Origin of the sequence: Microcoleus vaginatus FACHB-2002, assembly GCF_040004035.1 — a bacterium.
GTDB lineage: Bacteria > Cyanobacteriota > Cyanobacteriia > Cyanobacteriales > Microcoleaceae > Microcoleus > Microcoleus vaginatus_C.
The window spans coordinates 1-171112 of the sequence record NZ_JAMPLN010000012.1; the positions used below are offsets into that span (position 1 = coordinate 1).

A 171112-nucleotide genomic window follows, 5' to 3' on the forward strand; every position below is an offset into this window, starting at 1 on the left:
CGCGCCTATGACTTCGTATCCCAAGAATTGCGCGCTGCTGAAGATCCTGAGTTTGAAACGTTCTACACTAAGAACATTCTGCTTAACGAAGGCATTCGTGCTTGGATGGCTCCGACAGACCAACCTCACGAAAACTACATCTTCCCTGAAGAAGTTCTGCCTCGCGGTAACGCTCTGTAATCAGCGCGAAATATCAAAATTTCCAACATTTTAAAAGGGTAAGATAAAGCAGTTTAGGCTTTACCCTTAATGCTTAAAAAGCTCCCGCCTGGTGGCGGGAGCTTTTTGTTTCCAGGATTCGATCGAATTAGCGCCCTAAAAAAAGTTGATTTTGTACAAAAACCAAGTCTGCCTGTAGCTAGAACAACTTGTGTCTTTATATCTGGTGAAGTCTCCTATCGGGCAAGAAATCGATCGACCTTTCCCCGTCGCCAGAGTTGCCATGCACCTGATAACCGCACAACCCGGATTCTGAAGAAAATATAAACAAATGGCGGAAACTGCGATCGCCCGATTGCTGTAGAGATCGATCAAAGACGTTCCAGCAGCAGTAATTTGCCATCATCTTACAAAAATCTCCCTTTGCATCCCCCCACTTCTAATTCCTTGTGTTATTCTAATAATTGTGAATACTAGAACGATACTCAGAACGCAAGTTCTTCTGGTAACGCTGGCAATGGCTAGCGCACAAATCATCACCTTAAATCTTGTATTTAGGTGATGTGCGTTCCAATATTAAGCCATTTAGCTAAACCTGGAGGTGATGCCCATGATAGAAAGTAGTAAACGCATGGGTCATCAGATTGGAAACTACCGGCTGTGCGCCGGGGCCGCTCACTAGCAGTCAGCCGTCGTCTCCAACGGGAAACGACTTCCACGGGGAACCAGGCTGAGCTAGGGATTCTCCCGGCAGTCAGGTTCTAATCTGAAGACCCGCTAGACCGCTCTCACCTCAAATAGTGTTAAATCTTGAGTATTAAAACTTGAGACTAAACGCTATTGGTGAGAGCGGATAGTTTTTGCTCAGGGTTTCTAAACGTTGGCAGTTAATCTGCCATTGCTAATCCCAAAGAAAAAAATTATGGCTGAGCTAATTAATAATACTGAAATTCAAGAGCGCGCCAGTCAATTGTCAGGCTGGACAATTGAAGGTAAACAACTGCGCTCTACCCGTTTATTTAAAGATTTTATCGAAGCGATCGCCTTTGTAAATAAGTTGGTTGCCCCCTCAGAAGCCGCAGGACATCACCCCGACATAGAAATCTCCTACAACAAAGTTACAGTTAACTTGACAACCCATGATGCTGGAGGCTTAACTGAGAAAGACTTTAATCTAGCCCAAGAGATTTCTGCGCTAGATTAAAAGAGTGCCAGTTGACCCAACAAGAGTCCTGCATCTAGCAACAGTCCCCGATCGCCGAAAGCTCGCAAATAAAAAATCGACTTGGGGTTAAAATCGGGTTTGATACTCGTCACTGATGAATGAGGGGAATTCTTGAATAAGACCATTAAGGGCTTTCAAAGGCGTTATCAAAGCACATCTACCCACTCAATATGGACGCATCCAAGCTTTGCGTATACTTTTAACTTTTGTATGCTTTCAGAGTCCATCACTTATGCCAGATAGGTACGTTCCACATTTTGATATTTTTGGTCAGTTAAATAGGCTTCCTGTCTAAAAACAGTAGTGGTTTACTGTGCCGGAATCTCACTCCCGACTAAAATGTTTCAACACGTAGATAGTTGTTCTTACTCGCTACACTTATTATATTGTATACTAACTCAAACTGTGCAAGCATTTTTAGGCGACTGAAGCCATGCACTGAGCGTAGCCGAAGAGTCGCTGCCGCTTTCCTCTCCATGTCTAAAGCCAGGGGCTTCTCGCTCGTTTTTAGGTGAAAAGTCGAGAGGCCAAACGTTCAATGTATAAAAGGCTATTCCCCATCATCCGCCCATGATCGTATTTGAAAAGCCAGAGTTCAAGAACGAGTCGGCAGCCGAAAAAACCGATCTGATAGAAAAGCTTTTAGATATTGGCGCAGCTCTGTCGAGCGCCCAAGATTTGGGCGACTTGTTAAACTTAATTTTATCCAAAAGTAGGGAAATTACCTACAGCGATGCTGGCAGCGTTTACTTAGTAGATCACAGCGACGAAAAATCTAAGCTGCTGTTCAAGGTAGCCCAAAACGCTTCTAAACCGAGACTGTCGTTTAAAGAGTTTGCCCTGCCACTGACAGACAAAAGCTTGGCGGGATACGTGGCAATTACAGGTCAAAGTTTGAACCTGTCTGATGCCTACGACTTACCCCCCGGCGTACCCTATCGGCTAGATACCAGTTTTGACAGGGATATTGATTACCGCACTTGCTCGGTAATGGTACTGCCGATGCAAAACCGACAGGGGGAGACAATAGGTGTACTGCAACTGATCAACCGCAAAACAAAGGCAGATACGGTCCTGACTGCAGACAATGCCTGGGAATCGACGCAGCAGTATTCGGAGTGGGAAGAAAGGATAGTTCGATCGCTCGCTTCTCAAGCTGCAATCTCGATCGAGCGCAATCAACTCCAAGACAGCATAGAACATTTGTTCGAGGGCTTCGTCAAAGCCTCGGTGCAAGTCATAGAAGCTAGAGACCCCTGTACCTACGGCCATTCAGAACGAGTAGCAGCCCTCACAGTACGCCTTTCAGAAGAAGTAAACACCGTCAGCAGCGGAGAACTGCGCTCTATTTACTTTAACAACCGCCAAATTCAAGAACTTCGCTACGCCGCCCTGCTGCACGATTTTGGCAAAATTGGAGTCCCCGAAGCAGTTTTGACCAAACAGAAAAAGCTCTACCCCGCACAGCTAGAAATCATTCGCCATCGCTTTGGCTTAGCTCAACGGACAATGGAAATGGAATGCGTCCAGTCTAAATATAAATACTTGCTGGAGCATTCAGCCTACCGAAAACACCCGACCCACGAGCCAGAGTGCGCTCAGTGCCAGGAAATCGAACAGCTAGACACTAAGCTAGCAGAGGCGAAAACCAGATTAGCAGAATACTGGGAAGTCCTGCTAGAGGCAAACGAGCCTCACATTTTGGCAGCAGAACCGCTAGCTCAACTGCGAGAAATTTCTCGACAAACTTACAGAGATATAGATGGGGCAAAGAAACCCCTGCTGAACCCAGACGAGATCCTGCAATTGATGGTGTCGAGGGGCAACCTGACGCCGGAAGAACGATCGGCAATAGAATTTCACGTAACTCACACTTACGAGTTTCTGAAACAAATTCCTTGGACAAAGGATTTAAAGAATGTTCCCGACATAGCCTACGGACATCACGAAAAACTAGACGGCACAGGCTATCCGCGAGGTCTAAACAAGTCAGAAATTCCCATTCAAGCGCAATTGATGACGATCGCCGATATTTACGACGCCCTGACAGCAGGCGATAGACCCTACAAGCGAGCCCTGCGTACAGAGGCAGCGATGAAAATTTTGCGGCAAGAAGCAGCTCACAACAAAATCAACGCTGATTTGTTAGAATTGTTCGATCATCGCCAAGTCTTTAGCGTCCTCGGGCACAGCTTGGAGGTTAAAGTCGAATCAGCCTAGACGAGTCGGGCGTGCTGTGCTAAAAAGTAAATAGGCGATCGGGCGCTATCTAGTGTCAGCCGTCAAATCAATCCACAAGCCAAGCCTGGTCGGGTTTTGACGCAGTTGAGTACAGGTTAAAAAACAGGCTCTCTGCAGCCGTCAGTCACATCTATATACTCTGTCAGCCCGAAAGAATCAAAAGAAAAAGTGAATTTTAGGTCTCTTTTTAGAGTATGCTAGTTGAGCAACAACTGACCACATAGAAGACTAGAAAAGTTTCTCTGTAATCGGTGTGAGGATGAGAGTGAATATGTCGAAATTTTTGTGGAGTTACCTATTAATCAGCCCAGCAGTCTTAGGAGCTACCCTAGTAGTTTCTTCGAGCGCGATGGCAGCAGACGCTCAGCAGGCTGCTGATGCGCTCAATCCCGCTGCCGCCAAAGCTGAAACCGCTGAAACCTCCGAAGCGAAAGTAAATGCTTTAGCTGCTGTTTCCGAAACAACTGCAGCCTCCGAGCCAGTAGAAGAAATTTCCCAAGTCGCTGGCAGCGAAACCCAGGCAGCGATGGCAGATGTGGCGACAGTTGCAACTGATGCAACTGAAAGTGCGATCGTCGGAGCCAACGCAGCCCCTGCTGAGGCAAATCCCCAAGCGGCATCACAACCTACAAGTGAATCTTTAGCCGCAGTTGATCCAACAGTCGCTCAACCAGTAGAAAATTCTGCCCCGGCAGCCCAACTAGAAATTCCAGCCCCAGCAGCTACCGCTCTCCCAGAGCAAATCGGTGCAGTTCAATTAGAAACTCCAGCCCCGGCAGTGGCAGAGTCGGCAGAACAAAGTTTGCCAAAAGCGGCTGAATCTGTAGCGCAAACTGCAGCACCACAAGAGCCAAACCCAGCCGCTACATTAGAACAGCTCAACCAGTACACCAGCGAAGGTGCTGCCGCGGGCGAAACTGAAGGTCAAGTTACCTCAGTATCTCAACTTTCTGACGTGCGGCCCACAGACTGGGCCTTCCAAGCACTGCAATCCCTAGTCGAGCGCTACGGCTGTATTGCCGGTTATCCCGACGGCACCTTCCGCGGCAACCGCGCAATGACTCGCTACGAATTCGCAGCCGGTTTAAATGCTTGCTTAGACAAGGTGAGCGAGCTAATTAGAGGCGGCACGGGCAACTTCGCTACGAGAGATGACTTGGCAGCCCTCCAACGGCTCCAAGAAGAATTTGCAGCGGAACTGGCAACCCTGCGCGGTCGCGTCGATGCTTTGGAAGCTCGGACATCTGAACTCGAAGCCAACCAATTCTCAACTACTACCAAGCTGACTGGGGAAGCAATTTTTGCCCTCACCGACGACTTTAGTAACTTTACTGGCGGTATTAACGTGCCGGGCATAAAGCGCAGAAGAGTCGGCAGTGACAACAACGAAGCTGTCTTCCAACAGCGGGTGCGTCTGAATTTAAACACTAGCTTCACCGGCAGAGACTTGCTCCTGACGAGGCTTCAGGTAGGCAACGGTCAACGCTTGAACTTAGGGTTCACCAACGAAGGCACTCAAACTTGGAATGTAGTCGGCAATACCGACAACGCTGTTGCGCTAGACACCTTGCTGTACAAGTTCCCCGTCGGTCAGCGACTGAACGTAACCCTTGCAGCCAACAGTGTTGTGTGGGACGACATTCTGCCGACTGTCAACCCTTACTTTGAAGACTTTGACGGCGGCAACGGGTCATTGAGCACCTTTGGACAGCGGAACCCGATTTATCGCTTAGGTGGCGGTGCAGGTATCGGCTTTGACTATGCCTTCGGCGGCAGGGGCTTGCTGGGCGGCGTGTTCGGCCCGACTTCTCTGTCCTTCGGTTATTTGGCGTCAAATGCAGCAAATCCTAGCAAGGGTGCAGGCTTGACGAACGGCGACTACACAGCGATGGGTCAGTTGACTTTTACCCCCGGACGCAACTTGCAAGTTGCTTTCAACTACAACCACGGTTACTTTGGCAGAGGTAACTTTGGGTTTGACAACGGTTTCGGGAACAGCGTCGAAGGCGGTTTCACCGGTACCGGCCAGGCTAATTCTCTGGGCTTGTTGAGTTCGGGCTTTGAGTTCGCTGACGGCACTGAGTTCCGCGCTCGCAAAGTTGTCACCAACTCCTACGGCGCTCAGGCTTCGTTGCGACTGAGCCCGAGGTTTATTATTGGTGGCTGGGCTGGTTTAACCAATGCCCGCATTCTCGGCGTCGGCGATGCGAAAATCTGGAATTACGCTGTCACCTTGGCTTTGCCCGATTTAGGGAAAGAAGGCAACTTGCTAGGGTTGGTGGTAGGTCGCGAGCCTTACTTGGATAAACTTGAGGTTCCGAGGGATTTGCGGGGCTTCACAAATGACCAGTCGTGGCACGTTGAAGGGTTCTACAAGTTTCAGCTCTCGGACAACATTTCTGTTACTCCGGGCGTGATTTGGGTGACGAATCCCGATCAAAATCGCAGTAATGATGACACCATCATTGGTACTCTGAGAACTACTTTCACGTTCTAAGAGCGGGTTAGAGGAGGCAGGGGGGTCATACCCTCTCTGCTGGCAACTCTCAAGGCTCAGTTTCGCCCTGCCTGCTGCAGGGCTTTTTTGTGTGCGGGACAAAGGGGGCGCCGAGAATCTATTAAAAATTAAAAATTATTAGTTATAGACGCAGAAACCCGGTTTTCTGAGGTAATGCCCTAGTGGAAGCGGAGAGAGTCGAAACTAGCAACGTCGGTTTCACATAAGCGAGAGTGCCATCGTCCCAAGGATGAAGTGACGAAAGTCGATTAAGTTCAGTGGAAAACCGGGGTATAATAAAAGGTAAAGTTAGGAGTTATAATTGGGAACTCAACATTGAGGAGAATTTTAACATCTGACTTCGGAGTTGATAATTCTGGTATTGGAAGCAATTATGGTAGAACTCTCCTGTAAAAGCGAATACGCAATCTTAGCTTTGCTGGAGCTTGCCGATTGCTACGAAGAAGGCGAGCCTCTGCAAATTCGCCAGATAGCGGCTCAGCAAAATATTCCCGATCGATATTTAGAGCAGTTGCTGGCTACCATGAGACGCTGCGGCCTGATTCGCAGCCAGCGAGGAGCTAAGGGAGGTTATATCTTGGCCAGGGAACCCTGGAAAATTACACTCCTAGAAATTATCAACTGTCTCGAAGGCTCAGATTTCGATCGCTCTGAAAAAGACTCGCCTGCTCAAACTGTAGAAAGTGCGGTGATTTGGGAAGTTTGGCAAGAAGCTCGATCGATTGCCAACTCAGTTTTGCAAAAATACACGCTACAGGATCTGTGCGAAAAGCGCAATGGCAGACGGCAGCTCGATATCATGTATTACATCTAGTTAAAATATTGCCAACTAGGAATTAACATTTACTTTCAACCACAAACTGACAAAGATTATGCGTATTGCTGGTGACATTACAGAATTGGTAGGGCGGACGCCCCTGGTGCAACTCAACCGCATTCCCCAAGCGGAAGGCTGCTTGGCTCGGATTGTGGTAAAACTCGAAGGCATGAATCCGGCAGCATCGGTGAAAGACCGCATCGGTGTCAATATGGTCAATCAAGCAGAGGCCGAAGGGCTCATTAGTCCAGGCAAAACGGTTTTAGTGGAACCGACTTCTGGCAATACCGGAATTGCTCTGGCAATGGTGGCGGCGGCTAAGGGCTACCAGTTGATTTTGACCATGCCGGATACGATGAGCACGGAACGCCGATCAATGCTGCGAGCTTACGGGGCCCAACTAGAACTGACTCCGGGAATAGAGGGCATGAGCGGCTGCATCCGCCGCGCTCAAGAAATTGTGGACACAACTCCCAATGCGTATATGTTGCAGCAGTTTCGGAATCCAGCGAACCCGCAGGTTCACCGTTCGACAACGGCTGAGGAAATTTGGGAAGATACAGACGGCGAGGTGGATTTCCTGATTTCGGGAGTCGGCACGGGCGGTACGATTACGGGTGTCGCAGAGGTGATTAAGTCGCGGAAACCGGGGTTTAAGGCGATCGCCGTTGAGCCGGCCAACAGTCAGGTACTGTCAGGCGGAAAGCCAGGGCCTCACAAAATTCAAGGTATCGGTGCTGGTTTTGTGCCGCCGGTGCTGAATGTGAATTCGATCGACGAAATTATAGTTGTTACGGATGACGAGTCGATCGCCTACAGCCGCCGCTTGGCCAGAGAAGAAGGACTGTTGTCCGGTATTTCCAGCGGTGCGGCACTATGTGCGGCGGTGAAAGTCGGCAAGCGTCCCGAAAATGCCGGAAAATTGATTGTGATGATTCAGCCTAGCTTCGGCGAACGCTATCTGAGCACTCCCTTGTTCCAAGATCCAGAACTCAATATGGCGATGGCCCTCAACTAGGTCAGCCTCCGGCCCAAGTAGCAGAAACTGAGAGCAGGGCGTACAGTGTACGCCCTGCTTGGCTTTTGAGTTTAAAGAATTGTGATAGGTTGTAGCTCCCTCGATCGCGAATGATGCCGAAGTTCTGAATGCGCTTTTTTTGAACCGCTTTGGGCGTGTTAACGAAGCGGGCGCTGAGCGCTCTTGTGGCGAAGGAAGAGAAAAGAAAAGAGCAGCTAAATGTTGGCGGGAGGAGCGCTATAGGAGTCCTCAATGTCTATCGGCTTACCACTTCCAAAGCCTCAATGTTTTTCTAAAATAGATTTATGATAAGTTGAAAACTGAGGTTTTTTACTGACAATTTTTGACATTTATATCAGATAAATACTTAAAAATATAGCAAAAAATGATATTTTTGTCAAGCAGTTTTTCACAGATTATTCAGATTTCAAGGAAATAAGAGCGTGTCTTCCGTTACCAATCACTACAAAACCCTAAAGATTAGCCCAACCGCAACACAAGCCGAGATTAAACAAGCATACCGCCGTTTAGTCAAATTATTTCATCCAGACAGCCGCAGCGACACAGCGGGTCACGAAGAAATTGTCCGCCTCAATGCAGCCTATGAAATATTAGGAGACGCCCAGCACAGACAATCTTACGATCGCCAACTTTCCCAGGAAAGTGAACAGCAATCACCCAGCGCACCAAACGTCAGCCGCCAGCAAAAACAAACAGCGAGGGAGGCCGATGAACAAATGGAACAGTGGCTGATTAAAGTATACAAACCAGTCAATAAAATGCTCAACAGCATCTTGAAGCCCCTTAAAAAAGAAATAGACGAATTGTCAGCAGATCCGTTTGATGACGAACTGATAGAAAAGTTTCAACTTTATATCGAAACCAGCCGCGAGTTCCTCAAAAAAGCTCATAACTTTCTTACATCAATGCCCAATCCATCTAATGTAGCCGGAGTTGCGGCCCATCTCTACTACTGTATCAATCAAGTCGGAGACGGCATAGAAGAATTGTATTTATTTACGCTCAATTATGACGATCGCCACTTGCACACCGGTCAAGAACTGTTTAGAATTGCCGCTAGACTGCGGCGGGAAGCGCAGGATGAATTAAAAATTAAAAGTTAAAAAAGTTAAAAAAACAGATTGTTCCCTCTTCCCTCTTCCTTCTTCTTCCTTCTTCCTTCTTCCTGACATCTGTTACATCCGTTACATCCGTTACAGAATCCGTTGCCGAACTTCCTTCTTTCAAATTCCAAAAAGAACTTGAATTCGCTTGCGAATTTTAATAAAAGGAGTTTGTTCCAGAGAGTCGCCATCTAACAATCCCAAATCTCTCAAAGCTTGCTGGCGTTCCGACAATTTTTGAGCAATCTGATCGGCTAAATTGGGTTGTTCTCTTAAAAGTTTTTGCAAATCGTGACGTTCCACAACAAACAAAATTGCATCTTCGCTAGTTTTAACAGTCGCCGTTCTCGGAGTACCCAACAGCAAAGATATTTCCCCAAAAAACTCGCCCTCGTGAAGTGTAGCAATATACTGACCGGCTTTTTGAGAAAGAACTTCTACAGTACCTGACAGAATAATATAAAAAGAATCGCCAGGGTCATTTTCCTTACATACCACCTGTCCCGCTGGAAACAGTTGTCGGTAGCCGTATTCAATTAACTGTCGCAGTTCTAAATCCGTACACTGTTCAAAATAAGTTACTCGCCTCAACAAATCTCGCAGCGTCCAATTATTGGGGGATTTAGGCGCTGGATTTTTAGGTTCAGAAACGGTGGAATTAGATTTAAACTCTGCTGAATGTTTTGCCGTCTGCGGAAAAATTTTTCCGTTGGAATTATCGTCTTTGTTATTGTGAAAAAGTTGAGTTAACTCTTGCGGGTTTCGCAGCCACAAATCCCGCTGCGGAAAGGGAATTTCGATATTTCGGTGGCGCAATTCGTAATCTATTAAAAAATTTACCGCGCTTTTAATAGCATCGCTTTCCTGTGGCTGGTCAATCCAAACTAAAAGTTCAAAATTTAAAGCATTATCTCCAAAACCGTGAAACCATACTTTAGGAGAAGGATGGGACAGAACATTCGATTCCATCCGCGCCGCAATTAACAGCGCTTCCGTAACTATTACGGGGTCAGATCCGTAAGCAACGCCGATGGGGATGTGGAGGCGACATCTGGGGTCTCTGTAACTCCAGTTAATAATATTAGTTTCGACAAACTTAATATTTGGTATAATTACAAATAGACCGTCAATTGTTTTAATAATTGTAGAGCGGATCGAAATTGTTTCTACTGTTCCTAATAACTTGTCTATTTCAATAAAGTCTCCGACTCTAATTTGGTGCTCGAATAGCAGGGTGAGCCCGCTGATAAAGTTACTGGCGAGATTTTGCAAGCCGAAGCCGAAACCAATGCCGACCACCCCAGCTAAGACGGTGAGAGAAGTGAGGTTTATGCCGGAACCTTGCAGGACGAATATACAGCCAATAGTGGCTAAAATATAGCTAATGATCGTAGAAATTGCTTCTCGACTGCCGCGATCCAATCTCATCCGAACTAGCACGCTGCGCTTGATTCCTTCACTGATAATCTTAGCTATAATCAAGGCAAATATAGCTAAGATTATCAGTTTGACGATCGCACTGATGGACAGATGAGTGTCCCCGATATAGAATAGCGGGGTTGTCATCGCACCCCAGAAATGTTCAAAAAAGCGATCGGCTCGTGCAGTAATCGAATTCATTAATATTGGGTAATGGGTAATGGGTGATTAGTTTTGAGCGCAACTGAACTGCAAACGGCTAACTATTGCAGAGCTTAGGCGAAAAACTCGAACTGTGGAGTGTCCTGTGTGGCAAAAAAGTCGATTCCCTACTCTTAGGGAACGCTTCGCGAACGGAATAGATCCGCTTCACGCACTTTGTCAAAGGCTGTTAACTGATGGGTTAGTAACTGGTGGCGAAAAACTATTTTGTAGCGGTATTTTCTGCCGGATATCTGTGTTGTGGCGTAAAATGGGCCCGGCGGCGCGATTGATCGGCGACTTGTGGCCAATATTTGGAAAATTGGTAGAAATTCATTTACAGCACCCTCAAATAATCGAAAAATTCCAGCAAAAATTAGTTTATCCTTAAGAAGTAAGTCCTTTACAGAACTTAACAAGCTTACCCTACTTGACTTTTATGCAGTGCATCATCAATCGTCGGGCACAGTTTTCGGCGAGTCACCGGTACTGGCTGCCGGAGTTAAGCGAAGCCGAGAACTTTGAGCGGTTTGGCCCAACTGCCCGCGCACCGGGACACGGACACAATTACGTCCTTTACGTTTCCATGATAGGCGAACTCGACGAGTACGGCATGGTGCTCAACCTGTCTGATGTCAAGCACGTCATCAAGCGGGAAGTTATCAAGGATCTCGATTTTTCCTACCTTAACGAAGCGTGGCCGGAATTTGAGCAAACTCTGCCAACTACGGAAAACATAGCACGGCAAATTTGGCTGCGGCTAGCCCCTCATTTGCCTGTGAGCAAAATTCAATTGTTTGAACATCCCGAACTTTGGGCTGAATATTTAGGAAATGGAATGGAAGCTTATCTAACTTTGTCCACTCATTTTAGCGCGGCCCATCGGTTGGCTCGTCCCGATTTGAGCTTTGAAGAAAACTCCGAAATTTACGGCAAATGTGCTCGTCCCAACGGTCACGGTCACAATTATCATTTAGAGGTGACTGTTAAAGGGGAAATGGATGCGCGGACTGGCATGATTGCTGATTTGGGAGCTTTGCAAAAAGCCGTTGACGATTATGTTGTTGAACCTTTCGATCACACTTTTTTAAATAAGGATATTGCTTATTTTGAGAACGTTGTGCCGACTGCGGAGAATATTGCTGTTCGGATCGGGCAATTATTGCGATCGCCCGTTCGGGAATTGGGCGCAGAGTTACACAAGATTAAGCTGATTGAAAGTCCGAATAATAGCTGTGAAATTTTTGGCGCTGATTTAGAGGAAGTGCCGACTGAACATCAGCAGCCTGAAGCGATTTTAGCTAGGGTTTAGAGCTAAAAATCGGTCGGTTGGGGCGGGTTCACCCGGATAGTTGGCTAATTGTGCAGATTGGTGAAGCCACCCCTACCAGCCTAATGATGATTCCGACAGTTATTCAACCGGATTAGGCGCGAGAATATATTTTTTCAAAAAAGTTCCACAGCCAGAATTATTGCCACTTTTCCTGAAAAGTCACACTCCGCGCGTATTTTGGAGATAGTAAGTCAGCATTCCTCATGTCAGCTATTCTAACTGCTGAGAGTATGAAGTCGATCGCCCGATCGCTGACAACCAAGCACTAATTTCTCCTAAATGAGTTGACGTTTATGCGCGTCTCAAATGTAGCTCTCTTGACTCTGGCTGCCCTCGCATCCCACAATTTAACTGCTAATACTAGCGCCAATCCTGCTGCACATCCTATTTCTCCTGAGACACCGCAGGCTAGCAACTTTGTTGATGCGGTAAATAATACTGAATCGCGTCGGGCTGAGTCAATTAGCGAGCCTGAGACGATCGCCCACGAACAATTTTCCCCCAATACTACCGTATCGCGTCGGGCTGAGTCAATTAGCGAGCCTGACACGATCGCCCACGAACAATTTTCCCCAAATACTACCGCATCCCGTCGGGCTGAGCCAATTAGCGAGCCTGAGACGATCGCCTACGAACAATTTTCCCCGCGAATTGCTGTAAAATCGCCGACAGGTTTGCTGGTAGCGGCCGCTCAACCCGATGTATCTACTGCGAAAACCAAGGCGAATACTCCTGCTGCATCCGGCGATGAACTAACAAAATCTTTACAAGAAACCTGGCTGGCTAAATTAATCGAAACCGGGGTTGAAACCAATCCTCAAGTTCGCGAGGTTTTCGCTTTTATCTCCCCGTCTAGTGGCAGCTCTGAATCTGGATATGGTTTTAATAGTACCATAACTCTGCTCAATATTTTACTAATTCTTGGTACCGTATTTCCACCAGTGACAATTGCCTTTTTTTGGATGATGCGACGGCTGATCATCAAACACTTGGTTGCTGATGCCAATAAACGATTGCAAGGCATTGGTGTATTGGAATCAGAACTCATAAATTCTAGCCAACTGACTCAAAAGTTGAGGAATGAATTAGAAGCGCAAATGAGTGCCGCTAAACAATCTATTGATTTTTTAACTAGAGAAACTGAACTTTCCAAATCTTCCGTCGAGCAAATTGAGACTCTCAAATCGCAATTTATCATGCACCTGCAAGTTTTGCGGACAGAAGTTGACGAGAAAAAATCTCAAATTGTTCAAGAAATTTCCCAAGTTCCCGCAGTTGTTGCCAAAGAAGCTCTCAAAGTCGCACCTCAACCGCCCTTAAACAATTCCAAAAATTCGCAAACGCTACCTGCTAGCAACGAAAATTTGATTGCTGACGATTATATCAAGCAAGCTGAAGGGCTTTATTTTCAAGGCAATTATGATGAAGCATTAGTGTGTTTGGAAAAAGCTGTTTTAGCGAATAAATTTTTGAATGAGGCTTGGTATTGGCGCGGAAATGTGTTAGTAAGATTGCAGTGCTTGGAAGAAGCACTCACCTGTTACGACCAAGCAATATTAATTAAAGCGGATAACTACGAAGCATGGTATAATAAAGCGCATTTGCTGGGCAAATTGCACAGGTACGAAGAGGCGATCGCCAGTTACGAGCGAGCAAGTTTGAGCGAATCTAGAAAATACGGTTGTTGGCACAGTATAGCCGCTTTGTTGGGTCAATTGCAGCATTACGAAGAAGCGATCGCTAGTTACGATCGCGCCCTCGCTATCAAAGCAACCGACAGCGAAATTTGGCACAACCGGGGTGCGATGCTGGCCAAAGTACAGCAGCACGCAGCCGCAGTTGAATCTTACGATCGCGCTCTGGCTTTCAATCCCAACAGATACGAAACTTGGTACAATCGAGGCAATATGCTGTGGAGACTGCTCCGCTACAGCGATGCTATTGATTCTTACGATCGGGCGATCGCCATCCGGCCCGAGAAATACGAAGTTTGGTACAATAGAGCCGCTGTGCTCGGAAAAATGCAGCGATATCAAGAATCGATCGAATCCTACGACAAAGCAATAGCCCTTAAACCGCAGGATTTTGAAGTGTGGCACAACCGAGGCGCAGCTTTCGACAAACTGTCGCAGCACGAAGCAGCAATTGCCTCTTACGAATCAGCAATTACCCTTAATTCCGAGTGTTACGAAGCTTGGTTTGGTAAAGGCGAATCTTTGGCAAAATTGCAGCGCAATGAAGAAGCGATCGCAGCTTATGAGAAAGCGATTGCTATTAAGCCCGACTCCTACGATGCTTGGCGTCATGTGGGGATAGCTTTGTCAGAATTAAAGCGGTATGAGGAAGCAATGGCAGCTTACGATCGAGCTATTGCCATCAAACCAGACAATGCGGAAGCTTGGCGCGATCGAGGCGCCATTGTATCGGAATTAAAACAGGATACACACGGAAATGAATCGGGGGAAAAAGAGACTTAAATTCAGCCACAATTCAGTTGTTCAAAATTCATAGATTTCAGGTGATCGGGAAGCGCACCTTACTTTTAAGTTGGTAAGGGAGGAGAATATGTGGCCTGTATATCGAGAGTAACTTTTGCAACAACAATCAAATTTAACTGTATTAATATTTGGCGATGAACCATCCCTACAGTTATTGACGAGTATTTAAACCGACTTAATAGCGGGCATTTAAATGCTTTTTGTCTAGGGTTTTTTAGCTAAATTTTTCCTCTTTTTTCCGCTCCTTTTGGGGCGGTTTTTTTTATGGTAAATTTAGGTAAGCTGCTAACAAGGAGAATAGTTATATGTCTGTTCAGCTTCAAAAACGGTTATTTACAGTAAAAGAATATCATTTGATGGCTGAGGTTGGTATTCTCTCCGAGGGCGATCGGGTAGAACTCATAGAAGGAGAGATTGTTAAAATGGCTGCAATTGGTACTCGTCACGCAAGTTCTGTTAAGCGTCTGATCGCTGTGTTCTCGGATTTGGAGAGAAGACGTGCGATTATAGGTGCCCAAGATCCTATCCAGTTGACTGAGCGCACTGAACCTCAACCGGATGTTGTATTGCTGCAACCTCGCGCTGACTACTACGCCACAGCCCATCCAGTACCGTCTGAAGTTTTGCTGTTAGTTGAGGTTTCAGATAGTACGGTTGATTATGACAGAGATGTGAAAGTATCCATTTACGCGCGATCGCTCATTCAGGAAGTTTGGCTGGTAGATTTAGTTGAAAATTGTTTGGAAGTTTACCGTCAGCCAGGCCCGAACGGTTACAGTTTAATGCTCAAGTTTTGGCGCGGTCAACAAGTTGCGCCGCTGGCTTTTCCCGATTTAGAAGTGAGTGTTGATTTTATATTGGGTTAGTATGAATAAGTAATGGCAGCTTACGATCGAGCGATCGCCATTAAGCCAGAAAATGCGGAAGGTTGGCGCGATCGCGGCGCAATTATATCGGAATTAAAACAGGAGACAGACAAAATTTAATCGGGTAAAAAAGAGACTTAAATTCAGCCCTACAGACTTAGGGGAAAATCTGGTGAGTGCGATCAGCACGGGTGACTCTGGCGAAACTAACTTGTGGGTAGGAACGCCCTGCCGCTTGAGTTGTTACAGCTATTAACCATCGCGAACAGTTTTGTATTTCTTCAAAGTCCAATACCTTAGCTATATATGTACTCTAGTTAGAAAGCCTTTCGTGCAAATACCTGAAGCGGAGCTACTGCAAGATGCGGAGAATTCCTTATGTCGATAAGATTACCTTTGTACTTATCCCTAAAAGCGGCTCTAAGCCCTCGAATCATTATCTTACCGTGACACAGTTGCTGCTTATTATTGGCAATTTTTGATGGAGCTTCTGCGGCAATATTACCGTAATTAACTTGTCTTCCATTTCCCTGTTGGCGTTCGACCTCAATACGCCCATTTACATAAGCTGCAATAAGTTCTTCATGATGCGTTTGTGTGACTTCTTCAATCATTGCTTCAAACTCTTCTTCCGAAACATCCTTATTAAGGGCTGCTAGATGCTTAGGATTTAGTAAGTATGACTCAACATTTGTACCAGCCGTTAGAAATGGTTCTACCTGTAACTGCCTCACTTGCTGCTGCCAATTTACGATTTCTGAATCGTTAAGATAATCTCTATCTCGATGAAGAAGAATCTTGGCTGATTTGTTTGAAGATCTGACTATATTAACAAGGGGGCGCAGATTCTTGATGACTGTAACACCGTAGTAAGGCAAAATGAGAGTACTATTCATGTCAAAGCCAGAAGACTTAAGAATAGAGTCGAGAATACGTATATTTTCGTCTTCAGTCAGTACTACAACTTTTGCAGTTTCGTCGTGTGCAATTCTTTCTCGGATGTCTAGTGCACCAATGTCCAAAAGTACGCCAAGCTCATCATCTTGCGTAGCTGTTTCAACTGTTGCATTTCGCACCCAAAGGAATTTAACTGATGATCCAAGAGCATCTACAACGTGGCGAGAGTGGGTTGTGAGAAGGACTTGTGTATTCCTGTCTTCGGCAATTGTCCGCAACAATTTGCATAGAAGTCGTTGGTTGTTGGGATGGAGATGTGAGTCAGGTTCGTCTAAGACAATTAGGCGCGGAGAGAACCTATGAATGTAGGACAAAATTTGAGTCGCTTGCAGAACCCCAGTCCCCGCAAGTTCAATAGGCACTTCCCCCGAATCAGTTGAGATCATGACTTGAATGTGCTCATCTGTTTCTGGAAGAAAGCTAACTTTGATATTAGTTTCTGGGAACACTTCATGTAAATCTTGTATGAAATTATCCCATTCAGGCTTTTCCGAAAGCCTAAGTAAGATATTTCTCAGAACAAGGTTTGCATCACCTCTGGCTAATGTTCGGAGCAAAACGCCATCTGATAAATAAGTTTCATTTTTTGCAATACCTGCAAGTCCTGGTGAGAAAATACTAAATGGGGTTTTAATATCCGATATCTTTTCCGCAGTTTCTACCGAATCAACTGCTACAGAGATATTTCTATTTTTTCCCTTCCTAATTTTGATTTCGCAGGATTCGCCACTCGTAAGCGTGAAGTTGACAGCAATCGCTTGTGCTTCATCCGTTCGCAGCTCTCCTCCCTTACCCAAACAATATACAGATTCTGATGGTGAGTATATGAGCTGCGTAGGACTCAAAGTTGATGCAGTTCGGCGGATATCGCCGTTAATCAGCTTAAGAGACTGGAGAACACCAATAGCAAAATGTAAGCCTTGAATAATACTACTCTTACCTGAGTTATTCGCACCGACAAGAACATTGATGGCATCAAGGTCAAATAACGCATCTTCTATCCTTTTAAAGCGTTGTATTCTTACTGACTGAAGTGAACTCATGCAAGATTGTACCTATAAATATATATTGTGCTGATAGATGAATACACTAAAATTTTCTGTCTCTTGTCCGGCGAAGAAAGTAATTTTTCAGCCTAACACCCCTTTCAAGGTGAAACAGCCGATCAATTAGCACCGTCGAGTAACTGGCATAGTCACATTTTAATCTATACGGGTTTTATTTTCAAGATAAAAAGCTATAATTTTTGGGCAATGGGACGATTAGAATCGCTCAGATATCTTAGCTAATAAGGCGATACCATAGCCTGCGATCGCACTCCCTGTCTCCATCCTACGATTCCATCAACGATCGCACCCACTGAAAATCACCCTCACTCAGCGCTGGTATAGACTACACTGAATAATCGATCACCAAATCTAAAGCGGCCTCCTGATAAACTTCACCCAAAACCTCAGATAAATTCACAACAGGTTCTTCATCTCCTGACTGCAAAGGAAGCAAGAAATGAGGAATCGATTCACGCAGATTAAACGGGAATAGTTCAGCTTCCGGGCGGAGATTAGCCCGACTAACCAGAATGCGGTAGTGCGATCGAATCGCTTGGGCCATTCGCCTAAAGTTTCCTGTTCTCAGCCGATCGATTTCCACCAAGTGAGTAGCGCTTTTATATCTATAGCGCTCCTAAATCATTTGTGAATTTCTTACTCCCTCCCCTTACTAAGGGGAGGGCTGGGGTGGGGTAAAAAAATTACGACTCATTTACGATAGCTATATTAAGATTTCCTTAATTGCTTTCATCTGGTACAGACATCAGTGCTACTATTAACAGCTTAGCTAGGGGTGCCCGAATATCCGGGCTGAGAAAACACCCTTAGAACCTGAGTCTGGGTAATACCAGCGGAGGGAAGCTGTTTATCAAGGAAATTAAATATGCGTACCGAATGGATCGCTAAGCGTCAGGGCCAGAGCAATGTATCTCAAATGCACTACGCCCGTCAAGGTGTAATTACTGAGGAAATGCACTTTGTTGCTAAGCGAGAGAATCTCCCGCCAGAACTTATCCGCGCGGAAGTAGCCCGGGGACGGATGATTATTCCCGCTAATATCAATCACCCGAATTTGGAACCGATGGCGATCGGCATTGCGTCTAAATGCAAAGTCAATGCTAATATCGGTGCATCTCCCAACTCTTCCAATATGGAAGAAGAAGTTGACAAGCTTAAATTAGCAGTGAAATACGGCGCTGATACCGTGATGGACTTGTCCACCGGCGGCGGCAATTTGGATGAAATTCGCACTACGATTATCAAAGCTTCACCCGTGCCGATCGGTACTGTACCAATTTACCAAGCTTTAGAAAGCGTTCACGGTAATATGGAAAGTCTGACGCCCAATGACTTTCTTCACATCATTGACAAACACGCTCAACAAGGCGTTGATTACCAAACAATTCACGCCGGAATTCTGATCGAGCATTTGCCGTTGGTAAAAAATCGGCTGACTGGGATTGTCTCTCGTGGCGGCGGCATTTTGGCGCGGTGGATGCTGCATCACCACAAACAAAATCCTCTCTACACTCACTTTAACGACATCATTGAAATCTTCAAAAAATACGATGTTTCGTTTAGTTTGGGAGATTCTCTGCGCCCCGGTTGCACTCACGATGCGTCGGATGAAGCTCAATTAGCTGAACTCAAAACTTTGGGACAATTAACTCGCAAAGCTTGGGAACATGATGTGCAGGTAATGGTGGAAGGGCCCGGCCACGTGCCGATGGATCAAATTGAGTTTAATGTCAAAAAACAAATGGAGGAGTGTTCGGAAGCACCCTTCTATGTTTTGGGGCCGTTGGTGACAGATATTGCGCCTGGGTACGACCACATTACCTCAGCAATTGGGGCGGCGATGGCTGGTTGGTACGGTACTGCAATGCTGTGTTACGTGACGCCGAAGGAACACTTAGGATTGCCGGATGCTGAGGATGTCCGAAACGGGCTGATTGCTTACAAAATCGCGGCTCACGCAGCAGATATTGCACGGGGCCGTCCGGGTGCGCGCGATCGCGATGATGAACTCTCGAAAGCGCGTTACAATTTCGATTGGAACCGTCAATTTGAGCTGTCATTAGATCCAGAACGGGCAAAGGAATATCACGACGAAACTTTGCCGGCGGATATCTACAAAACTGCTGAATTCTGTTCAATGTGCGGGCCTAAGTTCTGTCCGATGCAGACTAAGGTTGATGCCGATGCTTTGACGGAATTAGAGAAGTTTTTGGCTAAGGAACCGGTAGCCCAAAGCTAATTGGATTAATTCGTAGGGTGCTGATGGCACACCTTACTTAATCGTAAAGCTGTTTCGTTTCTTGTGGGGCGGGCATCCTGCCCGCCCAAAACTATGGTGCTGATGGCGCACCTTACTTAAGGTTATATTAAAAGCAGTTTCCTAAAAGGAGAATTCGATGTCCCTTCAACTTCAAAGACGGCTTTTTACGGTGAAAGAATATCATTTGATTGGTGAGACAGGGATTCTTTCTGAAGCTGAGCGCGTCGAACTCATTGAAGGAGAAATTATTCAAATAGCTGCTATTGGAACTCGTCACGCAACTGCTGTGAGACGACTTAACCGACTTTTTCACCGATTACCAGAAGATAGAGTTATTGTTGATGTCCACAACCCTGTTCAGTTAAGCGAACGTACTGAACCGCAACCTGATCTAGTATTGCTCCAATTTCGCGATGATGATTACGAGACAGCACATCCCGTTCCCTCAGAAGTGTTACTTTTAGTAGAGGTAGCTGACAGTACAGTGGATAATGACAGAAATGTCAAAATTCCTATTTATGCCCGATCGCTCATTCAAGAGGTTTGGCTGGTTAATTTAGTGGAAAACTGCTTGGAAGTTTACCGCCAGCCAACACCAAACGGTTATAGTTTAATACTAAACTTGTACCCTGGTCAAGAGGTGGCACCGATCGCATTTCCTGATTTTACAGTCAGTGTGGATTTGATATTGAGTGCGGGCGATCGCACTTCCTCAACCGCAGAACAATAAATTTGCTGCTTGATGCTGATTAAACTGCATTTTTCAAAGGCACTTGCTTTGCACAGGATAAACACTTCTGGATTACTTCTAGACCAACAGCTTCAACTACCTTAATACTTACCTAGATATTTATTACCAGGCTCTGCCTGGTAACGATAAATTTTCAATTCGTAGGGTGCGTTAACGCCGTGTAACGCACCGCCAGCCTAATGCGCCATTTGAGCTAAGTAAAAGATTTATCTGGATATGTTAGCTTGCGCTGTCTGTTGGCACGTTGAAAGAATGCGCCGATCGTTTGAGCTAATTGTGCGGATAGAATGCAAATTTGTTAACTGAGTATTGAGTTCAACTGTTTGAACTTTTCCGGCTGAGATTGCCTTCCCGTACAGTGTATTTCCCTGAATTTTACCAGTGAAGCACGCAAAGTCCGATCGCGGCGCGTAGATTGCACCAACGACGCGATCGTCCTGGCGTTGAAACACAATATAGTTTTGAAGAACTTGGTTAGGCTGTGGCGAATCTCCGTAGAGGTAAATACCATCTGGCAAAGCAGCAACATTAGTCTTAGATGGATTTTGTTGTGCTTGAAGCGGTTGTTGCTGAATGCCGACACCAATTAGTGTCAGAGGACAAATAAAGGCTGTTGCCAGTAGTTTCCATTTCCTTTTAATAGATGCAGGTAAAATCATTACTGCTTCTCCTTGCGCGTCATTTAACATATTAAAACAATCTTCTCTAGTTAATATCTCACTCAGGTTATAATTTCCCTCTGCTAAAATCAGCCGATTGGTAGAGATTCTGAACCTGAAAGCTTGCGCTTGTTTAGCACCAAAAACTTTATTTTCCCTTGTCCTCCAAGTACCTGAGCTGATTTTGATAAAATTATAGCAGGCATAGTTTCTAATCCCACCCTATAAAACACCGAGCTAAGGTTGATGCCGATGCTTTGGCGGAATTAGAGAAGTTTTTGGCTAAGGAACCTGTAGCGCAAAGCTAATGGATCGGGTGGGCGTAAATACTCGGCTCACCCTTCCTAATTCACCAGGAGCTAACTTTTTGTTTGGTAGAACACAAAACATTCTGAATAACTTCTAAAGCAACAGCTTTAACTACATTAATACTTACACTATTACCCAGTTGATGATAAGCTTTATCATCATTGGTATGCAAAATAAAACAATCTGAAAAACCTTGTAACCGTGCTGCTTCGCGGGGAGTAATCCTGCGGACTCGGTTATGATAGTAAACTCCTAATCTATTAGCCTCACTGGCAACAATTGTTACAGAAATTTTCTGCGGATCGAGAAATTTATAGACTTCAAAGGAAAAGTTACCTGATACAGGTTTGTATTGATTGTTGTTCCGTTGCAGGTACTTTTTTGTTACCAAGGAATCCAGAATTTCATCGAGATTGGGATGAGCAAAAAAAGTAGCTATTTGCTCTTTAGTTAATAACTTGCCATCTTGGTCAGCTCCAAATTCTTTATTGCGCCTTTTCAATATAAAAAGATTCATTAATTCAATTTCGTCTAAACTGCACTCGCCTCGCAAACCCAGTTCCCAAGAATGAATCGAATTGCCACCGCGATAGTCAATTAGCCGCCTACCGTGCAAGCGACTGAAATCATTGTTAACTATTTGTTTCAAGGCATTAACAAATTCTGGCGAACAATCATATTTTGGATCTGGATTGTCTTCCAAAATATCTGCAACTGTGACAGGTTGACTTAACGGGGAAAAGAACGATAGCTGTTGATGACTAGAGGAATGCGAATCTTTTGGGCCTAAGTCAGAAATTAAGCCAAATTGGGGCGAAGCATTTAAAATTCCTACTAGGTAAACTCGGACACGGTTCTGAGGTAAGCTAAAGTTAGAGCTGTTGAGCAAGAAATAATCGAAGCTGTAACCTCGGCTTTTGATTTCGCCCTTAATAGTTTCGAGGGTTCTGCCGCCGTCGTGGCTGACAAGCCCCCGCACGTTCTCGAAAATAAATGCTTGAGGTTTAAAGGTATCAATTAACCTTGCAATCTCAAAAAATAGGGTGCCTCTGGTGTCTCCAAAGCCCTCTTTTTTGCCAGCATAGGAGAAAGACTGACAAGGAAATCCCGCTAGTAAAATTTCATGTTCAGGCAGTTTGTCAATTAATCGGATGTCGCCTAAAGGTGTGTCGGCAAAGTTTTTGTGGTAAACTAATTGAGCGTCGGGATTGATTTCGCTGCTTAATACGCATTCTGTTTCCAGATTCAAGGAACGAGCGGCGGATTCAAAGGCTAATCTCATGCCGCCTATTCCTGAGAATAAGTCAATAAAACGGATGGTTTTCATAGCCTTAAACTCGCTGGTTAAGATTGATATCTTGCACTATTGTTAACATGAGGCAGAGCGAAAATATCTGCGTTACCAAGTTCTACCTGGTAACGAAGGGAATCGCACAAACTGCTATTTCTTGCTACTAATCCATTCCTTAAGGTCCTGAATGGTAAAAATGGCTTGAAAATCCAATCCCGCCTTGCGATATAATTCCCCTCCACCTTGCTCTCGATCAATCAGCGACAAAACGCGATCGACTTTATAACCAGCCGCCCGCAGCCTTTCCACCGCCTGCATCGCCGACTTACCCGTCGTCACCACATCCTCCAAAACCGCCACATTCGTCCCCTCTGGCAACAGCGGCCCCTCAATATACGCCATTGTCCCGTGTCCCTTCGTCTCCTTTCGGACAATTAAAGCTGGTATAGGTCGATCGCCCAAAGCCGAAACCACACTCACCGCAGTTACAATCGGGTCAGCACCCAAAGTCAAACCGCCCACAGCTTGCACATCCGACGACAACATCGACAACAGCAAACGTCCCGTTGCCAATGCACCTTCAGCGTGCAGCGTCACCGGTTTGCAGTTAATATAATAAGAACTTTTCTGCCCCGAAGACAGCACAAAATCGCCTTCGCGATAGGCAAACTCGCACAACAAATCTAGAAGTCGATCGCGCAACACCTTTAAATCCGCAGCATTCATAACTCACACCGTGTAAAAAACACAAATAATCCGTCGATAATCAGTTTATATTGGAATCGGAATTAATTAAGGAGGCCCAAATATATGAGTCAAAAGTTAAAAAGCCTGAGCGGCGCGTTGATTCTCGCTGTCGCCTCTGCCGCACTGGCATCAGTCAAACCAGCTCAAGCACAAACAGAGCGATTTCACCCGATTGCCGACGACTTCAACCGACAATTCTTTGAAGCTTCAGGAGACTTTTACCAAAACGTCAGCTTGCAAGGTTACTTTGGCGACTATTTAGGAATCGGTTCCCCCAGTGGCGTCGTTGCCTTTCCCGAAAAAGAAATCGAGAGGGATGCCAGTCGCATCAACGGCCTCTACCGACGAGTAATGCAGCGGCAAGTTTCCAGCGACCCGATTCTCCGCGTCCCAGATGCAGTTAATCCCTTCGATGCCTCAGTCATGGCACTGCCTGCTGCTTGCCAGCTAGGACCTCAACCAAGTGGCTGTTTCCCTACTCCCGCTGGACTCCAAGATCAGTTTACACTTCCAAGACAGCAGCAAGATTCACCGACCGATCCAGGACCCGTTAGAGGACTTTATCAAGTATCGCCCGCTGGCAAAAATTAATCGATCGACAGTTGCGAGTTTTGAGCCGAGGCGGGTTTAATCAATCTCGGATTTGTATTAGAGAGAAAGCCTCAACCCGCCCCAAAAGCTCATGTTTTGGCAATCGTTTCGGTAAACGCGCAACTGACTTTTTTTTAACGATCGCGGTTATTTTACAAGAATAAATATTATCCAATATTTATCAAACAATGCTGCCATCAGGCATGATTGTTCTTTTCAAAATAGCTTCGCCCAGATTAGCTCCCGCCAAGTTCGCTCCCCTGAGATTTGCCCCGGTCAAATTCGCCCCTCTCAAATCAGCTTTGCCAAGGTTTGCCCACCGGAAATCGGCCGCGCTCAACTGTGCAAAACAGAGATTTGCCCGGAAAAGATATGCTCCCGTGAAGTGAGATTCCCCGAGGTTAGCTTTAGAGAAATTAGCTCCATAGCAATGTGCTTCAATCAATTCAGCTTGAGTGAGATTTGCTTGACTGAGATTAGCACAGTTAAGGTTCGCGCCCATCGCATTAACTCGAAACATCACCGCACCGATTAAATTCGCATCACCGAAATCGGTTTGTTGGAGATTAGCAGCGGTGAGGTCAGCCCCAATTAAATTAGCACTGCTCACATCAGCTCCCCTCATGTCTGCCGCTTGGAGGTTAGTGCCAGTTAAATTAGCTTTAATTAAAGTAGTTTCGAGCAATTGTGCTCCGGCAAGATTTGCTAAACTAAGATTAGATTCAGCGAGGTTTGCCGAAATTAACTTAGCCTTAAACAAATCTGTTTTAAAAAGGTTCGAGCGCCAAAGATGCGCGCCTCTGAGATTTGCTTCGGCGAGGTTAGCTTCGCCCAGATCCGGTTCTATATTTGGGTTGAGACTTCTCCATTCAATCCAAGTAACTGCACCTTTTTTTAACAGCGCTAAATGCTGTGTATTTGCCATAATTGCATCTCCTTTAACGGCTATTCCTTGCGACCAAAAATTGCTGGATTTTCTCGACCCGTCACGTTTTCCACCGCCGCAATTGCTGCCTGGGAACCTGCTATAATATCTCGTTCTGCGCCGCCGAGGTAAAGCCGTCCGAAACTGCCTACAGCCTGAACCTCTAAGATGTTAATAGACGCGCCTTTTTCTGCTTCATTGGCCGCCAGCGCTGCATAGGCCGCGGGTTCTACTTCTAAGACGTAAAGCGTTTGGCCCGCCAGCAGCAACTGTCCGCGGCGGGTGCGGTTGATTAATTGTGTTTGGTGGGGGTCAATGTTGCGAATAATTTGACTGGAAATCACTCGCGGTTTGATACCTTCTTCTCTGCGGAGTCCGATGAATTCTAGAATTGCTTTGCCTGCTGCCCGCGTTTCCCCCTGCTGACTCGAGTGTACTTCCAGAAGGCCGTACAAGCGTTCTACTATCTGCACTCCGGGGCGCACGGAGGCCGATTTGAGGGCGACATCGGTAATTCGGTTAATTTCGATACCGGGCGAGATTTCTATCCACAGCGACGCATCCCCCGGCAGCGGCAAGAATCCGGCGGCGACTGTGCCGATGTATGCTGCGTGCTGTGGCTGCAAGTTGTCTAGAAATACGTAGCTGCGTAGCTCTATACCCAAAAGTTTCTATCTCCGTCGATCGAGTTCCAACACTTGTCTGTGCAATATCTGAGTTTACCTTTTTTTGTAAACAACACCTTGTCTGTTGTCGAGAGTGCCGGAGTGCCTCACAACCGAGTGAGGTGTCAGACCCGCGTTTTATAGTGCCGGAGTGCCTCCGCGAGCAATTTTAAATTTGGTGCGCCTGCTAAAAATTTGATATCAATCTCTAGTAATACGTGGAACTTAGCAATGTTTACCGCTAGAGATGGATTTAACTTTAAAAGCCAATCGATATAGTTTTGATAGTTAAAGATTTTAGCCAACAGAGAGCATTTGAATTATGAAACGTTCTGATTTATCCAAAGCAATCGGTGCAGGTATTATAGCTGCTGGTTTGGCCATAGCACCAGCTCATCTGCCTGCTTCAGCTCAGACAGATACAACTGGCGGTACTAACAACACTACAACCACCACCACTCCTCGCTCCGATGTCTACAATGCTGAGACCGATCGCGATTTTGATTGGGGATGGTTGGGATTGCTAGGCTTGTCTGGTTTGTTAGGCTTGATTCCCCGCAAACGCGAAGAAAATGTCCGCTATACCACTACAACGACTGATCGCGAACCCGCTGTGCGTAGTGACTACCGCTAAGAATTGAGTCTTAGTGCTGTCGGTCTTATGCAGGGACAGGATGTTTTAACCTGTCTGCAGATCGATATAGTTTTGATAGTTAAAGATTTTAGCCAACACAGAGGAGCTGAATTATGAAACGTTCTGATTTATCCAAAGCAATCGGTGCAGGTATTATAGCTGCTGGTTTAGCCATAGCACCAGCTCATCTCCCTGCTTCAGCTCAGACAGATACAACTGGCGGTACAACTTCAGGTACTAACAGCACAACAACCACCACCACTCCTCGCTCCGATGTCTACAATGCTGAAACCGATCGCGATTTTGATTGGGGATGGTTGGGATTGCTAGGCTTGTCTGGTTTGTTGGGTTTGATTCCCCGCAAACGCGAAGAAAATGTCCGCTATACCACTACAACGAGCGATCGCGAGCCTGCGGCGCGCACTGACTACCGCTAAGAATTGAGTCTTAGTGCTGTGGGCATTATGCAGGGACAGGATGTTTTAACCTGTCCGACGATAGCCAATAATCATCAAAAAACCTCCCTCCGTGAGGTTTTTTTGTTTGAGATGATGCGCGATCGAACCAGGATTAAATTAGTTACATCTGACCTATGGCACCATTCTCATGAACAGGCTTTCCGCCCGCTTCCACAAAGAGTGAATTTTCTTGCGGGCCGTTGCTCATAGCCACTCAATAAAATTATTATTGAGAATGGTGCCATAGGTCAGATATAACCGGACTTGAAATTATTAACTTTTTCCTTTTTTCTTCCTTTATTCCTTAGCGTTCTTTGCGTCTTCGCGGTTCATTAAATAAAGACTTTTCAGACACAAAAAAACCTTAAAAAATATTTTAGCCAGAACGATCGAGTACCTCGCAAATCGCCTGCACCAACTTGTCGGGGTCTAAAGGCTTAGAAATGTGGCGCCAGAACCCCGCAGCCAGCGCCTGCTGATAGTCAATTTCTCCAGCATAAGCCGTGAGGGCGATCGCCGGAATCCGTCCCCCTTTGTCTGGCGCCAGAGCCCGAACCTGTCGCATCAACATATAACCGTCGGTGTCGGGCATTCCAATATCGCTCAACAGCAAATCCGGCACAGACTCAGTTAAAACCGCCAAAGCATCGGCGGCGTTAGAAACTGCTGTAACGCTTGCCCCACAATCCTCAAGCAGAAAAACCACCAAATCTCGCGCATCGGCATCATCATCCACCGCTAACACGCTGATACCGCTCAAATTGAAGGATTGGTCCGGCGACGCAGTTTTCGCAGGACTCGTCTGAGATTGCACGGGCATCAGAGGTATCCATACGGTCAAGGTTGCACCTTTTCCTTCACCGGGACTGGCGGATTTCACTGTGCCGCCGTGGAGTTCGACGAGATGGCGGACGATCGCCAATCCTAAACCCAATCCGCCAAACTTGCGCGTCATCGTGCTGTCAGCTTGCCGGAAGTAGTCGAATACATAGGGCAGAAAATCAGGTTCGATACCTTTTCCCGTATCAGTTACAGTAATTTGGGCCAAGGTGTCCACCCGATCGAGAACGACTTGGATTTTGCCTTCTGGCGGGGTGAACTTGACGGCATTTGACAGCAAATTCCAGACTACCTGCTGAAGTCTCCCCGCATCCCCCAACACCGGGCCGAGATTGGGTGCAAATTGAGTGCTGATTTGAATCGACTTGGCTTCCGCCGCCAGACGCACCGTTTCAATAGCAGCGCCGATTACCCCAGCTAAATCCACAGGTGCAATATTCAAGCTGACCTTGCCTTGCAGAATCCCCGACACGTCGAGCAAATCTTCGATAAGCTGGGTTTGTAGTTTGGCATTGCGCTCGATCGTCTCTAAGGCATAACGCTGCTTTTCCGGTGTCAGAAGATTCGATTGAAGCAGCTTCGCCCAGCCCATAATCGGGTTTAAGGGAGTCCGCAATTCGTGGGACAAAACAGCCAAAAATTCGTCTTTGACACGGTTAGCGCGTTCTGCTTCTTCCCGCGCTGCCTTTTCCCGCGCTAGAAGGCGTTCCCGTTCCGCTTCTGCAACTTTTCGATCGGTAATGTCAGTGTTGGTGCCACACCAGCGCAGCACGTTGCCTTGATCGTCCCGAATCGGCACGGCGCAGGAGAGAAACCAGCGGTACGATCCGTCTTTGCCGCGCAAGGGGAAAGTATCTTCCCAGAGTTCGCCTGTTTCAATGCAGCGCCTAAATTTTTCGACAACGCGATCGAGGTGTTCCGGGTGGTGTACCAGTTGCCAGCCCCAACCTAGCATTTCTTCTAGCGTTGTGCCCGTGTACTCAAACCAGCGCTGGTTATACCATAAACTCCCGCCAGAGGGATCTGTGATCCAGGCCAACTGAGCGATGTTGTCAGCTAGAGCGCGGAACCGAGCCTCGCTTTCGTGCAGCTCATGCAGAGCTCGCGCGTGCAGGATCACCGTCCAGAGGCGAGCCACCACTTCTTGCATCAGCCAAACTTCATCGGGTCGCCAGTGCCGAACCACCCTTGATGTCACCAGCAAAAGAGCCACCCAGCGCCCTTCCTCAAGGCAGGGAACATCGACCAAAGCGCGAATCGACACGGCACCGTAGTTATCGAATAAATGCGCTGTATGGGGGTCATTAGCAATATCTGAGATGACAAGTGTTTGACCTGCCATAGACAGAGCTTTCAGTTCTGGCGTCTTAAAGTCTGAGATTTTATAGGTGCCGGCGGCGCTGGCAAGGTCGGACTGGTGCCAGTCTTGCTGGACAAATACCAGGTCGGCTTCTACATCGATTCCGTGCCACACGCAGCGATCGACCTGTAAATATTCTCCCAGACTGTTCATGGCTTCCCACAACATTTCTGCGGGGTTAGAGCGCTGCCGCAAGCGGACTTCGAGCTCGGAGAGAAACTGCTCGTTCAGTTGGGCTTGTTTGCGATCGTGAATATCAGTATTCGTGCCGATCCACTCGACAATCTGGCCTCCTGCGTCGCGAATTGGCACGGCGCGGGACAAATGCCAGCGTTCCATGTGGTCTACTGCCCGCCGCAGGCGCAGCTCAATTTGATAAACTTCTCCGGTGATTAGACATTCTTCCCAGCGGGCCCAAGATTCTGCCAAATCCGAGGGCGGGACTAGGGATTCCCAATTGCTTTGAGCCGCTTCCTCGTAAGACATTCCCAGATATTCCAACCATTGTTGTTGATTGGTAAAGCGAATTTCTCCGCCGGAACTTACGTTCCAAATCAGGTGGGGCAGCGACTCAGCCAGGAAGCGAAAGCGGCGGTCGCTTTCTGCTAAGCTTTCTTCTGCTCGTTTGCGATCGTCAATATCAATGCCGATCCCAGCCCATTGCACCACCTTTCCCCCCCTGTCTTTGACGGGCACAAGTCGCGCTAGATGCCAGCGGTAATTACCATCAAACCTGCGTACCCGACACTCGAATTCGTAGGCTTCCCCTGCTTCAATCGCAGCAGTGCGCGTGCCGACAACTGCTGGCAGATCATCAGGATGAAATAATTGCAGCACCGGCGCAGCCAGCGGCAATTCTGGCATCATGCCGGTGTAGCTTTTCCAGTGTTGGTTGCAAAACTCTAACCTGCCGTCGGCGGTGTTGATCCACATTAATTCCGGGACGCCATCGGCGAGGGTGCGGTAGAGATTTTCGCTTTGCCGCAGTGCTTCTTCTATTTGCCAGCGCTCGGTTTTGTCCTGCATAATTTTCAGCAAACCTTGCACCTCGCCGTCTGCGTCGCGCAGGGGCATCACCAGCCCGCTGCCCCAAAAGCGGCTGCCGTCTTTGCGGACGTGCCAGCGCTCGTTTTCTGCCTTTCCCTGAGTCAGGGCGATGTGCCTTTCTGCTTCCGGCATTCTGGTTGCTGAGTCTTCTGCGGTGAAGATGATGCGTCCGTGCTGCCCGACGATTTCAGCTTCGGTATAGCCCAGCAATCTCTGGGCGCCTGCGTTCCAACTGGTAACGTGTCCGTCGGTGTCGGTGGTGAAGATGGCGTAGTCTTTGGCGCTGTCGAGAATCAATTGCAGGTGGGTTTCACGATCGCGCAGTGCTGCTTCTGTTTGTTTGCGCTTGGTAATGTCGCTTGTGAAGCCGACTATTTTTGTCACTTCACCTTGCTGGTTGCGGATCAAACAGCCGCGCTCCCAAACATCAATCCAGCGCCCGTCTTGGTGCCGGACTCGGTACTCGTCTTCGTAGCGCTCGGCACTTAAGATTGATTCGGCCCCGGCAAGGATGCGTGCCAAATCGGCGGGATGGATGCGTTCTCTCCACCACTCTGGTGTTGCCGGTGCATCCTCTGGGTAGACACCGACGATCGAGAAGAGTCCCTCGGAACGGTAAACTGAGTTTGCTGCCAAATCCCACTCAAACACCAGGCCGTCGATCGCCCTTGTAGCTAAATGAAAGCGGTTGTTGCTTTCTTGCAAGGCGAGTTCGGCCATTTTGCGATCGGTAATTTCCTGTATCACGACATTAATCCCGACAATCTCCCCCCCCGTGTCTTTGAGCGGCAACCAATTCTGGAGCCAAGTGCGAACAACACCGGGTTGAGCCTTGGTTTCACCGCTGATTTCATAATTTCGCCTCGGTTCTCCGGTTTCGAGAAGGTGGCGCAACAAAGGTTCGGCTGTGTCTGCCAATTCGGGGACAATTTCGCGTAGGGTGCGGCCGATGTGCGCTTCGACGGGCAAGCCGTTCGTTTGGGCCAACAGGTGGTTGAGCCGCACGTACCGCAAATCTTTGTCTAAAACTGCCAAACCCACGGGAGTTGTTTGGTAGAGCCACTCTATCTCTAGAAGTTGACGGCGCACCGTTTGCTCGCTCTCGTGCAGGGCGAGTTCGGCCATTTTGCGATCGGTAGCATCAAATAATACTCCGATAAACCGCACTGCTTCGCCTGACTCGTCGTAGAGATAGCGCCCGAACGCTCTCAAGCAGCGGATTTCTCCGTTGTCTGCCCGGATGATCCGGTATTCGGGGGAGTAGAGCGAGCGGGTTTGCCGAGCTGTTTCTATTGCCTGCAGGACTTGCTTTAAGTCGTCTGGATGCACGCAGTTTTCCCACACAGCTACGCTTACTTCGCCGTCTGGTACTGGTTCGCAGCCCAAAATGCTGAAATGGGTCGCCGACCAAATTACTCGATTTGTTCGCACGTCTAAATCCCAGGTTGCCATGCCTGAGCCTTCGATGGCGACGCTCAAACGTTCTTCGCTTTGTTTCAAAGCAATTTCAGTTTGTTTGCGATCGCTGATATCTGTCAGGGAACCTACGGCCCGCAGGGGATTGCCTGACTCATCCCAAATTGCTCGCCCTCTGGCTAAAATCCATTTGTAGCGCCCGTCGGGACAGCGAACGCGGTACTCGCAGCAGTAATGTGAGGTTTCTCGATGCAAGTGCTGCTGCCAATTGCTTTGCATTATCTCCAAATCATCGGGATGAATGTAGCTCAAAAATTGGCTGAAGTCCTTGACTTCTTCGGGCCGACGTTCCAAAATCTCTAAACACCGATCGCTCAGGATCTGGCAATTGGTTTGCAGGTTGTGATCCCAAATCCCGTCGTTGTTGCCGGCACAGGCTAGCTGCCAGCGTTCTTCGCTTTCTCGCAAAGCTTCTTTGGTTCGCTCGGCGCGATCGATTTGTACGGCGGCAACGGCAAAGTCTGCTAGGGCGATCGCGATCCGCAAGTCTTCGGCATCGAACTGGCGATCGTCCTCGTGAGATACAATCCATATTGCCCCCAGCGATTGATTTTCTGCTTGCAGTGGCACGACTAATGCTTCGGCGATCGGCAATTCTAGCTGCTGTAAGTCGGTGAAGTATTGTTCTGGAGCGAAGTAAAGCTGGGGAGTTTGGCGATCGAGACCCGCTCCCGACAAACGCAATGTGCGGGGTGTGTTTCTATGTTCTGCGGCTTCCCACGCGCCCGCCAAGGCTTCCCAGCGAAATATTTGTTCGGAATTTGCATTTTCTTCTAGCAAGCAGACTCCGACGCTTCCTGCCTCGCACAAATCTTTAGCGATCGCCACCAGTGTTTTGAGCAGCGTGTGGGGTGAGGTTGCCAATTGTCGAGCCAGCGTTTGCAGCGCTCGGTTTTCTGCTTTGCAATCGTGCGATCGAGGGATGCGGCGCGACAGTTCATCGGCGATCGGAATGTCGGTTAAATTAGTTTGTGGGGTTTGCCAAGCTTCCATCAATTAGTGGTCTCTATGTCTTTCGGTCTGAGCTGGCGAGCGTATATTATCAGCGCGCTATTAAAGTATCTGCTATATTATATTATCTACCGACAGACAGAAGATGTTATCTATCTGGGGAATTACTTTTTAGTTTTCATGCCCGTTAATTGCCTTGGTTGCCTATGCTCTTGCCGCTACAATATGCACAATTTTATTCCCGAATCGCGCTTTTTTCCCTATCTGACTTGGACAGAAATTCAGTCTATGCCGGATAAAGAAAATACTGTGATAATTCTGCCGCTAGGTGCGATCGAACAACACGGCCCTCATTTGCCTTTAATTGTAGATGCGGCAATTAGCGTGGCAGTGACAGGCAAAGCCCTGGCAAAGTTAGAGGCAAATATTCCGGCGTATGCTTTGCCGCCTTTGTACTATGGCAAGTCGAACGAACACTGCCATTTTCCCGGTACAATCATGCTCAGCGCTCAGACACTTTTAGCAGTAATCAGTGAAATAGCGGACAGTATTTACCGGGCAGGATTTCGGAAATTAGTGTTAATGAATGCCCACGGCGGACAGCCGCAGGTGATGGAAATTGCGGCGCGGGATATTCATCAGAAATATCAGGATTTTTCGGTTTTTCCGCTGTTTGTTTGGCGCGTTCCTAATGTAGCTGCTGAATTATTAACTGCGAAGGAGTTGGAGTTTGGGATTCACGCGGGTGATGCAGAAACGAGTTTGATGTTGTCAATTTTGCCCGAACAGGTGAAAATGGAACTGGCCGTTTGCGAGTACCCGCAGGGTTTACCAACAGACTGTTTGCTGAGTATGGAAGGCAATTTGCCTTTTGCTTGGCTGACGCGAGAGTTGACACAAAGCGGTGTGTTGGGCGATGCGACGGTGGCGACGAAAGAAAAGGGATCTCGGATTCTCGAATCTCTCTCTGACGGCTGGGCACAAGTTATCAAAGATGTTTACAAATTTCGACAGCCGGGAAGTTCGGCAACGAGCACTGTACGGGATGTAACAGATGTCAGTCCGATGGAAGAATGAAGAGGGAAGAAGATCGATGTGGAAATGCAGTCACAACAATAGTTGCAGCCATTAAGAACCTTATAACTGTCTTGGCGCTTGCTATAAAAATAAAAAATACAGTCCTGGAGGCATAATCGACCTATGTAGGGTGCTTAGGTTGCACCTTATCGCTATTAAGAATTAAAAATTAAAATTTGTTCTAAATTTATGTCAAAATGAGTCTAAGAAATTTTTTGAGTTGGAAAACAGACGATGAGTGTAAATTCTAAATTGCAGCGCGCATTTGAGCAAGGTCGCGCCCTGAAAATTATCAGCGGTTTAAATAATTTTGATGCCGCAAACGTTGCGGCTGTCGTCAAAGCAGCGGATCTCGGCGGTGCTTCTTTTGTCGATATTGCTGCCGATCGAGATTTGGTATTGATGGCAAAAGAGTTGACAAATTTGCCAATTTGTGTATCGGCTGTGGAACCGGAAAAGTTTGTGCCTGCAGTAGAAGCTGGCGCTGATTTGATTGAAATTGGTAACTTTGATGCTTTCTACGCAGTAGGCCGCCGCTTTGAAGCTGAGGAAGTTTTGCAGTTGACTCGCGAAACTCGATCGCTATTTCCAAACATCACTCTTTCTGTGACAGTTCCCCACATTTTGGCACTCGACAAACAAGTACAGTTAGCAATTGAATTAGTCAAAGCTGGGGCTAATATCATTCAAACCGAAGGTGGCACCAGCGCTCAACCAATTCACGCCGGCACCTTGGGATTAATTGAAAAAGCAGCGCCTACTTTAGCCGCAGCCTTTGAAATTTCCCGCGCCGTATCCGTCCCCGTACTCTGCGCCTCCGGTATCTCCAGCGTCACCGCACCCCTCGCTATTGGAGCCGGCGCTGCGGGTGTTGGTGTAGGTTCTGCTGTCAGCCAACTTAATAGCGAAGTGGCGATGATTGCGGCTGTTCGCAGTTTGGTTGAAGCTTTGGGTTTGGTTTCGCGATCGCACTTGCCAGCTTCCATTTAATTAAGAAGGAAGAAGGAAGAAGGAAGAAGGAAGAAGGAAGAAGGAAGAAGGAAGAAGGAAGAAGGAAGAAGGAAGAAGGAAGAAGGAAGAAGGAAGAAGGAAGAAGGAAGATTTTTCTCATCCCCCACTCTCCCACTCTCCCCTTCTCCCACTCTCCCCTTCTCCCACTCTTCCACTCTTCCCCTCTTCCCCTCCCCCACTTTTCCACTTTTCCTTAATAATTGAGAAACCACACGGCATAATCATCTAATAACTGATTGTTGCGGGAGATTACATCAACTGATTCTAACTCGAATAAAGGCAACATAAACTTTTGGCGATCGCCGACGCGCTGCACTTCCACAAATATGCCTTCTTCCTGAATCACAAAATCCTCCAACCGATTAATGGTGAATCTATCAGTATAAGAAGGTTGAGTTTTTTTGAGCCTTGCATATTCTTTTTTGCTGCCATAACCCATTGTATATTCTTCTTCCCATTCAAACTCTTCTATGCCGGTAACGTGACAGGGAAGTTGAATATTTTGCTTGATGTACTCTAGATATTTGACTGAATTTTTGAGAGTAGAATCAATATTTTTACCACCCAAAATTTTGCTGATCTTAGTTTCAAATTGCTTGGTATTAAATGGGAGATTTTTGTCGATATGCGCTAACATTTCTGGATCGAACCCCGATCTCAATTCGGTTACTTCTGCCAGCAGGCGCTGGAAGTCGTCTAGCGGTTTCGGTCTTCTGCCTGCTACAATGGTTTCATCAAGCTGAACTGGAGGAAGTTCGGATTGCGAAGGAAGGGATTTGCTGTGATCGGGGCGATCGTCCAATTTAGATTTGTTAACTTTAGATTTGTTAACTTTAGGCGGGTTAAGTTTAGGCTTGTTAAATTTAGGCATCGCTCGGTCTCGCTGGATCGGTTTATCAATAAAGTATATCTTGGCAGAAGTACATTCGTGTCTAATAGGAGGAAGCTGTAATGCAACTACTGAAATCACCTGATGAATCGCCAGTCTATCAAGGACAATTCGGCGAGTTTACGATTACTCAAAACGATCGCACGGGAGTGTTGATTTACCGCGCCGGATTGGGGGTGGCAGCGCTGTGTTTTGCGATCGGCACTACTCTGGTGTTGCAACAGGGCGACAACCCGATTGCAATCCAAGCTGTAACGCCTGTTTTTGCTTGTTTCTGGATAGCTTTAGGCGTCAGCTTGGCAACTATTCACATTTACATGATTGCGCTACACCGAACACTACAGGCGTTTTGGGCGATCGGCGGCGCGGCAGCATTGTTTGTCGCCCTACAAAGCAGCCAACCTCTAGCTTTAGCAGTGTACGAACATCCCGCCACGCTGTGGGGAATTGGCTTTACTTTTGCCGCCTTAAATGGCATTTATTTTAAGGAAGCATTCTGCTTTAATCGCCTAGAAACTAAGTTTTTGACTCCCGGCGTTCCTCTTCTAATTTTAGGACATATTTTCGGTTTTTTGTCAGCCGAAAATGAACAGTTTTTGCTGGCTATTTGGGCCGCTTTGTTTATCATATTTGCTGTGCGTAAGTTTTTTCAACCAATGCCGCAGGATATCGGGGATAAAAGCGTTTTTGAGTACCTGAAACACAAATAATTTGGGAATGGGGCATGGGGCATAGGGAATGGGGCATGGGACTGAAGAGCAATTCGATCGCTCTCTCACTGTCCCACTATTTCCATTTTCTTGAAACCATTGGTATTGTGGCTTCTTCCTTCTTCACATCGATTTTCTTCCTTCGGCTATAATAATGAGAATTCGTTTAATCCGTCGTCGAGAAATCTGGGCAATTACTAGGGAAGGTTGGGTAATTGCAAGCGCGGGGTTGATAATTTTAATGCTTTTAATTCTCACAAATATCCATCCGTTTTTGGCGGTAAATGCGCCGATTAAAGCAGAGATATTGGTTGTCGAAGGCTGGTTGCCGGATTATGCGATCGAAAGTGCGATCGCCGAATTCAAAAAAGGCGAATACAGCCAATTAATTACCACAGGAGTTCCTTTAAGTAAAGGCTACTATCTCGCTGAATATAAAAATTATGCCGCACTAACTGCCGCGACTTGTATTGCACTAGGATTTGATAAAAACAAATTAGTAGCAGTACCAGCCGCGAATGTTTTGAAACACCGCACTGCTGCTTCTGCGATCGCACTTCGCGATTGGCTGGCTGCTTCTCCCATAAAAGTTGAGTCAATTAATCTTTATTCTTTTGGCCCTCACGCCCGCAGAAGTTGGATTGTTTTCAAAGAAGTGCTGAATCCTGACACTAAAGTCGGGATTATAGCGGCGGAACCGCAAGATTACAACTCACAAGAATGGTGGAAATCCAGCGAAGGTTTTCGGACTGTAATCGGAGAAATTATTGCTTATATTTACGCCCGTTTCGTTGATTGGAAAGCTTAGCCAGTAATTGTCAACCTCCCTCTTAATTCTCTTCGCGTTCTAGCGCTAACGCGCCTTCGCGGTTCGTAAAAAAAAATTTATATAGCAGTTTTAAATACGTGTAAATACAGGACACGGCAGTGCCGTTTCCTTACCCGGGCATCTGTGAAAATACAGGCCACGGCAGTGCCATTTCCCTACCCAAGGAATACAGGACATGGCAATGCCGTTTCCCTACTATTCATTCAACCAAAAATGATAAAATTATTCTCAGATAAGTTGAGGGTAACTCGTTGCTAGAAGAACGCGCTTACTGGTTAGCATGGTCGCAAATTAACGGTATCGGGCCGATTTTGTTGCAAAGATTGCACCAAAATTTCAATAGTTTGGCAGAAGCTTGGGCGGCAAAACCAGTAGATTTAATGCGAATCGAAGGGTTTGGCAAGCAGATAATTGAAACCATTGTGCAAGAACGCACTAAACTCAATCCCGAAGAATTTATCGAAAAACATCTTATAAAAAATCCCTGTTTTTGGACGCCCGCCGATCCAGATTATCCCCGCTTATTATTGGAAATTCCCAATCCGCCACCAGTGTTGTATTATCGTGGTAATATCGATCGCAAAGAGAATCAAGGAATTACGCCGACAGTGGCGATGGTTGGTACTCGCAGCCCTTCGGAATACGGCAGAAGGTGGAGTCGCAAAATTAGTACGGCTTTGGCTAAAAGTAATTTTACTGTGGTTTCGGGATTGGCTGCAGGCATTGATACAGAGGCTCATACAGGCTGTTTGGAGGCGGGAGGAAGGACTTTCGCAGTAGTGGGGACGGGAGTAGATATTGTATATCCTAAACAAAATGAGAGGTTGTGCGATCGCATTTTGCAGCAGGGATTGGTAATTAGTGAATATCCGGCCGGTACTCAACCGAATAAAACTAATTTTCCGCGCCGCAATCGCATAATTGCTGGCTTAAGCCGCGCTACAATCGTGATAGAAGCTCCGCATAAATCGGGTGCTTTAATTACTGCTTATCAAGCGAATGATTTTTGCCGGGATGTGTATGTTTTGACGGGCAGATTGGATGATGAGCGTTCTTTTGGTTGTTTGGAGTTGCTGAGTAAAGGTGCTCATCCGATTCTGCCGAGTAGCGATCGACTGTTAAGCGAAGACAGGTTATTGGAAATGCTCGGAGCTATGCCAAAATTGGATAATGCCGAGCAGTTGTCGCTATTTCCCCCAAATCCGACGGTTGAGAAGCAAGGGCCGCCGTTGGAGCCGGAATTGGCTAAGGTGTTAAGTGCGATCGTATCTGGGCCGATTTCTTTTGATGTAATTGTCGAAGCAGCGGGATTAGAAGCGGGAAGAGTTTCTAGTATACTTTTGCAGTTGGAATTGTTGGGATTAGTTTCGCAGTTACCGGGAATGCGATATCAGCGGTGCTGATTTGTAAGTAATACGGTTTAGGCCATTGCTGTCAACTTAAGTCTAAAACCCTCTTTATCTCTCGTTTACCGCCGAGGCCAGATCCCCCTAAATCCCCCTTAAGAAGGGGGACTTTGAGAAGATTTTTGTCCCACCCCCTACTCCCCTTTTTAAGGGGGGTTAGGGGGGATCAAGGCTTTGATAGTCAGCGGTTGAAACCGCATAGAGACAAACGAAGTCCCTCTCTAAGAGACTGAAGAATAATAAGGACTCAAGTCCTCATTACGAACCTTTAAAGCAATCCGAAATTCGCAGCGCTAATACTGCTAGCAGAAACACCATTGAGAGAAGCTAAAATCTCCCCTGTTTGTGCAAACCGGATTAATGTTGAACCGCTATCTTGAGCAATCGCCAATTGCGAGAAACTCAACCCGTTACCCAATACTAATAAGTCTTTACCGACTTCAAAATCAGTAATTGTATCAGTACCGGAATTTGTAGAGAGTAGGAACTTATCTACTCCCATTCCTCCTACCAAAGTATCAATTCCCAAACCGCCATTGAGTAAATCATCTCCCTTACCTCCGTAAAGAATATCATTACCATCATCGCCATTCAAAATGTCAGCACCACGGTTGCCAAATAAGACATCATCACCGCTACTTCCCAGGATTGTATCGCTACCTTTGCCTCCGAAAATAGTGTCATTCCCCAGAACTCCATCGAGGGAATCATTGCCCCTCATCCCCATCAAGACATTATTCCCGCTGTCGCCCGTCAGGATATCGTCGCCATTGGTACCGAGAATTGCATTCGGGGAATTGCTACCCAAATCAGCATCGCCGCTGACAACAGGAGTTGCAATCCCAACAGGCAATATTACAGCTTCAATTCTGCTATCTAAAGCAGTACCAGTATTGTCAGCAACTAGCTGGGAAATAGGTTTATTTCCGGTACCAACTTCTTTGAAGTCTTGAGTAGTTGGGCCCAAGGCTACTTGTTGGAGGCGGGCAAGTGATTCAGGAATTGATGTTGCTGTTGGGTTGGAGACAGCCGCATCAATGCGCTGATTGGCTGTTGCCATTACTGTCGCTGCTTGCGATGTAATTTGGCTGACTTGTTGAGAGTTGAAACTGGGGTCTATTTGCTGGATTTTAGCGGCTGCTTGCTGAATGATTGGTTCTAAGGCTGCTGCATTACTCAGGTTTAAGACTGTACCTGATTGAATTTGATTGGTAATTGAACTGACAACAGCTTTGACAATATCGTGACTAGCTGCACTGGATGCACCGTCAATCAAAGCGCTGGCTTGGGTGATGAAGTTTTGGACTTTCACCATTTCTGCTAAGACTTGGACGCCGCCCGGTACGTTGTTGTTGGTAGCTTCTATTGGATCGAAGCTAGTTAGGTCAACATCAGCGGGGAGAGAAAGGGCTGCTTTGACTAAAGATTGGGCTTCTTCTAGTGCAATTCCTTTGTCGCTTAAGTCGGCGACTAAGGTGGTTAGGAGGGTGACTACACTAGAATCTGGTGGTGCGGTGACTGGTGTTTCTAGGGGTAATCCGGTGGCGGTGTCAATGCCTCCTATGGCTACTAGATTGCCTTCTGATGGGTCGATTTCTCCGTTTTTATTGGTGTCGAATGTCTCGAAGGGGATGTTGAGATTGAATTTACCGTTGCTATCGGTGGTGGTGGATGGTTCGTTGGTGTCGAGGATGCCGTTTTTGTTGGCATCGAGGAAGAGAGTTGCACCGGAGATATAACCGTCAATCACTACGCCGGTGCTGCTAAATTGCAGGTTAAAGTCGTCGCTGACACTGGCACCGGCATTGTCCGTTGCTGTCACCTTAATTGGGAAATTGATGTTTGAGAAGGCTTTTCCCGCATCGAAATTCACGCTAAAGGTCCGCGTATTCGGGTCGAACTTAAGCCAATCGGGTGGAATGATGGTGCCGGTATTGGGGTCGAGGGTCAGCCCGAGGGAGAGCAAGTACGGGTTTGGAGTTATGGAGTACGAGTAAGTGAGGCTGTCACCTGGATCATAATCAGTAAACGTGTCGGGAGCAAGAGTCAAATTGAAGTCGCTGCGGTAAATGCCAAAACCTTGATTCCTGATGGAATTAGTCACCACCGGCGCGCGGTTGTTGAGTGTAGATTCAGCATCGATAATTTTCAGACTGGCAGTGTTTTGGGTGCCAATAATGGAATTATCCCGATTGGTGATCCGAAACGCAATTTCTTCTGTTCCCTCAAATTGAGCATCCGGAACAACGTTAATTGTGAAAGTTTTGGTATTTTCGCCTGGGTTAAAGGTGAGTTCAGGAGAGAAATTGGGCGGAACGTTCCAATCTGTTCCGAAAGTCGCTGAACCAGTAGGAGGTTCTAGGTACACCCTGGAAAAGTTGTTTAGATTCCCAGTGCGAGTGAGGGTAATTTGTTTCTGAACGATTCCTGTGCGACTTTCATTGACTTGGTAAGTAGCTGGGGAGAAATTAATTGTAGGAGGCCCCTCAGCATCGAAAATTTGCAAGGTAGCAGTATTTTGGAGGCCAATAATCGCATTATCCCGATTAGTAATCTGAAACGCAATTTCTTCTGTTCCTTCAAATTGACCATCCGGAAAAATGTCAATTGTGAAAGTTTTGCTATTTTCGCCTGGGTTAAAGGTGAGTTCAGGAGAGAAATTGGGCGGAACGTTCCAATCTGTTCCGTAAGTCGCTGAACCAGTAGGAAGTTCTAGGTACACCCTGGAAAAGGTGTTTAGATTCCCAGTGCGAGTGAGGGTAATTTGTTTCTGAACGATTCCTGTGGGACTTTCATTGACTTGGTAAGTAGCTTGGGAAAAATTAATTGTAGGAGGCCCCTGAGCATCCAAAATTTGCAAAGTGGCAGTGTTTTGGGTGCCGATATTGAAATTAACCCCCCCATTGGCGATCCGAAACGCAATTTCTTCTGTTCCCTCAAATTGACCATCGGGAAAAATGTCAATTGTGAAAGTTTTGCTATTTTCGCCTGGGTTAAAGGTGAGTTGAGGAGAGAAATTGGGCGGAACGTTCCAATCTATTCCCAAAGTCGCTGAACCAGTAGGAGGTTCTAGCCACACCGTGGAAAAGTTGCTTAGATCCCCAGTGCGAGTGAGGGTAATTTGTTTCTGAACGATTCCTGTCGGACTTTCATTAACTTGGTAAGTAGCTGGGGAAAAATTTACCGTGGGAATACTAAGAATCTGATTGTTAGGTTCCGTTATTCCCAAAGGAGTTTCATTAGATTTCGGTAATCCGATCGGGAATATGTTTGGGTTGCCTGTTCCTGTAGTGACTGGCGTTGGCGTCGGAGTGCCAGTTGTCGGCGTCGGCGTTGGCGTCGGAGTGCCAGTTGTCGGCGTCGGCGTTGGCGTCGGAGTGCCAGTTGTCGGCGTTGGCGTCGGAGTGCCAGTTGTCGGCGTCGGCGTTGGCGTCGGAGTGCCAGTTGTCGGCGTTGGCGTCGGAGTACCAGTTGTCGGTGTTGGAGTCGGAGTACCAGTTGTCGGCGTTGGTGTCGGAGTACCAGTTGTCGGTGTCGGCGTTGGTGTCGGAGTACCAGTTGTCGGTGTTGGAGTCGGAGTACCAGTTGTCGGCGTCGGCGTTGGTGTCGGAGTACCAGTTGTCGGTGTCGGCGTTGGTGTCGGAGTACCAGTTGTCGGCGTCGGCGTCGGCGTCGGAGTACCAGTTGTCGGCGTTGGCGTCGGTTTCGGAGTACCAGTTGTCGGCGTCGGTGTTGGTGTCGGCGTCGGTGGTGGCGTTGGTGTTGGCGCTACATCGTTATCCGTAATCGCCACTGTCACCCCTGGAACCACAACTAGATTATACTTAGCATCACCCCCACTCACACTGTGAGTGATAGTACCGCTGTGCGCTCCTTCGACAACCGTATCCTCAACAGCTTTCACCGTAACGGTTTGAACACTATCCCAATTAAGGGTAGTGAAAGTGATAGGCGCGATCGCCTGAATCTGCTCACCTGTTGTGAGAGTAATAGTAACAGGGGCGATCGGCTGTGACATTAACTTGATGCCATAACTGCCATCCGCGCCGCCTTCTGCAGCAGTTGTGCTCGTAGGTGTAATGCTGACACCTGCTGTGTCGTTGTCGGTAATCGCTACATTGACATCCTGAATTGTTGTGCCGCTATACTTAGTGTCGGTACTGGTAACAGTGTGAGCGATCGTGCCGCTGTGCGATCCTTCGGCTTTACTATCGTTGGTAGCGGTAACTGTGACTGTTTTGGCAACATTCCAATTCGTGCTGTCAAAGATAACAGGCGCGATCGCATTTATTTCACTTGGGGCATTAAAGTTAATGGTAACAGGAGCGATCGGCTGTGACGTTAACTCGATCGCATAATTGCCCGTCGCGCCGCCTTCTGTAGCAGTTGTTGCTGTGGGAGTAATAGAAATACCAGCGGTATCATCGTCCTTATTGGTAATGCTAACATCCGCTACATCTTTGTTGCTGTAATTCGCATCTGTACTAACAGTAGCCGCCGTGACAATTTTGTAATCAATATCGCCGTCAGCAATGCTATCCTCAACCCCTGTTACTGTTACTGGTTGCGCTATATTCCAGTTAACCGGAGTGAAAGTTAAACTATTAGTTGATACTGTTCCTTCTGCAACATTGTCACTGTTTAAACCGATAGTCACATCAGCAGTTGGCTGAGTATTCAGAACCACAGTAAAGTTAGCCTTGGTGCCATCTTCACCAGTAGTTAATCCCGCCGTCGGATTCACCGTAATTCCCGGAGTTTCATTGTCACTGTTGGTGACGGTGACATCTTCAGGATCGAGGTTATTGTAATTAACATCGGTACTCACACCAGCAGCGGTGACAATTTTGTAAGGTATAGGGCCATCAGCTACTAAATCGTCAACACCACTCACCGTGATTGGTTGCGGTTGATCGTAGTTAGCAGTAGTGAAAGTTAAGCTATTAGTTGAAACTGTTCCTTCTGCAAGATTGTCACTCCTCAAAGCGATGGTAACGTCAGCAGTGGGTTGAGAATTGAGTTTGACTGTGAAGGTAGCAGTGCCACCGACTTCAGTTGTAGTTAATGCTGTTGGGTTAATAGTAAAGCCAGCTTTGTCATCATTAGTAATAGTTGTGGTAGCGGTAGCAGTGGTAATGGTCGGGGTTACGCCCGGGTTGGTGGGATTGGAAAGGGTGACGGCTATGGTTTCGTCGGGTTCAACTAGGGTGTCGCCTAATACATCGAGAGTAATGGTTTTGGATGTTTCATCGGCGGCAAAATTAATTGTGCCAGTAGCAGTAGTTGCCCCTGAAGTGCCACCGATGTTGTTGTAATCGCTGACGTTTGTAGCTGTTCCTCCAATGGTATAATTGACGCTACTTGCCCCGCCTGTGTCGCCGCTGCGAGTCGCGGTGAAAGTCAGAGGTTTTGTGTCGGTATTGCCTTCGGCAATGCTGGCACTACCGGCGGCAATGGCATAAGAAACTGTACCGTTTGCTGCAATAGTTAATGTTGTTTGAGGCGTTGTACCGGCAATGCCTCCGGTGATTGTGCCAAAGTTGAGGATTGCGGTTTCATCGTTCTCAGGGAGATTGTCAGGTTTGATAGTAAATGCAACATTCTGGGTAAGTGCGTCACCTGTTGCACCTGCGGGGAATGTAATCGAGGTAGGCGAAAAGGCGTAGTCGGAATTTTCGGTGGCTGTGCTGCTGAGGTCGATGACAATTGGTACAACTACATCACTGAAGGGTGTGCCACCGCTGAGGGTGACGGGAATATTAACTACTGTGTCTGTTGTTCCTTCTGTACCGCTGTAAGTTGCAGCCCCGAAATTAACTGTATTGGGTGTATTTAGCAGAATTGAGGTGTTTTGAGAGCCAAAGTTCGCCGTAGCTAAATCGGATAAGCCATCTTTGTTAAAATCGCCTACAACAATACCTTGGGGATTGGTTCCCACAAGAAAATTAGTGGCAGTCCCAAAGCTGCCATTGCCACTTCCAAACAAGACGGAGACATTGCCCGATTCATTGTTGGCTGTGGCTAAATCGACTTTTCCATCGGCATTGAAGTCACCACTAGCAATAGCAAGGGGTTGTGTTCCAACGCCAAAGTTGGTAGCGGCACTAAAGTTTCCCGTGCCATCTCCTAACAGTATTGATACGTTGTTTGAGCCTTCATTGCTGGTTGCTAAGTCAGGATTATTGTCCCCATTAAAGTCTCCTAAAGCAATGTAATTAGGGTTATTTCCAACGGGAAAGTTAGTGGCGAGGGCGAAAGTGCCATCAGCATTCTGCAACACGATGGATACGCTGCTAGAACCCGAGTTCGCTGTCGCAAAGTCAGACTTGCCATCCTTGTTAAAGTCGCCGACAAGCACAAAAGAAGGAGTTGACCCCACGCTCAAATTAGTAACTGCGCCAAAAGTACCATTACCATTACCGGGCAAGATGGAGACGTTGTTAGAGGTTTGATTGGCTGTAGCTAAGTCAGAATTGCCGTCCCCGTTGAAGTCTCCCACAGCGACGGTATACGGACTTGACCCCACACCAAAGTAGGTGGCTGCACCAAAAGTGCCATCGCCATTTCCTAACAGGAGAGAAACGTTGTTAGTCAAATTATTGGCCGTAACTAAGTCAGAATTGCCGTCTTTGTTAAAGTCGGCTACAGCGACAGACCAGGTATAGAGATCGCTTGGCGGGCTGGTGTTAAGATTAGTGGCAGCGCCAAATTTGCCAGTGCCATCTCCCAGTGCGATCGAGACGTTGCGATTAACTCCAGTGCTGGCAAAGGCTAGGTCCAGATTGCCGTCTTTGTTAAAATCGCCACTGGCAACTTTACGGAGACTGTAGGTTATGGGAAAATTCGTTGCCGGATCAAAAGTAGGCAGAACATACTCGTAACCTGCTAATACTTCGGCTTCAAATACCAGCGGCGTTTCTATTTCCCCAGTTCGGACTTCCAGTTCCCAGTCGCCGCCTTTTGCTACACTTCCGGTGAGGTTTTCCGAAGCTGCAACACTAGCGCCGGTTAACTCACTCAAGCGTTTGACAAATGCTTTTCCTGTCTCGCCTGCTGCTACGGAACACCCGTACAGCAGGATATTAGGTCGATTTTTGCTCCTTGAGTCGGTTTGTGGCGAAAACCATTGCTGTAGAGAATCCCGATCGCACTCTATATCATCTAAACTCAAGCTACCGTCGCCGACTTGCAAGCTGCCGGGAGCACCGTGAGAAACGATGTGAATGCTGTCAATATTAGTACGAAGAGCTAATATTTGAGTAATTTGGTCGATCGCATCCCGGTTCCCATCCAAAACGACTACTTCCGTACCCGGTTTTACCCCGGCAATCAAACCTTGATAATTTTCTACTTTCGTATCTATAAAGGCGATCGCACTTGGTGAAACTTGATTATTTAAATTTGGCATACTGCACCTACTAATAGCTAAAAAAAGACAACGATTCCCCTGTTTCGCGACTTGCGTCCGAAACACTTTCTGAAGGTTGTAGTAACAATAACTGTTTTTTCTAAAAATCTATATAAAGTTTTCTTTATAAACACTTTTGTAATTAAAGTTTTGATAAAGATGGGAAAATTTATTAAGTAATATTAGGGATGAGCCAGCGCGAGGAGGATGACATAACACAAAGACACTTCAATAGCAAGTGTCATTATACTGAAATATTAAGATCGGGATTTTTGATACATATCTGCGATCCGGTTGGGCCGTTCGTTTCAACCCCTGGCGGACTTTCGGGCAAGGGTGGGGGCGGGTTTACGAGATAATTGGTTTTAGGCAATTATTTTTGGTAAAACCCGCCCCTAAAACTTATTCGTTACCATCTTTACGGGCGATTCCCTACGGGATAGCTTCGCTTCACGTACTTACTTCAAACTCCGATAGAATAAGTGCTTGAACCCACATATTTCTTAAATCAATCCGAAATTCGCAGCGCTAATACTGCTAGCAGAAACACCACCCAGAGAAGCTAAAATCTCCCCAGTTTGTGCAAACCGGATTAAAATTGCACCCCTATCTTCGGCAATTGCCAATTGCGAGAAAGTCAGCCCGTTACCCAATACTAACAAGTCTTGACCGACTTCAAAGTCATCGATTGTATCAATACCGGAATTGGTAGATAATAAGAAGCGATCGCTCCCTACATCCCCTACTAAGGTATCATCCCCCAAATCGCCACTGAGGAAATCGTTACCCTGACCTCCTAGCAGAATATCATTGCCTTGACCGCCGTAGAGGGTATCCTCGCCCTTTTCACCAATTAGCATATCTTCACCTCGATTGCCAGAAAGGAAGTCATTGCCGGCGCCACCAGTCAAAGTATCAAAACCCTTTCCGCCGTAGAGAGTATCGTCACCAATTCCACCATCTGTTAAGTCGTTCCCCTGATTGCCATTCATCCAATCATTGCCATCAAGACTAAACAGCAAGTCATTTCCTTTTCTACCGCGCACTATATCATCGCTAGCGCTGCCCATAATGGTATCGTCGCCATCTGTGCTTTCGGTAGTATTTTCCCCATCTTTAACGAATTCAATACCGCTTTCTGGGAATGGTTCATCGGGTGTAGATGGCGTACTGGAGTCATCAGTATCTAAAGTATTACGGACTGTTGGATTGTTAGCTGTAGCCGACTGAATTTGGGTATTTAGAGATGCACCAGTATTTTCGGAAATCGCCGACTGAATCGTTTTATTTCCGGCTGCGACTTGCAGTAAATCTTGGGCTACTTCTCCTTGTGCGACTTTTTGTATGCGGGCGATTTCTGTCGCGGCATCTGAGGGCGAGGAATTGCTGGATGCCAGGGCCTTTATTCGCTGATTTCCCTCGGCAATAATTTTGGCGGCATCCGAAGCAATACTAGATACTTGCGGTACTTGCAGTTGACTCGTCGCCGACTGAATAATCGCTTGCACTTGGGTGGAATTACTTAAATCTAGAGAACCAGATTTAAGTTGATTAGCAATGGCGGAAATCACGCTAGAGGCAATCTCATTTTTAGCGGTAGTTGAAGCACCGCTAATTAAATCTGTGACTAAAACAATGGTATTTTGTACCTGAGCGTGGACTGCATAAACCGCCAAACCGTTCGGATCGTTTTGAGTAATTCCCTGTAACGGGTCGTAGCTAGTCAAGTCAATTCCTGACGACACTCCCAGTGCAGATTTTACCTGAATTTGCGCCTGATTAGGGTCAGTACCTTGCTCGATTAACTCGGTCCATAGGGTAGTTAATGGAGTGACGACAGTAGCATCTGGTGTGGCAAATAGGGGCGTTTGCTGCGGCAAATAAGTAGAGGTGTTGATGCCGTCTATGAGTACAATTTTGCCTTCATCCGGTTCGAGGTCGCCACTATTATTTTTGTCGAATTGGTCAAGAGAGACATCTAAGTCAAAGCTGCCATCTGCATTAGTAATTGAGAACGGTTCATTGTCATCTTTGACTCCATTAAAGTTGGCATCGAAGAAAACAGTCGCCCCAGCCATGTAACCGTTAATTGCTCTGCCCCTAGTGCTAGAACTCGGCCCCAAACTAAAGCTAGCTAACTCAAATGTGGCAAAGTTATTATCGTAGACTGTTTTGTAATCAAATCCACAAGGATAAGGTATCTTGATTTCAGGGGTGATCTTTTTGCGACCCCAGGGCGTCCAAACTTTTACTGCTGGAATGGTTTTCTCACAGAATTTGACTGAAATTACCTTAGCTTCAGCGCCCAAGAAAGCATTAACTTGTCCTGTTACATCAAACAGTACCGAGGGTTGACTGATGCGGGAAGTGATTTCTGATACTCGGATTTTGCCGTCACCGCCTTGTTTGGGCTGGAATTCTCCAATATCTATCAAATCGATGCCGACTTTTCCTTGAATTCCACCTTTGACATAACCCTCGACAATTTTCGCATCTATCCCCGCACCCACCGCAATACTAGCGTCAAGACTGAGTTCGTCAACATCTGGCCCTGTACCGTCAGCATTTTCGCGATCGCTCACATAAAATCCATTCAAAACTTGGTCAGCAGAACCCGCAGCAAAATTCGAGTTTTTCCACTGGTCTAATCCGTAGGTATCGTACCCAAATCCTAGATGAGCTGAAGCACTAAAATTCCCTTCCAGTAAACCCTCGAGCGGCCCCCAAATTGGAAATTTTTGATCGATATTAAAGTCAAATCCCAGTTGGGGCATCTGATAGCTGAATACCGGAACATCCGGTTTACCTATCAGTAATTGAATCGCGGTTTCCGGTTGAGTCAAGAGTGGCAAATCAAAGCCATCAATATCTTGTAAAGCATTTAAGAAATCCTTGACAGTGGCGCTTGTTTGGGAGTTGATTTGTTCGTTGGGGGTTTGCTGTATAGCAGTCTTTGGAACTGGGGAAGCATTCTGAAGATTAGCACTTTGATCGGAAACATCTATATTCTCCAGAGTGTAGGAACCAAAGTCGATTTTATCGGGAGAGTTTGCTATCTGGTTTGCCAAATCAACAACTTTATCAACCTTGGCAACCGCATCTAAAAAGCGAGTATCGATATCGCGACCAGATATTTTTGCTGCCAGTTCTAGTACGCTGACTATGCCATCCCCATTTTTATCAAATTCCCCCGCTAGACCTAGTGTAGACAGTAACTTGGTGTCGGCATTGAGGAAGTTGATAACTGGTCGAAATGGTTTAATGACATCAGAAATTTTCCCGATAATTGGTTTGGCAAAATTATTGACAAATGTCCCCAAATCGAGTTGCATATTGTTAAATGCAACTGCGGGCTTTTGCGGCCCGGTTAATTGACCGTTAGCGTAATTTAGGATCGGCCAATCAACTGCTAACTCGAAGTTATAGGAGGGGAATGCAGCATTGCCGTTGATGCTGGTATTTGCGGTGAGACCGAGATTAGCATTGGTCGTTAAGTTGGCATTGAATAAGTCTTTAAACTGATAGTTGCCTTGCAGTTCTGGCAAGGTGAGGCGAGCTCCATCATTCGGGCCGCCCAGATTGTCTAAGTCATTGAGCTTAACTTCAAGGTTGGCATCGACTTTAGTAGGGTTGTTGGTATCGTTGGCCAAGTCAACTTGGAAAAAACCTAAGTTGCCTTTAGCCTTGAATTGGTCATCTAGGTTCAAGTCAAGGTTGGCGGTTAACTTGGTTTTGTCAGTATCTATGTAGCAGGCGAAATCTTTACTAACACCAACTCCTAGGGACAAGTTGTAGTTGTATTTTGATTTCGCTTTTCCATCTACATCTAAGCTTAAGGCTGGTACTCCTAAATTTTGCGAGAGATTGAGATCTGGAAATTGATATTGCTTGCCAAGAGTAATTAGCAAGGTACTTTCATCAGCGCTAGAATTCTCAGTTAGAGCAACATTGAAGTCAGATCCCAGTGCAGTGCGAAGGCTAGTTTCTAACTGGCTTAGAGTTTGATTTCCCTGATTTTTAATCGTATCGACTAACTTAGTCTTGATATTGCCAATAAAATCTGGGGAAATGTCCTTGAGGGGGCCGACAATGGGTAGGTTAATTGTTTGTAATTGGTCGTCAAGAATTTTCTCAAGTTTATCCAATCCAGCTTCTACGCCGCACCAATTCTTCTGTGTGTCGATGGTACCAACAGGTGTGGGAGTCTCAGTTGTCGGCGTTGGTGTGGGAGTGACTGGTGTCGGCGTTGGTGTGGGAGTCTCAGTTGTCGGCGTTGGTGTGGGAGTCTCAGTTGTCGGCGTTGGTGTGGGAGTCTCAGTTGTCGGCGTTGGTGTGGGAGTCTCAGTTGTCGGCGTTGGTGTGGGAGTCTCAGTTGTCGGCGTTGGTGTGGGAGTCTCAGTTGTCGGCGTTGGTGTGGGAGTCTCAGTTGTCGGCGTTGGTGTGGGAGTCTCAGTTGTCGGCGTTGGTGTGGGAGTGACTGGTGTCGGCGTTGGTGTGGGAGTGACTGGTGTCGGCGTTGGTGTGGGAGTGACTGGTGTCGGCGTTGGTGTGGGAGTCTCAGTTGTCGGCGTTGGTGTGGGAGTCTCAGTTGTCGGCGTTGGTGTTGGTGTACCAGTTGTCGGCGTTGGTGTGGGAGTCTCAGTTGTCGGCGTTGGTGTGGGAGTGACTGGTGTCGGCGTTGGTGTGGGAGTCTCAGTTGTCGGCGTTGGTGTGGGAGTGACTGGTGTCGGCGTTGGTGTGGGAGTGACTGGTGTTGGCGTTGGCGTCGGTGTCGGTGGCGCTACATCATCATTAGTAATAGTTGTGGTGGCGGTAGCAATGGTAATTGTCGGTGTAGAATCTAATACCGAGGGATTTGACAGCGTAACCTCAAGGGTTTCATTGGTTTCGATCGCCGCATCGCCTAAAACATCAAGAGTAATGGTTTTCGATGTCTCGCCCGCTGCAAAATTAATCGTACCAGTCGCAGCAGTTGCACCGGATGTGCCGCCGATGTTGTTGTAGTCGCTACTGTCAGCAGTACCCGCGATCGCATAATCTACTGTGCTCGCCAACTCAGTGCAACCGCTGCGAGTAACAGTAAAAGTGGCAGCAGTTGTGCCGGCATTGCCTTCTGTAACGGTTGCAACGCCAGCACTAATGGCGTAGTCGATCGGATTAAGCAGAATTGTCACCTTGCTAGCACCCGATCCGATGCGATCGCCTGGCCCTGAAATCACCCTGTTAAATCCGGCGTAAATCTCGGAATTGACTGGCCCCGTAGCATCAGGTTGACCGTTGAGGGCGTAAAGATATGGCGAATTCAAGCTATTTTTTAGCCCGTTTTTGTTATCCCACCCAAGTTGTTCGTTACTGACTTCAAACTCGACACGGGAACCATTACTAACAAAGTTAGGCACATTTCCTTGGGTAAGTTCTCCGCCAGGAGGTGTATTGTAGTCATTGCCGAAAACGCTCATATTGCCGTTAACAATGTTCATCTCGGCATCGCGGCTTTGAGTGGTTGCATCCCCTCCATAGCCGTCGTTTGACCCAGAGTCGCCGAGATTTACCGTCCAGCCTGATGGGGTTTGGTCGTATTCAACGATAAATTTCGCTTTTTTGATGTTGCCATCAAAATTGATTTTGGCTACCGCTTCAAACCAACTATCTGCGTTTGAGTCGGTAGGGGTATTTACTAGAGAAATAAACGGGTTTGGTTGACCAGTAATTGTGCCTGTTTTGAGGTCGATTTGGTACGGACTCAGACTTGAAGGTTGACCGTTAGCAGCAATAGTTAGTGTGGTTTGAGCGATTGTACCGGCAACTCCACCTGTAATTGTGTCAAAGTTGAGGATTGTGGTTTCATCGTTCTCAGGGAGATTATCAGGTTTGATAGTAACTGCAACATTCTGGGTGAGTTCCGCACCTGTTGCACCTGCGGGGAATGTAATCGAGGGAGGGGAAATGGTGTAGTCTGAATTCTCGGTGGCTGTGCTGCTGGGGTCGATGACAATTGGTACAACTACATCGCTCAAAGGAGTGCGACCGCTGATGGTGACGGGAATATTAACTACTGTGTCTGTTGCTCCTTCTGTACCGCTGTAAGTAGTCGCACCTAAATTAACTGTATTGGGTGTATTTAGCAGAATTGAAACATCTTTAGAGGTAAAGTTCGGCGTCGCTAAATCCAACTGGCCGTCAGCATTAAAATCTGCCGCAGCGATCGAACGGGGAATAGTTCCTACACTAAAATTGACAGCAGTACCAAAATTACCAGTACCATCCCCCAACAAGACTGAGACATTGTTATCTCCGCCGTTAGACGCGGCTAAATCGAGTTTCCCGTCGCCATTAAAGTCGCCCGTAATTACAGATTCGGGAGATGAGCCGACACTAAAATTGGTAGTAGTACCAAAATTACCCGTACCATCCCCCAACAAGACTGAAACGTTGTTAGAACCAGTGTTCGATACGGCGAGATCGAGTTTGCTGTCGCCATTAAAGTCGCCTGTAACGACAAAGTGATTCCCCGTCCCCGCACTAAAGTTAACGGGGGCGCTAAAGTTCCCCGTACCATCTCCTAACAAAACTGAGATATTGTTAGTTGCGGTATTATTCGACGTGACTAAATCGAGTTGGTCATCGCCATTAAAATCGGCTGTGGCAATAGAAAGAGAGGGTCCTGCATTAATGCTAACGGGAGTGCTAAAGCTACCGGTACCGTCTCCCAAAAGAATTGAAAGGTTGTTACCACTCAAAGGGGCTGTGGCTAAATCTAACCTGTCATCTCCATTAAAGTCGCCCGCAGCTATCGATCTAGGATTTATCCCTTGACCAAAGTTGGTAGGATTGCCAAAAGTGCCAGTACCTGTCCCCAGCCGGATGGAAACGAAATCGCCGTTAGCGCCACTGAGAGGATTGGCGACAGCTAAATCGAGGTTGCCGTCTCCATTAAAGTCGCGCACTACACTGAAAAAGGGATTCTCGTTGCCGGGGTTAAATAAGTTAGTAGCAGTACCAAAGCTACCCGTACCTGTCCCCAACAATATGGAAATATCTCTGGAGTTGAGATTTACCACGGCTAAGTCGGGGAAACCGTCGCCGTTAAAGTCGCCCGTACCAATTGAAAGAGGAGTTGCCGTCGGCGAAAAGCCCGCACTAAAGTTAGTAGCCGTACTGAAGCTGGAGAGAACGTGGTTGTAAGCTGCCAGCACTTCTGGTCGAAATGCTAAAGGTGTGGCAATTTTCTCTGCTGTTACTTCTAGGAACCAGTCACCGCCTTTTGCTGCACTTCCGGTAAGGTTTTGCGAAGCAGCAACCGAGGCGCCGGTTAACTCACTCAGGCGTTTTATAAATGCTTTACCTGTCTCGCCTGCTGCTACGTTGCAGCCATACAAAAGAATGTGAGGTCGATAGTTGAGGATTGAGTCGGTTCGTGGCGAAAACCACTGCTGTAGATCATGCCGATCGCACTCTATATCATCTAAACTCAAGCTACCGTCGCCGAGTTGCAAGCTGCCTGAACTGCCATGAGAAACTATGTGAATGCTGTCAATATTGCTGCGAGCGCCTAAAATATCAGTAATTTGGTCGATCGCATCTTTATTCCCATCCAAAATGACTACTTCCGTACCCGGTGTTACTCCGGCAATTAAACTTTGATAATCTTCAACTTGAGTGTCGATAAAGGCGATCGACCTTACTGAAACTGGAATATTTAAATTGGGCATAATCCACCTGACTGGGGTTTCAAAAAAATACAAAAATTCCGCTATTTCGTGACAGGCGTCCGAAACTATCTATCAATTTTTATTTATACAGACACACCCTTTCTCCGTAAAAACCCGGTGAGTCCTGATCTTTTGTCGTAACCCTAACAGTTTTTTTACAGAAAAGCTGTAAATTTTTCTTAAAAAATACCTGGTTAATTAAATTTTTGATAAAAATGTGAAAAATACTTAAGTATTATTACGGTAACGAATGCGAGATTAGTTTACCACAAATATTTGTGAAACGTAAGTGCAATTGTACAGAAATTTAAAACTCAGCAATTTTGATAAATACTTTAGGGTGCGTCAGCAATTAGTCGTGCAGAAAATACGGTCTTCTAACGCACCCTACTAAACTTTTGATTACTTCAAACCCCCATCTATCCCCGCTAAAATCTGCTCGGCTTGCCCGCACAAAGCAGCGTGACAGCAACCGTTACTCGCCAACAATCCCCCCCACTGACTCACATCTCCCCGGTTATATTGCAAAGTAGAACCGTCAAAACGAGTAAATTGACCGCCCGCTTCAGTCAAAATTAATTCTGGCGCCGCTAAATCCCAATCTTTCGGTGCAGACTTTCCCGAAAGCGCAATATAAACATCAGCTTTTTGTTCGACAATTGTCGCAATTTTACAGCCGATACTACCGACAGCTATTTGATTTTGACAAGGTAGTTTTTGTAACAATTGATTAAAGCGCTCGCCCCGGTGACTGCGGCTAGTTACTATAGATAAATCTGCCACTATATTTCGCGCCGAAACCTGCAATCTGACCCCAGAACCGTCCCGATTTTCCATAAAAGCACCCGCATCGCGGATTGCGTAATAAATCTTTTGCTGTTGTGGCCAAGCCACAACTGCCAATACCGGTCTTCCCTCGAATGCTAAAGCAATGTGAACTGCAAATTCACCTGTCCTGTCAATAAAATCTCGCGTTCCATCCAAAGGGTCAATAATCCAAACCCAACTTTGAGGTAAGGGAACTTTACCATAAGTTTCTAAATAAGATTTGTAAGTTTCTTCGCTGAGATAGCCAAATTCTGCATTCCCTAAAGCCGACTGCAATTGGTCGAGAATGTAAGAATTGACAGCGACATCGGCGGCGGTGACGGGGCCATCTTTTTTCTCTTGGATGTCGAGGTTAGGAGTGTTGGAATCCTGGCGATAATAGGATTGTAGGATATCTGATGCACTCCAGGCGATCGATCGGGCAATTTCGCTGATTTCTTCGAGAGTTTTCATGAATTTCTTTTTTGTGAACCGCAGATGAACGCCGATTAACGCAGATTTCTGTAGGGGCGGTACCCCTGTGCCCGCCCCTGGGAAAAATACATTAGCATTTACCAATTAATATGAGGATATTTCCATTCATAATAATTGGGAAACACAAAATTAGTAAACGAAACCGAAATACTAACCTCTAAGGATTTTACATGGTGCCACCAACCGACAGGAATAAAGATAGCTTCTCCCGGTTCCAAAATCACTTCAATAATTTTCGCGTCTCTGTAAAGCGGGTATTTGTCATAATCGGGATTTTCGCCGTCAACCTTGCTGAAAACTCCGACGTGATTGTAAAGCAGAGGTGTTTGTTGCGGAGAAATCAATTTAATTAGTTTGCGACCTGACACTTGAGCTAAAATTAAATTAACTGGGTCATGGTGCAGCGGTGTAATCGTGCCTTTCGGGCCGAACCAAAAGAAAACTCTGCCTTTTGTGTCCGTTGGATTTAGGTATTCTGGGAAAATTTCAATGTCGTCGAATAGGGATTTAAATTCCTCTCTTTCTAGAGTTTTGTTGTTAGCAACCATGTAGTAGTCGTTGCTAGGCCCGCCCTTGACCACCATCTCTACATATTTGCGGAACAAAACAATTTTTTTGTGATTTTCTATCTTAATTTCGTAATTCGGGTCGGAATTGCGGTTAGCTTGAATTTGTACCTCTGCATCGCCATATTTTTGCTGCAAATACTCCGGCGTCCACAACTGCAACGCTTTCCAGTTGTGCATAATATTGGTAATAATTACTGGAGTATTTTTTGCGTAGTAATTTTCGAGAAAATACTCTCTAGAAAGGCTGCCTTTGCGTTCGATTGTGCCAAACTTGGAAGACAATGCAGCTAATTGATTGCTAATCCTAAGATGCGATTCTAATTTCTGCAATAACTGGACGTACTGACTACCTGCTTGAAAGTAGGGATGAGATGATATTTCCCTAACTTCTGCGGTGGCTGTTTCCGCATCTATGCCGGTATTTATTAGCGCTTGAATGATTTCGGCGTCGGGTTGATTTAATAATTTGTTAGCCGCCACCCACTGTTTCATATTGTCGGGGATTTCTTGTTTGCTTGGCGTGAGTAGATTGGGCAAATTTTGTGTCAGCCATTCTAGGTTAACTTGCTGCTGTTCTGTGAGGGTAATCCGCAAAGGGGGAAGGGTGATACTTAGAGGTTGGGTGTCAGGCATGATTCGGGTATGTTGTTTTGGAAGTGTTTTGTGTGACTTTAACTTGTCTTACTAATATAGCAATTTTGTTAACGAACCGCGAAGGCGCAAAGGGCGCGAAGGAAGAGAAGAGAGAAGTTCACAAATTTTGTCGAGGTTGCTGTCAGGATTTTAACTTAACAGGTGTTGCCAGTTCAAGTTTTCTAGCTTTGAGGGGTTTTGACCGGATAGTTTGGTTAGTTTTAATTTAAAATTAACTCTTATTCATCCAGGCGCGGGTTCCGAAGTTTTTGCAGGAATGGGAAGCAATTTTAGCCGCTGCGGTGAGAGTATCTGTAAAGTTATTTTGCAAAATGTAGTGACAGAAAGCGCCGTGAAAGATGTCGCCAGCGCCTAAAGTATCTGTGGCTTGAATTAGAGGTACTTCTATAGTGCCGTAACTGCCATTGCTGAGGTATAAAATTGATTTGTCGCCGCGAGTCATGGCAATATGGGAAATTCGGGCTGCTGACAGGTAAGCAAAGACTTGTTCTGAATTGTCGCAGTCGGGTGGAAGGAAATTCTCGGAACATACCGCCCATTCAACGAAAGGCAATATTTCCTCTAATCCGGGTTTCCAACTGCCACCGTCGAGGACAATGGGAATGTTTTTTGAGTGGGCAAGTTGAGCAATTTCTTGGCTGGCTGCGATTTGATGTCCGTCAACCAGTACAATACTAACTGATGTTAAAATATCATGGTTAATTGTTTGACTGTCAACTTGCGATTTCGTAGCATTGATGGAAATTACCGATCGATCGCCGGTTGCTTCAGTTACAATAATCGAGGAAACTGGCGGCGAGTGCGATCGCCCGGGTTCCAAGTCGATTATCCTGACATTATACTCCGCTAAGTCTGCACGAATTAATTGGGCGATCGCGTGAGTGCCCAAAACGCCAGCCCATATCGCCGCATTCCCCAAATAGCTAAAAGTGACCGCAGCATTGGCCGCCGGCCCGCCCGCAGCAATGGTACAATCAGAAGCAACTACTTTCTGATTTTCACCCGGAGGCTTCTCGGCCAAATAAACTAAATCTAAAGTCGCCAATCCCAAAAACAATCCAGTTTTCATATCTGCGTTAATCCGCGTTCATCTGCGGTTAAAAAATCCCAAACTTAAAATGCAAGCAAATCCCAATACAGGAACACTTTACATCGTAGGAACCCCGATCGGCAACCTGGAAGACATGACCTTTCGCGCCATCCGAATATTGCAAACAGCAGACTTCATCGCCGCCGAAGATACCCGCCATACAGGCAAACTCTTGCACCATTTTCAAATTAAAACTCCCCAAATCAGCTATCACGAACACAACCAACACCAGCGACTTCCCGAACTCATCGACAAACTGCATTTAGGCAAAGATATCGCCCTCGTCACCGATGCTGGAATGCCGGGAATTTCTGACCCCGGATACGAGTTAGTCAAAGCTTGTGCCGATGCTAATATTAACATTATTCCGATACCCGGCCCGACCGCATGCATTGTTGGCATAACTGCATCAGGATTACCCACAGATAGATTTGTATTTGAAGGTTTCTTACCCGTGAAAGGTCAAGAACGCCAACAGAGTTTAGAAGCTTTGCAAATAGAATCCCGCACTATAATATTATACGAATCTCCCCACCGATTGCGGCAAACTTTACAAGATTTAGCAAATACTTTGGGAAGCGACAGACAGATTGTGCTGGCGAGAGAGTTAACTAAAATGCACGAAGAGTTTTGGCGTGGTAGTATGGAAAGTGCGATGGAACTTTACACCAATCGCGAACCCCAGGGAGAATTTACCCTCGTAATTGCCGGTATCCAAACAGCCGCACCAGTATTTTCCGAAGACGCCATTAAAGCAGAATTGCAAACATTAATTGCAGAAGGCGTAACTCGTTCCCAAGCCAGCCGCCAGCTAGCGCAACAAACATCCCTCCCCCGCCGCCAAATCTACCAACTCGCCCTCACAATTGGCGACAATGAATCGCTAAAACAACCCTTAGATGACTTGTGAATATCTCTCTTCTCTTCTCCTCTGCGCCCTCTGCGGCCTCTGCGGTTAAATAAAAAAAGCTAGATACTCACACTAAGAATTATATGGTACGCGGAAACTACGATCGACAAAAACCATATTTACGAAACCCCCACATCAACAAACCAATCGCCGAAATTTATGCAGACTTAGACGCCTTTACCTGGGAGATATTTGAAGACCAACCTCACCGCTTTGATACCGTCAGTTTCTACGTCTTGCTTCCCCCACTGTTTTACGAAGGGCGTTTCATCAAAGGAATTTACTTCAGCGAAGCAGTCGAACTCATCAACAAACTCTTTCCCCAACTTTCCTCAGTATTTTTCTCCTTCACCTATTCCCCCGGAATCTCCTATTCCTGGGCCCCCATAGCTGACGCCTACTCAAGTTTATACAAAAACCCGCAGCGAGATAAGTGGTTTCGCGAAACTTATCCCGATCGCGCCCACAAACCAATCATACCACTGCAAGACACCGACTTCATCAACGAATACTTAATTTCCCCGCGCAACGTCCCCGCCAAAGACATCGACTTGTTAGCCGTCGCCCGAATTTCCGAAGAAAAAAATTTGCCAATCATAGCCAAAGCCTTAAAAGTTTACCGCCAAAAATATCCGCAAAAACCGATTAAATTAACAGTAGTCACCGGCCACGAATTTGATGCTAGCAACCTGAATACTCTCGACGAGTACGCATTAAAAGAATGGCGACAAGTCGAGGCAATTTTAGGCAATCCCTCCGACTACATTAACTTAGTGCCAAGAGTTGACTACTACAGCGAAATCCCCACATATTATTCGCGAGCACAAGCATTCGTCCTCGGTTCCCTCCTCGAAGGAAAAAACCGGGGAATTACCGAAGCCATGAGTTGCAACTTACCAGTAATTTGTTTTGAAGAATTCAACCAATACGCCAGAGGCAACTCGCCAGTTTTCCCCGAAGGTGCGGGTCTTTACGCCAAATTTGATCCAGAATCTCTCGCAGATACTATATATACAGTATTAGAAAATCAAACAGAATTCAAACCGCGCTATCAGTATTTAAAGAATTGCGGCCGCAAGAACTTTTTCAATACTTGTATAGACAGTTTTCCTTATTATCAGCACAACATTCCCGACTACAAACCGGGAGATGTGATTAACAATTTGTGGCTAGATTTAGCAGTTCAACAAAATTATCAAGTTAGTTTGAATAGCTTTTTGTACGGAGGTTCTCCCTTGTCTCATATTCGTGGGACAAATGCGATTCAGCATAATCTCGGCGAGTTAACCAAGTTTCAATGACGGATAATTCGGAATGATTAAACCGCAGAGGGTACAGAGGACACAGAGGAAGAGAAGAGAAAGATGAATAATTCTGATGTCAACGGATTTGAGATTAGTCTTCATAGCGAGGACTTTCGCTAAAAGCCCCGTGGAATTCATTCCCTAGCGACTGGTAGATGGTCGGCTTCCGTTGACACCGATGCCCTATTCCCTATGCCCTATGACAATATCCTCAAAAATCTTACTTGCCAAAACTCTAGCCAAATTCACAGGAACAGCATTGCCAACCATTTTGTATCCATCAGCAATATACTTGTACTTAAAAATAAACTCATCCGGGAAAGTCTGAACTCTCGCGCACTCTCGCACAGAAAGCCGACGGTAAGGCAGAGGCGAATTGGGGTCAAAAATGCGTTTGTCTTTGCCAACCAAAATCATTTTACTAGCTTGAGGATGGAGAGGTGCGTGTCTGCCGCTTGCCTGAATTGTAAACGAAGGTTCTGACCAACTTCTAACTCGATTCCGCGACATATAAATGCTCGAAAACCCCAAATCGGCACATTCGTGATTTGCGACAGAATCGTGATAATTATCTAATTTACCCTTAACTGACATAGGGGCGATCGCCTGCAAATCAAAAATTGCATCTTTCAGCGTCAAAACATTGGTTCCAGGTTCGGGAAACTCAAAACCAAAACCCAGATTCTGCCGATAGCCAACAACAATCACCCTTTGCCTATCTTGCGGAACCCCAAAATTTCTAGCATTCACCAACTTGTACGAAACTCGATATCCGATGTCCTCAAACTGCGATAATATATAAGTGAAAGCATCCTTATTTCTGGGAGCCAAAATACCGCTAACATTCTCAGCTAAAAAAAACAAAGGCTGCTTGTCCCGCACAATTCTGATATACTCCCAGAAAAGTTGACCCCGACAGTCATCAATCCCCCGTTTCGCCCCCGCTTCACTCCAACTTTGACAAGGAGGCCCGCCGATTATCCCAATACATTTGGGAATTTCATCAGATTTGATTTTTCTGATATCTCTGCGATCTAAAATAGTTTCAGGATGATTGAAATTATACGTATCCCAAATAGACTTATCATATTCATTCGCCCAAACCGGATTAAACCCAGCTAAGCGAAAACCCAAATCCAACCCCCCACAACCCGAAAACAGAGAAATAATATCCAAAGCCACCTTTTTTCACCCGCAATAAATACAATAAATCAATTATAAACCTCACTTTTCTTAGATATCTATCTCTTTCTTCTCTCACTCTGCGCCCTCTGCGCCCTCTGCGGTTAATAAAAAAATATAATTCACACACAAACAGAATTTATCATCCTCAATGAATGCAGAATCTCTCCTCCAATCTTACCAACATTTCGGCGTCCATCTTGGCTTAGAAAGAATTCACCAACTTCTCCAAAAACTAGACAACCCCCACCAACAATTACCCATTATCCACATTGCCGGCACCAATGGCAAAGGTTCCGTTTGCGCTTATCTCTCTTCCGTACTCACAGAAGCAGGCTATCGAGTTGGACGCTACACATCCCCGCACTTAATCGATTGGACAGAAAGAATTTGCATCAACCAAAAACCGATTTCCCCAACAGAATTGCAACAGTGTTTAGAACGAGTTGTCGCCGCCACCGAAAATAACACCGAAACTCCCACTCAATTTGAAATAATCACCGCAGCAGCTTGGCTGTATTTCGCCGAACAAAAAACAGACATCGCAGTCATAGAAACTGGATTAGGAGGAAGATTAGACGCGACTAACGTTTGCGAAACACCTCTCGCTAGCGTCATTACTTCTATCAGTCTCGAACACTGGCAAATACTCGGCCCCACCGTCGCAGATATTGCTGGGGAAAAAGCGGGAATTCTCAAAGCAAAATGTCCGGCAGTTATCGGAGAATTGCCAGAATCAGCTAGAATAGTAGTAGAAAAACGCATTCAAGAATTAGACTGTCCGGCAACTTGGGTAAAACCAGCAATAGATTTAGGACAAGGATTCGCAGAATATCAGTTAAATCAAAATGCGGTTAAAATAAAATATCAATTGCCGCTGCTGGGAAAAATTCAACTAATGAATTCAGCAATTGCGATCGCAACTTTGCAAACTCTCCAAAACCAAGGATGGCAAATTTCCCCAACCGCCATCGAAAACGGTATCGCCAAAACCCAATGGCCCGGAAGACTCCAGCAGACAACTTGGAAAAACCGCAATATATTAATTGACGGCGCGCACAACCCCGCCGCAGCCATCGCCCTGCGTGAATATGTCGACCGCCTGAACAATCACCCGTCAGCGATTAACTGGGTAATCGGCATTCTTGCGACTAAAGACTGCGATGATATTTTGAAAGCATTACTCAAAAAGGGCGATCGACTTTACCTAGTACCGGTACCCGATCAAAACTCATCATCCCCCGCAGAATTAGCCGCCCTAGCTCAAATTCTCTGTCCCGAATTAACTCTCTGTCAAGCCTTCCCCGACTTAACAACAGCTTTAGATGCTGCTGTTACAGGCGACAACCCAACAATCCTTTGCGGTTCGCTTTATCTCGTCGGCTATTTTCTGCAACAACAACAATCCCAAGCTTAAACGCATCCTGCCTTAAGAAGAATTGTTCGGGTAAACTGGCAAGAGTTGCTTCATAGACACTGGGTTTCTTGTCGTAATCTGATGTCCGTTAGCAACGAACAGGAGAATAGAATCCGCGTTGTGAATAGGCGGTAATTTCATCATTCGATAATAACTTAAAAGCTTATATATGCTTATATATATGGTGGCACAGATTTCCATTATTTAATAATACGTCAAGTTGCAGAAAAAAACAAGGGGCGAACTCAAAAAAGATTAATGCCTAATGCCCAATGCCCAATGCCCAATTTTTGTTACAATACAAGTGAGTTTAGAAAAATTTAGATGTCGAAGTTTATGAACAGCCTTATATCGGTGCAAACGCTAATTGAATATATAGAAGCTTTGCCAGCCCAAGAGCAAACTTTACTATTTGACGAGCTTTTCAGGCGAAACATAATCAAGCAGCGTCAGGAAAACATCGATACTACAGTCACGGTAGCTGGTGACTCGGCGAGCTGGCAAGCACTAGAAAATTTCCTCCAGAAAGGCAACGAGATACTAAACAGGGCCAAATCTATTTACGCGGTTCGCAAAGCAGACCCGCTTATCATTGGAGAAAGAGAAAAGCCGCGCCAGGAAAACACCAAGCAGACAGTCAAGACAAAAACACTCTTAACAGGTAACGCTACCTGCGACATTCGCGCAGCCGATCGCACTAACTCTGGGGGCGACCTCGACAGCTCAACTGCTCACGTAATCATTAAAAACGAATCAGACAGAACAGTCAGTGCAGCGTTGCTGGGATGGCCCGAATGTAAAGCTTTTGGGGAGACGCGATCGCAAGCACTGCAAAACCTTCACGATTTAGTAAATGCCCAGCTAGCCGAAGCAGAAATCGTCTCTGTCAAACTCACGAATAGTCGATCGAACAATCCTTGGGTGAGGTTAGCTGGTAAGTATGAAAACGATCCGTATTACGATGAGGTATTGGCACACATAGAAGAATCTCGCCGCGAACTCGATGCAGAAACCGAAGCTTATTACAGTCAAATTGACGATGCGGTTGAGACAGAATGAGCCTATACATACTTGATACGGATTGTTTCTCCCTTTGGCAACAGAATCATCCAATGATGGTGCAGCGGGTCGAGGTTAACGCAGAAAACCTTGCTGTAACTATCGTAACCGTAGAGGAAGTAATTCGCGGTTGGTTCAATGTTATCAGCCAGGCTTCGGCACCTTCACAAGCGGACAAATTAGTATGGGGTTACACCAGGTTATGGGATACATTAGATGATTTCAAAAATCTCAACATTCTGAAATTTGACCAGAATGCTTCCACTATTTACACTGCGTTCCATCGTCAAATAAGACGCATCGGCACCAGAGATTTGCGGATTGCTGCTATTGTACTTGCTAATAATGCTATCCTCGTTACGCGCAACCACCGACATTTTTCGCAAGTGCCTGGTTTAGTGCAGGAAGACTGGACAATTCAACCTTAAAAGCAAGAGGCGAGATCAAAAAAAATCCCGCCCCAGCTTCTATTAAAAACTACCTTTGATCCCAAGCCTTAGCCGCATCAGCCACAGCTTGATCTACCGACTTCTCGTCCAACATCGCCGCCTGCAAATTGTCATAAATCGCCTTTTGCAGCTTCTTAACATCCTTGAGAGGCGGAATCAATAGCTCGGCGGAACTCAACCCAGAAGCACTAACAATCCGAGCTCGATCGGCAGCAGGAGCATCAGCAGAAACTGTCTTAAAATAATCGTCCTGCAAAGCCTCAACCGTAGAAGGCAAAACATTAGCAGCCTTAGCAAAAGCCAACTGATTTTGAGAATTAGTCACGTACAGAGCAAACTTGACAGCATCATCAGGGCGCTTGCTGTCGCGAGGCACAACCAAATTCATCACCGCCACAGTCTTCTTGCCTGTTTCCCCCGTAATTTGAGGCGCAGCAGCCGAAACAGCACCAATACTCGGAGCATTCTCAGCAATCGCCTTCAAAAACTGAGGCCCAGAAGCTAACAAAGTAGTTTCCCCAGCTTGATAAAGCTCGATCGCCCTACGATGTCCCTGCACCAAAACATCCTGCGGCAAAAGTCCGTTCTTGTACAAATCTACCCAATACTGAAAAACAGCTTTGCCCTTAGCAGTATTAAAAGCCGCCTTGCCTTTAGCGTCAATCAAAGGCACACCCATCTGCACGAAAGATTGCAAAACTTCTGCCGAATCTTCCGGCACAAAAGTCACAAAAAAAGCAAACTTACCAGTCTTTTCCTTCACCTGCTTGGCAACAGTTGCCAACTCGGCATAAGTAGCAGGAGGTTTAGCAATTCCAGCCTTCTTCAACAACTCCGTATTGTAAATTGTCACCCCAGTCGTGAGATACCAAGGAATGCCAAAACTCTTGCCGTCGAGTACGCCAGCTTTCCAGATATTTGGCAGATAGGTCGATCGAACTTGCTGCGGAATCCGAGAATCCAAATCCAGCCAAGCATTGCGTCCCGCCAACAGCGAAGCAAAATCGGGATTTAGGTTCACCACATCCGGCGCAGTTTTCGCCGAAACCGCCCCCAAAATCTTGCTTTCCATCGCCGACCAAGGAACGTCCACCCAGCGCACCTTCACCCCCGGATTTTCCGCTTCAAAACCGGCGATCGTCTTGTTGAAATACTCAGTAAACTGAGGTTGAAGCTGCATAGTCCAGAACTCGATTTCCTGCGTATTATTTGCCTGGGAATTAACAGCAGGCTTGCCGCAACTCACCACCGCAGCCAGCAGCAGCCCCACCAGTCCAAAAACAGCAAACAGTTGCCAAGATTTACGTTTCATAGAATAAAATTTGAGAGTTATGGGAACCGTTAGATAACAAAGCGTGAAACGAAGCTATCCCTTTCCCAGCAGGGGTTCCCGTTCCCCGTAGGGGTTCCTGTAGGGTAGGGTAGGGAATCGCCCGAATCAAGCGCGATCGAGTCAGTAACAGAGTTTTGTACCTGGGCCCAGGAGCGAGAGAGTCTGTTTTTGTGTAGAATCAGCAGGTTTTCGGTCGATCGAGCTGGAATTTATTGACATTGGCAGCAGAATAGCTATTGTCAAGTAAATTGGATAGCATAAAATCGGAACTAGCGATCGCGCAACACAGACGGAGCTGCGTAGCTACGGCGGGATACCGAGATTACAGCACTCTCTCGGTCGTTGGAAACCAACCCTCCAACACCGGACTCGCTGAATCAGGCTGGCCAACAACAAAAGAAAAAAATAGTAATTACCGGCGACCCAATCACATGGTTAACTTTTTCAAAGGTCTACTTTCCCAACGCCAGCCAGGAATCGGGATCGAAATAGCCCCAGACCGCATCAACATCATTCAGCTCGAAAAGAAAGCTCAGGCATTAAAATTAGGCATCCTAGCCTCCATAGAAGTTCCAGAAGACTATGTACAAGAAGGACAAATAGTCGATACGCCGGGAATGGCAGAACTAATACGTACCGTCCTTGCCGACAATAAAATCAAAGCCAAGCGAGTAGCCACAGCCATTCCCGGCCGCGAAGCCGTCATCCGCCTCATCCCAGTTCCCGCAGAGCTCAACGAAGAAGAACTACGGGATTACATGAACGCAGAAGCAGGACTGTACTTGCCGTTTCCCAGAGAAGACGCCGACGTAGACTATCAAAAAATAGGCCTTTTTGTAGATGACGACGGAGTAGAAAAAGTGCAAGTAGTGTTAGTAGCAACCCGCAGAGAAGTTACCGACACATACATCGAAACCTTCAAAGAAGCCGGACTGATTATAGACGTACTAGAAGTAACCAGTTTTGCCCTAATCCGCACCCTCAAAGAACAACTGCAACAATTTTCCTCCCAAGAAGCAGCAGTTCTCACCGCCATAGAATTTGACAGCACTGAGTTAGCTATAGTAGTGGACGGCATACCTCAGTTCAACCGTACCATCCCGATCGGCACCTACCAAATCCAGACCGCCCTCAACCAAGCCATGAACCTGCCGCCAACCAGAGACACCAGCGAACTGCAAGGCATGACCCTGCCAGTCACAGATACAATGGGCGCATCGGGAGACGCCAATCCGGGAACAAATGCGATGATTAAAGTATTGGGAGAACTAGCAGACGAACTGCGCCGCTCAGTAGACTTTTACCTCAACCAGAGCGAAGAACTCGAAGTAGCGCAACTGCTGCTAGCAGGCCCGGGAGCTGCGATCGGCAAACTAGACGAATTTTTTATGCAAAGATTAAGCTTGCCCGCATCTCAAGTCGATCCCATCGAAACCCTAGGACTCGAAATCAGCCAAGAAATTACCCCAGAACAGCGAGCAGGTTTAGGAGTCGCCCTAGGTTTAGGACTAAGGGAGGTTATGTGAACTAACAGTTTTAGATGAGAGAAAAACCGATTTGAGAATTTTAGGTAAAAACCCCTGCCAAAAGAAGAAGGTAGAAAGCAGAAGGTAAAATATTGGAGGTAGTAAGGTAGAAGGTAAAAGGTAGAATATATCTGAGGTAGAAGCAGCCCCTTCCTTAAGTAGAAGGCAAAAAGTTGTTTCTTTCTTCCCTAAATAAATCCTTCACTTGTACCAGCAATCTTGGGTTCTGTCTAAAATCTAAAATTTCAAATTTAAATCTATAGCAACAGCCAAGACTGTGAGGACATTCTTAATTGCTCAAACATAAGCGGTAGAGCACTTTTTCCTTCTACCTTCTACCTCGTGCCTTCTACCTTTTATCTTGTGCCTTCTGCCTTCTTCCTTCTGCTATAAAATCGAGTGAAGCCATGTACAGCCTAGATATTAATTTTCTCAACGACCGTCCGGACTACAAACCCGTTGCAGCAGCCAAAAGCTCAACTAAAAAAAGTTCCGGTGGAGCCAAAGACCAACTGCCCATATATGGGGCGGTACTGTTTGCCTTTGGGATCAACGCCGCAGTCATGGGCGCCTGGTGGTGGGCGACGAACGAAAATACCAACTTGGCCGCACAACAAGCAGACATGGACCAAGAACTGGCCACGTTAAACACTCAAGCCAACGTCATCAAAGCCATCAATGCCGAAACCGACCAAGTTACCGCCGAATACAAAGCATTAGCCGGAGTATTCGACCAAATTAAACCTTGGTCGGCGATGCTGCAAGACCTGAGTGCCCGCACTCCGGCGGGAGTGCAAATTGGCAAAATCGAGCAAATCGACCCAAGTCCCTCCCCCGTTGCGGCAGCACCCCCACCCCCTGCCGCCACCCCCGCAGCCAGCCCGTCCCCAGGGGCGAGTCCGTCTCCCGCCAGCCCCCCCCCGGCAGCAGCTCCCCCCCCCGTCGTCCCGCAGCAGGCAGCAAAAGTACAAATTTCAGGGATAGCCAGTACCTTTGCTCAAGTTAACGACTTTATGTTGCTAGTCCAGCGCTCTCCTTTCTTCCTTAACACCGATACCAAACTGATAGCGGCCACATTAAAAAACAACCCTGCACAATTACAAGTGCGTAACCAAAACGCAGCACCACCAGAACTTCCCAAACTGCGACCGGTGGTGGAATATAAAATTGAAACGACGCTCAGCCCGACGGGAGCCTCCGAGTTGCTCCCCGAGCTCCGCAGCAAGCAGGCAGACGGGCTAGCAATACGGATAGAAACACTTCAAGAAAAAGGAGTGCTAGAACCACAAAAACCAGAGGTGAAAAAACAATGACAGCAGCAAATGAGTTTATTCCCAGTGGCGGAAAAGCAGAAGAGACAGGGGGTCAGGAAATATTCGGCATTAAACTGACACCCCAAGTCCAAGCAATCGGCATCGCCGTTCTCGGCCTCGTCATTGCCGGCGGCCTTGGCTACCAGTTCGTACTGCCCGAATTCCAAAAAAGCGACGAATTCAAGCAAAAACTTAGCGAAAGCAAGCAAACGCAACTGCAATTGCAAACTCAAATTCAAAAAAAGGCAGAAGCAGAAGCCAAGCAAGAAGAAGCAAAACAGCGCCGGGCCAACGTGACGGCAATGTTTGCCAGCGACGCCAGCGCCAACACGATTTTGCTTGACATGACCCAACTGGTTAATAGAATCAACGCCGGGGTGCAAGGAGATGACCTCAAGGCTAAAATTACCAAATTTGAGCCGGATATGCCCCCAGCGGCAGCCACCGCCGCGCCAGGAGCTCCAGACCCTGATATTCTGGCCGATACCTCCTTCGGGCCGTCCTTGGCTGGCAAGCTCAGACGCAAAAAATTTAAGGTAGAGTTTGAAGGCACTTTCGCTCAAACCCGCAATTTTATGCGTAACTTGGAGTTGATGCAGTCGCTGTTGGTAGTGAGGAATTTGAGATCTGAATTGGTAGCATCAAATCAGCCAATTGAAGTTGACTTTGTGAAAGGGAAAATAGTTCCTGTGGAGCAGCCGCCAACTAAAATTAAAACTGCTTTTGACTTGCACGCCCTGCTGCCGTTAAAGCAAGAAGAAAAACCGCCAACTCCGGCTCCAAGTCCTGCTGCTAAGTAGCGGTAGTTGGGCGGATAGATATTAGCTATTGTTCCCAACTTGCTATTTCACAAGAAGGCAGAAGGTTGAAATTGGATGATTGAAGGTAGAAGTCAAAAAATATGAATGCCATCCAATAATTTTTTATATGGCAATCAACAATTTGCTCTCAAACCTAATTTCTTCTAATACCAGTTTCAAAAATTAATGGAACTGTATAGCAATCCTTGCAGGAGTCGTATTTTTTTTACCCCACCCCAACCCTCCCCTTACAAAGGGGAGGGAGTAAGAAATCCACAAATGATGCGAAGGTTGCTGTAGGATAGCTTCTAACCCTGATGTCATCTGTTATTCCCAATCGAAAATAGAAAATCGAAAAGGGCATAACTTCTTCCTTAAAAAAGGCTCGAATCGAGAATATTTTAGTCAGTTTAGTAGCTACCGACAAAAGACTGCGAACAACAAATAACAAAGTGTAGTTGAGGAGAGAACGTGAAACAGCATCTACGGTTAAGTGGAGGACTCTTATGCAGCGTTGCAGGAGTTCTGATCGCCCAAGCCCCCGTCTGGGCAGCGCCCACTCAAGTCACAGGAGTGCAAGTAAGTCAAGGCAATAATGGCGTAAATATTGTCCTGGCGACAGAAAAGGGCGATCGCCCGCAAGTTTTCGCGATCAATAACGGCAATACTTACCAAGCCACAATTATCAACACCCAGCTCCGCTTGCCACAAGGCAACAGCTTCCGTCAAGATAACCCCGCTCCGGGAATTTCTTCAGTAGAAATTAGCCAGGTAGAGGCTAACAGCATCCGCGTTGTGGTAGCCGGCACCAACGGAGTTCCCAACGGACAAATTGTTCCGGGACAAGGCCAAAGCATCGTTCTCAGCGTTGCCGGACAGGGCGGTACAGTACAGTCTGCCCAAACTCCACCTCCGCCGCCTCCGGGACTGCCGCTGAGCCAAACAGCTCCCCCGCCGGCTCCCCAAGTCCGCACATCGCAAAACCCAGGCGTGCTGCTGCCAAATCCCGAAGTTACTGTTACCAGGAACGATCGCCCGCCCCTCCCTGGCGAAATACAATCCCAGAGCAATCAGGCTGCGCCTTTCCAACCGCGGGCTGTGGCGCCGCCCTTGGGAGATATCGCAGTGTCTAACATCGCCCCCGGCGCGGGAAATATTGAACTGAGTTCGGGAGAACGCATCCCCCGCTTGGTGCTACGGGATGCCCCAGTCCGGGACGTTTTGGCTCTGCTGGCTCGCGCTGCGGGCTTGAACATTGCTTTTACAGGTGGCGGTGCCCCTGCTCAACCAGGCCAGCCCGCAGTGCCTGGTCAGCCGGGAGCCACCGGTTCAGATGAAGGGCCAAAGATTTCTTTGGACATCGAAAATGAGTCGGTGCAAGATGTCTTTAATTACGTGCTGCGGCTCAGCGGGCTGCAAGCTAACCGTCAGGGGCGGACGATTTTTGTAGGGACTAGCTTGCCGATCGACTCGCGCAATATTATCATTCGGACTCTGCGGCTCAATCAAGTTCGCTCTACCGATGCAGCTAACTTTTTGAGCGCTCAAGGCGCGGAAACTCAACTGCCGATTACTCGGGTGACGATCCAAAGCGTCGGCCAGGGAAATGCGGCGCGGGATGTAGAAATTAGGGAACCCGACATTAAGGCGATCGGCGCTAGGGAAGGCACCGGGCCGCTTTTGCTAAGGGGACTGTCGGTGCTGGCGGATTCTCGGCTCAATTCCATCACTTTAGTGGGCGACCCGCGCAAAGTTGACATGGCTGTGGCTTTCTTGACACAGCTAGATTTGCGTCGCCGTCAAGTTGCTGTCAACGTCAAGGTGATCGATATCAACTTGTTGGGAGACAACAGAACCAACAGCAGTTTCTCTTTCGGAATTAATAACAATTTCTTCGTCAATGACAATGGGGCGGCAAGTCTCAATTTTGGTGGCATCAATCCGCCCAGTGGCCTTGGAGATCCCATCGCTAGACCGATCATCGGCAACCCCCTAGGAACCCCGGATGTTTTCTACGATGCGAACGGCCGGCGTATCGTGCCGCTTACAGGTCAAGGTCTCGATACCGCCGCCAAAGGTGTGTTCCTCCGACCCACAGCCCCAGTTACTAATGACCCTACGCGAGTTGGAATTACGGATTACGAGCCTGGATCGGCAACCGCTTCGGGAAGTGCAGAGTTCGGCTTGTTCCCCCTGTTCCAGTATCCGAGGAGGTTCCTGTCGGCGTTGCAGGCAAGTATTCAGACCCAGAATGCCAAAATCCTGACAGATCCGACTCTAGTGGTTCAAGAAGGAGAAACGGCGAATGTGAATATTACGGATGAGGTGATCAGTAACATCACGTCCGACACCCAGACTACCGGAAATACAAGTACCACAACGGTGACGGCAGTCAAAGACAGGGCTGGTTTGCAGTTGGGGGTGGCGATTGATCGGATTGACGACAACGGCTTTGTGTCTCTGCGGGTGAACCCGATTATCAGGACACCGGGCACCCCCCAAAACCTAAGCACGGGCCCGAACACCAATACTATCAGGCTGCTGGGCGAGCGATCGTTGCAATCGGGGCTAATTCGCCTGCGGGACGGTCAGACTTTGATTGTTTCGGGGATTATCCGCGACGAAGAACGGACTACAGCGAACAAGATTCCGATTTTGGGAGATTTGCCGATTATCGGTTCGCTGTTCAGGAGCACCAGTAAGGCCAACCAGCGGGCAGAGTTGATTGTATTGCTGACACCGCAGATTTTGGATGATAGCGATCGATCGAACTTTGGGTACCAAAACAACATCAGTCCCGACGCCCGCCAACTGTTGCAGCGCAGTCAGCCCGTCCAGCCGAGACAGTAGGAACGAAGGAAAAATGACTTGCTGTCAACTTTCCACGCTCTTTCCCCTGAGTCCGACAGTCCGACAGTCCGACAGGGGTTGAAACCCCTGCCTCAAAGCTTTAGTCCTCTTTTAGAGGACTAAAGAACTGATTAGTCCTCTGCAAGACGACTATAAATCACTCTTTCAGTCGTCTGAAGACGACTTCAGCTATGAGACAGGGACTTCAGTCCCTGGCGGCTTTCGGGAGAAGGAAACAGCCCCGCCCCACGAGGAAAGAAAGAGGGGAAAGAAACAAGGAAGAAGGAAAAAACTTTTCCTTTAGCCCTTGACAAATTACATTTTATTCCTTCTATTTCTCCTTTTTTTATGCTTTCAAATCCACCGAGGCGAGAAATCTTCTCTCCAAGGTGGTATTTTTTTACCTAAATTTTGGGATTAATTAAAAAAATTGTCCAAATCCATATAAATTAAAGGTTCCACCGATCCATAACGGTCGGCAAGACTTTAGAATAATGCAGTGAAAATTAGATGCTGTGGGGTTTTCAGCAGTTAGAAACAAAAATTCCTTTTCTGACCAATTACCCTAGGGTAATTGGTATTCAGCAGGAGTTGTGATTCGGGGAAGCGGACGGGAGCAGTCGGGAACCACCCAAACCTCCCAATCCACACCTCAATCCAGTTGATAACTCACAGCTAATAGTTGAACTAACTCTGTTTAACGTAATTTTGCAAATCCAGAAGGAGTTCGCAATGAACAAAGGTGAATTGGTTGATGCAGTCGCGGAAAAGGCTAGCGTGACGAAAAAACAGGCAGATGCTGTTTTGAGTGCCGCCCTCGAAGCAATCATGGAAGCTGTCTCCGATGGCGACAAGGTGACGCTGGTCGGTTTTGGCTCGTTTGAGTCGCGGGAACGCAAGGCCCGCGAGGGTCGCAATCCCAAAACTGGTGACAAGATGGAAATCCCGGCAACCCGAGTTCCTGCATTTTCCGCAGGGAAGTTGTTTAAGGACAGAGTTGCACCCCCGAAAAACGCGGAATAAGTGGCGAACTGAGTCTTGATTAGACCTGTACACGGTGGGAATTTAGCTTGGGCAGCCGCACTGGCAGGCTGCCCTGCCTCTGCTATTGTCGATTTTTCTGCGAGTATCAGTCCTTTGGGCCCTCCTGAGTCGGCCCTGGCTGCGATTCAATCACACTTGAGCAGTCTGACGGCTTACCCCGATCCGGATTATGGAGAGCTCAGGACTGCTTTAGGTGAGGCTTTGAATGTTGACCCGGATTGGATTTTGCCGGGCAATGGTTCGGCGGAATTGTTGACTTGGGCGGCTTGGGATTTGTCGAAGCTGGAGGCAACTTATTTGGTGACTCCGGCTTTTGGCGATTACTGGCGAGCTCTTTCGGCTTTCGGCGCGCAGGTGCTGAAATGTCCTTTGGAACTCCAATCTTGCACCATTGTCAAAAACGGGCAAGATGCCCATTCCACAAGAGATGAATTTTCTTGTGGAACAGGCATCTTGCCTGTCCCTAAACAATTAATTGAGCAGGGTGCAACATCTCAGTTGGAGAAATCGTTGGACGCTGCTACAGGAAACGAGTTAGTAACCGATGATGTGTCAGTTTCTAACCGTTCCCTTGTCTCCCCTTCTCTCCGTCTCCCGGTGCCTCTTGCTCTCGATGCCGATTATCGACGAGGTTTGCTCCTGAACAACCCGCACAATCCTACGGGTTTACTGTTCGCTAGGGAGGCGATTTTGCCTTATGTGAAGCAGTTAGGTATGGTGGTGGTGGATGAGGCCTTTATGGACTTTCTACCGCCTTCTGAGCAGGAAACTTTGATCGATGCTGTTGAGGAGTTTCCGAATTTGGTGATTTTACGATCGCTCACTAAATTCTATTCTCTGCCGGGACTGCGCTTGGGCTGTGCGATCGCCCATCCCGATATTCTGCATCGCTGGCAGCAGCAGCGCGATCCTTGGCCGGTGAATGCTTTGGCTGCTGCTGCTGCTGCTGCTGTGGTTCGAGATGCTGCTTTTGAGCAGCAAACCTGGGATTGGCTTCCTGTTGCTCGCTTTGAGCTATTTGAGGCTTTGGCTAATTTACCGGGTTTGCAACCTTTTCCAGGCGCGGCTAATTTCTTGTTGGTTGAGTCGTCTATGTCGGTTTCTTCTATTCAAAAAAGTCTGTTGGAACGACACCGGATTTTGATTCGGGATTGTTTGAGTTTTCCTGAGTTGGGCGATCATTTTTTTCGGGTGGCTGTGCGCTCCAGGACGGACAATCTGCGGCTAATTGCTGGACTTACGGATGTCATTAGTCGTTAACTCGGAAATTCATTTCACGCCAACATCAAAGATTTGGCGTGAGATGAATGCCAGTGAGTTTAAGACTGCACATCTTTGATAGAGCCAATCAACCGCAGATGTAAGGCAGATAAACACAGATAAACGCAGATAATTTCCAGAATTAAGAGCTGAGGAAAGCAATTCAAGTCTGCTGACTACTGACTGCTGACTATTGACTACTGACTACTGACTTCTTTATTTATGCTTGACTATGATTTAGTGATTATTGGTGGAACTCCGGCCGGACGTTATGCTGCTTTGACTGCAACTAATTTCCCGGCTCGCGTTGCTTTGGTGGAACCGCTAAGTAATTCCCAAGATTTGCCGACAGGGGGGAAAGAGTCGATCGACCTTGGTTTGAGATATAGCCAAACTTTGAGGGAGGCTGCTCGTTTTGCTCAGCAGATCAGCCGCCAGCAGTTGGGGGTGCGCTGGGAAGTCGCGAATTCCTCTATGCCGCTCAAATTGCGCTTTGACGGGGTTCTAAAGTGGGCCGATGATGTTGTTTCTAATTTGTCAGAAATTGATTCTCTCGGCCTTTTGGCTGCTCGCGGGGTCGATGTTATTTTTGGCAACGGCGAGTTTGTTGCGAAACCGGATTTGGCTTTTGTTGTCGGCGGGCGAAAATTGCGATCGCTCTGTTATTTGCTAGCTTGTCCAACTCTGCCGGCGATTCCCAATATTGAAGGACTTTCGTCCGCTGGCTTTTTTACTTCGGAAACTGTCGGGGAATTAGCAAAACTTCCACAGTTGCCTAAAAGTTTGGCTGTAATCGGTGCAGATCCCAGCGGTGTCGAAGTGGCTCAAACTTTTGCTCGGCTAGGGGTTGCTGTCACTTTGGTAGTGAAAAGTTCGCACATTTTGGCTAAAGAAGACCGAGAGGCTGCTGGGTTGGTTCAAGCTGCATTGGAAGCTGAAGGAGTGCGGATTCTGACTGCTACTGAGGTGACTCAAGCGAGGGTGATTGATGGTAAAAAGTGGATTCAAGCGGGGCCAAGGGCGATCGAAGCTGAGGAGATTTTTCTGGCCGCCGGTAGAGGGCAGGATTTTTCATTGTTAAATCTCGAAGCGGCGAAGGTTAAATTCAGCGATCGGGGGGTGATTTTAAATGAAAAGCTGCAAACAACAAATCACCGCATTTACGCGATTGGCGATGTTGCTGGGGGTTATCCGTTCCCTCACATCGCTAATTACGAAGCGGCAGTTGCTGTGAAAAATGCTTTGTTTTTGCCAATGTTTCAAATAGATTATCGCGGGATTCCTTGGGCGATTTTTTCTGACCCGCAATTGGCGAGGGTGGGCTTGACTGAAGCGCAAGCAAGGCGCCGTTTTGGAGATGATCTAATTGTTTGTCGCGAATATTTCAAGAATGTTGAAAGAGCTCAAATGTCCGGGGATACAACTGGTTTTTGTAAGATTGTCGGGCGTCGCAACGGTGAGATGTTGGGAGCTAGTATTGTGGGGCCGCAAGCTGCTGAGTTAATTCACGCGATCGCTTTGGCTGTGCGTCACGGGATGAAGGTTGAGGCGATCGCCCAACTTCCTTATATTTGGTCAAGTTTTTCGGTCATTAACGGTCAAACTGCTGCTGTTTGGGAGTCGCAGCGCTTTCGCAGCAATACTTTTATCCAAAATTTGTGGGAGAATTTGTTTCACTGGCGCAGGTATTGGAATAGGTAAAGAGATCAAATGTTTGTAGTAGGATTTTGTGAAGTTGCTATGATTACCTCCGAGTTAAAAAGTAACTTGCTAATAAGCTCACTCAGCATTTAAATGCTGTGTCAATAAATACTCAAACCATCAGTGGCTCCTTGCTCCGACGCCACCATAAATATGCAATTTAAATGTACAACAACTTAACTAATAACTGATGACTACTCATATCGTTTCCCCTTGCATCACAATAATAAAATCGAGTCAACAGTTAACACTCAACCATTGAGTTTTTCCACCCCTCCTTCTACAGTCAACAGCCAGTCGATTTTAGATTTTAGATTTTAGATTTTAGATTTTAGAATTCACTCCACAGATGAATCTGGGAACTGGAAATTAGGTGTAAAATATTTCGCTTGTCAACAGTCAACAGTCAACAATCACGGACGGTGCAACCGGAATTGATATCACTGATAACTAATGATTGCTGACTAATTATGGCGGGCGAAAGTGCAATGCTGGATTTGACGATCGCCGGTACAATGCGATCGCACGCCATTCTCGCCCCAGAAAGGTTTCTTGCGACTGGCCCCACTTGCAGCGCGGCTAAACCACCGGTCAAAAATAATTCGCATCCGGGCCAACGCAGGTGTTTGTCTAAGACTGGCAAACCTTGAACTATTTCAATGGGATGCGTTTCTAGCATTTCTTTGAACATTGGTTCGGCTGCAATGTCTAGTTTGGTGCCGGTTGCTAGCCAAATTCGATCGACAAATAACGTCTCCCCACTGCTGCAATCAACAGTCCATCTGTTGTTTTCCCACCGCACGCCAACAACTTCGCACTGTTCGTGAAATGCCAGCTTTTCGCTGTGGGAGAGCCTCCGCAACTGTGTCATAATTTCCGGTGTCATCGAGCCACCGTTGCGGGCTTGTTGAATAGTTTCCCAACGCTTCTGGCAATCTGGTTCGGCGACGAATCCTTTGAGGTATTTTGGCCCCAACCAACCGGGTTCGGCATCAAATAGTTTTTCTTGGAAATAGCGCCTCGTCATTAACAGGACTTTGGCTCCTCTGGCAATTGCTCCTACGGCTAAATGTCCGCTGGTTAGTCCGCCGCCGACAATTAATATGTGTTCTCCGTGCAATTGCAAATTTCGCAAATCTACTTGATGGGAGTGGCGAATTCTTTCGGCGGGATGCTGTGTTTGAATTTGATTGGCCCACGCTGGTAAATGCGGTTTTCCACTTCCGGCGGCGACAATTACTCGGCGGGCGATCGCACTTTTTCCGTCTTCAAACCATAGGCGGAAACGGCCGGATTTCGGCTGAATGCGGGTGACTTTTGCTTTGATAACTCGATCGGCCAATTGCCACCGTTTAATTGTGTCGCCGCAAAATTCCTCAAATAACCGACTTCCGGGCAAATCGTAGGGGGGAAACAATTCCGAGGAGCGATTTTCGGCAAACCTCCGCAATTCGTAAGGGTTGGGATCTGGGTGGTGTACTGCGGGCGATCGCAAATGCCCAATTTCTAAAGCTGCAAATTGCCTCCGCCACTGGGTGAGCCATTCGCCGCTCGGATCGAATGCTAAAAGTTTATTCCGGAGGCGGTTGCGTTTTTTTAAGATGTGTGATGTCAAAGTCAGGGCGTGGGGCCCAGCGCCGACTAAAGCTAAATCAATTTGGGGCGGCGTGGCTTCTGAGTTCGCTTGCATGAGACTTACTGATTTGCGAATGATAACAATTCTCATTGTAAGTTGAGCGAGCCTTAAGTTTACGTCTTTCGAGAACAAGCAGGATTTCTGTTCCGCAGAAAGAGACAGGATGATACGCAAAAGCTCAGAAACTAGCTTTCTGACAGCTTTCTGCCCCTCCTGGACGCACTGCGACGCTCAGAAACCGGGTTTTTTAGCTCACCGAAGTGAAAACGGCGATCGGAAAGCGTCGGGGCGATCGTCCGTTGGCGTAACGATATAAGTAAAAAAACTTGTAAAAAAAAACTTAGCCGACTGCCTGCGGCGCTTCCTCAATTGCCAGATCCCGCTTTCGATCGCTGACGAACCCTAATCTCTGCTTGCAGTGCCTGATTGACTTGGGCTAGTTTCATTGTCCGCTTCTGAACTTTGGCATTTAATACCTGATTCACTTTTGAGAGGGGGGCAACTTGTTATGGCATCTGGGCACATAATTCAGCTTGCGATCGGGCGACTCCCAAGTGATCGGCAATCTGGCGCCGAAACTCGATTTCCTCTGCTTCCGGCTTTAAATCCTGATCGGCCCGAATTGTACAGATGACATTAAATTATGATGTAAACTAGACATTACATTTTATAGGCGATCGCATTTAAGCATCGGTTTCAAAAATACTCTTAAGTACCTGATTAGCCTATTAAATTCCTCTTCTATCAACTGCTGTCGTTCAATCAGCATTAGCCTGCTTTATTTTCTACTGAGTCTTAACTCAAGTATAAACAGCTCTTACATAAAATCTTCCAATATTGTTTTAAACTGGCACTTTCATAAGTTGAGCCACAAAGTATATTAAGAAAAATGTACTTGACTGAATAGCACAGCCCAGCAAGCGAAAATAGTAAATAGTAACTCTAAGAAGCTTCGGGTTTGACAGAAGCAGTAGGAATACGTAGATATGATTAACATCACAAAACTTTTCCTAGGGTATGACATTAACGAGCAAATATACGCAGGAAATCGAACTCTAGTTTATCGTGGCATTCGCTCTTCAGATCAGCAGCCCGTAGTGATCAAACTACTGCGAAATGACTTTCCCAACTTCAACGAACTGCTTCACTTCCGTAACCAATACGTCATTGCTAAAAACTTAAATATCCCCGGCAGTGTCAAGGCATACAGCCTGGAGACTTACCATAACCATTATGCTCTGGTGATGGAAGACTTTGGGGGAATTTCCTTAAGTAGCTACCTCGCTAGTCTAGCAGCCGAGAGCAACGAGCCCCTAGAAGGCTTGCCCATTAACGAGTTTCTCCCAATTGCCATTCAAATTGCCAACTCGCTCGACGGACTGTATCGCCACCGAGTCATCCATAAAGACCTCAAACCAGCCAACATTCTAATTAACCCCACCAGCAAAGAAGTGAAGCTGATTGACTTCAGCATCGCTTCCCTGCTACCGCGCGAAACCCAAGAAATTCAAAATCCCAACCTCCTTGAAGGCACCTTACCTTACATATCTCCCGAACAAACTGGGCGAATGAACCGAGGCATTGATTACCGCACAGATTTCTACTCTCTGGGAGTCACATTCTACGAACTGCTGACGAGACAGTTGCCTTTCCAAACCGACGATCCGATAGAGTTAGTACACTGTCATTTAGCCCAGCAGCCTATCCCAGTCCATCACCTCAACAAAAGCGTTCCATTGGTGCTGTCTAAAATTGTTAGCAAACTGATGGCAAAGAATGCTGAAGATAGGTATCAAAGTGCCCTAGGACTCAAGTACGACTTAGAAACTTGTTTATTCCAGTGGCAAGAGACAGGGGCGCTCCCTAACTTTAAAATAGGGAAGCGAGATTTGTGCGATCGCTTCCTCATCCCAGAAAAATTATACGGTAGAGAAAGCGAAGTATTCTCCCTGCTAGCCGCCTTCGAGCGCGTGAGTGCCGGCAGCAGTGAAATGATGCTCGTTTCTGGTTTTTCTGGTATTGGTAAAACCGCTGTAGTCAACGAAGTTCACAAACCAATTGTGAGACAGCGAGGCTACTTTATCAAAGGTAAATTTGACCAATTTCAACGTACTCTTCCCTTTACAGTATTTGTCCAAGCTTTTCGCGATTTAATGGGACAACTGCTATCGGAAACCGATGCGAGAGTTGAACAATGGAAGTTGGAAATTTTGGCCGCCTTGGGCGAGAATGCTCAGGTAATCGTTGAAGTCATTCCTGAACTCGAACGTATTATCGGACAGCAAGCGCCAGTCCCCGAACTTTCTGGAAGTGCTGGTCAAAATCGCTTCAATTTGTTGTTTGAAAAATTCATTCAAGTCTTCACAACAAAAGACCATCCTTTAGTGATTTTCTTGGACGATTTGCAATGGGCAGACTCAGCATCGTTAAAATTAATTCAACTGCTGATGAGCGACGTTGATAACTGCTATCTCTTTTTAATTGGAGCTTATCGGGATAACGAAGTTTTTCCAGCACATCCATTGATGCTGACGTTAGCAGAGATTCAAAAAACTGACGCAAAGGTGAATACTATTACCTTAGCACCACTTGATAGAGCCGACGTAAATTGTTTAGTTGCCGATACTCTAGCTTGTTCTACAGCGTTGGCTCAGCCTTTGACAGAACTCGTTTATCATAAAACCCAAGGCAATCCATTTTTCAGCACACAATTCCTCAAATCTTTGCAGGAAGATGGGCTAATTGAATTTAATTTTGAATCTCGGTATTGGCAGTGCGATATTGCCCGAGTGCGAACCTTGGCACTAACAGATGATGTTGTAGAATTTATGGCACTTCAGTTGCGAAAGTTGCCAGCCCAGACACAGGAAGTTTTAAAGTTAGCTGCTTGTATTGGCAATCAGTTCGATTTGGCGACGTTAGCAATTGTTGATGAAAATTCGCCCGAAGAAACCGCATCGGCTTTATGGAAGGCACTACAAGACGGGCTAATTTTACCCATTAGCGAAGTTTATAAGTTTTATCAAGCAGAGGGAAATAGCGAATCGGTAATCGCTAATGTCAAGAAATCTGACCAATTACTAATTACCCAGGATCAATTACCCAAATATAATTTTTTACACGATCGCGTTCAACAAGCAGCCTATTCCCTCATTCCAGAAGACCAAAAGCAATCGACTCATTTAAAAATCGGTCAACTGTTATTACAGAATACACCAGAAGCCGAGCGAGAAGAAAGAATTTTTGATATTGTCAACCACTTGAATGTGGGAGTGGAGCTAATTACCGCCGAGGAAGAACGGGAGCAATTAGCACAATTGAATCTAGTTGCTGGAAAGAAAGCCAAAGCTGCTACAGCCTATTCTGCTGCGGTTGAATATTTGAACTCCGCAAGGGAATTACTGACAGCAAATAGCTGGGAGAGTCAGTATAAACTAACTTTGACGCTGCATGAGGAAGCAGCAGAAGTGGCTTATCTGAACGGCGATTTTGAAGAAATGGAGATATTAGCTATAAGAGTGTTGCAAAAAGCTATATCGCTGCTGGACAAAGTGAGGGTGTACGAAGTGCAAATGCAAGCTTATATGGGGCAGAATAAGCTACAAGAAGCACTAGGTATGGGGCTACAAGTGTTAAAGCTGCTCGGAATAGAGTTTCCCAACTCGCCAAACCAATCTGATATCGGACACGCGCTGACCCAAACCACTTCAATTTTGAGCGGAAAGCAAATTGAGAATTTAATCTATCTCCCTCAAATGACAGATCCGCATCAGCTAGCAACTATTAGGATTCTGTCAACTCTATTTTCCTCTGCCTACATAGCGCTGCCGTCTCTAGTGCCTTTAGTAATTTGCAAACAGGTCGATTTATCTGTCTTATATGGCAATGCTTCTGTATCTCCCCCAGCTTATGCTCAGTATGCTTATCTGCTATGTGCGATGGGAGATATAGATACAGGCTATCAGTTCGGTCAATTAGCTTTATCTTTGGTGTCGAAGTTAAATGCTAAAGCAATCGCTTCCAAGACGCAGTACATAGTTGCTGGTGGCGTTCAACATTGGAAAGAAAATCTCAAGAATACACTAGAACTTTTGCTTTCAGCATACTTTATTGGCCTGGAAACCGGAGAGTTAGAATTTGCGGGCTATACTATTAGCGTATATATTAATCACTCGTATTTTAGTGGTAAGCCATTAACGCAACTGGAACGAGAAATGGCAACATACTGGGAAGCAGTGCTGAAAATTAAGCAAGAGACACCGCTTCATTTTGTAGAAGTATTTTGGCAAGCTGCCTTAAACATGATGGGACGGGTGGAAAATCCCTGTCAGTTAAAGGGTGAAGTTTACGACGAAGATAAAATGCTGCCACTACACCAGCAAAGTAATAATGGAGTAGCGCTTCATTACTTCTACTTGAACAAGATTGTACTTTGTTATTTATTTGAGCATTACTCGGAAGCACTGGAAAACATCGAGCGAGTAGAAAGTTATTTGGGTGCAGCTACAGGACAGATAACTTTTGCTATCTTCTATTTCTATGATTCTCTGGTGTGGCTATCGGTATACTTGAATACTCCGTTTTCAGAGGCAAAGGAACTTCTTGACAGAGTACAAGCTAATCAAGAAAAAATGCAGAAATGGGCACATCATGCCCCCATGAATCATCTGCATAAATTCTATCTAGTAGAGGCAGAACGGCATCGGGTTTTAGGCGAAAAAATAGAAGCGGTCGAGATGTATGACAAGGCTATTGCGCTCGCTAAAGAAAACGAGTACATCAACGAAGAAGCTCTAGCTAACGAACTCGCTGCCAAATTCTATTTAGAATGGGGCAAAGAAAAACTGGCAAAACCCTATTTAATTGATGCTTACTATGCTTACGCTCGTTGGGGAGCCAAAGCAAAGATTGACCATTTAGAACAGCGCTACCCCGAATTGCTTGCTCCTATCCTGCAACCAGAGCGAACTTGCCAGCATCCGAGCGAAATGATTCACATCTCCAGCAATAGTGAATCGTCCCTATCTAACACGAATAAAACAATTATCGGTAGCACCAGCAGTTGGGGCTTAGTAGATTGGCCGACAGTTATCAAAGCTTTTCAAGCTCTTTCCAGTGAAATAGAACTAGAGCAATTGCTAACTACTTTGATGCAAGTAGTAGTGCAAAATGCCGGAGCACAAACCGGAGCATTAATTTTGGAGGAAGGTCGAAAGTGGAGAGTTGCCGTACACTGTACAAATCGCCAAGATTGTCACTTGGAATCACTTCTAGTTGAAGAAAGCGAAGCAATTCCTATGAGTATAATTAACTACGTTAAACGTACAAAAGAAATCCTGGTATTCGATCGTGCCAGCACTCAAACCACCTTCGCGGCAGATCCTTACATCATTGAGCACCAACCCAAGAGCGTTTTATGCACTCCCATTCTCCATCAAGGCAAAGTAATGGGGATTCTGTATCTAGAGAATAATCTCACAACGGGGGCGTTTACGCGCGATCGCGTCGCCATCCTCAATATCCTGTGCTCGCAAGCAGCAATTTCCTTACAGAACGCCCGACTTTATCAGCAATCCCAGGAATATGCCCAAAAACTAGAGCAGTCTATCCACGATCTCAAACAGATGCAGTTGCAATTGGTACAGGGTGAGAAAATGTCTGCTCTGGGAAATTTAGTCGCAGGTGTAGCCCACGAAATTAACAATCCCGTAGGGTTTATCGCCGGCAACTTGCAACCTGCTCAAGAATACGTGGGTGATTTATTCAATTTGATTGATTTGTATCAAGAAAAATTTCCCAATCCGGGAGGGGAAATTGAAGCAGAAATTGAGGATATGGACTTGGAGTATTTGCGAGAAGATTTGCCCAAATTGATTGGCTCAATGAAGGAAGGAGTCGAGCGCATTCGCAATATCAGTACGAGTTTGAGAACGTTTTCCAGGGCAGATAGCGATCGACCCGTTTCTTTCAATATTCATGATGGACTTGAAAGCACTCTGCTAATTCTCAAGCACCGTTTAAAAGCCAGCGAGTTCCGCCCTGCCATTGCAGTTGTAAAAGAGTATGGTAACTTGCCCCTAGTAAAATGCTTTCCCGGACAGTTGAACCAGGTATTTATGAATGTGCTGGCTAATGCCATTGACGCTCTGGAGGAGTCAAATAAGGAACGCAGTTTTAGTGAAATTAAAGCCTTACCTAATCAAATCACGGTTCAAACTGCTCTGAGCGAGGACAACAATCAGGTTCTGATTCGCATTAAGGATAATGGAGTGGGGATGTCAGCCGAAGTCAAGGAAAATATTTTTAACCACTTATTTACAACCAAGTCTGTGGGTCAAGGTACAGGATTAGGATTGTCTATAGCCCACCAAATTGTTGTGCAAAAACATGGAGGTACATTAGTCGTAAATTCTTCCCTCGGTCAGGGCTCGGAGTTTGTGATTTCTATTCCGGCGTGAGCAGTTCGTAGTAGGCTTTAGCGTAATTAGCGCAATTAGCGCCGCCTTGCAATTACCAGCCCCCTTATTAGAAGAAAGAGGGAATGGAGAACGGGGAACGAGCAAAAGACTAAGGGTTCTCTTGCTAGGAACTAGCGACCTATGGACTAGGGCGTCGGTTCAGTATTAGGAGTTGACAAAAAAAGGACTTTATGAAATTAGCCAGTCCATGAGTTCGACTTTATGCCTGGTGTAATTAGCCAAACCTTATCCATTCGAGCAAGGACGAGTTTGTCACTAAGAAACATAAATTTGATTTCCCCAAAATTCATCAGTACACTTATACATAGAAAATTATTGAGGATTGCTATAGTGGTAAATATCAGTCTAGTGGAGATGGTGAGGCTGAGGTATCTCAATTTAGTTAAAGAGTCTTGACAAGTAGAATAAATATTGTTTTTCAAATGTAACTAGAAGCGAGTACCCCTCTACTTCAATTCTTGGTATTCTATACATTTTATCTCTCAAACTGAATCGCAATATTGAACTTTATGTGAGTGAAAATATTGCTTGGCGGCGGGTGATGGCAAAAGTGGGAATGCAGTACAAACAGAAGGTGGATTGCTGGGGTGCAAACTAGATCCAGTCCGCGCTGAATCGCGGGGAGTCCAGAAGTATAGAATAGAGGTTGCGGAACCGGCACACCGCCCGATCGCTCGCCCCCAGCAATTTGTTACCCTAAAAATAGAATCTCCCCTCCCTCAACTCCCTCCCATGAACAACGCTTCTCCCCTGATTCAAACGATAACTCCAGAACGCTGGGCCGGGTTTAGTATGGACTTTATAGGGGCCGGTTACACGGGGCTGTTGGTCAAAAACGGCCGCGCCGTGCGTACCCTAAAATCCGGGCGGCATTTCAGCTTTGCCCTTCCCCTGCTGGAACAGTCTCAAATTGTCCTCGTAGACACCAAACTCCGCAATTTGGATGTACAGTCGCACGGAGATTTTTTGTCTAAGGATCGGTTTTTAATTGATGCTACTCTGACTGTTATTTATCAAGTTATAGATCCGAAACGAGTAGCTTTGGAATTGTCCGATCCTATAGCTGTTTTAGCAAGTGCAGTTAAGGATTGTATGGGATTAGCGATCGGGCAAATACCCCTACAACAGCTTATCAGTCAAGGACGGCTCTTGCTGCGCCAAAATTTGCTCGATCGCGTCCAAGATTTTTATACCCTAGGTTTTAACTTAGAAGACGTGCGAATTGGCGATGTCAGCTTTCCCGAAACCAACGGAGTTATTCGCCAAGTTGAGGGAATGAGTGCTCGACAGGAAGCAGAAAATGCCGCCGCCCTGCAAATGAGAATTGCCGAAGCAGGCCGTCCGATTGTTCCTCAATCTCCCGTACAGCAGTTAAACTTAATTTCAGGTAATTCTCCTGCGGGTCTTCCAGCTTCTGACACAGCAGCAGCGTTCGATCGAGATTTACAACAACTGACAGAACAACTTGCTCAAAACAGTCTCCCTCCTGGGAGAAATCCTCCCCAACTTGCACCAACGGTACTCGCAAGCAGCGATCGCAAAACAACCGCATATTTAATCTACAAACTTTCTGGAGAGGCGATCGCCCTAACAGCCAATCCCTTTACAATTGGACGCGAACCAACCAACACTTTAGTATTACAAGATCCGCAAAGTTCGCGCTACCACGCTCAAATCCGCCGGGCCACTGACGAACTTGGCAAACAGCGGTATCAGCTTGTCGATAGCGGCAGTTCCAACGGCACTTTTGTGGGTGGGCAGAGGCTGGCTGCTAACGAGCCTTTTTGGCTGCCAAATGGCTGCGAAATTGCGATCGGCGACCAAAAATGGATCTTTCAAAATTCGTGAGTGAGAGAGATGAAGATGTTTTTAAACAGCAGATAAACACAGATAAATCCCATCAGCGTTCATCTGGGTTTATCTGCTGACATCTGCGGTTAAAAAATCCCAATTTAAGTAGTTATATACAAGTAAAAAATACCGAATCTACCGTCAACAAGCGGAATCTTTATTTGACCGCAGATAAAAACAGATAAACGCAGATAAACACAGATAAATTCCATCGGCTTTCATCTGTCAGGTTTCTGTAGGGGCGTTGTCACGAGTCCCCGCCCTTCCGACACAGCTTGACAACTTCTCCCTCCCCAATTCCCTATACTCTCAGGTAGAAGTCTCTTGCCAACCCTAGGGGGGATATCTCCACAAGCATTTCGAGCGACAATTTGTCAAGATTGAAAATATAAGTAGAGGACAACCCCATGAACTTTTCTATACAATCTGTTTACAACTGGTACCGCGAAACCCTCCGCAACCCCAAATACCGCTGGTGGATTATTCTGGGAACGCTGGCATATTTGGTAAGCCCGATCGACATTGCCCCAGACTTTCTCCCCGTCGTCGGACAAATTGACGATGTGGCGATCGCAGTCTTGCTGATTTCCGAAGTTTCGCAAATGGCGATCGACTACTTTAAATCCCGCCAAACAGAGACAGCATCAGCATCCGAAGCCACCGGTGCCCATTATTCTGAAGCCCAAGGCAGCACCGTTGACGTAGATGCAGTTTCTGTAAAATAATTGCCAAAAATAATCGAGCGCTACAACCCCGACTTCTTCAAGAAATCGGGGTTTTTGTTTTTTAAATGCCAACTGCTCAGATCGTGCTCCAAAGCTGGTAATTTTAACTATGATCCATCTGTGCTAACAACAAATTTTTATAGATGAAGTTTAGCGAAATAGTACAAAAACTTAACTCAGCCACCAGTCGCACGCTCACAGCGTCGGTTGCTACCGATCCGGAAATTACAGGCGCGGCCCCTGTTGATGAAGCTGCACCCGGTACTATCAGTTATATAGAAGGTGCTAAATTTGCCGTTCATACAGCCACTACAAATGCTTCGGCTTTAATTTTACCCTTAGATGAAAGCCTCCAAGCTCAATGTGACGATCGCAACATTGCTTGGATTGCTGCTGCAGATCCGCGATTGCTGTTTGCTGAAACGATCGCCATTTTCTATCAACCGTTTCGCCCAGCATCCGAAATTCATCCCTCAGCCGTCGTTCACCCCTCAGCAGAAATTGGTGAAAATGTCTATATCGGCCCCAACGTCGTTATCCAAGCAAAAGTCAAAATTGGCAGCAACGTTTGCATTCATCCAAATGTCGTAATTTACCCAGATGCGGAAATAGGCGAAGGCACTGTTTTACACGCTAATTGTGTCATTCACGAACGTACTCGCATCGGGGCAAATTGCGTGATTCACAGCGGTGCGGCGATCGGCAGCGAAGGTTTTGGGTTCGTGCCGACAGCCACAGGATGGGTGAAAATGGAGCAGTCTGGCTGCACTGTATTAGAAGAGGGCGTTGAGGTTGGCTGCAACAGCACGATCGACAGGCCCGCTGTCGGAGAAACCCGCATCGGCCAGAATACAAAAATCGACAATTTAGTACACGTAGGTCATGGCTGTCAAGTAGGAAAAAATTGTGCGTTTGCTGCTCAAGTCGGCATGGCTGGGGGAGTAAAAATTGGCAACAATGTAATTTTGGCAGGTCAAGTAGGAATTGCTAATCAAGCCAAAATCGGAGATGGGGCGATCGCCACTGCTAAAGCCGGAATTCACAGCGACGTGGCCGCAGGTGCGATCGTGACGGGCGTTCCAGCAATTCCCCACAAACTATTTCTCAAAGCCGCAGCCGTCTACAACCGCTTGCCGGAAATGTACCAGTCTTTGAGGCAAATTCAGCGCAAGCTCGATCGGTAGTCATTAGTTATTAGTTAAGAATTAACAGTCAACAGCCAACAGCCAACAGTCAACAGTATTATAGTTGCAACCCCTTAAATGTGGAATAGCATAAACAACTTGCGACTGCTGTCGCCGTCAATACCAGCAATTGTCAAAATAATCTTGTTTTTTTCAACTTGGATTGTTGTGTGGCTTCCCGCAGCGATTGTGCTGGCGATCGCCCTCAAATGGCATCCACCCCAACCCCTGGGAAACAAAAAACTACCCTTACTAGCTTCTCTCTACGTGATTGTCCCCTTCATTTTATGGGCGACAAGTTGGATCGAAAACACATCTTTTGCCAATTGGGGTTGGGAGTGGCAACCCGCAGTTGTGATGTCATTACTGCGGGGATTAGGATTAGGAATAATCAGCTTAGTAATTTTATTCGGTCTGCAATTAACCGCAGGCTGGATCGATCTAAAAAAAAGCGAGACTTCCACCGAAACAGGCGAAAAAAAAATTAAATTTTGGACTTTAATCGTTAACCCTGCTAGTCTGCTGACTCTGTTATTAGGACTGTGGATAAGCGCCACAGAAGAGTTAATCTTTCGCGGCTGCTTGCAAACAATCCTCCAGCAAGATTACTCAATGCTAATCGCAGCAGCGATCGCCAGTTTCATTTTCGCGATCGCCCACCTAATTTGGGCCGCAAAAGAAACTCTACCGCAACTGCCAGGATTGTGGCTGATGGGGATGGTTTTAACATTAGCCCGCATCGCCGACAATGGCAGTTTAGGATTGGCGATCGGCATTCACGCAGCTTGGATTTGGGGTATAACTACCGTAGATACAGAAGGCGCAATTAATCCGACAGGCCGCGCACCCGAATGGATTACAGGAATAGCAGCGAAACCGCTAGCAGGTGCAGTCGGCATTTTATTACTACTAGCAACCGCAACCTTACTCTTCCTGACTCAAATCAGCGTTAATCAGCGCTAATCAGCTTAAATCAGCGGTAAAAATTCCGACATTAATTCAAGTGTCGATCGATCGTCACAATCGAAACTGGCCGCAACGCATCAAAACGAGTTGAATTCCCCCCAGCCACAGAACGCGATAACTGCACTTGCACGATTCGGTAACTCCAGTGCGGTTCCCGGCGCACCCGATCGCCCATCCAGCTCAAAACAGTAGCAATATCCTCAAAAGCATCCAAAGCCAGCACGATCGAGCCTCCAGGGAGCAGCCGCAGCGCGCAAACGCCCAAAATTTTAGTCAACCCTCCGCCACTGCCGCCAATAAAAATCCGGTGCGGAGGACGCAAGCGGTGCAAGATTTCCGGGGCGGTTCCGTTAATCGAAAACACATTTTGCAGCCCAAAACGGCCATAGTTGAACTCGATCGCAGAAGTACCAGAAACCGTTTTTTCGATCGCATACACCTCAGACTGCGGGAATAAACGAGCAATTTCGATCGACACAGAACCATTACCAGCACCCACATCCCAAACAACTTGTCCCGGTTGCAAAGCCAATTGTGCCAGCACCAACACCCGCACTTCCCGTTCAACCGTCAAACCCGGCTTATCGCCACAACCGATAAAAGCTGCATCCGGTATTCCCAACAAAGGCAACTTTTCCAAATCCAAAGGTTCTGGCCCCGGCGGGGACTCCCGCAGCATCACAACCACGCTCAGCGGTGCAAAAGACTCTCCCAGCAAAGCTGACAGAGAACGCAGGCCCACCCGCTCGTCAGCAGCACCCAAATTCTCGCAAACCCAAAACTCGTAGCGTGTAGGCAAATCTAGAGCTTTGACCAAATTTGCCAGGGCCGCCGGAGTATGAGTTTCGTCGGCGAGTACCGCAATTTTCTCGACACCGAGTTTGAGTTTTGCCGTCAGTTCCTCAAAATAACGTCCTTGAGAGCCAACAAAATGAGCGTCTTGCCAAGGGATATGCAAGCGGTTAAAAGCCAACTGCACAGAACTGACATGGGGGTGAAAAGTCAATTTTTCTGGCGGCAATTGGGCAATTAACAACTTTCCCCAGCCGTAGAACAGCGGGTCACCGGCCACTAAAATTACGATCTGTCGATCGCGGGGTTCCACCGTCTCCCCAGAGGGATATAATTCGGGTTCAGTCGCCCACCAGCGCCGAATTTCCAGAATTGCTTCGGTCAAATCTTCCAACGCCCAGCGCTCTCCGTCGTGCTGGGGAAAATAGCTCAAATGGCGCTCGCTCCCTACTAATAGAGCGGCCATTTCTACAACGTGCCGCGCCGATTCGCTCAGCCCAGAAGCTCCATCTAAACCGATACCAACTACGTGTATTATCACTTTTTAAGCAAAAAGTAAAAAACCAGAATTACTGATTTTTCCTGGTTTTTCATAAATTTTTTCCTTGACTTTACTGTCAAACAAAAATAATTAAAGCATTTAATAGGCAATATCCTGACTCTTGTCACAGGGGAGAGGGGGAGAGGGGGCGAGAGAGTGGGAGAGTGGGAGATGGGGAGAGTGGGAGATGGAAAAAATCTTCACATCGATCCTCTTCCTTCTTTCCTCTTCCGTCTTCCCTCTTCCTTCTTCTCTCTTCCTTCGTTAAAACTCAAAAACAGGCCAGTCGGGTTGCCGGATGTAGGTAGCCATGTCCTCAAACTTCCGTAGTTCCACTCGGTTTACGGACAGTTCTTGCGGCGTGTCCAACCATTGCTCGTTTAACTCTGACAGCAAAGTGCACAAGCGCTCGCGGTCAAGGTTCGGCCCGATGTCCCCAAAATAACCCAGAGTAATGTGTGCCGTAAAATGATATTGCTGTTCAATTCCCAAAGCCATTAAATCGGGATTTTGATAGATCGATCGGCGAAACTCCAGAATTTGCTTGTAAGAGTTTTCGTCCGTCGGTGCCAAACAAACACCCACAGCCCTAGTCATCACCATCAACCCCAGCACTATCCAGCGAATGGGAGCACCGCCCGCTAAGGGTTTGCAGGCGGCAAAACGATCAGCCATGCGCGAGCGAAGTTGCTCCTCAAATTCGGGATTTTTATCAGAGGCATCTCGAAAAGCGCTGTTCCAAATCAAATCGGCTACGGTTAAATGGAAGCTATCAGGAGGCAGTGCAACGATCGCACCGTCCGCTATTTCCTGCAATAGCCGTTGTTGGATCGAATGCAAATTACTATAAAGTGCAGCATTTTCTGCATCTTCCCCAGCAGGCGGCGTAATCACCGAATAACCCGGAAAAGGTACAGGATCTCTGTGACCAGCTTCGTCCGGCTTAAATTTTGGAGATTCCTGAATGTGTTCCACCTGGGACTTGTAGGAGTCCAGCAGCGTCATTCGCGCCACCCGATTTACGTAAGCTTGATAAGTATCATCCAATCTTGATTTCCTCGCGGTGACATACTCCCACACCAAATTTTATATTATGGCGCGGGCTTCCAACAGCCCTATTCAGGATATGTTGGACAAGCCTCGCGTGCAACTGTATTTTTTTGGCTAGTGAGCGTTTTTCATGCAAATTTACCTGTTTTGGGGAGAAGACGACTTTGCGATGGCGCAGGCTGTGACAAGTTTGCGCCAAACAGTCCTCGACCCCAACTGGGCTAGTTTTAACTATGACAAAATTATTGCCGATTCCGCCGGAGCTGTGGTCGAAGGACTCGATCGAGCCTTAACGCCCCCCTTCGGTACCGGCAGCCGTTTTGTCTGGCTGGCAAATACGACTGTAACGCAGCAGTGCTCTCCTGAACTGTTAGCCCAATTGGAACGAACACTGCCAGTGATTCCCCCTACCACCGTGCTGCTGCTGACATCCGTCAAAAAACCCGACAGCCGGCTCAAGTCTACCAAGTTAATTTCCCAGTCCGCCCAAGTGCGGGAATTTTCACCGATTCCGCCTTGGAATGACAAAGAATTAGCCCAGCGGGTGCGCCAAGTCGCGGGCGAAATGAACGTAAAATTGACAGCCACAGCGATCGAACTTTTGGCCGAATCCATTGGCAGCGATACTAGACAGCTATACAGCGAACTGGAAAAATTGCGACTGTTTGCGGGCAACCGCAGCCAACCTCTGAACCCGGAGGAAGTGGCAGCACTGGTGCACTGTCACGCTCAAAATACCTTCCAGCTAGCCGATGCGATTCGCGAGGGCAATACCTCCGCCGCTTTGGATTTATTGGCAGGCTTAACAGGTCGCAGCGAGCCTGGTTTGAGGATTGTGGCTGGCTTGACTGGTAAGTTTCGGATTTGGCTGTGGGTAAAGGCGATGATCCAAGCGGGCGATCGCGATGATAAAATTGCTCAAGCTCTAGATCTCGGCAATCCGAAACGAGTATACTATTTTCGGCAAGAAGTCAAGAACGCCAGCTTAGAAAAACTGCAAAAAAGTTTGCCTTTGCTCCTAGAGTTAGAAGCTTCTTTAAAACGGGGCCGGGAAGAAAACTCAACCCTGCAAACCAAAGTTATAGAACTTTCTAGCTTGTTTCGCTGATGCGCGACAGAGCACAGGAGCGGCCCTTTACTGTAAATTTTTACAACAAATTTCGATAGTGGCTATGTGCTTGATGCCCACTCGCGGCCCAAAAGGTCAATAGATACTAGAAATACTCTCAGAATGCCAAAGTAGAAGTTAATGTGGTAAATAAATATTGTCCGCCGAATGCCGATCGGTTAATATTATTTGCCGGCTCTCCACCCCCCCCAAAAAAAGAGCGCTACCCATGACACAACAGAACCCGCGGGAACTGCTCAAGCAAGGCGATCCAAACGCGATCGCATCTAGCATCAACCGTACACTCAAACCCAAAGGCATCAACGCCGATGTGACGCGGGACAACGGCTGCCTCCACATAATTCTGGAGGCAGACAAAGTACCGGATCAAATGGTATTGGTCGATTTCATCCGCACCGGCATGACGAAGCTGGGACTCGAATCAATTCATACTGTAAAGGTTTACGGGCGTCGAACAGGTGACGGTGAGCCTGCGTGGGAAGATGAAATTGATCTGATGCCAGCCGATCCCATGCCTTACCCCTTGGATAGTGGAATGCCTGACGACTCTGTAGGTTTAGATGATGTCGAGCCCGAAGGCGGAGACTATTATCAAGAAGGAGAATTCGATCGAGATGACGACGAGGAAGACGAAGACGAAGACGAAGATCAAGCCCCGCCTCCGAAAAAACAATTTCCCAAATGGGTAATACCTGTGGGTATCTTAGTACCTCTGGCGGCGATCGCAGGGCTTTTCTTTACTAACACTTTCCCCTTCGGCGACTCTAACCCAGAACCGATAGCCCCCGAAGCTGCTTCCCCCTCCCCCCAACCCTCATCTCCCCCTTCCAAAGCCGCTGCATCCTCTCCAGCCGCATCTCCAGCCACCCCACAGGCAGCCTCCCCTGCACCAAAACCCGCTCCCACTGCTGCTGCGCCAGCAAGCCCAGGTCCAGCTTCTCCTGCACCAAAAGCCGCCGCGCCTAAGCCTGACTCTTGGAGGGAAGCCGTTAACACAGCTCAGAAGGCAGCAATTTCGGCCCAGACGGCTCAGTCTCAAAATGAGTGGATCGCAGTAGCAAGCGAGTGGCAGCAAGCGGTTAAGCTCATGAGAGCCGTACCGTCAACCAGCCCGAACTATCAAAAGGCTCAGCAAAAAGCGGCAGAGTATCAGGCTAATCTGATTGTTGCCAACCGCAGGGCGGCAGCAGCGCCTTAAGAGTTTTGAGTTTTGAGTTTTGAGTTGAATACTCGATGTGCTAAAAGTTAAAATTCAAAAGCTTTCAGTAAAAACAAGTTTTTTTACTGAAAGCTTTTTTACTGTTGACTTTTTTCAATTTTATTAAAATTTCATTTAAGCTGTCGCGTATTTAAATTGCATATTCTGGGCGGGCGGGATGCCTACGCACTCATTGTTTGATTGTTTTTTAACAGATAATTTAAATGCCGCAACAGCTTAAAAATGGTCAGAAAAAAGATAAACAGAATTATATTTGTGTCGGTTGTGGCAGACTATTTATAAATTGCTATCAACCTCATAAAGGTTACTCTTCAGAGGTCAAACTTGAATGTCTCAAAATGTATGTCAACGGTATGGGTTTTCGAGCAATTGAGAGAGTCAAAAATGTCCATCATACGACCATCATTAATTTGGTCAAACAAGTAGAAAAACTCTGAACAAATTTTTATGACGCAGAAACACCTCCCGAAGTGGGAAAATTAGATAAATTAGAAACATTTGTTGGCTCAAAAAAAAACTTGCTTGCACCTGGTTATGGGCATCAGTAGGTCATTTTAAACCAGGTATTCTAAGATGGGTTTTCGGCGACCGATCGTGCAAAAACCTTTGAACTACTATGGGGGATTGTTAATACATGGAAAGGCAATTTTTAGATGACAGATGGTAAAAAGTTTACCCGCAGTTTATTCCCGATGGATGTCTGATTATTAGCAAAAATTATATGATAATAGTGGAGGGTAAAAATACAAGATTAATGCACTCTTTAGGACGCATAAAATGAAAAACTATTTGTTATTTTAAATCGGAACAAATGCTAAGGTATTCAATTCCATTACTAATTCACTATCTAAAATTTGCAGATGTTCCCATTCCGTATCAAAATCAAAGAAATCATTCTCTGTGTCGGCGATCGCATTATAAGTTTATCATACCTTGATTCAGCAAAATCGGAATTACTTACCAAAAGCAAAGAAACCGGGTTTTTGACCGTTTCTGGGGGTGTAACGCGCCTTTTCAGCAAAAAAACCCGGTTTCTGACTACTCGTTCGTAAGCCTTATAAACGTAAAATATCGTTTACGGTTCTTGCTGAATGATTAAACCGCAGAGAACACAGAGGACACAGAGTCAGAGAAGGAGAGAGATGAATAATTTCGATGTCAATGGATTTGAGATCGGAACATTTATCATAGCAATCCGCGATAGCGAATAAACACCAACAGCACCGCCCACGATCCTAATGCGACTTTGACTGCAACCAGGATATTGAGCAAGGGGAGAATGCCACCGCTAAAAAGTGTGCCTAACTCTCCGTGCGGTAACTCATATCCTGACAGAGTGATAACGGACAATACAATGAAAACAAGTACCGAAACCTTCTCCAAAGTCGCGGCGTGCCAGCGCTGGTAGATTTCTTGCATCCACTGCGGTGATGAGGTAATCGCCACCAAGCCGATCGCAGTTCCCCCCGCTACACCCGCGGCAAAACCACCCCCTGGACTTAAATGCCCGCGAATTGCTAGTTCGATACCCACCAACGCCGCAATCGTCGCTCCCAATCGCGCCAAAAGAATCGATGGTTGATCGGTAAACTGATATATGGCGCAGGACGGCCTTTCATTGGCTAGCATAAAACTTGCACCCAAGATGGCGATCGTAAATACCACGACTTCAAAGATCGTGTCGTACAGCCGATTTCGCAAAATGATACCCGAAACCGCATTGGGTACTCCACTATCTTGAACAACCAATTCGACGATCGAACTTTGCTGCGATAAGTCCATTGTTGGATTGGCGATTAGCAGCATTTTGACAAACAGCGCTATACCTGATAAAAAGTAAACCCACTTCATCAATGCTTGTCCTCTGCGTCTGGTGTATTTACATAGGTTAGGATTGTCCCCGGTGATGAAAGTTCGGTTTGCATGATGTCGTAGACACGCCGAACTCTGATTGCGGTGTTATAAAGTTGCGCTTCGCCGCTGTGTTCCAATTGGCTTTGTGGCGCACAAGCTGCATGAACTTCTTTTTCCCTCAGCGCCCGCTGCAATGCCTGTGTAGTCGCATAGGGAACGAGTTCCAGGCGCATATGGCGTTTCTGAAAAACTGTGCGGATGTCATCTATCAGTTGCTTAAAATGACCTGCGGTTTTGTCGTTTGGTATAGCATCGCCCTCTGTCCCCTCTTCGATTACACCCAGACGCAGCACGAGGGATGAACGCACCGTCACTGCATAAAGTGTAATCGCCAGCAGGGTGCCCATCAAGGCTTCGGTCAATGCCACATCCGCCGCGCCTAAAATCGCGTATACCAAGGCGGCGATCGCTCCCAATACCCCCCGCAGTACCAATGCGTGGTATGGATTGACCTGAAATACCACCATACAAGCAGCTAAGGGTAGCAGAGCGACGAGGACATAAATGTAGCTATTATCGTTCATAGTTACTCCCTGTTTTGGAACAATAGGCCAACACATATCCCAGCATTGTGTTCCAGATTGCTAAGCAAATGAGCGCCAGAATCAGCAGGGGCCATTTACTGGGTATTTTCAGCAGCAATCCGACGACGATCAACATTGAACCAAGCGTATCTGCTACCGAAAGACTGTGCAGTTTATACAAAACCGATCGCTTCCCAAGTAGGTAAGAAGTACCCCAAAACCAGAAAAAAATCCCTATACCGATGCAGGTATAGCTCAATACATCTATTACGATCATGCTTCACTGATACGTTTGATTATATGTGCCAACAACATCAATCCAGCATTACCCACACTGAGGATAATCGCCGCCACCACACCGATCATCCAATCATCGCGCCAGACTGATATGACAAGAGCGATGATTGCCGTCTTCGTCGAAATACTGGCAAACGCCAACATTGTCTGCCAGATATCATGATCTTTCCATACCTCGTACATGGGTATGAGCAGAGCCAAAATCATGGCAATTAGGATTAAGTTGTTTAAGTTGTTCAATTATGTGATCTCCTGATTTTTTCTTACTTATCTCAATCGAAATTATTCCTTTCTCTCTTCTCTGACTCTGCGTCAATATCGTCATCTGCGATTAAATCATTCAGCAACCAAATTGAACTAGGTGTTTGATGTCCGTCGAACCCGGTGTACTTCGTAAAAACCATCTTCGTGGTATTTTACGACAATAGTTTTAGGTGTAAAAGTGATCAGCAATACATCTAGGAAGATCAGCAGGGGCGATCGATGATTTGGCACTTTTTCCATGATCACATCTTCGTGCCTATGGGGACGGAGGATAAGTTCAAATGCTTCTAAATAAGCTATCGGAATCGCCATGAAGATTTTACCCAACACCCCCAACCATTCCCTCAAAGGTTCCGAGGGTGCGTAGCTGCGCGGCAACAGGGCAGCAATGATGATTCCGATCGCAATATTTGCCAAACTAAAATCGGCAGTAAGTAGAAACCAGATCGTCAGTCTTAATATTAGCTGTCCAATCATTTTGGTAATGCCATCCAGAATAGTAGGAGCGAAATCAAGCTCATAAAACCGACCAAATGATCGAATTCTTCAAGCATACGTGGCAGTTTGATTGCCGTGCGTTGAAAAATTAGAAAATAGGCTAACCAACCAACGCCGAGGATGGCGATCGCCTTAAGCATATTTTCCAGCGTATAAGCCTGAAGATCAAAAGCATTGGCTCCAATCAGCCCAGCTAGCAACAGCAAAACCGCAGGCCAAAAACCGGGTTTGACTGCTGTTTGTCCGCCACGGGGTAGAAAGATGAATTTAGCAAAAGAGATTGCTGTTCCGACTGCTGCGACATTCATCCCGATCGCTTGCCAGGAACCCAAATTCTTCACCGTTAACGTCTTTGCCCCAAAGCCAACCAACATGGGAAAGCCAGAGATTGATAAGCTAGCTATGACTAAGGCAATCCAGATCTTGGTATCGATCGGCTTCTGTTTCAATTCTTTCAGATTGCGACTCGGTAACGATCCTGCAATCAGAAACAGCGACGATTTGACCAAACCGTGTGCCAGCGCATAAAACCCACCCACAGACGGTGCAGCGAGGATAAAGCCCAACTGCGAAACCGTGTGAAAAGCCAACATCCGTTTGCTATCTTTTTCTAAAACGGCATAGAACACCCCCAGCAGCGCCGTCCCGACGCCAAAGATTTGGACGATGGGTGCCACCTCCTCCACCATCAGCGCACAGCGCACGAGGGGATATACCCCGGCTTTAACGACAATTCCTGACAGCAAAGCCGACACTGGCGTTTCTGATTCCGAGTGAGTTAACGGTAGCCATAACCCCGATACAAACACACCTCCCTTAACCAAGAGTCCCATAAAGATCAGAGCGATCGCCTCTGGGGGCGCTGCACCCAAGCCGGCAAAACTAAACGAATTACTTGCCTTATAAACCAGCACGGCACCTACGAGATAAAACAGCATTGCCGTGTTGCTAATAAATAGATAGCGCAAGGCTACCCAAATCGAGCGATCGGTGCGAGGATAGGCAATCAAGAGAAACGCCGCAATGCCGCTGACCTCTAACCCTACATATAAACTGATAAAGTCCGTAGAGGCAAAGGCCGCATTCAGGCTGCCGTGTACCATCAGAATCTGTGCATAAAAAAATGCCGTCTTATCTGTGGGCCAACAGTAGATAATCACCGCGGCTGTGACTAAGGCATTGGTTAAGATGAAAAAGCCGCTCAAGCGATCGACTAGCAAAGTAACACTGAAATTATCCAGTAATTCCAGCGTCACCGCTGACGGGATAGCAAAAAGCAGGAACGCATAGGCAGCAGATACGAGCGCTCCGAATATTGCCAGATACTTGTCAAGCTTCGGAATCAAATAAATACTAAACCCGACAAAAAACGGGAGTCCAATCCAGGCTAGCGTCAGGGTATTCATGGGGTATTATTCATCTCGATTTCGTTACTTTCTAATGTCGGATTATCTCGTGCCAGCTTCATCACACTGACCAGCATTAAAGCCTGAATCGAAAAGCCGATCACGATCGCCGTTAAGATCACCGCCTGGGGCACCGGATCGGCGTAAGCGACATTTTTCCCCTTTGAAATAATTGGTGTCAGCCAGCCTTCTCGCGATGCCACCACCACGTAATAGGCTATAACCCCTGTACTCATGACATCCATACAGACGATTTTCATGATCAGGTTCTTTTTAAAGATGATACCAAAAAATCCGCAAAATACTGTTGCCAATACCAATGCTTCTAACATGGAAATTGCTTGTTGGATAAGGGGTTTTGGTTATTATATTTGAATAAACGTATATTAGTTCTAATGAGACTTAGACATTTTCTAGCCCCTCAAAGACCTGAAAAGCTGTCTAGGTAAGGGAAAGAGTTTGATGCCCTGTCAGAGCTGAAATCCTTGTCAGCTCTGGATAGAACCCCCTTTAAGCTCAAACCCTTTACCTGTCTTTGTTTGCAGCGATTTTTAATGTAATTTTTGTCTAAGTCGCGTTACGACAACGAAGTCTGATCTTCCATCAAAAGCGGTATCAGACCACTCGTGCGTCCAGGACTCTAATTGTGATACTTGCGTCCAGGACTGTTCAATTTAACTGGGGCGAACATCACTAAGTTCAATCATTCCGCAAGGCTGCGATCGGATCTAAGCGAGCCGCATTCCGAGCCGGTAGCACTCCAGCCAATAAGCCTACAGTAAAGGATAGCCCAAAACCCGCCGCGATCGACCATACAGAAACCACAAACGGAAATTTGAATGCTGTCGAGGCCCCAAAGGCGATCGCAATTCCCAACCCAATACCCGCCGTTCCCCCCACCGTGGAAACTAAAATAGATTCCGCCATAAATTGAATTAGAATTGCTGCATTAGTAGCACCTACCGCTTTGCGAATCCCGATTTCCTTAGTGCGTTCCACAACAGACACCAACATAATATTAGCAATACCTATGCCGCCAACCACCAAAGAAATTCCGGCGATCGAGCCCACCATCACCGTAAATAAACCTATCACATTGCTGAAAGTATTAACGATTTCAGCTTGATTTACTACTCGAAAATCATCCGGTTGTGGCGGATAAATATTGTGGCGCAAGCGCATGATATTTTCTACTTGAAATTGAGCATCCGCTAAATCCGCTTCGCCCGCAGTTTCCAACCAAAAACCCGATATCGCAATCCCCGCTAAAGAATTTCTCCCCACAATCCGCGAAGACATATTTTTGAGGGGAATATACACTCGATCGTCCTGATCGGTTCCCCCTACAGACCCCTTGCTTTCCATCACTCCAATAACCTTGTAGCGGTTTCCCTGAATGCGAATATCGGAGGATAGCGCATTAGCTCCGGCTCCAAAAAGTTCGTCCCGCACCTTAGAACCGAGGACAACTACTGGCTCAGCAGCATTCAATTCATCCTCGTTAAAAAACCGTCCTTCTTGGGGTTGAATGTTCTTCACATCTGGATAGTTTAAATCCGTTCCCAAAATCGAAGTAAATGAATTTTGTCCCCCATAAACCACTTGCACTTGGCGCTGCAAATAAGCCGAAATCGCCTTAACTGCGGGAGCTTGTTTGCCAATCGCCCTAGCGTCATCCCAAGTAAGGGTAGTAGCAGAACCGCTTCCCTGACTGACACCGCCCGATCGCGAAGCGCCGGATAAAACCAACAGCACATTCGTACCCAAAGCCTTTAACTGTTCTTCAGTTGATTTTTGTACTCCCTGTCCCACCGAGGTAATGGCAATTACCGAAGATATCCCAATAATTACGCCCAGCATAGTTAAACTGGTACGCAACTTATTATTCCACAGCGCCTCTGTCGCCATGAACGCGATTTGAACATTAGAGATTTTGTTGGTGCGGGGGCGAGTCTTTAATTTCATGTTATTTGTTATTTGTTATTTGTTATTTGGTGGCAACTTCTAAGAATTATGCCTAAATTGGCCCCTAATTTATCACCTGACGATGCAACCGGAAACGATATGATTTGTGGCACGATCCGCCGGGGGTTGAAACCCCCGTCTCATAGCTAAAGTCGGTTGAAACCGACTGAAAATTCATCTGAAACTGATGTAGATCAACTAACTCTTCAGTCCTCTTTCAGAGGACTTTCGCTATGAGACAGGGATTTCAATCCCTGACGGACTCTGCGACGAACCAACTAGCCCCTACTGCGCGGACTGACTACTAACGCAAGCGCGTTCCGCCACCCGGTTGCAAACCCGGAATCGGGCCCGACGATGGATTTTGGGATCGACGCCGCAATCCGGCGGGTAAACTAAGCAGCACTTTTTCATTTCCTTTCAAACCCGATCGCACTTCCGTCTTGTCATCCACCGTTATACCAGTCTTAATCGGCATAAAAGCAGGTTTACCATCTTCTCCACCGGGAACAAAAACCCCTGTTTCCCTTTGTTGGCGGACAATTGCCGCAGTCGGAACTACCAAAACATTTTTGAGTTCACCGGCCTTAAACTCAACATTCACATTCATGCCCGATCGCAGCATTTGTTTATCATCATTAATAATTGCCGCTTTTACCTCAAAACTTGTCACATTTTGCTGGACGATAGACTGAGGCGAAATTTGAGTGATTTTACCTGCAAAAGTCTTTCCCGCAAAAGCATCGGCTTGAATAGACGCAGCCTGGCCGATCCGAATCTGAGAAATATTAGTTTCTGCTACGTTTGCTACTAATTGATTTTTTGAAGCTAAGGACAAAATAGAAGAAGAAGTCGCCGAAGAAACCGCACTACCTGCAGTCGTGGGAGTCACAAAAGCGCCCGGATCGGCGTACTTGCGGGTGACAGTGCCGGTGAAAGGAGCCCGCAGCACAGTGTCGTCGATCAGCGCTTGAACGCTTTGCAGGCTGCCTCTAGCGGCGAGAACTTGGGCGCGGGCTTGGGCGATGTCTTCGGGGCGAGAACCAGCTTCTAGCAGCGCCAAAGCTTGCTGTTTTTGCTCGACGGCGGCCTGCCCCGCAGCGATGTCTTCGGGGCGTGCGCCCGATCGCGCCAGGGCCAAAGCTTGCCGTTTTTGCTCCACAGCAGCCCGCCCTGCTGCGATGTCTTCCGGGCGTGCGCCCGATCGCGCCAGGGTCAAAGCTTGCCGTTTTTGCTCCACAGCAGCCCGCGCAGAAGCGATTTCTTCAGGGCGAGCACCCGCTTGCAGCAAAGCTACAGCTTGTTCGGCTTGCCTGACTTGCGTTTGAGCTCGATCGCGCTCGGTGCGGGAGTTGTTGACAATTTGCAAAGCAATGGCTCCGGCATTATAGAGTTCCTGATTTCTCTGAAAGTCTTCCTCTGCTTGGTTTTTGGCGTATTCGGCATCTCTGAGTTTGGCGATCGCTTGGGCGATGTCTTCAGGCCGATTGCCCTTGAGCAATTTTTGTAAATTTGCCTGTTGTTCAGCTAGTTGTGCCTCGGCTACGGCAATATCCTGGGTTCGATTGCCGTTGAGCAATTTTTGCAGCGTTGCCTGTTGCTCAGCTAGTTGTGCCTCAGCTACAGCAATGTCTTGGCTTCGATTGCCGTTGAGCAATTTTTCCAGACTTGCCTGTTGTTCTGCTAACACCGCCTTAGCCACAGCAATGTCCTGCGATCGAGTGCCGTTGACCAATTTTTCCAGGTTTGCTTCGGCGGCTGCGAGTTGTCCGCGAGTTTGGGTAAGTTGCCCTTGGAGGTTGGAGTCGTCCATGTAGGCGAGAATCTGCCCTTGTTCAACCCTATCTCCTTCATTGACAAGCAAACTTTTGAGCATTCCTGAAGTTTTGGGGCTGACGTTAACGGAACGTTCGGGCACTATTGTGCCGTTTGCCGAAATTGTAATCGGCAGGTTCACCCTTTCGACAGCAACGGTTTTTTCCTTGCGCCTGGTTTCGCGGCTGGATTTGACTGTGAGTTGGCTGTAAGCTGTGTAGCCGACTCCTGCAAGCAGGGAAGTGGCGAGGAGTCCGCTAAGCCAGGGAGTCAGCTCTTTTTTAATCTGAAAGTGCTTTACTAAGTACATATAAATTAGACCTGATGGGTCTGTCTTGAATTTAGACCGATCGGGAACAGAAAACGTTCAATTGAAGTCTGACTAACTTTTTTAGTTCGTGGTGGTGTCAAGTCACTCACAGTCCTGGACGACATAAACATGACTCTAGAGAACCTCACGCTAAATTTGATCCCACCTTCGGCACCCGCGAGCGTGTCACACCACGAATTTTGGGATGAGTGAGCATTTTGGGCTGGCGATCGCGAAGCATAAATAATTGTTAACAATACTTCGGACAGTTTTTGATTGCCAACCGTAGAATAAGGGTTTCAAGGCGATTCGGCTATCGAACTACCAACGGAAAATCGAGGGTTTCAGCCTAAGAACTAAAAACAGTCCGGACTATTGAAGCGATCGAGGTATAACAAATCATTGGAGCGGACAAACACCTATGATTTTAGTCAAGCTGAAGTTATCGGTGAGCGCAAAGCATAAATAATTGTTAAGCGAGCGAGGCATAACGAATCATTAGAACTGACAAAATCGAAATATTTGAGGTTTGAGTCAGAGGCGATCGTTTTCCGTTCAATTTAGCCGTTAGGTTGTAGTTATTTCAAGATAGAAAGGGTTCCTTAAAGTCATTGGTTAGTGATATATGGCTAAAATTAATAACAAAAATAAATTAACTAAAATAATTTCTAACTGGTTTGAAAACCAGCTTAAACCCATCGTGCAGTTCTTGATATATTTAAGAGTACCTCTGACAATTGCAGTGGCATCTTGGTATTTTTATACCCAGATCGATCAAACCATTGAGGTCTATCGTGTAATTGCTTTCGATAATAATGTAGCTCAGGCAGTTTTTTCTACAGTATTGGTTGTTTTTCTTTCACTTGGTGTCTGGTTCGCGGCACGTTTACTTGAAAAATGCTATGAAGCTCGTCTTCCTGAATTCTACAAGCCCAAATTCGATTGCTTATACAAAAATGCACCTCGTTTGCTAGGTGCTATACCACTGGGTAGCCTTGCTTATGGCACTTGGGCTACCCAAAAAACATTGCAGAACTTATCAGATCCTACTCCCAATTTTTTTTTGCTAGGGTGGATGTTTAGCAATATAGTTTTATTAGGAATTTTATCTTATTTAATAATAAAACGTATTGAACTTTTAAAAGACTCAAAGTACCTAGGTTCCTTTGCCTCTAATAAGAAGGGGGAAGGTCTATTTGGGCAAAGATTTGAAAATATCTTTGTTAATCTAGCCTGCTTTGTTTTTATTGTTTTATCTTTGCCTATGATCGTGGCAGCAAAAGATTCACAGTTATCTTTTGGTTTAGTTGCTGTTTTTCTGTTGCTCGTATTTTTTAATGTGGCGCTGTTTTCTTGGCAACACACGCTAAAATCACGAATTGCAGTTGTTAGGACTTGTTCAATTTCTCTGCTGGCATCCCTCGCATTAGGGTTGATAATGCCTCCGACATTTCTTCCCGATCTGCTGGGATCAATTAGTGTGGTGGCAATATCATTGACGATTGTGGTCGTTGTTTTTTCAACAATTTACGACTGGGGTCTGCAAACCAAAATACCTGGGATTACGATTCTCATCGTGTTGATTGTTGTTTCTAGCAATTTTAATTTTAATGACAATCATCGCTTTCGACAATTTAGCAAACCCGAAAAGTCAGTCCTTCCAGCTTTAGAATCTAGTTTTCAGCAATGGTTAGCTAATCGCCCCGATCTCGATCAATTCTCAAATAAACCCTATCCTGTCTATATCGCTGCGGCTCAAGGTGGGGGTATCTATGCCGCTTATCATGCAGCGACAGCCTTCACAAAGCTAACAGAATATTTTCCAAGTTTTCCTCAGCATATATTTGCAATCAGTAGTGTTTCTGGCGGTAGCTTGGGGGCTTCTGCCTTTTCAAGTTTGGTGAAATTTGGTGGAATTAGTGGTACATCCCTTAGCCAAACGGCTAGCAAACTGTTTAGCAGTGACTTGCTTACGCCCCTCCTAACGATGGGGCTATTCCCTGACCTGATTCAACGATTTATCTTTTTCCCAATATACGATTGGGATCGGGGAAGAGGTCTGGAAGTTGCGTTTGAAAAAGCTTGGGATAAGCTGTCTCTTCCAAATCAAGATAATCCCTTGCGGCAGTCTTTTTACCAACACTGGCAGCCCCAGGGCATCGCCCCTGCACTGGTTCTCAACACAACTGTTGTCGAAACTGGCGATCGCCTGGTGATCAGCCCCTTTCAGATTAACTTGCCCAACAAAGAAAATATTGCTATTGATGAACCCGATCTAGATTTGAAACTGAGTACAGCGGCTGGCCTCAGTGCTCGTTTTCCCTACTTCACCCCTGTAGGGTGGTACCAACGCAGTAAGGACAAAAGTAAATTGCATTTGGCTGATGGCGGTTATTTTGATAATTCTGGTATTCCTACCGCTTTGGACATTGGGCGCAGCTTACAGCGACTTAAGGGTTACGGAACAACCTTTGAAATTGTCTACCTATCCTTAATTGATGGGCAATTTAACGAGCCTACAACTCAACTCAAGAGTGAAGGACTGAACGAGGTTTTATCGCCAGTTCGTGCCTTGTTTAGTGCGCGCAAGTCCCGCAGCCGCAGTGCTGTTGAGTTGTCTACGTTCACGGTCAATGATGGGATTGATGATCCACTCAAATATAAATTCAGAACCTTGTTCCTGAAAAAGTCAGGTGATGGAGTTAAGTTGCCTCTGGGTTGGCTCATCTCTAAGCACTCAAGGGAATTTATTGATCGGCAGACACCTGACCCCAAAGCAAGACCCTGTGATATCAAAAAATTCCGACAAGCCATTGCAAACGGTCGGGTGGTTATGGATGACAATCATAACCTTTGTGTGATCACATCGATTGGCAACGATTTGAGTTAGATTCAGATCATGTCTAGCAATCTACACCTACTGTCTATTTAGCGCGGGATCGTGGAATCCTTAAGCTAACGGCGCAACCTAACAATTCGGTTGGAGCGGATTGTTGAAAGTTGCTGGTGGTGCTACGAGTGTTATTTGCAACAGCTCAACCGGAACGTTATACTAACAACGAAAAGTCCGTTGAGCTTGTCGGTGTCAGTTCTAGATAAGGCCAGCAATAATAGTTGGCTTTGTTGTTAAGTTTGGAAAGGTTAAAAGCGATCGCAAAACACAAATAATTGTTAAGCGAAAAATTTTTTTATCTGCGATCGCATCGATCGAACTTTTCACAAGTTCGATCGCCAATTTCCTACTCAACAAACAGCCGCCACCACCAACTGTGTAATCGCTGCCTCCGGGCCCACCAAAGAAACATACGGTTCTACAAAATATTTCTTAGCAGCATCCCGCGCTTGTGAAGCTGTCACCTGTGCAATTTCTTCTTGAAATTGCTGGTCAAATTTAATTCCCAATCCCAAAATTTCGTACCAGCCTAAAACTTGGGCAATTTGCGAATTAGTTTGTTTTCCTAAAGCATATTGACCGAGCATTTTATTCTTGCAAGCTTGCAATTCTTCCTCGCTTAGTTCGGCGTTGGCGAGTCGATCGACTTCTGCGCGCAATCCTTCAAAAGCAGTCGCCGTATTTTCCGGTGCAGTACCCATGTACACCACAAACTGTGCCGTGTCCAAGCGCGTCGCGTAGACCGCCGAAACGTCGTAAGCCAAGCCCCGCTTTTCCCGCAATTCCACAAACAATCGGCTCGACAAACCGTTACCCAAATAAGTATTCAGCAACTTAATCGCTGCATAGTCGGGATTTCTGACAGAGGGTGCGAGGTAGCCCAGCATAATCACTGATTGCTGCGTATCTTGCGCCGTAACGACCGATTGAGGGGAGGGGTACAGGGGGGGGACGTTTAAAATTGGTAAGGGTGTTAAAGGCGCTTTCCAGTCCCCAAAAGTTCGATCGATCAGGGCGATCGCATCTTCGGTCGATATTCTGCCGGCTACAGCAATAACTACATTATCGGGACGGAAATAGGTTTTGTGGAACTGTTCGAGCTCGTTTCTGGTGAGTTTTGACATAGTAGCTTCCGTGCCCAAGGGAGAGAAAGCATAGGGGTGTTCCTGGTACATCGAGTGCCGCAATTGCTCGAAGGCGATTGCAAATGGCTGTTCTTGCTGCGATCGAATTGCCGATATGGCAATGCGCCGTTCGAGTTCGACTTCAGCTTCCGGGAAATTGGGCGATCGCGTCAATTGCGCCGCCAACTCCAAAATCTCCTCAAAATCCGCAGAAACCGTCTTCAAACTCACTAAAAAATAGTCTGTAGTAGAGTCGGCACTCAACCTCGCTCCCACCGATTCTACACGCTCGGCAATTTCCAGCGAAGACAGCCGATCGGTTCCCTTAGTCATTACCGCCGACAGCAAGTGACACAATCCTGCTTGTTCCGGCTGCACGTAGCGACTGCCGGCCTGCAGGAATATCCTAGCTGCAATAATATCTGCTGCTGGATTTTCTGCTGCTAAGACAACAATACCGTTGTCTAAAACCGTGCGCTGGATTTCATTTTTCATGGTGAATTTAGTTGGGAACTTGTACTGAGAGTAGCTGAAGTATTGGTAATTGAAAATGGGTAATTGGTAATTGGTAATTGGTAATTGGTAATTACTTGATTGCCATTTTTCTATTTTCCATGCGGATCTTGTATGATGTCATACCGGGCAGGGCCTGACCCACAACATCTAAATGTAACAACATCTATCCCGTAGGGTGCGCCACAAGCACAAAGAACCCCGGACAAATGCCCAACATCTCTCCGGTACCCAAAATATATGTATTTTCACCCGTTTACCAATTAGATTGGTTTGAGTACCACGGCTGTATAGCGTCGGGGAGAGAGATATTGTTGAGCTAGGCGCTGGAGGTCTAAGGGCCCAAATGCTTTAATCCTGGTGGGATAGCTGAGCGCTAATTCCGCAGTGGCGATCGTATTGTAATATCCGTAAAGACCGGCTAGCTGTCCCGGCGTTTCAAGCGAGAAAGCAAAATCGTTGCACAGCAAACGCTTACAGCGGAGCAATTCTACCTCGGAAACCGGCTCAGACTGCAATTGCCAAAGCCGATCGCAAATCCGAGATTCCACCTCTTCGACATCCTTCGCGTCCAAGACTGCACTGATAGTAAATAAACTCGATTCCCGTTGCAGCGAGAAAGTGCTGTCGATGGCCTCTACCAATTGTAATTCTTCCCGCAGTTCCCTGACTAAACGCGAAGTCCGCCCGTCTGCAAGCAACACCGACAGCAAATCTAAGCCGCAAGCACTTTGCAAGTGTTCAACTCCCGGGCCCGTCCAGGCCATCATTAGCCGCGCTTGTTCCAATCGGGGGAGACAGAGTTCCTGACGGCGAATTTCTATCAGTGGCGGTTCCGCCTCTGCGGTTAATTTGGGACAATCCCACCGATCGGAAAACTGCTCAAATGCTTTCTCCGTAACATCTCTGGCCTGTTGTTCATCAATTCCCCCCACTACCACCACAGTCATATTTTCCGGCTGATAGTGCGATCGGTGGAAACAGCGCATTTCGTAGGGAGTTCGGGACATCAGCAGTTCTTCCGTGCCGAGTACCGATCGCCTGTAGGGATGGCGCTGGTAAACTGTTTCCATCATGGCTTGGAAACCCAGCCAATCTGGATTGTCTTGAGCTTGACGGATTTCTTCTAGCACCACATCTCGCTCGCGATCGAATTCCCGATCCGGAATCGAAGCCCGCAGCAGCAATTCTGCCAGTGGCTGCGCTGTTTCTGCTAAATAATCGGCCGCAGCGTTGACGAAAAAATGGGCGTAGTCGTGACTTGTAGCTGCGTTGGCGACACCGCCGCGATTTTCGATTACCTGGTCAAATTCTCCAGGGGCGATCGAATCCGTCCCTTTAAATATCATGTGTTCTAGAAAATGAGCCATTCCCGACCAAGAATCCGGCTCCAGCGTAGCGCCAGCCCTCACCCACACGTCTAGCGCGACCACCGGTGTGGCCGAAATCCGCTGGTGAATGACCGTTAACCCATTATTCAGCTTCCAGACATTGGCTGGGAACTCTAAAGCAGTGAGCAGTTGAGACAAGCTAGTTATTCTTAAACTTTAGTTAACTTCGGCTGCAACTATGGTAGCGCTTTCCAGCTATGCGATCGGGATTAATTGATACAGAAATCATCACTCATCTGCCATTCATCCTTACTCATCTGTTGTTTTTTGGTTTTTGCTTTTTTTCAAGCAGTCTCAAATACTTACCCTTTTTTTGCTCAAAAGTCAATAGGTTGCGCGGGATATTAATGAATCAGTCGCGAGAAAGAGGATGTTATCAGAATATATCAATAAATTAAGAGATGTAAGAACACTAAAGACATTGAGAGGAGAAACGACAGATGGTAGCTACTCTAGAAGATACTAAGCGCCAAGCGATCGCAACTAAATTAGCAGACATGAAAGCGCTGCAAAACCTGTTGATCGCCAACGAGCAATTGTTCATCAATTCCTGCAACGACTCCGAACTAGCCCAGCGCTTCCGGGATATGCTCGAAGACGATCGCAAAAACTTGGGCGTATTAGAAACCACGATCGTGCAATACGGCATTCAAACCGAGCCCAAAGAAACCACTACAAAAATGATTGAAGAAGTTCAGAAACTCATGCAAGGTTCTGAACTCACCATGTTTGAAAAAGTCGCTCAGCACGAACTGCTTAAACACAAACAAACAATGAGTGGTTTGTTAATTCACAAAGCTGCTCAAGTAGTCGGCGCCGACATCGAAGCTGCCATTACCCCGCTCAATACAGTTAACTTTGAAAACCGCGCTCACCAAGAACAACTCAAAGGAGTTCTCGAAATTTTAGGAGTGCGCGAACTGACCGGCAAAGACCCCGACCAAGGCGTTTGGGCTCGCGTGCAAGATGCAATGGCAGCCATGACCGGCATCATCGGCGGTGCAGTTACCCGCAGCAAAGATGAGATGAACATCACCGAAATCATCTCAATGGATCACCGCAAAGCCGATACCCTATTTATGGAAATCGCAAGCACCGACGATCCTCAAAAACTACAAGAATTCTTCGGTCAACTTTACAAAGACCTCAGCGTTCACGCCGAAGCCGAAGAACAAGTTGTTTACCCAGCAATTCGCAGCTACTACAGCAACACTCAAGAACTTTACGACGAGCAAGCAGAAATGAAGCAAATGCTCGCCAAGATTAAGTCAATGAGTCCGAGTTCTCCTGAGTTCAAAGCCCAAATCAAACAGCTCCAAACAGCGGTTCAAGATCACGTAAAAGAAGAAGAAAACGATATGTTCCCTCAAATTCGCCGCAACTTGAGCGAAGCACAAATGGAACAAATGGCTACTCAATTCAAAGCAGCCAAAAGCACCATCCAGCAAGAAATGGCTAAGATGAGCTAATTTAGCAGCGAGCTAATTGTAGCTCTAGGTGAGCTCCAAACTAGGTAAACTGCAACCTATCAATCCCGCTACTAACGTGGCGGGATTACTGTTTTGTGTAAACTCACCAATGTTCAAACACTAATATCAAATCTGTTAGCATCGGAATTATTCATTCATCTATTCTTTTAATCTGCGTGAATCAGCGTCAATCCCTGGTCATCTGCGGTTCAGCAATTCTTTTTTTTTGCCGCAGATGAGGGGAGATAAACACAGATTAACGCAGATTAATTGTATCAATTTCGGTTGCACCGTCCGTGATGGTTGACCCTTCGGCGAAGCAGAGTGGGTATCAGTGTTGACTGGATTTTACACCCGATAATGCTAGCAGATTGAATATAACTAAAAAAATGAATAAACCCGCCCTAGGTAACGTGGTTGTGTGGGCGGGTTTATTTAGATTGTGAGTTATAGTCAGAAGGTGTGGGTGAAAGTCGCCCCCACAAAATGCGGTTATTGATATCTCAAATCGCCACAAATCTATCCGTTAATCACAGATCCGCCGTTGGGATGCAAAATTTGACCAGTCATGTAAGACGAATCTTTTGAAGCTAAAAACACGAAGCTGGGGGCAACTTCATCGGGTTGACCGGCGCGTCCCAAGGCCGTGTCTGCACCAAATTTCTCCACTTTTTCTTCAGGGAAAGTTGCAGGAATTAGAGGCGTCCAAATCGGGCCGGGGGCGACTCCGTTGACGCGAATTCCTTTCTCAGCTAAACTTTGAGACAAAGAGCGGGTAAAGGCAACAATTGCTCCTTTTGTGGAGGAGTAATCTAGCAATTGTTGATTGCCTTTGTAGGCGGTGACAGAGGTAGTGTTGATAATTGCACTTCCCTCTTTGAGGTGTTTGAGAGCGGCTTTGGTGAGATAAAACATCGAGAAAATGTTGGTGCGGAAGGTGCGCTCTAATTGTTCGGCGGTGATGTTTTCTATGCTTTCTTGTGGATGCTGTTCGGCGGCGTTGTTGACGAGGATGTCGAGGCTACCAAATTCTTTAACTGTTTGTTCTACAAGGTTTTGACAAACGTTTTCGTCGCCGATGTCGCCGGCGATCGCAATACAGCGCCGGCCTTGTTGTTCGATCGCCTCTTTGGTTTTTTTGGCATCATCATCTTCGTTAAGATAGCTGATGACCACGTTAGCGCCTTCTTTGGCAAAGGCGATCGCCACTGCACGCCCGATACCGCTGTCTCCGCCGGTAATTAAGGCTACTTTATCCCGCAATTTGTCGCTACCGCGATATCCCTCGGCGAAGGATTGAGGTTGCGGAGTCATTTGGGATTCTATACCGGGTTGCTGTTCTTGATGTTGAGCCGGATTAATCTTCTGTTCGGTTGGCATAAAAAATTCCTCTAAGTTCTACCTCTATAAATAAAGGTTTTCTGTAACTAGGGAATCGCTCTTTTTGCCGATCGCGCCCTACCACTAAAGACAGTAATTAAAGATATAAATAAACCCGTCAGCCGAGCCCATGATTGTGGAGGGCTGGTTTATATAAATTGTGAGTTTTCCTCAAATATTGTCGGTAAAACGCGCCCCTACGAGCATCGCGATATATTTGTTGTAGAGGCGGGTTTCACGAAAAATATTTCCGGTAATTAAAGAAATTGATAAACCCGCCGCGCGAGCCTCTAAATTATTGTCAAAATAGTAAAAAGCACGCCAAAACATCATTTGACGTGCAGTTTTAACAAGCTAGTTGCTAATTGCTGAGTCTCAAACTAGAGACCTAACTTAAGATTAAAGCAGCGAATTCGTAGGCTGAGGAGGAACGACGAACAATGATTCATCGTCACGCTCCTGAGCTTTTAAAAACGAGTCGATCAAACCCTCCGCCGACTCTTTCAAGAAAGCGGCGAAATTATCAACATAAGCCACACCAGCATCATCAAGTACGATCGAGTTATCGACGCTGCTAGCTTTCACCAGAGCCGCCGCTGAAGGGTCGAAGTTATTCAGCTCATCGGGATCGGGGATGCTAGAAGCAGTTACCACACCCGTGCCGCCAGTCAACGGATCGGTGCTAGCACCAGTTAGGTCTGTTGTCTGTACTGGTGTCGCTACGATCGGCGTTACAAAAGTATTTGGCCCCGGCACCGAGAACGTAACAGGGTTAGGCCCTGTCGGAATGGGGAACGGGTTGGGAACACCTGGAGCGTTGAAAACTTCCAATACCGAGTAGTTGCCTGGAGCTATATTGGTGAACAGGGCAATACCATTGGCATCAGTCCTTACCAGAGGCTCGGTACCAGCATCGTAGCGGCCATTGTTGTTCAAATCCAAGGTGAACGGGATGTCTTGCAAAGGAGGCTCACCCTGATCTTGCAGGCCGTTGCGGTTGTCGTCCCGGAATTTGGGAACTATCAAGTTAAAGAACTGGCCGTTGCCCACCAAAGCACAAGTAAACGTTTGGTTTGCGCCCAGAACGATGTCCAGTGGTTGAGTAGTTTGGAAAGAATTGGAAGGCACAACTTCCCGGACTCGGTAAATACCGGGGGTCAAATTGCCAAACTCCCAGCGGCCGAACTGATCGCTGACGGTACTTGCTTCTCCGGCATCAAGGGCGTCGTTACCGTTGCTGTCGAGGTAGATTGTGACCCCTGCGATCGGCGTTTCAAAGCCGTCTCGGTAGCCGTTGCCGTTCAAGTCTTGGAATTTGCACCCAGTAATCCGGCTGTTGGGGGTGTTGCCAAAGACAACGTTGGCATCTTGAGTGCTGAGGTTGAACTGCACCCGATCCGGAGTAGTAGGACTAAAACCAGCTTGTGGCACTTCCCGAACCACATAATTGCCCGGTTCCAGGTTGGTGAAAGCACCGCGCCCGTTGGCATCAGTTACTAGCGACTGTTCCCCTGTGTCGAGGGCGCCGTTGTCGTTGGCATCAAGGTAGACAGTGATGCCGGGAATTCCTACTTCTTGTGGAGTGTTGCCCGGTTCGTAACGACCGTTAGCGTTCTGATCGTTGTATTTGAAGATCGTGATGTTAGGGCGCGTATTCCCGACAGCACCGCTACCTGGATTTACCAAAATCGGGGTGAAGAAGACTGCGGGTTCCGGGTTGACCGGCGGGAACGGGGGCGGGAAGTTCGCCGAAACGATCCGCTGACCGCCTGGAACTGTTGGATCAGCTACTATGAAAGGCAGCGTTCCCTGCTGTCGCGATAGATCCCCAGGGGCTGTGACTTCTACCGGGTTCTCGGTAGTGTTAATTGGCGGCTGGTTGGCTATGAATGTTTCAAAGGTTTCCAATACCGAGTAGCTGCCAGCTTTCAAATCTCTGAAGGTAGCCCTACCATCAGGGCCAGTGAAGACCTGCGGTTCGCCCGCGTCTGTCCTGCCGTTCCGGTTCAAATCGAGGATGAACGGGATGCCGGAGAGGGCAACTTCGCCGGAGTCTTGTATGCCGTTGGCGTTGTCGTCTCGGAATTTGAATATCGGGATTTCGTACAGGGGAGTGTTGCCCACTTGAGCGCAGGCCCAGATTTCGTTGAGGCCGAGGTTAATGTCAAGCAGGGGGGTGCTGTCGGGGGGGGTGCTTTGGGGAAAATCTCTTTCTAACGGTTCAGTGCCCGGCCCGTTGGCGCGCTCTTCCCGAATCCGGTAAAGCCCTGGCTGCAAATTGCGGAATCGGTACTCGCCGTTTCTATCGGTTAAGGTAGTGGGTTCGTCTGCATCTAGCTGACCGTTGTTGTTGGAATCGATATAGATTCTGACGTTTTCCATCGGGGGTTCACTCCCGTCTCGAAAGCCGTCGTTGTCTACATCGAGGTATTTGCAGCCAATAATCTCACTGCCACCTGTAGCATTACCGAACAACACTGTGGCATTAATGCCGGCAAGGGTGACGACGACTGGGTTTGCCGTTGTCGGGGTGAAATTGGGTGGCGGGATTTCCCTGACAGTATAGGTGCCTGGAAGCAAGCCTGGAAATACGAAGTTTCCGCTGGCGTTGGTCAACGTCGAGGGTTCACCTGGCTCGACAGTGCCGTTGTTATTGGTGTCAATAAAGATTTGGACGTTGGGGAGTCCCGGTTCGCCTGGCTCTCGAATGCCGTTGCGGTTCTGGTCGTTGAACTTGGTACCCTGGATACCCGCAGGAGCGTTGCCAAAATTGATGGTTGGCGGTAGCACTACTGGGGGTAATACAGGAGTTACCTGACTAGCTCTTATTTGGTCTGTCATGATTTTCTTTTCCTTCACACCTAAATCTACGTAAGCTACAGGCTACTGTATCACTTTGTCAATCAGCAGTTAGCTGCTGCTAGCGACTGACGATCGCTACTCAATCATACATACGTCTACGTTGCTCGAAGGTTCCTCATCTAACATCAGGCTTACTCCAGCTTTGTCGCACGAGATTATATCAGGTTTTGAATAGCTGTGGCAATTTGAGCGCAATATCTTCAAGATTTGCGCCCTGAGTTCTTCTGCCCGTGGACACTTGCTGTTTAGAGCTGGAACAACGTTAAGATTCACTGAACCTCGGTGAATTGAGCGACCTGGCCACGAGGGCGATCGCACTTGGGGAATTGTCTGATAATTCCTAAAAACAGGTATGATACTGCCTCTGAATCTTGCTCCTCATATACAAGCCAGGTTTGGGCTTCCCGGAACTCTGGCTATGCGTTGGAGGTTGCCAACAATAGGGTATCACGCGATCGCCCTTTAACCTCTTCCTAATTTTTATCTGCGGTTTGGGATGCGGGGCGATCGAGTTTTGTGTCACCCTACATAACCGATAAATCTCTCGCCGCCACAGTGCTGACCGAGTTCCCGATCGCCCCTTTAATTAATTCATTTTTGTTGACAAGTTCCCCAATTTGTGCATTAGGCTCCAGACCTAAATTCTGTTGCCCAAAGTTAGGAATACTGGCTAAATTCGCAAAAGGTAGATCAACCCAAAAATTACTAATTTGATCACTATCACGAGCCTGACTCAAAAGCAAGCTATCCGGCCCAATCTTGCCTGCAGGTTCGCCCGCATAGTTTCTGGCATCCGTCAGCGGGTCGCCCAAGGATTTAGCCGACCTACCCTCAGCCTCTCCCGTCACCAAATCTCCCGTCACCACATCGATGCTGCTAGCCCGAATCTCTGCCGAGACAACAACCACCGCAGGCGGAGTAGTTAGAATGAAACCCGGCGGCGGAACTTCGCGGACAACATAACTACCTACCGGAACATTGCGGAAACTGTAATTGCCCTGAAGGTCGCTTAAGGTACTCGCTTCGCCCGGATCTAAACTGCTGTTGTTGTTGAGGTCGATGTAAATTTGAGTGTTGGCGATCGGCGGTTCCCCGGGATCTAGGCGGCCGTTGGCGTTAAAATCGTTAAATTTCACACCGCTGATCGTGCCCGTCACCAACACGTTACCAAAGCTGAGATTAGTGGCATTCGTGCCGTTGCCCACGGTGAGCGGAGTCGGATTGGGCGTGGTTTGTAGAAAACCGGGCTGCGGGACTTCCCTTACCACATAGGTCCCTGGAGGCAAATTGATAAAAGAGAAATTACCTTCGGGGTTGGTTAAAGTCGAAGGTTCGCCCGGATCTAAACTGCCGTTGTTGTTGAAATCAAGGTAAATCGGCCAGTTGGCAACTCTCGGTTCCGTCGGTTCGTTGATGCCGTTAGCGTTGAGGTCGTTGAACTTGAAGCCGCTGATGCTGCCGGTAGGAAAATTGTTGCCGAAATTGACGCCGACAGCGTTGGTATTGCCGGTGATGTCGATCGGGCCTGGATTTGGCGTAGTCTGTACCCATCCAGGTTGCTGGACTTCCCTCACCAAATACCGGCCGGGAGAAACATTGGCAAAAGTGTAGTTGCCTTGCGGGTTTGTGATGGTGTTGGGTTCGCCCGGATCAAAGCTGCTGTTGCCGTTGAGGTCGAGGTAAATTGGCCAGTTGGGCAGAGGGGGGTCTGTCGCATCTCGGACGCTGTTGGCATTGAGGTCGTTGAACTTGACACCGCTGATGCTGCCGACAAAAAAGACATTCCCAAAATTGATGTTGTTGACAGTGGCGTTGGAAGTAACGTTAATCGGCCCAGGGTCAGGCGTGGTTTGGAGAAAACCTGGTTGCTGGACTTCTCTCACCAAATATGTATCTGCAGGAATATTGACAAAAGCGTAATTGCCTTCAAAATTTGTCAAAGTAACAGGTTCGCCGCCGTCTAGCCTGTTGTTGCGGTTGAGATCGAGGTAAATTTGCCAGTTAGCTAGCCCTTGTTCCCCGGGATCTCGGCTGCTGTTGTTGTTGATGTCGTTGAATTTTGTGCCTGCGATCGTCCCTGCGTTAAAGTTGTTGCCAAAATTGATATTGCCAACGTTTGTCCCGCTGGTAATTGTGATGGGTGCGGGATTTGGGGTAGTTTGGCGAAAGTTCGGCTGCTGGACTTCCCTAACTTGGTAAGTTCCCGGCGGCAGGTTGGCGAAGATGTAGTTGCCTTGCGGGTTTGTGAGGGTGGAAGGTTCGTTAAATTCTGGCTGGCCGTTGTTGTTGAGGTCGAGGTAGATTTGCCAGTTGGGAATGGGGACTTCTCCGGGATCTGGGAGGCCGTTGGCGTTGAAGTCGTTGTATTTGGTGCCGCTGATGCTGCCGACTTGGAAGTTCCCGATGTTGACGTTGCCGATGTCTATTTGGCTGGCGGTTCTGAATTCGGACATGGTGTTGCTGGGGCCCAATGAACGCGGTTCAATGTTTTCTGTAGGGCAATCTAGCAGTTTTTTTGCCAATTGCAGCTATTTGAGAGGGATAAATTATTTTTAGGAAAGGGAAGGGGAGAAAGTTGTGAGTTTTGAGTTAACTGGTTCGCAGACATAGCCAGGGAATCAGTTAATGCCTTCTGCCCAATTCCCTATGCCGAAATTCGCAATTTTTTCCAGATTTGATGTACGATCGCTACCAGTTTTGCAGAGGTCGAATTCCCAATGTCCCAAAACTTGACAGCAAGCTGGAATAAAGCCCGCGAGGTTCCGAGTTTGCTCTTCGGCTGGAGTTTGTGCGGTTTATTGGCAATAGGCTCGATCGCCCCTACTCCTGCTGTCGCACAGCTACCTACCTCCGAACAGAGTAACAGCAATAGCTCGATCGCCCAAACAGGTGCGATCGTCCGCCCCACGCTCAAATTGGGTAGCCGAGGGTCGGAAGTGATCGAACTCCAAGCTGCTCTTAAATTATTGGGCTTTTACCCTGACACTGTAGACGGGATTTTCTCACAAAGCACCGCTAGATCTGTGTCTCAGTTCCAGGAAGCAGCAGGTCTGCCTCCCGACGCCATAGTCGGTCAAGATACTTGGAATCGGCTGTTTCCTGCAGCTAGCGCGATCGAGAACCCCATCGCTAACGATCCTGTAAATCCCGACAACTCAGAGATTAACCCCCAAGCGCAGCTAACCAATTTTCCGGTTTTGAGAAGACGAATGCGGGGGCGGGCAGTCAGAGATTTGCAAGAACGGCTGCGGGCCAAGGGATTTTTGCGGGTGAGTGCTGACGGCGTTTTCGGCCCGGAAACTCAAGCTGCTGTCAAGGCGGCTCAGCGACAATATCAACTGCCAGCAGACGGCATTGTCGGCCGCGCAACTTGGGAAGCTCTGCTGCGTTGACAGCAAGCCAATAGTGCCGACTATACACATTGCGCGATCCTCCTCGAGGGCTTCGCCAACGGGCGATCGTACAAATTGTTAATAATCGCTTTTGGAAGTATTTCATCACATCAAAAAGTGTCAAGTTTGGTAAACAAAGTGTTTTTAGGCGCGCAGTTGGTGTTAACTTAAAAACATGAGGGGCAAAACCAAGAAGCACAAAAAACTTGGATAAAAATTTTGGAATTAGAGTATTTGTCCCGATCGGCTCTAGTTCGCAGGCAACGCCTGAACCGTGTAGCTTATTAGCAAAGAAAGGTTGACATTGCGATCGGTATTTGTTAGATAGCTTGAGGCTATTGCATGAATCAAAAGTTGCGATCGCACAATCAAACACAGAAGTCTGAATAGACTCCGCTGATAGCTAGCTCGTCTACAGAGTAGTTGCCAAAAAGTCCACCTTAGTTGTAGTTTGCTGAAACTCAGCAGAGCTAAAAACCCACTTGAATCAACTTAATTTACAAACTTTTTAGGGTCTGGCATCCGATATGCTAGGCCCTAAAATTTTGAAATTTTGAAGTAGCAAGCAGTCTTTGGCTATTAAGACTCAACAGTCATTAGTTAACAGTTAACAGTCAACAGTCAACAGTCAACAGTCAACAGTCAACCGTTAACGAATGACTAATGACCATTTCATTTAATTTCTTCAATTTGAGCATTCAAACCGTTAGCGCTGAGCATTTGTAGCAATTCCTCAGCTTTTTCGAGTTCCCGAAAAGCACCGGCTTGCATCACCGATCGCCCGCTGGAAAAAGAGCGAAAAGCACCGGGAACGAGGGATTGGATTTTTTGTCGATCGCGCCAACTGTCGGTATCCACCACAACTCGATACCGAAAACCCAAAGCTCTGGCTCTATCGAATGACGGCGAATTATCCGCCGCATCGGGCACAGAATTCCCCCCTAAAGGTGCAGGTACATAGCCACCCCTTCCTATCGGAATGTTGCGGGCCGGAACGGGCAATCTACCCTCGGAAGAAACCGAACTCGAACTATCAAAATTGGGAGGAATCATTGGTTGCTGTACCGAAATTTCCGAAATTGATCGAAAATTCGGATCGGGCACGGGAATTGCGATCGCCCCTTGGGCTACCGATGAAGCAGCGGCATTCCTCGGAGAAAGCTCTTGCTGCAACTGAGCGCTGGGCAGTACGGGTCGAGTTTGCATTGGCCGTCTTGAAACGGGCGCAGGTGGCGAAATTGGCGCTCTTTCAACTCTGGGACTTAGCCGTCCGGGAGTGTAAACAGGGAGAGAAGTGTCTGGGCCACCGATGCTGGGAGGTCGATCGGCCCTTAGCTGCACAGCACTTTCCCCCATAGGCGGAGGGGTAAAAGTTCCCGCCACGTCAACCGATCCAGTCGTCCGGCTGCTCGACAATTGATTGCCGTAAGCTGGGATTACTTGACCTTTGGCTGCATTGTTCACATCGTACTGACCGTTGTTGCGAATGACATTGCCCCCCGGTTCGGCAGCAGTTCCCAAATCCGGCAGAGAGCTCGATATCGCCACAATTCCGTCCCGCCGATTACTCTCGATATAATTGTTACGCAGCACAGGTCTAGCATTAGCTTGCACCACCACGCCGTCCTTATTGCGAGTAATTTTGTTACCGATGAGCAGAGGCGAAGCGTTCTGCGCTATATTCACCCCAAATCCCGTGTTTTCAAACACATTATCTCGAACTTCCGGCTGGGAACTGCCAAAAATCGTAATGCCGTTAGCTCCATTTTTCGAGAAAACATTCCCGCCAATCGTTGGCCTGGAAGTACCCACTACTGAAATTCCGTCGTGAGTGCTGCCAGAAAAAGTATTGTTGACAACCGTCGGAGAACTCGATTCTATCCACAAAGCGTAACCGCGATAATTGGTATTCGTCACAGTCACCCCGCTGAGTCCCGCCCCATCTGCGCCTAAAATCGCAATATTTTGACCCGCCGAAGTCGGACTGATAAAGTATCCTCCGCCTTTGATGACAATATTCTGACCGCGAGTGTTGGGATTTCCCTGAACTGTCACGCTGGGCCTGAGCATTAATGGAAATTTTTCGCCGGTTTGCTCGCTGTAAGTACCGGGCGCTAGCAAAATCGCTGTTTTGGGCGGGGCCACGCTTAAGGCGTAGGTAAGGGTCTTAAACGGAGCTTGATCGCTGCCGTTGCCTCCTGTGTCGCTGCCGCCGATCGAGCTGACGTACAGTATGTTAATCTCGCTCTCCAGGGTCTGAGAAAGTAGCTGCACTCCCGGTATCCCGGCAGCGATAACTAACGGTTGATGGTTGCAAAGGGCGGTCATCGCAAAGACGAGCAGAAGGCAATAACTCAAACAAGATTTTTGCGATCGCTTTTCTTTGCACCAGGTCTGTTGTGAGTAAATCAGCATAAAAAAACGCAACTTATCTGTGAGCCGAGTTTCGCCTCCGCTGTTTCGTGTCAGGTTTTCGCGATCAAACTTTGATTTCACCCGCCTGCTGGGGTTTTCTTCTGTTAATCTTTTGTGTTGTTCTGCTAACCTCACGGCTCTCCTCCGAAGTGTGGTATGCAGTTTAACGATTCCACTCTCATCAAGTTTGATCTATTATGCTTTGTTTTCATCAAATGAGATAAAACTTAAAAAAATATTGTCTAATTTACATTGGTTTATGCCAAAATTAAGCCGCCTGCTTTGCCACAATCTTGACAGCGTGGGACAATGTAGCGGTTTGACAGGTAGGATTAATTATAATTAGGGTGGTTCTGAATGACCGACAAACAAAACAGAACTTTACCGGCACAGCCAGCCCTCTGCCGGATTTTAGATGCAAATTTAGATCGATCGCGCGAAGGGTTGAGAATTATTGAAGAATGGTGCAGGTTTGGTCTCAACAACGCCGATTTAGCTGGCGAGTGCAAGCAACTGCGTCAAGAATTGGCTGCTTGGCACGTCGCAGAACTTCGCAGTGCTAGGGATACGCCCGCTGATCCGGGTACGGAGTTGACTCACCCGCAGGAAGAGCAGCGTTCGAGCATTCAGCAGCTACTGGAGGCGAATTTCTGTCGGGTGGAAGAAGCTCTGCGGGTACTCGAAGAGTATGGCAAAATTTACGATCGGAATATGGGGGCGGCTTTTAAGCAGATGCGCTATCGGGTTTATACTCTCGAAAGCAATTTGCTGGCTTACCGGCGCTACCAGCAGTTACTTCGATCGCAGTTATACCTTGTAACTTCGCCGAGAGACAACTTGTTGGGAGTGGTGGAAGCTGCTTTGCAAGGCGGACTGACTTTGGTGCAGTACCGCGACAAAAACTCAGACGACGGCGCAAAGCTGGCTAACGCGCGCCAGCTTTGCGAACTTTGTCACCGCTACGATGCTTTGCTGATTGTGAACGATCGCGTGGATTTTGCCATCGCAGCAGATGCCGACGGCGTACACTTAGGACAGGGAGATTTGCCTGTGGCGGAAGCGCGCAAGTTGCTCGGCCCGGGACGGATCATCGGTCGTTCTACTACGAATGGCGAGGAAATGCAGCGAGCTATTGAAGAGGGAGCCGACTACATTGGAGTTGGGCCGGTTTACCACACTCCTACTAAACCTGATAAACAGGCCGCAGGTTTGGACTATGTGCGGTATGCTGCTGATAAGTCGCCGATTCCGTGGTTTGCGATCGGCGGAATTGATATCAACAACCTCGATGAAGTATTGAATGCCGGAGCTCAAAGGGTTGCCGCAGTACGCGCGATTATGGAAGCAGAACAGCCTACTTTAGTCACGCAGTTTTTCATCTCGCAGTTGATTCGGATGCAGAATCTGAAAGCTCAGAAAGCTTTGCACGGGAAAAGCTAGGTTTATTTGCGATTCGTAGGGCGGGTTTAGCACAGGAAATCTGTGCATAAAATATAATTTTGTTACAAAACCCGCCCTGAAAACTGATATTTTACTTATGATAAATCAAATTGCGCTGCAAGTTAACGGAGAAACCCGCAATTGTGCGATCGACACACCGTTACCAGAATTACTAGAACAATTGGGATTAAACCCGCGCTTGGTGGCTGTGGAGTACAACGGGGAAATTCTGCACAAACAATTTTGGGAAACTACACAAATGCAAGAGGGCGACATCTTAGAAGTTGTCACAATTGTCGGGGGAGGTTAGCCACAAATTGGTGACAAATTAAGCCTCTAGTCCGCCAGGGAATGAATTCCCTGGCTAATAGCTAAAGTCCTCTCAAGAGGACTAATGAGTTCTTCAGTCCTCTTCAGAGGACTTTAGCTTTGAGGCAGGGGTTTCAACCCCTGTCGGACTGTCGGACTATCGGTTCTACCTTAATTGATCAGGAATCGGCCGAACCTACGAACGAGGAATTAAACTGCGACAGCTTCAGCCACGGGCTCAGCCACAGGTGCTGCAACCACAGGATAAATGCTGACTTTCTTGCGAGTTTTGCCTTTTCTTTCAAAAGTCACCACACCGTCAATCATGGCAAACAGAGTATCATCTCTGCCGATACCAACATTATTACCAGGGTGAACTTTAGTGCCGCGTTGGCGGATCAAAATGTTGCCAGCTTTGACAACTTGACCGCCGTACTTTTTGACACCCAGACGCTGAGAATTAGAGTCGCGTCCGTTACGTGTACTGCCTGTACCTTTCTTGTGGGCCATAATATCCTCAACTGTATTTACTATTTTTTATTCTGAATCAGTTTCGGCGGTTTGGGGAGTTTCCACAACTGCTTCAGTTAAGTCTCTGGCGGCTAAGACTGTACCGTTGACGCTGATGGAGTCAATCATAAAGCGAGTTGTTTCTTGACGGTGCCCTTTTTTCTTCCGAGTTTTCTTTTTCGGCTTCATCTTGTAGACGAGGACTTTGCGGCCCCGGAAATGCCGGAGAACCGTTCCTTCTACAGTGGCATTTTCTAGTAGAGGCTGGCCGATATGAACCTCGCCTTCGTGCTGGATCAGAAATACTTTGTCTATGGTGACTTTGGATTCAGCTTCGACGTGAAGCAGTTCGATGTCGTAGAAGCGGCCTGGTTCTACCCGAAATTGTTTGCCGCCGGTTTCAATGATTGCGTAAGTCATGGGATGGTTGTTGAGATTGCCGTACAGGTAGCTGATGAGTCATTGGTCATTGGTCGTTGTGGACTTTTGACTGCTGACTGCTCTCCAGCTTTTGGAATGTCTTAACCTGATCCGAGCCGGATTTAGACAGACAATCTACTATTATTGCGGATTGTTGTAGTTTTGTCAAGGTAAAAGAAACTTAATCTTTTCTAATTGTTAGTTTGAGAACAGATTTGTGGCGACGAACTACGGAATGCTTACAGAGTTAAATGTAGATTTTCTCGGATTCTCTCTTCTGAAACAGGGCAGGTAAAAATGGCAAATCGCATCTGGAAATTCTTAAATACTGATATCAAAGAACTGTGTTCCGCCGAAGCAGCGGAGGGAATCGGAGAAGCTGGGAAAACAGCCGCAGAATTGGCAAAAATGTTCAAAGAACAAGGCCTGGACAATAGCAACTTGCTGCTAGAGGTTTTGAACTCTCCCTTAGCTCAAGTTGTGGGAACTGGATTACCATTTATCGGGATGGCGGCGAAACTGCTGGCATTTTTTATCGAAAAAACTCAACTGCAGCCGACTTTAGCTGAGTGCATTTTCCTCGTCAGTCAGGAGGCTTATCTGGAAAGTTTTAAAGAGTTTATTGGACAAGACGCAAGTTTGTTAAATCGCATCGGGCAAACTCCGGTTTCCGATAAAGTCAAGCAGTTGCTTAAAAAATTGGCCGATTTAGAAATTAGTGATAAAGCAGCCAAAGAAACTGTTATTTGCTTCCGCGATTCGATGTTAGCCACGGAATTTAACCTAGTGCTATCAGAGCGGCTGGAACAAGCCGGACTAAATGCCGATGAAGCTAAAATTTTGACAAAGAGAGTTGCTGCTAATACTCACCGCTATTTGATCGAAGCTTGGGCAGTTTGTGGCGATGCCATGAAACATCTTGGACAGCCTTCTATCAGCGAATGGCGGGAGGAACAGGAGAAATATCACAGCATTGACAACTACCTGCAAGAACAGATTGCCTCTCTACCGCTACAACCCGTATTTACAGAAAATTTCTCATTCAAGGATATCTACGTGCCTCTGAAGGCAAGGCCAATTGATAAAAATGGCGCTGTTAATAAGCGTGCAACAGCATTTGATTTAGAAAGTTGGGCAAAGCAATTGCTTGCAGATGAAAACAAACAAAATCTGGTGATGTTCGTCGAAGCAGGGCCCGGACGCGGTAAAAGCGTTTTTTGTCGGATGTTTGCTGACTGGGTGCGGCAAAATTTGCATCCAGTTTGGACGCCCGTGTTAATTCGACTGAGAGATATTCCCAAATTGCAACAGAGTTTTCGAGAGACGCTGAAAGAAGCAGTTAATGCTGGTTTTGCTAGCGATGACGGCTGGTTGACAGATAGAAACAGGCGATGTTTGTTTTTATTGGATGGCTTTGACGAGTTGCTGATGGAGGGGAGAAGCAGCGGGGGTTTAGAGCAATTTCTCAAGCAAGTAGGACAATTTCAGCGGGATTGTCAGCAGAGTTCGGAAATGAGACACCGGGTTTTGATTACTGGCAGAACTATAGCTTTGCAAGGGATTGAAAGGCAAATGCCTGATAACTTGGAGCGAGTCGAAATTCAGGTGATGGATGACGGACTACAGCAACAGTGGTTGAGCAAGTGGGAAGCCCAATTTGGAGAAGAAAAAACCTCAGCTTTTCAGCAGCTTTTGCAAAATGAATGCTGTCCAGAGAATGTAAAATCAGAACTGTCGCGAGAGCCGCTCTTGCTTTATCTGTTAGCGGCGATGCACCGGGACAAAACGTTGAAAGTTGAGGATTTTCAAGGAACTAACAGCACTCAAGCAAAAATTTTGATTTACAACAAAACTGTGAATTGGGTACTCACAGAGCAGCGGTCTGATAAGCTCAATCGCGATTTGACAGAATTGGAAACAGAGGATTTGCGGCGCATCCTTACAGAAGCAGCGTTGTGCGTGGTGCAGTCTGGAGGGGAATGCGCTCCTGTAGCGATGATTGAGGAACGATTGAAAGCAGATAACTCGGTTAAAGCATTACTTGAAAAAGCACGAGAACGGATTAAGGATGATCCTCTGAGAAATGCTTTGGCGGTTTTTTATCTTCAGCAAGGCAGTAAAGAAGGTTCTGTGGAGTTTGTACACAAGAGTTTTGGTGAATTTCTGTGTGCGGAACGATTGAAAGAAAGTCTGGAAGAGTGGACGGAACCGGGAAAAAAAGGTAGAAGATTTAATACTCAAGACTCTCAGATGGACTGGGAGATTTATGATTTGTTGGGTTATGGGCCGCTGACAGAAGAAATTGTGGAATATTTGATGGGGTTGTTAACAACTCCGGCTGCTCCAGGGGAGGAAAATCTGTTTCGCCCTGTAGAGCTATTCGAGCGTTTGGAAAATTTTTATCTGCGGTGGTGCGAGGGGGAATGTATTGATGCGCCGCCGGAAAATTTGCCTCAGAAGAAGATACGCCTACTGCGAGATCAATTGAAAACCCAAGAATTGGGACAGCGACAAATAGATGTTTATGCTGGTTTGAATGTAATGATTTTGCTGTTGGAGTTGCACCGTTACGGTCAGGAGACACCTGAATTTAAAGACAAAATGGTGTTTTATCCTTGTAGGAAACCTAATGCTGAAGGTGAACTTGACGATGCAAGTCGGTTGTTGCGTCTCATCGGTTATAGCTGTTGTATTGGGAATTTGGGCTTTGTCCAAACAGTTGGGAGATTTCTCAGCAGCGCAAACCTCACCCGCACATACCTCAGTGGTGCAAACCTCAGTGGCGCAAACCTCGACGGCGCAAAACTCTGTGGCGCAAACCTCAACGGCGCAGAACTCAGCGACGCATACCTCATTGACGCAGACCTCAGTGGCGCATACCTCCACAGCGCATACCTCAGCAGCGCATACCTCAATAGTGCAAACCTCAGCGGCGCAGACCTCAGAGGCGCAGACCTCAGTCGCGCAAACCTCAGCGGTGCAAACCTCAGCGGCGCAAACCTCAGAGGCGCAGACGTCAGAGGCGCATACCTCAGCCGCGCAGACCTCAGCGGCGCAGACCTCAGAGGCGCAAACCTCAGAGGCGCAAACCTCAGAGGCGCAGACCTCAGCCGCGCAAACCTCAGGGGCGCAGACCTCAGCCGCGCAGACCTCAGAGGCGCAAACCTCAGCCGCGCAAACCTCAGCCGCGCAGACCTCAGCGGCGCATACCTCAGAGGCGCAAACCTCAGCCGCGCAAACCTCAGCGGCGCAAACCTCAGCGGCGCATACCTCAGCGGCGCATACCTCAGCGGCGCATACCTCTGGGACGTAAACCTCAGTGGCGCATACCTCAGCGGCGCATACCTCGGCGATCGCACTCTTGGCGATATCAAATGGGATGAAAACACAAAATGGGACAATGTTCGAGATTTGCATACAGCCGTTAACGTGCCAGAAGCGTTAAGGCAACAGCTAGGAATGCAGTAGAAACCTTTATCCCGGCTTGGCGTATCATTTTTATGAACCGGCTTTCCGGCCTGTTCCACAAAGAGTGAATTTTCTTGTGGGGTGGGCCCTCCTAGTCCGCGCCCGAAAGGCCGATCGACATAGGAAGGTCGATCGACCTTATTTTATCCAAAAGGTCGATCGGAGTGGATTTAAGCCGTCGCAGAACATTTGCGCGATCGTAACAATTCCAAAGCTTGCTGTTTCACCCTACCCTCCATCACCTCTTTTTGCAAATTAATAAAAGCCTCAAAATCTTCTAAACCGTACTTAGTCATCTGCAACTGCTGTCGCAACTGTTCTTCGGCCTCAACCGTTAAGTAACCTGTTGCCAAAGCTTTTCGGACAATTTTACTGATTAAAGTCATAGTAGCTTCACCCTGAATACACCTACGTTAAAACACTGAAGTTTTGTCAACCGACTAACTCAGCTTTTAGTTTGTTTCATAATTATCCTTAAAATAGGTTAAATCTACCTTAAGGTCTATGTAAATAAAGTTATTTTTGATACATCCATGAAACTTTAGCGATTTTAAATCTACAGTGCGATTAAATTGATTTATGTAGTTTTTGCCCTACTCTATTATTCTTCAATAACGTTAAATCTACCTTAAGGAATAATTTAAACATAGCGATTTGTGACATTGGAAATTGTATGGAGTTTAAATGTAGAGTGCGCTTAAATTGGTATATTTAGTTTCTGTCTAACAACAGCCGCCATTCTCTGACAGCAAAAGGAGGAACCAGCAATTGTGTCTCATTTTGATTTTTCACGGGCAAATTCAACAGCAAAGGTCGATTACTTTCCAATTGTGTAATTATTGATTTGAAATCGTATTCTCCGACATTAATTGGCAAACCCGACTCGTTCCAAATATCATTAGCATTGCCAATTTCGCGCTTGCCCGCAACAACTTTCAGCGGAACCGGGTGCTGCAATTCTGTTTCGGGAAATCCTACTAATCTCAGATTTAAAGACTTTACTACTCCCGACTTAACTCGCTTGTACAAAACAACTTGCCATGCTTTATCGTCTGTATCACGCAGGCTTTGTACGGATCGGAACATTACTGTTTCGGCAGTTTCTGGATATTTGTGAATCGACGCGACAGCCGGCGGGCTAACCGCTAATATTAGATACAAGCACAAGCTAATAATAGTTAAAGTTCTACGCCAACAATAATATTTTTTCAACTTCCAATACCTCCAATAATTTACAGTTTTTTCTCCAAAAGTATCAAAAAATAGGTCTGTCTTGAGATTATTAAGGGATGAATAATAAAAGACAAGAAGCAGGCAGGTTTTGTATAAAGATTATTCATCAATGACCAACTTACGCGCTAAACCTGCCCCTACATTATACCTCAGCTTGGTTTCCTGAAGTTAGGCGCTAAACCTGGTCTTACAATGTACATAGTCTGGTTTATTTCCAATCGGTTTCTGCTTGGGATAGCACGTAAGCTGAAACATCGATAATTTGTTGTTCCGACAAACGATCTTTGTAAGCGGGCATAATACCTTTGCCGTTGGTTACTAAGTTGGAAATGCTGGCGATGGAATCCATGCCGTATTTTTTTAATGCTTTTTGTTTCAAGTTTTTGCCGCGCCTGATAATGTTGCTGCCGTTGATGTGACAGCCTGCACAGTTGGCACTGAAGACTTCGGCTGCGGTTGTGGGATTTGTAGCTGTATCTGCGAGGGCGATTTGGGAATTAGTGGCGATTTCTACAAATGCCAGTGTCAGTATCAATAGAAAGGCGCTGAGGATTTTTTTTAAGTTCTTTAGCGAAATCATCTATGTGCAATTTGAAAAAGAGTGCTGGATTTAAGGATATCACTAAATACGCATTTTGGGGTTAACTAAGCGATTTATTCTTCCCAATCGAATGTGCGGGAAACTGCTTTTTTCCAAAAGCGATATTTTTGTTCGCGAAGTGCGATCGGCATTTTCGGCTCCCAAGTACAATCCACCGCCCAATTGTCCCGCAATTCGGCTAGCTGACTCCAAAAACCCACCGCCAAACCGGCCGCATAAGCCACACCGAGTGCAGTAGTTTCTGCTACCACAGGCCGCATCACAGGCACTCCCAAAACATCGCTCTGAAACTGCATCAGCGTGTGATTTCCCACCATACCTCCGTCTACTTTTAAAGACAAAAGCTGCACAGCAGAATCCTGATTCATCGCCTCCAATACTTCTCGCGTTTGCCACGCTGTAGCTTCCAATACTGCGCGGGCAATGTGTGCCTTAGTCACGTAGCGAGTTAAACCTGCAATTACTCCCCGCGCGCTGTCTTTCCAATAGGGCGCGTAGAGTCCCGAAAATGCCGGGACAACGTAAACTCCACCGCTATCTTCGACTGTATTTGCTAATGTTTCTACTTCCGCAGATGTGTTGATGATGCCCAAATTGTCCCGCAGCCACTGCACTAAAGCTCCGGCGAGCGCAATACTGCCTTCCAAAGCATACACAGCGGGCGATTCCCCCATCTTGTAGGCGACTGTTGTCAGTAACCCGTTTTTTGAACGGACGATCGTCTCACCGGTATTCAGGAGCATAAAACAGCCCGTACCGTAAGTATTTTTCGCCTCCCCCGGACTGAAACAAGTTTGCCCGACGAGAGCGGCCTGCTGATCGCCCAAAGCAGCAGCAATTGGAACACCTGCAAGCAATCCTTTTGCAGTTCCAAAAACTTGACTCGAAGGGCGAATTTCTGGCAGCATCTGGCGGGGAATTGCCATTATTTCCAAAGTTTCTGCATCCCAATCGAGGGTTTGCAAATCCATTAGCATCGTGCGGCTGGCGTTGGTAACATCAGTAATGTGCGCGCCGCCAGTCAGGTGCCAAATCAGAAAAGTATCGACATTGCCAAAAATCGCATCGCCTCGATTTGCCGCTTCGCGCAATCCTGGAATATTGTCCAGCATCCACTTAATTTTCGGCCCGCTGAAATAAGTTGTCAGCGGCAAACCGCATCGTTTTTGAAATCGGTCTTTGCCCTCAACTTCAGCTAATTGATCGCAAATAAAGCGAGTGCGAGTATCTTGCCAAACAATCGCATTGCCGTAAGATTTGCCAGTTTTTCTGTCCCAAACAATTGTAGTTTCGCGCTGGTTTGTAATACCGAGTGCAGCAATATCTTTGGGGTCGATATTGCCGATGTCGAGGGCATTTTTAATCACGCTTTGGGTGCGCTGCCAAATTTCATCGGGATTGTGTTCCACCCATCCCGGTTGCGGATAGATTTGCTGGTGTTCTTGTTGGTTGCTGCAAATTCTCTGTCCCAGGCGATCGAATACGATAAATCTGGTGCTGGTGGTTCCTTGGTCGATCGCTGCTACGTATTTTTTTGCCAATTGTCTAAAACCTTTTTAGTAATGAGCTATTTAACGTATATGATACTATGTAAAACACAACCTAATCTCAAAAACTTTAGCTTAGGGAACTCCACAAGTTGAAACTGGCAGATTTGCTGAGGCTCGATCGCACAATTAAGGTTATTGGCTTTGACGACGCTCCGTTTTCTCGTACAAGCGGGAGCCTGGTGTCGATCGCGGGCATAGTCTGCGGGGGAACTCGATTTGAAGGAATGGTGTGGGGACAAGTCCTCCCAGACGGATTAGATGCCACGGATGCTATTTCTGGGCTACTCCTCGGAGGCAAATTTCTGCCGCAATTGCATCTCGTTTTGCTAGACGGAATTGCTTTCGGCGGCTTCAATATTATTGACCTTCCCGAGTTAGCATCGCGGCTGCAAATTCCTTGCGTTGCTGTCATGCGCCGCCAACCAGATTTAGATGCTGTTGAAAAAGCCCTCCGCCATTTACCCGACTCGGAATACCGTTTAGAATTGTTGCGTCGGGCGGGGAAAATTCACGCTTTTGAACCTTTCTTTTTTCAAGTTTGCGGCGAACAACCGGAAGTAATAGCGAGGGTGCTCCAGCGTTTGACAGACACTGGTAAAGTTCCTGAAGCTTTGCGTTTGGCTCATTTGATTGGTGCGGCTGTAATTACTGGAGTTAGCGGTAGTTCTGCTTGAATTATTGTTAAGAACGGGCAAGATGCCCGTTCCACAAAGAGTAAATTTTCTGGTGGGGTGGGCATCCTGCCCGCCCATGAAAGGTTTATTGACAATGGTGCAATATCTCAGTTTGTACTCACTTACTTACACAATTTCGCCGTCAATTTCACCGAACTCGATTTTAGTTCCCAACGCCAAAGCCAGGGTACTTTCAGGTTCTACCATTTTTATATCGCCTTGAATGTCTGTAGCCCACCAAGCGCGATCGGACAAATTGGTCAATCCTAACGAAAGCTCGTTTCTCGATCGAGAAGTGACTATAGCTACAAGACCGTTAGATGCTGCGGCTGTTAAACTCGGTATGTCAGAGGTGAATAGTTGAGTTCCCGCACTCAGAGGAATAACTCGACTGCCTAATTTCAGAGAAAATTGGCTGCTGGTAAAAGAATTTACTGCGGGCTGATTTGATATAAAGGTAGGCGGAATATTTGCCGGTGTTGGGGCTGGCAAGTCAGAGTTTCCTACTGTAATTGTACAGTTGCCGATTTTCTTTTGGTCGCCCGATCGCAAATAACTCACCGCCCCGCTATCAACATTCTCGCAAACAATTTGACCTGCTTCCAATTGAAACCGCATAGCCAAGGGCGAAACATTAGGAATGCAGATAATAGACAAATTTTCATCACTGCCAAAAGTCACTGGTTCCGAACCTAGAGTGAGAGTGCGATTTGCTCCGGTATCGTAACTAATTACCAGCCAAGCTTTGTTGAACAAAGTTTCAGCTACAACCAACATAATTCCAATCCAAAAACCGATCGCAGCACAGCCAGCTAAACGGCCGGCCGTACCGGATAAATTGTAAGCAAACAGAATAAACAAACAGCCGCCCAAAACTCCTCCAACACCGCCGCCTCCCGTGCCGCGAAGCGCTCCCAAATTAGGAATCCGCTGTGCCAGTCCAAGTCCTAACAAACTGCCAGCTATTCCCCAGCAAATTACTCGCAATAATTCGTTGTTTCCGTCGCCAATTCCGCTATAAATACCTTCGGCGATCGCCCCAGAAATGGCTCCTGCTATTAAACCAAACAATCCGCCATTTTTTAAAGCCTGTTTAATTTGAGGCTTGCCTTTGATATAGTAATAATAGCCGAACATAATAGCAGTAGCAATACCACCGCCTACCAATCCAAACCACCGAGCAGTGGACAATACACTGTCAAAAACAGATGTCGAACCAGTGAGTCCCTGCATGAAAGGTTCGGTGATTAGATTGCCGACAAAACCGCCGACTGCACCGCTAATGCCAAACTGTAAAGCTTTTTTAAGGGCTGATAGATTTCTTTTCACGGCGCACCAGATTAAAAGTGAGAGTCAAATCTAGCTACAAGCTCGAAAGTTAGGATTTCCGATGATCGGATATCTTGCACCCTTATCAAAAACAGGCTTTCCGGCCTGTTCCACAAACACAAAGAGTGAGTTTTCTTGCCGGGAGTAGGGGTTGGGTAGGAAACATTGGTGTCAACTTAAGCTTTTAGTCCCCCAGTCCTCCCGTTCACCCGGCAGTCCGCCAGGGAATGAATTCCCTGTCTAATAGCGAAAGTCCTCTAGAAGAGGACTGAATCATTCATTAGTCTTCTTTTAGAGGACTTTCGCTTTGAGGCAGGGGTTTCAACCCCTGACGGACTATCGGTTTTACCTTAAGTTGACACCAATGGGCAAGAGATCCCGCCCGTCCAAGACTTCAAGTTGAGAATGGTGCAAGATGTGAGACGATCGCACATCTCCTCCTCTGTCTCCCGCCTGTCTCCCTTCCCTCTCAGGGAAAAGTCTTTGATCCTCGCGCCGTCGCCCGCCACAATTCCCGATCAAGGCTCGATCGCCTGTAACCCTTGCTGCAAAATAATTATAGGAATTTTTTAACTGTGAAATTCTAACTGAGAACACCCTAGCGAGGGCCCAAATATGAAAAGGAATGTTACAAACTATTACAGTAACACTCAGAATGTGAACATAATGCCTCAAAATACTTGCGAGAGGTAGTTGTGTCAGAGAAGCAATATCCTTACTAACTGCCCGACAGTCACTCGATCGCCACTAAGTGGCCTGCTGCAATCTTGATCGTAAATTAAAGATCGCATCAGTCATTTATGGTATTGTAAGCGACAGGCTTAGTGCGAGCACTCACAACCGCACCGGCGTGAAGAACCAGCGCCGTTAAGCGCCGAAGGCAGTCACCCGCCAACAACTTCAACAGTTGCTGAGTGTGGAAAGTCCAGCCTTCCCCGTCAAAGCTCCTGCCTGAGCAGGAAAGATACGGGACGCAAGCGCCCGCCTTCGCTAGCCCAGCGCAGAGCAGTTCATATAGCAAAATATCCAGCGGGTACACACAAGATGAGTATCGTCACCAAATCAATCGTCAACGCAGACGCCGAAGCTCGCTACTTGAGCCCAGGTGAATTAGATCGGATCAAGAGCTTCGTCACCTCTGGTGAACGCCGCGTCCGCATCGCCCAAATTTTGAGCGAATCCCGCGAACGCATCGTCAAGCAAGCAGGCGACCAACTTTTCCAAAAGCGCCCTGATATTGTTTCTCCCGGCGGCAACGCTTACGGCGAAGAAATGACCGCAACTTGCTTGCGCGACATGGACTACTACCTGCGTTTGATTACCTACGGAATCGTAGCTGGCGACATTACTCCGATCGAAGAAATCGGTATTGTCGGCGTCCGCGAAATGTACAAATCTCTCGGCACCCCGATTGAAGCCGTCGCCGAAGGCGTTCGCGCTATGAAAAATGCAGCAAGTTCACTGCTGTCTGGAGAAGACGCTTCCGAAGCTTCCTCTTACTTCGACTACGTTATCGGTGCGATGCAGTAAGGAATTTCGATTTTAGGTTTTCGATTTTAGATTGAAAATTTGGGGGTTGCCGGCAACAAGTTAAAAGCTTTTGCAAATAACCAGCCACTTAAAAATCTTAAATCCCAAATCCCAAATTCCAAATTCTAGCTCCAAAATTGGACTGACTCAGCCACTTTCTAGGAAACAAGACAACCATGCAAGACGCAATTACCGCCGTTATCAATTCCTCTGACGTTCAAGGTAAGTACCTGGACATCAGCGCTCTAGACAAGCTCAAGAACTACTTTGCTTCTGGTGAACTGCGCGTCCGCGCCGCTACAGCCATCAGCGCCAATGCAGCCACAATCGTCAAAGAAGCAGTTGCTAAGTCTCTGTTGTACTCTGACGTAACTCGTCCCGGCGGCAATATGTACACCACTCGTCGTTATGCAGCTTGCATCCGCGACTTGGACTACTACCTCCGCTACGCCACCTACGCTATGTTGGCTGGCGACCCTTCCATCCTCGATGAGCGCGTGCTCAACGGTTTGAAAGAAACCTACAACTCCTTGGGCGTGCCCATCGGTTCTACCGTACAAGCAATCCAAGCAATGAAAGAAGTCACCGCCGGTTTGGTCGGTTCTGACGCTGGTAAAGAAATGGGCGTCTATTTCGACTACATCTGCTCTGGCTTGAGCTAAGACTCAGGAAGAAGGAAGAAGGAAGAAGGAAGAAAGAAGAAGAAATAACATTTATTTCTTGCCTCTTTTAACTTTGGACTTGTTACCTTTGACTTTGAAAAGAGGTCAGGGAAGTTGAGAGTGATTGCTAGACCGTCAAAGGCTTGTCGAGAAAGCCCGACGAGTTTTAACGAGCTAGTTTTGACTCCTAACTCCCTGCCTTCAATCTTTAAAAAATCCATCTAATAATCTGTAAACCTACTCAGGAGTTAGTTTCCCATGAGAATGTTTAAGGTGACTGCTTGCGTCCCAAGTCAAACCCGCATCCGCACTCAGCGCGAATTGCAAAATACCTATTTTACTAAGCTCGTTCCTTACGACAACTGGTTCCGGGAACAGCAAAGAATTATGAAAATGGGCGGCAGAATTATTAAAGTGCAACTGGCTACCGGTAAGCCCGGAGCTAATACAGGTTTACTTTAAGAGCCGAAGCTGGATTAGTAGAGGGGTAAGAGGTCGATCGCGACCTCTTTTTTTGTTGTTATAGTTATAGCAGAAGGAATAATGTCCAGCCTTGTTAATCTAATCATTGACAAATATTTCAATAAGCAGAAAGTATAACTGCGATTATCGCTAAGAAAACAGCAAGCATTTGTGGTAATGTAATAGCCTCTTTCAAGAATAAAGACGATAATAATATAGTAATCAGCGGGTAGATAGACGTAACACTCACTACATTGGCAACTTCACCTTTGCCAAGGGCTATAAAAAATACTAATGATGCCACAGTGCCACAAACGCCAACTAACATGGCAAAAAAAATTCCCCTAACATCTCCCTCAAAACTAAAATTATTAGTTTGGATAATAATAAATAAAGTAGTTAAAATAGCGCCAATTGCTTCATAAACAAAAGCAGTTTTGTAGTCAATATATTTAGTCGCTAAATTGCCAAAAAATCCCCACAAACCATATAATAGCGAACAGATTAATGCGTAAATTAACCAATCTGGTACTTTAGCCATCTTTGTTAGAGTTTATTGAGATCATTCTAAAATCCTATGGCTAACGACATTCGACGCTTGATTCCCTTTTTTGACCCGAGCGCGTCTCAATGGGCCGCTGAGGCTCGGTGGCTGAGGTGGCTGACTTTTCTGTGGCTGTTTGTAGGGCTGACAGCATTGTTTTCGGCTTCCTATCCCATTGCAAATTATGAATTTGGAGACGGGCTTTATTATTTTAAACGACAGCTAGTCGCAGTGGCGATCGGGCTGGCCGGCTTTAACTTGATAGTGTACTCCCCACTGCGCTACATCATGAAAACATCTCAGTTAGGCGTTTTATTGCTGCTGGGATTGCTCTGGTTGACCTTAGTTCCGGGAGTGGGAACCACAATCAACGGGGCGACTCGCTGGATATCTCTGGGCCCGGTTCCGATTATTCAACCTTCTGAATTGATCAAGCCGTTTTTTGTTCTCCAAAGCGCCCGCATTTTCGGCAACTGGTCCCGGCTGACGAATAAAGTTCGCTTAACTTGGCTGTTAATTTTCGGTGCAATGCTTTTGGGAATTTTGTTGCAGCCCAATTTAAGTACCACAGCTTTGTGCGGGATGACTTTGTGGTTGGTGGCTTTGGCGGCGGGCTTGCCTTACTTGCAGTTGGGCGCAACGGCTATGGGGGGAATGCTTTTAGCCGTTTTAAGTATTAGTGTTAAGGAATATCAGCGCCGCCGGATTATGTCTTTTCTCAATCCTTGGGCTGATCCGATGCAAGACGGCTATCAGTTGATTCAAAGTCTCCTGGCTGTGGGTTCTGGGGGCATTTGGGGTGTGGGTTTGGGGATGTCGCAGCAAAAGTTATTTTATTTGCCGATTCAGTACAGCGATTTTATTTTTGCTGTGTTTGCTGAGGAGTTTGGTTTGGTGGGAGGTTTCTCACTGTTGCTGATGTTGGCGGCTTACTCTACTGTGGCTTTGAGGGTAGCGATGAAGGCTCGAAATAGTGAGAGTCAGTTGGTGGCGATTGGGGTGATGGTGGTGATGGTGGGACAGTCGCTGCTGAATATTGGGGTGGCGACGGGGGTTTTGCCGACTACGGGTTTGCCGCTGCCGTTTTTTAGTTACGGGGGTTCTTCGATGTTGGCGAGTTTGTTGTTGTCGGGGTTGCTGATTCGGGTGGCTAGGGAGAGTTCTGAGGCTGATGTGGTTTCTTTAAACGGCCTCCGTGGAAAGCAGGGAAAGCCGAACTTGCGATCGAACAACGGCACTGCACAACCCGAATAATTTGTCAACTTATTTCCTACACTCGCGGATAACTAGAAACCGGGTTTTTTAACCACAATATTTGCTTAAAACCTTCAATAAGAGTCAAAAAACCCGGTTTCTTTATGTTCTGCTGCGGTATCATTCCGAGCGATCGACTATTTCCGCCCGTCACCTTTATTCGGCGGTTCTTCTTGTTGTTCTTGAGGTTTAGCTGTGATCTCAGTTAATTCTTTTTTGTCTGGTTTTGGTGTTTCTGGAGTTGAGTTAGCCATTGAGTTTTGTCATAAATAGATGCACCGCTTAATTATATCGTTTCGGCTGCAAAGATATTGCTGTAGATATCGAGAGGAAAATCAAGACGAACAATTCTCATGGAGTGGCATTTGAGCTTTAATAAGTGTTAGCAATATTTTGATGTGTGAAGCGGATATTCAAACGAGAGGCCTCTCAAAAGTTATGAAACTGCAAAAAATTGGATTGTCGGGACTGATCTCAATCTTAGCGGTGCTGACTATAGGCGAGTTTCGGTTTATCCCTAACTCTCAATTTAAAATCATCAATTCTCAGGCCTTGGCTCAAACCCAAGCTGAGCGGAAAGCCGAAGCAGACCGACTGTTCAAGCAAGGGATTCAGCAGTATCAGATTAGTCAATTTCAAGCTGCTTTGCAGTCTTGGCAACAGGCACTAATAATTTATCGAGAAATTAAAGACCGCCAAAGCGAGGGGAACGTTCTGGGAAGTCTTGGAATTGCTTACTTTCTCCTCGGCGACTACGCCAAAGCCATTGAGTACCAACAGCAGTGGTTGGCGATCGCCCGAGAAATTAAAGACCGCCAAAGCGAGGGGAAAGCTCTGGGAAATCTAGGAATTGCTTACAGTAACCTCGGCGACTACGCCAAAGCGGTCGAGTACCTTCAGCAGGTGTTGGCGATCGCCCGAGAAATTAAAGACCGCCAAAGCGAGGGGAAAGCTCTGGGAAATCTAGGAATTGCTTACAGTAACCTCGGCGACTACGCCAAAGCGGTCGAGTACGCTCAGCAGCACTTGGCGATCGCGCGAGAAATTAAAGACCGCCAAAGCGAGGGGGCGGCTCTGGGAAATCTGGGAATTGCTTACTTTTCCCTCGGCGACTACGCCAAAGCGCTCGAGTACGCTCAGCAGCAGTTGGCGATCGCGCGAGAAATTAAAGACCGCCCAAGCGAGGGGAAAGCTCTGGGAAATCTGGGAATTGCTTACTTTTCCCTCGGCGACTACGCCAAAGCCATCGAGTACGCTCAGCAGGACTTGGCGATCGCGCGAGAAATTAAAGACCGCCAAAGCGAGGGGGCGGCTCTGGGAAATCTGGGAATTGCTTACCTTTCCCTCGGCGACGACGCCAAAGCCATCGAGTACACTCAGCAGTGGTTGGCGATCGCGCGCGAAATTAAAGACCGCCAAAGCGAGGGGAAAGCTCTGGGAAATCTGGGAAATGCTTACGATAACCTCGGCGACTACACCAAAGCCATCGAGTACCAACAGCAGTGGTTGGCGATCGCGCGAGAAATTAAAGACCGCCAAAGCGAGGGGGCGGCTCTGGGAAATCTGGGAATTGCTTACCGTAACCTCGGCGACTACGCCAAAGCCATCGAGTACGCTCAGCAGGACTTGGCGATCGCGCGAGAAATTAAAGACCGCCAAAGCGAGGGGGCGGCTCTGGGAAATCTGGGAATTGCTTACCATAACCTCGGCGACTACGCCAAAGCCATCGAGTACACTCAGCAGTGGTTGGCGATCGCGCGAGAAATTAAAGCCCGCCAAAGCGAGGGGCAAGCTCTGGGAAATCTGGGATTGGCTCTCGCCAACTCTGGCAATCTCCCAGCAGCAGAGAAAACCCTACTTGATAGTATTAAAGTTTTGGAATCTCTCCGTGCTGGATTAGACGATGCCAATAAAGTGTCAATATTTGAAACCCAAACTAGCCCCTACGTCAATTTACAACAAGTCCTCATTGCCCAGAAAAAAACTAATGAGGCTTTAGAAATTGCCGAACGGGGTAGAGCCCGAGCTTTTGTGGAGTTGTTGGCATCTCGCCTTGCCCCATCTGCCTCTGTCACAACTACTATCAACCCCCCCAATATCCAGCAAATTCAACAAATCGCTAAAGAGCAAAACGCTACCCTCGTCGAGTATTCAACTATTGAGAATCAAGCCCTTTATATTTGGGTCATCAAGCCGACTGGTGAGATTACCTTTCGCTCCGTTGACCTCAAATCTCTGAACATCAATCTACCCGAAGCCACCGAACAGACAAGAGTATCTGCTGCTCTGGGCACGAGAGGATTAAACGAGCAAGATACCGCCTTAGCTGAGATGATTCGCGGCACTCGCGAGGCTCTGGGTGTATCGGCGGGGGACACTGCCAATAAACAAACAGCTAATCCCCCTGCTTCTACCCCTGCTAATTCTCGGATAATCTACCCCAAATTACAGCAAAGTTATCAACTACTGATTCAACCCATTGCCGATCTTTTACCTACTGATCCGAATGCTCCGGTCATCTTCATTCCCCATAAATCCCTGTTTTTAGTTCCCTTTGCCGCCTTACAAAATCCGACAGGTCAATATCTGATTGAAAAACATACCATCCTCACTGCTCCCGCCATTCAAATTTTGCAGTTAACCAGCCAATCACGGCAAAAAGTCCGACAACTTTCTCTGCCAAATAACCTCGTCGTTGGCAATCCAACCATGCCCCAAATTGGCAACCCGCCGCGCCAATTAGCTCCCTTACCAGCAAGCGAACAGGAAGCAATTACAATTGCCAAACTTCTGAATACTCAAGCAATTACAGGCTCTCAAGCGACTAAAGCATCGATTACTCAACAGATGCTAAAAGCCCGAATTATTCATCTGGCAACTCACGGATTACTCAATGAAGTGAAGAGGCGAGATTTACCGGGAGCGATCGCCCTGAGTCCATCAGGAAATGATGACGGATTGCTGACTTCGAGCGAAATCTTGGATTTAAAATTAAATGCTGAATTAGTGGTATTAAGTGCTTGCAATACTGGCAGAGGAAAACTGACAGGCGATGGTGTGCTTGGGTTATCTCGTGCTTTAATTAGTGCTGGTGTTTCCAGTATTATCGTTTCTCTGTGGTTAGTGCCCGACGATCCGACAGCGGAATTAATGGCAGAATTCTATCGCCAGTTACAGCTAAACCCGAATAAAGCTCAAGCTTTGCGGCAAGCGATGCTGATGACAATGAAGATGCACCCAACTCCGCAAGATTGGGCGGCGTTTACGCTAATTGGCGAAGCAGAATAAGATGTTTTTCTGCGCTTGCTACACTGCTTGAGGGTTGCAGCCAAACAAATCGGAGGTGGACGCAAAAACATCTTTGTTAAGTATTAAATGCCGATCGCCATCTCGACTGATTAACCCTTGCTGCTGCAATTTCCCCAGCATTCGAGTTACTGTTACCCGCGTCGTGCAAATCGCATTAGCAATATCTTGATGTGTCAAGCGGATATTCAAACGAGTTCCCTCAACCACAGGCTGACCAAATTCCTGTTGCAATAATAGCAGTAGCTGATACAAACGGTCATCTACTCGCCGCTGTCCGGCGATCGCTAAAATTGCTTCCATTTGCCGCAGCCGCCGTACCATTTGAGGTAGCAACTCGTGAGCTAATTGAGGAGAAGCTTCGATTTCCACCATAGAATACCACATCAAATAAATATCTGATGTCGCCGTAGCTCGGTAAGTCTGCAAGCTTGTCAACCACAAACCGAAGCACATCGAAGGCCCAACCCAACCCAAAAGTCCTTCTTCCCCGGTTGGGTAAAGCGTACTCAGTTGTGCTAGACCTTGACAGACTCGCCAAAGACCGTGCGACATCATAGGAATGGTTTCGCCCTTAGCATAAAAATGCAAGTTTCGAGTCGCTCCTGTGTTATGCTGGATTTCCGCTAAAAGTGCTTTGGATGTTGGTGGCATATCCCTTATTTCCAGCTAAAAAACATTTGTCTGAGACCTACGCCTCTGACTCTAACCGGCAAAGGTAAAGGTTTGGTAATCGTCTGGTTAGCGCCAAGATAAACTTTAGTCATTAGTCATTAGTCATTAGTTGTTATAAAATGACTGAGAACATGGTAAATTATGCAAAATAAATGCCCTCGTTATTGCCGGCATATTAAATAAATATTTAAGTGGAAGAATCAATCAGACTATTTGTTAATAAATAGTGGGTTGCTCAAGGTTTTATAGAAAACCGAGGCGAGTTCTGAAGTTCGATCTCACTCCCAGACCCGCCGAGTCAACTGCTGCTATCTGCTGCCACAACCTTCAAGAACTTCTAAAATAGTTCAAGAAGATATCAAAAGACAAAGTAAGGTTTTTCATGGCCGATCAATTAATTCGCGCTACAGCCGCAGAGGGCGGAATTCGCGCTGTAGGCGTCATTTCCACCCGCCTCACCGAAGAAGCAAGACAGCGGCACAAGCTCTCCTACGTGGCTACAGCGGCCCTCGGCCGCACAATGTCGGCAGGGCTGTTACTCGCCTCCAGCATGAAACGCCCCGAATCGAGAGTCAATATTCGCATCAAAGGAGATGGGCCGCTGGGCGGGCTTCTAGTGGATGCGGGACTTGATGGAACAGTTCGAGGTTATGTGGACAATCCCGGAGTGGAATTGCCGCCCAATGCTAAAGGCAAACTCGACGTTGGCGGGGCAATAGGTGACGGTTATTTGTACGTGGTGCGGGACGTTGGATACGGATTCCCTTATTCAAGTACGGTAGAATTGGTTTCCGGCGAAATTGGCGACGATCTGACTCATTATTTGGCAACCTCGGAGCAAACGCCTTCGGCTCTGGTTCTGGGGGTGTTTGTGGGGGCGGGCGGGGTACAAGCGTCTGGGGGTGTGCTGTTGCAGGTTCTGCCGAAGGCGGCAACGGACGAAAAATTGGTGCAAACTTTAGAATCTAGAGTTGCTGAATTGTCGGGCTTTACGCCACTGCTGCGATCGGGCAAAACGCTGCACCAGATTCTCGAAGAGTTACTGGGAGATATGGGTCTGGAAATTTTCCCGGAAACTCAGATGGTGCGCTTTGACTGCGGCTGTTCGTTCGATCGAGTTTTAGGCGCTCTGAAAATGTTGGGCGAAGCGGAACTCCAAGACATGATTGAAAAAGATGGGGGGGCTGAGGCTACTTGCCATTTCTGCAACGAGGTTTACAAAGCTAATAGCGACCAACTTGCGGAACTGATCGGCGATTTGCGATCAAACTCCGGTTCTTGAGACGATAATGTGTAATTGGCTCTATTGAGTGCGAGTTAGGGATGACGGCCTTGACCAATTGCCAATTACGCATTATCAATTACCTAATCACAAAATTTTGATTTTGGCGGTTTGGCGATCGGCTCTTGCAGCCTGGGGCCGACCGGAGGATGTAAAAGTAAGGAACCCCACGCTTAAAAGCGGGGCTTTCAAGACAGTCCGGCTCTGTGAGCGGGATTGAACCGAAAACCCAAACCTTACCAGAGACAGGATCAGACTTACGTTTTTTGAGTCACGATACCGGAAAATGCGACGCTAGTTTTCCGCTCTATCGCTGAGAGTTAAACAGGACCGGGTGGGGTCAAACCAGTGCTTTCAGCCTAACAAGCTCACAAAACATTCAAGGGAGCGAACCTTACCCCGAAAGGGAGATTGAGGCAACCATACCTCACCGGAGAGGCCACCCGACCTCTCCAACCCCGAAAGGGGATTCAAGGCGACGGTCGTCGCAGCCGCCTTCCTCCCCATGCCTAAAGTCAAGGGCTGCCCGCTCGTTTTTTGGTGATGAATACATTTTATAGAGCAGTTGATAGCAGCGCTCGCAGTTTTTAAATAACTAACGCTGGCTGGTTGCTGTTTGTGGTGAGGATATGAGTCAAGATCGCAAAATACCAGGCCGTTGGTCTGCATCAGAATCTTTGGAGTCAACAAAGGATACTTCGTCGCTGGTGCGTTTACCAGCAAGGAAAAACCGGGCTGAACGACTTAAAGAGCTCCGAGAGTTGGTTACTTCGGGAAAACTGCCGGGAGGGCATCTGGAACTACCGCCGAATTTATCTGGGGAAAACTCGCAGCCGCCGGGGGAACACAATCCGTTTTGGCGAAACTGGTCGAATAAGTGGCAGTTTTGGCTGGCGCTGAGTTTGATGCTATCGGTGGGTATGGGGTTTGTGGCAATTGCGTCTTTACTCAACCTGACCTCACAGTCCAATTGCTCAAAGATTTTTTGGCCAACGGCTTCTGCTAACGATCGCTTTTTTTGTGCTCAAGAAGCAGCAAGCAAGCGGACGGCGGATGATTTGCTCAGGGCGATCGAATTAGTGAATGCTTTGCCACAAGACCATCCGCTGCGGCCGAGAATTAACACTCAAATCGAGCGGTGGTCGGAGGATATTCTCAGGCTGGGAAATGCTACTTTCCAAGAAGGAAAGCTGGAGGAGGCGATTGCGCTCGCTCGCAAGGTTCCTAAAGACGTTCCCGCTTACCCGACGGTTGAAAAGCAGATTGAAAAGTGGCAGTCGATATGGAGCGAGGCAGAGAAAATTTACCGCACGGCTGAAGACCACTTGCGTCAGGAAGAGTGGACGCTGGCTTTCAGCCAAGCTACTCTGCTTTTGGATTTGGGAAATACTTTCTGGGAATCGGCTAAGTACGAGGAATTGACTAAGCTAATTCAGACGACTCGGGCTGAGGGCAATAAGTTGCTAAAAGCCCGCAATACAGCCTCCGAGGGAGGTCTCGACAATCTGGTGACGGGGATTAAGCTGGCTCAGGGAATTGGTCAAAACAGTTATTTGTATCAAGCTGCCAATAAAGCGATCGCGGAATTTAGCAAGAAAATTCTGGATATCGCCCAAAAACGATTGCAGGCAGGGGATTGGCAGGAGGCGATCGCGATCGCTAACAAGATTCCAGAGTCGGCAAATTTAAGGGAACAAGTACAAGATTTTAATGAGTTGGCGAATGCTACTTCTCAGGCTTTGACTGGCTCTGTTGAGGGTTTCTCCAAGGCGATCGAGATTGCTCAAAAGTTGAATTCGGGCCGCCCTTTATACAAACAAGCTCAAGATTTAGTCGGCCGCTGGCAGCAAGAAATGGCTGATGTGAAAGTTTTGGATTTGGCAAGCAGGCTGGCGGCGCCGGGTGGGGTAAATGATTTGAGGGCTGCCATCGCGCAATTGCAAACAGTCCCTCAATCAAATCCCCGCGCTTCGGAAGCTCGCAGTCAAATTAGCAGCTTGACTCGTCAAATCGAGCTGCTGGAAGATAGTCCGTATTTGCAAAGAGCGAACGATTTGGCGAGTACGGGCGATCCGAATGCTCTGGAAGCTGCCGTCGCTCAAGCTTCTCGGATAGCTAGAGGTAGGGCGCTTTACGTGGAAGCTCAAACCAAAATTCAAGCTTGGATCGAGAGGAGACAGCGGCTTGTTGACCAGCCGTTTTTGGATAGAGCTCAGCAGCTAGCGGCGGGGGGCAATTTGGCGGGGGCAATTGAGATGGCCCGCCGGATTCGATCGGGACGGGTGCTTTATGAGGAAGCTCGATCGAACATTCGGACTTGGGAGGCTCAATTTCAAGGCGAGCAAGGTTTGCAGAACGCCCGTCAGACAGCCCGAGCGGGGACTGCGGAGGCTCTGCAAACGGCTATTGCGCTGGCTCTTCAGGTGCCGGAGTCGAGTTCGCTCCGGTGGCAGGCGAGTGAGGCAATTGATGAGTGGAGCCAGCGGATTTTGGCGCTTGGTGTGGAACAGTCGTCGTCGGATCTGGCTGGGGCGATCGCGACTTTGAAGAAAATTCCTTCGGGTACTCGGGCTTTTGAGCAAGCTCGATCGCAAATCAAAGTTTGGGAGGAGTCGCTGGACCCTCCCGATGCTGAATCTCCCCCTCCCGAACCGCCGGAAACTGAGCCACCTAGCAGCTCTAGGAGTCGGTAAATTGGAGGGTGAGAAGGTGCTAACTAATATCTTTACTTCTCTGTATTACTTCTCTGTATTAGGGAACCAAAAATGAAAACGCCCAAGCAAGTGATCCAAGACTGGGTTTCTGCTTATAACGCTCGTGACCCTCACGCCCTGATCGAGCTTTATCACGATGATGCAGAGAACCATCAAGTTGCCTTTGGCGCTCCTATAAACGGGCGTGAGGCATTGCTTGAGAGTTTTGTTACCTTCTTCCAAGCTTTTCCAGACAATTACACGCACGTTGAGAATCTGTTTGAGGATGGCGAGTGGGCGATCGTCGAGTGGACTGGTGGCGGCACATTTCTAGGTGAGTTTGGTGGCAACCTACCAACTGGCAAAAGTTTTACGCTGCAAGGCTGTGGCTTCTTTCATGTTGTTGATGGCAAAATCCATTTTCAACGCGGTTATATAGACAAGCACACTTGGTTCATGCAGATTGGGCTACCGATATCATAAGCTTCCTGTTGTGCAACTGTACAATTATTTCGCATCAAGTCTTTGCTGACTAAAACCTGCATGGCAGCTAGAGACTACCGAAAAAAGGTGCTTTTTCCCGATGCTTGCAATCCCATTAAAATGACTAATTCCAGAGCCTAAACATCCGCCGGATTGAGGTGCATCATTGCCCAAGTGGTGTAAGTGCCGATCGGACTCCAAAGTATGTAAGGCAGCAATAACAGGGCGGCAGGCTCGGAAACTTGCAACACACTTAAAGCTAGTATTACGCTTAAAATAGCCCCCGTTCCGCCAATTATTGTGCCGACTTTTAGGCTCCTAACTTTGCACATAACCGAGGTGTAAGACATAGTTACTATTTCTAAAAGCAGGTACAAACCCATTCTCAGCCAAGTCTCCTGAGTTCCCGGTTCTTTTTCCCACACAATCACTGCTGACCAAGCTGCACAAATAAAAATTACTGTCCAAATTAGGGGAATTGCTTTTTCAAATACTAGCCATCTCGGACGCTGCAAGCGGTTGAACCATTGGATGTCGCTGGGGGGGATGAAGTTAGCTGCTAGTGCTACTATCAAGGCGACGCCTCCAATTACCATCCAGGATTTAATCATTTTTTTACCTTGGGCGAGGTTGACAGGTTCAATTCAGCAGATATTATCTCTAATTTTGGCGATCGCGCAATCTGTCGCTAGTTATATTAGGTTTGGCCCGTCACAAAACCCAACATCAGTTGAAAAGTAATTTAGACTTCTGGGAAACCTCAATTTATTTTATTCAATTCCGCTTCATAATATAAAAAATGTGACTCTTGCTCCCTCCCCTTGAAAAGGGGAGGGTTCCGGGTCTGCTTTTCAGTAAAATTGACCAGTAAATTGAACAAAAAGTCTCTTAGTCTTTCAAAACAATCTGCGACTAGCCGAGCCGATGATGCTGTTCTAATTCTAAACTAGGGTCATTCTCTTTTTTGGGAACCAGAAGCGTATTTTCGCTGCTCGGTTGCAACACGGCTTTAATCACTTGGAGAAAACGGTTAGGCTTTTTAGTTTGACCGTTGAGAGTGCGCCGGTCTTGCACTTTTTTAGAAAGGTGTCGCATTACAGATAAATCGAGTTCATCGATGAAATGGTCTGCTATACGTTCTCCCATTAAATCAATAGCTTCAGCATACTGATCGGTTAGCGTTTCTATGGCATCGTATGCTTCGTCAGCAACTTGACTTGCTATTGTTTTATTTTGGTCGCCCGGTGTCTGGGAATGGCTGCGGCGTCGGTCTAAAAGACTTTGGTAATCAGCAATGCTCATTCCCAAATTGTAGAGATGGTGGTGAGCGTGATCCATCAAATCTACTTCACTCGGATAGAAGAAACCACGAGTGCTGTTGATGCCGTGCAGTTTTGCCCAACGCCGCAGATTTGTCTCATCTTGCAGTTGGTATCGCTCCAACATTTGAGCTGTGTTCAGCTCTACTTCTGGCGTAACTTTGAAATCGCTCATCGGTAAATCCTCGCTGGTGAGTAAATAAATAAAATTGAAACTTAGAATCTGTGATTGGCGTACAGTCTGAAAATGACGATCAATCCTGTGACGGCATTGAGGGAAGTCTTGCGGGCATTTGCTCGCCGTCGATCGTGCGATCGTTGTTCGATCGAGTCAGAGGATTTCAGGGTAGCGTACTTTTGGGCTTTGTCTCGATCGCATCCGGGAGCAAGCACACAGGGTTAATAATATAGCTGATTTATGGTTTTAACAACCGTTAAAAATAGTAAAGTTTGATTGTTGGGCTTGAATTATTAGTAATGTTGAGCTATAATATTCTCAATAACCGTGCAATTAGTAATTTTAGTAGTTGCAAACGAGATTCTTAGTATGCCTGTATACGATTATTTGTGTCCCGAAAACAACCAGCAGTTAGAAGTTTGGCACAGCATGAACCTGGAAGTTTCGACTTGGGGCCAACTGTGCGAGTTGGCTAAGTGCGAACCCGGGGAGACTCCCGCAGATGCTCCGGTACGCCGGTTGCTGAGCGCTCCGAGATTGATGAAGCCGACATCCGACACCGATTATAAAAATTCGGGTTTCAGCAAGTACGTGAAGCGGGATGAAGGGGTTTATGAAAATGTCACGGCTAAGGATGGTGAAAGCCGTATTGTTAATCGAGATGGTAAGCCGCTTAAAGACTGAGAATCGACAATAATCAAGTTTTCAGTTGAGTGAATTACAGATCTTGGGTAGGGACACGGCACTGCCGTGTCCCTTATTTGATCCGATTGAAAACAGCTATATTATTCAGATTATATTATTCTGAGGCAGACACCACAAAACGCTCAACCGGACATAATATTATTAGCCAAACCAATCTTTCATTTTTTGTTTGGCTTGTTCTTTAGTATCAGCATTAATGTATACTGAAACAGTAGCTATTGCCACCAGCAATACTCCCAAATCGTCGGTAAATCCGATGCCGACTAATATATCGGGAATGGCATCAACAGGAGATATAAAATAGGTCAAATCTCCAACTACAACTCCTTTTGCCCAAGCAGGCACGTTTGAGTTCTGAGCCGTATAGTAGAGAATTAAAGCTTTTTCAACTACTTCTCTTCATGCGGTTAAAGCAAAGTTTTTAAGTTTAGTCCAAAAACTTTCATCTGAATAGTTGATTTTGGGGTTGCTGAGGTTTGTTGTGGTCCCTTTCCGGTCGATTAAATCGAGAGGAATTCCCTTAGTTTTAAGCTGGGAAACAGCAGAATTGAAGGATGCTGATGCCTGATTTTTATTGGGCGTGGCCTCCCGTATTTGTTTCATGTCTGCGATGAATTCCTGCATGGCTTGGATTTGCAAGTCGGAAACGGCCAGGAGTTTTTTGGCGGATTGGATCGCCTCGCTTTCTGCGGGATGCAGCGTCTTATTTGCCCCAGCAATGTTAATTAAAAAATACATGACTCCCAAACGCAGCGGTTCTTCTGACTTGCTGAGTGTTTGCAAACAGTCGGTGAGTGAGGGGGGACGGGCTGTGTAGGATTGGATTTGAGCCTTTGCAGAGTCAGAAAATTTGTCTAAATTTATGGTTTTAAACAACAAATCTAGTTCGTCAATATCAACGGAACCATCGGCGGCTGCGATCGCAAACAAAGAACCATAAAAAGCTAAAAGTTCGCTTTCTGAGGAGGTGGCAAAAATATCTCTCTCGGACACGATGCTACTCTGATTCATGACGATGCTTTGCATTTTACCACAAAACTCAGCTCGAAATGATTTCGGCACGCGCATTCAAGGGCTGCGGAAACCGGCAATAATTTTAGAGAGTATGAAACAAAGGAGAATTTTTTATGAAAGTTGCGATCGTCGGCTGCGGCTATGTGGGTACTGCGACAGCCAAACATTTACGCGGCAAATCTGACTGTACCGTGACGGCGACAACTACCACGGCAACGCGAGTAGTTGAGTTGGAGGGTGTCGCGCAGCGGGTAGCCGTGCTCAAGGGAAATGACAAAGATGCGATCGCTGCTGTACTGCAAGAACAAGATGCTGTTATGCTGTGTGTCGGTGCTCCAAATCCTCATGCTTATCGGGAGAGTTATTTAGATACTGCGACAACTTTGGTATCGGTTTTACAGCAGATACCGACAGTAAAGCAGGTTATTTATACGGGTACTTATTCTGTGTATGGCGATCGCCAAGGTGAATTGGTAAATGAAGAATCACCCGTCGCGCCGGCTAATCCAAACGGTGAAATTCTCGCCGAAACAGAACGGGTTTTATTAGCAGCATCTAGTCCCAATCTTCAAGTCTGCATTCTCCGTTTGGGAGGAATTTATGGGCCGGGGCGAGAATTAGTTAAAATCTTTGGAGGCTGGGCTGGGAGCACTCGTCCCGGTAGGGGAGAAGATGCTACTAATTGGGTGCATCGGGATGATATTGTTGGGGGGTTAACCTTTGCTTTGGAAAATCGATTGCAGGGAATTTACAATTTAGTCGGGGATGTGTCGCTATCGAGTGGTGAATTGCTCGATCGTATTTTTGAAACTCACAATTTGCCTAAAGTTTCTTGGGATGGAAGTCCTAGCGTGCGGCCTTATAATGCGAGGGTGTCGAATCAAAAAATTAAGGCGGCTGGTTATCAATTTATACATCCTGAAATTAGGGAGTATTAATCGAGGAGTGAATGGCGTCATTGAGGGCGATCGCTCTTTTTTTATGTTCGCAATTAACAAGGCGATCGCTCTTCGATTTATATTAACTCCGGTCAATAACTCACAATAATAGTGTTGGATATTTATCGGTGCATACTTTTGATTATATCGGTATTCACTACCAACTTAATTAATTATAATTATTGACGCGGACTTGATATTATTGATAGATAAAGGTAAAGCTATAAAGGGTGTTACCGAACTAATTGTAGATGCACTCTCTGGAAAATTATCGGCTGGTATCATTTACAACCGCTGAAACAAATCCATCCGATAGCGTTTGTGATGACCTAATATATCTATCCCGAAATTTTGTTTGCGCGGATCGCCCAAATGTTTTAAAAACTGTGCAGACTCTTGGATAAAGGTATCGTGAACTATGTCACCATTCAGGATGAAACTTTCCACTGGATACCGAAAGTGAACCATCAAGAGATAACCTCCGGGAAGTAACTGGTCAATAATTTTTTGCTTGGTTGTCAGGAGGTCTGGCATTGTCAAATAATAGCCCACTTCTGAGAATAAAATTAAATCGAACTTCTCAGTTGGGAACTGCTGGGGTATCTGCATCTGCTCAAATCGCACCTGTGGGATATCGCGGCAGCGTTTCCGCGCTTCCTCTAATCCTACTTCTGAATAATCTACTGAAAGCAATCTGTCACATTTTTTGGCAAGTTTCTGGGTGAGGACGCCGATAGCACATCCGATTTCAAAAGCATTTTTGAATCGGACTTTTGGCAAGGATCTGAGCGTTGTTCTGAATTTACTGGTTTCATAAAAGCTAGAGGTGTATCTCCAAGGATCTTTACTTTGGCGATAGGTTTCATCAAAGAAGCTGGATTGTACTGATTCCGGTTCTGAAGGTTTCATTGTTAACCTCTCTAAGTTAGATAATATCTAACTAAATATACTCACAAAAAAAATAGATTCAGGACTTATTAAAGAATTTAACTTTTACACTATCTATAGAGTTAAGGTCGTCAGTGCTCACCCTACATATAGAGTCTGTACATAATTGCTGAGATCGCATCTTTCACTCTCTTCTCACTGATGAATCACAGGTGGGACGCCTGTCCCACAATACATCTAATGAATAAAGGGCGATCGCTCTTTTTCTTTACCGCAGATGCAGGCGGATAGACGCGGATGAACGCAGATGAATAAAGGGCGATCGCTAGATTAAATAATTATCTCGATAACGTTCCTGTGCCATTTGTCGTGCTTCAAATTCATTCCATTGCTGGATAGGTCGTAAAGTTTCTACAATTGTCAATTCATCGGGAATTGGTGTACCTATTATTTGATTGATTACTTCGGCTATTACCCGACAACAGCTTTGTGGCCAACGGACTACTTGCTCCTCAGCAAATCTAATGACTATCCATCCTTTTTCTAAAAATAGTTGATGGCGCTGATTTTCTTGGACAAGCACTTCGTAATTTTTAGGCTCACCGCTTTCATAGTGATAAGGTTGATCAATTGTTATATCAATACGTAAATTTGTTAACTTATCAAAATAAGAAATTTCTATATAGTAAGGTTGATAGGAGTGGGATTTTTGGATGATTAAATTGTTATAAATTTTATCGGGAATAATAGCTGTAAGTTCTTATAAAATTTACTTTCAACCCACTGAGACTTGGTACTGACAATTCTACCTTCAGGAGGGACGGTTTTTATGATAATGTCTTTAATTATCTGATAGCGATACTGTTTTATTTTTTCAGGTTTTTGGGATTCTGCTATCTGCCGTTTATGCTGAATCTCACGCTTTTTCCATTCTGCTAACAAATCTTTATAATCGCGCATTTGTTGCTTGTATTGATTAAGTGTCCGTAAGTAATACATTTGTTGTTGCCAGAAGTTCAAGGCAGTAACAAAGATTCCACCTACAGAAATATAGAAACTAATGATAATATTTTTACTGGCAATCAGACCAATAGTTGCAAAAGGAATAATTAATGGGAGAGATTTATAAAAAAACAAAAGTACATCAATTGGTTGGGGCTTATAACTAGGAGGTAAAGGTTTTGGTTCACTAAATTTCCATGTGAAGGGAACTGCATTCATAGCTTGAATAACAGGATCGGGCATGAGGATAATAGGATATTGATTCATGTTTTTTAGTGGGTGTATTATTAAACTATAATACTCAACTATTTTCACGAGATATTCCGCCCGGCAAAGGCAAACACTGTTGTAACAAGGTGGGCCAATGCCCACCCTACCAAATTACCCCATAATCCCAGCAAAAAAGTCGATCGTCTCTTTCAACGCTTTCACAAACACATCAATCTCCTCACGAGTATTGTAAAAATACAAACTCGCTCTGGCAGTAGATGAAACGTTCAAATAGCGGTGCAAAGCTTGGGTGCAGTGATGCCCGGAACGAATCGCGACTCCCTCCTGATCTAACATGGTAGACAAGTCTTGAGGGTGAATTTCTCCCGCAGTAAATGCCGCCAAAGCTGCCCTACCTTCGCCGTTGCTGTCTGGCTGCGGGCCGTAAATTTTGATTTCGGGAATTTGCCGCAATTGTTGGAACATATAAGCATTCAATTCTGCTTCGCAAGCGTGAATCTTATCCATGCCAATGTTACTAAGATAATCGATTGCTGCACCAAGGGCGATCGCCTCGCCGATTGCAGGCGTGCCGGCCTCAAATTTGTGTGGCAAATCGGCATAGGTGGAATAATCGAGAAACACGTCAGCAATCATCTCGCCGCCACCGAAAAACGGAGGCATTTCTCTCAGCAAGTCCAGTTTACCGTACAGAAAACCGATGCCAGTCGGAGCGCACATTTTGTGACCGGAAGCAACCAGCCAATCGCAATCTATTGCTTGCACGTCTACTATCATGTGCGGCACGCTTTGGCAAGCATCAATTAAAACTCTTGCGCCGAAACTGTGGGCAATTTTGCAGATTTCTTTGACTGGACTGATGCAGCCCAAAGTATTAGAAACGTGAACGGTTGACACCAACTTAGTTTTATGGGAAATCAGGGTTTTAAACTGTTCCAAATCAAACTCGTTAGTTTCCGTTAACTCCACAAACTTCAGCACCGCACCGGTTCTTTGAGCAATCATTTGCCAGGGAACGAGATTGCTGTGGTGTTCCATTACCGACAGGATAATTTCATCTCCGGCTTGCAGATTGCTCAAACCCCAAGAATAAGCAACCAAATTAATCGCTTCGGTGGCGTTGCGAGTATAGACAATTTCTTGCCGCGACGCGGCATTTACAAAGGCCGCAACTTTGTCTCTGGCACCTTCGTAAGCATCAGTCGCTTTGGCGCTGAGAGTGTGAGCGCCGCGGTGCACGTTTGCATTGTATTGTCCATAGTAATCACGCCAAGCGTTGAGCACAGCTAGGGGTTTTTGAGAAGTAGCTGCATTGTCTAAATAAACTAGCGGTTTACCGTTGACTTTTTCATTCAAAATGGGGAAGTCACCGCGAACTTTTGATGCAAGTGTTTTTTCTTGAATAAGTGTCATATTTTTTGAAGTTAATGATTTGTCGTTGGGTGGGGGCGGGTTTACGAAATTGTTGGTTTTAGGCAATTATTATTCGTGAAACCCGCCCCTACAGGCTGTTAAAAATGGTGCAAGATGTGGTAGGAACACAGCACTGCTGTGTCCTCTGTATCCTCATTTGTATGAGTTATCCTTGGATGGCCACGCAGGTAGAAAGCATTTTCGCCACCCCAAGAATCGGTAATTGATTGAGCATTTCCGCCGCAAAAGCATCGATTAGCAAATAGCGACTTTTTTCTAAATCCAAACCGCGACTTTGCAAGTAGAAAAGTTCATCATCTTCTAACTGGCTGACAGTTGCACCGTGGGAACATTTAACGTTGTCCGCCACAATTTCTAACTGCGGTTTGGTATCTACGCGGGCTCTGGGCGACAGCAATAAATTCCGGCTCAACTGTCCGGCATCTGTTAATTGTGCGGCTTTGCGAACGAAAACTTTGCCGTTAAATACAGCACGAGCTTTGTTGCCGACAATGCACTTGTGCAATTGGCGACTTGTACCGTGGGGGTGATTGAAATCGATTAAACTGTGAGTGTCTGATAACTGTTCCCCAAAGGCTACGCTTAAGCCGTTTAAAGTTGTTTCAGTGGCTTCGCCGCGCTGAAATACTTCTAAATTGTGCCGCGATATTTTGCCTCCCAAGCTGATAGCATGGCAAGTGTAACGGCTGTTGCGAGATTGTTCGATCGCACTTTTGCCGATATGAACAACCTCCCCACCTTCCCGCTGAAGCCGAACGTGATTCACAGTGGCGTTTTCGCCGACAACAACATCCGTTACAGCATTCGTAAATGCAGCGACATTACCGATAGTTGCGTAATCCTCAACCAGCGTCACATTGCTTCCAGGTTCAGCTATGACCAAGCAGTGCGGTTGGGACATCGTGGGAGATGCACCGGGCGCTGTCAGGAACAGCAAGTGAATCGGAAGGTCGATCGACATATTGGCCGGTACGAACACCACCGCAGAATCCGTCAAACCCGCAGTATTCAGCGCGGTAAACACCTCAGTTTGCTGTCTGTGCTTGCTCAAAACATCGCTGATGCGCCCTTGATATTTTTCGGGTACATTGGATAGATTACCTGCGTAAAAGTCGATAGGCAAATTGGGAAAAACCGACGACTCCACCGTTGACAAATCCGGCGCATAAAACCCGTTGACAAACACCAATCTTAATGGTAAATCTGCCTTGTTTTTCACTGGCATAATGATATCAGCCAGCTTAACTGTTGACTGATTGCTCTGGGGTATATGAAAAGGAATTTGCAACACCGCCGACAAATCAGTAAAGCGCCATTCTTCATCCTTCACCGTCGGAAAACTCGAAGAAAGCACGTATTGAGTCGCCGCATCCCGCAAATGCTGCCACCCGTAAGCAGAACTTTCGTTATTAGTTGCGCCCAACTTGCCGCACTGATTCACCAAATCATTCAAAAACATTTCCCTACTAGCAACTTGCGTATTCATCATCGCACGCCTACTCCTGCTGCTTCCTCTTCCACAACCCAGTCATAACCGCGCTCTTCCAATTCCAGCGCCAACTCTTTCGGGCCAGTCAAGATAATTCTGCCCGCTTCCATGACGTGAATAAAATCAGGAATAATGTAATTCAGCAACCGCTGATAGTGAGTAATCACCAACATCGAATTTTCAGCATTTGACAACTGATTCACACCGCCAGCGACAATCTTGAGAGCATCAATATCCAAACCCGAATCAGTCTCATCCAGAATAGCTAACTTTGGTTCCAAAAGCGCCATTTGCAAAATTTCATTCCGCTTTTTCTCGCCACCGGAAAAACCCTCATTTACGCTGCGGCCTAAAAAAGAATCATTCATCTTGACAATATCCAGCTTGTCCTCGATTAAATCTTGGAAATCAAAAGCATCCAATTCTTCCAATCCGCGATGTTTGCGGTGAGAATTGTAAGCCACGCGCAAGAAATCCAGATTGCTAACGCCGGGAATTTCTAAAGGATATTGGAATGCCAGAAATACGCCCGCCAAAGAACGTTCTTCCGGCGGTAACTCCAGCAGGTTCTGCCCCAGAAAAGTAACTTCTCCACCCGTTACTGTATAAGCAGGATGGCCCGCTAATATCTTGGATAAAGTGCTTTTTCCCGAGCCGTTCGGACCCATAATCGCGTGAATTTCACCCGATTTAATTTCCAGATTCAAACCCTTAAGGATTTGGGTATCTTCCACATTCGCAGTTAAATCGCGGACGGATAGCACCACTTGACTATTTTCAACAATCATCTATTTTTGTCCTTTGCCTCAATGCACTTTACAGTTTTTTCTTCTCGTTCCTATGCTGTACCCATTGGTGACAATTTAACGTTAAACCGATAGTCCGCCAGGGAATTCATTCCCTGTCTCAAAGCTAAAGTCCTCTGAAGAGGACTGAGAAGAAAATTTTAAACTCATTAGTCCTGTTTAGAGGAGTTTAGCTATTAGCCAAGGAATTCATTTCCTGGCGGACGGGGAGCTTAAGTTGTCACCAATGGACTCGGCATGGAAGGGTTTATTGCCCGCGAAAATTATCCGACACTTCCTTCTAGCTTCAGACTCAACAGCTTATCAGCTTCCGCCGCAAATTCCATCGGTAACTGATTGAAAACATCTTTACAGAAACCGCTAATCATCATCGAAATAGCATTTTCTGCGGAAATTCCCCGCTGTGCGAAGAAGAACAATTGCTCTTCGCCAATCTTAGAAGTAGAAGCTTCGTGTTCCACTTTAGCAGTGTGGTTCTGCACTTGAATATAAGGGAAAGTATTCGCTTGAGCGTTATCCCCAATCAGCATGGAATCGCACTGAGAGTAATTGCGAGAGCCTTTAGCATTCGGCCCCATTTTTACCAAACCGCGATAGCTGTTGGATGAATTTCCCGCCGAAATTCCCTTAGAAATAATCGTGCTGCGAGTATTTTTACCAATGTGGATCATTTTGGTGCCGGTGTCAGCTTGCTGTTTGTTGTTTGTCAGCGCTACCGAGTAAAATTCGCCTACCGAGTTGTCGCCGACTAACACGCAACTGGGATATTTCCAAGTAATCGCGGAACCGGTTTCTACTTGTGTCCAAGAAATCTTAGAATTGACTCCCTGACACAAACCCCGTTTGGTCACGAAGTTGTAAATGCCGCCTTTGCCGTTGGCGTCGCCAGCGTACCAGTTTTGCACTGTGGAGTATTTGATATCCGCATTGTCCATTGTTACCAATTCCACGACGGCGGCGTGCAGTTGATTGGTGTCAAACATCGGCGCGGTGCAGCCTTCTAGGTAAGAGACAGAACTGTTTTCTTCTGCAACAATTAGGGTGCGCTCGAACTGACCCGAATCTCCGTTGTTGATGCGGAAATAGGTTGACAATTCCATCGGGCATTTGACGCCTTTGGGAATGTAAACGAAGGAACCGTCGCTGAATACGGCGGAGTTGAGGGCTGCGAAAAAGTTATCGCCGACTGGTACGACGCTACCGAGATATTTTTCTATTAGTTCGGGATAATCTTTGACGGCTTCTGAGATGGAACAGAAAATAACACCATCTTTGGCTAACTTTTCTCTAAATGTTGTGGCAATTGAAACGCTGTCGAAAACGGCATCGACGGCGACATTTCCCAGCCGCTTTTGTTCGGATAGGGGAATGCCGAGTTTCTCGAAGGTTTCTAGCAGGGTCGGGTCTACTTCGTCCAAACTGTTGAGCTTTTTGGGCTTTTGTTTGGGCGCGGAATAGTAGATAATTTGTTGGTAGTCGATCGCGGGATAGTTGACGTGGGGCCAGGTGGGCTCAGTCATTGTCAGCCACTTCCGGTATGCTTTGAGGCGGAATTGCAGCATGAATTCCGGTTCGTTTTTCTTGGCGGAAATCAGGCGCACTACATCTTCGCTCAAGCCGCGGGGGATGGTGTCTGACTCGATGTCGGTGACGAAACCGTATTTGTAGGGCTGGTTGACTAGGGTTGTGACTGTAGAGCTCATTAATTTTGCGCTTTCGAGTGTTCTGGATAAGTCTCTCAAAGATGGCAGACGCGGAACTGTCGGGGGCCCGGCAAGTTCTGGGGGCTGCTCTGGGAAGTAAAACAACAGGTTTGTTGCTTTAGTATATTTTAAGCTACATTAACAACAGTGATATTGTCAAAGTCAAATTAATAATTTTTTGTGAAGATGATGGAGACTACTCAGCAGACTTCCACGAAACAAGACATCCTCGAATATTTGCTCAAGGAGGGGCAGGGGACGGCTCTTGAGTTGGCGGAGTCTTTGGATATCAGCCCGCAGGCGATTCGCCGTCACTTGAAGGATTTGGAAGCGGAGGGGCTGATTCAGTATCAGTCGGTTCAGGCTGGGATGGGGCGGCCGCAGCACATTTATGAGCTTACCAGTCTGGGGCGCGATCGATTCCCGAATCGTTACGGCGATTTTGCAGTCTCTTTCTTGGATACTTTGGCGGAAACCGTCGGCCGCGAGCAAGTGATTACTATCCTGCGAAAACAATGGCAGCGCAAAGCTACGGACTATCGGCGACTGGTGGGTGCTGGTTCGCTGCAAGAACGGGTGACTAAGTTGGTGGAACTCCGCAGGGCTGAAGGTTATATGGCTGAGTGTTATCCTGTAGAATCGGTAGAGGTTGGGATGTGCGATCGCGCTGGTTTGGGCGATCGATTTGTGTTGATGGAACACAACTGCGCGATTTCTAATGTTGCTGAAACTTTTCCGAGTGTGTGTGGCAATGAGTTGGAAATGTTTGCAGCGGTTTTGCCGGATTGTATTGTGGAGCGGACTCACTCGATTATTAATGGGGAACACCGCTGCGGTTATTTAATTGCAAGGAAGAAGGAAGAAGTTCGGCAACGGATTTTGTAACGGATTTAACGGATGTCACCCATGGAAGTTCGGCAACGAATGAGTATAACGGATGTCACGGATGTCAGGGATTACCAATTACCGATTACCCATTAGGAATTACTAATTTTTAATATATGGAACCGCTAGCAGATTTTTTAAAGCCGGAAGAGTGTGCGGAAGTTGATATGGCGCTGCTGTCATCGAAAGAAAAGTTTTCGGCGCGGGTGGCAATTTATGCTTTGAGGGTGCTCAAGCAAATTGCTGGGGAGACTGGGAAGCCGGTGGCTGAGGTGACTAATGGGCAGGTGATGGATTGGATTAAGAATGATGAGAGTATTAAAGGGTCGATCGAACTTGATGCTAGTTTTGAAAACTTTTTTACAAATTTGGTGGTGGCGTCTTTGCGGCCTTTGAGGCAAATTGCGACAGAATCTGAAAGCCCGATCGAACAATTAACAGTTAAGCAGGTTGTGGCGTGGTTTGTGAAGGACGGGAAGATTCGCAGAGAGCAGGGAACCGAGGCGGCGTTTTTGGATTTGTGAGTTAAAGGTCGATCGGCCCCACTGGCAAATAATACGTCAAACTCGGCTATTGGGGGCGGTTTGGGGCGAGCGAAAAAAAAGTTTTGACTTTGGGGTTGACAGACCGGGGAAAACTTGATAAGGTAATTAAGTCGAGCGAAAGAGATGCAGCGCATCAAACTGAACGCAGACACAGGATTAAAAGTTTTCAAAGCTTTCCTGGTGCTTATGATGTAATGGAACCACTCCGATCCATCCCGAACTCGGTTGTTAAACGTTGCTATGGCGAAGATACTCGGCGGGTCACTGCCCGGTAAAATAGCTCAGTGCCAGGTTAATAATAAATTAAAGCTCTTTTCCCGCAACAACGGAAAAGGGCTTTAGTTTTTTGGTGAGTTATTAGGCATCTACACCACAGCAAGTCTTGCGCCCTTTGTAGAAATCTCAATATTCTTCGCCAGCAGCAGATTTGTGGTCGATCGAACTTGATGCGAGTTTTGAAAACTTTTTCACGAATTTAGTAATTGCGTCTTTGCGGCTTTTGAGGCAAATTGCGACAGAAGCTCGGCTATTGGGGGCTGTTTCGGGCGATCGAAAAAAAGTTTTGACCAAGGGGTTGACAGACAGGGGAAAACTTGATAAGGTAATTAAGTCGAGCAAAAGAGATGCAGCGCATCAAGCTTAATGCAGACACAGGATTAAAAGTTTTCAAAGCTTTCCTGGTGCTTATGATGTAATGGAACCACTCCGATCCATCCCGAACTCGGTTGTTAAACGTTGCTATGGCGAAGATACTCGGCGGGTCACTGCCCGGTAAAATAGCTCAGTGCCAGGTTAATAATAAATTAAAGCTCTTTTCCCGCAACAACGGAAAAGGGCTTTAGTTTTTTGGGGAGTGATTAGGCATCTACACAACAGCAAGTCTTGGGCCCTTTGTAGAAATCTCAATATTCTCGACCAGCAGCAGATTTTTGGTCGATCGAACTTGATGCGAGTTTTGAAAACTTTTTTACAAATTTGGTGGTGGTGTCTTTGCGGCCTTTGAGGCAAATTGCGACGAACCGATGCGGCTTTTTGGGATTTGTGAGTTAAAGGTCGATCGGTCCCACTGGCAAATAATACGTCAAACTCGGCTATTGGGGGCTGTTTCGGGCGATCGAAAAAAACTTTTGACTTTGGGGTTGACAGACAAAGGAAAACTTGATACATTAATTAAGTCGAGCGAAAGAGATGCAGCGCATCAAGCTTAACATTAAGCTAAACGCAGACACAGGATTAAAAGTTTTCAAAGCTTTCCTGGTGCTTATGATGTAATGGAACCACTCCGATCCATCCCGAACTCGGTTGTTAAACGTTGCTATGGCGAAGATACTCGGCGGGTCACTGCCCGGTAAAATAGCTCAGTGCCAGGTTAATAATAAATTAAAGCTCTTTTCCCGCAACAACGGAAAAGGGCTTTAGTTTTTTGGTGACTTACAGATGTTTATAATATGACAAGTGGGTAAGTCCAGAACAAAATCTGGTGTAGTTGGGAAAACAAGGGTGAAATGCGTGTTATCAGCCGAAAAATCCTGCGAGATTTCTGTGAAAGCCATGCCGATTCCTGCGATGCACTTTATGACTGGTATAGAGTTTCAAGTAAAGCGGAATGGCAGAACCTAATTGATGTTCAGCAGATTTATCCAAAAGCTGAGTCAGTCGGAAATTTTACTGTATTTAATATTAAGGGAAATAGATATCGGCTGATTGTTGATTTGGTTTATGTCTCTCAAAGAATCTACATCAAATATGTTCTGACTCACGCTGAGTATGATAAGGATGAGTGGAAAAATGATCCGTACTTTTGATGCCAAATCTTATACAGATTTACTTGTTCGGTATCAACCCAAACCGATCGCAAATGAAGCAGAAAACGAGGCCGCGATCGCTCTGGCTTGCGAACTGGAACACCGCCCTATGCGATCGCTGGAGGAAGAGCTATTTCTGGAGCTTTTGATAACGCTGATTGAAAAATTTGAATCTGAAAATTATCCGATTCCTGCCGGAAATGCTGCTTCAATGTTGCAACATTTAATGGATACGAGAGATTTGGACAAATCTGATTTGATTCCTGTTTTGGGAACGGAAACTGAGGTTGAGAAAATTTTTGTTAGTGGAAGGGCGATCGAAATAGATGAAGCCAGGAAATTAGCCGATTTTTTCCACGTTGATATTAGTTTGTTTCTCTAATCGCGATCGGGTTTACTGTTATCAAACACAATTGCACTGATGATTGCATTTGTATCAAAAACGTAGCGCATCTCACTCCTCAAAAAGAATTGAATCCAAAATTTCTGCGGTCAATCCTCGCGCTTGAGCATTCCGACTAATCTCACTCATTACCTTCTCTAGGGGTCTTTTGCGTCGAGTTACATCACTAAGTTTCAGGCTAAGTAATGCCTCCAATTTACGACGCTGTTCTTCAGAAGCAGCCTCAAATATCTTAGCAACTTCAGCATTAACGCGAATTGTGATTGTTTTGGTTTGCATGATGGTTATGTGATGTTTCAATGACTGTTTTCAAATAAGCTAGAATTGCGGGGGAATCGAACCATGTTTTAATGCCATCATAACCAGCGATCGCCCTTATTTTAGCAGTCAAGAGTGGGCGATCGCCTTTCGCCTTCCTCATAGCCCGAATCGCGGGCAAAAGTTGCTGCCTAAACTGTGCTATATTTTTGACCAATTTGTCGAAGCAATTTAGTGAAATTGTCCTTGTCAGATTCATTTTGAAACGTATCTACTACCTTTTTTAACCTAGACAAGTCATTGGTATAGTTCTTGTCAGATAGCTGTGACACTAATTGCGACGAGAAAAATTTTACTAAATCAGGTTCATTAGATAAGACATCTACAACCTCTTTCAACTTAGACAAGTTCTGACTGTACTTCTCGTCTGATAAAATAGCTACTGCATTTTTTAATTGTGGCAACTTGTTTTTATACTTCTCATTAGAAACCAGATCCGATAAGTTTTTGTCACTCCCCACTAGAGTTACTAACTCTTGCAACTTAGATAAATTGGTAGAATATTTATCGTCGGACAAAATATCTACTACCTTTTTCAACTTAGACAACTCCTGTTTCTGCTTCGCGTCAGATAGCAGTGAAGTTAATTTGCTTTCCGTCTTGACAAATTTTGCTAAGTTTTCATAGTTAATGGCATGAGCATCTGAAAGAATTATTTTCCAAGCTATTTTTGCGTTTGTAAATACAACCCCCTCTTTTGCATCCTTAAAAAAACTGTTGTCTATCAAAGCGATTACTTTTTCTCCAGAGTCAAGAGATAGCCATGAAGACAGCGCTTTGGATAGTTTATCTAATGGAATATTAGGAGCAGAAAATCCATCTTTAATGCCATGTTGTGGAATTACATCCTTCTTTTGTGAAAAAAATTCTCCCCAATAACCGGGAATTATATCTTCAGTATAGGTGTAAGTCCGAGTTTCTAATTGATGCAGCTCCGATGAATCGCGAGTCTTTCCAGATTTGAGCAATGACCAAATCATATATGCTGTACCCGATGCCACAAGAGCAGTACCGCCCGTGATGAAACTGAGTCCACCAATAGCCGAAATAGTGGCAGTAATAGCAGCAGCACCAGACAATGTACCGGCTACTCCCAAAGCACCCGCAGCAGTCCAAGCCGCTAAAACAGTTGCAGCACCGGCGATTGTTCCTGTACCAATGGCAATTCCCAGATTTTTTTGGTCTTCGCTATCCATTTCTGAAACTAACGCAATAGACAGCACTCCTGCAGCTCCAAATAGCGCGACTCCTCCTGTTGCTACTGCTAAACCACCCAGCATTCCTAAACCACCAGCCGCGACAGAACCACCACCTAAAAAAGCTAAAGTCGCGTTGGTTGCAGCCGCTCCTGATAAACTACTAATACTAACACCCGTGGCTGTTTCTACTCCAAGTACACTTAGCATTTTCGTAGCTTGTGGAACAATTGCTGCTCCTTTGTCTTTAGCATCCGTCAGTTTCTTTTTCAATACTTTAACAGTTTTGACAAAATCATAGGCTTTTTCAGCAGAAGCAATTTGACTATCTAAATTCTGTTTCCTTGCTATTGAGTAAACAACTTTAGCATTTTCTGGAATTTTAGCCTGGCTGATGAATGAGTCTAAGGACTTCAAAGTGGCGGCATCTTCTACTGTTTTTCCATCGCGCACCTGCTGATAAGTTAACAGGTACTTTGTCTGTATATCGGGAGTTAATTGTGGGTTTTCATTGATCAGTTTGACAAGAATAAAGTCAACTGTTAAGGCTCTTGAGTTGGCAAGGGCTAAAGAGTAGTTTTGCTTGATTTCTAAAGGCAGTGCAGAAGCCGCAACAATTGAGTAAATATCTGTGAGCGCCTTAAAGTCAGGAACCGGTTCGCCGGCACGGACGTAGGCAAAAGTTCCTCTGATTAGTTTCTTTTCTGCCTCAGTTAGTTTAGATTGACTTAATGCCATTTCAATGGCTTGCTCAGTTCCGAGTAAGCGCGAATTGTTACTGGCGATTTCGTAACGCTCTTTAATTTTGTTGTCTAGCTTTGAGGAGCGTATCACATAATCAAGCAAATCCAAGGCAATCACATCGTTAATATACTCACCATCTTCAACTTGCTCATAAACAAATTTGCATTTCGCTTTGCTTGCTTCTTCGACAAATTGCGTATTTTTGTCAATTTCTTGATAAATTTCCTCTTTTATTCCGAGTTGTCTATCGTATAAGGTATGCAAAACTACAGTAATATCTTTACCGTCTTGACCGCGCCCTTTGATGGTAATCTCTTGGCTATCTTGAACTTTGGAGGGAATTTCCACCTGGCAAGGTTCTCCCGATCGCAAAGTAAAAGTTTGCTTTCCTCCTACTCGGGCTGTGGTATAAGGAACAAAAATATGATAGTTCTCCAAGGTAGAAAAATTTTTGCCTAATCCCTCGCTATCAGCCATAGCGCTAGCTGGATCAAGCAAGTCTTTTGTCAATAAACCCAAAGTACCTAAAGCAACATAACTAAGAAAAGAGCGACGGTTGAGAGGAGAAATATTTATGTGAGTCATAACTGAGTATTTGTAGCTTGAATGTAGTTTTTAGGCGAAATAATCAAATCCGAACTCTAATTTATCAAGTTCGTTACTTCCAAATTTACTAGCAAACTTACCCTTAGCCCTAGTGGCCCACCCCAAAGCCTGTGCTTGCTCATAAATCAGATGAGCTTGTTTCTTTGGCGCCAATTTTCCTTGCGACAAAGCAAACTCACTCTATTAAATCAGCGACACCCAACTTTGTCAACAGGTGATTGACTACAAAACTGCGCCTGTTTAGCAAACTATAATTAAGCCAACAAGGAAATCCGCGTGGCCCGATTATTTTGCAACTTGCCTAAAATTACCCGATCGACTATTGTTCCTACTAGATATCATCTTGATATAACAACCAACAAAAACATGACAGCAATATTACCGCCTTGGATAGTTTTAGACTCCCTATTGCACAACTGGCTACTAGAAGATATCGGTAGGGGCGATCGCACAACAGCGGCCTTATTTCCCGCAAACAGCATCCAGGGTACAGCTAAATGGATAGTCAAAGAAGCTGGAGTCATTGCCGGATTGCCAATTGCCGATCGCACATTTAAACTTTTAGACAGCAGCCTCAGTTTCATCCCCCAAGTACCAGAAGGGAAACTGTGCGAAAAAGGAGAAGTAATTGCCGAAATTTCCGGCAATTTCGATGCGCTGCTAACCGGAGAAAGAGTAGCATTAAACTTGGCAATGCGTTTGAGCGGCATCGCTACTTTAACTCAAAAATATGTTGACAAAATTGCCGATTTGCCCGTGCAATTAGTGGATACGCGCAAGACAACGCCGGGATTGAGATTGTTGGAAAAATACGCAACTCAAGTCGGCGGTGCTAGCAATCACCGGATGGGATTAGATGACGCGGTGATGATTAAAGACAATCACATTGCGGCGGCTGGGGGAATTGCAGAGGCGATCGCCCTAATTCGCAATTCTATCCCCTATCCGCTGACAATCGAAGTCGAAACCGAAACTCTGGCTGAGGTAGAGACAGCTTTGCAGCATAAAGCCGATATTATCATGTTAGATAATATGTCCTTTGATTTGATGCGACAGGCAGTGGCAATAATTCGCCAAAAGAGTGATCGGGTAAAAATTGAAGCTTCCGGCAATGTTACTTTAGAAACAATTAGAAGTGTAGCCGAAACCGGAGTTGACTATATTTCTACCAGTGCTCCGATTACGCGATCGACTTGGCTGGATTTGAGCATGAAAATTCAGAGTCATTAGTCATTAGTCAGCAGTCATAAGTGATAGAAAATATTGCCAATACCCAATCAAGCTTTAATAGCCTCTTTATTCTTTAGTCCCCATCGGTTCGGACTTCGTTTGACTATTAAGCGATTTGAATCGCCGAATAATTCCAGAGGGAACTTATCTCTTAGCTAATGACTAATGACTAATGACTAATGACTTTTAACAATGATTTGAGATAAAATGAACCCAAAAATTCCCGTCAGGCATACAGAGGCTGCGGATTAAGCGGTAAGTATAGTGCAAGTAAGCACCGCTGATACTTGTATCGTAGCCACTTCGGAACCACTCACCATAGGGATCGTGAACGAAGAATCCCTCGCTGTCGTAGCCTGATGCAACTATAATGTGACCGAAAGACGTGAAGTATCCGTGGATGACAGCAGGATTTCCGCTGGCTAGCCAATCTTGAACGTCATCAATAGTTGCATTCTCGGTAAAGAAATCTTGAGCGCCGTAATCTCTAACAATCTTTGCTAAATCGTAGGGGTCCCAGCGACTGTAACCTTTGGCGATCGCATATTCGTAGAGTTCGTCTTCATATTGCCCGCTTTGTTTGCGCCGTGGCACTTTCAAAAAGTCCATACACATCGCTAATGAAGTTACATTGCAAGAACCTGTAGGATTGTTCAAGTTATCCATTTGCGATTTATAAGGAATGCCAAGCCTGACAGTTGGGGGATTCGGTTTAGGAAAAAACAGAACGCTCTCTTGAGTAATTTGAGCGTGTGCTCCAAAAACATACCAAATTCCTGAACCTTTGAAAGACTCGTTGCGGAGAGCAACTCTGATGTGACCGCGAGCCGGAGCAAAAGCCAGGATCTCAAACTCTTTTCCGGCTGGTATTACTTGTTTTTCCGAGTCGTGAAGTTGAGAAGACGCCAGCGGTTTTGATTTAAAAATGGTGTCTCTGAGCGTTTTCAGGATCAGCGGATGTGTGGGAATCTCCTCTGGTTTGGTTTCAATCAGCTTTTTGGCTGTGACTGCTCCCAAAAAACCTGGTTCGCCGCACTTCATCAGAGTTTGAAATCGGTGGAGGGTGGCCGTAGAGAGAGGGCCAAAAATTCCGTCTACGGGAGGCTTCAGTAAACCCAGGTCAATGAGGCGGCTTTGAATTTGACCACTGAGTTCGTCGTCTGCAGCAATTGCCTTGGCATCGTACCTAATGTTTGAGTTGAGAAAGTTTTGTAATTTCATGCTTGCGTGCCCCTGTCAATCAATTTTAGATTCTAGATTTTAGATTTTAGATTTTAGAATTACGATCGCCGATAAATCTGGTTTCCCTAGACTCAATTGCTTGCTCGTCCATAATTCCCAGTTTATCGTCTCATAAAATTACGGTAATTTTACCGAGCAATCGATTTTAGATTTTAGATTTTAGATTTTAGATTTTAGATTTTAGATTTTAGAATTACGATCGCCGATAAATCTGGTTTCCCCAGACTAAATTGCTGACTCGTCAATAATTCCCAGTTTCTCGTCTCATAAAATTACGGTAATTTTGCCGATCGCCCGTACCTTAAAGGCTTCATATTAATTATTTGACACAAAACCTTCAAGGCGCGGGTCGATCGAATTTCACGCACTATTGACTAAAAATCCCTCGTGCGCGTTGACATTGTTTCTGCCGAATGCCGAATGCCGTTGGATGCCTCAAAAGCAGAGGGATGGGAGAATTGCCCTGTTGAGGCGATGTCCAATTTATGCTTCGTCGGGACGAATTACCACAACACCCATCGCGTCGGGAGACAGATATTTGACGGCGGCTTCTCGGAGATCCTCGGCAGTCTGAGCTTGGATGCAGGCGGCATAGTTGAGGGCGGGAGCGATATCTCCTACCATCGACTGATAGTAACCGTACAAATTTGCTCGATCGCTCGGAGTTTCGTTACCAAAGATAAACCGATTTGCTACTTGAGTGCGGATGCGGGAAATTTCGGCATCTGTCACCAGTTCGGTTTGGAGAGTGCGGATGTGTTGGACGATCGCAGCTTCCACTGCTGCCAAGTTTTCTGTCGGTAGTTGAGCGGAAATTGAGAATACTCCGCCGAGTCGCTGAGTCATGTTGCTGACCGAAATTGATGAGACTAGCCCTTTTTCTTCCCGCAAATCCTGAACCAAGCGAGTTGTGCGGCCGTGACCCAATATTGTCGCCAAAACGTCGAGGGCATAAGTTTCTGACATTTCCATGAAACCAGGCACTCGCCACATCACGATCAGTCGGGCTTGCTGAAGGGAAGAGTCTACAAATTCGCGGCGGACTGTTTCTGTAAACGGCGATTCTTGGCCGTAGTTCAGAATTTGGGATTCTGGGTGAAAGTTGCCGACAGCAGGCACATTGATTTTGTTGTGTTGTGCTGTACTTTTTGCTGCAAAACTGTCTGCGACAATTTCTATTAGTTGCTCGACTGGCAAATTGCCTACAGCTACGGCTGTCATCGCCCCTGGGTGATATCTGCTGCTGTGGAAATCCCGCATTTGTTGGGCTGTCAACTGTTCGATTACCGCAGTCGGGCCGAGTACCGGTCGCTTGTAGGGCAGGACTTCAAAGGCTAATTCCATCGATCGCTGATAGGTACGGCGGCGGGGATTGTCTTCCGATCGTCTAATTTCTTCTAAGACTACCAGCCGTTCGCGATCGAAGGCGTCGTCGGGAATGCTGGCGTTGAGCAACACATCGACTTGCAGGGGAGCTAGTTCGGCAAAATCTTTAGGAGCTGTGGTGATGTAATAGTTAGTGTAATCTTGGCTGGTGGCAGCATTGGTGACAGCGCCGCGCTGCTCGATCGCGCGCTCAAATTCGCCACTGGGAATGCTCGGAGTTCCCTTAAAAATCATGTGTTCTAAAAAGTGAGCCATGCCGTTAATGTCGTCTGGTTCGACGGCTGAGCCTAAATTGAGCCACACGCTGAGGTTAACAGCATCGACCGGCAAGTGTTCGGCTATAACGGTGAGGCCGTTGGGGAAATGGCGGATTGTTGGGGCGTTGAGGGGCGATCGGGCGGAGGTTTTGAGTAGGGTTGATGTCATTGCGCTTTTAAATTGATCTTGTTCTCTATATCTTAAAGGGTCTTTAACGAAGGGCTCAGTGAGAAGCAGCCGATCGACTGGTGGCTGGTGGCTGCTGGAGATGACAACTGGCGCGAGGGAAATACAAGATCGGTGAGGGCGATCCTCTTCTCCAAGCTTCGCCAACGGGCGATCGGAAATCACTGCGATCGACAAAACAAAAGTTGATGTGTTAAAAGTTGCAAGTTATAGTCTACTTTGAATTTAGCCTTTAATCCCTTCTTTTCGGATTCAATTTTCGGAGTTGCAAATGCAATTTGAGTTTCTGATTCCAAAACGCCCTGTATCTTTGCAAACGAGGCAGAGAAGCAAGCTACAGGATTGGCGAGCATTTGTGCGTGCAGAAGCCTTAAAAACTTGGGTAGGAACTCCTTATTCAGGAAATGTTCATTTAGCTTTAGTGTACCTTTATGATGCTGACCCAGTTGACACTGACAATATAATAAAGCCCATACAGGATGCACTAATTGGGTTAGTTTATGAGGATGATTCACTTGTGACAGATGTGGAGTCCCATCGTCGCTCGCTTAGTGACACGTTTGACGTTGCTTTATGTCCGTCATTGTTGCTCCGTGGCATAATATCTGGCAGTGAGTGCGTTTACGTTAGAATAAATTCAGCAAAAGCATTAGAGAGTTATCTATGACCGCTAAATTAATACACGACAAATCAGTATCTAAAATTGCCGAAAAATACCGACAAGCAGGCTATACAGTATTGGTTGACCCTGAACCAGAAGACATCCCTTTCGATTTAGGGACATATCGTCCAAATTTGATTGTAAACAAGAACGAAGCCGAAGGTTATATAATCGAATTCAACGGTTCGGGCAGGCAAACATCTATAGATAGGTTGAAAGAGATTGCTGAAATAGTTTCTGAACATACTGGCTGGCGTTTCTTGTTAATTAATGAAGAAGATGCTTTACTGAAAGACAACTCCAATGAAGGAAATCTATTATCTTGGCAACAAATTTTTACTAGAAAAACACAGGGTGAACGTCTAATTTCATTAGGAGAAAATGAAGGCGCGTTTTTATCACTTTGGGGAATACTTGAAGCACTTTTGCGTAGACGAGCGGAGGAGGTTACTATTCCAATTGAAAGATTTCCCACTGTATCTCTCATCAAACATATGTATTCGCAAGGAGAACTTTCAATAGAAGAGTACGATCGAGCAATGCTACTTTTAAGCGTAAGAAACCGATTTATTCATGGATTTGAAGCGCCCGAAGTCAATGAGTCTGTATCTGAATTGCTCGCCCTTGTCAATGAATTAATCAGTTTATGGGCACCACAGTTATCTCAGTCCTAAAAGGTTTGGCAATAAGTCCTGAGTTTTTTTGGTGACAGCAAAAGATGGAAAATCTAAAATTGCATAAAAGCTTAGTATTTCCACAAGCAGCTTTTCAACGATTTTGGCGATCGACTTCGGGGAAAATCGGCTTAATTTTGACTGTAGCGCTGATGATCTCGGCACTGTTGGCCCCCCTACTTTCTCCTTACGATTCGGCGGTCGATCGAGATTATTTGTCGCGCTTGGTGGCTCCTAGCGCTAAACATTGGTTTGGCACCGACGGTTTGGGGCGAGATTTGTTGGTGCGGGTGTGGCACGGATTGGGGATCTCTTTAGTCGTCAGCCTGGTTTCTGTGGGTGCGGGTTTAATTGTGGGAGCGCTTTTGGGGCTGGTGGCGGGGTATTTTCGGGGGTTGCTGGAAATTGCGATCGGCACTTTGGCGGATATTTTGCTAGCTTTTCCTTCGATTTTACTGGCGATCGGCGTTGTTACCGTCACCGGGCCGAGCCTGCAAAGTGTAATTATCGCTGTCAGCCTCGTGCAAATTCCGATTTACATCCGCTTAACTCGCAGTATGGTGCTGTCTCTGCGGGAACAAGAATTTGTTTTGGCTGTCAAGGCCTTGGGCGCCAGCGACTTGCGGATTATTTTTCGCCACATTTTGCCGGGAAGTCTGGCGCCTCTAGTTGTACAAGCAACTCTTTCGACTGGTACGGCGACACTAGAAGCTGCCGGTTTGGGTTTTTTGGGTTTGGGCGCACAGCCGCCGGTTCCTGAGTTGGGGACGATGCTTTCTGATGCTTTTAAGGGCGGATACGCTCTTTCTTCTCCTTGGACTATTTTGTTTCCCGGTTTGCTGATTACCTTGACTGTTCTGGGTTTCAATCTTTTGGGCGACGGGCTGCGAGACGCTTTAGACCCCAGATCCAATGCTGCGGCAAGGAAATAGCAATATTCAGAACTTACGCAGCAAGCACAGTATTTGAGCCATACTGTGCCTCCTCTAAAAAATTGTTTAGGTATGCTCAAACTTTTGGCGGGAGTTGAAGGCATTTCAAAGTCGTAGCCTGGGCTGCCGACTGAGGTGATACCCGCTATGACTGGCTGCATTAAGATTGGTCCGGATAGGCGGCTGTCGCGCCCGATCGCGATCGTTAATTCTGCGACTGATTTATTGACTTTTTGCACCAGCCAACTCACAAAGGCTTGACCCAAAATTGTCGCCATTTCCGGGGTGGGGTTAACCTGTTCCTCTGGAACGCCTTCGAGGGCGATACCGCCAAGGTCTGAACCATGTTGCAGCTTTTTTCAGTTGTAGTTTGGCAAAATAATCAATAGTATTTTGGTAGTCCTGCATAGTAATGATAATCAAGCTTTTTGCTCTCTACATAAACTAGCGTTGGTAGTCATGCACAGTAAAAATATCGTTTTATTATGCCAAAATTATAGTGAGATCCACAGTTATAAATTCCCCCAATATGGTAAAAGCAGTTTTTTTGAGAAAGACAAGGTTTTACGAACCAAACGAGAAATTCGCTTCCGTAAAGTATTATTAAGTGTTTCAATATGACTGGTTTTTCCCGATTATTTACCTACGAGTCGCTGTCTTTTAAAAGGTAGCACTTCTGAATAAGATTCCCAAAATTTAGTATAACAAACAGCACATTGTCTATAGACAGGAGGTAAAGATTGCCAGAGCATGGACGCAGATTTTTTTGAGCGTTCTTCAATATAAAGTCCAACAATTTTACGGGTATTTCGATCGAAATCTATCCAGAACCATTGCTTTTTTAGCTTGTTTTTGTTTGACAATTGACACATTTTATATACCTGTAAAGTCAATGTATTTTTCGGTGTTTTCATCGCCAAATTTTTCCCAGAAATTTCGGCATACTTTTTATTTACATAATTGTTAAGCTATCGAATGGATACCCCCGTAGCTCTAGCAATTCCGGCTCAATAAGTTTTTTCTAAAATCAGCCGCTCAATTAAGGATTTAGTTTAGAAGTGGAACCTGCTTATATTGAGGATTTTCAATCTTCATGACGCCTACAATTTTTACACTTAAATCGCTGTTTACCGTAATAAATTTTTCCATTAAAAAAAACGCTTTGACAATTAAGACAGTCCATACTTTTACCTCAAAAAGTTATGTTGATTTAATATTAAACCATTACTGTGCATCGCTATCAAAGCATTTAACTACTTGCGGGACATATTAGTAGAGCAAGGATTCCTCGCCCTACTAACAGCCTTAAAGCAGAGTAATTGCAGTCGATGCCGGAGTGCCGATCGAACCTGAGCCAAAGCCCAAATTCACCACCCCACCAGTCAAACCAGGAAGATTGTTAATCGTCAGAGTAACGCTAGTTTGACCGGGATTAAAGTTCACCGTGCCGGACGAAGGATTCACAGCAAATGGACTAATGTTGTAGTCTACGTTGTTCACAGGTTGACCACCACCAGGGGCAACAATCAAATAGTCGATCGAAGCCGAAACCGAAGTATTGCCAGTCCGATTAATCGTAACAACTCCAGAACCACCATCAATAATAGGATCGGGAGATGAACCGTAAGAGAAGAAAGTCGGAGGCACAGCAGTAGTATTAATATTAGAAATCCCTTGATATTCAATGTTCCGCACTAGGTAGTCGGAACCATCGTTTTTGAAGGAGGTGGCGGCGTAGGCAGCGGTGGGGCTATCGTAGGCTTTAGTGGAAAACCGCAGTTCGTCAAAGGTAGCGCCACTCAGAGAGTCTCCTACTATCTGGAATTTGAAACTGCCATCGGTGCGATCGCCAATGAAAGTCACTCCATCTGAAGACACACTAATGGGTTTTGGAGCACTCGGAGCGTTGAGGCGAGCGATCTTAAAATTGGTGGCCGGTACCCGAACCCCATTATTAAAGATTTGCAGGAAACCCACTTCATTGCCTTGATCGCCCAAACCAGGACTTGTTTTGGGACTCAATGCACTGAGGTCGATCGTTGTGCTAGTGATGTCTTGGTTATCTGCCCATTTCACCTTCAGCGTCTGAGATTGATTGGTGTTGGGGTTATGGTTGATTTCCGCCCGAATTTTATTGGCATCGGTGAACCAACCATCATAAGAGGATGGGACACCAATACCGCCTGTACTGCCGTAGCTCAACCAGCTTTTAGGGTTTTCGTTGGTTGCTAAGGTGAGGTTGCTGATGACATTCGGGTTAAGATAGTCAGTTTCAAAGCCATCAAAAGCTATCCCAGACAGTTTGATGCCTTGATTTTGGGCGGCATTCGGCCATTGTGCGATCAGGTCACTGACACTGCTGTAATTATTGGTTTGACCCAAAGAACCAGTAAGAGTCGGCGTAACTGTAGGGTTAAATTCATAAGCGCCAATATCAACGATCGCACTTCCGTTATTATCACCATCTTGAGGGCGACTCACACCGCGCTGATCAGTAGCCGGCGCGCCCGCACCAGTACCGGTATCAATTGCCGGACTTCCTACTAGCAGCGGCAGGACGAAAGCGCCGTTAATATTTTGCAAAGGGCCGAGTAAGGGGTCTGCGATCGTCACATTTGCCGTAACATTACTATCATTAGGATCTCCGGTCGTCAGTTTAGCGGGAAATTGAAGATTGTTTCCCCCATCGATGA

General features: G+C 46.6%; 132 protein-coding genes, 3 rRNA genes, 4 pseudogenes and 1 riboswitch. Of the genes and pseudogenes, 71 read left to right on the forward strand and 68 right to left on the reverse strand.

The features are described from left to right. A pseudogene (locus NDI35_RS12445) lies at positions 1-180 on the forward strand (photosystem II D2 protein (photosystem q(a) protein)); the annotation flags it as partial. A 196-nt stretch (positions 181-376) separates the two neighbouring features. On the opposite strand, the gene NDI35_RS12450 reads toward NDI35_RS12445, so the two are convergent. Beyond that, positions 377-565, reverse strand: a complete 189-nt coding sequence (locus NDI35_RS12450) for a hypothetical protein (RefSeq protein WP_445313003.1) — start codon at positions 563-565, stop codon at positions 377-379. Positions 566-1081: 516 nt separating this feature from the next. Between NDI35_RS12450 and NDI35_RS12455 the strand changes: the two genes are divergently transcribed. Then, positions 1082-1363, forward strand: a complete 282-nt coding sequence (locus tag NDI35_RS12455; RefSeq protein WP_445313004.1) for a 4a-hydroxytetrahydrobiopterin dehydratase — start codon at positions 1082-1084, stop codon at positions 1361-1363. Here the strand turns inward: NDI35_RS12455 and NDI35_RS12460 are convergent. After that, entirely contained in the window at positions 1360-1509 is a 150-nt protein-coding gene (locus NDI35_RS12460; RefSeq protein WP_445313005.1) for a hypothetical protein, read from the reverse strand. The two genes, NDI35_RS12455 and NDI35_RS12460, sit on opposite strands and share 4 nt — an antisense overlap. Before the next feature lie 445 nt (positions 1510-1954). On the opposite strand from NDI35_RS12460, the gene NDI35_RS12465 reads away from it, so the two are divergent. The 5 genes from NDI35_RS12465 (at position 1955) to NDI35_RS12485 (ending at position 9102) form a co-directional block, all read left to right on the forward strand. Next, on the forward strand, positions 1955-3604 hold the full coding sequence (locus tag NDI35_RS12465; protein ID WP_445313006.1) for an HD domain-containing phosphohydrolase: 1650 nt from the start codon (positions 1955-1957) through the stop codon (positions 3602-3604). Between the two features lie 292 nt (positions 3605-3896). After that, complete coding sequence (locus tag NDI35_RS12470) at positions 3897-6122, forward strand: iron uptake porin (protein WP_445313007.1); 2226 nt, start codon at positions 3897-3899, stop codon at positions 6120-6122. 394 nt (positions 6123-6516) lie between these two features. Continuing rightward, positions 6517-6957 (forward strand): RrF2 family transcriptional regulator, encoded by a 441-nt coding sequence (locus tag NDI35_RS12475; protein WP_445313008.1) that lies wholly within the window; start codon positions 6517-6519, stop codon positions 6955-6957. A 58-nt stretch (positions 6958-7015) separates the two neighbouring features. Then, positions 7016-7978, forward strand: coding sequence for a cysteine synthase A (gene cysK / locus NDI35_RS12480; RefSeq protein WP_445313009.1), 963 nt, complete (start codon positions 7016-7018; stop codon positions 7976-7978). A gap of 443 nt (positions 7979-8421) precedes the next feature. Further along, a complete protein-coding gene (locus tag NDI35_RS12485) occupies positions 8422-9102 on the forward strand; it encodes a J domain-containing protein (RefSeq protein WP_445313010.1) in 681 nt (226 codons plus the stop codon). Here NDI35_RS12485 and NDI35_RS12490 read toward each other — a convergent pair. Continuing rightward, positions 9092-9226: a hypothetical protein gene (locus NDI35_RS12490; RefSeq protein ID WP_445313011.1), complete on the reverse strand. Its 135-nt coding sequence runs from the start codon at positions 9224-9226 to the stop codon at positions 9092-9094. The genes NDI35_RS12485 and NDI35_RS12490 overlap by 11 nt on opposite strands. Then, the gene (locus NDI35_RS12495) at positions 9223-10722 is read right to left on the reverse strand and encodes a cyclic nucleotide-binding domain-containing protein (protein ID WP_445313012.1); all 1500 of its coding nucleotides are present in this window, start codon (positions 10720-10722) and stop codon (positions 9223-9225) included. Before NDI35_RS12495 ends, NDI35_RS12490 begins: the two co-directional genes overlap by 4 nt. 106 nt (positions 10723-10828) lie before the next feature. On the opposite strand from NDI35_RS12495, the gene NDI35_RS12500 reads away from it, so the two are divergent. Then, entirely contained in the window at positions 10829-11113 is a 285-nt protein-coding gene (locus tag NDI35_RS12500) for a hypothetical protein (protein WP_445313013.1), read from the forward strand. A 48-nt stretch (positions 11114-11161) separates the two neighbouring features. Next, the gene (locus tag NDI35_RS12505; RefSeq protein WP_445313014.1) at positions 11162-12034 is read left to right on the forward strand and encodes a 6-carboxytetrahydropterin synthase; all 873 of its coding nucleotides are present in this window, start codon (positions 11162-11164) and stop codon (positions 12032-12034) included. 157 nt (positions 12035-12191) lie between these two features. On the opposite strand, the gene NDI35_RS12510 is transcribed toward NDI35_RS12505, so the two are convergent. After that, on the reverse strand, positions 12192-12317 hold the full coding sequence (locus tag NDI35_RS12510; protein ID WP_445313015.1) for a hypothetical protein: 126 nt from the start codon (positions 12315-12317) through the stop codon (positions 12192-12194). A 31-nt stretch (positions 12318-12348) separates the two neighbouring features. Here NDI35_RS12510 and NDI35_RS12515 point away from each other — a divergent pair, with 31 nt between their 5' ends. Further along, positions 12349-14532 carry a tetratricopeptide repeat protein gene (locus NDI35_RS12515; protein ID WP_445313016.1) on the forward strand — a complete coding sequence of 728 codons (2184 nt, stop codon included), beginning with the start codon at positions 12349-12351 and terminating at the stop codon, positions 14530-14532. Positions 14533-14858: 326 nt separating this feature from the next. Further along, the gene (locus NDI35_RS12520) at positions 14859-15419 is read left to right on the forward strand and encodes a Uma2 family endonuclease (RefSeq protein WP_445313017.1); all 561 of its coding nucleotides are present in this window, start codon (positions 14859-14861) and stop codon (positions 15417-15419) included. A 317-nt stretch (positions 15420-15736) separates the two neighbouring features. On the opposite strand, the gene NDI35_RS12525 is transcribed toward NDI35_RS12520, so the two are convergent. Together NDI35_RS12525 and NDI35_RS12530 are read right to left on the reverse strand one after the other, a co-directional pair. Beyond that, entirely contained in the window at positions 15737-17419 is a 1683-nt protein-coding gene (locus NDI35_RS12525) for an AAA family ATPase (protein WP_445313018.1), read from the reverse strand. Between the two features lie 349 nt (positions 17420-17768). Then, positions 17769-17987: a DUF4058 family protein gene (locus tag NDI35_RS12530; RefSeq protein ID WP_445313019.1), complete on the reverse strand. Its 219-nt coding sequence runs from the start codon at positions 17985-17987 to the stop codon at positions 17769-17771. A gap of 217 nt (positions 17988-18204) precedes the next feature. Next, positions 18205-18301: riboswitch (TPP riboswitch) on the forward strand. A gap of 7 nt (positions 18302-18308) precedes the next feature. Here NDI35_RS12530 and thiC point away from each other — a divergent pair. Both thiC and NDI35_RS12540 read left to right on the forward strand, forming a co-directional pair. Further along, positions 18309-19682 (forward strand): phosphomethylpyrimidine synthase ThiC, encoded by a 1374-nt coding sequence (gene thiC, locus NDI35_RS12535; RefSeq protein WP_445313020.1) that lies wholly within the window; start codon positions 18309-18311, stop codon positions 19680-19682. A gap of 157 nt (positions 19683-19839) precedes the next feature. Continuing rightward, positions 19840-20433 carry a Uma2 family endonuclease gene (locus NDI35_RS12540; protein ID WP_445313021.1) on the forward strand — a complete coding sequence of 198 codons (594 nt, stop codon included), beginning with the start codon at positions 19840-19842 and terminating at the stop codon, positions 20431-20433. 227 nt (positions 20434-20660) lie between these two features. On the opposite strand, the gene NDI35_RS12545 is transcribed toward NDI35_RS12540, so the two are convergent. The 3 genes from NDI35_RS12545 to pyrE form a co-directional block, all read right to left on the reverse strand. Continuing rightward, positions 20661-21143, reverse strand: a complete 483-nt coding sequence (locus NDI35_RS12545) for a hypothetical protein (protein WP_445313022.1) — start codon at positions 21141-21143, stop codon at positions 20661-20663. A 319-nt stretch (positions 21144-21462) separates the two neighbouring features. Then, positions 21463-22749: a DNA (cytosine-5-)-methyltransferase gene (dcm, locus tag NDI35_RS12550; RefSeq protein WP_445313023.1), complete on the reverse strand. Its 1287-nt coding sequence runs from the start codon at positions 22747-22749 to the stop codon at positions 21463-21465. A gap of 114 nt (positions 22750-22863) precedes the next feature. Continuing rightward, on the reverse strand, positions 22864-23439 hold the full coding sequence (pyrE, locus tag NDI35_RS12555) for an orotate phosphoribosyltransferase (protein WP_445313024.1): 576 nt from the start codon (positions 23437-23439) through the stop codon (positions 22864-22866). Between the two features lie 84 nt (positions 23440-23523). Here pyrE and NDI35_RS12560 point away from each other — a divergent pair, with 84 nt between their 5' ends. Then, on the forward strand, positions 23524-24051 hold the full coding sequence (locus NDI35_RS12560; RefSeq protein ID WP_445313025.1) for a hypothetical protein: 528 nt from the start codon (positions 23524-23526) through the stop codon (positions 24049-24051). 181 nt (positions 24052-24232) lie between these two features. Here NDI35_RS12560 and NDI35_RS12565 read toward each other — a convergent pair whose 3' ends face one another. Together NDI35_RS12565 and ccmP are read right to left on the reverse strand one after the other, a co-directional pair. Beyond that, a complete protein-coding gene (locus NDI35_RS12565) occupies positions 24233-24976 on the reverse strand; it encodes a pentapeptide repeat-containing protein (RefSeq protein WP_445313026.1) in 744 nt (247 codons plus the stop codon). Between the two features lie 20 nt (positions 24977-24996). After that, positions 24997-25641, reverse strand: coding sequence for a beta-carboxysome protein CcmP (ccmP, locus tag NDI35_RS12570; protein WP_445313027.1), 645 nt, complete (start codon positions 25639-25641; stop codon positions 24997-24999). Between the two features lie 322 nt (positions 25642-25963). On the opposite strand from ccmP, the gene NDI35_RS12575 reads away from it, so the two are divergent. Next, a complete protein-coding gene (locus NDI35_RS12575) occupies positions 25964-26275 on the forward strand; it encodes a WGxxGxxG family protein (RefSeq protein WP_333141015.1) in 312 nt (103 codons plus the stop codon). A 113-nt stretch (positions 26276-26388) separates the two neighbouring features. Then, entirely contained in the window at positions 26389-26712 is a 324-nt protein-coding gene (locus tag NDI35_RS12580; RefSeq protein ID WP_333286143.1) for a WGxxGxxG family protein, read from the forward strand. 397 nt (positions 26713-27109) lie between these two features. Here NDI35_RS12580 and NDI35_RS12585 read toward each other — a convergent pair whose 3' ends face one another. Then, positions 27110-32449 (reverse strand): PAS domain S-box protein, encoded by a 5340-nt coding sequence (locus tag NDI35_RS12585; protein ID WP_445313028.1) that lies wholly within the window; start codon positions 32447-32449, stop codon positions 27110-27112. A 183-nt stretch (positions 32450-32632) separates the two neighbouring features. Between NDI35_RS12585 and NDI35_RS12590 the strand changes: the two genes are divergently transcribed. Both NDI35_RS12590 and NDI35_RS12595 read left to right on the forward strand, forming a co-directional pair. Further along, positions 32633-33484, forward strand: a complete 852-nt coding sequence (locus tag NDI35_RS12590) for a creatininase family protein (RefSeq protein ID WP_445313029.1) — start codon at positions 32633-32635, stop codon at positions 33482-33484. Between the two features lie 234 nt (positions 33485-33718). After that, complete coding sequence (locus tag NDI35_RS12595; protein ID WP_445313030.1) at positions 33719-34474, forward strand: DUF561 domain-containing protein; 756 nt, start codon at positions 33719-33721, stop codon at positions 34472-34474. Positions 34475-34688: 214 nt separating this feature from the next. Here NDI35_RS12595 and NDI35_RS12600 read toward each other — a convergent pair whose 3' ends face one another. Further along, positions 34689-35366 carry a calcium-binding protein gene (locus tag NDI35_RS12600; protein WP_445313031.1) on the reverse strand — a complete coding sequence of 226 codons (678 nt, stop codon included), beginning with the start codon at positions 35364-35366 and terminating at the stop codon, positions 34689-34691. Positions 35367-35446: 80 nt separating this feature from the next. On the opposite strand from NDI35_RS12600, the gene NDI35_RS12605 reads away from it, so the two are divergent. The 3 genes from NDI35_RS12605 (at position 35447) to dprA (ending at position 38326) form a co-directional block, all read left to right on the forward strand. Beyond that, positions 35447-36094: a DUF2301 domain-containing membrane protein gene (locus NDI35_RS12605; RefSeq protein WP_333172361.1), complete on the forward strand. Its 648-nt coding sequence runs from the start codon at positions 35447-35449 to the stop codon at positions 36092-36094. A gap of 154 nt (positions 36095-36248) precedes the next feature. Further along, on the forward strand, positions 36249-36902 hold the full coding sequence (locus tag NDI35_RS12610) for a YdcF family protein (RefSeq protein WP_445313032.1): 654 nt from the start codon (positions 36249-36251) through the stop codon (positions 36900-36902). 272 nt (positions 36903-37174) lie between these two features. Next, the gene (gene dprA, locus NDI35_RS12615) at positions 37175-38326 is read left to right on the forward strand and encodes a DNA-processing protein DprA (RefSeq protein WP_445313033.1); all 1152 of its coding nucleotides are present in this window, start codon (positions 37175-37177) and stop codon (positions 38324-38326) included. Positions 38327-38597: 271 nt separating this feature from the next. On the opposite strand, the gene NDI35_RS12620 is transcribed toward dprA, so the two are convergent. From NDI35_RS12620 to NDI35_RS12640, 5 genes are all read right to left on the reverse strand, one after another. Next, complete coding sequence (locus NDI35_RS12620; protein ID WP_445313034.1) at positions 38598-45737, reverse strand: DUF4347 domain-containing protein; 7140 nt, start codon at positions 45735-45737, stop codon at positions 38598-38600. A 503-nt stretch (positions 45738-46240) separates the two neighbouring features. Continuing rightward, on the reverse strand, positions 46241-53449 hold the full coding sequence (locus NDI35_RS12625; RefSeq protein ID WP_445313035.1) for a DUF4347 domain-containing protein: 7209 nt from the start codon (positions 53447-53449) through the stop codon (positions 46241-46243). Positions 53450-53851: 402 nt separating this feature from the next. Further along, a complete protein-coding gene (locus NDI35_RS12630) occupies positions 53852-54730 on the reverse strand; it encodes a 3'(2'),5'-bisphosphate nucleotidase CysQ family protein (protein WP_445313036.1) in 879 nt (292 codons plus the stop codon). A 98-nt stretch (positions 54731-54828) separates the two neighbouring features. Continuing rightward, a complete protein-coding gene (locus tag NDI35_RS12635) occupies positions 54829-55953 on the reverse strand; it encodes a cupin-like domain-containing protein (protein WP_445313037.1) in 1125 nt (374 codons plus the stop codon). Between the two features lie 232 nt (positions 55954-56185). Further along, the gene (locus NDI35_RS12640; protein WP_445313038.1) at positions 56186-57043 is read right to left on the reverse strand and encodes a PfkB family carbohydrate kinase; all 858 of its coding nucleotides are present in this window, start codon (positions 57041-57043) and stop codon (positions 56186-56188) included. A gap of 49 nt (positions 57044-57092) precedes the next feature. Between NDI35_RS12640 and rsmI the strand changes: the two genes are divergently transcribed. Together rsmI and NDI35_RS12650 are read left to right on the forward strand one after the other, a co-directional pair. Further along, complete coding sequence (gene rsmI / locus NDI35_RS12645) at positions 57093-57974, forward strand: 16S rRNA (cytidine(1402)-2'-O)-methyltransferase (protein ID WP_445313039.1); 882 nt, start codon at positions 57093-57095, stop codon at positions 57972-57974. 83 nt (positions 57975-58057) lie between these two features. Continuing rightward, the gene (locus NDI35_RS12650; protein ID WP_445313040.1) at positions 58058-59275 is read left to right on the forward strand and encodes a glycosyltransferase; all 1218 of its coding nucleotides are present in this window, start codon (positions 58058-58060) and stop codon (positions 59273-59275) included. A gap of 186 nt (positions 59276-59461) precedes the next feature. On the opposite strand, the gene NDI35_RS12655 is transcribed toward NDI35_RS12650, so the two are convergent. After that, positions 59462-60460, reverse strand: coding sequence for a DNA cytosine methyltransferase (locus tag NDI35_RS12655; RefSeq protein ID WP_445313041.1), 999 nt, complete (start codon positions 60458-60460; stop codon positions 59462-59464). A 151-nt stretch (positions 60461-60611) separates the two neighbouring features. Here NDI35_RS12655 and NDI35_RS12660 point away from each other — a divergent pair, with 151 nt between their 5' ends. The 3 genes from NDI35_RS12660 (at position 60612) to NDI35_RS12670 (ending at position 63364) form a co-directional block, all read left to right on the forward strand. Continuing rightward, complete coding sequence (locus NDI35_RS12660; protein ID WP_445313042.1) at positions 60612-61877, forward strand: bifunctional folylpolyglutamate synthase/dihydrofolate synthase; 1266 nt, start codon at positions 60612-60614, stop codon at positions 61875-61877. Positions 61878-62213: 336 nt separating this feature from the next. Further along, entirely contained in the window at positions 62214-62936 is a 723-nt protein-coding gene (locus NDI35_RS12665; protein WP_445313043.1) for a hypothetical protein, read from the forward strand. After that, positions 62933-63364: a type II toxin-antitoxin system VapC family toxin gene (locus NDI35_RS12670; protein ID WP_445313044.1), complete on the forward strand. Its 432-nt coding sequence runs from the start codon at positions 62933-62935 to the stop codon at positions 63362-63364. Before NDI35_RS12665 ends, NDI35_RS12670 begins: the two co-directional genes overlap by 4 nt. A gap of 49 nt (positions 63365-63413) precedes the next feature. On the opposite strand, the gene NDI35_RS12675 is transcribed toward NDI35_RS12670, so the two are convergent. After that, positions 63414-64697 (reverse strand): ABC transporter substrate-binding protein, encoded by a 1284-nt coding sequence (locus NDI35_RS12675; protein WP_445313045.1) that lies wholly within the window; start codon positions 64695-64697, stop codon positions 63414-63416. Positions 64698-65149: 452 nt separating this feature from the next. On the opposite strand from NDI35_RS12675, the gene pilM reads away from it, so the two are divergent. The 7 genes from pilM to NDI35_RS12710 all read left to right on the forward strand — a co-directional run bounded on the left by pilM (position 65150) and on the right by NDI35_RS12710 (position 75212). Next, complete coding sequence (gene pilM / locus NDI35_RS12680; RefSeq protein WP_445313115.1) at positions 65150-66244, forward strand: type IV pilus assembly protein PilM; 1095 nt, start codon at positions 65150-65152, stop codon at positions 66242-66244. 407 nt (positions 66245-66651) lie between these two features. Beyond that, on the forward strand, positions 66652-67557 hold the full coding sequence (locus tag NDI35_RS12685; RefSeq protein ID WP_445313046.1) for a PilN domain-containing protein: 906 nt from the start codon (positions 66652-66654) through the stop codon (positions 67555-67557). After that, on the forward strand, positions 67554-68357 hold the full coding sequence (locus NDI35_RS12690; protein WP_445313047.1) for a pilus assembly protein PilO: 804 nt from the start codon (positions 67554-67556) through the stop codon (positions 68355-68357). Before NDI35_RS12685 ends, NDI35_RS12690 begins: the two co-directional genes overlap by 4 nt. A gap of 471 nt (positions 68358-68828) precedes the next feature. Beyond that, positions 68829-71207, forward strand: a complete 2379-nt coding sequence (locus tag NDI35_RS12695; protein WP_445313048.1) for a secretin GspD/PilQ domain-containing protein — start codon at positions 68829-68831, stop codon at positions 71205-71207. A gap of 714 nt (positions 71208-71921) precedes the next feature. Next, positions 71922-72230 (forward strand): non-specific DNA-binding protein Hbs, encoded by a 309-nt coding sequence (hbs, locus tag NDI35_RS12700; RefSeq protein ID WP_278187376.1) that lies wholly within the window; start codon positions 71922-71924, stop codon positions 72228-72230. A gap of 15 nt (positions 72231-72245) precedes the next feature. Then, a complete protein-coding gene (locus tag NDI35_RS12705) occupies positions 72246-73511 on the forward strand; it encodes a pyridoxal phosphate-dependent aminotransferase (protein ID WP_445313049.1) in 1266 nt (421 codons plus the stop codon). Positions 73512-73733: 222 nt separating this feature from the next. After that, positions 73734-75212 (forward strand): dihydrolipoyl dehydrogenase family protein, encoded by a 1479-nt coding sequence (locus NDI35_RS12710; RefSeq protein ID WP_445313050.1) that lies wholly within the window; start codon positions 73734-73736, stop codon positions 75210-75212. A gap of 406 nt (positions 75213-75618) precedes the next feature. On the opposite strand, the gene NDI35_RS12715 is transcribed toward NDI35_RS12710, so the two are convergent. Continuing rightward, positions 75619-76902, reverse strand: a complete 1284-nt coding sequence (locus NDI35_RS12715) for an FAD/NAD(P)-binding protein (RefSeq protein WP_445313051.1) — start codon at positions 76900-76902, stop codon at positions 75619-75621. A 109-nt stretch (positions 76903-77011) separates the two neighbouring features. Between NDI35_RS12715 and NDI35_RS12720 the strand changes: the two genes are divergently transcribed. The 6 genes from NDI35_RS12720 to NDI35_RS12745 all read left to right on the forward strand — a co-directional run bounded on the left by NDI35_RS12720 (position 77012) and on the right by NDI35_RS12745 (position 88050). Further along, positions 77012-77164, forward strand: a complete 153-nt coding sequence (locus NDI35_RS12720) for a hypothetical protein (protein WP_445313052.1) — start codon at positions 77012-77014, stop codon at positions 77162-77164. Positions 77165-77834: 670 nt separating this feature from the next. After that, entirely contained in the window at positions 77835-83306 is a 5472-nt protein-coding gene (locus tag NDI35_RS12725) for a trifunctional serine/threonine-protein kinase/ATP-binding protein/sensor histidine kinase (RefSeq protein WP_445313053.1), read from the forward strand. A 549-nt stretch (positions 83307-83855) separates the two neighbouring features. Further along, a complete protein-coding gene (locus tag NDI35_RS12730; RefSeq protein WP_445313054.1) occupies positions 83856-85175 on the forward strand; it encodes an SPFH domain-containing protein in 1320 nt (439 codons plus the stop codon). A 410-nt stretch (positions 85176-85585) separates the two neighbouring features. After that, positions 85586-85903 carry a YkvA family protein gene (locus NDI35_RS12735; RefSeq protein WP_006634099.1) on the forward strand — a complete coding sequence of 106 codons (318 nt, stop codon included), beginning with the start codon at positions 85586-85588 and terminating at the stop codon, positions 85901-85903. 143 nt (positions 85904-86046) lie between these two features. Then, positions 86047-87087 (forward strand): UDP-3-O-(3-hydroxymyristoyl)glucosamine N-acyltransferase, encoded by a 1041-nt coding sequence (gene lpxD / locus NDI35_RS12740; RefSeq protein WP_445313055.1) that lies wholly within the window; start codon positions 86047-86049, stop codon positions 87085-87087. Between the two features lie 78 nt (positions 87088-87165). Then, on the forward strand, positions 87166-88050 hold the full coding sequence (locus NDI35_RS12745) for a CPBP family glutamic-type intramembrane protease (RefSeq protein WP_445313056.1): 885 nt from the start codon (positions 87166-87168) through the stop codon (positions 88048-88050). Between the two features lie 31 nt (positions 88051-88081). Here NDI35_RS12745 and cbiE read toward each other — a convergent pair whose 3' ends face one another. After that, a complete protein-coding gene (gene cbiE, locus NDI35_RS12750) occupies positions 88082-89386 on the reverse strand; it encodes a precorrin-6y C5,15-methyltransferase (decarboxylating) subunit CbiE (protein WP_445313057.1) in 1305 nt (434 codons plus the stop codon). 264 nt (positions 89387-89650) lie between these two features. Continuing rightward, positions 89651-90391 carry a DUF1868 domain-containing protein gene (locus tag NDI35_RS12755; protein WP_445313116.1) on the reverse strand — a complete coding sequence of 247 codons (741 nt, stop codon included), beginning with the start codon at positions 90389-90391 and terminating at the stop codon, positions 89651-89653. 175 nt (positions 90392-90566) lie between these two features. Between NDI35_RS12755 and holA the strand changes: the two genes are divergently transcribed. From holA to NDI35_RS12770, 3 genes and pseudogenes are all read left to right on the forward strand, one after another. After that, positions 90567-91544 carry a DNA polymerase III subunit delta gene (holA, locus tag NDI35_RS12760; RefSeq protein WP_445313058.1) on the forward strand — a complete coding sequence of 326 codons (978 nt, stop codon included), beginning with the start codon at positions 90567-90569 and terminating at the stop codon, positions 91542-91544. A gap of 229 nt (positions 91545-91773) precedes the next feature. After that, the gene (locus NDI35_RS12765; protein ID WP_445313059.1) at positions 91774-92763 is read left to right on the forward strand and encodes a hypothetical protein; all 990 of its coding nucleotides are present in this window, start codon (positions 91774-91776) and stop codon (positions 92761-92763) included. Positions 92764-92987: 224 nt separating this feature from the next. Continuing rightward, positions 92988-93721: pseudogene (locus tag NDI35_RS12770) on the forward strand (IS1 family transposase). 248 nt (positions 93722-93969) lie between these two features. On the opposite strand, the gene NDI35_RS12775 reads toward NDI35_RS12770, so the two are convergent. The 9 genes from NDI35_RS12775 to NDI35_RS12815 all read right to left on the reverse strand — a co-directional run bounded on the left by NDI35_RS12775 (position 93970) and on the right by NDI35_RS12815 (position 101777). After that, a complete protein-coding gene (locus NDI35_RS12775; RefSeq protein WP_445313060.1) occupies positions 93970-94635 on the reverse strand; it encodes a Na(+)/H(+) antiporter subunit B in 666 nt (221 codons plus the stop codon). Beyond that, entirely contained in the window at positions 94635-95222 is a 588-nt protein-coding gene (locus NDI35_RS12780; RefSeq protein WP_445313061.1) for a DUF4040 domain-containing protein, read from the reverse strand. Before NDI35_RS12780 ends, NDI35_RS12775 begins: the two co-directional genes overlap by 1 nt. Further along, a complete protein-coding gene (locus NDI35_RS12785; RefSeq protein WP_445313062.1) occupies positions 95212-95499 on the reverse strand; it encodes a monovalent cation/H(+) antiporter subunit G in 288 nt (95 codons plus the stop codon). The genes NDI35_RS12780 and NDI35_RS12785 overlap by 11 nt, the downstream gene beginning before the upstream one ends. Continuing rightward, positions 95496-95726 (reverse strand): hypothetical protein, encoded by a 231-nt coding sequence (locus NDI35_RS12790; protein WP_333294936.1) that lies wholly within the window; start codon positions 95724-95726, stop codon positions 95496-95498. Before NDI35_RS12790 ends, NDI35_RS12785 begins: the two co-directional genes overlap by 4 nt. A gap of 150 nt (positions 95727-95876) precedes the next feature. After that, entirely contained in the window at positions 95877-96260 is a 384-nt protein-coding gene (locus NDI35_RS12795; protein ID WP_445313063.1) for a Na+/H+ antiporter subunit E, read from the reverse strand. Continuing rightward, positions 96257-97687, reverse strand: coding sequence for a cation:proton antiporter (locus tag NDI35_RS12800; RefSeq protein WP_445313064.1), 1431 nt, complete (start codon positions 97685-97687; stop codon positions 96257-96259). Before NDI35_RS12800 ends, NDI35_RS12795 begins: the two co-directional genes overlap by 4 nt. Next, on the reverse strand, positions 97684-98019 hold the full coding sequence (locus NDI35_RS12805; RefSeq protein ID WP_015176833.1) for a cation:proton antiporter subunit C: 336 nt from the start codon (positions 98017-98019) through the stop codon (positions 97684-97686). Before NDI35_RS12805 ends, NDI35_RS12800 begins: the two co-directional genes overlap by 4 nt. 367 nt (positions 98020-98386) lie before the next feature. Beyond that, the gene (locus tag NDI35_RS12810) at positions 98387-99652 is read right to left on the reverse strand and encodes an ABC transporter permease (RefSeq protein ID WP_445313065.1); all 1266 of its coding nucleotides are present in this window, start codon (positions 99650-99652) and stop codon (positions 98387-98389) included. Between the two features lie 304 nt (positions 99653-99956). Then, positions 99957-101777, reverse strand: coding sequence for an efflux RND transporter periplasmic adaptor subunit (locus NDI35_RS12815; RefSeq protein WP_445313066.1), 1821 nt, complete (start codon positions 101775-101777; stop codon positions 99957-99959). A gap of 625 nt (positions 101778-102402) precedes the next feature. On the opposite strand from NDI35_RS12815, the gene NDI35_RS12820 reads away from it, so the two are divergent. Then, positions 102403-104667 carry a patatin-like phospholipase domain-containing protein gene (locus tag NDI35_RS12820; protein WP_445313067.1) on the forward strand — a complete coding sequence of 755 codons (2265 nt, stop codon included), beginning with the start codon at positions 102403-102405 and terminating at the stop codon, positions 104665-104667. A gap of 353 nt (positions 104668-105020) precedes the next feature. Here NDI35_RS12820 and NDI35_RS12825 read toward each other — a convergent pair whose 3' ends face one another. Beyond that, complete coding sequence (locus NDI35_RS12825; RefSeq protein ID WP_445313068.1) at positions 105021-106289, reverse strand: M16 family metallopeptidase; 1269 nt, start codon at positions 106287-106289, stop codon at positions 105021-105023. Between the two features lie 281 nt (positions 106290-106570). Then, the gene (locus NDI35_RS12830) at positions 106571-107836 is read right to left on the reverse strand and encodes a M16 family metallopeptidase (protein WP_445313069.1); all 1266 of its coding nucleotides are present in this window, start codon (positions 107834-107836) and stop codon (positions 106571-106573) included. 302 nt (positions 107837-108138) lie between these two features. Between NDI35_RS12830 and NDI35_RS12835 the strand changes: the two genes are divergently transcribed. Beyond that, complete coding sequence (locus NDI35_RS12835; RefSeq protein ID WP_445313070.1) at positions 108139-109167, forward strand: hemerythrin domain-containing protein; 1029 nt, start codon at positions 108139-108141, stop codon at positions 109165-109167. Between the two features lie 519 nt (positions 109168-109686). Here the strand turns inward: NDI35_RS12835 and NDI35_RS12840 are convergent. The 4 genes from NDI35_RS12840 to NDI35_RS12855 all read right to left on the reverse strand — a co-directional run bounded on the left by NDI35_RS12840 (position 109687) and on the right by NDI35_RS12855 (position 115862). Then, positions 109687-110547 carry an SDR family oxidoreductase gene (locus NDI35_RS12840; RefSeq protein ID WP_445313071.1) on the reverse strand — a complete coding sequence of 287 codons (861 nt, stop codon included), beginning with the start codon at positions 110545-110547 and terminating at the stop codon, positions 109687-109689. 171 nt (positions 110548-110718) lie between these two features. Further along, a complete protein-coding gene (locus NDI35_RS12845) occupies positions 110719-110880 on the reverse strand; it encodes a hypothetical protein (protein ID WP_445313072.1) in 162 nt (53 codons plus the stop codon). Positions 110881-110946: 66 nt separating this feature from the next. Further along, entirely contained in the window at positions 110947-113388 is a 2442-nt protein-coding gene (locus tag NDI35_RS12850; protein WP_445313073.1) for an MSCRAMM family protein, read from the reverse strand. Between the two features lie 545 nt (positions 113389-113933). After that, the gene (locus NDI35_RS12855; protein WP_445313074.1) at positions 113934-115862 is read right to left on the reverse strand and encodes an SdrD B-like domain-containing protein; all 1929 of its coding nucleotides are present in this window, start codon (positions 115860-115862) and stop codon (positions 113934-113936) included. Positions 115863-116126: 264 nt separating this feature from the next. On the opposite strand from NDI35_RS12855, the gene NDI35_RS12860 reads away from it, so the two are divergent. Next, positions 116127-116801 (forward strand): peptidoglycan-binding domain-containing protein, encoded by a 675-nt coding sequence (locus NDI35_RS12860; RefSeq protein WP_445313075.1) that lies wholly within the window; start codon positions 116127-116129, stop codon positions 116799-116801. Positions 116802-117473: 672 nt separating this feature from the next. On the opposite strand, the gene NDI35_RS12865 is transcribed toward NDI35_RS12860, so the two are convergent. Then, positions 117474-119297 (reverse strand): DUF1565 domain-containing protein, encoded by a 1824-nt coding sequence (locus tag NDI35_RS12865; RefSeq protein WP_445313076.1) that lies wholly within the window; start codon positions 119295-119297, stop codon positions 117474-117476. 276 nt (positions 119298-119573) lie between these two features. Here NDI35_RS12865 and NDI35_RS12870 point away from each other — a divergent pair, with 276 nt between their 5' ends. Beyond that, complete coding sequence (locus NDI35_RS12870; RefSeq protein ID WP_445313077.1) at positions 119574-120656, forward strand: thiamine phosphate synthase; 1083 nt, start codon at positions 119574-119576, stop codon at positions 120654-120656. A 97-nt stretch (positions 120657-120753) separates the two neighbouring features. Beyond that, complete coding sequence (gene thiS / locus NDI35_RS12875; protein ID WP_333207754.1) at positions 120754-120966, forward strand: sulfur carrier protein ThiS; 213 nt, start codon at positions 120754-120756, stop codon at positions 120964-120966. Positions 120967-121175: 209 nt separating this feature from the next. Here thiS and rpmA read toward each other — a convergent pair whose 3' ends face one another. Further along, on the reverse strand, positions 121176-121475 hold the full coding sequence (rpmA, locus tag NDI35_RS12880) for a 50S ribosomal protein L27 (RefSeq protein ID WP_190738131.1): 300 nt from the start codon (positions 121473-121475) through the stop codon (positions 121176-121178). A 27-nt stretch (positions 121476-121502) separates the two neighbouring features. Beyond that, on the reverse strand, positions 121503-121895 hold the full coding sequence (rplU, locus tag NDI35_RS12885; RefSeq protein ID WP_445313078.1) for a 50S ribosomal protein L21: 393 nt from the start codon (positions 121893-121895) through the stop codon (positions 121503-121505). 297 nt (positions 121896-122192) lie between these two features. Between rplU and NDI35_RS12890 the strand changes: the two genes are divergently transcribed. Then, positions 122193-125363: a pentapeptide repeat-containing protein gene (locus tag NDI35_RS12890; protein WP_445313079.1), complete on the forward strand. Its 3171-nt coding sequence runs from the start codon at positions 122193-122195 to the stop codon at positions 125361-125363. 170 nt (positions 125364-125533) lie between these two features. On the opposite strand, the gene NDI35_RS12895 is transcribed toward NDI35_RS12890, so the two are convergent. The 4 genes from NDI35_RS12895 to glpK form a co-directional block, all read right to left on the reverse strand. Continuing rightward, positions 125534-125749, reverse strand: coding sequence for a hypothetical protein (locus NDI35_RS12895; protein WP_015176895.1), 216 nt, complete (start codon positions 125747-125749; stop codon positions 125534-125536). 325 nt (positions 125750-126074) lie between these two features. Next, positions 126075-126575 carry a DUF3122 domain-containing protein gene (locus NDI35_RS12900; RefSeq protein ID WP_445313080.1) on the reverse strand — a complete coding sequence of 167 codons (501 nt, stop codon included), beginning with the start codon at positions 126573-126575 and terminating at the stop codon, positions 126075-126077. Positions 126576-126804: 229 nt separating this feature from the next. Next, positions 126805-127176: a c-type cytochrome gene (locus NDI35_RS12905; RefSeq protein ID WP_445313081.1), complete on the reverse strand. Its 372-nt coding sequence runs from the start codon at positions 127174-127176 to the stop codon at positions 126805-126807. 74 nt (positions 127177-127250) lie between these two features. Further along, positions 127251-128738, reverse strand: coding sequence for a glycerol kinase GlpK (glpK, locus tag NDI35_RS12910; RefSeq protein ID WP_445313082.1), 1488 nt, complete (start codon positions 128736-128738; stop codon positions 127251-127253). Between the two features lie 98 nt (positions 128739-128836). On the opposite strand from glpK, the gene NDI35_RS12915 reads away from it, so the two are divergent. Then, positions 128837-129421 carry an endonuclease dU gene (locus NDI35_RS12915; RefSeq protein ID WP_445313083.1) on the forward strand — a complete coding sequence of 195 codons (585 nt, stop codon included), beginning with the start codon at positions 128837-128839 and terminating at the stop codon, positions 129419-129421. 126 nt (positions 129422-129547) lie between these two features. Here NDI35_RS12915 and NDI35_RS12920 read toward each other — a convergent pair whose 3' ends face one another. Then, positions 129548-130750, reverse strand: coding sequence for an FHA domain-containing protein (locus NDI35_RS12920; RefSeq protein WP_445313084.1), 1203 nt, complete (start codon positions 130748-130750; stop codon positions 129548-129550). Positions 130751-131794: 1044 nt separating this feature from the next. Here NDI35_RS12920 and apcA point away from each other — a divergent pair. The 3 genes from apcA (at position 131795) to NDI35_RS12935 (ending at position 133404) form a co-directional block, all read left to right on the forward strand. Beyond that, positions 131795-132280: an allophycocyanin subunit alpha gene (apcA, locus tag NDI35_RS12925; RefSeq protein ID WP_333036136.1), complete on the forward strand. Its 486-nt coding sequence runs from the start codon at positions 131795-131797 to the stop codon at positions 132278-132280. 176 nt (positions 132281-132456) lie between these two features. Then, positions 132457-132942 carry an allophycocyanin subunit beta gene (gene apcB, locus NDI35_RS12930; protein WP_006634930.1) on the forward strand — a complete coding sequence of 162 codons (486 nt, stop codon included), beginning with the start codon at positions 132457-132459 and terminating at the stop codon, positions 132940-132942. 258 nt (positions 132943-133200) lie between these two features. Continuing rightward, a complete protein-coding gene (locus NDI35_RS12935; protein ID WP_006634929.1) occupies positions 133201-133404 on the forward strand; it encodes a phycobilisome linker polypeptide in 204 nt (67 codons plus the stop codon). Positions 133405-133522: 118 nt separating this feature from the next. On the opposite strand, the gene NDI35_RS12940 is transcribed toward NDI35_RS12935, so the two are convergent. Beyond that, positions 133523-133945, reverse strand: a complete 423-nt coding sequence (locus tag NDI35_RS12940) for an EamA family transporter (RefSeq protein ID WP_445313085.1) — start codon at positions 133943-133945, stop codon at positions 133523-133525. A 36-nt stretch (positions 133946-133981) separates the two neighbouring features. Between NDI35_RS12940 and NDI35_RS12945 the strand changes: the two genes are divergently transcribed. Continuing rightward, complete coding sequence (locus tag NDI35_RS12945; protein ID WP_445313086.1) at positions 133982-135202, forward strand: FtsW/RodA/SpoVE family cell cycle protein; 1221 nt, start codon at positions 133982-133984, stop codon at positions 135200-135202. A gap of 438 nt (positions 135203-135640) precedes the next feature. Continuing rightward, entirely contained in the window at positions 135641-138490 is a 2850-nt protein-coding gene (locus NDI35_RS12950; RefSeq protein WP_445313087.1) for a CHAT domain-containing tetratricopeptide repeat protein, read from the forward strand. An 18-nt stretch (positions 138491-138508) separates the two neighbouring features. Here NDI35_RS12950 and NDI35_RS12955 read toward each other — a convergent pair whose 3' ends face one another. After that, positions 138509-139162 (reverse strand): Crp/Fnr family transcriptional regulator, encoded by a 654-nt coding sequence (locus NDI35_RS12955; RefSeq protein WP_445313088.1) that lies wholly within the window; start codon positions 139160-139162, stop codon positions 138509-138511. A 403-nt stretch (positions 139163-139565) separates the two neighbouring features. Between NDI35_RS12955 and hslO the strand changes: the two genes are divergently transcribed. The 3 genes from hslO to NDI35_RS12970 all read left to right on the forward strand — a co-directional run bounded on the left by hslO (position 139566) and on the right by NDI35_RS12970 (position 143641). After that, entirely contained in the window at positions 139566-140465 is a 900-nt protein-coding gene (gene hslO, locus NDI35_RS12960) for an Hsp33 family molecular chaperone HslO (RefSeq protein WP_445313089.1), read from the forward strand. Between the two features lie 629 nt (positions 140466-141094). Then, on the forward strand, positions 141095-143158 hold the full coding sequence (locus NDI35_RS12965) for a hypothetical protein (RefSeq protein WP_445313090.1): 2064 nt from the start codon (positions 141095-141097) through the stop codon (positions 143156-143158). 72 nt (positions 143159-143230) lie between these two features. Beyond that, positions 143231-143641: an ester cyclase gene (locus NDI35_RS12970; RefSeq protein ID WP_445313091.1), complete on the forward strand. Its 411-nt coding sequence runs from the start codon at positions 143231-143233 to the stop codon at positions 143639-143641. A 137-nt stretch (positions 143642-143778) separates the two neighbouring features. Here the strand turns inward: NDI35_RS12970 and NDI35_RS12975 are convergent, their stop codons facing one another. The 3 genes from NDI35_RS12975 to NDI35_RS12985 form a co-directional block, all read right to left on the reverse strand. After that, positions 143779-144252 carry a TspO/MBR family protein gene (locus NDI35_RS12975; protein WP_445313092.1) on the reverse strand — a complete coding sequence of 158 codons (474 nt, stop codon included), beginning with the start codon at positions 144250-144252 and terminating at the stop codon, positions 143779-143781. Between the two features lie 301 nt (positions 144253-144553). Then, on the reverse strand, positions 144554-145135 hold the full coding sequence (locus NDI35_RS12980) for a hypothetical protein (RefSeq protein ID WP_445313093.1): 582 nt from the start codon (positions 145133-145135) through the stop codon (positions 144554-144556). Positions 145136-145176: 41 nt separating this feature from the next. Continuing rightward, complete coding sequence (locus tag NDI35_RS12985) at positions 145177-145353, reverse strand: hypothetical protein (protein ID WP_445313094.1); 177 nt, start codon at positions 145351-145353, stop codon at positions 145177-145179. A 154-nt stretch (positions 145354-145507) separates the two neighbouring features. On the opposite strand from NDI35_RS12985, the gene NDI35_RS12990 reads away from it, so the two are divergent. Further along, the gene (locus tag NDI35_RS12990; protein WP_445313095.1) at positions 145508-145822 is read left to right on the forward strand and encodes an FmdB family zinc ribbon protein; all 315 of its coding nucleotides are present in this window, start codon (positions 145508-145510) and stop codon (positions 145820-145822) included. A 162-nt stretch (positions 145823-145984) separates the two neighbouring features. On the opposite strand, the gene NDI35_RS12995 is transcribed toward NDI35_RS12990, so the two are convergent. Then, positions 145985-146188, reverse strand: coding sequence for a YkvA family protein (locus NDI35_RS12995; RefSeq protein WP_445313096.1), 204 nt, complete (start codon positions 146186-146188; stop codon positions 145985-145987). A gap of 54 nt (positions 146189-146242) precedes the next feature. Next, the gene (locus NDI35_RS13000; RefSeq protein WP_445313097.1) at positions 146243-146854 is read right to left on the reverse strand and encodes a hypothetical protein; all 612 of its coding nucleotides are present in this window, start codon (positions 146852-146854) and stop codon (positions 146243-146245) included. A gap of 116 nt (positions 146855-146970) precedes the next feature. Here NDI35_RS13000 and NDI35_RS13005 point away from each other — a divergent pair, with 116 nt between their 5' ends. Beyond that, positions 146971-147795 (forward strand): NAD-dependent epimerase/dehydratase family protein, encoded by an 825-nt coding sequence (locus NDI35_RS13005; RefSeq protein WP_445313098.1) that lies wholly within the window; start codon positions 146971-146973, stop codon positions 147793-147795. Between the two features lie 285 nt (positions 147796-148080). Here NDI35_RS13005 and NDI35_RS13010 read toward each other — a convergent pair whose 3' ends face one another. From NDI35_RS13010 to sufB, 7 genes are all read right to left on the reverse strand, one after another. Continuing rightward, a complete protein-coding gene (locus NDI35_RS13010; protein WP_445313099.1) occupies positions 148081-148704 on the reverse strand; it encodes a class I SAM-dependent DNA methyltransferase in 624 nt (207 codons plus the stop codon). A gap of 304 nt (positions 148705-149008) precedes the next feature. Beyond that, positions 149009-149266 (reverse strand): putative endonuclease domain-containing protein, encoded by a 258-nt coding sequence (locus NDI35_RS13015; protein ID WP_445313100.1) that lies wholly within the window; start codon positions 149264-149266, stop codon positions 149009-149011. 134 nt (positions 149267-149400) lie between these two features. Continuing rightward, positions 149401-149952: a hypothetical protein gene (locus NDI35_RS13020; protein ID WP_445313101.1), complete on the reverse strand. Its 552-nt coding sequence runs from the start codon at positions 149950-149952 to the stop codon at positions 149401-149403. 114 nt (positions 149953-150066) lie between these two features. Next, entirely contained in the window at positions 150067-151329 is a 1263-nt protein-coding gene (locus tag NDI35_RS13025) for a SufS family cysteine desulfurase (RefSeq protein ID WP_333437188.1), read from the reverse strand. Positions 151330-151495: 166 nt separating this feature from the next. After that, positions 151496-152839 carry a Fe-S cluster assembly protein SufD gene (sufD, locus tag NDI35_RS13030; protein ID WP_445313102.1) on the reverse strand — a complete coding sequence of 448 codons (1344 nt, stop codon included), beginning with the start codon at positions 152837-152839 and terminating at the stop codon, positions 151496-151498. Continuing rightward, on the reverse strand, positions 152836-153627 hold the full coding sequence (sufC, locus tag NDI35_RS13035; protein ID WP_445313103.1) for a Fe-S cluster assembly ATPase SufC: 792 nt from the start codon (positions 153625-153627) through the stop codon (positions 152836-152838). Before sufC ends, sufD begins: the two co-directional genes overlap by 4 nt. Positions 153628-153908: 281 nt before the next feature. Next, positions 153909-155348: a Fe-S cluster assembly protein SufB gene (gene sufB / locus NDI35_RS13040; protein WP_333153706.1), complete on the reverse strand. Its 1440-nt coding sequence runs from the start codon at positions 155346-155348 to the stop codon at positions 153909-153911. Between the two features lie 186 nt (positions 155349-155534). Here sufB and sufR point away from each other — a divergent pair, with 186 nt between their 5' ends. From sufR to NDI35_RS13080, 8 genes are all read left to right on the forward strand, one after another. Next, the gene (gene sufR, locus NDI35_RS13045; protein ID WP_445313104.1) at positions 155535-156233 is read left to right on the forward strand and encodes an iron-sulfur cluster biosynthesis transcriptional regulator SufR; all 699 of its coding nucleotides are present in this window, start codon (positions 155535-155537) and stop codon (positions 156231-156233) included. Between the two features lie 116 nt (positions 156234-156349). Next, positions 156350-156757, forward strand: coding sequence for an NDH complex assembly factor CRR9 (locus NDI35_RS13050; RefSeq protein WP_333160838.1), 408 nt, complete (start codon positions 156350-156352; stop codon positions 156755-156757). A 197-nt stretch (positions 156758-156954) separates the two neighbouring features. Then, positions 156955-157071, forward strand: a 5S ribosomal RNA gene (rrf, locus tag NDI35_RS13055). Between the two features lie 134 nt (positions 157072-157205). Then, on the forward strand, positions 157206-157421 hold the full coding sequence (locus tag NDI35_RS13060; protein ID WP_445313105.1) for a hypothetical protein: 216 nt from the start codon (positions 157206-157208) through the stop codon (positions 157419-157421). 33 nt (positions 157422-157454) lie between these two features. Further along, positions 157455-157571, forward strand: a 5S ribosomal RNA gene (rrf, locus tag NDI35_RS13065). Between the two features lie 460 nt (positions 157572-158031). Then, positions 158032-158148: ribosomal RNA gene (rrf, locus tag NDI35_RS13070) — 5S ribosomal RNA — on the forward strand. A gap of 135 nt (positions 158149-158283) precedes the next feature. After that, the gene (locus tag NDI35_RS13075; protein WP_333207050.1) at positions 158284-158583 is read left to right on the forward strand and encodes a type II toxin-antitoxin system HigB family toxin; all 300 of its coding nucleotides are present in this window, start codon (positions 158284-158286) and stop codon (positions 158581-158583) included. Further along, complete coding sequence (locus tag NDI35_RS13080; protein WP_445313106.1) at positions 158567-158965, forward strand: helix-turn-helix domain-containing protein; 399 nt, start codon at positions 158567-158569, stop codon at positions 158963-158965. The genes NDI35_RS13075 and NDI35_RS13080 overlap by 17 nt, the downstream gene beginning before the upstream one ends. Before the next feature lie 72 nt (positions 158966-159037). Here the strand turns inward: NDI35_RS13080 and NDI35_RS13085 are convergent, their stop codons facing one another. Both NDI35_RS13085 and NDI35_RS13090 read right to left on the reverse strand, forming a co-directional pair. Beyond that, positions 159038-159265, reverse strand: coding sequence for a hypothetical protein (locus NDI35_RS13085; protein WP_445313107.1), 228 nt, complete (start codon positions 159263-159265; stop codon positions 159038-159040). 170 nt (positions 159266-159435) lie between these two features. Beyond that, positions 159436-161829: a hypothetical protein gene (locus NDI35_RS13090; RefSeq protein ID WP_445313108.1), complete on the reverse strand. Its 2394-nt coding sequence runs from the start codon at positions 161827-161829 to the stop codon at positions 159436-159438. Between the two features lie 387 nt (positions 161830-162216). Here NDI35_RS13090 and nadC point away from each other — a divergent pair, with 387 nt between their 5' ends. Continuing rightward, complete coding sequence (gene nadC / locus NDI35_RS13095; protein WP_445313109.1) at positions 162217-163080, forward strand: carboxylating nicotinate-nucleotide diphosphorylase; 864 nt, start codon at positions 162217-162219, stop codon at positions 163078-163080. Positions 163081-163266: 186 nt separating this feature from the next. Here nadC and NDI35_RS13100 read toward each other — a convergent pair whose 3' ends face one another. Then, positions 163267-164301 carry a C39 family peptidase gene (locus NDI35_RS13100; RefSeq protein ID WP_445313110.1) on the reverse strand — a complete coding sequence of 345 codons (1035 nt, stop codon included), beginning with the start codon at positions 164299-164301 and terminating at the stop codon, positions 163267-163269. A 504-nt stretch (positions 164302-164805) separates the two neighbouring features. Further along, positions 164806-166134, reverse strand: a complete 1329-nt coding sequence (locus NDI35_RS13105) for a M16 family metallopeptidase (protein ID WP_445313117.1) — start codon at positions 166132-166134, stop codon at positions 164806-164808. A 289-nt stretch (positions 166135-166423) separates the two neighbouring features. Between NDI35_RS13105 and NDI35_RS13110 the strand changes: the two genes are divergently transcribed. The 3 genes from NDI35_RS13110 to NDI35_RS13120 are packed head-to-tail and all read left to right on the forward strand — an operon-like array spanning position 166424 to position 168419. Beyond that, positions 166424-166819, forward strand: coding sequence for a RusA family crossover junction endodeoxyribonuclease (locus NDI35_RS13110; protein WP_445313111.1), 396 nt, complete (start codon positions 166424-166426; stop codon positions 166817-166819). Beyond that, complete coding sequence (locus NDI35_RS13115) at positions 166816-167487, forward strand: hypothetical protein (RefSeq protein ID WP_445313112.1); 672 nt, start codon at positions 166816-166818, stop codon at positions 167485-167487. Before NDI35_RS13110 ends, NDI35_RS13115 begins: the two co-directional genes overlap by 4 nt. A gap of 44 nt (positions 167488-167531) precedes the next feature. Continuing rightward, entirely contained in the window at positions 167532-168419 is an 888-nt protein-coding gene (locus tag NDI35_RS13120) for an ABC transporter permease (protein WP_445313113.1), read from the forward strand. 77 nt (positions 168420-168496) lie between these two features. Here the strand turns inward: NDI35_RS13120 and NDI35_RS13125 are convergent. From NDI35_RS13125 to NDI35_RS13135, 3 genes and pseudogenes are all read right to left on the reverse strand, one after another. Further along, positions 168497-168697, reverse strand: a pseudogene (locus tag NDI35_RS13125) (phosphomannomutase/phosphoglucomutase); the annotation flags it as partial. A 179-nt stretch (positions 168698-168876) separates the two neighbouring features. Next, a pseudogene (locus tag NDI35_RS13130) lies at positions 168877-169602 on the reverse strand (IS1 family transposase). 122 nt (positions 169603-169724) lie between these two features. Continuing rightward, a partial coding sequence (locus NDI35_RS13135; protein WP_445313114.1) for a choice-of-anchor Q domain-containing protein occupies positions 169725-171112 on the reverse strand: 1388 nt, incomplete at its 5' end.

Excerpts from the sequence above, each read along its gene's own strand:
- NDI35_RS12450 (WP_445313003.1), bottom strand. The coding sequence starts at position 565 with ATGATGGCAAATTACTGCTGCTGGAACGTCTTTGATCGATCTCTACAG.
- NDI35_RS12455 (WP_445313004.1), top strand. The coding sequence starts at position 1,082 with ATGGCTGAGCTAATTAATAATACTGAAATTCAAGAGCGCGCCAGTCAA.
- NDI35_RS12460 (WP_445313005.1), bottom strand. The coding sequence starts at position 1,509 with ATGGTCTTATTCAAGAATTCCCCTCATTCATCAGTGACGAGTATCAAA.
- NDI35_RS12465 (WP_445313006.1), top strand. The coding sequence starts at position 1,955 with ATGATCGTATTTGAAAAGCCAGAGTTCAAGAACGAGTCGGCAGCCGAA.
- NDI35_RS12470 (WP_445313007.1), top strand. The coding sequence starts at position 3,897 with ATGTCGAAATTTTTGTGGAGTTACCTATTAATCAGCCCAGCAGTCTTA.
- NDI35_RS12475 (WP_445313008.1), top strand. The coding sequence starts at position 6,517 with ATGGTAGAACTCTCCTGTAAAAGCGAATACGCAATCTTAGCTTTGCTG.
- cysK (WP_445313009.1), top strand. The coding sequence starts at position 7,016 with ATGCGTATTGCTGGTGACATTACAGAATTGGTAGGGCGGACGCCCCTG.
- NDI35_RS12495 (WP_445313012.1), bottom strand. The coding sequence starts at position 10,722 with ATGAATTCGATTACTGCACGAGCCGATCGCTTTTTTGAACATTTCTGG.
- NDI35_RS12505 (WP_445313014.1), top strand. The coding sequence starts at position 11,162 with ATGCAGTGCATCATCAATCGTCGGGCACAGTTTTCGGCGAGTCACCGG.
- NDI35_RS12515 (WP_445313016.1), top strand. The coding sequence starts at position 12,349 with ATGCGCGTCTCAAATGTAGCTCTCTTGACTCTGGCTGCCCTCGCATCC.
- NDI35_RS12520 (WP_445313017.1), top strand. The coding sequence starts at position 14,859 with ATGTCTGTTCAGCTTCAAAAACGGTTATTTACAGTAAAAGAATATCAT.
- NDI35_RS12525 (WP_445313018.1), bottom strand. The coding sequence starts at position 17,419 with ATGAGTTCACTTCAGTCAGTAAGAATACAACGCTTTAAAAGGATAGAA.
- NDI35_RS12530 (WP_445313019.1), bottom strand. The coding sequence starts at position 17,987 with ATGGCCCAAGCGATTCGATCGCACTACCGCATTCTGGTTAGTCGGGCT.
- thiC (WP_445313020.1), top strand. The coding sequence starts at position 18,309 with ATGCGTACCGAATGGATCGCTAAGCGTCAGGGCCAGAGCAATGTATCT.
- NDI35_RS12540 (WP_445313021.1), top strand. The coding sequence starts at position 19,840 with ATGTCCCTTCAACTTCAAAGACGGCTTTTTACGGTGAAAGAATATCAT.
- NDI35_RS12545 (WP_445313022.1), bottom strand. The coding sequence starts at position 21,143 with ATGTTAAATGACGCGCAAGGAGAAGCAGTAATGATTTTACCTGCATCT.
- dcm (WP_445313023.1), bottom strand. The coding sequence starts at position 22,749 with ATGAAAACCATCCGTTTTATTGACTTATTCTCAGGAATAGGCGGCATG.
- pyrE (WP_445313024.1), bottom strand. The coding sequence starts at position 23,439 with ATGAATGCTGCGGATTTAAAGGTGTTGCGCGATCGACTTCTAGATTTG.
- NDI35_RS12560 (WP_445313025.1), top strand. The coding sequence starts at position 23,524 with ATGAGTCAAAAGTTAAAAAGCCTGAGCGGCGCGTTGATTCTCGCTGTC.
- NDI35_RS12565 (WP_445313026.1), bottom strand. The coding sequence starts at position 24,976 with ATGGCAAATACACAGCATTTAGCGCTGTTAAAAAAAGGTGCAGTTACT.
- NDI35_RS12575 (WP_333141015.1), top strand. The coding sequence starts at position 25,964 with ATGAAACGTTCTGATTTATCCAAAGCAATCGGTGCAGGTATTATAGCT.
- NDI35_RS12580 (WP_333286143.1), top strand. The coding sequence starts at position 26,389 with ATGAAACGTTCTGATTTATCCAAAGCAATCGGTGCAGGTATTATAGCT.
- NDI35_RS12585 (WP_445313028.1), bottom strand. The coding sequence starts at position 32,449 with ATGGAAGCTTGGCAAACCCCACAAACTAATTTAACCGACATTCCGATC.
- NDI35_RS12590 (WP_445313029.1), top strand. The coding sequence starts at position 32,633 with ATGCACAATTTTATTCCCGAATCGCGCTTTTTTCCCTATCTGACTTGG.
- NDI35_RS12595 (WP_445313030.1), top strand. The coding sequence starts at position 33,719 with ATGAGTGTAAATTCTAAATTGCAGCGCGCATTTGAGCAAGGTCGCGCC.
- NDI35_RS12600 (WP_445313031.1), bottom strand. The coding sequence starts at position 35,366 with ATGCCTAAATTTAACAAGCCTAAACTTAACCCGCCTAAAGTTAACAAA.
- NDI35_RS12605 (WP_333172361.1), top strand. The coding sequence starts at position 35,447 with ATGCAACTACTGAAATCACCTGATGAATCGCCAGTCTATCAAGGACAA.
- NDI35_RS12610 (WP_445313032.1), top strand. The coding sequence starts at position 36,249 with ATGAGAATTCGTTTAATCCGTCGTCGAGAAATCTGGGCAATTACTAGG.
- NDI35_RS12620 (WP_445313034.1), bottom strand. The coding sequence starts at position 45,737 with ATGCCAAATTTAAATAATCAAGTTTCACCAAGTGCGATCGCCTTTATA.
- NDI35_RS12625 (WP_445313035.1), bottom strand. The coding sequence starts at position 53,449 with ATGCCCAATTTAAATATTCCAGTTTCAGTAAGGTCGATCGCCTTTATC.
- NDI35_RS12630 (WP_445313036.1), bottom strand. The coding sequence starts at position 54,730 with ATGAAAACTCTCGAAGAAATCAGCGAAATTGCCCGATCGATCGCCTGG.
- NDI35_RS12635 (WP_445313037.1), bottom strand. The coding sequence starts at position 55,953 with ATGCCTGACACCCAACCTCTAAGTATCACCCTTCCCCCTTTGCGGATT.
- NDI35_RS12640 (WP_445313038.1), bottom strand. The coding sequence starts at position 57,043 with ATGAAAACTGGATTGTTTTTGGGATTGGCGACTTTAGATTTAGTTTAT.
- rsmI (WP_445313039.1), top strand. The coding sequence starts at position 57,093 with ATGCAAGCAAATCCCAATACAGGAACACTTTACATCGTAGGAACCCCG.
- NDI35_RS12650 (WP_445313040.1), top strand. The coding sequence starts at position 58,058 with ATGGTACGCGGAAACTACGATCGACAAAAACCATATTTACGAAACCCC.
- NDI35_RS12660 (WP_445313042.1), top strand. The coding sequence starts at position 60,612 with ATGAATGCAGAATCTCTCCTCCAATCTTACCAACATTTCGGCGTCCAT.
- NDI35_RS12665 (WP_445313043.1), top strand. The coding sequence starts at position 62,214 with ATGAACAGCCTTATATCGGTGCAAACGCTAATTGAATATATAGAAGCT.
- NDI35_RS12670 (WP_445313044.1), top strand. The coding sequence starts at position 62,933 with ATGAGCCTATACATACTTGATACGGATTGTTTCTCCCTTTGGCAACAG.
- NDI35_RS12675 (WP_445313045.1), bottom strand. The coding sequence starts at position 64,697 with ATGAAACGTAAATCTTGGCAACTGTTTGCTGTTTTTGGACTGGTGGGG.
- pilM (WP_445313115.1), top strand. The coding sequence starts at position 65,150 with ATGGTTAACTTTTTCAAAGGTCTACTTTCCCAACGCCAGCCAGGAATC.
- NDI35_RS12685 (WP_445313046.1), top strand. The coding sequence starts at position 66,652 with ATGTACAGCCTAGATATTAATTTTCTCAACGACCGTCCGGACTACAAA.
- NDI35_RS12690 (WP_445313047.1), top strand. The coding sequence starts at position 67,554 with ATGACAGCAGCAAATGAGTTTATTCCCAGTGGCGGAAAAGCAGAAGAG.
- NDI35_RS12710 (WP_445313050.1), top strand. The coding sequence starts at position 73,734 with ATGCTTGACTATGATTTAGTGATTATTGGTGGAACTCCGGCCGGACGT.
- NDI35_RS12715 (WP_445313051.1), bottom strand. The coding sequence starts at position 76,902 with ATGCAAGCGAACTCAGAAGCCACGCCGCCCCAAATTGATTTAGCTTTA.
- NDI35_RS12720 (WP_445313052.1), top strand. The coding sequence starts at position 77,012 with ATGATACGCAAAAGCTCAGAAACTAGCTTTCTGACAGCTTTCTGCCCC.
- NDI35_RS12725 (WP_445313053.1), top strand. The coding sequence starts at position 77,835 with ATGATTAACATCACAAAACTTTTCCTAGGGTATGACATTAACGAGCAA.
- NDI35_RS12735 (WP_006634099.1), top strand. The coding sequence starts at position 85,586 with ATGAACTTTTCTATACAATCTGTTTACAACTGGTACCGCGAAACCCTC.
- lpxD (WP_445313055.1), top strand. The coding sequence starts at position 86,047 with ATGAAGTTTAGCGAAATAGTACAAAAACTTAACTCAGCCACCAGTCGC.
- NDI35_RS12745 (WP_445313056.1), top strand. The coding sequence starts at position 87,166 with ATGTGGAATAGCATAAACAACTTGCGACTGCTGTCGCCGTCAATACCA.
- NDI35_RS12755 (WP_445313116.1), bottom strand. The coding sequence starts at position 90,391 with ATGACGCTGCTGGACTCCTACAAGTCCCAGGTGGAACACATTCAGGAA.
- holA (WP_445313058.1), top strand. The coding sequence starts at position 90,567 with ATGCAAATTTACCTGTTTTGGGGAGAAGACGACTTTGCGATGGCGCAG.
- NDI35_RS12765 (WP_445313059.1), top strand. The coding sequence starts at position 91,774 with ATGACACAACAGAACCCGCGGGAACTGCTCAAGCAAGGCGATCCAAAC.
- NDI35_RS12775 (WP_445313060.1), bottom strand. The coding sequence starts at position 94,635 with ATGAAGTGGGTTTACTTTTTATCAGGTATAGCGCTGTTTGTCAAAATG.
- NDI35_RS12780 (WP_445313061.1), bottom strand. The coding sequence starts at position 95,222 with ATGAACGATAATAGCTACATTTATGTCCTCGTCGCTCTGCTACCCTTA.
- NDI35_RS12785 (WP_445313062.1), bottom strand. The coding sequence starts at position 95,499 with ATGATCGTAATAGATGTATTGAGCTATACCTGCATCGGTATAGGGATT.
- NDI35_RS12790 (WP_333294936.1), bottom strand. The coding sequence starts at position 95,726 with ATGATTTTGGCTCTGCTCATACCCATGTACGAGGTATGGAAAGATCAT.
- NDI35_RS12795 (WP_445313063.1), bottom strand. The coding sequence starts at position 96,260 with ATGATTGGACAGCTAATATTAAGACTGACGATCTGGTTTCTACTTACT.
- NDI35_RS12800 (WP_445313064.1), bottom strand. The coding sequence starts at position 97,687 with ATGAATACCCTGACGCTAGCCTGGATTGGACTCCCGTTTTTTGTCGGG.
- NDI35_RS12805 (WP_015176833.1), bottom strand. The coding sequence starts at position 98,019 with ATGTTAGAAGCATTGGTATTGGCAACAGTATTTTGCGGATTTTTTGGT.
- NDI35_RS12810 (WP_445313065.1), bottom strand. The coding sequence starts at position 99,652 with ATGAAATTAAAGACTCGCCCCCGCACCAACAAAATCTCTAATGTTCAA.
- NDI35_RS12815 (WP_445313066.1), bottom strand. The coding sequence starts at position 101,777 with ATGTACTTAGTAAAGCACTTTCAGATTAAAAAAGAGCTGACTCCCTGG.
- NDI35_RS12820 (WP_445313067.1), top strand. The coding sequence starts at position 102,403 with ATGGCTAAAATTAATAACAAAAATAAATTAACTAAAATAATTTCTAAC.
- NDI35_RS12825 (WP_445313068.1), bottom strand. The coding sequence starts at position 106,289 with ATGAAAAATGAAATCCAGCGCACGGTTTTAGACAACGGTATTGTTGTC.
- NDI35_RS12835 (WP_445313070.1), top strand. The coding sequence starts at position 108,139 with ATGGTAGCTACTCTAGAAGATACTAAGCGCCAAGCGATCGCAACTAAA.
- NDI35_RS12840 (WP_445313071.1), bottom strand. The coding sequence starts at position 110,547 with ATGCCAACCGAACAGAAGATTAATCCGGCTCAACATCAAGAACAGCAA.
- NDI35_RS12845 (WP_445313072.1), bottom strand. The coding sequence starts at position 110,880 with ATGATGTTTTGGCGTGCTTTTTACTATTTTGACAATAATTTAGAGGCT.
- NDI35_RS12850 (WP_445313073.1), bottom strand. The coding sequence starts at position 113,388 with ATGACAGACCAAATAAGAGCTAGTCAGGTAACTCCTGTATTACCCCCA.
- NDI35_RS12855 (WP_445313074.1), bottom strand. The coding sequence starts at position 115,862 with ATGTCCGAATTCAGAACCGCCAGCCAAATAGACATCGGCAACGTCAAC.
- NDI35_RS12860 (WP_445313075.1), top strand. The coding sequence starts at position 116,127 with ATGTCCCAAAACTTGACAGCAAGCTGGAATAAAGCCCGCGAGGTTCCG.
- NDI35_RS12870 (WP_445313077.1), top strand. The coding sequence starts at position 119,574 with ATGACCGACAAACAAAACAGAACTTTACCGGCACAGCCAGCCCTCTGC.
- thiS (WP_333207754.1), top strand. The coding sequence starts at position 120,754 with ATGATAAATCAAATTGCGCTGCAAGTTAACGGAGAAACCCGCAATTGT.
- rpmA (WP_190738131.1), bottom strand. The coding sequence starts at position 121,475 with ATGGCCCACAAGAAAGGTACAGGCAGTACACGTAACGGACGCGACTCT.
- rplU (WP_445313078.1), bottom strand. The coding sequence starts at position 121,895 with ATGACTTACGCAATCATTGAAACCGGCGGCAAACAATTTCGGGTAGAA.
- NDI35_RS12890 (WP_445313079.1), top strand. The coding sequence starts at position 122,193 with ATGGCAAATCGCATCTGGAAATTCTTAAATACTGATATCAAAGAACTG.
- NDI35_RS12895 (WP_015176895.1), bottom strand. The coding sequence starts at position 125,749 with ATGACTTTAATCAGTAAAATTGTCCGAAAAGCTTTGGCAACAGGTTAC.
- NDI35_RS12905 (WP_445313081.1), bottom strand. The coding sequence starts at position 127,176 with ATGATTTCGCTAAAGAACTTAAAAAAAATCCTCAGCGCCTTTCTATTG.
- apcA (WP_333036136.1), top strand. The coding sequence starts at position 131,795 with ATGAGTATCGTCACCAAATCAATCGTCAACGCAGACGCCGAAGCTCGC.
- apcB (WP_006634930.1), top strand. The coding sequence starts at position 132,457 with ATGCAAGACGCAATTACCGCCGTTATCAATTCCTCTGACGTTCAAGGT.
- NDI35_RS12935 (WP_006634929.1), top strand. The coding sequence starts at position 133,201 with ATGAGAATGTTTAAGGTGACTGCTTGCGTCCCAAGTCAAACCCGCATC.
- NDI35_RS12940 (WP_445313085.1), bottom strand. The coding sequence starts at position 133,945 with ATGGCTAAAGTACCAGATTGGTTAATTTACGCATTAATCTGTTCGCTA.
- NDI35_RS12945 (WP_445313086.1), top strand. The coding sequence starts at position 133,982 with ATGGCTAACGACATTCGACGCTTGATTCCCTTTTTTGACCCGAGCGCG.
- NDI35_RS12950 (WP_445313087.1), top strand. The coding sequence starts at position 135,641 with ATGAAACTGCAAAAAATTGGATTGTCGGGACTGATCTCAATCTTAGCG.
- NDI35_RS12955 (WP_445313088.1), bottom strand. The coding sequence starts at position 139,162 with ATGCCACCAACATCCAAAGCACTTTTAGCGGAAATCCAGCATAACACA.
- hslO (WP_445313089.1), top strand. The coding sequence starts at position 139,566 with ATGGCCGATCAATTAATTCGCGCTACAGCCGCAGAGGGCGGAATTCGC.
- NDI35_RS12965 (WP_445313090.1), top strand. The coding sequence starts at position 141,095 with ATGAGTCAAGATCGCAAAATACCAGGCCGTTGGTCTGCATCAGAATCT.
- NDI35_RS12970 (WP_445313091.1), top strand. The coding sequence starts at position 143,231 with ATGAAAACGCCCAAGCAAGTGATCCAAGACTGGGTTTCTGCTTATAAC.
- NDI35_RS12975 (WP_445313092.1), bottom strand. The coding sequence starts at position 144,252 with ATGATTAAATCCTGGATGGTAATTGGAGGCGTCGCCTTGATAGTAGCA.
- NDI35_RS12980 (WP_445313093.1), bottom strand. The coding sequence starts at position 145,135 with ATGAGCGATTTCAAAGTTACGCCAGAAGTAGAGCTGAACACAGCTCAA.
- NDI35_RS12990 (WP_445313095.1), top strand. The coding sequence starts at position 145,508 with ATGCCTGTATACGATTATTTGTGTCCCGAAAACAACCAGCAGTTAGAA.
- NDI35_RS13000 (WP_445313097.1), bottom strand. The coding sequence starts at position 146,854 with ATGAATCAGAGTAGCATCGTGTCCGAGAGAGATATTTTTGCCACCTCC.
- NDI35_RS13005 (WP_445313098.1), top strand. The coding sequence starts at position 146,971 with ATGAAAGTTGCGATCGTCGGCTGCGGCTATGTGGGTACTGCGACAGCC.
- NDI35_RS13010 (WP_445313099.1), bottom strand. The coding sequence starts at position 148,704 with ATGAAACCTTCAGAACCGGAATCAGTACAATCCAGCTTCTTTGATGAA.
- NDI35_RS13020 (WP_445313101.1), bottom strand. The coding sequence starts at position 149,952 with ATGAATCAATATCCTATTATCCTCATGCCCGATCCTGTTATTCAAGCT.
- NDI35_RS13025 (WP_333437188.1), bottom strand. The coding sequence starts at position 151,329 with ATGACACTTATTCAAGAAAAAACACTTGCATCAAAAGTTCGCGGTGAC.
- sufD (WP_445313102.1), bottom strand. The coding sequence starts at position 152,839 with ATGATGAATACGCAAGTTGCTAGTAGGGAAATGTTTTTGAATGATTTG.
- sufC (WP_445313103.1), bottom strand. The coding sequence starts at position 153,627 with ATGATTGTTGAAAATAGTCAAGTGGTGCTATCCGTCCGCGATTTAACT.
- sufB (WP_333153706.1), bottom strand. The coding sequence starts at position 155,348 with ATGAGCTCTACAGTCACAACCCTAGTCAACCAGCCCTACAAATACGGT.
- sufR (WP_445313104.1), top strand. The coding sequence starts at position 155,535 with ATGATGGAGACTACTCAGCAGACTTCCACGAAACAAGACATCCTCGAA.
- NDI35_RS13050 (WP_333160838.1), top strand. The coding sequence starts at position 156,350 with ATGGAACCGCTAGCAGATTTTTTAAAGCCGGAAGAGTGTGCGGAAGTT.
- NDI35_RS13075 (WP_333207050.1), top strand. The coding sequence starts at position 158,284 with ATGCGTGTTATCAGCCGAAAAATCCTGCGAGATTTCTGTGAAAGCCAT.
- NDI35_RS13080 (WP_445313106.1), top strand. The coding sequence starts at position 158,567 with ATGATCCGTACTTTTGATGCCAAATCTTATACAGATTTACTTGTTCGG.
- NDI35_RS13085 (WP_445313107.1), bottom strand. The coding sequence starts at position 159,265 with ATGCAAACCAAAACAATCACAATTCGCGTTAATGCTGAAGTTGCTAAG.
- NDI35_RS13090 (WP_445313108.1), bottom strand. The coding sequence starts at position 161,829 with ATGACTCACATAAATATTTCTCCTCTCAACCGTCGCTCTTTTCTTAGT.
- nadC (WP_445313109.1), top strand. The coding sequence starts at position 162,217 with ATGACAGCAATATTACCGCCTTGGATAGTTTTAGACTCCCTATTGCAC.
- NDI35_RS13100 (WP_445313110.1), bottom strand. The coding sequence starts at position 164,301 with ATGAAATTACAAAACTTTCTCAACTCAAACATTAGGTACGATGCCAAG.
- NDI35_RS13105 (WP_445313117.1), bottom strand. The coding sequence starts at position 166,134 with ATGACATCAACCCTACTCAAAACCTCCGCCCGATCGCCCCTCAACGCC.
- NDI35_RS13110 (WP_445313111.1), top strand. The coding sequence starts at position 166,424 with ATGCAATTTGAGTTTCTGATTCCAAAACGCCCTGTATCTTTGCAAACG.
- NDI35_RS13115 (WP_445313112.1), top strand. The coding sequence starts at position 166,816 with ATGACCGCTAAATTAATACACGACAAATCAGTATCTAAAATTGCCGAA.
- NDI35_RS13120 (WP_445313113.1), top strand. The coding sequence starts at position 167,532 with ATGGAAAATCTAAAATTGCATAAAAGCTTAGTATTTCCACAAGCAGCT.